General features: G+C 56.4%; 192 protein-coding genes and 1 pseudogene (1 of these 193 cut by a window edge). 109 read left to right on the forward strand and 84 right to left on the reverse strand.

Features of this window, described 5'->3' with window-relative positions:
* The first annotated feature begins 513 nt into the window (after positions 1-513).
* The gene (mdtD, locus tag EGK14_RS11030) at positions 514-1,917 is read left to right on the forward strand and encodes a multidrug transporter subunit MdtD (RefSeq protein ID WP_125289152.1); all 1,404 of its coding nucleotides are present in this window, start codon (positions 514-516) and stop codon (positions 1,915-1,917) included.
* Here mdtD and rbsR read toward each other — a convergent pair.
* The 9 genes from rbsR to budA form a co-directional block, all read right to left on the reverse strand.
* Positions 1,914-2,915, reverse strand: coding sequence for a ribose operon transcriptional repressor RbsR (rbsR, locus tag EGK14_RS11035; protein WP_370256300.1), 1,002 nt, complete (start codon positions 2,913-2,915; stop codon positions 1,914-1,916). The genes mdtD and rbsR overlap by 4 nt on opposite strands.
* Before the next feature lie 3 nt (positions 2,916-2,918).
* The gene (gene rbsK / locus EGK14_RS11040) at positions 2,919-3,848 is read right to left on the reverse strand and encodes a ribokinase (RefSeq protein ID WP_125289153.1); all 930 of its coding nucleotides are present in this window, start codon (positions 3,846-3,848) and stop codon (positions 2,919-2,921) included.
* Positions 3,849-3,909: 61 nt separating this feature from the next.
* The gene (gene rbsB, locus EGK14_RS11045) at positions 3,910-4,791 is read right to left on the reverse strand and encodes a ribose ABC transporter substrate-binding protein RbsB (RefSeq protein ID WP_199746423.1); all 882 of its coding nucleotides are present in this window, start codon (positions 4,789-4,791) and stop codon (positions 3,910-3,912) included.
* 17 nt (positions 4,792-4,808) lie between these two features.
* Positions 4,809-5,765, reverse strand: a complete 957-nt coding sequence (gene rbsC, locus EGK14_RS11050; RefSeq protein WP_125289154.1) for a ribose ABC transporter permease — start codon at positions 5,763-5,765, stop codon at positions 4,809-4,811.
* Complete coding sequence (rbsA, locus tag EGK14_RS11055; protein WP_125289155.1) at positions 5,762-7,273, reverse strand: ribose ABC transporter ATP-binding protein RbsA; 1,512 nt, start codon at positions 7,271-7,273, stop codon at positions 5,762-5,764. Before rbsA ends, rbsC begins: the two co-directional genes overlap by 4 nt.
* 7 nt (positions 7,274-7,280) lie before the next feature.
* On the reverse strand, positions 7,281-7,700 hold the full coding sequence (gene rbsD / locus EGK14_RS11060) for a D-ribose pyranase (RefSeq protein WP_125289156.1): 420 nt from the start codon (positions 7,698-7,700) through the stop codon (positions 7,281-7,283).
* 202 nt (positions 7,701-7,902) lie between these two features.
* Positions 7,903-8,676, reverse strand: coding sequence for a (S)-acetoin forming diacetyl reductase (locus tag EGK14_RS11065; protein WP_125289157.1), 774 nt, complete (start codon positions 8,674-8,676; stop codon positions 7,903-7,905).
* Positions 8,677-8,692: 16 nt separating this feature from the next.
* Entirely contained in the window at positions 8,693-10,372 is a 1,680-nt protein-coding gene (alsS, locus tag EGK14_RS11070; protein ID WP_125289158.1) for an acetolactate synthase AlsS, read from the reverse strand.
* A gap of 15 nt (positions 10,373-10,387) precedes the next feature.
* Entirely contained in the window at positions 10,388-11,170 is a 783-nt protein-coding gene (budA, locus tag EGK14_RS11075) for an acetolactate decarboxylase (protein WP_125289159.1), read from the reverse strand.
* 105 nt (positions 11,171-11,275) lie between these two features.
* Here budA and EGK14_RS11080 point away from each other — a divergent pair, with 105 nt between their 5' ends.
* Complete coding sequence (locus EGK14_RS11080) at positions 11,276-12,157, forward strand: LysR family transcriptional regulator (RefSeq protein WP_125289160.1); 882 nt, start codon at positions 11,276-11,278, stop codon at positions 12,155-12,157.
* 199 nt (positions 12,158-12,356) lie between these two features.
* Here the strand turns inward: EGK14_RS11080 and EGK14_RS11085 are convergent, their stop codons facing one another.
* Complete coding sequence (locus EGK14_RS11085) at positions 12,357-12,749, reverse strand: YgiW/YdeI family stress tolerance OB fold protein (protein ID WP_125289367.1); 393 nt, start codon at positions 12,747-12,749, stop codon at positions 12,357-12,359.
* Between the two features lie 217 nt (positions 12,750-12,966).
* On the opposite strand from EGK14_RS11085, the gene qseB reads away from it, so the two are divergent.
* Positions 12,967-13,626 (forward strand): quorum sensing response regulator transcription factor QseB, encoded by a 660-nt coding sequence (gene qseB, locus EGK14_RS11090; protein ID WP_125289161.1) that lies wholly within the window; start codon positions 12,967-12,969, stop codon positions 13,624-13,626.
* A complete protein-coding gene (gene qseC, locus EGK14_RS11095; RefSeq protein ID WP_125289162.1) occupies positions 13,626-14,972 on the forward strand; it encodes a quorum sensing histidine kinase QseC in 1,347 nt (448 codons plus the stop codon). Before qseB ends, qseC begins: the two co-directional genes overlap by 1 nt.
* 242 nt (positions 14,973-15,214) lie before the next feature.
* Here the strand turns inward: qseC and kup are convergent, their stop codons facing one another.
* Positions 15,215-17,083, reverse strand: a complete 1,869-nt coding sequence (gene kup, locus EGK14_RS11100) for a low affinity potassium transporter Kup (protein ID WP_125289163.1) — start codon at positions 17,081-17,083, stop codon at positions 15,215-15,217.
* Positions 17,084-17,337: 254 nt separating this feature from the next.
* On the opposite strand from kup, the gene ravA reads away from it, so the two are divergent.
* From ravA to EGK14_RS11180, 16 genes are all read left to right on the forward strand, one after another.
* Positions 17,338-18,834 carry an ATPase RavA gene (gene ravA / locus EGK14_RS11105; protein ID WP_125289368.1) on the forward strand — a complete coding sequence of 499 codons (1,497 nt, stop codon included), beginning with the start codon at positions 17,338-17,340 and terminating at the stop codon, positions 18,832-18,834.
* The gene (gene viaA / locus EGK14_RS11110) at positions 18,831-20,294 is read left to right on the forward strand and encodes an ATPase RavA stimulator ViaA (RefSeq protein ID WP_125289164.1); all 1,464 of its coding nucleotides are present in this window, start codon (positions 18,831-18,833) and stop codon (positions 20,292-20,294) included. The genes ravA and viaA overlap by 4 nt, the downstream gene beginning before the upstream one ends.
* Positions 20,295-20,379: 85 nt before the next feature.
* Positions 20,380-22,518: a 5-histidylcysteine sulfoxide synthase gene (gene ovoA / locus EGK14_RS11115; protein ID WP_125289165.1), complete on the forward strand. Its 2,139-nt coding sequence runs from the start codon at positions 20,380-20,382 to the stop codon at positions 22,516-22,518.
* Positions 22,519-22,665: 147 nt separating this feature from the next.
* On the forward strand, positions 22,666-23,127 hold the full coding sequence (asnC, locus tag EGK14_RS11120) for a transcriptional regulator AsnC (protein ID WP_125289166.1): 462 nt from the start codon (positions 22,666-22,668) through the stop codon (positions 23,125-23,127).
* Positions 23,128-23,372: 245 nt separating this feature from the next.
* Complete coding sequence (mioC, locus tag EGK14_RS11125) at positions 23,373-23,816, forward strand: FMN-binding protein MioC (protein ID WP_125289167.1); 444 nt, start codon at positions 23,373-23,375, stop codon at positions 23,814-23,816.
* 461 nt (positions 23,817-24,277) lie between these two features.
* Complete coding sequence (gene mnmG / locus EGK14_RS11130; protein ID WP_125289168.1) at positions 24,278-26,167, forward strand: tRNA uridine-5-carboxymethylaminomethyl(34) synthesis enzyme MnmG; 1,890 nt, start codon at positions 24,278-24,280, stop codon at positions 26,165-26,167.
* 50 nt (positions 26,168-26,217) lie between these two features.
* Entirely contained in the window at positions 26,218-26,859 is a 642-nt protein-coding gene (rsmG, locus tag EGK14_RS11135) for a 16S rRNA (guanine(527)-N(7))-methyltransferase RsmG (RefSeq protein WP_125289169.1), read from the forward strand.
* A gap of 828 nt (positions 26,860-27,687) precedes the next feature.
* Complete coding sequence (atpI, locus tag EGK14_RS11140) at positions 27,688-28,068, forward strand: F0F1 ATP synthase subunit I (RefSeq protein WP_125289170.1); 381 nt, start codon at positions 27,688-27,690, stop codon at positions 28,066-28,068.
* A gap of 8 nt (positions 28,069-28,076) precedes the next feature.
* Entirely contained in the window at positions 28,077-28,892 is an 816-nt protein-coding gene (atpB, locus tag EGK14_RS11145; protein ID WP_125289171.1) for a F0F1 ATP synthase subunit A, read from the forward strand.
* 50 nt (positions 28,893-28,942) lie between these two features.
* Entirely contained in the window at positions 28,943-29,182 is a 240-nt protein-coding gene (gene atpE, locus EGK14_RS11150; protein WP_003849523.1) for a F0F1 ATP synthase subunit C, read from the forward strand.
* 97 nt (positions 29,183-29,279) lie between these two features.
* A complete protein-coding gene (gene atpF, locus EGK14_RS11155) occupies positions 29,280-29,750 on the forward strand; it encodes a F0F1 ATP synthase subunit B (RefSeq protein ID WP_125289172.1) in 471 nt (156 codons plus the stop codon).
* A gap of 14 nt (positions 29,751-29,764) precedes the next feature.
* On the forward strand, positions 29,765-30,298 hold the full coding sequence (atpH, locus tag EGK14_RS11160; protein WP_125289173.1) for a F0F1 ATP synthase subunit delta: 534 nt from the start codon (positions 29,765-29,767) through the stop codon (positions 30,296-30,298).
* Positions 30,299-30,312: 14 nt separating this feature from the next.
* The gene (atpA, locus tag EGK14_RS11165; protein ID WP_125289174.1) at positions 30,313-31,854 is read left to right on the forward strand and encodes a F0F1 ATP synthase subunit alpha; all 1,542 of its coding nucleotides are present in this window, start codon (positions 30,313-30,315) and stop codon (positions 31,852-31,854) included.
* Positions 31,855-31,908: 54 nt separating this feature from the next.
* Complete coding sequence (gene atpG, locus EGK14_RS11170; RefSeq protein ID WP_125289175.1) at positions 31,909-32,778, forward strand: F0F1 ATP synthase subunit gamma; 870 nt, start codon at positions 31,909-31,911, stop codon at positions 32,776-32,778.
* 32 nt (positions 32,779-32,810) lie between these two features.
* Entirely contained in the window at positions 32,811-34,193 is a 1,383-nt protein-coding gene (gene atpD / locus EGK14_RS11175) for a F0F1 ATP synthase subunit beta (protein ID WP_125289176.1), read from the forward strand.
* A gap of 24 nt (positions 34,194-34,217) precedes the next feature.
* A complete protein-coding gene (locus tag EGK14_RS11180; protein ID WP_125289177.1) occupies positions 34,218-34,637 on the forward strand; it encodes a F0F1 ATP synthase subunit epsilon in 420 nt (139 codons plus the stop codon).
* Positions 34,638-34,779: 142 nt separating this feature from the next.
* Here the strand turns inward: EGK14_RS11180 and EGK14_RS11185 are convergent, their stop codons facing one another.
* Complete coding sequence (locus EGK14_RS11185) at positions 34,780-35,223, reverse strand: winged helix-turn-helix domain-containing protein (RefSeq protein ID WP_125289178.1); 444 nt, start codon at positions 35,221-35,223, stop codon at positions 34,780-34,782.
* A 574-nt stretch (positions 35,224-35,797) separates the two neighbouring features.
* On the opposite strand from EGK14_RS11185, the gene EGK14_RS11190 reads away from it, so the two are divergent.
* From EGK14_RS11190 to glmS, 5 genes are all read left to right on the forward strand, one after another.
* Positions 35,798-37,864 carry a glycosyl hydrolase family 18 protein gene (locus EGK14_RS11190; protein ID WP_125289179.1) on the forward strand — a complete coding sequence of 689 codons (2,067 nt, stop codon included), beginning with the start codon at positions 35,798-35,800 and terminating at the stop codon, positions 37,862-37,864.
* A gap of 56 nt (positions 37,865-37,920) precedes the next feature.
* On the forward strand, positions 37,921-38,388 hold the full coding sequence (locus EGK14_RS11195) for a lysozyme (protein ID WP_125289180.1): 468 nt from the start codon (positions 37,921-37,923) through the stop codon (positions 38,386-38,388).
* A gap of 44 nt (positions 38,389-38,432) precedes the next feature.
* Positions 38,433-38,765 carry a phage holin family protein gene (locus tag EGK14_RS11200; RefSeq protein ID WP_125289181.1) on the forward strand — a complete coding sequence of 111 codons (333 nt, stop codon included), beginning with the start codon at positions 38,433-38,435 and terminating at the stop codon, positions 38,763-38,765.
* Between the two features lie 199 nt (positions 38,766-38,964).
* Entirely contained in the window at positions 38,965-40,335 is a 1,371-nt protein-coding gene (glmU, locus tag EGK14_RS11205) for a bifunctional UDP-N-acetylglucosamine diphosphorylase/glucosamine-1-phosphate N-acetyltransferase GlmU (protein ID WP_125289182.1), read from the forward strand.
* A gap of 161 nt (positions 40,336-40,496) precedes the next feature.
* Positions 40,497-42,329: a glutamine--fructose-6-phosphate transaminase (isomerizing) gene (gene glmS, locus EGK14_RS11210; protein WP_125289183.1), complete on the forward strand. Its 1,833-nt coding sequence runs from the start codon at positions 40,497-40,499 to the stop codon at positions 42,327-42,329.
* 243 nt (positions 42,330-42,572) lie between these two features.
* On the opposite strand, the gene EGK14_RS11215 is transcribed toward glmS, so the two are convergent.
* Entirely contained in the window at positions 42,573-42,767 is a 195-nt protein-coding gene (locus tag EGK14_RS11215) for a hypothetical protein (protein WP_125289184.1), read from the reverse strand.
* Between the two features lie 432 nt (positions 42,768-43,199).
* Between EGK14_RS11215 and pstS the strand changes: the two genes are divergently transcribed.
* The 6 genes from pstS (at position 43,200) to EGK14_RS11245 (ending at position 49,036) form a co-directional block, all read left to right on the forward strand.
* Positions 43,200-44,240, forward strand: coding sequence for a phosphate ABC transporter substrate-binding protein PstS (gene pstS / locus EGK14_RS11220; RefSeq protein WP_125289185.1), 1,041 nt, complete (start codon positions 43,200-43,202; stop codon positions 44,238-44,240).
* A gap of 69 nt (positions 44,241-44,309) precedes the next feature.
* Positions 44,310-45,272 (forward strand): phosphate ABC transporter permease PstC, encoded by a 963-nt coding sequence (gene pstC / locus EGK14_RS11225; protein WP_125289186.1) that lies wholly within the window; start codon positions 44,310-44,312, stop codon positions 45,270-45,272.
* A complete protein-coding gene (pstA, locus tag EGK14_RS11230) occupies positions 45,269-46,156 on the forward strand; it encodes a phosphate ABC transporter permease PstA (protein WP_125289187.1) in 888 nt (295 codons plus the stop codon). The genes pstC and pstA overlap by 4 nt, the downstream gene beginning before the upstream one ends.
* Positions 46,157-46,198: 42 nt before the next feature.
* A complete protein-coding gene (gene pstB / locus EGK14_RS11235; protein ID WP_125289188.1) occupies positions 46,199-46,969 on the forward strand; it encodes a phosphate ABC transporter ATP-binding protein PstB in 771 nt (256 codons plus the stop codon).
* A 17-nt stretch (positions 46,970-46,986) separates the two neighbouring features.
* Positions 46,987-47,718: a phosphate signaling complex protein PhoU gene (gene phoU / locus EGK14_RS11240; protein WP_125289189.1), complete on the forward strand. Its 732-nt coding sequence runs from the start codon at positions 46,987-46,989 to the stop codon at positions 47,716-47,718.
* A 91-nt stretch (positions 47,719-47,809) separates the two neighbouring features.
* Positions 47,810-49,036 carry an MFS transporter gene (locus EGK14_RS11245; protein WP_233598485.1) on the forward strand — a complete coding sequence of 409 codons (1,227 nt, stop codon included), beginning with the start codon at positions 47,810-47,812 and terminating at the stop codon, positions 49,034-49,036.
* Between the two features lie 254 nt (positions 49,037-49,290).
* Here EGK14_RS11245 and yieH read toward each other — a convergent pair whose 3' ends face one another.
* Positions 49,291-49,953, reverse strand: a complete 663-nt coding sequence (gene yieH / locus EGK14_RS11250) for a 6-phosphogluconate phosphatase (protein WP_125289190.1) — start codon at positions 49,951-49,953, stop codon at positions 49,291-49,293.
* A gap of 207 nt (positions 49,954-50,160) precedes the next feature.
* On the opposite strand from yieH, the gene EGK14_RS11255 reads away from it, so the two are divergent.
* Positions 50,161-51,474 (forward strand): NCS2 family permease, encoded by a 1,314-nt coding sequence (locus EGK14_RS11255; RefSeq protein ID WP_125289191.1) that lies wholly within the window; start codon positions 50,161-50,163, stop codon positions 51,472-51,474.
* A gap of 36 nt (positions 51,475-51,510) precedes the next feature.
* On the opposite strand, the gene EGK14_RS11260 is transcribed toward EGK14_RS11255, so the two are convergent.
* Positions 51,511-52,242 carry a 4'-phosphopantetheinyl transferase superfamily protein gene (locus EGK14_RS11260; RefSeq protein WP_125289192.1) on the reverse strand — a complete coding sequence of 244 codons (732 nt, stop codon included), beginning with the start codon at positions 52,240-52,242 and terminating at the stop codon, positions 51,511-51,513.
* A gap of 410 nt (positions 52,243-52,652) precedes the next feature.
* Between EGK14_RS11260 and EGK14_RS11265 the strand changes: the two genes are divergently transcribed.
* Entirely contained in the window at positions 52,653-53,951 is a 1,299-nt protein-coding gene (locus EGK14_RS11265) for an HlyD family secretion protein (protein WP_125289193.1), read from the forward strand.
* The gene (locus EGK14_RS11270; protein WP_125289194.1) at positions 53,932-56,028 is read left to right on the forward strand and encodes a peptidase domain-containing ABC transporter; all 2,097 of its coding nucleotides are present in this window, start codon (positions 53,932-53,934) and stop codon (positions 56,026-56,028) included. Before EGK14_RS11265 ends, EGK14_RS11270 begins: the two co-directional genes overlap by 20 nt.
* Before the next feature lie 35 nt (positions 56,029-56,063).
* Here the strand turns inward: EGK14_RS11270 and mnmE are convergent, their stop codons facing one another.
* The 5 genes from mnmE to rpmH form a co-directional block, all read right to left on the reverse strand.
* Positions 56,064-57,428 carry a tRNA uridine-5-carboxymethylaminomethyl(34) synthesis GTPase MnmE gene (gene mnmE / locus EGK14_RS11275; RefSeq protein ID WP_125289195.1) on the reverse strand — a complete coding sequence of 455 codons (1,365 nt, stop codon included), beginning with the start codon at positions 57,426-57,428 and terminating at the stop codon, positions 56,064-56,066.
* A gap of 91 nt (positions 57,429-57,519) precedes the next feature.
* Positions 57,520-59,163 (reverse strand): membrane protein insertase YidC, encoded by a 1,644-nt coding sequence (gene yidC, locus EGK14_RS11280; RefSeq protein ID WP_125289196.1) that lies wholly within the window; start codon positions 59,161-59,163, stop codon positions 57,520-57,522.
* Between the two features lie 11 nt (positions 59,164-59,174).
* The gene (gene yidD / locus EGK14_RS11285) at positions 59,175-59,423 is read right to left on the reverse strand and encodes a membrane protein insertion efficiency factor YidD (protein ID WP_125289197.1); all 249 of its coding nucleotides are present in this window, start codon (positions 59,421-59,423) and stop codon (positions 59,175-59,177) included.
* Entirely contained in the window at positions 59,387-59,746 is a 360-nt protein-coding gene (gene rnpA / locus EGK14_RS11290) for a ribonuclease P protein component (RefSeq protein WP_125289198.1), read from the reverse strand. Before rnpA ends, yidD begins: the two co-directional genes overlap by 37 nt.
* A gap of 17 nt (positions 59,747-59,763) precedes the next feature.
* Entirely contained in the window at positions 59,764-59,904 is a 141-nt protein-coding gene (rpmH, locus tag EGK14_RS11295; protein ID WP_003849659.1) for a 50S ribosomal protein L34, read from the reverse strand.
* A 602-nt stretch (positions 59,905-60,506) separates the two neighbouring features.
* Between rpmH and dnaA the strand changes: the two genes are divergently transcribed.
* From dnaA to EGK14_RS11325, 6 genes are all read left to right on the forward strand, one after another.
* Complete coding sequence (gene dnaA, locus EGK14_RS11300; protein WP_125289199.1) at positions 60,507-61,892, forward strand: chromosomal replication initiator protein DnaA; 1,386 nt, start codon at positions 60,507-60,509, stop codon at positions 61,890-61,892.
* 4 nt (positions 61,893-61,896) lie between these two features.
* The gene (dnaN, locus tag EGK14_RS11305) at positions 61,897-62,997 is read left to right on the forward strand and encodes a DNA polymerase III subunit beta (protein WP_125289200.1); all 1,101 of its coding nucleotides are present in this window, start codon (positions 61,897-61,899) and stop codon (positions 62,995-62,997) included.
* Between the two features lie 146 nt (positions 62,998-63,143).
* The gene (recF, locus tag EGK14_RS11310) at positions 63,144-64,229 is read left to right on the forward strand and encodes a DNA replication/repair protein RecF (RefSeq protein ID WP_125289201.1); all 1,086 of its coding nucleotides are present in this window, start codon (positions 63,144-63,146) and stop codon (positions 64,227-64,229) included.
* Between the two features lie 17 nt (positions 64,230-64,246).
* Complete coding sequence (gene gyrB, locus EGK14_RS11315) at positions 64,247-66,655, forward strand: DNA topoisomerase (ATP-hydrolyzing) subunit B (protein WP_125289202.1); 2,409 nt, start codon at positions 64,247-64,249, stop codon at positions 66,653-66,655.
* Positions 66,656-67,010: 355 nt separating this feature from the next.
* Positions 67,011-67,820, forward strand: a complete 810-nt coding sequence (yidA, locus tag EGK14_RS11320; RefSeq protein WP_125289203.1) for a sugar-phosphatase — start codon at positions 67,011-67,013, stop codon at positions 67,818-67,820.
* A gap of 90 nt (positions 67,821-67,910) precedes the next feature.
* Entirely contained in the window at positions 67,911-69,185 is a 1,275-nt protein-coding gene (locus tag EGK14_RS11325) for a DUF3748 domain-containing protein (RefSeq protein ID WP_125289370.1), read from the forward strand.
* Here EGK14_RS11325 and EGK14_RS11330 read toward each other — a convergent pair.
* Positions 69,157-69,534 (reverse strand): YceK/YidQ family lipoprotein, encoded by a 378-nt coding sequence (locus tag EGK14_RS11330; RefSeq protein ID WP_125289204.1) that lies wholly within the window; start codon positions 69,532-69,534, stop codon positions 69,157-69,159. The two genes, EGK14_RS11325 and EGK14_RS11330, sit on opposite strands and share 29 nt — an antisense overlap.
* Positions 69,535-69,811: 277 nt before the next feature.
* Between EGK14_RS11330 and ibpA the strand changes: the two genes are divergently transcribed.
* A complete protein-coding gene (gene ibpA, locus EGK14_RS11335) occupies positions 69,812-70,228 on the forward strand; it encodes a small heat shock chaperone IbpA (RefSeq protein ID WP_125289205.1) in 417 nt (138 codons plus the stop codon).
* A gap of 50 nt (positions 70,229-70,278) precedes the next feature.
* Here ibpA and EGK14_RS11340 read toward each other — a convergent pair whose 3' ends face one another.
* Positions 70,279-71,547: a valine--pyruvate transaminase gene (locus tag EGK14_RS11340; RefSeq protein WP_125289206.1), complete on the reverse strand. Its 1,269-nt coding sequence runs from the start codon at positions 71,545-71,547 to the stop codon at positions 70,279-70,281.
* A 347-nt stretch (positions 71,548-71,894) separates the two neighbouring features.
* Here EGK14_RS11340 and EGK14_RS11345 point away from each other — a divergent pair, with 347 nt between their 5' ends.
* From EGK14_RS11345 to EGK14_RS11355, 3 genes are all read left to right on the forward strand, one after another.
* Positions 71,895-73,100 carry an aldose 1-epimerase family protein gene (locus EGK14_RS11345; RefSeq protein ID WP_125289207.1) on the forward strand — a complete coding sequence of 402 codons (1,206 nt, stop codon included), beginning with the start codon at positions 71,895-71,897 and terminating at the stop codon, positions 73,098-73,100.
* Positions 73,101-73,327: 227 nt separating this feature from the next.
* A complete protein-coding gene (kduD, locus tag EGK14_RS11350; RefSeq protein ID WP_125289208.1) occupies positions 73,328-74,089 on the forward strand; it encodes a 2-dehydro-3-deoxy-D-gluconate 5-dehydrogenase KduD in 762 nt (253 codons plus the stop codon).
* A gap of 185 nt (positions 74,090-74,274) precedes the next feature.
* Positions 74,275-74,613, forward strand: coding sequence for a hypothetical protein (locus tag EGK14_RS11355; protein ID WP_125289209.1), 339 nt, complete (start codon positions 74,275-74,277; stop codon positions 74,611-74,613).
* Between the two features lie 595 nt (positions 74,614-75,208).
* On the opposite strand, the gene ghrB is transcribed toward EGK14_RS11355, so the two are convergent.
* The 11 genes from ghrB to fdhE all read right to left on the reverse strand — a co-directional run bounded on the left by ghrB (position 75,209) and on the right by fdhE (position 86,945).
* Positions 75,209-76,183 carry a glyoxylate/hydroxypyruvate reductase GhrB gene (gene ghrB / locus EGK14_RS11360; protein ID WP_125289210.1) on the reverse strand — a complete coding sequence of 325 codons (975 nt, stop codon included), beginning with the start codon at positions 76,181-76,183 and terminating at the stop codon, positions 75,209-75,211.
* A gap of 47 nt (positions 76,184-76,230) precedes the next feature.
* Positions 76,231-77,514, reverse strand: coding sequence for an MFS transporter (locus EGK14_RS11365; RefSeq protein WP_125289211.1), 1,284 nt, complete (start codon positions 77,512-77,514; stop codon positions 76,231-76,233).
* Positions 77,515-77,617: 103 nt separating this feature from the next.
* The gene (locus EGK14_RS11370; protein WP_125289212.1) at positions 77,618-78,571 is read right to left on the reverse strand and encodes a sugar kinase; all 954 of its coding nucleotides are present in this window, start codon (positions 78,569-78,571) and stop codon (positions 77,618-77,620) included.
* Positions 78,572-78,574: 3 nt separating this feature from the next.
* A complete protein-coding gene (locus tag EGK14_RS11375) occupies positions 78,575-79,303 on the reverse strand; it encodes a sugar phosphate isomerase/epimerase (RefSeq protein WP_125289213.1) in 729 nt (242 codons plus the stop codon).
* A gap of 189 nt (positions 79,304-79,492) precedes the next feature.
* Positions 79,493-80,515: a LacI family DNA-binding transcriptional regulator gene (locus EGK14_RS11380; protein WP_125289214.1), complete on the reverse strand. Its 1,023-nt coding sequence runs from the start codon at positions 80,513-80,515 to the stop codon at positions 79,493-79,495.
* Between the two features lie 171 nt (positions 80,516-80,686).
* The gene (locus EGK14_RS11385; RefSeq protein ID WP_125289215.1) at positions 80,687-81,349 is read right to left on the reverse strand and encodes an OmpA family lipoprotein; all 663 of its coding nucleotides are present in this window, start codon (positions 81,347-81,349) and stop codon (positions 80,687-80,689) included.
* A gap of 110 nt (positions 81,350-81,459) precedes the next feature.
* Positions 81,460-82,023 (reverse strand): DNA-3-methyladenine glycosylase I, encoded by a 564-nt coding sequence (locus EGK14_RS11390; RefSeq protein ID WP_125289216.1) that lies wholly within the window; start codon positions 82,021-82,023, stop codon positions 81,460-81,462.
* Positions 82,024-82,090: 67 nt separating this feature from the next.
* The gene (locus EGK14_RS11395) at positions 82,091-83,293 is read right to left on the reverse strand and encodes an MFS transporter (RefSeq protein ID WP_125289217.1); all 1,203 of its coding nucleotides are present in this window, start codon (positions 83,291-83,293) and stop codon (positions 82,091-82,093) included.
* Positions 83,294-83,458: 165 nt separating this feature from the next.
* Complete coding sequence (gene selB / locus EGK14_RS11400) at positions 83,459-85,297, reverse strand: selenocysteine-specific translation elongation factor (protein WP_125289218.1); 1,839 nt, start codon at positions 85,295-85,297, stop codon at positions 83,459-83,461.
* Positions 85,298-85,367: 70 nt separating this feature from the next.
* Positions 85,368-85,976 (reverse strand): glutathione S-transferase, encoded by a 609-nt coding sequence (locus tag EGK14_RS11405; protein ID WP_125289219.1) that lies wholly within the window; start codon positions 85,974-85,976, stop codon positions 85,368-85,370.
* A 42-nt stretch (positions 85,977-86,018) separates the two neighbouring features.
* Complete coding sequence (gene fdhE / locus EGK14_RS11410) at positions 86,019-86,945, reverse strand: formate dehydrogenase accessory protein FdhE (RefSeq protein WP_125289220.1); 927 nt, start codon at positions 86,943-86,945, stop codon at positions 86,019-86,021.
* A gap of 566 nt (positions 86,946-87,511) precedes the next feature.
* On the opposite strand from fdhE, the gene fdhD reads away from it, so the two are divergent.
* Positions 87,512-88,321 (forward strand): formate dehydrogenase accessory sulfurtransferase FdhD, encoded by an 810-nt coding sequence (gene fdhD / locus EGK14_RS11415; RefSeq protein WP_125289221.1) that lies wholly within the window; start codon positions 87,512-87,514, stop codon positions 88,319-88,321.
* A 27-nt stretch (positions 88,322-88,348) separates the two neighbouring features.
* Here fdhD and EGK14_RS11420 read toward each other — a convergent pair whose 3' ends face one another.
* The gene (locus EGK14_RS11420; RefSeq protein ID WP_125289222.1) at positions 88,349-89,125 is read right to left on the reverse strand and encodes a DeoR/GlpR family DNA-binding transcription regulator; all 777 of its coding nucleotides are present in this window, start codon (positions 89,123-89,125) and stop codon (positions 88,349-88,351) included.
* A gap of 161 nt (positions 89,126-89,286) precedes the next feature.
* Between EGK14_RS11420 and EGK14_RS11425 the strand changes: the two genes are divergently transcribed.
* On the forward strand, positions 89,287-90,627 hold the full coding sequence (locus EGK14_RS11425) for an aspartate aminotransferase family protein (protein ID WP_125289223.1): 1,341 nt from the start codon (positions 89,287-89,289) through the stop codon (positions 90,625-90,627).
* Between the two features lie 124 nt (positions 90,628-90,751).
* Here EGK14_RS11425 and alsE read toward each other — a convergent pair whose 3' ends face one another.
* From alsE to EGK14_RS11445, 4 genes are read right to left on the reverse strand one after another with little or no spacing between them, the layout of a single operon-like run.
* Positions 90,752-91,432, reverse strand: a complete 681-nt coding sequence (alsE, locus tag EGK14_RS11430) for a D-allulose 6-phosphate 3-epimerase (RefSeq protein WP_125289224.1) — start codon at positions 91,430-91,432, stop codon at positions 90,752-90,754.
* Between the two features lie 23 nt (positions 91,433-91,455).
* On the reverse strand, positions 91,456-92,718 hold the full coding sequence (locus tag EGK14_RS11435; protein WP_125289225.1) for a PTS ascorbate transporter subunit IIC: 1,263 nt from the start codon (positions 92,716-92,718) through the stop codon (positions 91,456-91,458).
* A 32-nt stretch (positions 92,719-92,750) separates the two neighbouring features.
* Positions 92,751-93,017 carry a PTS sugar transporter subunit IIB gene (locus EGK14_RS11440; RefSeq protein WP_125289226.1) on the reverse strand — a complete coding sequence of 89 codons (267 nt, stop codon included), beginning with the start codon at positions 93,015-93,017 and terminating at the stop codon, positions 92,751-92,753.
* Complete coding sequence (locus tag EGK14_RS11445) at positions 93,014-93,475, reverse strand: PTS sugar transporter subunit IIA (RefSeq protein ID WP_125289227.1); 462 nt, start codon at positions 93,473-93,475, stop codon at positions 93,014-93,016. Before EGK14_RS11445 ends, EGK14_RS11440 begins: the two co-directional genes overlap by 4 nt.
* 313 nt (positions 93,476-93,788) lie before the next feature.
* Between EGK14_RS11445 and EGK14_RS11450 the strand changes: the two genes are divergently transcribed.
* Positions 93,789-94,814, forward strand: coding sequence for a LacI family DNA-binding transcriptional regulator (locus tag EGK14_RS11450; RefSeq protein WP_125289228.1), 1,026 nt, complete (start codon positions 93,789-93,791; stop codon positions 94,812-94,814).
* A 54-nt stretch (positions 94,815-94,868) separates the two neighbouring features.
* On the opposite strand, the gene EGK14_RS11455 is transcribed toward EGK14_RS11450, so the two are convergent.
* Positions 94,869-95,291, reverse strand: coding sequence for a hypothetical protein (locus EGK14_RS11455; protein ID WP_125289229.1), 423 nt, complete (start codon positions 95,289-95,291; stop codon positions 94,869-94,871).
* Between the two features lie 280 nt (positions 95,292-95,571).
* Here EGK14_RS11455 and sodA point away from each other — a divergent pair, with 280 nt between their 5' ends.
* From sodA to EGK14_RS11480, 5 genes are all read left to right on the forward strand, one after another.
* Positions 95,572-96,189, forward strand: a complete 618-nt coding sequence (gene sodA / locus EGK14_RS11460; RefSeq protein WP_125289230.1) for a superoxide dismutase [Mn] — start codon at positions 95,572-95,574, stop codon at positions 96,187-96,189.
* A gap of 482 nt (positions 96,190-96,671) precedes the next feature.
* Positions 96,672-98,177 (forward strand): sugar ABC transporter ATP-binding protein, encoded by a 1,506-nt coding sequence (locus tag EGK14_RS11465; protein WP_125289231.1) that lies wholly within the window; start codon positions 96,672-96,674, stop codon positions 98,175-98,177.
* Complete coding sequence (locus tag EGK14_RS11470; RefSeq protein WP_125289232.1) at positions 98,174-99,178, forward strand: ABC transporter permease; 1,005 nt, start codon at positions 98,174-98,176, stop codon at positions 99,176-99,178. The genes EGK14_RS11465 and EGK14_RS11470 overlap by 4 nt, the downstream gene beginning before the upstream one ends.
* Before the next feature lie 8 nt (positions 99,179-99,186).
* Complete coding sequence (locus EGK14_RS11475; RefSeq protein WP_125289233.1) at positions 99,187-100,248, forward strand: sugar ABC transporter substrate-binding protein; 1,062 nt, start codon at positions 99,187-99,189, stop codon at positions 100,246-100,248.
* Between the two features lie 431 nt (positions 100,249-100,679).
* Positions 100,680-103,049: an autotransporter outer membrane beta-barrel domain-containing protein gene (locus EGK14_RS11480; RefSeq protein WP_125289234.1), complete on the forward strand. Its 2,370-nt coding sequence runs from the start codon at positions 100,680-100,682 to the stop codon at positions 103,047-103,049.
* Positions 103,050-103,081: 32 nt separating this feature from the next.
* On the opposite strand, the gene EGK14_RS11485 is transcribed toward EGK14_RS11480, so the two are convergent.
* The 5 genes from EGK14_RS11485 to EGK14_RS11505 all read right to left on the reverse strand — a co-directional run bounded on the left by EGK14_RS11485 (position 103,082) and on the right by EGK14_RS11505 (position 108,563).
* Positions 103,082-103,444 carry a YibL family ribosome-associated protein gene (locus EGK14_RS11485; RefSeq protein WP_125289235.1) on the reverse strand — a complete coding sequence of 121 codons (363 nt, stop codon included), beginning with the start codon at positions 103,442-103,444 and terminating at the stop codon, positions 103,082-103,084.
* A gap of 70 nt (positions 103,445-103,514) precedes the next feature.
* Positions 103,515-104,102 carry an MltR family transcriptional regulator gene (locus EGK14_RS11490; RefSeq protein WP_125289236.1) on the reverse strand — a complete coding sequence of 196 codons (588 nt, stop codon included), beginning with the start codon at positions 104,100-104,102 and terminating at the stop codon, positions 103,515-103,517.
* A gap of 17 nt (positions 104,103-104,119) precedes the next feature.
* A complete protein-coding gene (mtlD, locus tag EGK14_RS11495) occupies positions 104,120-105,268 on the reverse strand; it encodes a mannitol-1-phosphate 5-dehydrogenase (RefSeq protein ID WP_125289237.1) in 1,149 nt (382 codons plus the stop codon).
* A gap of 87 nt (positions 105,269-105,355) precedes the next feature.
* Positions 105,356-107,287: a PTS mannitol transporter subunit IICBA gene (locus EGK14_RS11500; RefSeq protein WP_125289238.1), complete on the reverse strand. Its 1,932-nt coding sequence runs from the start codon at positions 107,285-107,287 to the stop codon at positions 105,356-105,358.
* Positions 107,288-107,852: 565 nt separating this feature from the next.
* Positions 107,853-108,563, reverse strand: coding sequence for a DUF3053 domain-containing protein (locus EGK14_RS11505; protein ID WP_125289239.1), 711 nt, complete (start codon positions 108,561-108,563; stop codon positions 107,853-107,855).
* 649 nt (positions 108,564-109,212) lie between these two features.
* On the opposite strand from EGK14_RS11505, the gene EGK14_RS11510 reads away from it, so the two are divergent.
* The gene (locus EGK14_RS11510; protein ID WP_125289240.1) at positions 109,213-109,401 is read left to right on the forward strand and encodes a hypothetical protein; all 189 of its coding nucleotides are present in this window, start codon (positions 109,213-109,215) and stop codon (positions 109,399-109,401) included.
* Positions 109,402-109,420: 19 nt separating this feature from the next.
* Positions 109,421-109,612 carry a DUF4225 domain-containing protein gene (locus EGK14_RS21850; protein WP_125289371.1) on the forward strand — a complete coding sequence of 64 codons (192 nt, stop codon included), beginning with the start codon at positions 109,421-109,423 and terminating at the stop codon, positions 109,610-109,612.
* Positions 109,613-109,917: 305 nt separating this feature from the next.
* Here EGK14_RS21850 and EGK14_RS11520 read toward each other — a convergent pair whose 3' ends face one another.
* From EGK14_RS11520 to EGK14_RS11550, 7 genes are read right to left on the reverse strand one after another with little or no spacing between them, the layout of a single operon-like run.
* Complete coding sequence (locus tag EGK14_RS11520; protein WP_125289241.1) at positions 109,918-111,519, reverse strand: gamma-glutamyltransferase family protein; 1,602 nt, start codon at positions 111,517-111,519, stop codon at positions 109,918-109,920.
* A gap of 15 nt (positions 111,520-111,534) precedes the next feature.
* Positions 111,535-112,410 carry an ABC transporter permease gene (locus tag EGK14_RS11525; protein WP_125289242.1) on the reverse strand — a complete coding sequence of 292 codons (876 nt, stop codon included), beginning with the start codon at positions 112,408-112,410 and terminating at the stop codon, positions 111,535-111,537.
* 2 nt (positions 112,411-112,412) lie between these two features.
* Positions 112,413-113,354 carry an ABC transporter permease gene (locus tag EGK14_RS11530; RefSeq protein ID WP_125289243.1) on the reverse strand — a complete coding sequence of 314 codons (942 nt, stop codon included), beginning with the start codon at positions 113,352-113,354 and terminating at the stop codon, positions 112,413-112,415.
* A 15-nt stretch (positions 113,355-113,369) separates the two neighbouring features.
* Positions 113,370-114,884: an ABC transporter substrate-binding protein gene (locus tag EGK14_RS11535; RefSeq protein WP_125289244.1), complete on the reverse strand. Its 1,515-nt coding sequence runs from the start codon at positions 114,882-114,884 to the stop codon at positions 113,370-113,372.
* A complete protein-coding gene (locus EGK14_RS11540; RefSeq protein WP_125289245.1) occupies positions 114,881-115,972 on the reverse strand; it encodes an ABC transporter ATP-binding protein in 1,092 nt (363 codons plus the stop codon). The genes EGK14_RS11535 and EGK14_RS11540 overlap by 4 nt, the downstream gene beginning before the upstream one ends.
* Positions 115,969-116,967, reverse strand: a complete 999-nt coding sequence (locus EGK14_RS11545; RefSeq protein ID WP_125289246.1) for an ABC transporter ATP-binding protein — start codon at positions 116,965-116,967, stop codon at positions 115,969-115,971. The genes EGK14_RS11540 and EGK14_RS11545 overlap by 4 nt, the downstream gene beginning before the upstream one ends.
* Entirely contained in the window at positions 116,964-117,680 is a 717-nt protein-coding gene (locus EGK14_RS11550; protein WP_125289247.1) for a FadR/GntR family transcriptional regulator, read from the reverse strand. Before EGK14_RS11550 ends, EGK14_RS11545 begins: the two co-directional genes overlap by 4 nt.
* A gap of 788 nt (positions 117,681-118,468) precedes the next feature.
* Between EGK14_RS11550 and EGK14_RS11555 the strand changes: the two genes are divergently transcribed.
* From EGK14_RS11555 to EGK14_RS11585, 7 genes are all read left to right on the forward strand, one after another.
* A complete protein-coding gene (locus tag EGK14_RS11555) occupies positions 118,469-119,029 on the forward strand; it encodes a fimbrial protein (protein ID WP_233598480.1) in 561 nt (186 codons plus the stop codon).
* Positions 119,030-119,079: 50 nt separating this feature from the next.
* The gene (locus EGK14_RS11560; protein WP_125289248.1) at positions 119,080-119,784 is read left to right on the forward strand and encodes a fimbria/pilus periplasmic chaperone; all 705 of its coding nucleotides are present in this window, start codon (positions 119,080-119,082) and stop codon (positions 119,782-119,784) included.
* A gap of 27 nt (positions 119,785-119,811) precedes the next feature.
* Positions 119,812-122,397 carry a fimbrial biogenesis usher protein gene (locus EGK14_RS11565; protein WP_233598481.1) on the forward strand — a complete coding sequence of 862 codons (2,586 nt, stop codon included), beginning with the start codon at positions 119,812-119,814 and terminating at the stop codon, positions 122,395-122,397.
* 23 nt (positions 122,398-122,420) lie between these two features.
* On the forward strand, positions 122,421-122,915 hold the full coding sequence (locus EGK14_RS11570) for a spore coat protein U domain-containing protein (RefSeq protein ID WP_125289250.1): 495 nt from the start codon (positions 122,421-122,423) through the stop codon (positions 122,913-122,915).
* Positions 122,916-122,948: 33 nt separating this feature from the next.
* Positions 122,949-123,455 carry a fimbrial protein gene (locus EGK14_RS11575; RefSeq protein WP_158616044.1) on the forward strand — a complete coding sequence of 169 codons (507 nt, stop codon included), beginning with the start codon at positions 122,949-122,951 and terminating at the stop codon, positions 123,453-123,455.
* 142 nt (positions 123,456-123,597) lie between these two features.
* On the forward strand, positions 123,598-124,362 hold the full coding sequence (locus EGK14_RS11580; RefSeq protein WP_125289252.1) for a hypothetical protein: 765 nt from the start codon (positions 123,598-123,600) through the stop codon (positions 124,360-124,362).
* Positions 124,363-124,715: 353 nt separating this feature from the next.
* Entirely contained in the window at positions 124,716-125,009 is a 294-nt protein-coding gene (locus tag EGK14_RS11585; RefSeq protein WP_125289253.1) for an HTH-type transcriptional regulator, read from the forward strand.
* Positions 125,010-125,084: 75 nt separating this feature from the next.
* Here EGK14_RS11585 and EGK14_RS11590 read toward each other — a convergent pair whose 3' ends face one another.
* Entirely contained in the window at positions 125,085-126,560 is a 1,476-nt protein-coding gene (locus tag EGK14_RS11590) for a glucosyltransferase domain-containing protein (protein ID WP_125289254.1), read from the reverse strand.
* 129 nt (positions 126,561-126,689) lie between these two features.
* Between EGK14_RS11590 and EGK14_RS11595 the strand changes: the two genes are divergently transcribed.
* A complete protein-coding gene (locus EGK14_RS11595; RefSeq protein WP_125289255.1) occupies positions 126,690-127,736 on the forward strand; it encodes an NAD(P)-dependent alcohol dehydrogenase in 1,047 nt (348 codons plus the stop codon).
* A gap of 69 nt (positions 127,737-127,805) precedes the next feature.
* Here the strand turns inward: EGK14_RS11595 and glyS are convergent, their stop codons facing one another.
* The 3 genes from glyS to EGK14_RS11610 form a co-directional block, all read right to left on the reverse strand.
* Positions 127,806-129,875, reverse strand: coding sequence for a glycine--tRNA ligase subunit beta (gene glyS / locus EGK14_RS11600; protein ID WP_125289256.1), 2,070 nt, complete (start codon positions 129,873-129,875; stop codon positions 127,806-127,808).
* 9 nt (positions 129,876-129,884) lie between these two features.
* The gene (gene glyQ, locus EGK14_RS11605) at positions 129,885-130,793 is read right to left on the reverse strand and encodes a glycine--tRNA ligase subunit alpha (RefSeq protein WP_125289257.1); all 909 of its coding nucleotides are present in this window, start codon (positions 130,791-130,793) and stop codon (positions 129,885-129,887) included.
* A 245-nt stretch (positions 130,794-131,038) separates the two neighbouring features.
* The gene (locus EGK14_RS11610) at positions 131,039-132,964 is read right to left on the reverse strand and encodes a methyl-accepting chemotaxis protein (protein WP_125289258.1); all 1,926 of its coding nucleotides are present in this window, start codon (positions 132,962-132,964) and stop codon (positions 131,039-131,041) included.
* A gap of 797 nt (positions 132,965-133,761) precedes the next feature.
* Here EGK14_RS11610 and EGK14_RS11615 point away from each other — a divergent pair.
* Positions 133,762-134,757 (forward strand): acyltransferase, encoded by a 996-nt coding sequence (locus EGK14_RS11615; RefSeq protein ID WP_125289259.1) that lies wholly within the window; start codon positions 133,762-133,764, stop codon positions 134,755-134,757.
* Here the strand turns inward: EGK14_RS11615 and malT are convergent.
* Positions 134,754-137,507 carry an HTH-type transcriptional regulator MalT gene (malT, locus tag EGK14_RS11620; RefSeq protein ID WP_125289260.1) on the reverse strand — a complete coding sequence of 918 codons (2,754 nt, stop codon included), beginning with the start codon at positions 137,505-137,507 and terminating at the stop codon, positions 134,754-134,756. The two genes, EGK14_RS11615 and malT, sit on opposite strands and share 4 nt — an antisense overlap.
* A 287-nt stretch (positions 137,508-137,794) precedes the next feature.
* Between malT and malP the strand changes: the two genes are divergently transcribed.
* Positions 137,795-140,185, forward strand: coding sequence for a maltodextrin phosphorylase (gene malP, locus EGK14_RS11625; protein WP_125289261.1), 2,391 nt, complete (start codon positions 137,795-137,797; stop codon positions 140,183-140,185).
* Between the two features lie 9 nt (positions 140,186-140,194).
* Complete coding sequence (gene malQ / locus EGK14_RS11630) at positions 140,195-142,270, forward strand: 4-alpha-glucanotransferase (protein WP_125289262.1); 2,076 nt, start codon at positions 140,195-140,197, stop codon at positions 142,268-142,270.
* A gap of 123 nt (positions 142,271-142,393) precedes the next feature.
* Here malQ and EGK14_RS11635 read toward each other — a convergent pair whose 3' ends face one another.
* From EGK14_RS11635 to malE, 4 genes are all read right to left on the reverse strand, one after another.
* Positions 142,394-143,260: a hypothetical protein gene (locus EGK14_RS11635; RefSeq protein ID WP_125289263.1), complete on the reverse strand. Its 867-nt coding sequence runs from the start codon at positions 143,258-143,260 to the stop codon at positions 142,394-142,396.
* 271 nt (positions 143,261-143,531) lie between these two features.
* A complete protein-coding gene (gene malG / locus EGK14_RS11640; protein WP_125289264.1) occupies positions 143,532-144,422 on the reverse strand; it encodes a maltose ABC transporter permease MalG in 891 nt (296 codons plus the stop codon).
* A gap of 9 nt (positions 144,423-144,431) precedes the next feature.
* A complete protein-coding gene (gene malF / locus EGK14_RS11645) occupies positions 144,432-145,976 on the reverse strand; it encodes a maltose ABC transporter permease MalF (RefSeq protein WP_125289265.1) in 1,545 nt (514 codons plus the stop codon).
* 55 nt (positions 145,977-146,031) lie between these two features.
* On the reverse strand, positions 146,032-147,228 hold the full coding sequence (malE, locus tag EGK14_RS11650; RefSeq protein WP_125289266.1) for a maltose/maltodextrin ABC transporter substrate-binding protein MalE: 1,197 nt from the start codon (positions 147,226-147,228) through the stop codon (positions 146,032-146,034).
* A 365-nt stretch (positions 147,229-147,593) separates the two neighbouring features.
* Between malE and malK the strand changes: the two genes are divergently transcribed.
* The 3 genes from malK to malM are packed head-to-tail and all read left to right on the forward strand — an operon-like array spanning position 147,594 to position 150,920.
* The gene (gene malK / locus EGK14_RS11655) at positions 147,594-148,703 is read left to right on the forward strand and encodes a maltose/maltodextrin ABC transporter ATP-binding protein MalK (protein WP_125289267.1); all 1,110 of its coding nucleotides are present in this window, start codon (positions 147,594-147,596) and stop codon (positions 148,701-148,703) included.
* Between the two features lie 23 nt (positions 148,704-148,726).
* Positions 148,727-150,022: a maltoporin gene (locus EGK14_RS11660; RefSeq protein WP_199746425.1), complete on the forward strand. Its 1,296-nt coding sequence runs from the start codon at positions 148,727-148,729 to the stop codon at positions 150,020-150,022.
* Positions 150,023-150,041: 19 nt separating this feature from the next.
* A complete protein-coding gene (gene malM, locus EGK14_RS11665) occupies positions 150,042-150,920 on the forward strand; it encodes a maltose operon protein MalM (protein WP_125289268.1) in 879 nt (292 codons plus the stop codon).
* Positions 150,921-151,087: 167 nt separating this feature from the next.
* On the opposite strand, the gene EGK14_RS11670 is transcribed toward malM, so the two are convergent.
* Both EGK14_RS11670 and EGK14_RS11675 read right to left on the reverse strand, forming a co-directional pair.
* Positions 151,088-152,008 carry a GlxA family transcriptional regulator gene (locus tag EGK14_RS11670; protein WP_125289269.1) on the reverse strand — a complete coding sequence of 307 codons (921 nt, stop codon included), beginning with the start codon at positions 152,006-152,008 and terminating at the stop codon, positions 151,088-151,090.
* 24 nt (positions 152,009-152,032) lie between these two features.
* Positions 152,033-152,575: a cysteine hydrolase family protein gene (locus EGK14_RS11675; RefSeq protein WP_125289270.1), complete on the reverse strand. Its 543-nt coding sequence runs from the start codon at positions 152,573-152,575 to the stop codon at positions 152,033-152,035.
* Positions 152,576-152,786: 211 nt separating this feature from the next.
* Between EGK14_RS11675 and EGK14_RS21580 the strand changes: the two are divergent.
* Together EGK14_RS21580 and EGK14_RS11685 are read left to right on the forward strand one after the other, a co-directional pair.
* A pseudogene (locus tag EGK14_RS21580) lies at positions 152,787-152,906 on the forward strand (Lrp/AsnC family transcriptional regulator); the annotation flags it as partial.
* A 131-nt stretch (positions 152,907-153,037) separates the two neighbouring features.
* Positions 153,038-153,520 (forward strand): RcnB family protein, encoded by a 483-nt coding sequence (locus EGK14_RS11685; protein WP_125289271.1) that lies wholly within the window; start codon positions 153,038-153,040, stop codon positions 153,518-153,520.
* A 60-nt stretch (positions 153,521-153,580) separates the two neighbouring features.
* Here EGK14_RS11685 and EGK14_RS11690 read toward each other — a convergent pair whose 3' ends face one another.
* On the reverse strand, positions 153,581-154,195 hold the full coding sequence (locus EGK14_RS11690; RefSeq protein WP_125289272.1) for a hypothetical protein: 615 nt from the start codon (positions 154,193-154,195) through the stop codon (positions 153,581-153,583).
* Positions 154,196-154,329: 134 nt separating this feature from the next.
* Positions 154,330-154,920 (reverse strand): HD domain-containing protein, encoded by a 591-nt coding sequence (locus tag EGK14_RS11695; RefSeq protein ID WP_125289273.1) that lies wholly within the window; start codon positions 154,918-154,920, stop codon positions 154,330-154,332.
* Positions 154,921-154,986: 66 nt separating this feature from the next.
* Between EGK14_RS11695 and EGK14_RS11700 the strand changes: the two genes are divergently transcribed.
* The 3 genes from EGK14_RS11700 (at position 154,987) to eptB (ending at position 157,940) form a co-directional block, all read left to right on the forward strand.
* Positions 154,987-155,445: a MarR family winged helix-turn-helix transcriptional regulator gene (locus EGK14_RS11700; RefSeq protein WP_125289274.1), complete on the forward strand. Its 459-nt coding sequence runs from the start codon at positions 154,987-154,989 to the stop codon at positions 155,443-155,445.
* 101 nt (positions 155,446-155,546) lie between these two features.
* Positions 155,547-155,975 carry an organic hydroperoxide resistance protein gene (locus tag EGK14_RS11705; protein WP_125289275.1) on the forward strand — a complete coding sequence of 143 codons (429 nt, stop codon included), beginning with the start codon at positions 155,547-155,549 and terminating at the stop codon, positions 155,973-155,975.
* A gap of 267 nt (positions 155,976-156,242) precedes the next feature.
* The gene (gene eptB, locus EGK14_RS11710) at positions 156,243-157,940 is read left to right on the forward strand and encodes a kdo(2)-lipid A phosphoethanolamine 7''-transferase (RefSeq protein WP_125289276.1); all 1,698 of its coding nucleotides are present in this window, start codon (positions 156,243-156,245) and stop codon (positions 157,938-157,940) included.
* A gap of 190 nt (positions 157,941-158,130) precedes the next feature.
* On the opposite strand, the gene EGK14_RS11715 is transcribed toward eptB, so the two are convergent.
* Complete coding sequence (locus tag EGK14_RS11715; protein ID WP_125289277.1) at positions 158,131-158,817, reverse strand: polymorphic toxin type 44 domain-containing protein; 687 nt, start codon at positions 158,815-158,817, stop codon at positions 158,131-158,133.
* Between the two features lie 523 nt (positions 158,818-159,340).
* Between EGK14_RS11715 and EGK14_RS11720 the strand changes: the two genes are divergently transcribed.
* From EGK14_RS11720 to dppF, 6 genes are all read left to right on the forward strand, one after another.
* Positions 159,341-159,670, forward strand: coding sequence for an SMR family transporter (locus tag EGK14_RS11720; RefSeq protein WP_304984969.1), 330 nt, complete (start codon positions 159,341-159,343; stop codon positions 159,668-159,670).
* 613 nt (positions 159,671-160,283) lie between these two features.
* Positions 160,284-161,894, forward strand: coding sequence for a dipeptide ABC transporter periplasmic-binding protein DppA (dppA, locus tag EGK14_RS11725; RefSeq protein WP_125289279.1), 1,611 nt, complete (start codon positions 160,284-160,286; stop codon positions 161,892-161,894).
* A 189-nt stretch (positions 161,895-162,083) separates the two neighbouring features.
* Positions 162,084-163,103: a dipeptide ABC transporter permease DppB gene (gene dppB, locus EGK14_RS11730; RefSeq protein ID WP_125289280.1), complete on the forward strand. Its 1,020-nt coding sequence runs from the start codon at positions 162,084-162,086 to the stop codon at positions 163,101-163,103.
* Positions 163,104-163,113: 10 nt separating this feature from the next.
* Positions 163,114-164,016: a dipeptide ABC transporter permease DppC gene (gene dppC / locus EGK14_RS11735; protein WP_125289281.1), complete on the forward strand. Its 903-nt coding sequence runs from the start codon at positions 163,114-163,116 to the stop codon at positions 164,014-164,016.
* A 9-nt stretch (positions 164,017-164,025) separates the two neighbouring features.
* A complete protein-coding gene (dppD, locus tag EGK14_RS11740) occupies positions 164,026-165,015 on the forward strand; it encodes a dipeptide ABC transporter ATP-binding protein (RefSeq protein ID WP_125289282.1) in 990 nt (329 codons plus the stop codon).
* Positions 165,002-166,033 (forward strand): dipeptide ABC transporter ATP-binding subunit DppF, encoded by a 1,032-nt coding sequence (gene dppF / locus EGK14_RS11745; RefSeq protein WP_125289283.1) that lies wholly within the window; start codon positions 165,002-165,004, stop codon positions 166,031-166,033. Before dppD ends, dppF begins: the two co-directional genes overlap by 14 nt.
* 160 nt (positions 166,034-166,193) lie before the next feature.
* On the opposite strand, the gene EGK14_RS21855 is transcribed toward dppF, so the two are convergent.
* Positions 166,194-166,340 carry a PIN domain-containing protein gene (locus tag EGK14_RS21855; RefSeq protein WP_370256342.1) on the reverse strand — a complete coding sequence of 49 codons (147 nt, stop codon included), beginning with the start codon at positions 166,338-166,340 and terminating at the stop codon, positions 166,194-166,196.
* Between the two features lie 295 nt (positions 166,341-166,635).
* On the opposite strand from EGK14_RS21855, the gene EGK14_RS21860 reads away from it, so the two are divergent.
* From EGK14_RS21860 to EGK14_RS11800, 11 genes are all read left to right on the forward strand, one after another.
* Positions 166,636-166,791, forward strand: coding sequence for a hypothetical protein (locus EGK14_RS21860; RefSeq protein WP_370256327.1), 156 nt, complete (start codon positions 166,636-166,638; stop codon positions 166,789-166,791).
* Positions 166,792-166,827: 36 nt separating this feature from the next.
* Positions 166,828-167,328, forward strand: a complete 501-nt coding sequence (locus EGK14_RS11750; RefSeq protein WP_370256329.1) for a hypothetical protein — start codon at positions 166,828-166,830, stop codon at positions 167,326-167,328.
* Positions 167,329-167,333: 5 nt separating this feature from the next.
* Entirely contained in the window at positions 167,334-167,762 is a 429-nt protein-coding gene (locus EGK14_RS11755; RefSeq protein ID WP_125289284.1) for a hypothetical protein, read from the forward strand.
* Between the two features lie 762 nt (positions 167,763-168,524).
* Complete coding sequence (gene bcsO, locus EGK14_RS11765; protein ID WP_158616046.1) at positions 168,525-169,229, forward strand: cellulose biosynthesis protein BcsO; 705 nt, start codon at positions 168,525-168,527, stop codon at positions 169,227-169,229.
* The gene (gene bcsQ / locus EGK14_RS11770) at positions 169,220-170,017 is read left to right on the forward strand and encodes a cellulose biosynthesis protein BcsQ (RefSeq protein WP_125289287.1); all 798 of its coding nucleotides are present in this window, start codon (positions 169,220-169,222) and stop codon (positions 170,015-170,017) included. The genes bcsO and bcsQ (EGK14_RS11770) overlap by 10 nt, the downstream gene beginning before the upstream one ends.
* 76 nt (positions 170,018-170,093) lie before the next feature.
* On the forward strand, positions 170,094-172,190 hold the full coding sequence (gene bcsA / locus EGK14_RS11775; RefSeq protein ID WP_125289288.1) for a UDP-forming cellulose synthase catalytic subunit: 2,097 nt from the start codon (positions 170,094-170,096) through the stop codon (positions 172,188-172,190).
* Positions 172,187-174,529: a cellulose biosynthesis cyclic di-GMP-binding regulatory protein BcsB gene (gene bcsB, locus EGK14_RS11780; RefSeq protein ID WP_125289289.1), complete on the forward strand. Its 2,343-nt coding sequence runs from the start codon at positions 172,187-172,189 to the stop codon at positions 174,527-174,529. Before bcsA (EGK14_RS11775) ends, bcsB (EGK14_RS11780) begins: the two co-directional genes overlap by 4 nt.
* 2 nt (positions 174,530-174,531) lie before the next feature.
* The gene (locus tag EGK14_RS11785) at positions 174,532-178,281 is read left to right on the forward strand and encodes a cellulose biosynthesis protein BcsC (RefSeq protein ID WP_125289374.1); all 3,750 of its coding nucleotides are present in this window, start codon (positions 174,532-174,534) and stop codon (positions 178,279-178,281) included.
* A complete protein-coding gene (bcsD, locus tag EGK14_RS11790) occupies positions 178,281-178,745 on the forward strand; it encodes a cellulose biosynthesis protein BcsD (RefSeq protein ID WP_125289290.1) in 465 nt (154 codons plus the stop codon). The genes EGK14_RS11785 and bcsD overlap by 1 nt, the downstream gene beginning before the upstream one ends.
* An 11-nt stretch (positions 178,746-178,756) precedes the next feature.
* Positions 178,757-179,755: a glycosyl hydrolase family 8 gene (locus EGK14_RS11795; RefSeq protein ID WP_125289291.1), complete on the forward strand. Its 999-nt coding sequence runs from the start codon at positions 178,757-178,759 to the stop codon at positions 179,753-179,755.
* 266 nt (positions 179,756-180,021) lie between these two features.
* On the forward strand, positions 180,022-181,524 hold the full coding sequence (locus tag EGK14_RS11800) for a DUF2235 domain-containing protein (protein WP_125289292.1): 1,503 nt from the start codon (positions 180,022-180,024) through the stop codon (positions 181,522-181,524).
* Positions 181,525-181,556: 32 nt separating this feature from the next.
* On the opposite strand, the gene bcsG is transcribed toward EGK14_RS11800, so the two are convergent.
* The 3 genes from bcsG to bcsE are packed head-to-tail and all read right to left on the reverse strand — an operon-like array spanning position 181,557 to position 184,920.
* A complete protein-coding gene (gene bcsG / locus EGK14_RS11805) occupies positions 181,557-183,209 on the reverse strand; it encodes a cellulose biosynthesis protein BcsG (protein ID WP_125289293.1) in 1,653 nt (550 codons plus the stop codon).
* Positions 183,206-183,391, reverse strand: coding sequence for a cellulose biosynthesis protein BcsF (gene bcsF, locus EGK14_RS11810; protein ID WP_125289294.1), 186 nt, complete (start codon positions 183,389-183,391; stop codon positions 183,206-183,208). Before bcsF ends, bcsG begins: the two co-directional genes overlap by 4 nt.
* On the reverse strand, positions 183,388-184,920 hold the full coding sequence (gene bcsE / locus EGK14_RS11815) for a cellulose biosynthesis protein BcsE (protein ID WP_125289295.1): 1,533 nt from the start codon (positions 184,918-184,920) through the stop codon (positions 183,388-183,390). The genes bcsF and bcsE overlap by 4 nt, the downstream gene beginning before the upstream one ends.
* 176 nt (positions 184,921-185,096) lie before the next feature.
* Between bcsE and bcsR the strand changes: the two genes are divergently transcribed.
* From bcsR to EGK14_RS11855, 8 genes are all read left to right on the forward strand, one after another.
* Positions 185,097-185,291 (forward strand): cellulose biosynthesis protein BcsR, encoded by a 195-nt coding sequence (gene bcsR / locus EGK14_RS11820; RefSeq protein ID WP_125289296.1) that lies wholly within the window; start codon positions 185,097-185,099, stop codon positions 185,289-185,291.
* Entirely contained in the window at positions 185,291-186,019 is a 729-nt protein-coding gene (gene bcsQ / locus EGK14_RS11825; RefSeq protein WP_125289297.1) for a cellulose biosynthesis protein BcsQ, read from the forward strand. Before bcsR ends, bcsQ (EGK14_RS11825) begins: the two co-directional genes overlap by 1 nt.
* Complete coding sequence (gene bcsA, locus EGK14_RS11830) at positions 186,016-188,610, forward strand: UDP-forming cellulose synthase catalytic subunit (RefSeq protein ID WP_125289298.1); 2,595 nt, start codon at positions 186,016-186,018, stop codon at positions 188,608-188,610. Before bcsQ (EGK14_RS11825) ends, bcsA (EGK14_RS11830) begins: the two co-directional genes overlap by 4 nt.
* Before the next feature lie 21 nt (positions 188,611-188,631).
* Positions 188,632-190,911 (forward strand): cellulose biosynthesis cyclic di-GMP-binding regulatory protein BcsB, encoded by a 2,280-nt coding sequence (bcsB, locus tag EGK14_RS11835; RefSeq protein ID WP_125289299.1) that lies wholly within the window; start codon positions 188,632-188,634, stop codon positions 190,909-190,911.
* Positions 190,911-194,378: a cellulose synthase complex outer membrane protein BcsC gene (gene bcsC / locus EGK14_RS11840; protein ID WP_125289300.1), complete on the forward strand. Its 3,468-nt coding sequence runs from the start codon at positions 190,911-190,913 to the stop codon at positions 194,376-194,378. Before bcsB (EGK14_RS11835) ends, bcsC begins: the two co-directional genes overlap by 1 nt.
* 153 nt (positions 194,379-194,531) lie before the next feature.
* Positions 194,532-196,517, forward strand: coding sequence for a biofilm formation regulator HmsP (gene hmsP, locus EGK14_RS11845; protein ID WP_233598482.1), 1,986 nt, complete (start codon positions 194,532-194,534; stop codon positions 196,515-196,517).
* A 418-nt stretch (positions 196,518-196,935) separates the two neighbouring features.
* Entirely contained in the window at positions 196,936-198,222 is a 1,287-nt protein-coding gene (locus tag EGK14_RS11850; protein ID WP_125289302.1) for a dicarboxylate/amino acid:cation symporter, read from the forward strand.
* A 227-nt stretch (positions 198,223-198,449) separates the two neighbouring features.
* Positions 198,450-199,949, forward strand: coding sequence for a pitrilysin family protein (locus EGK14_RS11855; protein ID WP_125289303.1), 1,500 nt, complete (start codon positions 198,450-198,452; stop codon positions 199,947-199,949).
* Positions 199,950-200,111: 162 nt separating this feature from the next.
* On the opposite strand, the gene EGK14_RS11860 is transcribed toward EGK14_RS11855, so the two are convergent.
* The 3 genes from EGK14_RS11860 to EGK14_RS11870 form a co-directional block, all read right to left on the reverse strand.
* A complete protein-coding gene (locus EGK14_RS11860) occupies positions 200,112-200,987 on the reverse strand; it encodes an alpha/beta hydrolase (protein WP_125289304.1) in 876 nt (291 codons plus the stop codon).
* Positions 200,988-202,299: 1,312 nt separating this feature from the next.
* Positions 202,300-203,235 carry a sugar kinase gene (locus EGK14_RS11865; protein ID WP_125289305.1) on the reverse strand — a complete coding sequence of 312 codons (936 nt, stop codon included), beginning with the start codon at positions 203,233-203,235 and terminating at the stop codon, positions 202,300-202,302.
* The gene (locus EGK14_RS11870) at positions 203,232-203,465 is read right to left on the reverse strand and encodes a hypothetical protein (protein ID WP_125289306.1); all 234 of its coding nucleotides are present in this window, start codon (positions 203,463-203,465) and stop codon (positions 203,232-203,234) included. The genes EGK14_RS11865 and EGK14_RS11870 overlap by 4 nt, the downstream gene beginning before the upstream one ends.
* Here EGK14_RS11870 and pdeH point away from each other — a divergent pair.
* Both pdeH and EGK14_RS11880 read left to right on the forward strand, forming a co-directional pair.
* Positions 203,442-204,215: a cyclic-guanylate-specific phosphodiesterase gene (pdeH, locus tag EGK14_RS11875; RefSeq protein WP_125289307.1), complete on the forward strand. Its 774-nt coding sequence runs from the start codon at positions 203,442-203,444 to the stop codon at positions 204,213-204,215. The genes EGK14_RS11870 and pdeH overlap by 24 nt on opposite strands.
* A 60-nt stretch (positions 204,216-204,275) precedes the next feature.
* Entirely contained in the window at positions 204,276-206,339 is a 2,064-nt protein-coding gene (locus EGK14_RS11880) for an AsmA family protein (protein ID WP_125289308.1), read from the forward strand.
* Between the two features lie 73 nt (positions 206,340-206,412).
* On the opposite strand, the gene EGK14_RS11885 is transcribed toward EGK14_RS11880, so the two are convergent.
* The gene (locus EGK14_RS11885; protein ID WP_125289309.1) at positions 206,413-207,741 is read right to left on the reverse strand and encodes an MFS transporter; all 1,329 of its coding nucleotides are present in this window, start codon (positions 207,739-207,741) and stop codon (positions 206,413-206,415) included.
* Positions 207,742-208,274: 533 nt separating this feature from the next.
* On the opposite strand from EGK14_RS11885, the gene EGK14_RS11890 reads away from it, so the two are divergent.
* From EGK14_RS11890 to EGK14_RS11900, 3 genes are read left to right on the forward strand one after another with little or no spacing between them, the layout of a single operon-like run.
* A complete protein-coding gene (locus tag EGK14_RS11890) occupies positions 208,275-209,282 on the forward strand; it encodes an efflux RND transporter periplasmic adaptor subunit (RefSeq protein ID WP_158616047.1) in 1,008 nt (335 codons plus the stop codon).
* An 8-nt stretch (positions 209,283-209,290) separates the two neighbouring features.
* A complete protein-coding gene (locus EGK14_RS11895) occupies positions 209,291-212,398 on the forward strand; it encodes an efflux RND transporter permease subunit (RefSeq protein ID WP_125289311.1) in 3,108 nt (1,035 codons plus the stop codon).
* Positions 212,398-213,429, forward strand: coding sequence for an AI-2E family transporter (locus tag EGK14_RS11900; protein WP_125289312.1), 1,032 nt, complete (start codon positions 212,398-212,400; stop codon positions 213,427-213,429). Before EGK14_RS11895 ends, EGK14_RS11900 begins: the two co-directional genes overlap by 1 nt.
* Here EGK14_RS11900 and EGK14_RS11905 read toward each other — a convergent pair.
* Positions 213,417-214,856 (reverse strand): carboxylesterase, encoded by a 1,440-nt coding sequence (locus tag EGK14_RS11905; protein WP_125289313.1) that lies wholly within the window; start codon positions 214,854-214,856, stop codon positions 213,417-213,419. The genes EGK14_RS11900 and EGK14_RS11905 overlap by 13 nt on opposite strands.
* A gap of 619 nt (positions 214,857-215,475) precedes the next feature.
* Here EGK14_RS11905 and mgtA point away from each other — a divergent pair.
* Positions 215,476-218,121, forward strand: coding sequence for a magnesium-translocating P-type ATPase (gene mgtA / locus EGK14_RS11910; RefSeq protein ID WP_125289314.1), 2,646 nt, complete (start codon positions 215,476-215,478; stop codon positions 218,119-218,121).
* 211 nt (positions 218,122-218,332) lie between these two features.
* Here the strand turns inward: mgtA and EGK14_RS11915 are convergent, their stop codons facing one another.
* Positions 218,333-218,575, reverse strand: a complete 243-nt coding sequence (locus EGK14_RS11915) for a DUF1158 family protein (RefSeq protein ID WP_125289315.1) — start codon at positions 218,573-218,575, stop codon at positions 218,333-218,335.
* Between the two features lie 373 nt (positions 218,576-218,948).
* Here EGK14_RS11915 and mntP point away from each other — a divergent pair, with 373 nt between their 5' ends.
* Complete coding sequence (mntP, locus tag EGK14_RS11920) at positions 218,949-219,515, forward strand: manganese efflux pump MntP (RefSeq protein WP_125289316.1); 567 nt, start codon at positions 218,949-218,951, stop codon at positions 219,513-219,515.
* A gap of 172 nt (positions 219,516-219,687) precedes the next feature.
* Positions 219,688-219,765, forward strand: coding sequence for a stress response protein AzuC (gene azuC / locus EGK14_RS21865; protein ID WP_370256344.1), 78 nt, complete (start codon positions 219,688-219,690; stop codon positions 219,763-219,765).
* A gap of 335 nt (positions 219,766-220,100) precedes the next feature.
* Here the strand turns inward: azuC and EGK14_RS11930 are convergent, their stop codons facing one another.
* The 7 genes from EGK14_RS11930 to EGK14_RS11960 form a co-directional block, all read right to left on the reverse strand.
* Complete coding sequence (locus tag EGK14_RS11930) at positions 220,101-220,442, reverse strand: hypothetical protein (RefSeq protein ID WP_125289318.1); 342 nt, start codon at positions 220,440-220,442, stop codon at positions 220,101-220,103.
* A gap of 138 nt (positions 220,443-220,580) precedes the next feature.
* Entirely contained in the window at positions 220,581-220,925 is a 345-nt protein-coding gene (locus EGK14_RS11935; RefSeq protein ID WP_125289319.1) for an alpha/beta hydrolase, read from the reverse strand.
* A 304-nt stretch (positions 220,926-221,229) separates the two neighbouring features.
* Positions 221,230-221,685, reverse strand: coding sequence for an SgcJ/EcaC family oxidoreductase (locus EGK14_RS11940; protein WP_125289320.1), 456 nt, complete (start codon positions 221,683-221,685; stop codon positions 221,230-221,232).
* 361 nt (positions 221,686-222,046) lie between these two features.
* Positions 222,047-222,688: an RpiB/LacA/LacB family sugar-phosphate isomerase gene (locus EGK14_RS11945; RefSeq protein WP_125289321.1), complete on the reverse strand. Its 642-nt coding sequence runs from the start codon at positions 222,686-222,688 to the stop codon at positions 222,047-222,049.
* 42 nt (positions 222,689-222,730) lie between these two features.
* The gene (gene kduD, locus EGK14_RS11950) at positions 222,731-223,492 is read right to left on the reverse strand and encodes a 2-dehydro-3-deoxy-D-gluconate 5-dehydrogenase KduD (protein ID WP_125289322.1); all 762 of its coding nucleotides are present in this window, start codon (positions 223,490-223,492) and stop codon (positions 222,731-222,733) included.
* Between the two features lie 13 nt (positions 223,493-223,505).
* Entirely contained in the window at positions 223,506-224,645 is a 1,140-nt protein-coding gene (locus tag EGK14_RS11955) for a glycoside hydrolase family 105 protein (RefSeq protein WP_125289323.1), read from the reverse strand.
* A gap of 31 nt (positions 224,646-224,676) precedes the next feature.
* Complete coding sequence (locus EGK14_RS11960; RefSeq protein ID WP_125289324.1) at positions 224,677-226,263, reverse strand: MFS transporter; 1,587 nt, start codon at positions 226,261-226,263, stop codon at positions 224,677-224,679.
* Between the two features lie 308 nt (positions 226,264-226,571).
* Between EGK14_RS11960 and adhP the strand changes: the two genes are divergently transcribed.
* From adhP to EGK14_RS21295, 3 genes are all read left to right on the forward strand, one after another.
* The gene (gene adhP / locus EGK14_RS11965; protein ID WP_125289325.1) at positions 226,572-227,597 is read left to right on the forward strand and encodes an alcohol dehydrogenase AdhP; all 1,026 of its coding nucleotides are present in this window, start codon (positions 226,572-226,574) and stop codon (positions 227,595-227,597) included.
* A 329-nt stretch (positions 227,598-227,926) separates the two neighbouring features.
* Entirely contained in the window at positions 227,927-228,937 is a 1,011-nt protein-coding gene (locus EGK14_RS11970; protein WP_125289326.1) for an alpha/beta fold hydrolase, read from the forward strand.
* Between the two features lie 409 nt (positions 228,938-229,346).
* Entirely contained in the window at positions 229,347-229,505 is a 159-nt protein-coding gene (locus EGK14_RS21295) for a hypothetical protein (protein WP_158616048.1), read from the forward strand.
* Positions 229,506-229,514: 9 nt separating this feature from the next.
* Here EGK14_RS21295 and EGK14_RS11975 read toward each other — a convergent pair whose 3' ends face one another.
* Positions 229,515-230,531 carry an ABC transporter substrate-binding protein gene (locus EGK14_RS11975; RefSeq protein WP_125289327.1) on the reverse strand — a complete coding sequence of 339 codons (1,017 nt, stop codon included), beginning with the start codon at positions 230,529-230,531 and terminating at the stop codon, positions 229,515-229,517.
* Positions 230,531-230,686 carry the 3' end of a TonB-dependent siderophore receptor gene (locus EGK14_RS11980; protein WP_125289328.1) on the reverse strand. Its footprint extends 1,959 nt past the window's final position, so only the last 156 of its 2,115 coding nucleotides appear in the window; the start codon falls outside the window, past its right edge; its stop codon occupies positions 230,531-230,533. Before EGK14_RS11980 ends, EGK14_RS11975 begins: the two co-directional genes overlap by 1 nt.

Below are 230,686 nucleotides of genomic sequence, written 5' to 3' on the forward strand. Positions count from 1 at the left end.
CAAGTGTAAAACGTCATAATGAATTTCATTATGTGTTCACTCTTAAGACTTGATATTTTTTTGCGTCCGGAGACGCTTGATATCAATCCTGCGAGTGCCCACACAGATTGTCTGATAAATTGTTAAAGAGCGTTGCGAACAGTGCTTTCGCTTCCTGCCGCGAGGTGGCGTATATTACGCTTTCCTCCTTCAGAGTCAACCACTTTTTCAGAAGTTTTCTCCGGCGATTCAGCTTCCTGAATCTCCTGACCCGGTGACCGTCAGGCCGTTGTTCCGTGTCAGTGGAGGCGCATTATAGGGAGTTTCTGACGGCTGACAAGCGTTTCTGCAAAAAAAAGTTCCGACCGTTTCTTTTTTCAACAAAGGAGCAATAAACGTACTTTTTAAGTCTATTTAATCCGCAAATCGGCCCGAATTCTCTTTTATATCCATCACAATCACAGGCTGGCCAGTGCTATTCTTTTTACTTCGCAGGATTTTCCTGTCGGTAATAACGACTGAGAAGGATGCCCAATGATAAAATCCGCGCGCAGTATGGCCGGACTTCCGTGGATTGCCGCCATGGCTTTCTTTATGCAGGCGCTTGATGCCACGATATTGAATACTGCTCTTCCCGCCATCGCCTTAAGCCTTAACCGTTCCCCCCTTGCCATGCAATCCGCTGTTATCAGCTACACCCTGACCGTCGCCATGCTAATCCCGCTCAGCGGCTGGCTGGCCGATCGCTTTGGCACCCGAAAGGTTTTTATCGCTGCCGTTTCTTTATTTACGTTGGGTTCGCTGGCCTGTGCGCTTTCCGGCACTTTAACCATGCTGGTTCTGTTCAGGATAGTGCAGGGGATCGGCGGCGCGATGATGATGCCCGTCGCCAGGCTGGCGCTGTTAAGGGCCTATCCGCGTAGCGAGCTGTTGCCCGTACTGAACTTTGTGACGATGCCAGGCCTGGTCGGCCCGGTGCTGGGCCCGCTGCTTGGCGGCGTACTGGTCACCTGGGCTAGCTGGCACTGGATCTTCCTGATTAATATTCCTGTAGGCATTCTCGGCATCTTCTATGCCCGCAAATATATGCCCGACTTCACCACGCCGAAACGCCGCTTTGATTTTATCGGCTTTATGCTCTTTGGGATTGGCCTGGTGATGCTCTCCAGCGGCATCGAGCTGTTCGGCGAAAAAATAGTCGCCAGCAGCGTAGCGCTGGCGGTTACCAGCGGCGGCATCCTTCTGCTTCTTCTTTATATAGTGCATGCACGTCGTCATCCGACGCCGCTGATCCCGCTGCCCATGTTTAAGACGCGCACCTTCTCGGTCGGCATCTTAGGCAATATCGCTTCGCGCCTCGGTACAGGCTGCATTCCCTTCCTGATGCCGCTGATGCTCCAGGTTGGCTTTGGTTATACCGCCATTCTGGCTGGCTGCATGATGGCGCCTACCGCTCTGGGTTCAATCCTCGCGAAATCAACGGTAACGCAGGTGCTGCGCTGGTTCGGCTACCGCAAAACGCTGACGGGGATCAGCGTCATTATTGGCGTGCTGATCGCCAGCTTCGCGCTACAGTCGCCTGCGGCCAGTCTGGCGCTCCTGCTGCTGCCGTTATTTGTGTTGGGAATGGCAATGTCCACCCAGTTTACGGCGATGAATACCATTACGCTGGCAGACCTTAACGACAGCAATGCCAGCAGCGGTAACAGTATGCTGGCCGTCACCCAACAATTGGCTATCAGCTTTGGCGTGGCGGTCAGCGCGGCGGTACTGCGTTTTTATAGTAATTTTGACGGCACCACCGTCGATCACTTCCACGCCACTTTCCTGACGATGGGCGTGGTAACGGTGTTTTCCGGCCTGGTCTTTATGCTGCTGAAGCCAGGCGACGGCCGGCATCTGATTGCCGACCGGGAAAAGCGGAAAAAACGCGCCTAGCGTTCCGCCACCGAACCGCGTTCGATCAGCTCCGGCGTCAGCACCAGCAGCTGCTGGCTGGCGTCGGGATCGGCAAAGCGGTGGATCAACGTATCAATAGCCAGTTCGCCCAGCTCGTCTTTGGGCTGGTGAATAGTGGTTAACGGCGGCGTCATATAGCGGGCAAGCTCGATATCGTCATAACCGATCACCGCCATATCTTTGGGCACCGATAGTCCCGCCTGATAAAGCGAATGGTAAACGCCAACGGCCATCGCATCGTTACTGGTGAATACCGCCTGCGGTCGAAGGCTCAGCGCCAGCAGCTGATTCATAGCATGATAGCCGCCCTGAAATTCAAAGTCGCCGCTGACCACATACTCCTCAGGCACGGCCAGCCCCGCCTGCTGCATAGCCTGATAAAAGCCGTTAAGCCGCAAACGAGCCGGCGTCTTGTCTTGCGGCCCGGCGATACAGGCAATGCGGGTATAGCCGCGCGAAATCAGAAAACGGGTCGCCAGTTCGCCGCCCAGCAGCGAGTTGTCCTGAATAATGTCGCTGCCGCCTTCAAAGGGCGACCAGTCCATCATTACTATTGGAATAGAAGGATAGCGATTGAGGATCTCGGGAGAGGGAAGATGACTTTCGGTGCACATGATGAGTAAACCGTCGACGCGCTTTTGCAGCAGCGTTTCCAGGCTGCGGTTCATTCTGTCCTCGTCGCCTTCGGTGTTGCACAGCACCAGGCTGTAGCCGCGTTCATAACAGCTTCTTTCCACGCCGCGCACTACTTCCGAATAAAAGGGGTTACTGCTGGCGGTAAGCAGCATGCCTATAGTGTGCGTCTGATTGAGTTTAAGGCTACGCGCCAGCGCAGAAGGGGCGTAGTTTAACGCGGTAATCGCCGCAGTAACCTTTTCCTGCACCGCCTCGCTGACGAAGCGGTTTTTATTGATGACATGGGAAACCGTAGACGTCGATACGCCCGCCAGACGAGCGACATCTTTCATTGTGGGCACGGCCTACTCCTGCTGCTGTAAAAAGCGATCGGTCTCTTCACGCCACGGCACCGAAGGCTGCGCACCGGATCGCGTGACGGCAATCGCCGCCGCCGCATGGGCAAAACGCACGGCCTGCGGTAACGGCTTGCCTTCCAGCAGCGCGGTCATCAGCGCGCCGTTAAAGGTATCGCCTGCGGCGATAGTATCGACGGCCTGCACCTTGAATCCTGGGATGCGCTCGCCTTTACCCGCTTCGCTTAACCATACGCCGCGGCTGCCCAACGTAATCAACACGCTGTGGATGCCTTTATCGTGCAGCACCGATGCCGCGCGCGCCGCGTCTTCATCGGAGGCAACGGCCACGCCGGTAAGAATTTCCGCTTCGGTTTCGTTCGGCGTAATCATATCCACCAGCGCCAGCAGCTCGTCCGGGAGCGGCATCGCCGGCGCAGGATTGAGGATGACTTTGGTGTGATGCTGACGGGCGACTTTTGCGGCGGCCAGCACGCTTGCAAGCGGCGATTCCAGCTGCATCAGCAGCGCATCCGCGTTTTCAACGATCTTCCGCTGTTTTTCGACCAGAGCGGGCGACAGCGCGGCGTTCGCGCCAGCATGGATAGCGATGCTGTTTTCACCCTCATCATTAACGAAGATCAGCGCCACGCCGGTAGATTCGCCAGCGATGACCTCCACCGGCGCAATATCGATATGGTCTTCCGCCAGCTGCTGACGAATACGCTGGCCGATATCGTCGTCGCCCACGCAGGCGATAAAGGCGATATCCGCGCCGCTGCGTCCGGCCGCGACGGCCTGATTAGCGCCCTTGCCGCCGAAAGCGATCTGGTATTGCTTACCGATCACCGTTTCACCGGGACGGGGGAATGAGGTCAGATTAAGAATATGGTCTGCGTTGATGCTGCCGAGCACGGCCAGCCTGCCGGTTTTATTCATGGGAGCGTCCAGAAAAAGGCGCCACCTGCAAGAGGTGGCGCGTGCCATGCTTTTCTTTGATTTATTTAGTGACCAGCTTCAGGTCAACGGGATTGATAGCCTGAACCTGCTGGCCCTTCAGCACTTTATCAGCGGTTTGTACGCCGATAACGCCGATTTGTGCCGGCTGCTGCGCCACGGTGGCAGCGAGTTTGCCGCCCTGCACGGCTTTTACGCCGTCCGCGGTGCCGTCGAAGCCGACTACTACCACATCAGATTTGCCCGCCGTTTGCAATGCGCGCATCGCACCTAATGCCATTTCATCGTTCTGCGCAAACACCGCCTGCACATCCGGATGGGCCGTCAGCAGGTTCTGCATCACGTTCAGGCCCTTGGTGCGGTCAAAATCTGCGGGCTGGCTGGCAAGGATAACAAATTTATGCGCATCGGCTGCCGTTTTGAAGCCTTCGCCGCGTTCGCGAGCGGCGGACGTCCCGGCAATCCCGGCCAGCTCAATGATTTTAGCCTGGTCGCCGACGCGTTTCGCAATATAGTCGCCCGCCATTTTGCCGCCCAGGCGGTTGTCGGATGCAACATGGCTGACCACTTTGCCCTGAGCAGCCACGCGATCCAGCGTGATCACCGGGATATTGGCCTGATTAGCCATTTTTACCGCATTGCCTACCGCATCGGAATCGGTCGGGTTAATCAGCAGCAATTTTGTGCCGCGCACCGCAAGATCCTGCACGTTGGCCAGCTCTTTTGCCGGATTGTTCTGCGAATCCAGCACCACCAGGTTGTAGCCCAGCTTGTCCGCTTCTTTCTGAGCTCCCTCTTTTAACGAAACGAAAAACGGGTTGTTCAGCGTGGAAACTACCAGCGCGAGTGTCTCTTTTGCCATCGCGTTGGCGCTGAGCGTTGCGCCGAGCAGCATGGCCAGCGCCGTCATTTTAGTCATTTTCATTTTCGATTCCTGTAGGGTTATTTTTTGTTATCCACCAGCACCGCCAGCAGGATCACGACTGCTTTCACGATCATCTGGTAATAGGAAGAAACGCCAAGCAGATTCAGGCCGTTATTAAGGAAGCCCAGGATCAGCGCGCCGACCAGCGTGCCCATAATGCGTCCTTTGCCGCCTGCCAGGCTGGTGCCGCCCAGCACCACCGCCGCGATGGCGTCCAGCTCGTAGCCGGTGCCCGCCGTAGGCTGAGCGGAAGAGAGTCGCGCCACCTCAATGGTGCCCGCCAGCGCCGCCAACATACCGCTGAGCGCATAGACCGTGATTTTGACGCGGCTGACGCTGATGCCGGAAAGGCGAGTAGCCGCTTCATTGCCGCCAAGCGCATAGATATAACGGCCCAGGCGAGTATGGTGCAGCATGTACCACGCCAGCAGAAAGGTCAGCGCCATCAGCCAGACCGGCGTGGGAATGCCCAGCGGTCGTCCGATACCAAACCAGCCAAACAAATCGGCATTATCGCTGAAGCCGGTATTCACCGGGCTGCCGTTGGTATAAACCATGGTCGCGCCGCGCAGCAGCAGCATCATGACCAGCGTGGCGATAAACGCCTGCACTTTGCCCTTTGCCACTATGGTGCCGGTTATCGCGCCAATCAGTGCCCCCAGGGCCAGCGAGGCCGCCACCGCGACCAGCGCGTTAACCTCTATACCAACCAGCGAAGCGCCTACTGCGCCGGTCAGCGCCAGCAGCGATCCCACAGACAGGTCGATGCCTGAAGTCAGGATCACCAGCGTCATGCCGACGGCCATAATGGCGTTGACGGAAGTCTGCTGCAGAATGTTGAACATATTGTTCAGGGTAAAGAAATTGGGGCTCTGACTGGCGACGACGGCAATCAGTACTACCAGCGCAATCAGCGATTTTTGTTCCAGCAGCCAGGCTTTGCCGCGGCTGGCCTGTAGGGTTTGAGTACTCATGGTGTGACCAACTCCGCGCTATGTTGCTTGCCGACCGCCGCCGCCATCAGGCGTTCCTGCGTGGCCTGTTCAATGGGAAAATCGCCGCTCAGACGGCCTTCGTGCATGACCAGCACGCGATCGCTCATGCCCAACACTTCCGGCATTTCTGAGGAAACAAGAATGATGCTCAGTCCCTCTTGTTTAAACTGATTGATTAACTGGTAGATTTCTTTCTTGGCACCCACGTCCACACCGCGCGTCGGCTCATCCAGGATCAGCACCTTAGGCCGCGTCATCAGCCCACGCGCAATAGCGACTTTCTGCTGGTTGCCGCCGGATAAAAGCCCGATCGGCTGCATCATTGAGGGCGTTTTTACGTTGAACAACTTGATAAAATCGCTGACCGCCAGCTGCTCTTCGGCATGTTTTAACCGTCCGCCGCCGTGGCTGAAGTAGTCGAGCGCGGTTAAAGACATGTTTTCTTTTACCGACATGCCGAGCACCAGCCCGTCGCGTTTGCGATCTTCAGAGATATAAACGATGCCGTTACGCAAGCCTTCTTCCGGCGTGCGCGTCGTTACCGCTTTCCCGTCGAGCGTGACGCTACCGCCGCTGCGTGGAAAAGCGCCGTACAGCACCTTCATCAGTTCGGTACGGCCCGCACCCATTAGCCCTGCTACGCCCAGGATCTCGCCCTGACGCAGTGAAAAGCTGACGTCGTTTACGCCCGGCCCGCTAAGGTTTTTCACGGTTAAGCGCACGTCGCCCGGCGCTTTGTTCAGGCGCGGATACTGCTCTTCCAGCCTGCGGCCTACCATCATTTCAATCAGCGCTTCTTCGTTCAGCGTATCGACCGCTCTTTCGGCGATAAACTGTCCGTCGCGAAATACGGTGACGTCATCGCAGATTTCAAAAATCTCTTTCATGCGGTGCGAGATATAAACGATGCCGCAGCCCTGCGCTTTCAGCTCCCGGATAACGCGAAACAGCGAGGCCGTTTCGGTATCGGTCAGCGCATCGGTGGGTTCATCCATCACGATGACTTTTGACTCAAAGCTCAACACTTTGGCGATTTCCACCATTTGCTGGTCGCCGATCGACAGATCGCCCACCAGTTTATTGCTGTTGAAACGCAGGTTCAGCCGCTGTAACAGCCTGTCCGCCTCCGCATAAAGCTTTTTCCAGCGGATACCGCCGAAAGCGTTAACGAATTCGCGGCCTAAAAAGATGTTCTCCGCCACGCTGAGCTGCGGGATCAGATTCAGCTCCTGATGAATGATGCCAATACCCGCTTCCTGCGACGCTTTCGGCCCGCTAAAGTTAACCTCTTCGCCCAACCATTTAACAGAGCCGGCGTCGCGGGCATAGATACCGGTCATCACTTTCATCATGGTAGATTTTCCGGCGCCGTTTTCGCCCACCAGCGCCATCACGCGGCCGGGATAAACCGCCAGCGAAGCGCCGGACAGCGCTTTAACGCCCGGAAAGGCTTTTTCAATGCCCTGTAGTTGCAATAAAGGTTGCATGACGGCCTCAGAAGGTCACGCCAGCGCCAAGGATAATGTTCGCATAGGGCGAACACTCCCCGCTGCGAATAACCGCATGGCTGCGCTGTGTTAACTGTTTGAACTGTTGATGAGAAACGTACTGAACGGCGATAGTGTTTCCCTGGCGTTGTTGCAGTAAATCGAGCAGTGCGGAAAGTTCGTCGTGGAGCCGTGGATTATGAGATTTGATCTCTTCCGCGATGATGGCGCTCTCCACCTGCATCTCTTTCGTTACGGTTTCGACTACCTGCATAAAGCCGGGAATGCCCTGAGTCAGCGCCAGGTCGATGCGCTCCGGCCCCGAAGGGATGGGCAGGCCCGCGTCACCGATAGTTACGCTGTCGGTGTGGCCCAGGCGAGAAACCAGAGAAGATATTGCAGAATTCAGTAAGGCGCCTTTTTTCATCTTTTCACTCCAGAGCGAAACGTTTCGCTGATCGGGAGTGTAAAAAAACGGCGGCAGAAAACAATCGTCACGATGCGGAACTGTGATCGCCATCGAAACGTTTCGTTGACAGGCTTTGCTCAGGCTATGCAACAGGAAAGGCGCAGCGATCGGTCATCAGAACGACATAAAAAAAGACCGCCCGTAAGGCGGTCGGCAGGGATTAGTTAAATACCATTCCACCATCGATCAGCAGTGACTGACCGGTCATGTAGTCGGAATCAGGCCCGGCGAGGAAGGAAACGCAGGCAGAAACATCTTCCGGTTCAGACAGGCGGCCCAGCGTAATACGTTTGGCAAACTCTGCCGTACCGTAGCCCAGCGGTTTACCTGCCGCTTCTGACACCTGACGATCTATCTCGTCCCACATTGGCGTTTTAACAATGCCCGGGCAGTAAGCGTTGACGGTAACGCCCAACGGAGCCAGATCGCGTGCGGCGGTTTGCGTCAGGCCGCGCACGGCGAACTTGCTGGAGCTATAGATCGCCAGCTCGGGGTTGCCAACATGGCCCGCCTGCGAACAGGCATTAATAATTTTGCCACCGTGGCCTTCGGCTTTAAACGCCTGAATCGCCGCCTGCATCCCCCAGATCACGCCTTTTACGTTGATATCGTAAACTTTATCCACCATTTCCGCCGTGATCTCTTCAATTGGCGTAGTTGGCGCAATTCCGGCATTGTTGACAATGACGTCAAACCCACCCAGCTCTTTGCGAGCCTGCTCCACCGCAGCGATGACCTGGTCACGCTTTGAGACGTCTACCGTTACCGCAATCGCTTTACCGCCTGCGCTGGCGATTTCGTCAGCCACCTGGCGCGCGGTCTGGCTGTTATAGTCCGCTACCGCCACGGCAAAACCGTCTTTTGCCAGACGCAGCGCTATTGCTTTGCCGATCCCCTGGCCACTACCCGTTACTAAGGCTACTTTCGTTTTCATATTATCTCCTTGAATACTAAAGAATCTGACTCAGATGCAGCTGGCCCATCAGCATTGGATTATCGGCGTAATCCACCGGTACGGCGACCACGGCAGGCCCGTTGACATCCATTGCTTTACGCAGCGTCGGTTCCAGCTCAGCCGCGCTTTCTACCGCAAAGCCCGCCGCGCCGAACGCCTGTGCATAGGCTTTAAAATCAACCGGCCCGAATTTTACGCCGGAAACGCGCTGATATTTCTTCTCTTCCTGCATCGCCACCATGTTGTAGGCCTCATCGACCCAGATGATGTGCAGGATATTGGCTTTCAGCCTGACCGCCGTTTCCAGCTCCATGCTGGACTGCAAAAAGCCGCCGTCGCCGGAAACCGAGATGACTTTACGACTCGGATCCACCAACCAGGCGCCGATAGCCCAGGGCAGCGCCACGCCCATAGTCTGTTGACCGTTGGAGATCATGATCTGGCGGGCGCGGAAGCTATAGAGATAGCGAGCGATCCAGATATGAAAGCTGCCCATATCTACGGTCAGCGTGACGTCGCTGTTAATGATGTCCTGCATGGCGCGCACTATCCGCAGCGGATGCAGCGCGAACTGGTTGAGGTTCTTGCCCTGCATTGATAACAACTGCCGCTGCTGTTGACGATCGTCCAGAATGGCTGCTGCCTCCGTGCTGAGCTGTAAAGGCGTATCAATGCGCTCGGCCAGCTTGTCGACGGTTGCGGCAATATCGCCAATCAGCTCGGCATCAGGCAGATAGCAGTTATCGGCATCGGAAGGCAGCACGTCGATATGTACCAGCGTGGCGCCGCCGCTGTTCCACATGGCCGGTTCGTACTCAACCGGACTGTAGCCGATAGTGATAATCAGGTCAGCCTCGCGCAGCAGACGGTCACCTGCCTGGTTGTTAAACAGCCCGACGCGGCCCGCAAAACGCGAGAAGTGTTCCTGTCTGACCGCGCCTGCGGCCTGATAGGTGCTGGTAACCGGAATTCGGCTGCGCTCCAGCAGGCGATGGATCGCATCGCTGTTTGCCGGCTGGCTGGCCATCAGGCCCAGCAGCAGCACCGGGTTTTTTGCTTTGGCAATTTGCGCGGCAACGGCGGCAATGGCCGCATCTGGCGCGGGGCCGAGCAGCAGCTGACCTTTGCTGGTCAGCAGCTGACCGCGAGCGGGCTGGTCGACGATATCCTGCGGCAGGCTGACAAAAGCGCCGCCGCCGCGACCGTGCTCGGCATGACGAAAGGCATTGGAGACCACTTCCGCCAGCGCGTTGGAGTCGGTGACTTCCACGGCATATTTGGTGACCGGACGAAACATCGACACGGTATCCATACTCTGATGCACCTGTTTAGCGCTGTCAGCCCGTTTTACCTGTCCACCCAGCGCCACCACCGGATCGCCTTCGCTGGTAGCGGTCGCCATGCCCGTGATCAGATTCGAGCAGCCCGGCCCGGAAGTCACCAGCGCCACGCCCGCATTACCGGTCAGGCGGCCCACTGCAGCAGCCATAAAGGCAGCGTTTGCTTCATGACGCACCGGGATGGTCTGAATAGTAGAGTCCACCAGCGAATCAAACATTTTGTCGATCTTCGCGCCAGGGATGCCGAAGACCTGTTTTACGCCCTGCGCCTCCAGCTGTGCCACGACCAAATCGGCGCCGTGCTGCCAGAGAGCGGTTTCGGTTGGGTTTTTCATCTTAATTCCTCAGGATTAGCTTTCAACGGAGCGAATGGCGGAATCCAGATTTTCCGGATTCAGATTGGCCTGCAGAAAATCACTGTCGCCTGGCAGATCGATGACCAGCTTGCTGATCTCGCCAAAGGTCAGCTCGCCCTCTTCCAGCTGGTAATCCAGCAGATGGCCGCCGCCCTGGCGATCGTCGGTAATGAAATGTTCGTGATAGCCCGCTACGTTAATGCCCTGCATATACTGCGGGGTACGGAAACCAATCAGCACGCCGTCGCGCTGGCTGAACCGGAAGGTAGGCTGCTGGCCAAGCACTTCCGGCATAGAACGATAGGGACGATGCTGGCAAGGTACGGTACGCGTGGAGGCCGCGGAAAAACGACCGTTGATCCGCAGCGCGCAAAACTGATTGTCCGAAGTCACCTGGCTGTCGATCAGATCGTGAATAGCCTGACGGCTGGCCGGTGCGGAGAAACGATGGCGGTACTGAGGCTGGAAAAACGTCATTACGGCAAAAGGCGTTTTCTGCTGCGGATCGGCTTCCCGCGCGCTGCCGTCGGAACGCAGCTGATAAACCTCGCTGTCAAAAGCGATCAGCTCACCATCGAGCTGGTTAAAGGTGCCTAAACCAAAATCGCCCTTCTTCAGCAGGTCGGCTACGGTAACGTTGCCTTCGTACACGCCGCTGAGCAACGCACTCATCAGAGAGGTTTGATAGATGACGCTTTCTGGTCTTTGCTGACGGAGCCCGCTGACGGTTGAAACCAGCTGTTGCTCACATAAACAGTCGGTTACAGAATGTTTCATAACTTGCCTCTATGCTAAAACAGTTCAGGATTACTAATTGAATGTTGACTCGATTCAGTTATGAATTCCAATATAGAAAGCCCATCACTTTGAGACGAATAAGATATGGAACTCCGCCATCTGCGTTATTTTGTCGCGGTCGCGCAAACGCGCCACTTTACGCGTGCCGCAGAAATGCTGGGGATCTCGCAACCGCCGCTCAGCCAGCAAATTCTGCGTCTGGAACGGGAAATAGGTACGCCGCTGCTGAGGAGACTGTCGCGCGGCGTGGAGCTGACGGAAGCGGGGGAAGCTTTTTATCAGGATGCCTGCCAGATCCTGGAGCTGACCGGGCATGCGCTTGAGAAAGCCAAAGGGATAGCTCGCGGCGTAACCGGCAAGCTTTCGCTGGGCGTCGCCAGCTCGGTCGCCTTTCATTCGGCGATTTTTGCGTTAATGAAAGATTTTCAGGCTCGCTATCCGTCAATGACGATACTGACACGTGAGCAGAATATGGCGTCGCTAATGCACGACTTGCAGGAGGGCCTGCTGGATGCCGCTTTCGTTCGCCTGCCCTGTGAGAGCAGCAAAGCGTTTAACCTGAAAGTGATAGCCAGCGAAAAGATGCTGGTGGCGCTGCCTGCCAGCCATGCGCTGGGAACGCGGCCGCAAGTTTCGCTGTCGCAGCTGGCTGACGACACGCTGATTATGTTTCCGCGTGAGGTTGCGCCAAGCCTGTATGAACTGGTGATCAGCGCCTGTCTGCGTGCCGGCTTTCAGCCGCATACCGGGCAGCAGTCACCGCAAATTTCCTCGTCCATCGGCATGGTGGCTGCGGGGTTTGGCTTCGCTATCGTGCCGGAATCGCTGTGCTGCATCGCGCATCCCGGCGTGGTGTTTCGCCCTGTTGACGATGCGGCGTTAAATACTGATATTGCGCTGGCCTGGCGCCGTTTCGACCGTTCGCCTGCCGTTATGCACCTGTCGATGATGCCGACCAGGACGTAGCGAGGCATGCTCAGCCATTCTGGGGCCAACTTAGCCATTACGGCGCCAGCTTAGCGGTTACGGAAACCGTTAGCCGCAACCGGGGCAGCGGCTAAAAACGCCGCGCCCCGGAGCCAGACGCCACCGCCGAAGCTCGCTTACCCGTCGGTGGCACAGTCGGGCTGCTGGCATCACCTTCAGCCAGCCAATCGAAGCTGAATCAGTTCAGTTTATGGATTTTCTTCACGTCAAGCTCGACGGAATTAAAGTCCTTGTCCAGTTCGCCCTGGATTTCGACTTTGTCTTTTGGCGTGATGTTCTGGCCTTCCCAACGCTTATGATCGATATCCACTTTCATCGTGCCGGTGGCATCACGGAAGATATAGTCATCATCGCTGACGCGCTTTTCAATATTACCGCGCATCGTCACCCAGGCATCGTCCTTCATATCCTGCGCCTGTTTGACCGTGACCACGGTTTCATCCCCGCTGAAACCGCCTTTCTGCACGTTAGCGGTCGGCGCGCTCGGATCGCTGAAGCCGCCGTTTTGAGCAGCGAATACCGGGCCGGAAACCAGAGCGGCAAGGGCAAATAAAGCAGCAGTTTTTTTCATCATAGTCACCTTTATTCCATGGAGTGAGGCAGCTTGCGCTGCATGATTCGTTGTGTTCAGGGCTTAGTTAAACAAACTTTTCTTAACAGGATCTTAAGAGACATCATTCAATACGTGGTTTGCGAGCCATACCGAAAAATAGCCTTTTTTCCCGATTTTTGCCTGTACAGCGCCCGTTCCCTTTCGTATAAAGCCGTTAATCACAGAGGAAGTCGCCATGAAAATTTTGGTCATTGAAGACGATCGCCTGATTGGCGACGGGATTAAAGCAGGTTTGAGCAAGCTGGGTTTCAGCATCGACTGGTTTACCGAAGGCAAAACGGGGCAGGCGGCGCTTTCCGCTACCTCTTACGATGCGGTAGTGCTGGATTTAAGCCTGCCCGGCATCGATGGCCTGGATATTCTGCGCGGCTGGCGGCAGCAGGGTCGGGACGAGCCGGTGCTGATCCTGACCGCGCGGGATGCCCTGGAGCAGCGGCTTGCCGGGCTGCAGCAGGGCGCCGACGACTACCTTTGCAAACCCTTCGCCCTCAGCGAAGTCGCCGCCCGGCTACAGGCATTAATCCGACGACGTCACGGTCAGCTACAGCCCGTGCTACGCCACGGCGCGGTTGCGATGGCCTCCGGCTCGCATACGGCCACCCTGAACGACGAGCCGCTCCCCCTGAAGCCGCGTGAACTGGCCCTGCTGGAGCTGTTCTTGCTTAACCCCGGTCGCGTATTGACGCGCGCGCAGCTGGAGGAAAAATTGTATGGCTGGGATGACGACGTCTCCAGCAATGCCGTTGAAGTCCATATCCACCACCTGCGCAAAAAACTGGGCAGCACATTTATCCGTACCGTTCATGGCGTCGGCTATACGCTGGGAGATCCGTAATGCATCGATTAAGCCTGCGTCTGCGCCTGATGCTGGGTTTTCTGCTGCTGACGCTTATTTGCTGGGGCGCGGCCAGCATCGGTTCGTGGTGGCAGACGCGGCACAATATCAATCAACTGTTTGATACCCAGCAGATGCTGTTTGCCAAACGGCTGGCGACCATGAATCCCGAGCAGCTTAGCCACGAGCCGTTAACGCTGCCAAAAACTAAAAACCTGCTGAAACACCATCGCGGCGCACAGGAGGATGACGCGCTGGCATTTGCCGTTTTCACTGCGGATGGTCGCATGGTGATGAACGATGGCGACAACGGCAAGGATTTTCTCTTTAGCCGCAGCCGCAACGGTTTTACCGATGGCAAGCTCAAGGGAGATGATGATTTATGGCGTATGGTCTGGTTACCCACGCCGGACAAACAATACGTGGTGGTGGTGGGTCAGGAGTGGGAATACCGCGACGACATGACCCGCGATATCGTCCAGACTAACCTGATCCCCTGGCTGATCGCGCTGCCAATTATGCTGCTGCTGCTGCTGTGGCTGGTCACGCACGAGCTGGCGCCGTTGAAAAGAATTGCCCGACAGCTGCGTCTGCGTACGCCTGATGACGGCACGCCGCTGTTGGAAAAGCGGGTGCCGAATGAGGTGAAGCCCTTACTGACGGAGCTGAACGCGCTGTTCTCACGCGTCAGCGAGATGCTGCTGCGCGAACGCCGTTTTACTTCCGACGCCGCGCATGAATTAAGAAGCCCGCTGGCGGCGCTCAAGGTGCAGGCAGAAGTGGCGCAGCTGGCTCACGATGATGAAACGGTGCGCCGCCACGCGCTGCAAAACCTGGATCTCGGTATCGATCGCGCCACTCGCCTGGTGGATCAGCTGCTTACGCTCTCAAGGCTGGACAGTAAAGCCGATCTGGCAACGGAAAGCCTGGATCTGCGTCAGCTGCTTCAACAGGCCGTGATCGATCATTACCCACAGGCGCAGGCAGCCGGAATGGAGATAGCGCTGGAAGCACCGCCTTCGCCCATTATCCGTAACGGTAACGCTTTGCTGCTGTCGCTAATGATGCGTAACCTGGTGGAAAACGCCCTGCGTTACGGCCAGTCAGGGAACCAGGTGCAGCTGAGCATTAATGAAAACGGCCTGGCGGTCATGGATAACGGGCCAGGCGTCAGCAAAGAAGATCTGTGCCGCCTGGGGCAGCGTTTTTATCGGCCCCCGGGGCAGGAAAAATCGGGCAGCGGCCTTGGGCTGTCTATCGTTAACCGTATTGCCCGACTGCATGGGATGCAGATGCGTTGCGCCAATCGTGACGGCGGCGGCTTTGCAGTTATGCTGACATGGTGAGGTGGTGGCAAAATGACATGCCGGTATGTGGCGACACGTTGGCCCGTTTACATGTGAACATAACCCGCTAAGCCGCGCCGGAACACGTAGCGCCATAAGCCGCCGGTTTAAAGGTCCGACGTTTCTTTCAGAATCAGGTATAAGGCTATGCCCGGCGAAAAGCCCAAAGAAAAGGCCGACGATCGTCGGCCTTGTGCAGGGTCAGGTTTCGGCTTGGGTACCCGGTGCAATAACCCGGCTTGTCAGATTTCGACCTGGGTGCCCAGTTCAATAACCCGGTTTGGCGGGATCTCAAACTGGTCAGGCGCGCGCAGAGCGTTGCGCTGTAGCGCCATAAACAGCTTGCCGCGCAGACGCAAATACCATGGCCGCTTGCCGATAATCAGCGATTCATGCGACATAAAGAACGAGGTTTCCATCATCCGGCAGTTCAGGCCTTCCAGCCCGCAGCGGTGGAAAATCTCTTCCATATTAGGCGTTTCCCGCCAGCCGTAGCTCGCCACCACGCGCCAGAAAGTGGGGGAAAGCTGTTCAATAGACACGCGACGCACGTTATGGACGTAAGGCGCATCTTCCGTCCGCAGCGTCAGCAGCACAACACGTTCATGTAACACTTTGTTGTGCTTGAGATTATGCAGCATGGCAAAAGGAATAACGTTCAGCGCGCGCGACATATAGACGGCGGTGCCCGGCACGCGTACCGGTGGCGACTTCTCCAGCGAAACAATCATCGCTTCCAGCGAGTTGCCGTGTTCATGCATCCGGCGCAGCAGACGGAAACGCTCGCTTTTCCAGGTGGTCATAATCACCAACATCACCAGCGCCAGGCTTAACGGCAGCCAGCCGCCGGAAAACACTTTTACCAGGTTGGCCGAAAAGAGCGAAACGTCGATGCACAACATGCAAAGCAGGATAAACAGCACCAGATAGCGGTTCCAGTGCCAGTTTTTTATCGCCACGGTGGTGCAAAGGATTGAGGTCAGCACCATGGTCCCGGTTACGGCGATACCGTAGGCTGCTGCCAGGTTACTGGAGTGTTTAAAGCCAACAATCACGATCACCACGGAGAAAAAGAGTATCCAGTTAATGACCGGGATGTAGATTTGACCGGATTCCTCTTCGGAAGTGTGCACGATGCGCATAGGCGGTAAATAGCCCAGACGAACCGCCTGACGAGTCAACGAGAAAACGCCGGAAATCACCGCCTGAGAAGCGATAACCGTCGCCAGCGTCGCCAGGATCAGCATAGGGATCAGCGCCCAGTCCGGCGCCAGCAGAAAGAACGGGTTTTTAATCGCTTCAGGGTGTTTCAGCAGGAGCGCGCCCTGGCCGAAGTAGTTCAACACCAGCGACGGCAGCACTGCCAGGAACCAGGCCAGACGGATAGGCAGCTTGCCGAAATGGCCCATATCCGCATACAGCGCTTCCACGCCGGTGATAGCCAGCACTACGGCACCCAGCGCAAAAAACGAGACGGTTTTATATTCAAAAAAGAAGTGCATTGCCCAGTAGGGGTTCAACGCGTGCAGCACGTCGGGATTAGCCATGATACCCCGAGCGCCCAGTATGGCCAGAATGATGAACCATGCCAGCATTACCGGCGCGAACAGTTTACCGACAATACCCGTGCCGTGTTTCTGGATCATGAACAGCAGCGTCAGCACCGCTATCGCCAGCGGGACAATCCAGGCATCAAGGTCAGGCGCGGCGATTTCCAGCCCCTCAATGGCGGAAAGTACCGAAACGGCCGGCGTGATCACCACTTCGCCGTAAAAGAAACTGCCGCCAATCAGCCCCATAATGACCAAAACCGCCGTGGCTCTGGCACCGGTATGACGGCCCGCCAGCGACATCAGGGTCAGAATTCCCCCTTCGCCGGCGTTGTCAGCGCGCATCACGTAGCTGATATATTTTAACGAGACCACCAGCACTAATAGCCAGAAAATCAGCGAGAGGAAGCCGAATACCGCATCGCGCTCAACGCCAAACCCGAACTGGCCGGAGAGACATTCCCGCAGCGTATAGAGAGGGCTGGTGCCGATATCGCCATAGACGACGCCTATTGCCGCTAAGGTCACGGCGCCAAGGGACTGCTTTTTATCAGAACTCATAGGAAGATCTTTTGTTGGAGCTGATTGCTGAAACGCACCCAGCTTATCAAGCCATCAAAAAACGCACAGTATGCACGAATCATTCTGAATGCCTATCCTTAATTGGAATGTGGAAAGCGACTTCAATGGCCTGTGTCACCCTTTGACAAGAAAAAAGCTGACGTATATCAACTCTTTCAAGCATCATAGCCAGTAGTGTTTGCGCTCGCCAGTCGCCCGCTGGCAAGAACGTAGAAAAGGATAACTGTTTGATGATGTCCCAGCCTCACCTCCTGGCGGAAAGAATCGCACGCCTCAGCAACGCGTTAGAAAAGGGACTTTACGAACGCCATCACGCTATTCGCCTTTGCCTGCTGGCGGCATTAAGCGGCGAAAGCGTTTTTTTGCTTGGCCCGCCAGGCATTGCCAAAAGCCTGATAGCCCGTCGCCTGAAGTATGCCTTCCAGCATGCCCGCGCCTTTGAATATCTGATGACCCGCTTCTCCACCCCGGAAGAAGTTTTTGGGCCGCTTTCCATTCAGGCGTTGAAAGATGAAGGCCGCTATCAGCGCCTGATCAAAGGCTACCTGCCCGATGCCGAAATCGTCTTTCTGGATGAAATCTGGAAAGCGGGGCCGGCTATCCTCAATACGCTGCTGACCGCCATCAACGAGCGGCGCTTTCGCAACGGCGATTGTGAAGAAACCATCCCGATGCGGCTGCTGGTGACCGCCTCCAACGAACTGCCCGAGGCCGACAGCGGGCTGGAAGCGCTGTACGACCGGATGCTGATCCGGCTGTGGCTTGATAACGTGCATGAAAAGCAGAACTTTCGCAGCATGTTGACCCATCAGCAGGATGAGAACAGCAATCCCGTCGCGGAGTCGCTCTGCATCACTGATGAAGAGTATAGCGAATGGCAAAAAGGCATTGCGCAGGTTGCGCTGCCGGAAGAGGTGTTTGAGCTGATTTTTATGCTGCGCCAGCAGCTGGAGAACCAGCCGGAAGCGCCTTATATTTCCGATCGCCGCTGGAAAAAAGCGATCCATCTTTTACAGGCCTGCGCTTTTTACAGCGGCCGTAAAGCGATCGCGCCGGTAGATCTGATTTTGCTGAAAGATTGCCTGTGGCACGACGTCGCCTCTATGGCGCTGCTGGATCGCGAGATCGACAATCTGATCACCCAGCAGGCCTGGCAGCAGCAGCCGATGCTGATCAAACTGCAGCAAATCGCCTCGCGCCGGCTGAGGCTGCAGCAGGAAAAAAGCGTAGAGCAGGCGATAAGGCTGGAGAAGCATGGCGGCATATTCAGCCGTAAACCCCACTATGAGCTGCCCGAGGCGTTGTCCGCCGACAAGCTGACGCTGATGCTGCAAAAGCCGCTGATGCTGCACGATATGCAGGTCAGCCATATCGTGATTGACCGCGAACAGCTGTACCACTGGCTGCAAAAAGGCGGCGAAGTACGCGGCAGGCTTAACGGTATCGGTTTTGCCCAGACGCTGGATCTGCATATCGACGGCGCCGACTGCCTGACGGTGCGCGATGTCAGCCTCCAGACTTCGCGGCTGATGCTGCCGGGCCGGCCGCTGGAACACGGGCTGCCGCAGGAGATCGTCGAGGCGCTTGATGAGGTAGAAGCACAGCTTCATGCCCAGCGTACGTTGTTCAGTCAGCATCATCGCTGCCTGTTTATCAGTGACGACTGGCTGGCGAAAATCGAAGAGAGCCTGCAACAGGTGGCTGAACAGCTGAAACAGGTGCGTCGTTGATATCGCTGGATACGCTCAGCGCCTTTCTGGCGGTAAGCGAAGGCGACCTGATTGAAGAGCTGGTGGTGACGCTGTTGGCCAGCCCGCAGCTCGCCCTTTTTTTTGAAAAATTCCCCGGCATGAAAAAGGCGCTGCTGCACGATTTGCCGCGCTGGAAATCGGAGCTCCTGGCGCAGCTGAAACAAACAGCGGTTCCGGAAGCGCTGGCCGGTGAATTTACGCTTTTCCAACAGTGCCAGCCGCTCGACCATCAGGCATTTTGCCTGAAAATTCCGTCTATCCTGCTTTACCTGGATGCGCACCAGTCGCCGTTTAAAGACAAAGCCCGCGAGCTGGTGGCGCATATCGTCGCGGGCCAGAGCATGAGCGAGCCGCAGCATACGCTGTTTTTACAGCGCTGGCGGCTGAGCCTGACGCTGCAAACCCTGTCGCTGAATCAGCAGCTACTCGACAGCGAGCGGGAAAAGCTGCTGGCGGAGCTACAGCAAAGGCTGGCGATGAGCGGCCAGCTGGCGCCGGTGCTGTCGGATAATAGCGACGCGGCTGCCAGCCGCCTGTGGGATTTGAGTAAAAGCCCGCTACAGCGCGGCGATTATCAGCTAATGGTCGATTACGGCGATTTTCTGGCGCAGCAGCCGATGCTGCAAAAACTGGCGGAACAGCTGGGCCGCAGCCGCGAAGCCAAAGCGGTACTGAGCGAGCAGGCACCGCTGGAGGCATTCCACCAGCTGGTCAGGGAGCCTGCCAGCGTGCCGGAAGAGGTCAACGGCATTCACCAAAGCGACGACGTGCTGCGCCTGCTGCCGCCGGAGCTGGCGGCGCTGGGCATCAGCGAGCTGGAACTGGAGTTCTATCGCAGGCTGGTGGAGAAACGGCTGCTGACCTATCGTTTGCAGGGCGAAGCCTGGCATGACAGGGTAGCGCAGCGTCCGGTCAGCCACCAGCAGCATGACGAACAGCCGCGCGGGCCTTTTATTGTCTGCGTGGATACTTCCGGCTCAATGGGCGGATTTAACGAACGCTGCGCCAAGGCCTTTTGCCTGGCCCTGTTGAAGGTGGCGCTGGCGGATAACCGTCGCTGCTACATAATGCTGTTCGCGCATGACGTGGTGGGCTACGAGCTGACCGCTGACGACGGCATTGCTCAGGCGATCCGCTTCCTCAGCCAGCGCTTTCGCGGCGGCACCGATCTGGCGGCCTGTTTGCAGGCGGTACTGGGCAGGCTCGCTACGCCGGAGTGGAACGATGCCGACGCCGTCATTATTTCCGATTTTATCGCTCAGCGGCTGCCGGACGACCTGGTTAAAACAGTCAAAAAGCACCAGCTCCTCCAACAGCAGCGCTTTCACGCCGTTGCGCTGTCCGATCATGGAAAACCGGGCATTATGCGTATCTTCGACCATATCTGGCGTTTTGATACCGGCCTGAAGAGCCGTCTGCTGCGCCGCTGGCAGCGCTGATTTCCGCTTTGCCGCTGCCCGACAATTCTCTCCTGCTATAGTCATAGCTACGTTTTAATCTGCCTACGGTTCTCAGGAGTATTACGTGGCACAACATCATCAGGCTTTTTCCCCAGAGTTACCTGCCCCAACCCGAACGTTGTTGCTTAATGGCAGCGATGCAGAACAAAAACGGCAGGAGCTTCTTGGCTATTTTCAACAAACGTGGGCGCTTTACGAGAGCCTGTTCGACTGCCTTGCCGATGAGCAGGCGTACTACACTAAGGCGATTTCGCTGCGCCATCCGCTGGTGTTCTACTTCGGCCATACCGCGACTTTCTATATTAATAAGCTGGTCGCGGCCGGCCTGCTCGACAACCGCGTGGACGACCATATCGAAGCGATGATGGCTATCGGCGTGGATGAGATGAGCTGGGACGATCTGGACGCGACCCACTATGCGTGGCCGACGCTTGCCGAGCTGCGCGACTATCGCGGCAAGGTGCGTCATCTTGTCGAAAGCGTCATTAAAGAGATGCCGTTGACGCTGCCGATCGGCTGGGACAGCCCGGCTTGGGTGATCCTGATGGGGATCGAGCATGAGCGGATCCATCTGGAAACCTCCAGCGTGCTAATCCGCCAGCTGCCGCTCGCCTGGGTTAAACCGCAGCCGAACTGGCCAGCCTGTCCCACCGCCCGTCACGATCGCCACGCCGTGCCGCAGAACAGACTGATAGCCGTTGCAGGCGCGCACGTCACGCAGGGGAAAACCGACGATACCTACGGCTGGGATAATGAATACGGCACGCTGTCCACTGAGGTGAAGCCTTTTGAAGCCAGCCAGATGCTGGCAAGCAACGCGGAGTTTTTTGAATTTATCACGGCAGGCGGCTATCGGGACGATCGCTGGTGGGATGAGGAAGGCCAGGGCTGGCGTAATTTCGCGCTGGCGACAATGCCAACTTTCTGGGTGGGATCGCCTGAGGAGCCTGACCAGTTACGGCTGCGTTTAATGACTGAAGAAGTCGCGATGCCCTGGGACTGGCCGGTAGAAGTCAACCAGCTGGAGGCGGCCGCCTTTTGCCGCTGGAAAGCCGATAAAACCGGCAGGTCCGTTCAGCTACCCAGCGAGGCCGAATGGCTGCTGCTGCGTGAGCAGGTTGAAGGCGATCGCTGGCTGCAGGCACCGGGCAACCTGAATCTGGCCTGGTGGGCTTCTTCCTGTCCGGTCGATCGCTTTTCCCAGGGCGAATTCTTTGATGTAGTGGGTAACGTCTGGCAGTGGACGACCACACCGATAAACGGCCTGGAAGGCTTTAAAGTTCATCCGCTTTACGATGACTTTTCGACGCCGACCTTCGACGGCAAACATGCGCTGATCAAAGGCGGCAGCTGGATTTCTACCGGCAACGAAGCGATTAAGTCCTCCCGCTATGCGTTCCGCCGCCACTTTTTCCAGCACGCGGGCTTTCGCTACGTCGTGTCCAACCATCAGGAAAAGAAAATGCTGAATCCGTATGAAACCGACAGCATGGTGTCGCAATATCTGGACTTCCAGTACGGGCCGGGCTACTTCGGCACAGAAAACTATGCGAAGGCGCTGGTGGATATCGCCTGCCGCATGACCGACAAACGAGGCCGCGCGCTGGATATCGGCTGCGCCACCGGCCGCGCCAGCTTTGAGCTGGCCCGCTATTTTGATCGAGTGGTGGGCATGGATTACTCCGCGCGCTTTATCGACGTGGCGCTCCAGCTGACCGGCGGTGAGGATTTCCGTTATGTGACCCAGGAAGAGGGCGATCTGGTGGAATATCACCAGGTGCGGCTGAAAGATTTCGGCCTTGGCGCAGAGCAGACCAGCCGCATTCAGTTTATGCAGGGCGATGCCTGCAATCTGAAGCCGCAAAAGGCGGGCTACGACCTGGTGCTGGCAGCTAACCTGATCGACAGACTGCGTCAGCCGAAGCGCTTTTTGCAGGATGTCACGAGGATGATCAATACCGGCGGCGTATTGATGCTGGCGTCGCCGTATACCTGGCTGGAAGAATACACGCCAAAAGAGAACTGGCTGGGCGGCATCCGCGAAAACGGCGAGGCGCTGACCACCTACCAGGCGTTGCAGCGTTTGCTGGCGGCAGATTTCGAAGAGATCGCCACGCCGCAGGACGTGCCGTTTGTGATCCGTGAAACGGCACGTAAATATCAGCATTCTGTTGCTCAGTTAACCGTCTGGCGTAAACGCTAACATCAGATAGCCCTCTGGCTATTACCAGGCGTTTGAGTTTTCCTCATAGCGGGTAACGTAAGTTATCCGCTATTTTATTGCCTGTATTTTCACTTTCCTGCACATTATCCCCTGACAAATTATTAAATCCTTAATTACGGAGCCTGTATGCCCGATAATCTGCAACCCGACGATCTCGATCGTGGCATCCTCAATGCGCTGCTGGCCAACGCACGTACCGCCTATGCCGAACTGGCCAAGCAGTTCAACGTCAGCCCCGGCACTATCCACGTTCGCGTAGAAAAGATGAAGCAGGCAGGCATTATTAAAGGCACACGGGTGGAAATCGATCCTCGCCAGCTTGGCTACGACGTGTGCTGCTTTATTGGCATCATTTTAAAAAGTGCCAGAGACTATCCGGCCGCGTTGGCAAAGCTGGACGCGCTTGATGAAGTGGTCGAGGCCTGGTACACCACAGGACACTACAGCATCTTTATTAAGGTAATGTGTCGATCCATCGACGCGCTGCAACAGGTACTGATCAACAAGATCCAAACCATTGACGAGATCCAGTCCACCGAGACGTTAATTTCCCTGCAAAACCCGATCATGAGGACGATCAAGCCCTGATCTGTGCACAATATTATCCACAAAAGATCGGCGCCTTATTTTTTATTGAATATCCCATATCAGTTCAGGGCCGCTCCCCTCCGTCCGGCACGTGGCGCTCGCGGCGTGCTTTAACTCATATCGCCCCCCAAAGATAAGCGGCAGGTAAGCCCGTTCATCTGCATCTATTAACCTTACTTACCCACAGGTAGATCCCAGACTGATCACAGCGTACAATAGCCGCCTTTAGCAAACAGGGATCTCACATGGCGGACGTAACCTTAATCACTGGCAGCACCCTGGGCAGTGCGGAATATGTTGCCGAACTTTTGGCCGAGAAGCTGGAAGAAGCGGGCTTTTCTACTGAATTACTGCACGGGCCAGAGCTGAACGAGCTTTCGACAGAAGGAACGTGGCTGGTAGTGACCTCTACCCATGGAGCCGGCGATCTGCCCGATAATCTGCAGCCGCTATTTGATGAAATAGAAGAGAAGCGTCCGGATCTGAGTCAGCTGCGCTACGGCGCCGTAGGTATCGGCAACCGTGAATACGATCTTTTCTGCGGTGCGATCGATAAAATGGACAAATTGTTGACGGCATGTGGGGCACAGCGCATCGGCGACCGTCTGGACATTGACGTGCTCGAACATGAGATCCCCGAAGATCCCGCCGAGGTGTGGATCGAGAGCTGGAAAACGCTGATCGGCTGACGATCGGGCGTCGGATCGCAACAATTTGTGCGATCGACGCCTGAATAACAGGCGAAGTTTTGTAAATTTCTCCCCGATTTGCCTATTTAAATAGCGATCAACTGTGGATAACTATAGTGATCCAGCGGTAATAACCGGTGGTTATCCAAAGAACAACCGCACTGTCGGATCGCGCCTGTGCATAACATGCCTTTTTGATCCCAGCTTATACGTTGTAGGATCACCGATCTTTCACAGCAAACGATCCCCCTTAAGCTGATGATCCTGGAAAGGAAAAAAGGCTTATCCACAGAGATCGTCGATCCTAATAGAAGATCCAGTAAAGAGATCTCTAAATAAAAAAGATCTTCTTTTTAATACGTGTCTGGCCCTGCGCTTTCACCTTCGGCCAAAGTTGAGTAGAATTCACGCCCCGGGCATCCCCCACTCTTTTAAATCGCACAACCGCGAGGTTCAGTACCATGTTTTATCCAGATCCTTTTGACGTCATCGTGATCGGTGGTGGTCATGCGGGCACGGAAGCCGCTATGGCGGCAGCCCGGATGGGTCAGCAAACCCTGCTTTTAACGCATAACATTGATACGCTTGGACAAATGTCCTGCAATCCGGCGATCGGTGGCATCGGAAAAGGACATCTGGTTAAAGAAGTGGACGCGCTGGGCGGCCTGATGGCACACGCTATTGACCAGGCCGGTATTCAGTTCAGGATACTAAACGCCAGCAAAGGGCCCGCGGTCAGGGCCACCCGTGCTCAGGCGGATCGCGTGCTCTATCGTCAGGCCGTACGCACCGCGCTGGAGAACCAGCCGAACCTGATGATCTTCCAGCAGGCGGTTGACGATCTGATTGTGGAAAACGATCGCGTCGTTGGCGCTGTGACCCAGATGGGGCTTAAATTCCGCGCCAAAGCGGTTGTGCTGACCGTAGGTACCTTCCTGGACGGCAAGATCCACATTGGGCTGGATAACTACAGCGGTGGTCGTGCTGGCGATCCGCCTTCGATCCCATTGGCTCGTCGCCTGCGTGAGCTGCCTTTGCGCGTCAGCCGTCTGAAAACCGGTACGCCACCGCGTATCGATGCGCGTACAATTGATTTCAGCGTGCTGGCCCCGCAGCATGGCGATACGCCGCTGCCGGTCTTCTCGTTTATGGGCAACGTGGCGCAGCACCCACAGCAGGTGCCTTGCTACATCACCTATACCAACGAGAAAACGCATGACGTCATCCGCAGCAACCTGGATCGCAGCCCAATGTACGCCGGCGTGATTGAAGGGGTTGGCCCACGCTACTGTCCTTCCATTGAAGACAAGGTGATGCGCTTTGCCGATCGCAACGCGCACCAGATCTTCCTGGAGCCGGAAGGGCTGACCAGTAATGAAATTTATCCAAACGGCATCTCCACCAGCCTGCCGTTTGATGTCCAGATGCAGATTGTTCACTCTATGCAGGGCCTGGAAAACGCGAAGATCGTCCGTCCGGGCTATGCCATCGAATATGACTTCTTCGATCCGCGCGATCTGAAGCCAACGCTGGAAAGCAAATTTATCGAAGGGCTGTTCTTTGCCGGTCAGATCAACGGCACGACAGGCTATGAAGAAGCTGCTGCGCAAGGTTTGCTGGCTGGGCTGAATGCCGGTCGCCTCTCTGCGGATAAAGAGACCTGGGCGCCGCGTCGCGATCAGGCCTATCTGGGCGTGCTGGTTGACGATCTCTGCACGCTGGGCACCAAAGAGCCGTACCGCATGTTCACCTCCAGGGCGGAATACCGTCTGATGCTGCGTGAAGACAACGCCGATCTGCGTCTGACCGCTGAAGGCCGCGAGCTGGGTCTGGTAGACGATGCCCGCTGGGCGCGCTTTAACGAGAAGCTGGAGAGCATTGAACAGGAGCGTCAGCGTCTGCGCGACATCTGGGTGCATCCTAAATCCGAAGCCGTGGACGAAGTGAACGGCGTACTGAGCGCCGCGCTGACCAAAGAAGCCAACGGCGAAGACCTGCTGCGTCGTCCAGAGATGACCTATCAGCAGCTGATGACGCTCAGCACCTTTGCGCCTGCCTTAAGCGATACTCAGGCCGCCGAGCAGGTTGAAATTCAGGTGAAATACGAAGGCTATATCGCCCGTCAGCAGGAAGAGATCGATCGCCAGCTGCGCAATGAGAACACGCTGCTGCCGGTAGAATTGGATTACCGCCAGGTCAGCGGCCTCTCTAACGAGGCGATCGCCAAGCTGAACGATCACAAGCCGGGATCGATAGGTCAGGCTTCACGTATTTCAGGGATCACGCCTGCGGCTATTTCCATTCTTCTGATCTACCTGAAAAAGCAGGGGCTGTTGCGCAAAAGCGCCTGATGCTTCACGGGGCGGCCAGGGTCGCCCCTTTAACTGATTTGGATGTAATCGTGATTAATAAACTTTCTGCGCTGCTGAAAGCCGCCAATATTTCCCTGACCGATCGACAAAAAGAGCAGCTGACAGGCTATGTTGAGCTGCTGCATAAATGGAATAAGGCCTATAACCTGACGTCGGTGCGTGACCCGCAGCAGATGCTGGTGCGACATATCATGGACAGCATCGTGGTTGAGCCTTATCTGGAAGGAAGCCGCTTTATTGACGTGGGCACGGGACCCGGCCTGCCGGGCGTACCGCTCGCTATTGTCCGTCCTGAAGCGCACTTCACGCTGCTGGACAGCCTGGGCAAGCGCATACGCTTTCTTAAGCAGGTACAGCATGAACTGAAACTGGAAAATATCGATCCGGTACAGAGTAGGGTAGAGGTGTTTCCTGCCGAGCCGGCTTTCGATGGCGTGATCAGTCGGGCCTTCGCTTCTCTGAACGATATGCTGAGCTGGTGCCATCATCTGCCCGGCGAAAAAGGGCGGTTTTATGCGCTGAAAGGCGTCGTGCCGCAGGAGGAGATTGACGCGCTGCCAACGGGCTTTACCCATCATAAAACGGTGAAGCTTCTCGTTCCTGAACTGGAAGGCGAACGTCACCTGGTGATAATTAACCCGACAAATCTGGCAACAGGCAGCGCTGACTGAACGCAATTTGTCTGAAAATAACGCTGAAAGGCTGAGCTTTTTACCTTATTATCGCCTGAATATTCAGCAAAGCGGCTGATGATTTCACGCTTACCGAACCCGATTTTAGTTAAGTCAGTACGGCAGGGCAGGGGAGCAGAGGCCGCAGGTAAGGCGAAAAGCCAAAAGGCCGGGTGAAAATTTAGCCTTTTGAGCGATATGCGGTGAATTTTTTTCAGATGGCGATGTTTCACTAAGGTTAAAATGACGCGCAGAAATTATCGTTCACACCTGGTTACATTTAACGTTAATTTCACAAAGTGTTATCAAGGATATTACCTCACCAGGACGATATCTGCCTTTTTCTGCGCGAAGTCAAAAATAATGTGGTGATATTTATTTTGCTTGCCTGACGGAAAATCCTGAAATTTTGGCGGTAATCACTGTCAATTAACACTTTTAATCCGGCAGTCAGGCTGGTTTTACGGTAAAAAATAGTAAGTAGTTGAATGTTATTGATATAATTATATTTTTCTGAGCGATATTAAGAATATTCCTTAACGGAATGCGGATAAAATATTACTGAAATGTGATCTTCCGCACGCTTTATGAGCGATATTTCGCCTTTATCGTATGCATTTTCCGCCTGTCAGCCATTCCTGACAGTTTTGAAAAAGCGCGCCCGCGAAAGAAATTTAAATAATTGTTCACCATTTCGCTACTTATCCATTGAAATCGCAGGGGCGCGCCGTATAATTTGCTCGTTTTTTGCTGCTTGACTCAAAGCGGCAAAGGCAGTTTTATACGACACGCGACATACCCCCGACGGGGCAGGAGAGTTTCAGCGTCATGTCAGTGTCCCTTTACAGAGTGAAATTTGCCCGAACCGTGCTGCTTCTTCAGCTGGTGATTTTTGTCATAATCGGCGCGCTGTTCGCCCTGAAAGAGTTGACCTGGGGCCTGTCCGCGCTTGCGGGTGGACTGGCGGCCTGGCTACCGAACGTATTGTTTATGATTTTTGCCTGGCGTCATCAGGCAGGAGACCCGGTTAAAGGACGCGTGGCCTGGAGCTTCGCTCTGGGTGAAGTGCTGAAGGTTCTGGCAACCATTCTTCTGCTTGTCGTGGCGCTGGCGGTGTTTGGGGCGGCATTTACGCCGCTCGGACTGACCTGGTTATCGGTGCTGATTGTGCAAATCGTCGCACCGGCTGTAATTAACAACAAAGGGTAAGAGGCATCATGGCTGCAGGAGAAATCTCTACGCCGCAGGAATACATAGGTCACCACCTGAATAACCTTCAGCTGGACCTGCGTACCTTCGAGCTAGTGAATCCGCACGACGCACCGTCGTTCTGGGTATTAAATATTGACTCCATGTTTTTCTCTGTGGTGCTGGGACTGGTATTCCTGGTGCTGTTTCGCAAAGTTGCGAAATCAGCTACCAGCGGCGTTCCGGGAAAACTGCAGGCGGCGATTGAACTGGTTGTTGGCTTCGTCGACAACAACGTCCGCGACATGTACCACGGTAAAAGCAAAGTAATCGCACCGCTGGCTCTGACGATTTTCGTCTGGGTCTTCCTGATGAACTTCATGGACCTGCTGCCTATCGATCTGCTGCCGTATATCGGCGAGCACGTTCTGGGTCTGCCAGCGTTGCGTGTTGTGCCTTCAGCCGACGTGAACATCACGCTGTCTATGGCGCTGGGCGTATTTATTTTGATTCTGTTCTACAGCGTCAAGATGAAAGGCATTGGGGGCTTTACTAAAGAGCTGACATTGCAACCCTTCAATCATCCTGTCTTCATTCCGATCAACCTGATCCTTGAAGGCGTGAGCCTGCTGTCCAAACCGGTTTCTCTCGGTCTGCGACTGTTCGGCAACATGTATGCGGGTGAATTGATTTTTATCCTGATTGCCGGCCTGTTGCCGTGGTGGTCACAGTGGGTTCTGAGTGTGCCATGGGCCATTTTCCACATCCTGATCATTTCGTTACAGGCTTTCATTTTCATGGTACTGACGATTGTCTATCTGTCGATGGCATCTGAAGAACACTGATTTTTTTATCAACACTACTGCGTTTTAACTGAAACAAACTGGAGACTGTCATGGAAAACCTGAATATGGATCTGCTGTACATGGCTGCCGCTGTGATGATGGGCTTAGCGGCAATCGGTGCTGCGATCGGTATCGGCATCCTCGGAGGTAAATTCCTGGAAGGCGCCGCGCGTCAACCGGATCTGATCCCTCTGCTGCGTACGCAGTTCTTTGTTGTAATGGGTCTGGTGGATGCAATCCCAATGATCGCTGTTGGTCTGGGTCTGTATGTGATGTTCGCCGTCGCCTAACCCTGATGTTCATCGTTGAACGTGAGTTCGACGATGAACGGCTTCTGCCGGTCGTCAGACCGGAGAAAAAAGTTAACTTAACAAGAGGCATTGTGCAGTGAACTTAAACGCAACAATCCTCGGCCAGGCCATCGCGTTCATCCTGTTTGTAGTGTTCTGCATGAAGTACGTATGGCCGCCGCTGATGGCTGCTATCGAAAAGCGCCAGAAAGAAGTTGCTGACGGCCTTGCTTCCGCAGAACGTGCCAAAAAAGATTTGGATCTCGCGCAGGCTGATGCGTCCGACCAGCTGAAAAAAGCGAAAGAAGAAGCTCAGGTTATCATCGAACAGGCTAACAAACGCCGTTCGCAGATCCTGGACGAAGCGAAAGCCGAAGCTGAGCAGGAACGTAACAAGATCGTCACCCAGGCGCAGGCTGAAATTGACGCCGAACGCAAACGTGCACGTGAAGAGTTGCGTAAGCAGGTCGCGATGCTGGCTGTAGCCGGCGCCGAGAAAATCATTGAACGTTCCGTGGATGAAGCTGCTAACAGCGACATCGTTGATAAACTGGTCGCTGAACTGTAAGGAGGAAGGGGCTGATGTCTGAATTTACTACTGTAGCTCGCCCCTACGCCAAAGCAGCTTTTGACTTTGCTGTTGAGCATCAGAATGTCGATCGCTGGCAGCAGATGCTGGCGTTCGCTACCGAAGTAGCCAGCAATGAACAAGTGGCAGAACTCCTTTCCGGCGCATTAGCGCCGGAAGCGTTGTCTGCACGGTTCATCGCTATCTGTGGTGATCAACTCGATGAAGCCGGCCAGAACCTGATTAAGGTCATGGCTGAGAACAAACGTTTACCAGCGCTTCCCGATGTACTGGCTCAGTTTATCCAGCTACGCGCCGCATACGATGCGACCGCGGACGTTGAGGTGATCTCTTCCACTACACTGAGTGACGAACAGCTGACCAAAATCAGCGCCGCTATGGAAAAACGTCTGTCACGCAAAGTTAAGCTGAATTGCAAAATTGATAAGTCTGTAATGGCAGGTGTAATCATCCGTGCGGGTGATATGGTCATTGATGGCAGCGTACGCGGCCGTCTTGAGCGCCTTGCAGACGACTTGCAGTCTTAAGGGGACTGGAGCATATGCAACTGAATTCCACCGAAATCAGCGAACTGATCAAGCAGCGCATTGCTCAGTTCAATGTCGTGAGCGAAGCTCACAATGAAGGTACTATCGTTTCCGTCAGTGACGGCATCATCCGCGTAAACGGCCTGGCCGATGTTATGCAGGGTGAGATGATCGCACTGCCGGGCAACCGCTTCGCTATCGCACTGAACCTGGAGCGCGACTCCGTAGGTGCCGTAGTGATGGGCCCATACGCTGACCTCGCCGAAGGCATGAAGGTTAAGTGTACCGGTCGTATCCTGGAAGTTCCGGTAGGCCGTGGCCTGCTGGGTCGTGTGGTGAACACCCTGGGTGCACCTATCGATGGCAAAGGCGCCATTGATAACGACGGCTTCTCGCCAATCGAAGTGATTGCGCCAGGCGTTATCGACCGCCAGTCCGTCGATCAGCCTGTACAGACTGGTTATAAGTCTGTGGATGCGATGATCCCAATCGGCCGTGGCCAGCGTGAGCTGATCATCGGCGACCGTCAGACCGGTAAAACCGCGATGGCGATCGATGCGATCATCAACCAGCGCGATTCCGGCATTAAGTGCGTGTACGTGGCTATCGGCCAGAAAGCTTCTACCATCGCTAACGTGGTACGTAAGCTGGAAGAACACAACGCGCTGGCTAACACCATCGTAGTTGTGGCTACCGCTTCCGAGTCTGCTGCGCTGCAGTACCTGGCACCGTATGCGGGTTGCGCCATGGGCGAATACTTCCGTGACCGCGGTGAAGACGCGCTGATCGTATATGATGACCTGTCCAAGCAGGCCGTTGCATACCGTCAGGTTTCGCTGCTGCTGCGCCGTCCACCAGGTCGTGAAGCTTTCCCTGGCGACGTGTTCTACCTCCACTCCCGTCTGCTGGAACGTGCTTCCCGCGTGAGCGCCGACTACGTTGAGCGTTTCACTAACGGTGCAGTAAAAGGTAAAACCGGTTCTCTGACCGCGCTGCCGATCATCGAAACTCAGGCTGGCGACGTTTCCGCGTTCGTTCCGACCAACGTAATCTCGATTACCGATGGTCAGATCTTCCTGGAAACTAACCTGTTCAACTCCGGTATTCGTCCGGCAGTTAACCCAGGGATCTCCGTATCCCGTGTGGGTGGCGCTGCGCAGACCAAGATCATCAAGAAACTGTCCGGTGGTATTCGTACCGCGCTGGCGCAGTATCGTGAACTGGCAGCGTTCTCTCAGTTCGCTTCCGATCTGGACGAAGCAACCCGCAAACAGCTGAGCCACGGTCAGAAAGTGACCGAGCTGCTGAAACAGAAACAGTATGCGCCGATGTCCGTAGCGCAGCAGGGTCTGGTGCTGTTTGCCGCCGAGCGTGGCTTCCTGAACGACGTTGAGCTGGCGAAAATCGGCAGCTTCGAAGCAGCGCTTCTGGCCTATGCAGATCGCGACCACAGCGAGCTGATGGCGGAAATCAACCAGGCTGGTAACTACAACAACGATATCGAAGCGAAGCTGAAAGCTCTGCTCGAAACGTTTAAGAAAACCCAGTCCTGGTAATGTCTGGCGGCTTGTCCCTTCCGGGGCAGGCCGCAAGGCTTTGAGGAGAAGCTTATGGCCGGCGCAAAAGAGATACGTAGTAAGATCGGAAGCGTTCAGAATACGCAAAAGATCACCAAAGCGATGGAAATGGTCGCCGCCTCCAAAATGCGTAAATCGCAGGAACGCATGGCGGCCAGCCGTCCTTATGCAGAGACCATGCGCAAAGTGATTGGTCACATTGCGTTAGGCAATCTGGAATACAAGCACCCTTACCTGGAGGAGCGCGACGTTAAGCGCGTCGGCTACCTGGTCGTGTCTACCGACCGCGGGCTTTGTGGTGGTTTGAACATTAACCTGTTCAAAAGAGTGCTGGCTGATATGAAAGGCTGGGCGGATAAAGGCGTCGAGAGCGATCTGGCGATTATCGGCTCTAAAGGTCTTTCATTTTTCGGCGCTGTCGGCGGCAACGTGGTTGCTCAGGTGACGGGCATGGGCGACAAGCCTTCCCTGTCCGATCTGATCGGCCCGGTAAAAGTGATGCTGCAGGCTTACGACGAAGGTCGTATCGACAAGCTCTATGTTGTCAGCAACAAATTTATCAACACCATGTCCCAGTCACCGCAAATCATCCAGCTGCTGCCGTTACCGCCAGCAGATCCGGAAGAAGGCGTAGTGAAGAAGAGTACCTGGGATTATCTGTATGAACCGGATCCGAAAGCGCTGCTGGACACGTTACTGCGTCGCTACGTCGAGTCTCAGGTTTACCAGGGTGTTGTAGAAAACCTGGCCAGCGAGCAGGCCGCGCGTATGGTGGCGATGAAAGCTGCGACCGACAACGGCGGAAACCTGATCAAAGAGCTGCAGTTGGTATACAACAAAGCTCGTCAGGCCAGCATCACCCAGGAACTTACCGAGATTGTCGGTGGAGCCTCCGCGGTTTAACCAGGTTTAATGAATTAGGTAGAGGATTCAAGATGGCTACTGGAAAAATTGTCCAGGTAATCGGCGCCGTTGTTGACGTCGAATTTCCTCAGGACGCAGTACCACAAGTGTACAGCGCGCTTGAGACTAAAAATGGTGATGCCCGTCTGGTGCTGGAAGTACAGCAGCAGCTGGGTGGTGGCGTGGTTCGCGCCATCGCAATGGGTTCTTCCGACGGCCTGAAGCGCGGTCTGGAAGTCGCTGACCTTGCGCACCCAATCGAAGTACCGGTAGGTACCGCAACGCTTGGCCGTATCATGAACGTGCTGGGCGAGCCAATCGACATGAAAGGCGACATCGGCGAAGAAGAGCGTTGGGCGATCCACCGTTCTGCACCTTCATACGAAGACCAGTCCAATTCCCAGGAGTTGCTGGAAACCGGTATCAAGGTAATCGACCTGATGTGTCCGTTCGCGAAGGGCGGTAAAGTTGGTCTGTTCGGCGGCGCGGGTGTAGGTAAAACCGTAAACATGATGGAGCTGATCCGTAACATTGCGGCTGAGCATTCAGGTTTCTCCGTTTTTGCCGGTGTGGGCGAGCGTACCCGTGAAGGTAACGACTTCTACCACGAAATGACCGATTCCAACGTTATCGACAAAGTATCTCTGGTCTACGGCCAGATGAACGAGCCACCAGGAAACCGCCTGCGCGTTGCCCTGACTGGCCTGACCATGGCGGAAAAATTCCGTGATGAAGGCCGTGACGTTCTGCTGTTCATCGATAACATCTACCGTTACACCCTGGCCGGTACCGAAGTGTCCGCGCTGCTGGGTCGTATGCCATCAGCGGTAGGTTACCAGCCAACGCTGGCGGAAGAGATGGGCGTTCTGCAGGAACGTATCACCTCAACCAAAACCGGTTCTATCACCTCCGTACAGGCCGTTTACGTGCCTGCGGATGACTTGACTGACCCATCACCAGCCACCACCTTTGCTCACTTAGACGCAACCGTGGTACTGAGCCGTCAGATCGCGTCTCTGGGTATCTACCCGGCGGTTGATCCACTGGATTCTACCAGCCGTCAGCTGGATCCGCTGGTTGTTGGTCAGGAACACTACGACGTGGCTCGTGGCGTGCAGTCTCTGCTGCAGCGTTACCAGGAACTGAAAGACATCATCGCTATCCTCGGGATGGACGAACTGTCTGAAGACGACAAGCTGGTTGTTGCTCGCTCTCGTAAGATGCAGCGCTTCCTGTCTCAGCCGTTCTTCGTGGCAGAAGTCTTCACCGGTTCTCCGGGCAAGTATGTGTCGTTGAAAGATACTATCCGTGGCTTTAAAGGCATCATGGACGGTGAATTCGACCATCTGCCAGAGCAGGCTTTCTACATGGTTGGTTCCATCGAAGAAGCCGTGGAAAAAGCGAAGAAACTGTAATAACGGTTTCCCGGGAGGTTAATTATGGCTATGACTTTTCACCTGGACGTGGTCAGTGCGGAACAGCAGATGTTCTCCGGCACTGTGCAGCGTATTCAGGTGTCAGGTAGCGAAGGCGAGCTGGGGATCCATCCTGGCCACGCCCCGCTGCTGACCGCCATTAAACCTGGTATGGTTCGCATCGTTAAAGAACAGGGCGACGAGGAGTATATTTATCTCTCCGGCGGCATGTTGGAAGTACAGCCAGGCGCGGCCACCGTGCTGGCTGATACGGCGATCCGCGGCACCGACCTCGACGAGGCCCGCGCGATGGAAGCGAAACGCAAAGCCGAGGAGCACATGAGTGGCTCCCACGGCGATGTGGACTTTGCTGCCGCGTCGGCTGAACTGGCTAAAGCGATCGCCAAACTGCGCGTGATCGAGTTGACCAAAAAAGCGATGTAATTCAGGTTTAAGCAGAAAGGCCAGACAGGAAACTGCCTGGCCTTTTTTTATTGTTGAAGGTGCGACAGGGTGCTTGCTGAAGGAAAGCCCTACCGGATAGAACATTATATTTAATGTTGTAATTAAACTGATCGTTAAGCGTTCAGCTACGCCAGAAAAAAAAGCAGAGCGTGCAGAACGCCATAACGGTGGCGATGATAGTGAGTACCGAGCAGATAAGACATTCCGTCTTGCTGCTGCCAGCATCCGCTATCACAGGTTGCTGCTCCGCTTTCTTCTCCGGAATATAGATATAGCCTTTGCCCGGTATCGTTTTAATACAGTTTCTGAGATTCACCGCGGCTAAATCGCGGCGTATTTTATAAACCAGCTGAGTCAGGTTAGCGTCATCGATAGTCGCAGCCCGGCTTTCCCAGATTGCCGTAATCAAATGGCTTTTTGTCAGCTCTTTTTCCGGGTTGCGAAGGAAATAGCTCAGCAATCGTTTCTCTTTTTCGCTGATGGTTAATGTAATGTTGCCATTAATCAGATGGTTTCTCTCTTCTGAAAGATAAATATTATTACCGAGATAAATTTCTTCGTTCATGACGATGACCTGTTAAGTGGGGAACCAGTAATAGATTTAAAAATCTGGGGTGAACGGCTTTGTATAGCCTCTGCGAGTCCTTATTAATATTTCCTTCAATATTATTTTTGTTTTTCAGCAGATGTCGCTCTACTTAACTGCTTCATTCTGCCAGTGGCAGGAATATACCAGCAGGAAAGATAAAGATGGGTTGTAATTATTAGCACAGGCAGTGCAGAAAGTGCATGCCAGAAGGCGGTGATCCGCGTCGGTAAAAGGCATATAGTGGTTTTACCGCGCGCAATGTTAAGCGGGATTCTAATTGTTGTTTATCCGGCATTGATAAAAAAGAACAGCATTTTATATTCAAAGGTTTTGTAGCTGACCTGGTGCTTTTTATCTTATCCGTCACCATGCTCATGCACGCAGCCTGACCGATAGCCGGGTTATTAATGTTATTCCGAACAGTACGGCATTGAGCTAATGATTATTCTTTATTTGTAACTGGTGCAGTTTTCCGGGTTGGGTAAAAGTTTGTTGGCCAGCTTAATCGATGGCACTGAGTACACTAACTTTTATCAGATAAGGATTTGCAATGAGCAAATTGATTCAACAAGACATTCTTACAGAACAGTCTTATGCCGCAGATGGATTTAACCCGGCAACTAACACTTCGGAATTCAGCTACACCTCAGGTCGCGTAGCGAAACGGGTATATAACAAATATAACACCGCCAATAAGCCTAAACTCTTTGGTTACTATACTGACTGGGCGCATTACGATCAGCGACAGGTTGATAATAACGGCAACATTCTTAAAGCGAATCGCGGCCGTGGGATTGATATTACCAGGTTAGACCCAACCGCTTACGATAAAATCATTTTTGGTTTTACCGGCATCGTTGGTGATAAAGGCGCTAATAAAGAAAAAATCGACCAGGCTGCGGCCTGGACCGGTAAGAAAACCAACGAAATGACCATTCTGGATCCGTGGGCCGATTGTCAGTCTTATATTAACTGCGGCTTCAGCGGCTGGAAGGCGTTTGGTTTTGGTCCGGGTACCACCTATCCGTCCGATGGTGAAGGCGATTGCTTCTATCAGGATCACCCTAACCTGCAAGGTGTGCTGGGCGCGATGCGCAAATTACAGATTGATGCAAAAGCTCAGGGGCACGATCTGGCGCTTTCCTTCAGCCTCGGCGGCTGGACAATGAGCGAAGCTTTCCACGAGCTGGCAAAGAGCCAGAGCGCGATCGATACGCTGGTAGCCAGCATCGTTTGGTTCTTCGACCGCTTCCCAATGTTTTCTGAAATCGATATCGACTGGGAATATCCAAATGCGCCAGGCGCTGGTAACCCACACGGCCCGGAAGATGGTGAGAACTACGTGATGCTGATCTCCAGCCTGCGTAAGGCGCTTGATGCTAACAACATGAAACACGTGAAAATCAGTATCGCGTCTTCCGCTAACGTGGATGTGCTGCAGCATTCTAATGTCAAAGGACTGCTGGAAGTGGGTCTGTACGGCATCAACCTGATGACCTATGACTTCTTCGGTACGCCATGGGCTGACGGTCTGGGTCATCACGCTAATCTGTATAAAACCAAAAACAGCACCTACAGTCTGGAAGAAGCGGTTGAATACCTGCTGGACCTGGGTGTGGATCCTGAAGCCATCAACATCGGTTATGCCGGTTATTCGCGCAGCGCTAAAGGCGGGGAAATCAAATCCTTCTCTCCGCTGGAAGGCACCTACGACGGTACCGGTACGACGGTTGGTACTTTTGAATCCGGTTGCGTTGAGTACTACGACATCATAAACAACTATCTGGATCTGGAAAACCAGTGCGGCCGTAACGGTTACAACGTGTATACCGATGACGAAGCCTGTGCGGATTACCTGTACAGTCCGACGTCTAAAGTTTTCCACTCTATCGATACGCCACGTACCGTTCGTGAAAAAGCGCGTTATGTAATCGAAAAAGGCCTGGGTGGTCTGTTCACCTGGACTATCGATAACGATAACGGCCTGCTGGTTAACGCCGGTCGTGAAGGTATGGGCTGCCCGATTGTGCAGAAGAACATCGATATGTCACCTTTCTACTTTAAAGGCATCAATATCGACGGTGAAAACCCGGTTGCCCCGGCTGAGCCCGTTGATCCGGCTGAGCCAGAAGATAGCAGCGCACCAACCGCGGTTATCACCATGAAAGCCCAGGGCGGCAGCACGCTGGTCTTCTCTGCGGATAAATCTGCGAAAGCCGCCAGCTACAAATGGTCAAGCTCTGGTAACGTGCAGATCGTTTCTCCGCAGGCCAGCACGACTAATGTTGTTCTGCCTGCTGTCACCTCTGAAACGGTAGTAGAGCTGCTGCTGACCGTCACCGCCGCAAACGGCAAAACCGATATGGCTTCTTATAAAGTGATTATCGTGTCTGCATCAGCGGTGACGCCGGACGAGCCAGTGGTACCGGACGAGCCTGTCGTGCCAGATGAGCCTGCTGAATATCCTCTGTGGAGCGCAATTGCCACCTATGGTGAAGGCAGCAAAGTTACGCATAAAGGCGTTAACTATATCGGTAAATTCTGGTCACAGGGTTCTGAACCTGGTCTGGAGGAAACTACCGGTCAGTTTGGTAAACCATGGGATTACCTTCGTTAATTTGAAATAGATAATGCTCCTTCGGGAGCATTATTTTGTATCTGCCAGAGTGAAAAATGAATATTTCAGAGAGGGGCATTGATTTTATCAAGGCTCAGGAAAAACTTCGTTTAACCGCAGAGAAGAATGAAGCGGGCGTCTGGACGCTGGGCTATGGCCATACGGAAAGCGTCCATGAAGGCGACAGCGTTACGTCTGAACAGGCGGACGTGCTGCTTATCAGCGACCTGAACAAATGCGCCGGCTTATTGCGGCAAAAGCTTGGCGTGCCCGTCACGCAGAATCAGTTTGACGCGCTCTGCTCCATTCTGCACAGCGTCGGTCCGGGGCAACGAGGCGTAAAAGCTGGCCTGATTGAGTTAAAAAGCGGCCAGCCGTCAACGCTGCTGATGTTTTTAAACCAGGGCTGCTATGCCGCCGCCGCCGAACAGTTCGGCTCGTGGATTTACGCCGGAAATGGCGTGGTTAAAACGTTAATTACTCGCAGGGAACGCGAAAAAAATCTTTTTCTTCGCCCTTTATAGCAACGGCTTTTGTCGCCTGCTATTTATCTTCGTAAGGTTTTAGCGTGTTACAAAATAATGAAACCATCGTACTGCTGAGGTTCTTAACGGAACATCATCTGCTGGATGCCATGATCGTTGCCAGCGCCGGAGGGATAGTTAATTATTTTATCCACGGTGAGTTAATAAAAGAAAATAAAGGTAAACTGACCTTTTTTTTAAAACACATATTTATTTCTATGTTCACCGGGTTTGTGGTTGGCTTACTCTGTATTGATTTCAGCATTACCACGTCACAAACGCTTCTTTTCTCTGCTATCTCCGGCACCAGCGGTAGCGAAGTGGTGATCGTGCTACAGCAAAAAATTTCTGAATGGTTAAAGAGCAAAACCGTTTGATCGTCAGCGGTGGAAAGTCATAGACGACGCTGTTTGATGGTATCATGCTCCGGCTGAGGGACGCATGCCGGCTTTTCCCGGCGCGGCCCTTGTTCGGCCCGGCGGAAAGTATTTTTGAAGGGTAAAAGAAGTAGTATTTTTACCGCAATCCAGCTTTACTTTTGCCAGGAAAGCGATTTCAACATCAAGCAGGATGTCTATGTCAAACAGCGCGCTGAGCGTGGTGATCCTTGCCGCAGGCAAGGGAACCCGTATGTACTCCGATCTTCCCAAAGTTCTTCATCTTTTGGCCGGTAAGCCAATGGTACAACACGTCATTGACGCCGCGCAGGGCGTGGGCGCTGACAAAGTCCATCTGGTTTACGGACACGGCGGCGAACGCTTACAGTCGACCCTGCAGGATCCCTCGCTGAACTGGGTATTGCAGGCCGAGCAGTTGGGCACCGGTCACGCTATGCAGCAGGCCGCGCCCTGTTTCGCCGATGACGAAGATATCCTGATGCTGTACGGCGACGTGCCGTTGATTTCTACCGAAACGCTACAGCGACTGCGTCAGGCGAAACCGCAGGGCGGCATCGCGTTGTTAACGGTCATCCTTGATAATCCCACCGGCTATGGCCGCATCCTTCGTGAGCAGGGCCAGGTCGTGGGCATCGTAGAACAGAAAGATGCCACGCCGGAACAGCTGGCAATTCGCGAAATCAATACCGGCATTTTGCTGGCTAACGGCGGCGACCTGAAGCGCTGGCTGAGCAAGCTCACTAATGACAACGCCCAGGGCGAATATTACATCACGGATATTATCGCGCTGGCTCATCAGGAAGGCCGGGTGACGGAAACGACGCAGCCTTTGCACAGTTCGGAAACCGACGGCGTCAACAATCGACTACAGCTGGCGACGCTGGAGCGCGTCTATCAGGCACAGCAGGCGGAAAAACTGCTGCTGGCGGGCGTGATGCTGAAAGATCCGGCGCGTTTCGACCTGCGGGGCGAGCTTAAACACGGTCGCGACGTAGAAATAGACACCAACGTGATTATCGAAGGTAAGGTGCAGCTCGGTAACCGTGTGAAAATTGGCAGCGGCTGCGTGTTGAAAAACTGCATGATTGGCGACGACTGCGAAATCAGTCCTTACAGCGTGCTGGAAAACGCCGAGCTGGCGGCAGACTGCACCGTCGGCCCGTTCGCCCGACTTCGTCCCGGCAGCTCGCTTGCCGCTGGCGCGCACGTTGGCAACTTTGTCGAAATGAAAAAGGCGACGCTGGGCAAAGGCTCCAAAGCCGGTCACCTGAGCTACCTGGGCGATGCTTCGATCGGCGCTAACGTCAATATCGGCGCGGGCACCATTACCTGTAATTACGATGGCGTGAACAAATCGCTGACGGTCATCGGCGACGATGTCTTTGTCGGATCCGATACCCAGCTGGTGGCACCGGTATCGGTAGCGGCAGGCACGACTATCGCCGCAGGCACCACGGTGATGAAAGATATCTCCGCGCCGGGTTTGGCCTACAATCGTAAAGAGCAGAATCTGAAAACTGACTGGCAGCGTCCGGCGAAGAAAAAATAATTTTACGGGCGGCGAAGATCGCCCGATTGCAGTAAGGGGTGCATGGCACCCATATAACGCTAATCCCCACTCTCTACAAGGCTCGGGGAACCGGAACATACCGGAACAAACAGGCAGAGGACAAAGTTAATGGCAAACGCCATGACGTCAGGAAAACTACTATGTGTGGAATTGTTGGTGCAGTAGCGCAACGTGATATCGCAGAAATCCTGTTAGAAGGGTTACGCCGCCTGGAATATCGGGGCTATGATTCCGCGGGTCTGGCCGTTGTTACCGCAGAAGGGCAGATCACGCGCCTTCGGCGTTTAGGCAAGGTGCAAAAACTGGCGGAAGCGGCGGAAACCACGCCGCTGGCTGGCGGCACCGGTATCGCGCACACGCGCTGGGCAACCCACGGCGAGCCGTCGGAGGCCAATGCGCATCCTCATATCTCAGAACATATCGTTATCGTGCATAACGGCATTATCGAAAACCACGAGCCGCTGCGTGAGCGGTTGAAAGAGCTGGGCTATCGCTTTGCGTCCGAAACGGATACGGAAGTGGTCGCGCACCTGGTGCACTGGGAGCAGAAGCAGAGCGGCGGCACGCTGCGTGAAGTGGTGCAGCGCGTGATCCCGCAGCTGCGCGGCGCTTACGGCATGGTCATTATGGATAGCCGCGATCCGTCCGTGCTGGTGGCCGCCCGTTCCGGTAGCCCATTAGTGATTGGTCGGGGCGTAGGTGAAAACTTTATTGCTTCCGATCAGCTGGCGCTGCTGCCGGTGACGCGTCGCTTTATGTATCTGGAAGAGGGAGATATCGCAGAAGTTAGCCGTCGCGACGTGGTTATCTTCGATCGCCTGGGCGAGCGCGTAGAGCGCAGCGAAATCGAATCTAACGCGCAGTATGACGCGGGCGATAAAGGCCTGTATCGTCACTATATGCAGAAAGAGATTTACGAACAGCCGATGGCGATCAAGAACACCCTGACCGGGCGTTTCAGTCACGGCGAGATCGATCTTTCCGAGCTTGGCCCTGACGCCAACGCGCTGCTGGCGCAGGTTGAGCATATTCAGATCGTGGCCTGCGGCACCTCGTACAACTCCGGCATGGTGTCCCGCTATTGGTTTGAAGCGCTGGCTAACGTGCCGTGCGACGTAGAGATCGCCTCTGAGTTCCGCTATCGCAAATCGGCGGTGCGCAAAAACAGCCTGATGATCACGCTGTCGCAGTCCGGTGAAACGGCGGACACGCTGGCGGCGCTGCGTCTGTCGAAAGATCTGGGCTATCTCGGCTCGCTGGCGATCTGCAACGTGGCCGGCTCTTCGCTGGTGCGCGAATCCGATCTGGCGCTGATGACCAAAGCCGGGACGGAGATCGGCGTGGCATCGACCAAAGCCTTCACCACGCAGCTGACCGTGCTGCTGATGCTGGTGGCGAAAATCGGCCGCCTGAAGGGCATGGACGCGCAGATCGAGCACGATATCGTGCACGGTTTGCAGGCGCTGCCGAGCCGTATCGAGCAGATGCTGTCGCAGGACAAGCAGATTGAAGCGCTGGCGGAAGACTTCTCCGACAAGCATCACGCGCTGTTCCTGGGCCGTGGCGATCAGTATCCTATTGCGATGGAGGGCGCGCTGAAGCTGAAGGAGATCTCCTATATCCACGCCGAAGCCTATGCGGCGGGCGAGCTGAAGCACGGGCCGCTGGCGCTGATTGATGCCGATATGCCGGTGATTGTGGTGGCACCAAACAACGAACTGCTGGAAAAACTGAAGTCGAACATCGAAGAGGTGCGCGCGCGCGGCGGCCTGCTGTACGTGTTCGCCGATCGGGATGCCGGTTTTGCCAACAGCGAAGGGATGCGTATTATCCCGTTGCCGCACGTGGAAGAGATTATTGCGCCAATCTTCTACACCGTGCCGCTACAGCTGCTTTCTTACCACGTTGCGCTGATTAAAGGCACCGACGTTGACCAGCCGCGTAATCTGGCGAAATCGGTCACGGTAGAGTAACCGACTACCGCGCCGCTCCTGTAGAGGAGCGGCGAGAAAGCTATTTAACTTTGTTTTTAACCTCATCCAGCGCTCTTTTCAGAGCGCTGATCTTCAAGGCTTTGCACAGTGGTTTGCATCTCTCTGTTTGCCCGGTCCTTTTCCTCTACGCTTTTTTTCAGCTCCTGGAGCTGTTTATCCAGTTCCTTCGTTTCCTCCTGCTGCTCAAGCTTTTCAAACCTCTCCTGCAACGTCTTGTTAGCGTTAATTAAGAGCTTTTATTTCTCTGATGCGAAAAGAGCGGTAAAAAACGTTACTGCTTTCGGAGCAGGCAATCAGATTATTGTCATCTGACGTGAAAGCAGGATCCGAAAAGGACGGTTGCTCATTCGCCTGGGCCAGCCCGGCGGTGGCAGCCAGCAGCAGGCTGCCGAGAAGCATTTTTGCTGGGTGTTTCATAAAAAACTTCCCTTAATAAGGTATTTCACTCCCTAAAGAGTAAGGGCGAAACTGTCCGCCCGCCCTTGCATTTTCGGCTTTGATGTTAGCCCTCTCAGGGCCGCTAACTAGTGGATAAAAAATGAATTTTATGCAGAGAAAAGCCAGCGCAATCAGCTAATTTCGCTGCTGCGGTAACGAACGGCGTTGATTCAGGATGCTGTGCTTCCAGCCGGACCACGTATCCACCGCGCGCATGGTTAGCGTAGTGGAGTAGCAGCAAGGAAATCGTAAAGGCGATCCTTTCTGAGATATCTGTACAAAAGATGTTCGTCACAAAACTGTCATATTGTGTACATTTTACTGTCATCAAACTGTCCTATTTTGCCTCCAGCAGCAATCATTAATCATACTAAAACAGTATAAAGACTGACTTTATCCCCTGGAGGGAATATGACACTGATGCAAAAAAACCTGGCTCGTTTGGTGGCTGTCACGCTGTCGCTGAGCGCGGTTTCCGCTTTTGCCGCCGACAACCTGACGGGCGCGGGCGGGACTTTCCCGGCGCCGGTCTATAACAAATGGGCGGCCGAGTACAACAAAGCAACAGGCGCGCAGATTAACTACCAGGGCATCGGTTCTTCCGGCGGCGTAAAACAGATTATCGCCAGGACCGTCGACTTCGGCGCGTCCGACGCGCCGATGAAAGAAGAAGATTTGCAGAAAAACGGCCTGTTCCAGTTCCCAACCGTGATTGGCGGCGTGGTGCTGGCAGTGAACATTCCCGGCGTAAAATCCGGCGAACTGACGCTGGATGGCAAAACCGTTGGCGATATCTACCTCGGTAACGTAAAGAAATGGAACGATCCGGCCATCACCAAGCTGAACCCTGGCGTCAAACTGCCGGATGCCAATATCAACGTGGTGCGCCGCGCTGACGGTTCCGGTACCTCCTTTGTGTTCACCAGCTATCTGGCGAAGGTGAACAGCGACTGGAACAGCAAAGTCGGCAAAGGCAATACCGTTAACTGGCCAACCGGCCTCGGCGGCAAAGGCAACGACGGCGTAGCCGCTTTCGTGCAGCGTCTGCCTGGCTCAATTGGCTATGTGGAATATGCCTACGCCAAACAGAACAACCTGGCCTATACCAAACTGCTGGATGCCGACGGCAAAGCCGTTGCGCCAGGCGAACAGAGTTTCAGTGGCGCGGCGAAAGGCGCGGACTGGAGCAAATCCTTCGCGCAGGATCTGACCTATCAGAAAGGCGATAACGCCTGGCCAATCACCTCCACCACTTTTATTCTGATACAGAAAGATCAGGCCAACGCGGAGAAGGGCACAGCCGTGCTGAAGTTCTTCGACTGGGCCTATAAAAACGGCGGCCAGGTCACCACCAGCCTGGACTATGCCGCGCTGCCGGACTCCGTCGTAGAGCAGATCCGCGCCGCATGGAAAACCAATATTAAAGACAGCTCGGGCAAAGCGCTGTACTAAGCTGACTAAACGGCTATAAGTTTCGGGCGGCCGCTGTGCCGCCCAAAAACGTTCACTATCGGGAATTTTATGGCTACATCCAGGCCGACATTCAAGGCTCCCGGCAAGCAGGGTGACCTCATTTTTGGCGCGCTGGTCAAGCTGGCCGCGCTGATTGTCTTACTGCTGCTCGGCGGCATTATTGTCTCGCTCATCGTCTCTTCCTGGCCCAGCATTCAGAAATTTGGCCTCTCCTTTCTGTGGACCAGGACCTGGGATGCGCCCAATGAACAGTTCGGCGCGCTGGTGCCGATTTACGGCACGCTGGTGACCTCTGCTATCGCGCTGGTTATCGCCGTGCCGGTCAGCTTCGGCATCGCGCTGTTTCTCACCGAACTGGCGCCAAACTGGCTGCGTCGTCCTTTAGGCGTGGCGATCGAGCTGCTGGCCGCCATCCCCAGTATCGTTTACGGCATGTGGGGGCTGTTTATCTTCGCCCCGCTGTTTGCCACTTATTTCCAGACGCCGCTGGGCGAGCTGATGGCCAACGTGCCTATTGTCGGCTCGCTGTTCTCCGGCCCCGCTTTTGGCATCGGCATTCTGGCTGCCGGGATTATCCTGGCGATCATGATCATTCCTTATATCGCTTCAGTGATGCGTGACGTTTTCGAGCAGACGCCGGTGATGATGAAAGAGTCCGCTTACGGCATCGGTTGCACCACCTGGGAAGTGATCTGGCGCATCGTGCTGCCGTTTACCAAAAACGGCGTGATCGGCGGCATTATGCTGGGACTGGGGCGCGCGCTGGGCGAAACCATGGCGGTGACCTTTATTATCGGTAATACCTACCAGCTGGACAGCGCTTCGCTGTTTATGCCGGGCAACAGCATCACCTCCGCGCTGGCAAATGAATTTGCCGAAGCGGAATCGGGCGTACATACCGCCGCGCTGATGGAGCTGGGGCTGATCCTGTTTGTGATCACCTTTATCGTGCTGGCCTGTTCAAAGCTGATGATTATCCGCCTGGCGAAAAGTGAAGGGGCGCGCTCATGAGTATGGTGGCCATGCAGTCCCGCGCGGAGCTGGAAGCCTCCCGCCGTAAAATGCAGGCGTGGCGGCGGATGAAAAACCGCATCGCCCTGACGCTTTCCCTGCTGACGATGGCGTTTGGCCTGTTCTGGCTGATTTGGATCCTTTGGGCGACCATCACGCGCGGCGTGGACGGCATGACGCTGGCGCTGTTTACGGAAAATACGCCGCCGCCCAACACGGCAGGCGGCGGTCTGGCTAACGCCATTATGGGCAGCGGCCTGCTGATTTTCTGGTCGACTATCGTGGGGACGCCGCTGGGCATTCTGGCAGGGATCTACCTGGCGGAATATGGTCGCAAAGGCTGGCTGGCGGAAACGATCCGCTTTATTAACGATATTCTGCTTTCCGCGCCTTCCATTGTGGTGGGGCTGTTCGTCTATACGCTGGTGGTAGCGCAGATGCAGCACTTTTCGGGCCTGGCGGGCGCGGTAGCGCTGGCGCTGTTGCAGATCCCCGTGGTTATTCGCACCACGGAAAATATGCTGAAGCTGGTACCGGACAGCCTGCGCGAAGCGGCATACGCACTGGGTACGCCGAAATGGAAAATGATTTCTGCCATTACGCTGAAGGCTTCCGTATCGGGCATTCTGACCGGCATCCTGCTGGCGATAGCGCGTATCGCCGGGGAAACGGCGCCGCTGCTGTTTACCTCGCTTTCCAACCAGTTCTGGAGCACCGATATGCTGCAGCCGCTGGCTAACCTGCCGGTAACGATTTTTAAATTCGCCATGAGCCCGTTTGCCGAATGGCAAAGCCTGGCCTGGGCAGGCGTGCTGCTGATTACCGTCTGCGTGCTGATTTTAAATATCCTGGCGCGCGTGATTTTTGCCAAAAGCAAACACTGATCTAACGCGCGGCTGCGGCGGCGCGTATAAGCGAGAAAAAGAATGGCTGACAACACTTCCGGCAATATGATCCAGGTTCGTGATTTAAATTTCTACTACGGAAAATTTCATGCGCTGAAGAACATCAATCTGGATATTGCTAAAAACCAGGTAACCGCTTTTATCGGCCCGTCGGGCTGCGGTAAATCGACGCTGCTGCGCACGTTTAACAAGATGTTTTCGCTCTATCCGGAACAGCGCGCGGAAGGCGAGATCCTGCTGGATGGCGAAAACATCCTGACCGCCAGTCAGGATATCGCCCTGCTGCGCGCCCGCGTCGGCATGGTATTCCAGAAACCGACGCCGTTTCCGATGTCGATTTACGATAACATCGCTTTCGGCGTGCGCCTGTTCGAAAAACTTTCCCGTGCCGAAATGGATGAGCGCGTACAATGGGCGCTGACCAAAGCGGCGCTGTGGACGGAAACCAAAGACAAACTACAGCAGAGCGGCTACAGCCTTTCCGGCGGCCAGCAGCAGCGCCTTTGCATCGCTCGCGGCATTGCTATTCGGCCGGAGGTGCTGCTGCTGGACGAGCCGTGCTCCGCGCTGGATCCTATTTCCACCGGCCGTATCGAAGAGCTAATCACCGAGCTAAAGCAGGATTATACCGTGGTGATCGTCACGCATAACATGCAGCAGGCCGCGCGCTGTTCCGATCATACGGCATTTATGTATCTGGGCGAGCTGATTGAGTTCAGCGATACGGATACGCTGTTTACCAAACCGCACCAAAAACAAACCGAAGACTATATCACTGGCCGCTATGGTTAAGTTGACTGGAGAAACGCATGGATAATCTCAATCTGAATAAACATATCTCCGGGCAGTTCAACGCCGAGCTGGAGCACATCCGCACCCAGGTGATGACGATGGGCGGCATGGTGGAAAAACAGCTGACGGATGCCATTGTCGCGATGCACAACCAGGACGCCGAGCTGGCGCAGCGGGTGATCGATGGCGACCAGCAGGTCAACATGATGGAGGTGTCGATTGACGAGGCGTGCGTGCGCATTATCGCCAAGCGCCAGCCGACCGCCAGCGACCTGCGTCTGGTGATGGCGATCATCAAAACCATTTCCGAGCTGGAGCGCATTGGCGACGTGGCGGAAAAAATCAGCCGCACGGCGCTGGAAAAATTTGGCCAGCAGCATCAGTCGCTGCTGGTGAATCTGGAATCGCTGGGCTATCACACCATCCAGATGCTGCACGACGTGCTGGATGCTTTTGCGCGCATGGATCTGAATGCGGCTATTGAAATCTATCGGGAAGATAAAAAGGTCGACCAGGAATATGAGGGCATCGTGCGTCAGCTGATGACCTATATGATGGAAGATCCGCGCACCATTCCCAGCGTGCTGACCGCGCTGTTCTGCGCGCGCGCTATCGAGCGTATCGGCGACCGCTGCCAGAATATCTGTGAAATTATCTTCTATTTCGTGAAAGGTCAGGACTTCCGCCATGTTGGCGGCGACAGGCTGGACGAGCTGCTCACCGGCGAAAGCGACGACAAGCCGGTCTGATCATCGCGCTTCCGGCCTGACGCTTTAAGTTGGTCTGGCGGCGCTCGTAATTTATACTTGCCGCACTTCACACCGGCAAGGCACTCCCGTGATGCAACAAAAAAAAGGCGTAACGCCGGGCAAAGCGATGCTGGCGGCGATCAGCGGCTACGCTATGGACGGCTTCGATCTGCTGATCCTCGGGTTTATGCTGCCCGCCATCAGCCTTTCGCTGGCGCTCGATCCCTCGCAGGCCGGCTCGCTGGTCACCTGGACGCTGATTGGCGCAGTGATCGGCGGCGTCGTATTCGGCCATCTCAGCGACAAGCTGGGCCGGATCCGCGTGCTGACTTTTACCATCCTGATGTTTTCCGTGTTCACCGGGCTTTGCGCGTTTGCGCAGGGCTACTGGGATCTGCTGGCATACCGCACGCTGGCGGGCGTGGGGCTGGGCGGCGAGTTTGGCATCGGCATGGCGCTGATTGCCGAAGCCTGGCCCGCCAACAAGCGTAACCGCGCTTCCGCCTGGGTCGGCATCGGCTGGCAGCTTGGCGTGCTGCTGGCCGCTTTTATTACGCCGCTGCTGTTAACCTGTATCGGCTGGCGCGGCATGTTCCTGGTCGGGCTACTGCCTGCCGCCGCATCGTTTTTAATCCGGCGCGGCCTGGGTGAGCCGGAGGGCTTTACGCGGCATGTGGATGTCCATCAGAGCTTATCGTTCGCCGTCAGGCTGAGGCTGCTGTGTAAAGATGCCGCCACGACTAAGGCCAGCCTGGGGATTTTTATCCTGTGCTCGGTACAGAACTTTGGCTACTACGGCCTGATGATTTGGATGCCGGCTTACCTTTCCAACCGCTTTGGCTTCTCGCTGACTAAATCGGGGCTGTGGACGGCGGTCACGGTCGTGGGCATGACGTTGGGTATCTGGCTGTTCGGCATGCTGGCCGATCGTTTTGCTCGCTGGAAGATTTTCCTGCTTTATCAGGCTGGCGCAGTCGTGATGGTGATAGCCTACGCTCAGCTACGAGATCCAATGATGATGCTGTTTGCGGGTGCCGTAATGGGAATGTTCGTCAACGGCATGATCGGCGGCTACGGCGCGCTGATCTCAGACACCTATCCCGTTCAGGTCAGGGCTACGGCGCAAAATGTCTTATTTAACCTGGGCCGTGGCGTCGGTGGTTTTGGCCCGCTGGTTATCGGACTGCTGGCGATGCGGTTTTCTTTTACGGCGGCGATTACCCTGCTGGCACTGATTTACCTGCTGGATATTTTCGCCACGCTGTTTTTACTGCCGAAAAAGCAGGGCAGCGAGGATACGCTGGGCGCGATCGGCTAAACGGTGCCCGCGCCTGCAAGTCTTTCCTGCTGCTGCCGATCCAGATCGGCGGTTTTTCATCCTGATGGCTCAACGTTTATACCTTCACGGATATAGGTGCGTAAGTCATACCACTTCAGGTATAAAAACAAGCCTGAATGCTGCGTAGCTAACGTGGCCCGCCGGTTCGGATGAGGGGCGAGGGGTGTAAAAGAAAAATAATGCGAAAATCCTCTGCTCCCTGATATTTCATCAGCAAACCGGTCGATCCCGACTCAGCGCGTCAGCTGCCAGCCTTTTTGCCGCCATAGTTCCGGCAGCTGCGCCATGTCGTCAAAAGGCGTCACCAGCGGATGATCCAGCGGCCTGTTGTGCGGGTCTGCGCAGTAATAGAACACCGGGATGCCTGCCGCGATGCCTGCTTTGGCACCCGCTTCGGAATCATCCACCAGGATACACTGCTCCAGCGGCATCGCCATCTGTTCCGCCGCGTACGCTATCAGCGCGGGATCGGGCTTCCAGCGTGAAATCGTATAGCCGCTGTACAACCGGTCATCAAAATAGTCGAGCATCCCGGTTAACCCCAGCGAATGCTGCATTTTCGGCACGGTGCCGTTCGATACCACGCACATCGGTACGCTAATCTTCTCCAGCAGGGCTTTCGCGCCCGTAATCGGCTCCAGCCGCTGCTCAAAAAGGCGCGCCACTTCCTGACGGTAAGCCGGCTCCAGCTCCGTGACATCGGCGCTGAGATGATGTTTAGCGGTCACGTCGGCAATAATGTCATAGAGCTTTACACCCTTATATTTTTCAAACATCTCCTGCAGCGACAGCTCGACGCCGTAGCGCGCAAACGTATTGACATAGGCCTGGGTACAAAGCAGTTCGCTGTCTACCAGCGTGCCGTCGCAATCAAAAAAGATACAGCTAACAGACATCGGTTCATCCTTAACGAAGGGGCGTGCTTTTACTTTACGCGTGGAAAGGTAAAACGCGACCGGAAAAGATGAATTTTACGTTAACGGCACTGAAGTCAGGGCTAACAAGGCGCAATCGGTTGCGAAAAAACTCCGGTGCCGTCTGGCAAATTAAAATTTATCGTTTAGGATAGCCGACGATAACTTTTCTCCGTTTTGGAATCTTATATGAACAACTCAGGTCTACTGCAGCGGATCTTTAAACTACAGGAACACGGCACGACGGTGCGTACGGAAGTGATTGCCGGTTTTACCACCTTCCTGACCATGGTCTATATCGTGTTCGTGAATCCGCAGATCCTCGGCGTGGCGGGCATGAATACCCAGGCGGTATTCGTGACGACCTGTCTGATCGCCGCCGGAGGCAGTATTCTGATGGGGCTGGTCGCCAACCTGCCGGTGGCGCTTGCGCCCGCGATGGGCCTGAACGCCTTTTTTGCTTTCGTGGTCGTCGGCGCAATGGGCGTCTCCTGGCAGACCGGTATGGGCGCCATCTTCTGGGGTGCCGTAGGGCTGCTGTTGCTGACCCTTTTCCGCATTCGCTACTGGATGATTTCCAATATCCCGGTCAGCCTGCGCGTGGGTATTACTGCCGGTATTGGCCTGTTTATCGCGATGATCGGCCTGAAAAACGCCGGGATCGTGGTGCCTAATAAAGAAACGCTGGTGGCGGTAGGCGATCTGACCTCCCACAGCGTCCTGCTGGGCGCGCTGGGCTTCTTTATTATTGCCGTGCTGGCTTCCCGCAATATTCATATTGCGGTGCTGGTTTCCATTGTGGTGACTACGCTGATCGGCCTGGCGCTGGGCGACGTGAAGTATGGCGGCGTGTTCTCTATGCCTACGGGCATTACCTCCATTCTGGGCGAGGTCGATCTGAAAGGGTCGCTAAACGTTGGCATGGCGGGGATCATCTTCTCTTTTATGCTGGTAAACCTGTTTGACTCTTCCGGCACGCTGATTGGCGTAACGGATAAAGCGGGCCTGACCGATGAAAAAGGCACGTTTCCGCGCATGAAGCAGGCGCTTTACGTCGACAGCATCAGCTCGGTAGCGGGCGCTTACATCGGTACTTCTTCCGTTACCGCCTATATCGAAAGCTCCTCCGGCGTCTCTATTGGCGGACGCACGGGCCTGGTGGCCGTGGTGACGGGCGTGCTGTTTCTGCTGGTGATGTTCCTGTCGCCGCTGGCGGGCATGGTGCCGGCTTACGCTGCCGCAGGCGCGCTGATCTACGTGGGCGTGCTGATGACTTCCAGCCTGGCGCGCGTCAAGTGGGACGACCTGACCGAAGCGGTTCCGGCCTTTGTCACCACCGTGATGATGCCGTTCAGCTTCTCTATCACCGAAGGGATTGCGCTGGGCTTTATTTCTTACTGCGTGATGAAGCTGGGCACGGGCCGCTGGCGTGAAATTTCGCCGTGCGTCATCGTCGTGGCGATCCTGTTTGTGTTAAAAATCGTCTTTATCGACGCGCACTAAACTGAACGGGCCGCCGGCCCGTTTTTTTTGACCACGCTAAAGCGCGATTGCTTTTTCCGGCGGCAGGCTCACCAGCCGCAGCGCGCGTGGCCCCATCTTTTGTCCCGTGGCGGGAATATCCTGCAAGCCTTTCCAGCGCGCGTTGTCCACTTCCCACAGCGAGAGCCGTTCACAGCCCGATGAGTGGGCGCAGGACCAGATAATCAGCGGCTCAACGTCGGAAAAGGCTTCTGTCTGCGGCTGCAACAGCGAGCGTAGCCGCCCGGACGCGGGATGCAGCCTCAGCGAATCTTTTTTCGGGTTATCGGACAGCTTTAGTATGCTTTGCCGCATCGTCCAGAGCTGGGTGGCCGCCTCACAGGGATCGCTCTGGGCCTGTATCCACGCTTTTTCCGCCGGAGAAATTTCACGTGAATATCGCTCCAGCGTCTGGCGGCTGTGGGCGCGTACGATTTCCATATCCAGTCCGACGCTGCCGTCTTCACCAGCCAACAGTACGCCAACGATATTGCCTGCGTAGGCGATGCTGAAATCGGGCAGCTGCGGATCGGCAAAGTGGGGACGCCCGTTTGGCGATAGCCGGATTTCAGGCAGCGGCGAAATGCCGTAAAGGCGCAGCAGCATTTTCGCCAGCAGCATACGGGCCGCCAGAAAGCGCGTCCGCCGTCTTTCCGGTAGGTTACCGGCGCTTGCTGTTATCTGTTGAGAAAGCTGGTGTACCGGGACGCGGGTATCCGTCAGGATCCAGCGTGCGAAATGGCTGGCCATCTGTCGCTCCGTGAAAATGGGTGAAAACGCTTTATTATTGTAAATAATTTTCTTAGCGGGTGGCACGTAACTTTCCCGTTTTACCTCTAAATTAGGATTAATATTAACGAATGCGAGTTTGGTTCTCGTCGTCAACTCTCTTTTTATATGGCTTTTTAATATATTTATTTTCTTATTTGTTTTTAATAGTTACCTGTAATGGCCATATATAATAGTTAGAGGGATTGCAGAAGCGTTTTAATAAATTAGTATAATGGAATTGAATGTCGCTGTTATTTTTAATTATAAATTTGAGTTGATTGTCGTACGGAAAATAGTGTACTTTTCTCTGCCAGGCACGGAAGGCCGAAATTTATTAATTTCATCAGCAAGTGTTAATAAATTATTTATAATCAAACGCTAAGAATGTTATGGAAAATAAACCTTTATTTCGCATGGAAGCGGTGCAGCATTTGAAGACAAAATGGCTGGGTAAGGCGTTGTTAACCTCCGGCTACCCCGCCTGGGCCGTCGCTCTGGCGTCCATGCTGTTCTTTATTTTGCTGCTGGTATTTATTCTTTACGGCACCTTTACCCGGCGAATTAACGTCAACGGCGAGGTGATCTCGTTGCCGCATGCCATCACCATACTTGCGCCACAGCAGGGGTTTATTACCAAAACCTGGGCTGAAACCGGGCAGCGCGTAAAAAAGGGCGATCGGCTTTATCAAATCGACGTCAGCCGGATTACCTTAACCGGCAACGTCAGCGTTCGTTCGGTCGCGGCGATCAATCAACAGATTGCGCTATCGGAAACGATTATCGCCCGGCTTCAGAAAAATAAAGCGGCCACGCTGAAGAATTTGCAGCACCAGCTGGCGCAATACCAGGCGGCGCATAAAAAATCGCAGACGCTGATTTTTGAAGCCGGAAACGGCCTGAGCGAAATGCGGAAAAGCATGACGAGTTACGGTGATTACTTACGTAAGGGATTAATTAACAAGGAGCAGTTCGCCAATCAGCGCTACCTTTTTTATCAGCAGCAGAATGCCTGGCAGAGCCTGAATACTCAGGTTATTCAGGAAGCCTTGCAGATTAGCAGCCTGGAGAGCGAGCTGCTGACCAAGGGGATCGAATATGACAACCAGATTTCGCAATATCAGGCGCAGCGCAGCGATCTGATGCGCCAGCTGGCGGAAGTGGACGCCAGCGGCACGCTGTTTATTACCGCACCGAGCGACGGAAAAATTGAAAACATGAGCGTGACGGAGGGCCAAATGGTTAGCCCTGGCGATAGCCTGGCCCAGCTGACGCCTGCCAGCAGTAACCGTTATTACCTGATGCTGTGGCTACCTGACACCAGTATGCCCTACATCCATCCTGGCGACGCCATCAACCTGCGTTATGAAGCGTTCCCCTTTGAGAAATATGGCCAGTTCCCGGGCCGTATCCTGTCTATTTCCAACGTGCCGGCTTCCTATCAGGAAATGGGCAAATACAACACGCTTCCGCGCACCGACGGCGTCATTGAACCTTATTACAAGGTGATCGTGTCGCTTGAAGAAAGCCGCTTCAGCTATCAGGGCAAGCCCCTGGCGCTCTCCAGCGGTATGAAAGCGCAGGCCACGCTGTTTCTGGAAAAACGGCCTCTCTGGCAGTGGATGCTGTCGCCTTACTATGACCTCAAAAAAAGCATTAGCGGGCCTGTAAATGAACGATCCTCTTTTTGACACCCTCCTGTGTCGGCTGAATTTCAGCTTTCGACGTAAAGTGCCGGTCGTATTGCAAACCGAAGCGGCAGAATGCGGCCTGGCCTGTCTGGTCATGGCCTGCCGCTATCACGGCATGGATATTGACCTGTTTAATTTGCGCAGCCGATTTGGCATTTCTTCACATGGCGCTACGCTGGCCGTGCTGATCGACATCGGCAGGCAGCTGAAGCTGAAAACGCGGCCGCTGGCGTTGGATCTGGACGAGCTGAAACAGCTGAAAACCCCCTGTCTGCTGCACTGGGATATGAGCCACTTCGTGGTGCTGGTTGCCGTCAAAGGCTCGCGCTTTATCCTGCACGATCCGGCCTTTGGCCGTCGTGTTGTCGGGCTGGCGGAAATGTCCCAGCACTTTTCCGGGGTGGCGCTGGAAGTTTGGCCGGACAGCGAGTTCTCCCGCGTTAAACAACGCAGCAGCCTGAGCTTTACCAGGATGATGAAAAACGTCAGCGGGCTGCCGGGCTTTCTGGCTAAAATCTTCTGCCTTTCGCTGGTGATAGAAGCGGTTAACCTGCTGATGCCGGTAGGAACGCAGCTGGTGATGGATCATGTGATTATCGCGGAAGACCACGATTTGCTGTCGCTGATCTGTATCGGGCTGCTGGGCTTTATCCTGTTCCGTGCCTTCGTCAGTATGCTGCGCGCCTGGACATCGCTGGTGATGGGATCGCTGATCGACGTACAGTGGAAGGCGGGCATGTTCGATCATCTGCTTAATCTGCCGCTCAACTATTTTGAGAAGCGCAAGCTTGGCGACATCCAGTCCCGCTTTGGATCGCTGGACGTGATCCGCAACACGTTAACCAGCAGCCTGGTGAACGGCATTATTGACTCGCTGATGTCGATTGGCGTGTTTATCATGATGTTCCTGTACGGCAGCTGGCTGGTCTGGGTCGTGCTGGGCTTTACGACGCTGTATATGCTGCTGCGCCTGGCGACCTGGCAGCGCTATCGTCAGGCGCAGGAAGAGCAGATTGTGAAAGGCGCGCGGGCCAGCTCGCATTTTATGGAAAGCCTTTACGGCATCGGGACGTTAAAAGCGCTGGGCATAACCGCCAAGCGAGCGCAGTTCTGGCTAAATCTGAATATTGACACCACCAACGCCAATATTCGCCTGACCCGACTCGATCTGCTGTTTGGCGGCGTGAATACTTTTATCAGTACCATCGACCAGGTGGTGATCCTGTGGCTTGGCGCCTCGATGGTGATTGATGGTCAAATGACGCTGGGGATGTTTGTCGCCTTTAACGCCTATCGCGGCCAGTTTTCCGATCGGGCCGCCAGCCTGATCAATATGGTGCTACAGCTGAAAATGCTGACGCTGCACAGCGACAGGGTAGCGGACATCGTCTTTACCGATGCGGAAGAAAGCCAGCCGGGCCGGACGCTGGTAGCCTCGGGCGAACCGGCCAGCTTTGAAGCGCGCGGCGTCACCTATCAGTATGACAAGCTGTCGAAACCGATTTTCAGCGGGCTGAATATCACCGTCGAGGCCGGCGAGAGCGTGGCGATTGTCGGGCCTTCCGGCATTGGCAAAACCACGCTGATGAAGGTGATGTCCGGCCTGCTGGCGCCTGCCGAGGGCGAAATCCTGATCAACGGCCTGAATATCAACAATATCGGGCTGAATAACTATCGGGAATGTATCGCCTGCGTATTGCAGGAAGACAAGCTGTTTGCCGGTTCTATCGCTGAGAACATCGCCAGCTTTGACGGCGAGAGGGATATGGAGCGTATTATCCGCTGCGCTATGGACTGCAATATTCACGAGGAGGTTAGCGCGATGCCGATGGGCTACGAGACGCTGATTAGCGAGCTGGGCGGCAGCCTGTCGGGCGGACAGAAGCAGCGTCTGCTGATTGCCAGAGCCTTATATCGACGGCCCAACATTCTGTTTCTGGATGAGGCTACCAGCCATCTGGATCTGGCTAACGAGGCGCATATCAATGCTTCCGTGGCAGCGCTGAAAATCACCCGTATCTTTATCGCGCACCGGCCATCGACTATTGCCAGCGCGGACAGGGTGATTGAGCTGTAACATCGCGCCCTGTGGAAAAACAGGGCGCGGGAGCATTACTTGCCGATACAGAAGCTGGAGAAAATCCGTCCCAGCAGATCGTCGGAAGTGAACTCGCCGGTGATCTCGCTTAACGCCTGCTGCGCGACGCGTAGCTCTTCTGCCAGCAGCTCGCCCGCTTTTGCACCCAGCAGCTGCTCTTTGCCCTGAAGCAGGTGAACGGCCGCTAACTCCAGCGCCTGAAGGTGACGACGGCGCGCCAGGAAGCCGCCTTCGGTATTGCCAGCAAAGCCCATTGTTTCCTTAAGGTGCTCGCGCAGCACCTCAACGCCTTCACCCGTACGCGCGGAGAGACGGATAAGTGAGTGATTGTTTACTTGCGTCAGCCCCAGCGTTTCGCCTGTAACATCCGCTTTATTGCGTACCACGGTAATCGGCAGGCTGGCCGGCAGACGGGCAATAAAGTCCGGCCAGATTTCCGCCGGTTCGGTCGCGCCGGTGGTCGTACCGTCAACCATAAACAACACGCGGTCGGCCTGCTCGATTTCATGCCAGGCGCGCTCAATCCCGATCCTTTCCACCTCGTCGCTGGCTTCGCGCAGCCCGGCGGTATCGATAATATGCAGCGGCATCCCGTCGATATGGATATGTTCACGCAGCACGTCGCGCGTGGTACCGGCAATGTCGGTTACGATGGCCGCTTCACGACCCGCCAGCGCGTTGAGCAGACTGGATTTCCCGGCGTTGGGGCGGCCTGCAATCACTACCTTCATACCTTCGCGCAGCAGACTACCCTGACGCGCTTCGGCGCGCACGCCGTCCAGATCGGCTATTACCTGATTCAGCTGGGCTTCGATTTTGCCGTCCGACAGGAAGTCTATTTCCTCGTCGGGGAAATCAATCGCGGCCTCCACATAGATGCGCAGGTGAGTAAGTGCTTCCACCAGCGTGTTGACGCGCAGTGAAAAAGCGCCCTGAAGCGAGTTCAGCGCCGAGCGTGCCGCCTGCTCCGAGCTGGCGTCAATCAGATCGGCAATAGCTTCCGCCTGGGCCAGATCGAGCTTGTCGTTAAGGAAGGCGCGCTCGGAGAACTCGCCGGGACGAGCGATACGCACGCCGGGGATAGCCACAATGCGCTTCAGCAGCAGATCCAGAATGACCGGCCCGCCGTGGCCCTGCAGCTCCAGCACGTCTTCGCCGGTAAAGGAATTCGGGCCGGGGAACCAGAGCGCAATTCCCTGATCCAGCGTGGTGCTATCGGCGTCGCGAAAAGGCAGATAGTCGGCGTAGCGGGGCTTCGGCAGCTTGCCCAGCAGCGCATGGGCCACCTCGGCGGCTTTGGGGCCGGAAACGCGCAGAATACCCACGCCACCGCGGCCTGGCGGCGTCGCCTGGGCGACGATAGTCTCGCTATGACTCATGTTCGACTCTCTTTTTAAGGCAAAAAAATAAGGCGGTCAGTTGACCGCCTTATGATAACCCTTGTCCGCGCCGTTGGCGACGGGACGTCGGTTAAGCTTTTTTCTTGTCGCGGCTGTGCAGACCGCGTTTTTCCAGCCCACGGTAGATCAGCTGCTGTTGCAGAATGGTCACCAGGTTGCTGACGATGTAGTACAGCACCAGACCAGAAGGGAACCACAGGAAGAATACGGTGAAGATAACCGGCATAAAGGTCATGATCTTCTGCTGCATCGGGTCGGTCACGGTGGTTGGCGACATCTTCTGAATGAAGAACATCGTCACGCCCATCAGGATCGGCAGGATGTAGTACGGGTCCTGGGCCGACAGGTCATGGATCCACAGCGCGAACGGCGCATGACGCAGCTCGATAGAGCCCATCAGCATGTAGTACAGCGCAAGGAAGATCGGCATCTGAATAACCAGCGGCAGACAGCCGCCCAGCGGATTCACCTTCTCAGCTTTATACAGCGCCATCATTTCCTGACTCATGCGCTGCTTATCGTCGCCTAAGCGCTCGCGCATCGCCTGAATTTTCGGCTGCAGCATACGCATCTTAGCCATTGAGGTGTACTGCGCTTTGGTCAGCGGGTACATGATGCCGCGTACGATAAAGGTGATGACGATAATGGAGAAGCCCCAGTTACCGATAAAGCTGTGCAGGAACTTCAGCAGCTTAAACAGCGGCTGAGAGATAAACCACAGCCAGCCGTAGTCCACGGTCAGGTCCAGGTGTGGGGCGATAGCCGCCATTTTATCCTGAATTTCCGGGCCAACCCACAGCGTGGCGTTGAGGTTCTGCTGCGCGCCTGCCGCAACGGAAACCGGCGTAGACTTGTAGCCTACCGCAGCGATGCCGTTACCCAGATTGCTGGTGTAAAGCGTGTTAGCGCCGTTGGTGCGCGGCACCCAGGCGGTAGCGAAGTACTGCTGCAGCATCGCCACCCAACCGTTGTTGGTATTGACGCTCAGGTTTTCGTTATCGCTGATTTTATCGAACTTATACTTCTCGTAGTTGGTCTCACTGCTGGAGTAAGCCGCGCCACGGAAGGTGTGCAACGCAAAGTTATTGCTGCCGGTATCGCGATGCTTAGGCAGATCGATAGTCTGCTTCAGCTGGCCGAACATCGCCACTTCCAGCGGCTGCTGGGTAGTGTTATTAATCTGGTAATCCACGTCGATGGCGAACTCGCCGCGCTTCAGCACGAAGGTTTTGGTATAGGTCGCGCCGTTTTCCGCCGTAAAGGTCATTGGAATACGCAGCTCGCTCGCGCCGTCAGCCAGCTCAAAGCTGTCCTGGGTCGTGGTGTAAAGCGGGCGGGCACCGTTGGCCGGGTTATCCGGGCCGTTGCGTCCGGTCAGGCCGCTCTGCGCCTGATAGAGAAAGCCTGGCGAGGTTTCCAGCAGCTGGAAAGGCTGTGAAGAACCCAGCTTGTCCGGGTAAGTCAGCAGCTGCGCCTGCTCAATATCGCCACCGCGAGTATTGATCTGTAAAGACAGGACGTCAGTCTTAACGGTGATCGTTTTGCCCTGGCCGCTGGCGGGTACACCCTGGTTTGCGGCATCACCGGCTGCTGTCGTGTTTTGCGTGGTCTGGGTTTGCTGCGGCTGCGGAGCATGGTCCGTCTGCCAGGTCTGCCAGATCATAAAAGACACGAACAGAAAAGCGATGAGAAAAAGATTGCGTTGCGAATCCATCGTTAATGTTCTCAGTTATCGTCGGTTTTTGGCGGCACCGGATCGTCACCACCCGGGTTCAAAGGGTGGCATTTTAATACGCGTTTCATCGTCAACCAACTGCCTTTTACCACACCAAACCTGCGCAATGCCTCAATACCGTATTGCGAACAGGTTGGGTGGAAACGACAGTGGGGTCCTAAAAGCGGGCTAATCGCGCGTTGATAAACGCGGATCAGCGCAATCAGGAGCCGCGAGCCAGGCGACAGTGACGACGCCACATCTTCTCCAACGCTTCCATCAGCGCACGGTTATCCAGATCGGCCACGCCTTTTTTCGCCACCACTACAAAATCCATAGCGGGCAGGTCGTGCTGACGCAGGCGAAAGCTTTCGCGGGTCAATCGCTTGATCCGGTTGCGTTCATGCGCGCGCTTAACATGTTTTTTGGCGACGGTAAGACCGATGCGGGGATGCCCCAGCGAGTTAAGGCGGCCGAGGATGGTGATTTGCGGCGTACCGGCTCTTTGTGGCTGCTGGAAGACGAAAGTGAAATGAGTGGGAGTTAACAAACGTAACTCCCTGGGAAATGCGAGCTTAACCACTCAGCGGTTAGCTTTTATTACTTAGAAACGGTCAGACGTGAACGGCCTTTAGCACGACGACGTGCCAGAACCTGACGACCATTTTTTGTTGCCATACGAGCACGGAAACCATGTGAACGGTTGCGCTTCAGTACGGACGGTTGAAAAGTGCGTTTCATGGCGATTTCTACCTAAACTTGGAAAATTTCACTTAGTGACGCGCTTGAAAGGTCCGAAAACCGACCGACGCCTCAGTGTATCTTTAATAAAGAGGCGGGATTGTAATAATTGTACAGTCCGGAGTCAATTTACTTCGCTTTTAAAGGCGCGTCTGGTATCCCGTTCGACCGCAAAACCAGCCGGTACGGGCCAGAGCGCAACACGCCGGGGCACGAATTATACGGCCTCTGTGGTAAAGCGCAAGGATCGTTCAGGATCTTCCGCCGATCTTATTACAAGCGCGTTGCGTAAATAACGTGACGGCGCCTTAAATTTTCATCTAATGCGCAGGATCCTGAATGTCTTTTGAGCGCGAACGAGTAAACTTGTCCCTGCGCGCTTTGCCCTGTGGATAAATTGGAACAAAACTGTGTAGAAAGTGAAGATCTCTGCTGCGCTTTGCGCTATGATCCGCCCTTCCGTTAGCGATCCTCCGGGTCAGTCAGCGGCGGAGAAACCGCGGACAGCGGTTCGTATGTGCGTCATCTGCATGCGTCAACAATGATGAATTTATCGCTTCAGCGCCTTTTTTCTTATCGAATATTTTCGAGTGGAGTCCGCCGTGTCACTTACGCTTTGGCAACAGTGTCTTGCCCGTTTGCAGGATGAACTACCTGCCACCGAATTCAGCATGTGGATACGTCCGCTCCAGGCTGAATTGAACGACAACACCCTGGCCCTGTATGCACCAAACCGCTTTGTGCTCGACTGGGTTCGCGACAAATATCTTAATAATATCAATGCGTTGCTTAATGATTTTTGCGGCGCCGATGTGCCGCTGCTGCGCTTTGAAGTCGGCAGCAAGCCGGTGACGCGTCCGGTCAGCCAGCCGGTGATGAGCAGCGCCAGCGCGCCGCCGCCGATGAGCCGACCAGCGCCGGTACGTCCAAGCTGGGACAGCATGCCTGCGCCTGCGGAGCTGTCTTATCGTTCAAACGTGAACACCAAGCATAACTTCGATAACTTCGTTGAAGGTAAATCGAACCAGCTGGCGCGCGCGGCCGCTCGTCAGGTCGCCGACAACCCCGGCGGCGCCTATAACCCTCTGTTCCTCTATGGCGGCACTGGCCTGGGGAAAACTCACCTGCTGCACGCTGTGGGTAACGGCATTATGGCGCGCAAACCCAACGCCAAAGTGGTCTATATGCACTCGGAACGTTTTGTGCAGGACATGGTGAAGGCGCTGCAAAACAACGCCATTGAAGAATTTAAGCGCTACTACCGTTCGGTAGACGCGCTGCTGATCGATGATATTCAGTTTTTCGCTAACAAGGAGCGCTCGCAGGAGGAGTTTTTTCACACCTTCAATGCGCTGCTGGAAGGTAATCAGCAGATCATCCTGACGTCGGATCGCTATCCTAAAGAGATCAACGGCGTCGAAGATCGTCTGAAATCCCGATTTGGCTGGGGCCTGACGGTGGCGATCGAGCCGCCAGAGCTGGAAACCCGCGTGGCGATCCTGATGAAAAAGGCAGATGAAAACGATATTCGCCTGCCGGGCGAAGTTGCCTTCTTTATTGCCAAGCGCCTGCGTTCCAACGTGCGCGAGCTGGAAGGCGCGCTGAACCGCGTGATCGCCAACGCCAACTTCACCGGCCGCGCCATCACTATCGATTTCGTGCGTGAAGCGCTGCGCGATCTGCTGGCGCTGCAGGAAAAGCTGGTCACCATCGATAATATCCAGAAGACGGTGGCGGAATATTACAAGATTAAGGTAGCCGACCTGCTTTCCAAGCGGCGTTCGCGCTCCGTCGCGCGTCCTCGCCAGATGGCGATGGCGATGGCGAAAGAGCTGACCAACCACAGCTTGCCGGAAATCGGCGACGCTTTCGGGGGTCGTGACCATACTACGGTGCTGCACGCCTGTCGCAAGATCGAGCAGCTGCGTGAAGAGAGTCACGATATTAAAGAAGATTTCTCAAATCTAATCAGAACATTATCTTCCTGACGCTATGAAATTTATTGTTGAACGTGAGCAGTTACTTAAACCTTTACAGCAGGTCAGCAGCCCGCTGGGCGGACGGCCGACGCTGCCGATCCTCGGCAATCTGCTTTTACAGGTTAACGACGGCGGCCTGCTGCTGACGGGAACGGACCTGGAGATGGAAATGGTGGCCCGCGTCGCGCTGACGCAGGATCACGAGCCGGGTGCGACCACCGTGCCCGCGCGTAAATTTTTCGATATCTGCCGTGGTCTGCCTGAAGGCGCAGAGATCACGGTGATCCTGGATGGCGAAAGAATGCTGGTACGCTCCGGCCGCAGCCGCTTCTCGCTTTCCACGCTCCCCGCCAGCGATTTTCCGAACCTGGACGACTGGCAAAGCGAGGTCGAATTCACGCTGCCGCAGGCCACGATGAAGCGCCTGATTGAAGCCACCCAGTTTTCTATGGCCCACCAGGACGTGCGCTACTACCTGAACGGGATGCTGTTTGAAACGGAAGGCGAAGAGCTGCGTACCGTCGCCACCGACGGCCACCGTCTGGCGGTCTGCTCGATGCCGGTAGGCCAGTCGCTGCCCAATCATTCGGTGATCGTGCCGCGTAAGGGCGTGATTGAGCTGGTGCGCCTGCTGGACGGCGGCGAGACGCCGTTACAGGTGCAGATCGGCAGCAACAATATCCGCGCGCACGTCGGCGACTTTATCTTCACCTCCAAGCTGGTGGATGGCCGTTTCCCGGACTATCGTCGCGTGCTGCCAAAGAACCCGGACAAAACGCTGGATGCCGGCTGCGATCTGCTGAAGCAGGCTTTCTCGCGCGCGGCTATCCTCTCTAACGAGAAGTTCCGCGGCGTTCGCCTGTACATCAGCGAAAATCAGCTGAAAATTACCGCCAATAACCCGGAACAGGAAGAAGCGGAAGAGATCCTGGACGTCACCTATGGCGGCACCGATCTTGAAATCGGCTTTAACGTCAGCTACGTGCTGGACGTGCTTAACGCGCTGAAATGCGAAAACGTACGTCTGCTGCTGACCGACTCCGTTTCCAGCGTGCAGATTGAAGACGCGGCCAGCCAGTCGGCGGCCTATGTCGTCATGCCAATGCGTTTGTAGTAAAATTATCGGGCTGACTTTGTCCGGCGCCCGCCGCCCTCGCGTGCTTTCACGCGACGGCGGCTCGCCCGTACCCTAACGCTCTGGCCTTGTATAACAGCACGTGCCGTTTTATCCGGTCTACTGCCCGCGGAATGACTCCACTTATGGCTTTAACCCGCCTGCTTATCAAAGATTTTCGCAACATTGAAAATGCCGATCTGGCGCTGGCGCCCGGCTTCAACTTTCTGGTCGGCGCTAACGGCAGCGGTAAAACCAGCGTGCTGGAAGCGATCTATACGCTGGGCCACGGCCGCGCTTTCCGCAGTTTGCAGGCAGGCAGAGTGATCCGCCACGAGCAGGACGCTTTTATTCTGCACGGCCGCATTGAAGGGGCCGGGCGTGAAACCACCGTCGGCCTGACTAAAAATCGTGCGGGCGACAGCAAGGTGCGGGTTGACGGCACCGATGGTCATAAAGTGGCCGAGCTGGCGCAGATGCTGCCGATGCAGCTGATTACGCCGGAAGGCTTTACGCTGCTCAACGGCGGCCCGAAGTACCGGCGCGCCTATATCGACTGGGGCTGTTTTCATAACGAGCCGGGCTTTTTTACCGCCTGGAGCAACCTGCGGCGGCTGCTGAAGCAGCGCAACGCGGCGCTGCGCCAGGTCACGCGCTACCAGCAGATCCGTGCCTGGGATCAGGAGCTGGCACCGCTGGCGGAGCAGATAAGCCAGTGGCGCGCCGCCTACAGCGAAGCCATTGCTGAGGATATCACCGCCACCTGCGCGCAGTTTCTGCCGGAGTTTGCGCTGAGTTTCTCTTTCCAGCGCGGCTGGGATAAAGAAACGGACTATCGCGATCTGCTGGAGCGTCAGTTTGAGCGCGATCGCGCCTTAACCTACACGGCCAGCGGCCCGCACAAAGCGGACTTCCGCATTCGCGCCGACGGCACGCCGGTGGAGGATCTGCTGTCGCGCGGCCAGTTAAAGCTGTTGATGTGCGCCCTGAGGCTGGCGCAGGGTGAGTTTCTCACCCGACAGAACGGGCGACGCTGCCTGTATCTGATAGATGATTTTGCCTCCGAGCTGGATGAGACGCGGCGCCACCTGTTGGCATCGCGCTTAAAGGCCACTCGGGCCCAGGTTTTTGTCAGCGCTATTAGTGCCGATCATGTGTTCGATATGGCTGACGAAAAGGGCAAGATGTTCCACGTGGAACAGGGTAAAATAGCGGTTCAACCTGAAGATTAAACGAGCGAGAAACGTTGATGTCGAATTCTTATGACTCCTCAAGTATCAAAGTTCTGAAAGGGCTGGATGCGGTACGCAAGCGCCCGGGTATGTATATCGGCGATACGGATGACGGCACCGGTCTGCACCATATGGTATTCGAGGTTGTGGACAACGCCATCGACGAAGCCCTCGCAGGTCACTGTAAAGACATTCTGGTCACTATTCATGCCGATAACTCCGTTTCCGTGCAGGATGACGGTCGTGGTATTCCGACAGGCATTCACGAAGAAGAAGGCGTTTCCGCTGCGGAAGTGATCATGACCGTGCTGCACGCAGGCGGTAAATTCGATGATAACTCCTATAAAGTGTCCGGCGGCCTGCATGGCGTAGGCGTGTCGGTGGTTAACGCCCTGTCTGAAAAGCTGGAGCTGACCATCCGTCGCGAAGGCAAAGTTCACCAGCAGATCTACGTTCACGGCGTGCCTCAGGCCCCGCTGCAGGTCACCGGCGAAACTGATCTGACCGGGACGCGCGTGCGTTTCTGGCCAAGCCACGAAACCTTTACCAACGTCACCGATTTCGAGTACGAAATCCTGGCGAAGCGTCTACGCGAGCTGTCGTTCCTTAACTCCGGCGTCTCCATCAAGCTGGAAGACAAGCGCGACGGCAAGAACGATCACTACCACTATGAAGGCGGCATCAAGGCGTTTGTGGAGTACCTGAACCGCAATAAAACGCCTATCCACCCTAACGCGTTCTATTTCTCTACCGAGAAAGACGGCATCGGCGTGGAAGTGGCACTACAGTGGAACGACGGTTTCCAGGAAAACATCTACTGCTTTACCAACAACATCCCACAGCGCGACGGCGGCACGCACCTGGCCGGTTTCCGCGCGGCGATGACGCGTACCCTGAACGCCTACATGGATAAAGAAGGCTACAGCAAAAAAGCCAAGGTCAGCGCCACCGGCGACGACGCGCGCGAAGGCCTGATTGCCGTGGTTTCCGTTAAGGTGCCGGATCCGAAGTTCTCTTCACAGACCAAAGACAAGCTGGTCTCTTCCGAGGTGAAATCAGCCGTTGAGCAGCAGATGAACGAGCTGCTGGCAGAGTACCTGCTGGAAAATCCTGGCGATGCCAAAATCGTCGTGGGTAAAATCATTGATGCGGCCCGCGCGCGTGAAGCGGCGCGTCGCGCTCGTGAAATGACCCGTCGTAAAGGCGCGCTGGATCTGGCCGGCCTGCCGGGCAAGCTGGCGGACTGCCAGGAGCGCGATCCGGCGCTGTCGGAAATCTATCTGGTGGAAGGGGATTCCGCGGGCGGCTCCGCCAAGCAGGGCCGTAACCGTAAAAACCAGGCTATCCTGCCGCTGAAGGGGAAAATCCTGAACGTGGAGAAAGCGCGCTTCGATAAGATGCTTGCTTCGCAGGAAGTGGCGACGCTGATCACCGCGCTGGGCTGCGGCATTGGCCGTGACGAATATAACCCGGACAAGCTGCGCTACCACAGCATCATCATCATGACCGATGCGGACGTGGATGGCTCGCACATCCGTACGCTGCTGCTGACCTTCTTCTATCGTCAGATGCCGGAAATCATTGAGCGCGGCCACGTGTATATCGCGCAGCCGCCGCTGTATAAGGTGAAAAAAGGCAAGCAGGAGCAGTACATCAAGGATGACGAGGCGATGGATCAGTATCAGATCGCCATCGCGCTGGACGGCGCGACGCTGCACACTAACGCCGATGCGCCTGCGCTGGGCGGCGAGCCGCTGGAAAACCTGGTTGCCGAGTTCAACAGCACCCGCAAGATGATCAAGCGTATGGAGCGCCGCTACCCGCTGGCGTTGCTGAACGCGCTGATCTATCACCCGACGCTGAGCGATATCTCCACAGAGGCGCCGGTTCAGCAGTGGATCGACGAGCTGGTGGCGCGCCTGAACGAGAACGAGCAGCACGGCAGCACCTATGCCAGCCATGTGCGCCAGAACCGCGAGCAGCATATCTTCGAACCGGTAGTGCGTATCCGTACGCACGGCGTCGATACCGATTATCCGCTGGACAGCGAATTTATTTCGGGTGGCGAATACCGCAAGATTTGTTCGCTGGGCGAGAAGCTGCGCGGCCTGATTGAGGAAGATGCCTTTATCGAACGCGGCGAGCGTCGTCAGCCGATCGCTAACTTCGAGCAGGCGATGGACTGGCTGGTGAAAGAATCGCGTCGCGGTCTGTCGGTACAGCGTTATAAAGGACTGGGCGAGATGAACCCGGAGCAGCTGTGGGAAACCACGATGGATCCGGACAGCCGCCGTATGCTGCGCGTCACGGTGAAGGATGCGATTGCCGCTGACCAGCTGTTCACCACGCTAATGGGCGATGCGGTGGAGCCGCGCCGCGCCTTTATCGAAGAAAACGCGCTGAAAGCCGCTAATATCGATATCTGATAAAGCAGGACGCAGGGCCTCCGGCCATGCAACAGCGTTTGAAAGGCAGATCGTTCGATCTGCCTTTTTTTTCAGCTTTTCTGCTGCGCCAGGCTGGCAAACGAGCGCTGATAAAATTGACCACTATTTTAATATCCTGCCTGCGTGCTTACAGGCAGTGAGGATTTTACTGCTGCTTTTCAGGGGGTAGCTGGCAAGCCCGTTTCCCGCTTTTTTCGCCCAAAAACCGCAAGCGCGAACACATTTACCGGAAGATTTACCAAATCGAATTTAAAATTACCGGGCTTGATTCGTCTGGTCATGGCTGGCTGAATCGCGTTAGCATGAAAGAAACCGTGAAGCTCAAGAGGAAGTTATGGCGATAAAACTGATTGCGATTGATATAGACGGCACGCTGCTTAATCCTCAGCGTGAGGTGACGCCTGGCGTTAAGCGGGCCATTCAGGCAGCTCGTGATAAAGGAATAGCGATTGTACTGGCGAGCGGCCGGCCGTTTATCGGCGTGGAGCGGTATCTGATGGAGCTGGATTTACAACGGGAAGGGCAGTACTGCATTACCAATAACGGCGCCCTGGTGCAGAAAGCGGAATCGGGCGAGTGCGTGGCGGAAGTTACGCTGAACTTTGATGACTACCTGTATGTTGAAAAGCTGGCGCGCGAGCTGGGCGTACATTTTCAGGCGCTGACGAAATCGCTGCTGTTTACGCCCAACAAGGACATCAGCGAATATACCGTTCACGAAGCTTCGCTGACCGGGATGCCGCTGCGCTACCGCGCGGTGGAAGAGATGGATGAAACCGCCACTTTCCCTAAAGTCATGATGATCGACACGCCGGAAACGCTGGATGAGGCTATTACCCGCATTCCGCAGGAAGCTTACGATCGCTATACCATTATGAAAAGCTCGCCTTATTTCCTGGAGATCCTTAATAAGAAAGTCGATAAGGGCGCGGGCGTCAAAGCGCTGGCCGAGCGTTTAGGGCTTTCCCGCGATGAAGTAATGGCTATCGGCGATCAGGAAAACGATCTGGCAATGCTGACCTTCGCCGGCACGGGCGTGGCAATGGGCAACGGTATCGACAAGGTAAAAAACATTGCGCAGTTCGTCACCAAAACCAATATGGAAGACGGCGTAGCGCACGCTATCGAAAAATTCGCGCTCTGACAGGGCGGCGGTGTCACGCTTTAAGCGCCAGTACCGCAAAAGCGCGTAATGCATTACCCTTAGCAGCAAACCTCGCTAAGGGTAAGCATGATGACGGAAAAACAGCTCACTTTTGCTCAGCGCAATCACCAGCTCACCAATATCAACGTCTGGACGGCCGACAGCCACTGGCTGGTCTACGACGTTCGCAGCAATGCCTCCACCTTCAACAGCTTAACCGTCGAGCGCGTTAATCTCAGCGGCCAGACGGAAATCCTTTACCAGGCGCAGGCGGGCGCGCACGTTGGTGTGATCACCGCCAGCCCGGATTTGCCGCCGCGCTACGTTTGCATTCATGGCCCGGAACATCCTGACAGCCGGTGGCGCTACGACTTTCATCATCGCCGCGGCGTTATTATTCAGAACGGCCTGGTGGAAAATATGGACGCCTGCGATATTACGCCACCCTTTACGCCCGGCGCGCTGCGCGGCGGCTCGCACGTACACGTGTTCAGCCCCGACGGCACCAGGCTGAGTTTTACCTATAACGATCACGTGATGCACGAGCTGGACGTGAAACAAGATTTGCGCAACGTCGGCGTGGCCGTGCCGCTACATGCCGTTTGTCCGCCGTTGCAGCATCCCCGAGAGTATGCAGGCAGCCATTTCTGCGTGCTGGTCAGCGCCACCACCGCCACGCCGACGCCCGGCAGCGATGAGATCAATCGAGCCTATGAAGAGGGGTGGATCGGCGAAGAGGGCTACCTGAAAAGCGACGGCCACCGGCAGCGTTGGGCGCTGGCGTTTATCGGCGATACGCTTAGCGAAAAAGGCGAGAAAGTGCCGGAAGTGTTTATTGTCGATCTGCCGGAAAAGATGGCCGACTATGCGCTGGAAGGCGAGGCTCCGCTGGCCGGCACTGCCGCCACGCTGCCCGCTCCGCCGCTGGGGGTCAGGCAGCGTCGGCTAACCTTTACGCACCATCGCCTCTTTCCCGGCCTGGCAACCTCGCCGCGCCACTGGCTGCGCAGCTCGCCCGACGGCCGCGCTATCGCTTTTTTAATGAAAGACGACGAAGGCGTGGTGCAGCTGTGGACCATCGCGCCCGGCGGCGGCAAGCCTCGTCAGATCACCCACGCCGCCAGCGATATTCAATCTGCCTTCAGCTGGCATCCTGACGGCAGGTCGGTGGCTTTTATTAACGATAACAGCGTGGTGTTATGTGATACAGGCAGCGGTAAAATGCGGAGGCTGACGGCCCGCACCGCCGAAGCGCCTTTGCCGGAAGCGGTCGTCTGCTCGCCAGACGGGCTTTATGTGGCCTATTTGCGCAACGTGGCGGGCTTTCAGCAGATTTTTATTGCTGATGTCGAGGCGACGTATTGATCACCAGCGGCGCGGCCTGTGAAAGGCTGTCGCTGGTATGGTTCTGCTGCTCGCTGCGCAACACGCGTTCACGCGGTGAATCGCCGGTTTTATCGCGGCCTGAACGATAGTAGTCAAACGGCAGCAGCAGCGTATCCAGCACGGCAGAGAAAGGCAGGTCGATAGCCGCCAGCGGGCGCATTACCCATCCGCTGTCGCTGTCGGTAACAATTTTTGCGCTGGCGCGCGTGCCGGGATAATAGCCCTGATCGGGACCGGAATGGGACATAAAGCTGGAGCAGCCACCCGTGCCGACCAGTAGCAGACAGGCCAGCAGGCCAGCGAAACGACTTTTTTTTAGTACCATCATATTCTTTATCCCTTCAGCAGCGGAAAAACCGCTCTGCTTATCACGATCGGCATGTGCCCGCTGCTTTAATGCTCCGATTAATCTCTTTCTGAGTGTATGACATCTGCACCAGATTGGCCGAAATATTTCCTGAACGGGCCCTTGAAAGCGATCTTAATGTCACCATTTTATGTTCAGGGTCACAAAACGTATGCCGACAGGATACCGCTTGTAGCCCGACGATCTGTCCATAGTGGAAGGTCGCATTACACCCTCGCTGATAATCAGGAGCTATACCATGCGTAATTTCGATCTCGCCCCGCTGTACCGTTCTTCTATTGGTTTCGACCGCCTGATCAACCTGCTGGAATCCAACCAGGGTCAGAGCAACGGCGGCTACCCTCCTTATAACGTGGAGCTGGTGGCGGAAAACCAGTACCGAATCACCATTGCCGTGGCAGGGTTCGCGCAGAGCGAACTGGAGATCACCTCTCACGACAATATGCTGACCGTGCGCGGCGCCCATCCTGAGGAGCAGCAGGAAAAAACCTATCTCTACCAGGGTATTGCAGAACGCAACTTCGAGCGTAAGTTCCAGCTGGCCGAGCACGTTAACGTGCGCGATGCACGCCTGGAAAACGGCCTGCTCTATATCGATCTGGAGCGCATCGTGCCGGAAGCCAACAAACCGCGCCGCATTGAAATTCTGAAATAAGACCGCGCGTAAAATTAAGGCCGCACTTTGTGCGGCCTTTTTCGTTTGCATCAGCAGGGGGCTCTGCCGCCCGATTCGCTGTGCGCCCGCTCAATCTCTTCCGCCAGAATGGCGATCCCCTTCTCAATCTTGTCACTGTCCGGCACATAGTTCATACGCATGCACTGGTGCGTGTGCGGCCATTCATGCTCCAGACCCGGAAAGAAAAAGTGGCCCGGCACCATCAATACACCGCGCGCTTTCAAACGCTGGTAGAGGATCTCCGTAGAGATGGGCAGATCTTTAAACCAGAGCCAGAGAAAAATAGCGCCTTCCGGCTTGTGGATAAGGCAGCGTTCTTCAGGTAAATAGCGCCGGATAACGGCGATAGTTTGCTTAACCCTTTCCTGATAAAACGGCCTGATCACCTCTTCCGACAGGCGCAGCAAATCACCACGCTGGATCATCTCATGCGCGATGGCCGGGCCGATGCTGCCCGGCGCCAGGCTGATAATGCCGTTCATATTGCCGATGGCGGCAATTACTTTTTCATCAGCAACAATGATGCCGCAGCGTGAGCCCGGCAGCCCCAGCTTGGAAAGGCTCATACACAGAATAATATTCGGGTTCCACAGCGGGCGAACGTCGCTGAAGATGATGCCGGGAAAAGGCACGCCGTAGGCGTTATCAATCAGCAGCGGCACCTCATGCTGCTGCGCCAGCGCATCCAGCTTCATCAGCTCTTCGTCGGTAATAACGTTGCCGGTGGGATTGGTCGGCCGGGAAACGCAAATCAGCCCGGTATCTTCGGTAATATGCAGCTGTTCAAAATTAACGTGATATTTGAACTGGCCTTCAGGCAGCATTTCGATATCGGGGCGGGCGGAAACAAACAGCTCTTCGTCCAGTCCGGCATCTGCATAACCCAGATATTCGGGAGCAAGTGGAAACAATACGCGCTTTTTGCGCCCGTCTGCGCGGCGGCCCGCGTAAAGATTAAACAAGTAGAAAAAGGCGCTCTGGCTGCCGTTGGTCAGGGCGATATTCTGCGGCCCCACCTGCCAGCCCAGCTCATCGCGCAGCAGCGTGGAAAGCGATTCCAGCAGCGTGCTTTTTCCTCTTGGGCCGTCGTAGTTGCAAAGCGCATCGGCCAGCTTGCCCTCATCATGCATCTGCTGCAGCAGCTGCTGAAAATAGTCGTTCATCGCCGGGATCTGGGCCGGATTACCGCCGCCCAGCATCACTGAACCGGGCGTGCGTAACCCTTCGCCCATATCTTCCATCAGGCGGGTGATCCCTGAGGCGCGTGTGAATTTGTTACCGAAAGCGGAAAAGCTCATAACGTATTAACTGCTTATCGTAGGCAAGTGAAAGCTAACCTTAACGCCACGCCAGGCGTGATGCAACGTCAGCGGGCAGCCGTATCGGCCGGCAAGAGTAAGCGTTGGCCAGACGAACAGCGAAAGGTAAAGGTGAATCGTTTCAACTAATTAGCTTTTCTGCGCCGCTCGCCCTGTTGCCTGTTTTCATAAGCCGGAAATTTCAGTTAATAATTTGTGATGAACTGCACGACTTATTGATAAAAATTTCTTAAAAATCCGTGCGGTGACGCCAGTCACAGTCCTGATAACGCATGCTTTGTAGGCTGGCTGCTCTTCAGCTTAATCATTTCAGCAAGGACAACAAAATGTATAAGACTCTTCTGGCGGGCGCGGTGATAGCAATGTTCAGCGGGCAGGCGGCGGCGCAAAGCTGGGTGTTAACCGATACGCAGGGCACGGAAAAAGGCGACTGGCGGATCGACAGCAGGCAGCTCAAGCTGAGCGGCGAACCCTTTACCCTGGAACAGCAGGTGCTGCACGGTGGCAAGCAGGAAGGCTCGAAAGTGCTGACGTTGACCAGCAAAAACGGCCTGACTATCGCCCTCAGCCCAACGCGCGGTATGGATCTGCTGCACGTTAACGGTCACGACGTGCGGCTGGGCTGGGATTCGCCCGTCGATGAGGTGGTGAACCCGGCCTATATCAATCTGGAAAGCCGTAACGGCCTGGGCTGGCTGGAAGGATTTAACGAGATGATGGTGCGCTGCGGCTTTGAGTGGACCGGCCATCCGGTCACCAAAGACGGGCGTATTTACACGCTGCACGGTAAAGCGGGCAATACGCCAGCGTCAAAAGTGGAAGTGATCGTGGATGACCAGGCGCCGCATGAAATCCGTATTCGCGGCCTGCTGAAAGAAAACACCTTTAAAAAAGCGCGTCTGGAAACCTGGACCGAGCTGCGCTACGTGCCGGGAGCGGACTCTTTTACCATCCACGACGTGCTGACCAACCAGGCTGACTATCCGCACGACTATGAAATTATCTACCACAGCAACTTCAGCACGCCGATTCTGGAAGAAAATGCCCGTTTCCTCGCGCCGGTAAAATCCGTTTCGCCGTTTAACGACTATGCGAAAAAAGGGCTGGAAAACTGGCAGACTTATGGCGCGCCAACCAAAGATTTCGATGAAATGGTCTTTAACCTGCAACCCATTGCCGACAGCAATGGTAAAACCGTGGCGGCCGTGATCAACAGCAAAGGCGATAAGGGCGCGGCTATCGAATTCGATACGCGGCAGCTGCCGGTGCTGACGATGTGGAAAAACACCGATACTCTGAAGCAGGGCTACGTGACGGGGATTGAACCCGGCACCAACTATGCCTATCCGGTAACGATTGAAAAAGAGCAGGGCAGGGTTAAACAGCTGCAGCCGGGTCAGAGCGCGGAGTTTACGCTGACCTATTCGCTGCTGAAGGATGCCAGCGCGGTACAGAAAGTCGAAGAGCGCATCAAAACGCTTCAGGGCGACACCAAAATTAACGTGGAGCAAACGCCGATAGCCGTAGAATAAGCCAGCAAGGGCGGGCGCCGTTCCGCCCTTTAAAATAAAACATTGTTTTATTTTTTATAAATATCAGTTTCATTATATCCCTTTTCCTGATTTCGATCACGGCGTGCGTGCTTTTCCCTCCGCTATAGTATGCGCTCGGAAACCGGGCAGGGCTGCCCTGTCCCGGATAACAGGCCATTTTCCAGGCTTCTGACACGCAGTCCGCCCTCTGACTTACAGGAGCAGTTATGATTTTGAATGCATTTGATTTAAAAGGTCGGGTGGCGATGGTCACGGGATGCGATACGGGGCTGGGTCAGGGTATGGCGCTGGGGCTGGCGGAAGCGGGATGCGATATCGTTGGCGTGAATATTGTTGAACCGAAAGAAACCATTGAGCGCGTCACCGCGCTGGGCCGCCGTTTTTTCAGCCTGACTGCCGATCTGGGCAAAACCGAATGTATTGAAGGCGTCGTGGCGAAAGCCGTGGCGGAATACGGCAAAATCGATATCCTGGTTAATAACGCCGGTATCATCCGTCGTGAAGATGCGATCGACTTCTCAGAAAAAGACTGGGACGACGTGATGAACCTGAATATTAAATCCGTGTTCTTTATGTCGCAGGCGGTAGCGCGTCAGTTTATCAAACAGGGCAAAGGCGGGAAAATCATTAATATTGCCTCTATGCTCTCTTTCCAGGGCGGCATCCGCGTGCCTTCTTATACGGCCTCCAAAAGCGCTGTGATGGGTGTGACTCGTTTGCTGGCCAATGAATGGGCGAAGCACGATATTAACGTTAATGCCATCGCGCCGGGCTATATGGCTACCAACAATACCGCACAGCTGCGTGCGGATGAAAAGCGCAACGCCGATATTCTGGAGCGTATTCCGGCAGGCCGTTGGGGATTGCCGGCCGATCTGATGGGGCCAGCGGTATTCCTGGCCTCTTCGGCTGCCGACTATATTAACGGCTACACTATTGCCGTAGACGGCGGCTGGCTGGCTCGTTAAGCGGCTGCGTTTAAAGAGTGGCCGTGCAGCTGAAACAACTGCCAAAAGGCCCATAAATGGGCCTTTCTTGTTTTTTACTAAATATTTATATCATTCATACTAAATGTGTCGGGGAGTGGAATACGGGTAGCCATCGATCCGGCTGAAACAAACATGAAGGTTGATTTAAGGAACAAAGAAGAAAAGTGAAGCATTGTCTCCGGGGGAATAATGTTGCCGCTCTTTCAGATGAAAGCGGGGCGGTGAATTTCGTTGTCCTTCCTGAAACGACCTGGTTATTTTCCGCTCTTATCGCTACCGACAGGCCATCCACACCAGGACGGAAGCGCTGGCTGTTTTCCGAAGATGCACCGGTAGTAACAGTAACGGCGGTTTCTACTGATTTGATATGGCTAATGATGCGGGAGTCAGGTCTGGTACAGGTAATATTCATCGCGATCGTATCTGATGCCTTATCGATAGCGCTTTCTTTAATTATATCGCCAGAATTAAATAACAGCGATGCTGCGTGGCTGATTGCATAACCGGTACAGCTTACGCTGACGATGTTATTCCATGGTAAAAAGGAGATGTTATAATTCCGCGCCTCCTTATTTAACCCTGTTGCAAAATAACCTGAATACCCCCCGTTAAAAATTAGCCTGGCGCCATCGGTAACTAAAAATACTTAGGTATTTGAGAATTAACTCCTTGTTAAGGTAGTGCTTGTTACAGGTAAAAATATCTTCAGCATAATTTATGCCGATAAACGATGTTCCGGATGAACGTCGTTATATCACCGGGTTAAGTTGGTATAACGCTCGTTCCGAAAGGGGGCAAAGAAAAAAAGAAACCTCTACATTTCTATTGCTTTCTGTATATTGATTTTTTAATTTATATTCTGGATTATTTAATTAAAAATCCGCATGCTTTTATTATATATTATTTAATTAAATGGTAATTTAGCTTATGGTTACCTGAGCAGTGCAAATGAATAACAACAGGGCACTGACGCGTTCAGGAAAGAACAGGCTATTTGTTTAGCACCTGTTCAGACAGAGAAGGAATTTTCTGCGGGGTAAAGAGGTCGGCAGGACACTGAAAAACGTGCCGACACGCAAAGCGCATCGGCACGGAAAATTATTTTGCTATTTCAGGATTAACGCAGTTCTTTTCCACTTTACCGTTCAGCGCGGCAATCAGATTTTCCACCGCGTCTTTTGCCATGCCGTAACGGGTTTCATGCGTCGCAGAGCCAATATGCGGCAGCGCTACCACGTTAGGCAGCGTCAGCAAAGGCGAATCCTTTGGCAACGGTTCTTTCTCAAATACGTCCAGGCCGGCGGCGTGGATAGTGCCCTCTTTCAGCGCGGCGATCAGCGCTTCTTCATCGATAACCGGGCCGCGTCCGGCATTGATCAGCACGGCGGAAGGCTTCATTTTCGCCAGCTCTTCGCGGCCGATCAGGTGGTGCGTCTGTTCAGTCAGCGGCAGGCTGATGCACAGGAAATCGGCTTCTTTAAGCAGCGTATCCAGATCGCAGTATTGCGCGTCGAAACGCTGCTCCGCCTCTTCATGGTGCTTACGGGCGTTGTAAAGGATCGGCATACTGAAGCCCAGATGCGCCCGCTGCGCCAGCGCCAGTCCGATACGGCCCATGCCCAGGATGCCCATTTTTTTGTGGTGCACGTCGATGCCGAACCAGTCTGCGCCGATGCTGCCCTGCCACTCGCCTTTTTTTACGCGTTCGGCAGATTCCACCACGCGGCGCGCGCTGGTCAGCACCAGCGCCATCATGGTATCGGCGACGGTTTCCGTCAGCACGGTCGGGGTGTGCATCAACAGCACGCCACGTTCGCTCAGCGCGGGAATATCAAAGTTGTCCACGCCCACGGAAACGGAGGAGGCCACGCGCAGCTTCGGCGCTTTTTTCAGGAACTCGGCGTCCACTTTGCCGCCGGAGCCTAAAATGCCTTCGGCCTGCCGGAAGGCCTCCGCGTGTTGGCTAAGGGTTTCCGGGGTCAGGCCGTTAATTTCGGTAACGTTAAAATGCTCGTCGAGCTGCGAACGCAGATCCTGCGGCAACTTCTTATACAGCACCACGGATGGTTTCATGCTTGTCTCCCTGTTTCTTTAAGGTGCGGGCCAGGCGGCCCGCACCGTTAAGCGTGTTTAGCGCCATGCGGCATCGGGGGTTGCTTATTGGCTGCTGGCTTTACGATCAGCGTCAGCCAGACCGAGATAAGCAGTGATACCCCCATAAAGATATACGAAGCGGAAGGGCTGCCCGTCGCGCCGTTCAGATAACCCACGACCCAGGAGCCCAGGAAAGAGCCGAGCGCGCCCATGGCGTTAATCAGCGCCATGGCGCCACCCGCCACGTTACGCGGCAGCATTTCCGGGATAATGGCGAAGAACGGGCCATAAGGCGCGTACATCGCGGCGCCTGCCACCACCAGCAGGCTGAACGACAGCCAGAAATTATTCGCTCCTACAAGATATGAACCTAAAAACGCCAGCGCGCCAATCAACAGCAGCGGCCAGACAAAGAGTTTACGGTTTTGCAGCTTGTCGGAAGCCCAGGAAGCCAGGATCATCGCCACGGTGGCGGCCAGGTAAGGCACCGCAGAGAGCCAGCCCGCTTCCACCATGCCCATCTGCATCCCGTTGCGCAGGATAGAAGGCAGCCACAGCACAAAGCCATAGACGCCGATGCTCCAGGTAAAGTACTGAACGCAAAGGATGACGACGTTACGCGAGCGGAACGCCTCGCTGTAATTGCGCACCGCCTTGATGTTTTCCTGCTCTTTTTGCAGCTGCGCCGCCAGCGCTGCTTTTTCCTCTTCGCTCAGCCATTTCGCCTGGGCAGGCTTATCCTGCACCATAAACCACCAGGCCACGGCCCAGATCACCGCCGGAATGCCCTCAAAAATAAACATTTCGCGCCAGCCGAAGGCGTTGATCAGATAGCCGGAAACCACGGACATCCATAGCACCGTTACCGGGTTGCCCAGGATCAGGAAGGTATTGGCGCGGGAGCGTTCCGACTTGGTGAACCAGTTGCTGATATAAATCAGCATGGCCGGCATCACGGCCGCTTCCACCACGCCCAGCACAAAGCGGATGGCCGCCAGCATCGGAATGTTACTGACTATGCCGGTCAGCGAGGCGCAAATGCCCCACAGCACCAGGCAGACGAAAACCAGTTTTTTTACGCTGCGGCGTTCGGCGTACACCGCGCCGGGGATCTGGAAAAAGAAATAGCCCAGAAAGAACAGGGCGCCCAGCAGCGACGACATGCCGTGCGTGATGCCCAGATCCTCATTGATGCCGGCGGCCGAGGCAAAGCTGAAATTGGCCCTGTCGAGATATGCCAGACTGTAGGTGATAAACACGATGGGCATGATATACCACCAGCGTTTAGGCGCGATTGTCTGCTTGTTCATCGTCTGCTTCCTCTGTTGGAGGTGGCCGCACTCTACGTTGTAGGGTGGGTGCGGCTCATTATGGTTCGGTTAGAAGCCTGGTCCGGTTCGTGTCGCCCGCTGCTTAGAAATCGCCGAGCGTTTCGCGCGTGGGTAAGCCTTCGCTGTCGCCGCTGACCTGGATAGCCAGCGAGCCAATGCGGTTGCCGCGCTTAATCGCCTGCGGCAGGGTTTTCCCTTCCAACAGCGCGCTGATCACGCCGACAGCAAAGCCGTCGCCCGCGCCAACGGTATCCACCACGTTAGCGGTTCTGATCGCGTCGACCCGGCCTTTTTCGCCTTCGGCGGTTTTATACCAGGCGCCTTCGCAGCCCGTTTTAATAATGACCGCTTTAACGCCCATCGCCAGATAAAAATCGGCGATCGCTTCCGGCTGGTCGTAGCCGGTCAGGATTTTGCCTTCGCTGATGCCCGGTAAAACCCAGTCGGCAAAGCCGGCCAGCGCGTTGAGCTGGGTAGCCATTTCGCGCTCGCTTGACCAGAGCACGGGACGCAGGTTCGGATCGAAGGAGAGGGTTTTGCCCATCCGCTTCATCTCCTGCGCTGCATGTTTCGACAGCGCCAGCGAGCTGTCGGAGATGGCCGCCGCCACGCCGCTCAGGTGCAGGTGGCGCGCTGCGCCAAAATAGTCGCGGTTAAAATCCTCGACCGACAGATGGCTGGCCGCAGAGCCTTTACGGAAATATTCCACCAGCGGATCGGAGCCGTCTTCCACGCGGGATTTCAGCTGGAAACCGGTAGGATAGCGAGCATCGGTGGTCACCTGGCGGCTGTCGACGCCCTCTTTTTCCAGCTGCTGGCGCGTAAAGCGGCCGAAAGAATCATCGCCAACGCGGCTGACCCAGCCTACCTTCAGGCCCAGGCGAGCCAAACCGATAGCCACGTTCAGCTCAGCCCCGGCGATACGTTTGGTAAAATGCTCCGCCGCCGCCAGATCGCCGGTGTCGCTGGCGATAAACATCGCCATTGCTTCGCCGATCGTTACCGCATCCAGCGTCCCGTTTTCATGAAGGGTCATGATTTATACCTCTCGCAGCAAATCTACATAGTGACGGGTGACGGCCACCAGGTCGCCGCCTTCCAGCGGGAACTCAATGCCTCGCGGCACGTCGGCGGGCAGCAGCGCCAGCGTTTTCCGCCACAGATTATCAGCTTCGTCCAGCGCGATGGCGCGCCAGCCGTCAGCGGTCGACGCGGCGGCTTTGACGTGCACGTAGCTGACGAAAGACGCCAGCTTTTCCGCTGCCCGGATGGGGTCATCGCCCACCCATAGCCAGTTGCCCATATCAAACGTCATCCCCACAGGCGCGTCGTCAGAAAAATAGCCGTTGAGCGCGGCGAGCGTGCCGCAGTTGGTCTGATCGTTTTCCACCACCAGCGTTAACGGCAGCCCGTCGCGCAGCGGCGAGCCGTCAGAGCCGGGCTGATAGTGGCCTAATGAATATTTTATCAGGCGGGCATTTAACTGCTGCGCCTCGTTGAGGTGGCTTGCCAGCCGGGGATTCAGCGCGCCGTCTTCAGTATAAAGCGCTTCCGGTACCGAGTAGAACGCCGTCAGTCCGGCATCGCCGATCGCCTTGCCCAAAGCGGGCAGCTGCTGGATTTCCGCTTCGCTGAACAGCTCGCGGCGGATCTCAATGCCGTCTGCGCCGGCAGCGGCGACAATCGGCACCACGGCCCGCTGACCGCCGAGTTCGCCGATCCGATCGCGGCCATAGGCGGCGGTCACTACAATAATTTCAGGTTTCATCTTTTCCTCCGGGCGGTGGCCCTGACGTTACAAAAACGTTAACTGGAACCGGTTCCAACCGAAAGGGGCGGAGCGCGGTTTTATGATCGCGCTCACGATGTGGACAATTATTTGGAAATTTACTGGAAAAGCGTCAGAACGAAGCGGGGCGGGCCGACCGCTGCGTTATTTCGGTGAAAAGAAGAGAAATCAGGCGAATTTCGTGGAACCGCGGATAATCAACTCGCCGGAGTAAAGCTGCTCGCACGGCGGCGCTTCGTCACCTTCAATACGGCGGATAACCTGTTCAAGCGCCGCGTAGCCAATCTGCCACGTAGGCTGTTTCAGCGTGGTGATGCCGCCGCCCGCCAGTTCCGACCAGACCAGCTCGTCAAAGCCCAGCAGCCCTAAATCTTCCCCCCAGCGCAGATCCAGACGTTTGAAGCTGCGCGCGATTTGCAGCGTCAGCGCGCCATTAACAGCCAATACGGCACAACGCTGGTGGCGATGGCGCTGATAAAAATCCTGCAGGATGCCATCCAGTCGCGCGCCGTCGTTTAACGCCACTTCGGCCTGTTCGGCCTCGCGCTGCGGATGCTGCGCCATCGTTTCCCGGAACGCCTTGAGGCGCTCGTGGCGGGTATTGACGGTGCCTAGTGGCTCGGTGACAAACAGAATGGCGTCAAAGGCTTCTTCAAGCAGATGCGTGGTAACCTGCGCGGCGGCCTCGTGGTTGTTCAGCCCTACCACGTCGCAGGCGAAATCAGGGATCTTACGGTCAATCAGCACCATCGGCAGCAGCGACTGCTGGAGGTGACTCAGTGCCTCCTCGCGCATTCCCACGGCGTTAACCACGATCCCTTCCACCTGATAGCTGCTGAGCAGGTTCAGGTAGTGCTGCTCCTGGTCCACCTCGTTATTGGTGTTGCACATCAGCAGCGTAAAGCCCTGCGCGCGGCAGGCCGCCTCAATGCCGCACATCACATCAACGGAGTAAGGATTGGTGATGTCCGCGATAATCAGGCCGATTAAGCGGGTGCGTCCGCGCTTCAGACCGCGTGCCATCTGGCTGGGCCGATAGTTCAGTTCGGCAATGGCGGTTTCGATACGCTGCTTTAAATCGGCGGAAAGGAGATGCTGCTCGCCGTTGAGATAGCGAGAAACGCTGGTTTTGCCCGTATGGGCTTTTCTGGCAACGTCGCTGATTGTCGCGCGTGCGGCCTTGCGGTTCATAGCGATCCTTGAACGAGTAAAAATGAAAGCAGCCATCACGAACTTAAATCTTAAGATAGCGGGTAATGGCGGAAAGCGGATCCGGCCATCATAAAGCATAAGGGCGGTCTCGCCCACAGTCAGGCGGTTGGGCAGGGAAACAGCCGGACAAAGATTGTCCGGCTGGCGGGATTACTGCAGCGGGCTGAGGGTGATTTCCACGCGACGGTTCTGCGCTTTGCCTTCGGCCGTGCTGTTGGTCGCGACCGGATTGTCCGGGCCCATGCCGCCGGTGCGAATGCGATTGGTCGCCACGCCCTGGGTAATCAGCGAGCTGGCTACGCTATCGGCGCGCTGCTGCGACAGGTTCATGTTTAGCTGGCGGCTGCCGGTGCTGTCGGTATAGCCGATAATGTTAACGGCGGTTTTTGGATATTCTTTCAGCACCATCGCCACGCCGGTCAGCGTGTTGGCGCCCGCAGGCTTCAGCGAGCTGCTGCTGCTGTCGAAAGTGACGCTGTTCGGCATGTTCAGCACGATATTATTGCCTTCACGCGTCACGCTGACGCCGGTACCGCGCATTTTTTCACGCAGTTTGGTTTCCTGCACGTCCATATAATAGCCCGCGCCACCGCCCAGCGCCGCGCCTGCCGCTGCGCCAATCAGCGCGCCTTTGCCGCGATCTTTTTTGGAGGAGGAGAGCACGCCGACGCCTGCGCCCAGCGCGGCGCCCAGGCCCGCGCCGATACCGGCTTTACCCGCCTGGCGTTCGCCGGTGTAAGGATTGGTGGTGCAGCCCGACAGGGCGATGGTACCGCTCAAAACCAGAGCAAGAGTAACAAAACGTTTTTTCATGGATAGCGTTTCCTGAACAGCAGCTGGCGAAAATAGCCTGAAAAGAAGCGATTATGCCGACCCCACGCCGAAAAAAAACCGTGTTGTCTTCCTAAATTTGTAAAGAGACGCTACCTGAGGTTATCCGGATGACAGAAACAGCTGGTCGTGTGATCGCTAATCAGCCCGCAGGCCTGCATAAACGAATAACAGGTGGTGGTGCCGACGAATTTAAAACCGCGCTTTTTTAGCGCCTTAGAAAGGGCATCGGAAACGGCGCTGAAGGTTGGCGCAGCGCGATAATCGCTGTAGCGGTGGATTTGCGGCTGGCGATCGACAAACTGCCAGATAAAATCGGCGAAGGCCTCGCCCTGCACCGCCATCGCCAGCAGCGCGCGCGCGTTGGCGACGATAGCAGAAAGTTTGCCGCGATGGCGGATCAGTCCGCTGTCCAGCATCAGCCGATCGAGGTCGCTTTCCGTCATCAACGCCACCTGCTCAGGATCGAAACCGTAGAAAGCCCGACGGTAGTTTTCCCGTTTTTTTAAAACGGTCAGCCAGGAAAGGCCCGCCATCTGACCTTCCAGGCACAGCATTTCAAACAGCGCCCGCGCGTCGGTAATCGGCACGCCCCATTCCGTATCATGATAGGCCAGATAGATCGGATCCTGAGTCACCCAACCGCAACGCTGCATAAGTAAAGTTCCTTATTTGAATTGATTAAAAAACCGGGCGACGGATCCCCTGCGTTTTATCCGGCGTTCAGGTGGCTTTTGCGAAAGTTGTTCGGCCAGGGATCCACCACAGAAACAGGGCCAGCATTGCGATAGCTCCAAGCGCACTGAACGCCACGCTCCAGGAGTAGTGTGCGACAATCAACCCGGTCATAGCAGGGCTCGCAGAAGCGCCGATACCCTGCATCAACATGACTACGCTCTGGCCCGCGTTGACATGTCCGCTTCCCTGCAAAAGAGAAACCACATAACCCGGCACGGCAACGCCCAGGATCCCAGCGGCCATGCCGTCAAAAATCTGAATCGGGATAACAGACAGCGGCCCGGAAAATTCAGCGGCGATAGCTGCCCGCATCGGCAGGATCAGTAACGCCGCCATGATAAGACGGCGATAGCCATATTTCTCCATGCATCTTGCCGTATAGATCGCTACCGGCACCATGACCAGCTGAGAAATGACGACGGTTGCCGCGGCATATAAGCCCGGGTTGACGGCATCGTGGCCCGGCGTTGACGCGACGCGCATACTCAACATCGGCAGCAAGGCCGCGTTGGCCAGGTGAAATAACAGCAGCGTCAGGCCAACCATTAAAAGATCGGGCTTGCGCGCCAGCATCCACAGGCCCATACGCGGTTCGTGTTGATGGTGGGTTTCCAAACCCCGCGCGACGTCGTAATCAATTTCTTTGCTACGAACGGCAAGCGTGGCGATGCCTGCGAAAATACCCATAAGCGTCATCAAAATAAACACCGTGCCTAAGCCCCAGTACCAGGCGGAAAAACCAGCAAAAACGGCAGCAAGCGTGTTCCCTGCATGGCTCCAGGCTTCATTTCGCCCCATCTGCCGGTTAAAGTTTTTCTGGCCGGTAAGCCCCAGCGTAATGCCGGATACCGTCGGGCCAATAAAGGCTGCCGACACCCCAACAATAATTTGTGAAACCATCACCGTCCATGACTGGCTGCTGTACCAGAGCAGCAAGGTCGCAGCAGTGATGGTTGCGCAACCTGTCAACACAATGCTTCTTTTATGACGCGCTGCATCGGCGATCGCGCCGGCCGGTAGCGTAGAGAGCAATCCGGCAATGCCGCCGCAGGTCATGACGAAGCCAATCTCGTCAGGACGCCAGTGTTGTCCGGTTAAAAAAATGCCTAAAAAGGGACCTAAACCGTCCTTGACGTCAGCCAGAAAAAAGCTCATCAGACAGAGAGCCTGAAGCGATCGTTGTGACATACTCTATTTCCTGTGTTGGCGATAAAAGGAGCTGGCACGATACAGCATGGCAGCGAACACCCGCTTTTGATATAGCCTCGCTGGCTGAGTCTGTAAAATCCATAAAGTGGAGGGGCGGGCTAAATTGTGCGGTATCAATAAGGAAAGCGTTAAGGAAAAGGAGGATCAGGGGAACATGGTGTCGTCGCGCAGCAGATGATCGCTGCCCTGACGACAGGTAAAGCCGCTGCGGTCGAAAAACTCCAGGATCTGCACCGCCAGCTTGCGACCCATAGCGAAAAGGCGGCGAAAGTCCGCCGCGCGGGTGGCAAGCCCCTGCTGATGCCGCTGGCGAATGGTGTCGGCATACCGTTCAATCAGCGCGCGGGAGTAGTAACGATCCTGAACGATAGCGGCTATTTCGCCGCTGCTGGCGGCTTTTTGTAGCGTCAGCCGCATCAGCGCCTCGTCGGTTTTCAGGCAGGCTGCCATATCCCGCACCCAGCCGCTATCCTGTGCCAGCAGCGGTTTGGCCTGCTGCCACAGTGCCTGCTCCTCTGGCGTAAAGCTGACGCAGAAGACAGGCAGACGCAGCCAGCCATAGTGAAATACCAGCGCGCCGTCGGCCAGCAATAAGTCGATAACCGCCAGCCCGATCGCTTCCGGCAGGCCGGGCAGCGCCATCCTTCTGAGGCGGCTTCGCCCCAGCCCGGGCCTGTCTTCATGCCTGCGATGGTAGTCCGCCAGCGTGTCCAGCACCTGCCGCCGCCATCCTTCGGTAACCTCCGCCAACAGCAGATAGTCGCCTGCTTCAACCGGCGCAATGGCGCTGAGCGCAGCGGAAAACCCGTCGGCAGTCAGCTGGCGCGCCCAGGCGAGCTGCGTTTTGCGCCAGGGACCGGCCTGAAGCAAAAGCCGCAGCGTCGCCCCATCGTTCTGCGCATCCGCCAGCTGCTGTAGCCAGCGCATCGCATTGGGCTGTGGCGTACAGCCTTTTTTCTGCATCAACAGCACCACGCGAGCGCCCGCCAGCGTCTGCCGGGCCGTAATATCGCGCAGGATCAGCCGATCGTTATCCGCCAGCCATAGCGGTTTATCCAGCGTCAGCTCGGCCAGGCCATCCTGCATCGGCGTCACGCTGCCGGTGATATGGCTGGCGGCATGGTGAATATGCAGCCGCTGCGCCTGTTTTAACGGCTGAAGCGGCTGGAGCGCCACTACCACCCGGCTGGAAAGCACCGCGGGCGGCTCTTGCAGCAGCCAGTCGCCGCGGGACAGCTCGCTTTTTTCGACGCCGCCAACAAGGTTAAGCGCCAGCCGCTGGCCGCCGCAGGCGACGCTGGCAGGCTGGTTTTGCGCCCGCAGACCCTGCACGCGGACGCTTTTATTTATACCGGTCAGCCAGAGCCTGTCACCGACGCGAACCTCGCCGCCCAGTGCGGTGCCCGTGACGACAGTGCCCGTACCCGGCACGCTGAAGGCGCGATCGATAGCCAGGCGAAAGCGTTTGCAGGGGGCGATGGCGCGCGCGGGCAGCTGGCTGATATGGTCGGCAAGGGCGCTGATGCCGGTGGCGTTCAGCGCGCTGGTAATAAACAGCGTGACGTCCGGCCAGCCCATCAGCGCGGCCAGCGTGCGGATTTCCCGCTCGGTGTCGCGGATGCGTGCGGCGTCGGCCAGGTCGGCTTTGGTGATCGCGATGGTAAGCGGTGGCTGCCCGCTCAGTTGCAGGATCGCCAGATGTTCGCGGGTTTGCGGCATGACGCCCTCATCGGCCGCCACGGCGAGCAGCGCGTGATCGGGGCCGGTGACGCCGCTGAGCATATTAGCAAGGTACCTTTGGTGGCCTGGCACGTCGATAAAACTGAAGATCCGTCCATCCGGCCTCGGCCACCAGGCATAATTGAGATCGACGGTGCTGTCCTGAGGTTTTTCTCCCGGCAGGCGATCGAGCGCTACGCCGGTCAGCGCCCGCAGCAGCGTAGTTTTGCCGTGTGCGGCATGGCCTGCGCTGACGATGACCATCAGCCTGTCCCGGCGCTAGGGCGCCACGGCGGAGGCGCCGTTATCGGGGCGGCGGTAAACGGGTTCACCATCAGGCCGATGGCGGCACCGTGCGGGCGAAGCTTTCCCGCTGGAACATTTTTTCCGCCAGTTTGACCAGCGCAGGCCGTTCCACGCACCAGTTAGGGATCACGCGGCGAAAGTTCAGGAAGCCTATCAGGCAGGCGACGGCTATATCCGCTACGTTAATGGCCTCGCCGTTGATCGTGGTGCCTTTGGCCGCCTCTTGTTCCAGCGCGTCGAGACCGCGCGCGATTTTTTCGCGCTGGCGCAGCAGCTGGCTCTCCATCTGTAGCTCCGGCGGCCTCATCTGTTCGCGCAGCAGGATCACCGCCGCATCGCCGATCCCGTCCGCCAGCGCCTCCAGCTGCCGTACCTTCAGCGCCGCCAGCCGGTCAGGCGGCATCAGCGCCGGGGCGATATCAAGCTGCTCCAGGTAAGCGGCGATGATATGCGAGTCGTACCAGGTTTCCTGCCCGGCCACCAGCGCCGGGACTTTACCCAACGGATTGTAGTGCGGAACGTGGCTCTCGTCGGTCCAGGGCGATTCGTTGATAAATTCAAAGGTGATGCCTTTTTCCAACAGAATAACCGAAATTTTCCGTACAAAAGGACTGGTGTAGCTGCCGATTAATTTCATTACGCGAATTCCCCTTCAAAACCGAATGGCCTGTTTATCACGTTATTCTCCCGGAAACAGGAATGGATTCAGGCTGCTGCGTGAAAAGCCCTCCTGCTCCATTCGCGCATCCAGCACCAGCGAGGCGAGATCGTCGGCAACCGCTTCTACGGCCGGATCTTTTACCTGATAGAGCAGTTTCATATAGGTGCCGCAGTCGCCGCAGCTTTCGGCCTTAATGGACGCGAGATTGCCTTCCAGCGACCAGGCATGCAGGTCCTGCGTTTGCTCACAGTTGCTGCATCGCGCGCGCGCCACGTGCCATTCGCTTTCGCACAGATTGCAGTGCAGATAGCGCAGGCCGTCCTCCTGCTGGTCCATATGCACCACGCCGGAGACCGGCACGCTGCCGCACACCGGACAAAACTGCCGCTGTTCGCCATATTCGGCGCGCGCGCGGCCGGGGATCAGCGCCGCCATCTGCGCCCAGTACAGCGAGAGCGCCGCCCAGACGAAAGGCGATTTGTCGCTGGCTATTTGCGAAAAGTCATTGGCGAACAGCGCGTTAGCCATGGCTTCCAGCTCCGGCGCGGAGGCTTTTTCCAGATTCTCCAGTACCGCCAGCGCCTGGCCGGACATTTCCGGCTTCATTTCGGCGATCAGCGAATGGAGCAGACGCTGCCAGTGCGCATCGCGGGGCAGCGTGTGGATATCCAGCGGCGGTTTGCCAATGCGTGCGGCTTCCGCCAGGCGCGCCTGCAAATCCAGCCGCAGCGGATGATCGTAAAGCACTATCTCCTGCGCGCTGGCGATAACGGCCGCAAAGCGCAAATAGTCGCCCAACGGATTTTTCTCTGCCAGCTGGCGCAGTCTTGCGGCGCGGCGGGCATACAAATTTTTCAGCCTGGGGAAAAGTAACGGCGGGATCGTCTCCGCCATTTTTGTTTCGCTTTTCTCCAGCGGATCCTGCGGGATTATGCGAATAGTCATCAGGAATTCCTGTTATCTGGCGCGCTAATATCGTCGGCGGAACGCGCATTAGCCGCACTTTTTGTCCGGTAGCGGGTCACCCGGTCTGCAAAGAGTCTGTTTCGCCTCTAAAGCGGCGTAAACCCGCATGGCGCGTGGTAGCCAAACCCTGTCACGCTCAGCTTAGCGATAAAGCAGGGCCGCCGTATCGCGTATCGCGAGTCGGCGGCGGCCTGAAAAATGCCCTCAGAGCTAAAATTATAGCGCCCGCGCTCGTCAACTTCCTTGTTAAGCGCAATTTAAGGGATATTTTTTAACCACCACGGTTTGCTGCACGCAGCAAAAAAGCCGCTATGGAAGTCTCTACGGCATGTTCTTGTTCAGATCTGCGGCTGGCGCCGGCCGCCAGGCCGGTTGCAACGCAAAGCCCTGGCAGCGATTGGTTATCCGTTTCTTTTTGTGCTTTTTACCGCCGGAAAACGCCGTTGCGCGGATTATTGTTTTGCGGTAGCCCTCCTGCGGGTTCAAAATTACAGGCGAAAAAATTAGCGGCGCGGCTTGAGCGACGGGAAAAACAGGTGAGTGAAATGAGCAAGGCGGGTGAACAGAGCATGACCGGCGTCAGTCAGATTGCGGTCTGGCAGCGCGGTGCGCTGGAGACGGCCCGGGAGGACTGGCTGGCCGATGAGGTGCCGGTAGCGCTGGTGTATAACGGCATTTCGCATGTGGTGATGATGGCGACGCCGAAAGATCTCGAGGCATTCGCCATCGGTTTTTCCCTGTCTGAAGGGATTATCAGCTCGCCCGGCGATATTTACGGCATTGATATTCAGCCTTCCTGCGGCGGGCTTGAGGTGCAGATAGAGCTGTCCAGCCGCCGTTTTATGGGGCTGAAAGCGCAGCGCCGGGCGATGGCGGGCCGCACGGGCTGCGGCGTCTGCGGCGTGGAGCAGCTGGCGGAAATCGGTAAGCCCGTGCAGCCGCTGCCTTTCAGCCAAACCTTTTCGCTGGATCGGCTGGACGGCGCGCTGTCGCAGCTGAAAAGCTACCAGCCGGTCGGGCAGCTGACCGGCTGTACGCACGCGGCGGCCTGGATAACGCCGGACGGCAATCTGGCGGGTGGCTGTGAAGACGTAGGCCGCCACGTGGCGCTGGATAAGCTGCTCGGCCTGCGCAGTCAGCAGGCCAGCTGGCAGCAGGGCGCGGTGCTGGTTTCCAGCCGCGCCAGCTACGAGATGGTGCAGAAATCCGCCATGTGCGGCGTGGAAATTCTCTTTGCGGTTTCCGCCGCGACCAAACTGGCGGTTGAGGTGGCGCAGCGCAGCAATCTGACGCTGGTCGGCTTCAGCAAGCCGGGCCGCGCCACGGTTTATACCCATCCGCAGCGGTTAATTTGACCGCCTGCTCTCCTGGCGTCGGCGGCATTACGCCACCACCACCTGCGGCAGCGCCGTTTCCAGCGCGGCGAAAGCCTGGACGCCTGCCGCGCCGCTGTCGGTGATCAGCACCGCGATCTGTTCAGGTCGGGCATACTGCATCCGGCTGCTTACGCCCAGCTTGCTGTGATCGGCCAGCAGGATCGCTCGCGCTGCCTGATGCACCATTGCGCGCGCGATGGCCGCTTCATAAGGATGAAAGCTGCTGGCACCGTTTTTGCCGTCGATGCCGGTCGGAGACAGCATCGCCACGTCGGCGCGATAACGATAAATTTCCGCCACCGTCAGCTCGCCGCGCGTTTCCTGTGCACCGGCCAGCATCGCACCACCCAGCAAAATAATGCTGTTGTTCAGCTGCTCGCCCTCTTCGGCGGCGGAAAGTTTTAGCGCCGCCTGCAGACTGTTGGTGACGATGGTCAGCCCGGACATGGTGCATAGCTCTTCCGCCAGCATGGTAGTGGTGCTGCCAGCGTCGATAAACAGCGTCTGTCCCGGCGTTAACAGCCGCGCGGCGGCGCGCGCGATAGCGCGTTTTTCTCTGGCGCGGACTTCGCTGCGCACGGTCAGCGGCGGTTCCGGCTCCGCCGTCAGCGACATCAGCCCGCCGTGTACGCGACGGGCCGCGCCCAGCGCCTCCAGCTCAATGATATCTCTTCTGGCGGTTTCACGTGAAACGCCTAACTCTTTGATAATGCGCTCGGTGCTGACATGACCCAGCGTAGCCAGCAGCGCGCGAATGCGATGCAGACGCGATTCCTGAAGCATGATTGCGTTCCTTAACCGGACAAGGGCATCAGCCTAACCGACAAATGACCGTCGTGCATGTGTATTTTATTGTATATGTGTATTTTGTTGCATTAAGACAAAAAGTCGTCATTATAAAAAGACGGGATGCACACCTTCATCCTTTCGCAACGGGAGTTATCATGGCTACACGTTCGACCATCATGGATACCAACAGTTTTCGCGCAGAGCACGCCGCCGGTCTGGACGCTGACGTGCGGAAGCTTACCGATAAACGCAGCCGGGTGCTGGGTGAATCCTACCGGCTGTTTTACCGCAAGCCGGTGCATCTGGTGCGGGGCGAAGGGCAATATTTATGGGATGCCGCCGGAGAAAAATATCTGGATGCCTATAACAACGTGGCGAGCATCGGCCACTGCCATCCTGCGGTCATTAATGCGGTATATCAGCAAATGCAGCAGCTTAATACCCATACTCGCTATCTGCATGAGCGCATTCTCGACTATTCGGAAGCGCTGCTGTCGACGCTGCCCGGCGAAATCAATCGGGCGATGTATATGTGCACCGGCTCGGAGGCGAACGATCTGGCTATCCGCGTGGCGCGGGCCTTCAGCGGCGGCACGGGCATTATCGTCAGCCAGGAGGCGTATCACGGCACCAGCGATCTGACCTCCGGCGTTTCGCCTGCTTTAGGTTCCGGCCAGCCGCTGGCCGCCACCACCCGCCTGGTTTCGCCGCCCGATCGCTATCGCGTCGCCGCGCCGGATTTGGGTGACTGGTTCGCTAACGAAATCCAGCGGCAGATCGACGATATGGCCGCGCACGGCATAAAATTTGCCGGCTTCCTCGCCGACTCGATTTTCTCTTCCGATGGCGTGCTGCCCGGCCCGAAAGGCTTTCTACAAAAGGCGATTGAAGTCGTACACAACAACGGCGGCATCTTTATCGCCGACGAAGTGCAGCCCGGTTTTGCCCGCACCGGCGAGGCATTCTGGGGCTTTGCGCGGCATGGCGTCGTGCCGGATATCGTTACCACCGGCAAGCCGATGGGCAATGGCATTCCGGTATCCGCACTGCTGGCGAAAAGCGACGTGTTGGCCGCTTTCAGCGACGATATTCCCTATTTCAATACGTTTGGCGGCAATCCGGTGGCGATGGCGGCGGCGCAGGCGGTGCTGCAGGTGATTAAAGAAGAGCAGCTGCAGGAACACAGCCGCGTCGTGGGCGAAAAACTGCTGAAGGAGCTGCTGACGCTGAAAGAAAAATATGAGTGCGTGGGTGACGTGCGCGGCGCGGGGCTGTTTATTGGCTTTGAGCTGGTTAAAGACAAGGGCAGCAAAACGCCGGACAAACAGCTGGCGCTGGATGTCACCGAAAAGCTGCGTGAAAACCGCGTGCTGACCTCGGTGGCCGGGCCTTACGGTAACGTGCTGAAGCTGCGTCCGCCTTTGGCTTTTCAGGAAGGCGATATCGACTGGCTGGTCGGCGCGCTGGATAACTCTCTGCGGGCCGTGCTCCGCTAACCACAGCGGCGGCCCGCGCACCGTCTGCTGACAGGGCCCAGGCGGCAGGGAAGGAGTTTACCCAGGCGACGGGAGAGCTCACTCAGGCGGCAGGACAGCCCACTCAGCGAGCTGGAAAGCGCTTTCAGGCAGCGGCGATCTGCTGAGAAAAGTTAGCTTCCATCCGCGCCCAGGCGTCGTTTATATCTTCTGCCAGACTGAACAGTCCGGAAGTACCGACGATAAACACCTCGACGCCGGAAGCCGCAATTTGCCCGAAGGTGGCCGCATTGCAGGAGCCGTCGATTTCCGTGAGGTAGCGCCAGCCATGCTGTTCGCGCAGCCGGATCAGCTGGCGAATTTTATCCAGCGTTTGCGGAATAAATTGCTGTCCGGCAAAGCCCGGATCCACTGACATTACCGTGACTTTATCCAGCAGATGCGCATATTCCATAATGGCCGTCGCGGGCGTAGCCGGATTAAGCACCACGCCGCAGCGTTTGCCCGCCTCTTTGATCTGCATCAGCAGGCGGAATATTTTGTTATGCGCCGTTTCGGGATGAAAACTGATAACGTCCGCGCCCGCCTCCAGGCACATTGGAATAATATCTTCCGGATGATTAACCATCAGATGCACATCAATCGGCACATCGGTTATCTTGCGCAGGTTCTCGATAAAGAACGGCGACAGCGTAATATTTTTTACGTAGCTGCCGTCCATAATATCGACATGATAAAAAGCGGCTTTATCATTCATCGCCTCTATTTGTTCACGGAATCGGGTTAAATCCATACACATTAAAGAAGGTGAAAATTTCGCGTTCATGGGAGCTGTCCTGTTATGCGGCCTTAGTGGAACAGAGCGATAAGCTTGCCGAGGATAATGCCGATTACGCCGAAATCCGCATCGCCAAAAGTGGTGGAAGCGAAGCCAAGCTCGCCCATCAGCGGCAGCAGAATGGCCGGCAGGAAAGAGATCAGCAGGCCCTGGACGAAAGCGCCGATCATCGCACCACGGCGGCCGCCGGTAATGTTGCCATAGACGCCGGCCGTCGCGCCGCAGAAGAAATGCGGCACCAGGCCCGGTACAATCACGCTGAGGCCGAACAGCGGGCAGAGGAACATGCTGATCAAACCGGCGGCGAAACTGCAAAGAAATCCGATAATTACCGCGTTGGGCGCGAAGGGGAACACCGTCGGGCAGTCCAGCGCCGGTTTAGCGTCCTTCACCAGCTTGTCGGCTATGCCTTTAAAAGCCGGAACGATTTCGGCTATGACCATCCGCACGCCAGCCAGAATGATATAAACGCCTGCGGCAAACGTAATGGACTGGATAACGGCAAAAACCAGGAAGTTCTGACCGCCGCTGACCTGGCTTTCGGTAAAGGTTTTGCCGGCCACCAGCACCAGCGCCACAAACAGGATCATCATGGTAAGCGAAATCGCTACCGATGAGTCGCGCAGGAAATTCAGCGTCTTCGGCACCTTCAGCTCTTCAGTGGAAGGACTGCCTTTGCCCACAACCCTGCCGACCAGCGCGGCCAGCAGGTAGCCGGTCGAGCCAAAGTGGCCCAGCGCCAAATCATCGGAACGCGTAATCTTGCGGGTAAAGGGCTGCAGGATCGCCGGACTGATCACCATCATTGCGCCCAAAATTAGCGAGCCGGTCGCCACCAGCCAGAAACCACTGAAGCCGCCGACCGACAGGATCACCGCCAGCATCGCAGACATATAAAGCGTATGGTGGCCGGTCAAAAAGATATACTTCAGCGGCGTAATGCGTGCCAGCAGAATATTAATCAGCATCCCAAACACCATAATCATCGCCGTGGCCGTGCCGTAGTTTTTCTGCGCCAGCGCGGCCATCGCATCGGTGTTGGGCACCACGCCCTGAATATTAAAAGAGTGCTCAAACAGCTGGCTGAATATCGTCAGCGTTGTCGCGATCAGATTAGCGCCGGCAATAAGGATCAAAAAGCCCATAATGGTTTTCAGCGTGCCGGAAATGACTTCTGAAAAAACTTTCTTTTGCAGCAATAAGCCGATCAGTGAAAAAAGGCCGACCAAAATCGCTGGCGTTCCAAGAACGTCCTTAATAATAAACTGAAGCATAAACGACTCCGTGCGTTTGAGTAGCCGCGTGTTTATAAGTGCCCGGCCAGGATCTCTTTAATTCTGGCGTTATCGAGCAGGTTGCTGAGGCCGAATACCTGCGCCTCATGATCGGCAAGCCGATCGGCGATATCCTGAGCGCTCAAAATTAAATCTGCCGGTTCCGAGCGCGCGGTTGTTAAATCCGTATGGCTGACCTCCGCCGTCTTTCCCAACTCCGCCAGAATTTTTTTTACGTTCATTTCGACAATAAAGCTGCTGCCCAGGCCATTGCCACACACAATCAGCACTTTTTTCATGAGGTTTTCTCCAGAGAGGGATCGCTGACGGCGGCCGCAAGGGCCGGCAGCGTGGTTGCCGACAGCAGCTGCTGTAGACGGAAGTCGTCGCTGAACAAATCGGCCAGTTCGCCGATCATTCTGATGTGCTCTTCGCCGGAGACGGCGCTCAGCAGGATCACCACGTATACGGGATCGTTTTCGGCACTGTCGAAGCTGACTCCCTGATTAATACGCAGCAGAGAAAGCCCGTTTTTCAGCACGCCTTCTTCAGGGCGCGCATGCGGCATGGCGAGGCCGGGCGCCAGCACGTAGTAAGGGCCAAGCTGAGCATGGGAACGGAAAATTGCCTCCAGATAGTCCGGCGTGATGGCCTGCTGCGCCAGCAGCGGCGCGGCAGCCTGGCGGATCGCTTCCTGCCAGTGGCCGACGCTTTCGGTCAGCTGAATATTTTCAGGTTGAAGCCAGTTCGACAGCATGTTCGCTCTCCGGTAAGGGTTTGCCTGCACTTTAGGCGGTTTTCTGTACGCTTTTCCGTGATTGTTGTCGCAAAAGTTAGCGCTAACATCGGCAATGTTAAAATATGTGTTATCGCTAACATTTTTGCTGCTCGCGCAGTATGACTAACGGCGCCTTATGCCGCCTGGCCCAAAGGGAAACAGGGATGAGCGCCGCCTCAAACCTTTCTGCGCCGCCTCGCATAACAAGGTGAAGGATCGCTTTTAACGTGGCGCGACCGGGCTTTTGGTTTTAAGCTGCGTCCAGTTGAAACAGCTGGCTGCAGGAGAATGCATGGCAGAAAAACGGCGGCGCAGTACCGGGAAAAGTACGCTGGCCGATGTCGCCCGTCTGGTTGGCGTCAGTACGATGACCGCATCACGCGCGCTGCGGATGCCGGAAAAAGTCTCTTCCGATATTCGTGAAAGGATCGAGGCGGCGATAGCTGAACTGGGCTACGTACCTAACGTACAGGCGCGCAATCTGGCGTCGGCTTCCTCAAAGCTAATCACGATGGTGGTGCCTTCTTTCGTTACGCCAGGCTGCGCGGCGGTGTCGGAAGCGTTACAGGCGATACTGAGGCCTGAGGGATACAATCTGATGCTGGCAGAGGCCAACCATTCTACGGCGGGCGAGAACGAGCCGATCGAAATGCTGCTCTCTTACAATCCCGCGGCAATGGTGCATTTTAACTTTGATAACGTGGCGGCGGCGCACCGACTGCTGGGCAACTCCGGCCTGCCGGTGATCGATATTGGCGGCGTGCATCATGATTCGGCAGGCATCAGCGTGGGCGTCGACTATGCCAAAGCGGTACGGCTGCTGGTACAGGCGCTGGTGGAGAAAGGGTTTCGTCATCCCGGGCTGCTCTGCACGCAAACCAGCAACACGCTGTTCAGCCAGCTGCTGAACGGCTGGCACAGCGGGATGCTGGCGCATAATCTGTCGCCGCATCGCGTCGTAACGTCGCCTTTACCGCCCGGCTTTGCCGCTGGCCACGCGCTGCTGGCGGATATTCAGCTCACCTGGCCCGAAATCGACGTGCTGATCTGCACGACGGAAGAGGTAGCCTGTGGCGCGATGATGGCCTGTCACGCGGCGGGGGTTGCGGTGCCCAGCCAGCTGGCGATAGCCAGTATCGGTGGCGGGCAGCTTTCCGCCGTCTGCTCGCCGCCGCTAACCACGGTTACGCTGCCCTACGGAGAAATGGGCAGGCTGGCCGGTAAGCGGCTGTTGGCTGCGCTACAGGGAGAAGATCCGCCGGTCTGGAACGAGCTGCCGGTAACGCTACAGCTTCGTGCCAGCACGGAGAAAATATAAATCCTGGCTTGTTCTGCGGGGGAAAAGCGAAATGAACATTTTGCCTGCCTGAAATCAGGTAAAAATGCCGTGGGCGAGGCTGAAGAATAACAGCGCCAACAATAGCCCGCCTGCCATCAGCAACGCAAACTGGAAAGCGACTACGCTTATCCCGGGGAGTATCGCCGCGCCTGCGGCGTATCGGTTTTCGCTGAGTACGCCGCCAATAACGCCACAGATGATAGCGGCGGCAGACAGTACGGCGATAACCATATTGATTATTCTGTCGATATCCCAATGCCGTGCCGCAGGTATCAGCTCTTTTCCCTGTAGCGCGGCGAAGGTTGCCTGTTTAATCGCCACGGCCTTGATAGCAAGCATACCTTCCAGCGTAGCCCGGGGAGAAAACGGCCCGGCCATAAAGCTAACCCATACAAGCAGTAGCGCTGCAGAGCCGCAAAAGATACCCGTCCAGCTTAAATAGTCCTTTCTTTTCACTCCTGTGCTTCTCCTTTTTGTTCAGGTACTTTCTTTTATTGCCGTGGCCTTAGGGCCGATGCGGCTCTGTTTTGCCAGGCGTGAACGGCTTAGACCATTTTACTCTGTAGACCCTCAATAAGGTTCTACGCCTTTCATCGGCATGCTGTCTATAATAACCTTATAAAGACCGGGGCATTGATAACCCTTTTCCAGATCATTAATTTAACTATAATGATCCGACTGCTTACGCGGCACTCCATCGGGACGTGCTGCCAAAAAACCAATGGAGATGATGAACATGAGTTATTCACTGCCATCCCTGCCTTACGCATACGACGCACTGGAACCGCATTTCGACAAGCAGACGATGGAGATCCATCATACTAAACATCACCAGACTTACGTGAACAACGCGAACGCCGCGTTGGAAGGCACTGAGTTCGCTGACCTGCCGGTAGAAGAGCTGATCACCAAACTGGATCAGGTGCCTGCCGATAAGAAAACCGTACTGCGCAACAACGCGGGCGGCCACGCTAACCACAGCTTTTTCTGGAAAGGCCTGAAAACCGGCACCACGCTGGGCGGCGAGCTGAAAGCGGCTATCGAAAAAGATTTCGGTAGCGTGGAAGCTTTCAAAGAGGCGTTTGAAAAAGCGGCCGCTACCCGTTTCGGCTCCGGCTGGGCGTGGCTGGTTAAGAAAGATGGCAAGCTGGCCGTGGTATCTACCGCTAACCAGGACAACCCGCTGATGGGCGAAGCGATCGCTGGCGCTTCCGGTACCCCAATCGTGGGCCTGGACGTATGGGAACACGCTTACTACCTGAAATACCAGAACAAACGCCCTGACTACATCAAAGCGTTTTGGGATGTGGTTAACTGGGACGTGGCGGCAGAGAATTTCGCTGCGGCTAAATAAGCTCCGTTCCGAACGGAAACGACAGGCGTTTGTCGACTAAACGCCTGATAAATACCCTGCTGGCGCCAGCTTAGCGGGGTATTTTTTTGCCGAAAACAAATTAACGCTTTGAAATCCTGGCGGCGATTGTGATGCGGTGATTATTTCGCCACGGAGACGTGCTTGTTATAGCGCCAACAACAGCCTGTTGTGAAGGCCGCGAACCGAAGCAGCGCCAGAAAAGCGCTGTTATAACGGTTTTTTGTTTCACCTTTTGCTTTTCTGCGCTTTTCCTCGCCGTCCTGACCGAGCAAAACCCTGTTTAATCTTCCGATTACCTCTGTTCATGCTGCGTAACAGGATGTCGCTGGTTTTAACCGCTTAAATGTCTGGGCGTCTGGATGGCTAATAACATTTCGTGTTAGCTTATCTCCTTTCGTTCGTTGCCTGCCGTGATAATCCATTAAAAAATAAGGCAGCTTACCCCTCAGAGAGCGCTCGTTATGACCGCAGTAAACCATCTTGAAATGCGGCAGATCGCCATCGATTTTGGCGGCTTTGCCGCGCTGACCGACGTCGATTTTCGCCTTGACGGCCACAGTGTGCATGCGCTGACCGGAGCTAACGGCGCAGGTAAATCAACGCTGATGGCCGTGCTGTCGGGTGCCCATGAGCATTACAGCGGCGACATCCTGCTGGATGGCGAGCCGGTATCGATTCGTTCTCCGCGTGACGCAAAGAAGCTGGGCATTCATCTGGTGCAGCAGGAAGTTGACGTAGCGCTGGTTTCCACGCTCAGCGTGGCGGAAAATATCATGCTGGATCGCCTTGCCGAAGGCGGACAAATTTATCGCTGGCGTGCTATCCGTCGCCAGGCTCGCGCACTGCTGGCGCAGCTGGAGGTGGATATTGACGTCAATCGCCGCGTCGATCGCTGCACCCTGGCGGAGAAGCAGCAAATCCTGCTGGCCCGCGCGCTCTCCCATCACTGCCGCTTTTTGATCCTGGATGAACCCACCGCGCCGCTGGATCGGCATGAAAGCGAACGCCTGTTTGCGGTGGTTCGCCGCCTGCAAAAAAGCGGTATCGGCGTGGTGTTTATCTCTCACCGTATCCACGAACTGCGCGCGATTTGCGATCGGCTTACGGTGCTGCGCGACGGCCGCCTGATTGAAACCCTGCCGATAAGCGCGCTGAGCGGCGAGCAAATCGTGGAAAAAATGCTGGGCCACCAGCTGGCGGATATCTATCCGCCGCGTCGTCCGGCCAGCAACGGCGCAGCGCTGCTGCATGTCGAGGCGCTGCACGACGATGCGCTGCTGCACAATATCTCTTTGACGCTACGCAAGGGAGAGATCCTGGGTATCGCTGGCCTGGCGGGCGCGGGAAAAACGGAGCTGTGCAAGGCACTGTTCGGCGCCAGCAAAAGCCGCATTGGGCGGGGCGAGCTGCATGGCAAACCGTGGCGGCCCACTTCGCCTTCCGCTGCCGTAGCGAACGGCATGGCGCTGATACCGGAGGAGCGCCGCAAAGAGGGCATTTTTATCGACGAGTCGGTGGCGATGAACCTCAGTATCAGCGCGGACACCAGCTTTTCCCGCTGGGGGCTTTTTGGCCACCGGCAGGCCTGGCGCTGGGCCGAAGAAATTATTCACCAGCTGGGCGTGCGCACCCCCGGTCCGGAACAATCCCTGCGCCGTCTTTCCGGCGGCAATCAGCAGAAAGTGGCTATCGGCAAATGGCTGCGCAACGACGCTGACGTGCTGATTTTTGATGAGCCAACCAAGGGCGTTGATATCAAGGCCAAAACCGATCTCTTCACGCTAATTGATGCGCTGGCCCGTCAGGGGAAAGGAATTATTTACGCCTCGGGCGAGTTTGCCGAACTGGTAGGGCTATGCGACCGCATCTGCGTACTGTGGGACGGCAAAATCGTGGCGGAGATGGATGCGCGTCAGGCCGATGAAGAAACGCTTTTACTTTATTCCACCGGAGGAACCCCTGCGTGAGCAGCAAAGAACTTTCCCTGAAAGCGACGCCTGCGCTGCGTCACCAGCTGTTTGAATTCCTCTATAAATGGGGAATGTTGTTAACGGTGGCGGCGCTGATCGCCGCTTTCGGCCTGGCCTCGGACAGCTTTCTGGAGCCTGCCAATATCATCAATATTCTGCGCGCTATCGCCATTGTGACGGTGATTGCCGTGGGCGTCTCAATCTCGCTGACTATCGGCGGCTTCGATCTCTCCGTTGGCTCTACTGCATCGTTGGCAAACTCGCTGGTTATTTCGCTGTTTGTCTGGTACGGCTTTGGCCCGACGGCCGCGATAACGCTGACGCTGCTGCTCTGCACGCTGGTCGGGCTGTTTAACGCCTTTCTGATCGTGGTGCTGAAAATTCCCGATATGCTGGCTACGCTGGCGAGCCTGTTTATTGTGCAGGGTGTGGCGATGACCTGGAGCTTTGGCGGCTCCGTCACGGAGAATATGGTGATGCCGAGCGGCGAGATGGCCGAAGGGATCGTCCCGCCGGAGTTTTCGCTACTGGGGCAGGTACCAACCATCGTTATCATCATGCTGGTGGTCACCGTGGTGGCGCAGCTTGGCCTGTCGCTGACAAAGCATGGCCGCCGCATGTATGCCATCGGCGGCAACCCGGAAGCAGCGCGGCTTTCCGGCATCTGCACGAATCGCTATCGCGTACTGGCTTACGTGCTCGCCTCGCTGCTGGCGGGACTGGGCGGAATTCTGCTGGCTTCGCGCATTGGTTCGTCGCAGGTGAATGCTGGCGGCGGCTATCTGATGGATGCCGTTGCGGCAGCGTGGATCGGCCTGTCGCTGGCCGGCTCCGGCAAACCGAATGCGCTGGGCACGCTGCTGGGCGCGGTGATCCTCGGCGTGCTGCAAAATGGTCTGGTCATGCTTTCCGTGCCTTATTACGCCATGGATATTATCAAAGGTCTGGTGCTGGCGGCCGCGCTGGCAATCACTTACATTCAGCGCCGCCAGGCGTAAGGATAACGATGAAAAAATTAACGCTTTCACTGCTGGCCATCGGCCTGCTGGCCAGCACCAGCGCCTTTGCCGATACGGCTGCGGTGCCAGCCGCTATCGCCAGCCATGACGGCCTCATTCGCGTGGCGGTGATCCGCAATCTGGGATCTGACGACAACACCACTCAGTTTGTCGCGGGCGCTATTCAACAGGGGCGTCAGCTGGGCTTTAAGGTCAGCGCCTTTCTGAGCAACGGTGACGACGCCCGCTTTCAGGATTTTGTGGAGCAGGCCATCAGCCAGAAGTATGACGGCATCATTCTTTCGCACGGCAAAGATCCCTACGCAACGGCGCTGGTAAAACGTATTGCCGATGCGGGCATTAAAGTGTCGGTGTTCGACACGCCGGTTAATCAGCCGATAGCGGGCGTGACCGTGACCGCGCAGGATGACGCGTCGCTGGCGCAGCTTTCGCTCGATCGTCTGGTCAAAGACAGCGGCGGCAAAGCCAATATCGTCAAGCTGTGGGTCGCGGGCTTTCCGGCCATGGAGCGCCGTCAGGTGGTGTATGAAAAAGTGCTGAAGGCCAATCCGGGCATCCATCAGCTGGAATCTATCGGCGCGGTTTCTTCTGACGTGCAGGGCGATACCGCCAACAAGGTGGGTGCGATCCTGGCTAAATACCCTAAAGGCAAAATTGACGCGATTTGGGGAGCCTGGGACGCTTTTGCTCAGGGCGCTTATAAAGCGCTCCAGGAGAACGGCCGGACCGAGATTAAACTCTACAGCATCGATGCCTCTAATCAGGATCTCCAGCTGATGCGAGAGAAAAATAGCCCATGGAAGCAGACGGTCGCGGTAGACAGCAAGCTGATCGGCGCGGTAAATATGCGACTGATAGCGAACAAGCTGGCAGGCGAAGCAACGCCCGCGACTTATCAGTTCAGGGCATCGGCTATCACCCAGGAGCAGCTGGCAGGACAGGCGGTAAATGTCGCCACGCTGAATAAGCTTATCCCTGGCTGGGGCGAATCAACCGATTTCGTCGCGCCATGGTTTACCACGCTGGCGGCACGGCAGGCGAAAAAATAAAGGCTATAAAAGCCCGCCTGGGCGGGTTTTTTACGATAAAAATTGCCAGGAATTTTCCTGGTAATAACGATAATCTCCTGTGTTTTTCTTATCTTAACCTACCTCTTTGAAAATAAACGCCGTAAAAGCGCGCTTTTCTTTCCGCCCTGTTTTGGTATAAAGATACTCTGTTAAAATAAAGTTTCCTCTGTGATAGGTGGATGTCTTTATTTTGTTTTGTTTGAGGGTGGTTATATCGTCCAGATCAGGAAGCTGTCTTTCTTTTATATCAGGATAGGGTTTTATGAATAATATTTACTTTTGATTTGTAGCGTTAAAACGATCGAATGAAACATTCTGGCCGGTAGCAAACGGGCGGGAAGCGGTATGTGCGTCAACACATACCGCGCGTCGTTTCATTCATTTTATTTTCTGATGGAAAATGAGCAATCATGAAAACGACAAAATCGATATTATCAGGTGTCGCGGCTTCGTTCATCCCTTTGCTGCTTCCTGAGGTATCCGTGGCGTTTACGGAAAACGTCGCCGCTGGCTCGCTGGTGAGCGATGAGCGCATCGCCAGCGCACGCGGCGAAGGCATACAGCAGGTGTACGGCACCGCTACGAATATGGTTATCGATGCCGGAGGTGTGCAGATAATCAATGCTGGCGGCGTCACCAACAATTCCGTGGTGAACAGCGGTGGAACACTACGAAACAACGGCGGCACGGATAACGCAACCACGGTCAAATCGGGCGGAACCTTTTTGCTGGCAGGCCAGACGACCAGCTACGCCTTGTCAAATAACGCGCTGATTGAAAACGCTGCCCTTGTGGTTATTGATAATTATGTGCAGACGGAGAGCTGGACGATTAATGTCGGTAAGCTTGACTATATTTATCTGCAGGGCGCCAGTTCGGTGATGAAAAACACGACTGTTAATACCGGTCGTTTCTGGATGGAGACCGGGGAAACGCTAAATACAACGCTAAACAGCGGCTATTTCGTCAATGTTAACGGTAGTGATATCAATACCACCATCAATGGCGGAACGTATTTTTTGGGCGGCACGATGCAGGCCCGTTCGGAAAGTTTAACAATAAACAGCTATGGATATGGCAATCTAAATTCCGGTACTATTACTAATGCCACCATAAATGGCTCGCTGATTGTTACGCCTAATAATATTAACCCTGAAGTTTTGTCCTCATTGCAGGGAGATATAACGGTCAATGACGAAGGACGCCTTATTATCGTTACCGGCGCCGATACGGATAAGGCGAGCTATTACGCATCCGGCTCCATCTACCTTTCCAGTAACGCTGCCTTCAGCGGCGAGTATTATTTTGCCCTGGGCGACGTCACGCTGACGGGCGGCACGGTTGTTTACGATCCCAAAGGCTATTCCACGCTGACCCTGAAAACGCTGTCCGGCAACGGCACGTTTCTGATGGACACGAAAATTTCCGCCTTGCAGGGCGATTTTTTGACGGTGACGGGCCGGGCGACCGGCGACTTTGCGGTTTACGTGACCGACAACGGCGTCAGCCCAACCCACAGCAACAGCCTTCAGGTTATCCAGATTGGCGATGGCGACGCGACTTTTGCGCTGGCGAACAGCGGCAGGGTGGTGGATCTGGGCACCTATCAATATTATCTGGTCGCCGACGGGCAGGGCGGCTGGTCGCTGACGCCGCAAAAAGCGGAGGCCGAAGAAGATCCAGCTACGGACGAGGAGACGGAACAATCCTCCCCGACGGAGGATGCGCAGCCGGACGCGACGACGGAGGACGAAGTCACGCCGGATAATCAGGCAGACGTTTTACCGGAGGAGCAGGGCGGAACGCCCCCGGAGGATGAGGCAAAAGAGGATGTGGCCGCAGAACCGTCGCCGTCCGCTGACTATTCCATTACGCCTGCCGCAGCGGCAGTCCTGTCTGTGGCCACCGTCGATCCGCTGATATTTCGACAGGAGCTGGAAACGCTCAGCGAGCGCCTTACCAATACTGACTCGCCTGAACATGACCACAACGTCTGGGGCACGGCATATAACGGTCGGCTGAACGTCAGTAACCGGGCGGGCGCGGATTATCGGCTCAGCCTCAGCTCGTTGACTATCGGCATCGATCGGGCGCAGCAGGGAATGGAAAGCGCGGCGTGGCAGGGCATATTCTTTAGCTATGGCCACAGCGATATGCGTTTTCGCGGCAAAGGGATTGGCAAGGCGGATATCGACAGCTGGTCCGGCGGGTTTTACGGCAGCTGGCAGCATGATGCCGGTGACTGGCTGAATGGCGTTCTCAAACTCAACCACTTTATGCACGAGGTGCGCGCCCGCATGACCAGCGGCGGCGCGGCCGACGGCAATTTTAGCACCAACGGCGTCGGCGTCAGCGTTAAGGCGGGCCACGACTTTCAGGCCGGCGCGGGGAAAGTCACGCCGTGGATTGGCGTGATTGGCTTTACGGGAAAAAGCAGCGATTTGACGCTGAGCAACGGCATGGTAGCGCACACAGGGCCGCAACGCTCGCTGATTGCCGCTGTCGGCGTCAGAACGGAGTATGAGATACAAATCAGGGAAACGCTGCTGTATCCCTGGGCCAGCGTCGGCCTGGAAAGGGAAACGGTGACTAAAAATCGCGTCAGGATAAACGGCGAGACTTTCAACAACGAGTTAAGCGGCAGCCGGGGCGTTTATCAGGCAGGAGTGAGGGCGGCACTCTCATCGACGCTTTCGCTACACGCCAGCGCAGGTTATATGCAGGGACGTCATATTGAATCGCCGTGGAGCGCGACGGCTGGCGTTAACTGGCAGTTTTAAGAAAACGGGCGCGGCAGGCGCCCGTCTGAGGATTAAAAAGCGGCTTTCGCGAAGCCTGTTACCTCGGTCAGTCCCATTTCGCGACCCAGCGCGGTCATCGGGTGCACCACGATCAGGCCGCGTACGCTTTTCTTCAGCGCGCCCATATTGGCCTGCTCTTTTTTGGTGATGGCACGGTTAAAGGGCAGCTGTTTCAGCTTTTGCGCCTCTTTGCTCAGCTTCTCTTCGCGTACGCCGCGCAGGCGTTCCAGTTCGATAACCAGCTTCTCTTTTTCTTTCAGCAGCTCGCCGAGTTTTTCCGCATCGCCGGCTTCCAGCAGCAGCGGCTCCTTACGCGTCAGGGCATCCAGCTTGTCGCTGAGCGTTTTAATTTCTGCCTGGATTTGTTCTTTCATTGTCATTAACCGTAGAGTGGATCATGGGGCAAGGATACACGAAAGCGCAGGGAAGAGCAGGAAGCGCCGGCTACTTTTTGAAAGCCTGACGGGTGCCGATAGGGGAAATCAGCGCCGTCAGTGACAGCACCAGCGTCGAGCGTACCATCTGCTGGTAGCGCTGTTGCAGCATGGCGCGCAGTTCGGCATCGGCGCTGCTGAAATCGGGGCGGGGTGGCAGCGCGTCAACGCAGTGCAGCTCGCCAACCGGGCCAAGCAGCTCGTCGTCGGTAAAGCGGTAATCGGTGCCCTCGTCGTTCAGCGCCTCACGCAGCGCCAGCAGCAGCTCGGCATCTTCATACTCATGTCGGCCGATCACGCCCAGACCATACACCAGCTTCAGCCGAACCGACAGCTCGCCCAGCGGGCCGTTGCCCAACAGCAGCGGCTCTACCGCGTACTTTACGGCATAGTCATCCTTGCGGAACACCTGCACCACCAACAGATCGATCGCTTCGCCCAGCAGCTCGACGGCCGCCGCGAAAAAGCTTTTGACCGTGCGGCCGGCGTTCAGGCGTTCCAGCACCCGATTTTCAAAAGCCTGGGGTTTTTCCATCAGAGCCTGCATCATTTTATCCGTAAAACCGTACTCAACGCGGCGGGAAAAGCCGGGCCGCATACTGACCCGGCTTGCCGTTACGCCATCTCGTTCCAGGCTGCGACCGCTGCCTTCACCACTTCGCTTTCGGCCTCCAGGCCGGAAACCTGCGCCAGCGTGGCCTGTACGCCCTGACGGTTAATCAGCCCGGCCAGCTCCTGCGCCTGCGGATCCTGCTCGCTGCGGTAGTGCAGGGCGGCGGCGATGCCTTTCACCAGATTGTCGTGCGGCAGCTGATACTCCAGCGTGCCCAGCGTCGGCTTGATCAGGCGATCGCCCGCGCTCAGCTTGCGCAGCGGCTGACGTCCCACGCGCTCCACGTCATCCTGCAAATAAGGGTTCTCGAAACGGCCTAAAATTTTCTGGATATAGGCGGCATGTTTTGCCGCTTCAAAGCCGTAGCGCTTGATCAGCACCGCGCCGCTCTCTTCCATTGCGCCCTGAACGATGGCGCGCACTTTCTCGTCCAGAATAGCGTCGCGAATGGTTCCGTGGCCTGCCAGCTGGCCCAGATAGGCGGTAATCGCATGGCCGGTATTCAGCGTGAAAAGCTTACGCTCGACAAACGCCATCAGGTTATCGGTCAGCTCCATGCCTGCAATGGCGGGTGGCTCGCCCTTAAACTGGGTTTTATCGACGATCCACTCGCTGAAGGTTTCTACCGTGACTTCCAGCGGATCGCTGGTGCCGGCGGCGGACGGCGGGACGATACGATCCACGGCCGAGTCGACAAAGCCGACGTTCGCTTCCACCCAGGCGTGATGCTGTTCCGGCAGCGCTTTCAGCACGTGGTCTTTCAGCTGGCTGGTGCCGCGCACCATATTTTCACAGGCGATAATATTCAGCGGGCGCGCGTTGCCGCTTTCATGACGCTGCACCAGCCCTTTGGCGATGCCGCCCGCGATGCGTTCCAGAATTTGCGGGCCGACCGCCGTGGTCAGCAGATCCACTTCCGCAATCAGCGGAATAATCTCGTCGCTGGCGCTGTTGACCGCGTTGACGCCCTTAACGATTTCCACCTGCGCCTGCTCGCCTACCACGTGCACCGGGTATTCGTGACGGGCATTCAGCGCATCCAGCACCACCTGGTTAACGTCGGCAAAAGTGAGCTGTACGCCCGCGTCCGCCAGCAGCTTGCCGATAAAACCACGACCGATATTACCGGCGCCAAAATGAAGAGCTTTCATAATTTTTCCCATATTAATGAAAGGCCGGACAGCCCCGACCCGAAAAAGAGCCGGGCATGCCCGGCCCTGGGGTAATATTCGGTGCGCTTACGCTGACGGCTTGCCTGACAGCAGATCCAGCACTTCCTGCACGTCATCGGTCGTCGCCAGGCGGGCGATGACGCTGTCATCGTCCAGAGCGTTGGTCAGACTGGTAATGACCTGAATATGCTCATTATTACGGGCCGCGATGCCGATAACCAGCCTGGCGATATCCTCTTCATCTTCGCCGAAGCGCACGCCCTGCGGGTACTGGCAGAACACGATGCCCGTTTTCAGTACGCGATCTTTCGCTTCGATGGTGCCGTGCGGCACGGCGATGGATTCGCCCAGATAGGTTGGCGTGAGCTTCTCGCGATCCAGCATCGCATTGACATATTCCGGCTCCACGTAGCCGCCTTTCACCAGCTGCTCGCCCGCAAAGCGGATCGCCTGCTCTTTATCGGTAGCGTGATTGCCAAGGAAGATGTTGCCTGCACCCAATTTGAACAGATGCTGCTGGCCGTCGTCGTAGCTGTCACTCAGCGCGGCGGTCACTTTTTCACGGTGGCCTTCGCTGCGGTTTGCCTGTACCAGACGCGAAGTCAGGTCGGTATACAGGCCGCTGTCCAGGAAGTTGGTCAGCGAGATATGCTGCGCATGCGGCGCCTGACGTATCGCGCGCTCGGTCAGATCGCGGTGGGTAATCACCAGATCCACATCGCCCGGCAGGTTGTTGATAGCGGTATTGGTTACGGAAATATTGCTCAGTCCGGCATCGTTGACCTTTTTACGCAGCACGCCTGCGCCCATGGCGCTGGAGCCCATACCGGCATCGCAGGCAACAATGATTTTACGCACGTGGCTCAGGTCGCCGTTCATGGCATCGGTGACCGTGGCGGTTGACACGGTCTGGCCTTTGGACTGCGCCTTCATTTCAGTGACGCGACGCGCTGCTGCTTCAATATCGTCCTCTTCCTTCACCTTACTGGTTTTCAGCAGGATAGCGGAAACCACGAAAGAGACGGCAAAAGCCGCTACGATCGCAGCAATATTCGCGAAGTACGCGCCTTTTGGCGTCATCGCCAGCACCGCCAGGATAGAACCCGGCGAGGCCGGAGATACCAGGCCGCCGTTCAGCAGCGTCAGCGTAAAGACGCCGGTCATGCCGCCCAGGATTACGGCGATTATCAGGCGCGGATTCATCAGCACATAAGGGAAGTAGATTTCGTGAATACCGCCGAGGAAGTGGATGATAGCCGCGCCGCCAGCGGACTGTTTAGCATTGCCGCGACCGAAGAACATATAGGCCATCAGCACGCCCATGCCGGGGCCTGGGTTAGCCTCAATCAGGAAGAAGATAGACTTGCCGGCTTCGCTGGCCTGCTGAATGCCCAGCGGCGAGAAGATGCCGTGGTTGATAGCATTGTTCAGGAACAGGATTTTCGCTGGTTCAACAAAGATAGAGGTCAGCGGCAGCAGGTTATTCTGCACCATCAGATTCACGCCAGCGGCGAGAATATGCGACAGGCCCTGCACCAGCGGGCCGATAGCCAGGAAGGCCAGGATCGCCAGCAGCATCCCGATAATACCGGCAGAGAAGTTGTTGACCAGCATCTCGAAGCCGCTTTTGATTTTGCCGTCAACGATGCGGTCGAACTTTTTGATCGCCCAGCCGCCCAGCGGCCCGGCAATCATGGAGCCGAGGAACATCGGCATATCCGCGCCGACGATCACGCCCATGGTCGTGATGGCACCCACTACGCCGCCGCGATCGCCGCCCACCAGGCGTCCGCCCGTGTAGCCAATCAGCAGCGGCAGCAGATAAGTGATCATTGGGCCAACCAGCTTGGCCATGGTTTCGTTTGGCAGCCAGCCGGTTGGAATGAACAGCGCCGTGATAATACCCCAGGCGATAAAGGCGCCGATGTTTGGCATTACCATGTTGCTCAGAAAGCGACCAAAGTTCTGCACTTTAATCTTGATATCTGATGAGGACATACAAGCACACCCCTTATTGGTACGCGCCGACAAGAGAGCGCGCTGATTTTTGTTTAAAACGTTGCCCTGTGCAGGCGGACTCTAGCACGCGTCCGCAGCGCTGCGTAGCCACTGAATAAAGTGTGATCTTCATCACCACATAGCGCGGTGAACAGGGGGTATTTACGTGAAAGAGATCACATAAAGAACAAAAAACAGGCTGCTGCTGTTTATTAAATGGGCTTGTCGGGGGCTGTTATGTGATTGATATCACGCTTTGTTTTCCTGGATTTATGCCTGATACGTGATGTGGTTCACAATTTATTTGCAGCCGTCGGGCAACCGCTAACACTGCCTGTGGCTGATAAGCAGGAATTATCTGTGTCTGAAAAGGGCCGCTGAGTGGAAATTATCTGTGTCTGAAGAGGGCCACTGCGTGGAAATTATCCGTGTCTGAAGAGGGCCGCTGCGTGGAAATTATCCGTGTCTGAAGAGGGCTGCCGAGCGGAAATTGTCCGTGACAGATAACCGCTGTTGAGCGCAAGAAGAGGCGGGCCGTTTGCAGCAAACGGCCCGCAGCAAAATATTACTGGCCCTGGAGCGCGATTTGCGCCTGACCAAGCGCATGCGCATTGGCGGAGATGTTGCTCATCAGCGTGTTGTACTGGGTCGCCTGTTGCTGGGTCGGGAACTGCACGGTCTGACCGTTAAAGGTCACCTGCGAACCCTGCTGCTGCAGGAAATCCCCCGTCTGCACCGCATCCTGGCTCAGCTTCTGTAATGCAGGCAGCAGCGGCAGCAGCGTATCGGCTGGCTGCGTGACAACCTTGCTGTAAAGGTTGTCATAAACCGTTTTCAGCTCCGCCGGCTGTTTCAGCCCGGCTTTGCTGCTGTCGGCCTGGGTTTTCGCCGCCTGGATCTGCTGTGCCAGCACTTCCAGCGAACCGCTGGCCTGACGCAGAGGATCGCGACGGGTCAGGTAGTCCTGCGGCGTGCGGATCGCCGACAGCTCATCCACCACCGGCTTCAGGCCATTATCCATCGCACGGTTAACCTGCTGGGAGAAGCCGTAAACAATAGCGTAGTCGCTGGCGTAATTACCGACACGCTGTTTCTGATCTTCACTGAGGGCGGGCAGATGTTCGCCGCTGCGCATCGCCGTATTTTGCAGAAAATCGATAAAGGCTTTGCGCTGATCCGCTTCTTTATCACCACAACCCGTTAGCTGAAACATCAGCATCAGCGCCATAAAAGGCGCCAACAGACGCGTCCAGCCGCGAATGGTTCCTGTCGTCATCGGAAGTAACTCCTGTAATAGAAATGCTACAAGCAAAAGGCGACCTGTGTCGCCTCTGAAGAATAGTTCAACTCGACTGGCGAGGATACGGAAATTGGTTGCTTATACGTGAAGAAAATTTAATTTTCGGTTGGAAAGGACGCAGATTTCTGCCTGTCCGGCCGCTTTTCCACAGGTTATGTAGCCCTGGCGTTTACGCCTTCTTGCCTGAGGAAAGGCCCGCCTGATTTTGCCTGACATCATAAAGAGGACGGACTGTCTTTTTCGCAGATTTTACAGGGGTTCGCGCCAGCAAGGCTGGACCAGGATTACGCCAGCCGGATAAATCCATAGCCTGTTTACTTCTTTTCTGCCTGAGCCGCCGGACGTTGCTGGTCCGCGAAAAAATCATCCTGAGCGGCATCCTGTACAGCCTCTCATATGCCAAATATAACGCTGCCAGGCAGCGTTATTCCTCCTGTACCGGTTTGTTGATCTTTACTGTAACCGCTAATTTGTAAACGGCATATGCACAGAAATCCCACCCGGCAGCGGGAATACACCAGTTTTATGCAAAAGCAAATTTTCAGCTTCCGGATAAGCGCCGTAGCTTTATGCCTGGCATTACCGCTGTGGTATACATTTCTGGCATTGATAACAAGGAATCGTTATGGATAACTATCTGGATAAGAATCGCTTTAAAAAAGTTTACCGCATACAGGCAATGGGTAAGGCGGATGCGCTCAGAAACATAGCCAGACAGGCTGGAATACGGCATATCAACAGCCTGATATTACGCGAGAATTTTAATCTTGAGAGCGGCAATTTTATAGAAGAACAGCTGAAATCGATTAACTGAACCAGAATGCAAGTTCTTCCTGGATAATCTACATCAGGAAAAAGCGTTTATTAGTGAACAGAGCCTTTCTCTTAATATTAAAAAGGCCAGGGTTGTGGTGTCAGCAGAGCCGACCAATAGTCTCGGGGTATGGGGATATTTTATTAATGGTGTTGGTGTGGTTATAGGAGGCGGACAGGTAATTGCCGGAGCGGGCGTATATGCAACATAGTATTTTGTGGTCTGAAAAAGCTTCGGGAGGCATATTATAGCCGCCAGGAAGATTTTAAGTGAAAAGCGGGATCAGGAACGGGCCGCTTTCTGAAAAAGGTGATCTACATGACTTTTTGCTGTTCCGCATTTAGCTACCAGCCTTTCGAAAAAGGGCGGCCAGTTCCGTCACCAGGATGGCCGGATCATTTCTGGCACTGATATAGCCCGAATATAAGCCGATCTGGCGCTTGCCAACCTGATAGTCATGCCCGTTACAGTACGGGCAATCCGAAACTGTGGCTGCTTAAAGGCAGAATATAAGCCTTAAAATACCAGCGCCTGGCCGTCCTTGCGGCTTTCGGTGGCGGCTATCCAGAATCCCTGCGGATCGCGAACTATCGCCTGTGCGCCGCCGAAGCTGTAGGTCTGTAACGGATCTTCCACCACGATGTGATGGCCCATCGCTCGTAGGGCGGCAATAATGTTGCGATCTAACGCCGGTTCGACAATCACTTCCCGGCCCGCCACCACGCGCCAGCGCGGCGCGTCAATGGCCGCCTGAGGATTCTGCTTATGCAGCATAATGCGCAGCGCCATTTGCAAATGCCCCTGCGCCTGCATCGGGCCGCCCATCACGCCGAACGACATCAGCGGCTGGCCGTCGCCGTCAAGCGCGAAAGCGGGGATAATGGTATGGAAGGCGCGCTTGCCGGCCGCCACCACGTTGGGATGCGTTTCCTCCAGCACAAAGCCTGCGCCGCGATTTTGCAGGCTGATGCCGGTATCGGGCACCACGACGCCTGAGCCGAAGCCCATATAATTTGACTGAATAAACGACACCATCATGCCGCTGGCGTCGGCGGTAGAAAGGTAAACCGTTCCGCTCTGCTTCGGCGCGCCAAAGGTAAAATCGCCAGCCTGATGGGGATCGATCAGTGCGGCGCGTTCGCGCAGATAGTCGTCGCTCAGCAACAGTTCAGCAGGAAACTCCATATGCTCTTCGTCGGCGATATAACGTTCTAAATCGACCAGTGCCAGCTTCATCGCTTCAATAGAGAGATGCAGCCACTGCGCGGAGTCCGGCTCGTAACGGCCGATATCCCACTGTTCCAGGATGCCCAACGCCATCAGCGTGGCGATACCCTGACCGTTTGGCGGCAGCTCCTGCACCGAACCGCCGGCAAAAGGGCGGGAAAGCATCGTCACCCAGTCGGCGCGATGGTTTCTCAAATCGTCCAGCGTCAGCGCCGCGCCGTGCTCTTTGGCAAAAGCGGCTATTTTTTCCGCCAGCTCGCCACGATAAAAAGCTTCGCCGTTGGTGGCGGCGATTTTTTCCAGGGTTTCCGCCTGGCGAGGATTGCGAAACAGCTCGCCGACGCGCGGCGGACGGCCTTCGGGCGCAAAGCAGGCGCTAAAGCCTGGCTGATCGCGCAGCTTCTGGTAGCCGCGTTCCCACAGGTGCCCTATCAGCGGCGACACCGGAAAGCCGTTACGCGCATAGTCGATGGCCGGCTGGGCCAGCGTGGTTAACGGCAGCGTACCAAAGCGCGCCGCCAGTTCAACCCAGGCGGACACCGCGCCCGGCACGGTTACCGAATCCCAGCCAATCTCAGGCATCGCCTGCAAGTGCGCGAAGGTTTCGCGCGACCAGGCGGCGGGCGCACGGCCTGAAGCATTCAGCGCATGAAGTGCGTTGCCGTCCCAAATGATGGCGAAGGCATCGCTGCCAATGCCGTTGCCGGTCGGCTCTACCACGGTCAGGGCGATAGCCGTTGCAATCGCGGCGTCCACCGCATTGCCGCCCAGCTGGAGCATTTTGATCCCGGCCTGCGCCGCCAGCGGCTGCGAGGCGGCGACGGCGTTGCGGCCCATCATCGGCACGCGATAAGACGGATAGCCCACGTTAAAATCACTCATCCCACTCATAGCGGTTCCTTAAAGTTAATCGTTGCGCGGATCGAGCGCGTCGCGCAGTCCGTCGCCCAGTAGATTAAAGCCCTGCACAATCAGGAAAATGGCAAGGCCGGGAAAAATCGACATCCACGGCGCCTGTTCAAGAAAGCCTTTGGCAGTGTTGAGCATCGCGCCCCAGGAAGGATTAGGCGGCTGCTGTCCCAGACCCAGAAACGACAGGCTTGCCTCGGTAATAATGGCGGAAGCGACGGCCAGCGTGGCCTGCACCAGGATCGGCGACAGCACGTTGGGCAGCACATAGCGCAGCACGATCCAGCGATCGGGCAGGCCGATAGCGCGCGCGCCGTCGATATACTCTTCGTTACGGATAGCAATCACCTGGCCGCGCGTCAGGCGGGCGAAGATGGGCATGGCCGACAGGCCGATAGCAATCATCGCATTTCCCAGGCTGGGGCCGAGGAAAGCGCCCAGTGCAATTGCCAGGATCAAAAAAGGACAGGCCAGCAGCGCTTCGATAAAGCGTGAAATAACGCCGTCCCAGATGCCCTGCCGATAACCGGCAATCAGCCCCAGCGGGGCGCCGATCAGAATGGCAATCGCCACTGAAATGCAGCCTGCCAGCAGCGAAGTGCGCGCTCCCCAAATCATCCGCGACAGAATATCGCGCCCCAGTTCATCGGTGCCGAGCCAGTGCATAGCGGAAGGTGCTTTGCGCACGGCCAAAAAATCGGCTTTGATCGGATCGAAAGGAGCCAGCCAGGGCGCGAGAAGCGCCATGGCCACAAACAGCGTCACAATCACCGCGCCAGTCATCGCGCTTTTATTGCCGAGAAATTTTTTCAGCACCCGGTTAGTGGGCCTGCGCAGGGCCGCCGCGCCGCCAGCCGTCAGAACTTCACTCATGGTCAGCCTCGCATTTTCGGGTTAATCAGCACGTAAAGCACATCGGCCAGCAGATTGAGCAGCAGAAAGCCGATAGCCACGACCAGCACCACGCCCTGCACTACGGCGTAGTCGCGGTTAAACACCGCATCGACGATCATCTTGCCGAAGCCGGGCAGGGTAAAAACCTGTTCGGTCAGCACCGCGCCGCCCAGCAGTTCGCCAAACAACAGGGTGGTCAGCGTGATCACCGGTACCAGCGCATTGCGGAAAGCGTGTTTCAGGATCACCTTTCCCGGCAGTAGCCCTTTGGCTCTGGCGGTGCGGATATAATCCGCCTTCAGCACGGCAATCATCGAGGCGCGCGTGTGGCGCATCAGCGTCGCGGCCAGGCCCGTTCCCAATACCAGCGCGGGCAGCAGCAGCGTTTTCACATTTTGCGATACGCTCTCGCTCAGGCTGACGTAGCCGGAAGCGGGCAGCCACTGAAGATGCACGGAAAAGAGCAGGATCAGCAGAATGCCCAGCCAGAAATGTGGCACGGAGATACCGGAAAGCGCCACGAAATTGGTAGTGTGATCGACCCAGCTGTTTTTTCGCACCGCCGCAACTATCCCCATGCTGATGCCGACCAGCAGCGCCACCATCATCGCCAGCAGCGACAGTTCCAGCGTCACCGGCAGCTTGCTGCTAATCAATGCGATAACCGGTTCCTGAGTACGAATAGACGTGCCGAGATCGCCCTTCAGCGCGTTACCCAGCCAGTAAAAGTACTGCGAAGGCAGCGGATCGTTCAGGTGATAATGCTCTCTTAGCTGCGCAATCACCGCCGGATCGCGCTCTTCGCCCGCCATTGCGAGGATCGGATCGCCCGGCAGCAGCTTTTGCAGCGAGAAGACCATTATGCTCACCAGAAACAGCGTCGGGATAGCCAGCAGCACGCGTTTGCAAATCAGTTCCAGCATGGTCGCTCCTGCGCCTTACGGCGTCATCGTTACGCCAGCCAGGCGCACCAGCCCATCCGGCCAGGCTTTAAAGCCCTGCAGTTTTTTCGTCATGCCAAAAATACGCGGCTCAAAATAGAGGTAGGCAATCGGCATATCGCTTTGCAACTGCTGCACCACTTTGTCATACAGCGCCTGTCGTGCGGCCGTATCGTTGGTCTGGCGGGCTTGGGTCAGCCACTCATCCACCTGCGGATTGCCGTAGCGACCATCGTTCAGCGTGCCTTTACTGCTGATAAACGAAAAGATACTGCCGTCGGGATCGGGACGGCCTGACCAGCCGGAAAGGCTGAGCTGAAAGTCGCCGCGCTGCTGGCGATCCAGCAAGGTAGCAAACTCGCTCATTTGCAGATGCACGTTAAAGCCCGCCTCGCTGACCATTGCCTGGATCACCTGGCCTACCTGCTGCGAAGTGGGATTGTTCGTTACCAGCAGCGTCACGTCGATCGGCGTTTTTACGCCGGCGGCGGCAAGCAGCGCTTTGGCTTTTTCCACGTCGCGCGCGGGAACGGGCAGCTTGACGTGGTAGGGGCTGACGGTGGAGAAAGCCTGATTAGCCAGCGTGTACTGGCCTTCAAACGCCACCTGATTCAGCGCGTCGCGATCGATAGCCAGTGAAAAAGCCTCGCGCACGCGGGCATCTTTTGCAAACGGGCTATCCGGCGCGGTTTTGCCATTAGCGATATTAAACGTGATGCCCTGATAGCCCAGTCCGGTGACTTTGACCAGGCTCAGGCGGCTGTCGGCGGTGACGGTTTTGACATCGCTGGCGGCAATGCCTTCAGTCAGATCGAGATCGCCGGAACGCAGATTAGCCAGGCGTACCGAGGCATCGGGAATGGGCAAAAAAACCACTTTATCAAAATGATAGGCTGACTTATTCCAGTAGTGGTCAAAGCGTTTCAGGACGATGCGATCCTGCTGCACCCGGCTGGCAAACTGATAAGGGCCGGAACAGACCGGATGCATGGCAAAATCGGGCTTTACGGCGGCTTTCGGCGCCAGCATTGCGCCAGCGCGATCGGTTAGCTGGCTGAGCAGCGCCGCATCGGCATTTTTCAGATGCAGGATAACCTGAGAAGGCGAAGCCACCTCCACCGACTCAACGGAAGAAAGCTCGCTTTTGCGCAGCGAGCCGGGCAGCGTCATGGCACGATCGAGATTAAATTTCACCGCAGCCGCATCAAACTTTTCGCCGTCCTGAAAAGTTACGCCCTGGCGCAGATTCATGGTTAATGTTTTGCCGTCCTCGCTCCATTTCCAGTCGGTCGCGAGGCCCGGTACCACCCGTAGCTTTTCATCAATATCTACCAGACGATCGCAGAGCGCGGCAAAGACAAAGCGGCCATAGTAGGTGCGGGCAAGGTGCGGGTCGAGCATATCCGGATCGGCACCCAGACCGATACGCAGCGTGCTTTCCGCCTGCGCCGGTAAACTGCCCAGCAGCAGCAGGCTACTAAGGGCGGCGAGTGAAGTATGGCGTAGATTCATGGCGTTATCTCTCCCAAAGAGGTTAAAGCGCGGTTTTTAACCGCCCGATCGAATAGCGCGCGGCGGCGCAGAAAAGCGTCTGAGGGCGGCGTAACCATAATTACGCTGCGGTCACGGTTGATCTCCTGCCAGCGGTGGCAGGCTACCTGGCGGCCACCGGCAATCACCTGTTGAATCGGTTCCAGCACGCGGCATTCGTCGCTGACGTAAGGACAGCGGGTATGAAAACGACAGCCCTTTGGCGGCGCGGCGGGATTGGGCAAGTCGCCCTGCAGGACGGGAATTTGGCGAGCGGGGCCCGGCTGCAGCCGGGGAGCCGAAGCGATCAGCGCCTGGGTATAGGGATGCAGCGGCGCATCGAAAATTTCCTCTACCGTCGCCAGCTCGACAATCTGCCCCAGATACATCACCGCGACGCGATCGCTCATATGGCGGATCACGCCCAGACCGTGCGCCACCACGATCATGGTCAGGCCAAACTGCTGCTTCAGGCTTTCCAGCAGGTTGACCACCTGCGCCTGTACCGACACATCCAGCGCCGAAACCGGCTCATCACCCAGCAGCAGCTTCGGGCCGGAAGCCAGCGCGCGGGCAATACCGATACGCTGGCGCTGACCGCCGGAAAACTCATGTGGATAGCGCCGGGCCCAGACGGCGGGAAGGCCAACCGTTTGCAGCAGTTCGGCGACTTTTTCCTGCCGTTGGCTGCCAGATAGCGACTCATGTAGCCATAAGGGTTCGCCGACGATACGCTCCACGGTCATGCGGGGGTTAAGCGAGGCGAAGGGATCCTGAAAAATAATCTGTAGTTCACGACGCAGCTGATTCAGACGTGCGCCGCTGGCTTTGGTGATCTCTTCGCCCTGATAAAAAACCTGCCCCTGAGAAGGCGCCAGCAGCCGCAGCAGCAGCCGACCCAGCGTTGATTTGCCACTGCCGGATTCCCCGACAATGGCCAGCGTTTCGCCCGGCGTCACCTGCAACGAAATGCGATCGACCGCCGTGACGTGGGGATTGCGCTTAAACAGCCGCGTCGGGCCAGGAAAGGTTTTTGTCAAATCTCTACATTCAAGGATGGGTAAGGTCATGCGCATTCTCCAGACGTTACGTGCTCTTCCAGCGGGGCGCGAAAACAGGCGACCTGATGGCGAACGCCGATAGCTTGCAGGGCAGGTTTATGCTGGTGGCAGCGTGTTTCGGCAAACGGACAGCGAGTGGCGAAGCGGCAGCCCTGGGGCATCTGTTCCGGCAGCGGCACGGTGCCAGGAATGGTGGCCAGCGTGGTGGTACGGGTAGCGGCACCGGGAATGGAACCCATCAGACCAATCGTGTAGGGATGCTGCGGATCGCGGAAAATTTCCGCCACGTCGCCGGTTTCGACCACCTGTCCGGCATACATCACCGCCACGCGCTGCGCCACTTCCGCCACCACGGCCAGGTCGTGCGTGATCATCAGCACCGCCGTGCCGGTTTCCTTCTGCAAGCTGTTAAGCAGCGCCAGGATCTGCGCCTGAATGGTGACGTCCAGCGCGGTGGTCGGCTCGTCGGCAATCAGCAGTTTTGGCCGGTTGATTAGCGCCATCGCGATCATCACGCGCTGGCGCATCCCGCCGGAAAGCTGGTGTGGATAGGCTTTCAGCCGCATTTGCGCCGCCGGGATCTGCACCTTTTCTAATATTGCCAGCGCCACGGCCATCGCTTCGCGGCGGCTTACCGCATGATGACGCAGCACGGCTTCGCTCAGCTGATCGCCCAGCGTGAAAGCGGGATTTAGCGAGGTCATCGGCTCCTGAAAAATCATCGCCAGCTCGTTGCCGCGTATATTGGCATAGTCGCGTGCGTTCAGGGTCTGTAGCGGCCGATTGAGAAAAGCGATTTCGCCCCGAACGATCTCTGCGCTGTCAGGCAGCAGGCCCATCAGCGCCAGCGAGGTGATGCTTTTACCACAGCCGGACTCGCCGACCAGCGCCAGCGTTTCACCAGCTTCGACCTGAAGCGAGATATCGTCCAGTACGCTGACGGGACTGCCTTTAAAACGAACGTTGAGCTGACGCAGAGCCAGCACTGGCGTTGTGGCCTTCATGACAGCTCCTCTTTATCGCCGCTGAGCGCTTCAATTAGCGCCTGTTGCAGCGCCAGTAAATGTTCACGCATGGCCGTGGCGGCCTCCTGCGGCTGCCGCTTTGCAATATGTTGCACCAGCCGCTGATGATGGTCGTCGTAGCTGTGCAGCCGCTCCGTCGTTCGTGCCAGCACGCGCAGATGTTGCCAGCCCGGATCCCGGCGAACCGCGTCGACCGCGTCGAACAGCCCCAGCATCAGCCGATTGCCTGCGGCTTCGGCGATAGCCCGGTGAAACGCGCTGTCCCACAGCTCGTGCCGATCGCTGTCGTTCGGGGCGATGCTCTGCATTCTCTCCATCAGCCGCTGCATCAGCGCAACCTGCTCGCCGCTGGCCCGAAGGGCCGCCAGACGTGCCAGCCCCGGCTCCAGCTGAATACGGGCCTCCATTACTTCCAACAGATTTGAGCGCTGCGGTAAATCGTGCAGCGCCAGCGGCTGAACCGGCGCCGCCGGGCCGACAAACGTGCCTTTGCCCTGCTTGCGCCAGATGCGGCCTTCTTCTTCCAGCACGTCCAGCGCCCGGCGGATCTCACGGCGACCCACGCAAAACCGTTCAGCCAGCTCCCGTTCAGTTGGTAGCGGGCTGGCGGGCTGGGCTTCCTGCTGCTGGATCAGCTGGCGCAGCTTTTCCAGCGCAGAATGGGAACTGGCGGAATTTGTTGTATCAGTCATGATTGGTTCGCTTCTTCAGCCCCTGAAATAGTGCGACGGCAGCGGTAATCGAACGGCCAGCCCCGGAGATCACAGAGGCAAAAAGCGAACCAATATTGAATTGGTACGGGAGGATAAGCGGGCGTTTATTCGTATCTTATTAATTTATATGGCAATAAAAATACACCCGCTGGATGCGAAAATCCTGACAGTGTCGTAATGCGGTTTTTTAGTGCGGCCAAAGGCACCAATAAAGCACATCTGTCTGAAGCAATGTGCAACGACGGCGCACAGGATTATAAAAATGAGCGGCCGGGCAAGCCGGAGATGCGTAAAAGTAAAATGTTTATTTATCTGTGGGTAAAAGGATGGAAACAGGACAGCCCGCGGAAACAGGCAGGAAGCAGAGTAAGGAATTATCCCTTTCCTTATTTTATGAAAAATTAATGTAATTATTTGTCATGACCCGCTAAACGACAGCTAAACGGTGAACAGAAAAATTCTTTTGAAAAAATTATTATTGTTTTTAGCTTGTTGTTGTATTGTTTTTTTATTTTTCCGCCTGAGGTAATACTTCAGAAGGAACAGGCCGTAACGCCTTGTTAAATCCAGGTTTTTTTAATTATTTGTTAAGGCAATGATCGGGTGCGCCAATTAAAAATTAATAATTCAATTTGTGATGACGATTAAAAAAGCACAATCGATCGATTTTTCCTTATTTTTATTTTGTCACAGAAAGGATATAAAAATAGCGACGGCATATTTTCAGTATATGTTGACTATTAATAATTATTCGGGAGAAAACTTTCATGATGAAGAAAAAATTGGTTGCTGCTTTGTTACCCCTTTCGCTTTTGACTGCACATAACGCTTTTGCTAACGATGAGGATGTACCGTCGGCACCGACACCCATTACCGTCAGCGGTGGCACGATTCAATTTAATGGCACTATTGTTAACACGCCCTGCGCTATAGATATCGGCGCCGATGGTCATGTTGTTGAGCTTGGTCAGTATCGCGCGGATGATTTTAATTCTACTGGCGACGTAACGCCCACCAGGACGTTTAATATTGGGCTTAATAGCTGTGCCGTAGACACCTACTCCAAAGCTGCTATTACCTTTTCCGGGAATACGGCAGCGGGCAATAATAAGGCTCTTTCAGTCGATGGCGGAGCAGGCGGTGTGGGTATTCAGATCATGCAGAACAGTACCGCGCTGGCGGTAGATGGTTCTGAGGCCTCTGCCGCAGCCAGCCTGATGCAGGGTAATAACAACTTAATCTTCCAGGCTCAGTATATCGCTTTGGCAGATACCGTAACACCAGGCGCCGCTAACGCAACAGCGAATTTTATGATCACCTATCAGTAATTTTTATTGGTGCCGGTGATATTCCGGCACTTTTTAAAAAGTGAGTAAATATGATGAAAGCGGCTTTTTATCAAAAAGCGTGTGGGGCTCTTCTTTGTCTGTTAAGCGTTCTTCCTCTCTGCGCTTTGGCTTCAGGCGGTATTGCTCTTAATACTACCCGCATCATTTATTCGCAGGAGGCGAAGCAGACCAGCGTATCGGTACGTAATACTGCTGATAAGGCAGCTTATCTGGTGCAGTCATGGGTGGAAGATAAAGAGGGAAATAAAACAAAAGATTTTATCGTAACGCCACCTTTATTCACCAGTAGAGCGAAAAACGAAAATATTCTGCGCCTGATGTACAGCGGCAGTGCCCTGCCAACAGACCGTGAAAGCCTCTATTTTTTTAATACTAAAGCTATCCCTTCGGTAGATAGAAGCTCGCTGGAAGAAAAGAATACGCTGATCCTGGCAACCATTACCCGAATAAAACTTTTTGTACGCCCGACGGGATTAAAACTGGCCCCGGATGCCGCACCGGCAGCGCTGCGTTTTAAAAAGGCAGGGGACAAGCTGGAGATTAATAACCCAACGCCCTATTACCTCACGCTGACAGATATCAAAATGGGTAGCCAAAAGCTCCAGGATATTATGGTAGCGCCGTTCAGTAGCGATTCATTAGCGATGCCGGCAGGAAAAAACGGGGAGATCAGCTTCAGCACAATAAATGACTATGGCGCCGTTACGCCACCTCAGAAAGGTGTAATACAGTAAAAGTATTATATGTATGGAAGCATAATTATGGTAGTGACAGACGGACGTAAAGCTTTTTGCCTGACCTGCCGCGTTTTGATGGTGGCTCCGGTTGCACTGGCCATCTTTTGCGCCTCGGCCAGTCAGAATGAGTTCTGGTTTCCGCCCTCGCTGATTGCCGACGATGAACAAATGGTTGCCGACCTGGCCTATTTCGAGCAAGGCGGCCAGCAGCCAGGCCAATATCCGGTTGAACTCTGGCTGAACAACAGCCCAATCGCTACCCGAACCCTGTCTTTTATTCCTGACAGAGAGAAAAGCGGTAAAGACAATACTGGCCTGATGGCCTGCCTGACGCGCAAAGATTTACTGGAACTGGGCGTAAAACCTGACGTATTGCCAAACGCCGACACGAACGAAGAGCCAGCCTGTCTGGCTCCCGCCCGCTTTATTCCACAAGCCGAAACCCGGTTTGATTTTCAGAAAATGCGGCTGGAGATCAGTATTCCCCAGGCCGCTTTGCAAAGCCGTCCTCGCGGTTGGCTTCCGCCAGAGCTTTGGGACGACGGCATCCATGCCGGGCTGCTGAATTATCACTTTAGCGGAAGCGAAAGCCGGGGAAGGCAGGGCAACAGCCGCCACCATTTTTTACGGCTGAACAGCGGTCTGAATATCGGCCCCTGGCGGCTGCGTGACGATCGCACCTGGACGGAAATTGACAGTCACGGTTCTCGCCACCGACGCTGGCAGCATGGCAGCGCTTACCTGGAAAGGGCGATTATTCCGTGGCGTAGCTACCTGACGCTGGGCGATGCCACCACAGACGGCGAAGTTTTTGACTCGACAGGCTTTCGCGGCGTACGGATCATGACGGACGACAGCATGTATCCGGACAGCCAGCGGGGATTTGCACCGGTAATCCGCGGCAGTGCCATGAGCAATGCCAGCGTCAGCATCCGGCAAAATGGCTATGAGGTCTATCGGATAAACGTGGCGCCTGGAAACTTTGTGATTGATGACCTTTTCCCGATGTATGCCAGCGGCGATCTGGAGGTCAGGGTCACCGAAGCGGACGGCAGTATGCAGACTTTTACGGTGCCTTACTCCTCCGTACCGTTACTGCTGCGCGAAGGGCGTTTCAAATATGGTGTGACCGTAGGTAAATTGCGCCGCCTCAGCGAACGCTATGAAGAGCCATCGTTTGTCCAGTCCACGCTGATATGGGGTTTGCCGCATGGAATAACTACCTATGGCGGCCTGCAGTATGCGGACAACTATCGGGCAGGTACGCTGGGAGCCGGGATGAATATGGGACGGTGGGGAGCGATCTCTGCGGATGTCACCCATGCCAACAGCACGCTGACGGACAGCAGCCAGCACGAGGGGCAGTCGGTACGCTTTCTGTATGGCCGCTCGCTGAATGACTTCGGCACAACTTTTCAGCTCACCGGCTGGCGTTACTCCACACAGGGGTTTTATACCCTGGATGAAACGGCGCTGAAGGGCATGAGCGGCTGGCGTTTTGACCCTGATAAGGCAGATGCGGACGGCAGAGGCGTGATGCAGCCGATAACGGATTACTACAACCTTTATGACAACAAACGCCAGCGGCTACAGGCGAATATTTCGCAGCGCATCGGGGACAGGGGATCGCTCTATCTGACCGGAAGCCGCCAGACATACTGGAACCGGCGCGGCGTCAGCGAGTCACTGCAGGCCGGGTTCAGCAGCTCTCTGAAAGGAGTGAACTACAGCCTGTCGGTTAATCAGAGCCGCACGGCCGGACTGGAGCGCACTGACCAGTCGCTCTTTATGGCGCTTTCCCTGCCGCTGGATCGCTGGCTGCCATCGGGCAAACCATCGGTTTACGCCACCGCAAGCGCCAGCCGGGATAAGCATGGCGGCACCCTGCAACAGGCAGGCCTGAGCGGCTCGTTGCTGGAGCAGCGCAATCTGAACTGGAACGTGATGCAGGGCCATTCCCGTACTGGCGGTGAGAGCGGTAGCGCCGCGCTTGGCTATCAGGGCACTTACGGTAACGCTAACCTCGGCTACAGCTATAGCAACAGCACCCGACAAAACAGCTACGGTGTGGCAGGTGGCGCGGTACTGCATCGAAACGGCCTGACGCTGAGCCAGCCCTTAGGCGATACCAGCGTGCTGGTGGCTGCTCCTGGCGCGGCAGGCATTTTGCTGGAAAACGGTTCGGGCATGAAAACAGACTGGCGGGGCTACACGATACGGCCTTTTGCCATCAGCTATCGAGAAAACCGCATCGCGCTGGATACCAGCAAGCTGGATGACAGAACGGAAATCGATAACGCGGTAAGCCAGGTTGTGCCGACGCGTGGTGCAATAGTCAGAGCGGATTTTATCGCCCGTAGCGGACTACGCGTGCTGATGACCCTGAAGCATAAAGGGAAACCGCTGCCTTTTGGCACGCTGGTCAGTACAGGAGATAACAGCAGTATTGTAGGGGATGAAGGCCAGGTGTTCCTTTCCGGACTGGAGAAAAAAGGGGTAATAAAGGCTAAGTGGGGGGCGGATGCGGATCGTCAGTGTGAAGCGGCCTGGCAGATAACAGACGAAGCTGCACGGGATGCGCTGGTGCAGTATGAGGCCGAGTGCCGCTAATTTAGGGATACGGAGAAACAGCAATGCAGTCTTTATACAGCAAGATTTATGGCAGTGCGCTGGCCGGTATGGTGGCGCTGGCCGTAGTACCGGCACGGGCCTCCAGTACGGCAACGATAGACTTAACGGCAACGGTAACGGCCGCCTGTTCATTATCGGCGCCGTCGTCGTTAGATTTGGGTGAAATACCTGTGACAGCTTTTGAAGGCGCAACTGCAGGACAAGAAATTTCTGGCTATGATCGGACATTTGCCATCACCACCACCTGTTCGGGAACAAACAGATTTACGATAACCTTTACGCCTGGCAGCGTTAATTATAATTGTCTCACGGCTTCCAGTGGGAATATGGGTTTCTGCCTTTATGAGGGCAATGGAAATAAAATCATGCTGGCCGGTAACAGAACGGTAACGGCGGAAGGAGATGAGGTGAATATTAAAGTTGTTCCACTACGGATTGGCACCCCCACGGTAGGAAACCATAGTGCTTCCGTAATGATAATGATTTCCCCTTTGTAAAATTACGCGGTTATTCATTAAAAGGAAATGTTCATGCTAATAAAGAGCAGGATTTATTTATCGATGACCGGTGCAGTTTCGCTGGCGGCTGTATACTTTACCGTTATCAGTTCTGCCTCGGCAGGAAATATAGAAGTAAAGGCAACAATTAAGGCCGTCTGTTCATTGTCTGTTGCGTCTCCTGTTGATCTGGGTGATATCCCGATAATGGCATTCGATGGCAAAAATACCGGTGAAGAAATTACCGGCTACGATAAAAACTTCAGCGTGACCCCAATGTGTGCCGGAACTGATAAATACACCCTGTCTTTTACGGCGGTTAAAGGTAGTAGCGGCTGTCTGGCCGCAGAGAGTGAAGAAATAGGTTTTTGCCTGTATGACGGTACGGGAGAAAAAATAATGCTATCTGCTACAGGGGCCTCTCTGGAGAGAAATATCGGTACGGCCGAAAACATTAAAGTGGTACCGGCACGGGCAGGCAAAGCGCCTACCGCGGGAGATCACAGCGGTACCATGACGGTGACGATTGCGCCTTTATAACAAGGCTTTCTGCTTAAAGTTTTCGTAGGTTGATATTTATTAACGCCATGATAATTATCTATATGGAAAAGGGAGATGCATATTTGACTCTGCAACGCTATTTGCGGCTAATTTCATTCGCTTAAAAAGGAGGTTATAGTAGATGAAGACATATACAAGTGAATATATTCACTCCTGGATCGTGTTGTTTTTTTTTGCTTTCTTCCTTTTTTTCTTTCCGGTAGGCTCTTCTCTGGCAGGAACTGTTTCCATCTCTGAGCCAGGAATCGCCCAAGGTAATACATCTGTTCCATCACTTATAGGGCTTCCTGTAAGCGCTCGCGTACAGTGCCAAAGTGATGGCGCTACAGGAGTAGTATTTGTAGTCAGAGTAACGAGCTTTATTTGGACTCAAAGCAGAGAGATACTATGTGATTCAACGTTATACATATTCGATTCACCATATAATACAACCGTAAATGTACGGCTTACTGTTACTAATTCAACGTTAGTTCCTGTCAATACGACTTTAATCACTAATTTTGAAAATGCATCATTTACAACGCCTGCTGCCAGACACTGTTCAGTTACCTTACCAGATAGCGTTTATTTAAGATCTTTTACCGCCGATCAAATAAGAAATGGCATAGCGAGTGACAGTAAAATTAATATGACTGGAGAATGTAGTACCAAATTTTCTCTTACTTTTTCCGGCGGTAGCACCAGCGACGGCAATTTTCTGCTGGGTGACGATGTGGCAATGAAACTTTCCTATAATTACGGCGCCGACCGGATTATTAATGGCCAACCTTTTTCGCCCGCCGCCAGTCAGATAGTGGATGTGGCTCTCTCTTCTTTAACGCCTGGCACGACGCCAGCGGCAGGAAGCAAAACCGCCACGCTAACGGTAACGCTTAATTTACTGTAGCTCTGCGATTACTGTTTCTGGCAGTAGCCGTATTGACCATGCGTTAGGAATTTTCTGATAACTACCGTTCTGCTTACTGTCTGTCCGATTTTCTGTAATCGTTACCACCTCAGGCCCCGTATGGCGTAGCCTGAAGCCGCCTGGCGGGATGTAAAGATTTTTGGCGTTCAGGTTTAAAAAATAGTCAAAAATTTGAGCGCAAAAGTTTGAGTTTGCGCCCATACTAAAAATCCTGGCGTTAACCTGCGCTGTCTCGATGAGCTCCTCAGGCTGTTGTTCGCCAGCATTCGGGATCTGGGCCTCAGATCCTCCCTCTGGTTGTTCACATTCGTGATTTTTATGAGGAGTGCTCTATGGAAGTTAAAGACCCAATGGGTGAGTTGTTGTCCAGCCTTGAGCACATTGTGCTTACGCGTGAAGTTATCCAGGCCGCTCCCGCACTAAAGGGTGAAGTGTTAATGCCCGAACCAAAACGCATACGGGAAATAACCGGCATGGAAGTTGATGAGTTTGCCCTGGCAATGGGCGTTAGTGTTTCCTCGGTTAAGAGCTGGGAAGCGAAGCGCAGTAAACCTTCGCGCAGTGCTCAAAAATTAATGCTGTTGATCCAATCAAATCCTTGTCTCAGCCGTGAGCTGCTGGGATAGTAAAAAACGGTCTTTTGCTGTGCCAGTAGTTGAAAAACCCGCCCTCTGGCGGGTTTTGTGTTTTAAGATTTTGTCTCAGCTATCGCAGCTGGCATGAGTAAAATCAATCAATATCACCTTATCTTTTCTGTACATCACGTAGTCCTGATTCTGCGCAACAGGTTTTCCGTAACAAAGGTATTGGGCGGTATCCGTCGTGACGCCACTGTCTGGCGTAGGCCAGAGCGCTGAAAACCCATTATTTTTCATATAAGGGAAAGGCCAGTACCAGTTAGCGAAATAATCAGGCACCATTACCGCAAGCATCGGATAGTTTTTCAATGAGTTAGTATAAACAGGCGATTGCGGCGCCTGTCCGTTAAAGACCAAATAAAAACGTTCAGACGGTAGCTCCCGCATATCCCATTTTATTTCCTGAACCAGGCTCTGATTAAATTTATCCTGCTGGCGCAGCGCGTTACCGTAAGCGTAATAAGCCGTCATGCCGTATACAACAGGGATCAGCAGCAGCCAGTTAGCCTGTTGTAGGCGGGGCGTCAGGGCATAATTAATGGCTAAAGCGGCAAGAAGCATGAAGCCGCTGACGGCGATCAACGAGCGAGCGGAGAGTAATGGATTTTGCAACAGCAGCAGGCTGCCAGGGATCATCAACAGGGCAATAAAAGGCGTAGCCAGTGCGATAACGGCAACGCCAGCGGCCATGACGCCGCGCTGGCGGCGTAAAAAAAGCAGGCTTAACGCCAGAGCCGCTAGCCACATAGCAATTGCTATGCCGAGCAGGTAGTGCATTCCGCCATGATTTTTAACCAGCGTGTCGGCAATAAATCGGCTATAGGCCTCACTATTCTCCGTCCATGTTTTCAACAGATTGCCAGTCGCCAGTGCGGGGTGATTGGCCTCGTTTTTTCCGGAGAAAGTAACCGTCAGAATAAGCTTCAGATAGATTACCGTGGCAAGCAGCACTTCAACGATGCGTTGCAAGAGCGTGGTGAGGATTACTTTCGCCTTATCCTGCCTGACCATTTGCTGATAAAGCCCTGCCATTACCAGCAAAACCGCAATATTGATCGCGGTCTGATACAGACAATAGACAGCAATCAGCGTCAGCGTGCCTGACGCAAACCTTAGCCAGCGATTGCGTGAAGGGAGGCAGAAGTAAAGCAGGCTGAGACTAATGGCTGCCGTAAGCGTAAGAACATCAAACCGGTAGGAAAACACTTCTGCCAGGTAGGGATTAGCAAAAAAAGTCAGCGGGATGAATACAAGGGCAGGCAGCTGCCAGCCCCCAAGCGCTTTTTTTGTAAATTGATGCAGGCTGAATGCCAGCATAAAAACGCTCAGCAGCAAAGGCAGGGGAAAGATATCCGTCATATGCGAGCTGAGAAAAAGCAGCTTCATCACCAGATCGGCAAGAGGACGTCCATCCGCCCCCCAGTTGGTATAACCGAGGGTCGAGCGGCCAATATCGTCAATATAATAGTTGTTAGCAATAAGCAGCGGAAAAGCGAAAAGCGAGGTGCCAAACAGAAGGTAGCGAAAAGAGGATGTCATATCGTTGTACCTAAAGTATTGATTGTATATTAATTGACTAAAGCCTTTCTACTTTCATTTACAATTCCGGCTTGCCCCAACCTGCGCGTTTCTCTACTCTACGCGGCTTTGCCCAACAGGGGACAGCACATGCAGGTTAAAGGCCTGGCAGCAAAATCTGCCACCACTTCTCTTGAACCATTCGAATTTCAGCGCCGCGAACTACAAGCCGGCGATGTGCATATTGATATCCACTACTGCGGCGTTTGCCATTCCGATCTGCATATGGCGCGCAACGAATGGGGCGTCAGTACATTTCCGCTGGTGCCCGGCCATGAAATTGTAGGCCGCGTGATCGCCACCGGCAGCGACGTTAGCACCTTTAAAGCGGGCGATCTGGTCGGCGTCGGCGTGATGGTCGATTCCTGCGGTCACTGCTCGCAGTGCAGCCAGGGCGAAGAGCAATATTGCGAAGCCGGCTTTACCGCTACCTATAACGGCGAAGAAAAAGTTATCGGCGGAAAAACCTTCGGCGGCTACTCCGACAGCATCGTGGTGGACAGCAAGTTCGTGGTTAACGTGCCGGAAAACCTGACGCTGAGCGCGGTCGCGCCGCTGCTGTGCGCGGGCGTAACCACCTGGTCGCCGCTTAAACACTGGAATATTCAGCCCGGCCAGCGCGTGGGCGTTATTGGCCTGGGCGGGTTAGGGCATATGGCCGTGAAGCTGGCCAGCGCGCTGGGCGCGGAAGTGGTGCTGTTTACCACTTCGCCTGCCAAAGGCGAGGACGCGCTGCGCCTGGGTGCCGGCAGCGTGGTGGTGTCTAAAGATGCAGAGCAGATGGCGGCACAGGCCAACAGCCTCGATTTTATTCTGGACTGCGTGGCCGCGCCGCACGATCTCGATCCTTATCTCAACGCGCTGAAAACCAACGGACACCTGGTGCTGGTCGGCATCCCGGATGCGCCGCACAAGTCGCCAAACGTGACGCCGGTCGTCTTTAAGCGTCTGAGCATTTCCGGCACCTCTATCGGCAGCATTGCGGAAACGCAGCAGATGCTGGATTTCTGCGGCGAGCACAACATTGTGTCAGACGTGGAAGTTATTCGGCTGGAAGACGTAGAAATGGCGTTTGAGCGAATGCTGAAAGGCGACGTGAAGTACCGCTTTGTGATTGATATGAAAGCGAAGGGCTAAAAAAACCCGCCGTTATGGCGGGTTTTTTACTGTCAGCTTTAAACTCATTCTCCCAGGTGGGAGGCGGATTTACTGCAGCAGAGAAATATCCGCGATCTGTAGGAACAGCTCGCGGAGCCTGGCCAGCAGGGTCAAACGGTTGATCCGCACTTCACGATCTTCCGCGTTCACCATGACTTTCTCAAAGAAGTTATCCACGGCGGCGCGCAGCTGCGCCAGCTCGATCAGCGCATCCTGATAGCGACCTTCCGCGAAGTAAGGCGCCAGCTTGCTGCTCAATGCAGACACGTAGGTCGCCAGCTGGATCTCTTCATTCTCCTTCAGCAGCGAGGCCTGCACGCTGTCGTTCAGCGTTTCGCTGGATTTTGCCAGAATGTTGGAGACACGCTTGTTAGCCGCCGCCAGCGCGGCCGCCTCTTCCAGAGTGCGGAAGTGGGACACGGCCTTCATCCGCGCGTTGAAATCCGCCGGACGAGTAGGGCGACGAGCCAGCACGGCCTGGATGGTGTCGATGCTGTGGCCTTCTTCCTGATACCAGCTGCGGAAGCGGCCCAGCATAAAGTCGATTACGTCATCGACCACTTTCGCGTTGCTCAGCTTGCTGCCATACAGGCGCACCGCTTCTTCGGTCAGCGTTTGTAGATCCAGCGGCAGATTCTTCTCGACGATAATACGCAGCACGCCCAGCGCGGCACGACGCAGCGCGAACGGATCCTTATCGCCTTTTGGATGCTGGCCGATGCCGAAAATACCCGCCAGCGTGTCCATCTTGTCGGCAATGGCCAGCGCGCAGGCTACCGGGTTGGACGGCAGCGCATCACCGGCAAAGCGCGGCTGATACTGCTCGTTCAGTGCCACGGCAACGTCTTCCGCTTCGCCATCATGACGGGCGTAGTGCATACCCATCACGCCCTGAGTGTCGGTGAACTCAAACACCATGTTGGTCATCAGGTCGCATTTGGACAGCAGGCCGGCGCGGGTTGCATGATTGACGTCAGCGCCGGTCTGCGCGGCAATCCAGCCAGCCAGCGCCTGAATGCGATCGGTTTTATCGCGCAGCGTGCCCAGCTCTTTCTGGAACAGAACGGTTTCCAGGCGCGGCAGATTGTCTTCCAGACGCTGTTTGCGATCGGTATTAAAGAAGAATTCCGCGTCGGCCAGACGAGGACGCACCACTTTTTCATTACCGGCGATAATTTGTGACGGATCTTTCGACTCAATGTTGGTCACAAAGATAAAGTGCGGCAGCAGCTTGCCCGCATCGTCGTAAACCGGAAAATACTTCTGGTCGCCCTTCATGGTGTAGACCAGCGCTTCGGCCGGCACCGCGAGGAACTTCTCTTCAAATTTTGCCGTCAGCACTACCGGCCACTCTACCAGCGAGGCGACCTCTTCCAGCAGGCTGTCGCTCAGATCGGCATGGCCGCCAATCTCTTTCGCCGCGGCTTCGGCATCGGCTTTGATCTGCGCTTTACGCGCCTCGAAGTCGGCCTGCACCTTGCCGCGCTCCAGCAGGAGCTGCGGGTATTGATCGGCGTTGTCGAGAGTGAATTCCGGTTCGCCCATAAAGCGGTGGCCGCGAATAGTGCGGGCGGAGTCGATACCCAGAATGGTCGCCGGAATGCTCTCTTCGCCCAGCAGCAGCGTGACGGTGTGTACCGGACGCACAAACTGCACGTCGGAATCGCCCCAGCGCATCAGTTTAGGGACAGGCAGCTTCGCCAGCGAGGTGGCAACCATCGCAGGCAGCAGCGACTGCGCGCTTTCGCCTTTCATATGGGCGCGATACAGCAGCCATTCGCCTTTGTCGGTGCTCAGACGCTCGGCCTGGTCTACGGTAATACCGCAGCCGCGCGCCCAGCCTTCCGCTGCTTTGGTGGCGGTGCCGTTGGCATCAAAAGCCGCGGCGATGGCCGGGCCGCGCTTTTCTACTTCGCGATCGGGCTGCGCGGCGCTTAAGTCGGCGACCTTCAGCGCCAGACGACGTGGCGCGGCATACCAGTTTACTTCGCCGTGCGTCAGGCCGGCGGCATCCAGTTCGGCGGTAAAATTCGCGGCAAAGGCTTCGGCAAGGTTGCGCAGCGCCTTCGGCGGCAGCTCTTCGGTGCCGATCTCCACCAGAAATGTTTTTTCAGTCATGGCTGCCTCTTATTTTTTATTGCACATCGGGAAGCCCAGCGCCTCGCGAGACGCATAGTAAGCTTCAGCCACGGCTTTGGTCAGGGTGCGGATGCGCAGAATATAGCGCTGGCGCTCGGTCACGGAGATCGCTTTGCGCGCGTCCAGCAGGTTAAAGGTATGACCCGCCTTCAGAATGCGTTCGTAGGCCGGCAGCGGCAGCGGTTTTTCCAGCTCCAGCAGGCTTTTCGCTTCTTTTTCGTACTGCTCGAAGCAGGTAAAGAGGAAGTCGACGTCAGCATACTCAAAGTTATAGGTGGACTGCTCCACCTCGTTCTGATGGAACACGTCGCCGTAGGTGGTTTTCCCCAGCGGGCCGTTGCTCCAGACCAGATCGTAAACGCTGTCCACGCCCTGGATATACATCGCCAGGCGCTCCAGGCCATAGGTGATTTCGCCGGTTACCGGCTTGCACTCCAGGCCGCCAACCTGCTGGAAGTAGGTGAACTGCGTCACTTCCATGCCGTTCAGCCAGACTTCCCAGCCGAGGCCCCACGCGCCCAGCGTTGGGTTTTCCCAGTTATCTTCCACAAAGCGGATATCATGGATAGTCGGATCCATACCCAGCTCTTTCAGCGAGCCAAGATAGAGTTCCTGAATATTGTCCGGTGACGGCTTGATGATCACCTGGAACTGATAATAGTGCTGTAAACGGTTTGGGTTTTCGCCGTAGCGGCCGTCGGTAGGACGGCGGGAAGGCTGCACGTAGGCCGCGGCAATCGGCTCCGGCCCCAGCGCGCGCAGACAGGTCATCGGGTGAGAGGTGCCCGCGCCGACTTCCATATCCAGCGGCTGTACGATGGTGCAGCCCTGGCGTGCCCAGTAATCCTGTAAGGTCAGGATCAGACCCTGAAATGTCTTGGTATCAAACTTTTGCATGTTGTTTTCGCACGCGAGACGGTATTAAAAGTGGGCGCCAGTATACCCTTTGACCGCCGGTTAGTCAGCCCGATGTTGCCGGAAGAAAAGCGGGAGCGTCAGCAGGGACTTTTGCACGGCAGGCCGCAGGGCGCCGATCTGTCCTGAGCAGGCCCCGTGCCAGTTGGCTACGCTTTTATTCGCGTGCAGGCAAACAAAAAGCAGAAGCCAGCAACGGGCTGCTGGCTTCTGTCCGGCTAAAGCAATTAAGCCGTGCGGAACAGCGCCACCATGTTGCGCAAATTCCCAGCCTGGTCTGCCAGCTCGTCGGCAGAGGAGGCGGACTGTTCAACCAGCACCGCATTCTGCTGCGTGACCTGATCCATCTGATTCACGGCGATGTTGATCTGCGAGATGCCGCTGCTTTGCTCTTCTGATGAAGAAGAAATATCGCGAATAAGCTGCGAGGTTTGCTCAATCGCACTGACGCTTTGCTTAACTTTTTCACCGGCGTCCTGCGCCATAGCGAGCCCTTCCTGCGCATGGCTGACAGACTGATCGATCAGAACCTTGATCTCGCGTGCGGCGCTGGCTGAGCGCTGCGCCAGCGCCCGCACCTCTGCCGCCACAACGGCAAACCCTTTACCCAGCTCGCCGGCACGAGCCGCTTCTACTGCGGCATTCAGCGCCAGGATATTCGTCTGAAACGCAATGCTGTCGATGACGGAAATAATCTCCTCAATCTGACCGGAGCTGCCGCGAATTTTGCCCATGGTATCCATCACCGAGTCCATGGCTTCGCCGCTGAGCAGTGCGGCCTGGGTTGCGGAAACCGCCCGGCTGGAAGCGTAGCGTGTGCTGTCGTTATTTTGCTGAATAATGGCGGCGAGTTGCTCCATGCTGGCCGCGGTTTCTGCCAGCGAGGCTGCCTGCTCTTCGGTTCGGGACGAAAGGTCACCATTCCCTTTCGCAATCTCTTCGGAAGAGTTAGCGATAGTGGCGGCATTGCTTTTGATATCTGAAACCAGCTGTGCCAGACGCTGTTGCATCAGCATTAAAGCATTCAGCAGTTCGGCCGTTTCATTGTTTCCGGAGACGTCCAGGGTCGCCGTCAGATCGCCTGCGGCCACGCGACTGGCAATCTCTACCGCCTGTTTAAGCGGGCGGGTGACGGAACGCACGATCGTCGTTGCCAGCAAAACGACCAGAAGCGCAACCGCCAACAGGCCTGCCAGCAGCCAGTACTGAGCATGACGTCGCTCGGTAATCTGAAGCTGCAGCTGCATTTCCAGACGACTGCTGGCCTTATCGCCCAGTTCGGCATAGCGGTTAATGGCCTGCGTAAAGATGCTGACATACTCAGCCGGCACGACGCTGGCATGGCTGCTGACAAAGATCGAATCAGCCAGGTGTAGCGCGTCGGATGCCTGATTATTGGCTTCTTCCGCCAGTCCGGCAAAGACCGGTTTAAGAGCGGGCTCAATAAGGAAGACCTTATCGAGGTTGGTACTGAACTGAGCCAGGGCCGTCTTGCCGCTGTCGATCTTAAACGCCATCCGGCTATAATCCGCGTCGCTGACAGGACCGCCTGCAATCAGTGAGGCACCGATGCCGCGGATCTGCCCCAGTGTTTCAGTCAGCAGAGGCAGGCGGACAAAGGTGCTGATAATGGTCTGGTAGGTATTTAAATCTGCATCCAGGGTGAGGCCGTAAAAGTCCAGGACATCCTGATTGGTATCCAGCAGCGTCTGGATCAGGTGCGTATGGCGCGTCAGGCTTGCCTCTGGCGTCAGCGTACCGGCTTTGATGTCCGATTCCAGCCCGTTCCACTCTTCCGTGACCAGCGCCAGACGTTTTAAGGGCGATGCCTGGGGATCGGCCTGGCGAAGGTCGGCCGCAAGGGTTTCCGTCAGGCGGTTAATTTCGCTCACCAGCGCCAGCCGGGGCGCGGTCGCCGGATTGTGCTGAGCGATAGCGATAGCACTCTGCGCCCGATGACGCTGCAGCAAATTTAACAGCGCCAGCATTTTTTTCTCGGTCGGCACGCCGGTTAATTCGGTTTTTTTTGCCTCAATAATTTTACTGCCGGTTTGAATAAACATAAAAGTGGGTAATGCAAAAAGCATTAACGCAAATGCTCCCAGCAGCAAGAATTTGGCAGGGAGGTTAATTCTGTCGAGTAGATTCTTCATTTTTTATCTCTGAAATATTTTATTTAGTTTTAATTAGTTGCGTCAGGCGAATCCGATATTTATTGCGGTGTCCTGGTTCTATGCGATGTCAGGCGTCAAGGGGGCAGGCGAAAGCCCGTCTGAGAAAATGCCCTCGTAAAATAAAAAAATAAGTGTAGTGAAAGAGAGTGTATCCTGGGATTTTCAGTTGTATAGATGATATTTTCTTAACATAGAGGCCGGGCTAATAAAAAATAAGTCAATTTAAAACAATGCCTTATAATTTTATCCGGCAAGGTTTAATATAAACGTTAAGATTTATCTTAAGTGTGGTTCTGTTATAAATAAAAATATAAAGTTAGTGATTTTTTTGCCGATAACAGGGCGAGGTGAGGTATGGAGTAAAGCAGTTTATCCTTATATTAATAAGGGGAAGTAAAGAGAGTATGAGCTTTTTTAGTAAAAATATCGCTTTCCAAAATAGTACGCAGTGAAATTATTTATAGCTGAATGAATTTCTTTTTTACCTGGTCAGGCATTTATCCGGCATACGTTATGATTGCCTTCTGCACGAAGAGAAAATAGCCCGACAGCCGACGAAAAAGTATTTTGCACGGCAAAAACGCTTGCCGCAGTCTGTTTTCAGAACGTGAGTTTTTTTGCGTAGTCCGGCCGTAAAACCCCCCTTACCGCGCCGCCTTTTTAATCCGCGCGGTGCGCAGGGGCAAAGTCGGCGAGATGGATTTTGGCCGTCGGAGTTGTTGAAAACTTGCAGCCCGGCTACCCTCTGATACGCATTGGTGCCAGCAGAGGAAAACATGAAGGATAAGATAGCCTGGATAGATAACCTGCGGGCGGTGGCCTGCCTGATGGTGATTATGATCCACACCACCACCTGGTACGTGACCAACGCGCCAAAAATAGGCGAACATACGTGGGATCTCTCCAATCTGCTGAACTCCGCTTCCAGAGTCTGCGTGCCGCTTTTTTTTATGATCTCCGGTTTTCTGTTCTTTGGCGAGCGCAGCGCGCAGGGCCGTCATTTTCTGCGCATCCTGCTCTGCCTGGCGTTTTACAGCGCGGTGGCGCTGGCCTATATCACGTGGCTGACGCCTATCAGCCAGGGGATTTCTGTCCGGCTGCTTTTGCAGAAACCGGTGTTCTATCACCTGTGGTTTTTCTTCGCGATTATCGCTATCTACCTGCTTTCGCCCCTTATTCAGGTCAAAAACGTGCGGGCGGGCTATCTGGCGGCGGTGACGCTGGTGCTGGCGGTGCTGGCGAACCCCAACACGGTGGATCGGTCAGTCGGGCATTTTCACTGGCTGCCGCTTAACCTTTATATCAACGGCGATAGCTTCTACTACGTGCTCTACGCGCTGTTTGGCCGTGCTATCGGCACGATGAATACCGGCGGACGCGCCGTCAGCTGGCTGGCCGGCACGGTCTTTATCGCCTGCGTGGCGGCTATCGCGCTGGGTACTAAAAAGCAGATGGCGATTAACGGTGCCTTTGCCGATACCTGGTATCTTTACTGCGGCCCGGCGGTCTTTATCGCGGCGGTCAGCCTGCTGGTGCTGTTTAAAAACGTGCTGAACGCGCGGATTTTACCGCTCTTAGGCGTTATTTCCCGTAATTCCCTGCCCATTTATGGTTTCCACGCGCTGTTTATCCACTTTATGCGCACGCATCGGCTTGATCATACCGATCGACCGCTGCTGGATATCCCGCTGGTGTTTACGCTGACGCTGCTGGGCAGTTTGCTGCTGGCGCTGGCGCTGAGAAAACTGGATAAGCGACATTTTGTCAGTTAAGACTGACAGGCCACCGCCAGGTCAGACGCGCCGTAGCCCATCACTTCCAGCAGCTGTCGGGCGTGCTGTACCGCATCCTGACGGTGCGCAATGCCCATCTTCTGATAAAGATTGCGGATATGGGTTTTGATAGTCGTCGCCGCGACGTCCAGCTCTCCCGCAATCTGCTCGTTGCTGTAGCCTGAATAGATTAGCCCCAGCACCTGCCATTCCCGCTGGGTTAACGGGCTGGTGCGGATCAGCTCCGGCACCTGCGGATGGCTCAACAGTTTACTGACGAAGCTTTCGTCAAAATGGGCAAACTTATGCCGATGATGCTGATTAAGTTCACGCAGGATCTGCTGCGCCCTGCGTTGTTCCAGCTCCGGCAGCAGGTTCAGCTGCAGCAGCTGCCTGAGCTGCTGCGCCATCATTTCGCCTTCAATCACGAAATGGCTGATAAAACCGGTGCGGTTCGCCAGGCTCAGCGCTTCGATCAGCACGCGCTGCGCGTCGCTTTTTCTGCCCGTTCGCCAGTATAAGAGGTTGCTTAACAGTAAATTACGGTTTAAATCGCTGGTGAGACGCAGCTGGCGCGCGTTGCTGTTCAGCTCGTCCAGCACCACCTCCGCCTCGCTGAACTGCTCCAGCAGTATCTGTACGCGCGCAATCGAGCGCCACTGGCCCTGCTGAAAATGATTATCCGCGCCCCCCGGTTTACCGGCCTGCTGGAGCCAGCGCTGCGCGGCGGTTTTATTGCCGGTGAGCTGCCAGTAAATTACCCGGCTTTTATCGGTATTGGTCACCCAGTCGCTATGATACTGGCCGGTTTTGATCAGGTTCTCGCAGCGCTGCAAATGGTGCTGTGCATTATCAAGCTGACCGCGAGCCAGTGCGCATTTCGCCAGCATCGCCAGACACTGAAGCTGCTGCTGCGGCTGGAAATTGCTTAATACTTCCAGCCCCTGACGAGCAGCCTGTTCAGCGTCGTCCAGCCTTGCCCACGACCACAGCACCTGAGAGCGCAGGCGCAGCAGGAATTCGTGCATCGGCAGCTGTTCAAGGTGCTGTTCATGCACCAGCTCAAAGGCGCGATCCTGCATCTCGAAGGCGGCCTGTAAAAAACCCTGCGCAATTAAAATTTCACTTTGCTGGAGCAGGGCCCAAAGCGCGTAATGGTACACCTGAAAGCGCCTGGCTATCTGTTCGGTTTGCTGCATCAGCGGCAGCGCGCGTGCCAGATCGCCTTTACAGTGCTGGATTTCGCCGGTGACCGAGGTCGCCACTATCCGGCTGTAATAGCTGTTGTGCGGCAAAAATCGCAGCGCTTCCGTCGCCAGCCGGGCGGCTTCCTCCTCACGGCCATCGTTGATCGCCACCTGAGCGCGCAGAGCGTTAAATTCAGCGGCAAGCTCCTGCGTCATGGAGATATTCCTGCGCTGCATCTCGCTTTCCGCGCGGGAGAGCAGCGCGTCCACTTCAACATAGCGGTGCTGGCTTTGGATCAGCCAGGCCTGGAGCAGGACCAGCCTGGGATTGACGATCAGCTGGTCATAGCGCAGAGCGTTCAGGCACTCTTCCAGCAGGGCCAGCTCGCTTTGGTTAAACAGCGCCCACGCGTGCTGTAGCAGGATATCGCGCAGTAGTCCGGTATCTTCCGCGCTCAGCGCGTGATGGATAGCTTCGGCCGGGAAACCCTGCGCCAGCCAGCCTTGTGCGGCGGCGCGATGGATTTCCGGCAGCTCTGCGGCCAGCTCCCACTGACAGCGCTGCCGCAAAAAAGAGGCGAACAGCGGATGGAAGTTAAACCACTCGCCAGTGCCGTCCATGCGGTGAAGAAACAGACCCTGGCTTTCCAGATTTTCCAGCCGCTGCTGCCCGTTATCGCTGCCGGTCAGGCGGACGATCAGCGCGTCGTTCATTGAGCGCAACAAAGAGCAGCGCAGCAGAAAATCGCGAGTGGGCGTATCGACCCGATCCAGCACCTCTTCGACCAGATACTGCGACAAATGGCTGGCGTTCAGGCCGGTCAGCTTGCGCGCGGAATGCTGGGTAGACTGTAAAGCTGGCGTGGAGGATTGGCTGGCCGACAGCGCAATCAGCTGTAGCGCCGTGGCCCAACCGGCAACGTTGTCGCAAAAGCGATTGCTGTCCGCCTGTTCAATTGGTTCTTTCAGGCGACAGTCAAAAAACTGCTGGGTTTCGCTGTGGGTAAAGGCCAGTTCGGAGACGATAAGCTCCAGCAGCTGACCACGCACGCGTAAATTGGCGATGCCCAGCGGTGGCAAGGTACGCGACAGGATCACCAGCGAGAAATTATCGGGCTGATGACGCAGAAAAAAGCGCATCCCTTCATGAATATCCGCATTGGTAATCAAATGATAGTCATCGATTACCAGCATCACCGGCTGCTGACAGTCGGCAAGCTCGACGAACAGCTGGGCAAACAGCGCGTTCAGGCTGGCGTACTGGTGCTTTTGGCTTAAAGCTTCGCTTTTCACGCAGTGGCCGCCGGTGGCCTGCTGCACCGCCGCAATCAAATAACTGGCAAAGCGTTCCGGCTTATTGTCGCTTTCATCCAGCGAATACCAGCCCAGCGCGTTTTTTCCTGCCGCCCAGTGCGCCATCAGCGTTGTTTTGCCGTAGCCGGCCGGGCTGGTAACCAGCGTCAGACGATAGTCCGGGACGACAGCCAGCCGGACCAGTAAACGTTCGCGTACCACCGTATCTTGCAGCCGCATCGGGCGGCTCAGTTTTGAAGGGATAAGCATAATTTTGGATTCTTATAGAAAGCGTCAGCGGGGGCGGCTAATTATTTCAAAGCCCGTAATTAATCATTTTTTCTAAAGTCCGCCTCCAATCCGTTGATTGCAAGCAGGATAAGCTTTTATGTTGCATTTAGTCGTACTTCGTCACATTTTTTTAATCATGCTTTTCGCCTCAGGCGCGCCTTCCCCTACGCCCCGCAGCTCCTCCCTTTCTAATCGCCGTTGGGATGATGATCCGCACGCTGCAAATCGGCAGCATGAGGGAAATTCAGGGATTATGAGGACAGGTCATGCAGGCAACATTCAATAAAACCACGTTTATGGCGGCGCTGACGCGCCAGTGCGCGCCATATCAGTCGCAGGCGATGACGCAGCAGCAGTGGTGGCAGGCAATCAGCGCCGCGCTGGCCGAACAGCTGCTGGCCAGCCCGGCAACGCCGCCGTCAGGGCAGCAGCGGCACGTTAACTATATCTCGATGGAATTTTTGATCGGCCGCCTGACTGCCAATAATCTGATCAATCTTGGCTGGCTGGATGATGTCAGCGAAGTCCTGAAAAAACAGGGCATTAACCTGACCGACGTGCTGGAGCAGGAGATCGATCCGGCGCTGGGCAACGGCGGGCTGGGGCGCCTGGCGGCCTGCTTTCTGGATTCGATGGCGACCGTAGGTCAGCCTGCGGTAGGTTATGGCCTTAATTATCAGTACGGGCTGTTCCGACAGTCCTTTTACGACGGCGCACAGCAGGAAGCGCCGGACAGCTGGCACCGCGAAACCTACCCCTGGTTTCGGCGCAACGGCTCGCTTGCCGTCAGCGTCGGCTTCGGCGGCAAGCTCAGCAAAGACGCGCAGGGCCGGGAGCAGTGGCAGCCCGCTTTTTCGCTGATGGGCGAGGCGAGCGATCTGCCGGTGGTCGGCTATCAAAACGGCATTACCCAGCCGCTGCGCCTGTGGCAGGCCGCCGCGATGCAGCCTTTCGATCTGGGCCTGTTTAACGACGGTAAATATCTGGAGGCGGAGCGGCAGGGCGTAGAGGCGGAAAAGCTGACGAAAGTCCTCTACCCGAATGATAATCATCAGGCGGGCAAGCGGCTGCGTCTGATGCAGCAATATTTTCAGTGCGCCTGTTCGGTAGCGGATATCCTGCGTCGTCATCACGCGGCGGGTCGAAAAATCGCAGATTTGCCGCAGTATGAGGTGATCCAGCTGAACGATACCCATCCGACCATCGCCATCCCGGAACTGCTGCGCATTTTGCTGGATGAACACCAGCTCGACTGGGATGCGGCCTGGTCGATCGTCAGCCGCACCTTTGCCTATACCAACCATACGCTGATGCCGGAAGCGCTGGAATGCTGGGATGAAAGGCTGGTGCGCAGCCTGCTGCCGCGTCACTTTTCGCTGATTAAGCAGATCGATGCGCGCTTTAAAACGCTGGTACAGCAGCGCTGGCCGGACGATGCCGACGTTTGGGGCCGGGTGGCTATTTACCATAACCGCCAGGTGCGGATGGCGAATCTTTGCGTAGTCAGCGGCTTTGCGGTCAACGGCGTCGCCGCGCTGCATTCCGAGCTGGTGGTCAAAGATCTGTTTCCGCATTACCACCAGCTGTGGCCGGAGAAATTTCATAACGTCACCAATGGCATCACGCCGCGTCGCTGGCTCAGGCAGTGTAATCCTGCGCTCTCCGCGCTGATCGACAGCAAGCTGAACGCCGAATGGGTGACGGATCTGGATGCGTTAAAAGGACTGGAGGCTTTTGCCGACGACCAAAACTTCCACCAGCGCTATCGGCAAATCAAGCAGGAAAATAAACGCAGGCTGGCGGCCTGGGTGCAGCATACGATGGGGATTACGCTCAACCCGGCGGCGATCTTCGATGTGCAGATCAAGCGCCTGCACGAGTACAAGCGCCAGCACCTGAATCTGCTGCATATTCTCTCGCTTTACCGTCAGCTGCGTGACAATCCGCAGCAGGACATGGTGCCGCGCGTGTTCCTGTTCGGTGCCAAGGCCGCGCCGGGCTACTATCTGGCCAAAAATATTATCTATGCCATCAACAAGGTAGCGGAAAAAATCAACCAGGATCCGCTGGTCGGCGATCGCCTGAAAGTCGTGTTTATTCCTGATTATAAAGTGTCGGTGGCGGAGCTGATGATCCCGGCGGCCGATGTATCAGAGCAAATCTCTACCGCCGGCAAGGAGGCCTCCGGCACCGGCAATATGAAGCTGGCGCTGAACGGCGCTATCACCGTCGGCACGCTTGATGGCGCCAACGTGGAAATTGCTGAACAGGTCGGCAGCGAGCATATCTTTATCTTCGGCCATACCGTCGATGAAGTAAAAGCGCTGCTGCACAAAGGCTATAACCCGCTAAGCGTGCGTAAAAAGGATAAGCATCTTAATAAGCTGCTGAGCGAACTGGAAAACGGCTTCTTCAGCGCCGGTGACAAAGAGGCGTTCAGGCCAATGCTGGATAGCCTGCTTGAAGGCGGCGATCCCTATTTAGTGCTGGCGGACTTTGCCGGCTATTGCGCTGCACAGCGGCAGGTTGAAGCGCTGTACCGCGATACGCAGCAGTGGACGCGCAGCACTATCCTGAACACCGCCCGAGTCGGCATGTTCAGTTCAGATCGCGCTATCCGTGACTATCAGCAGCGCATTTGGCAGGCGAAACGCTAAGGAGCGCAGATGGAAGAGAAGATGCTGGAGCAGGCGGCGACGGAGGCGGGTATCGCTTCCGGTTTTATTAACGCCCACGGAAAAACCCAGACCATCCCGGCAGCAACCCGTCGCGAGCTGCTACAGGCGATGGGCTGGCGTGCGGGACGGCAGCTGCCGCTCAGACCGGTGCCGACGGTAAAGGTTTTTACCAGCGGCGAACGCTTTGCGCTGTCCGTTGAGGGCGAAGGCGAATACCACTGGCACTTTAGCCCGGAAGAGGGCGCGAGCCTGACGGGCAGAGTCCACGGCAGCATGACGCTGGCCCTGCCGGAAAACCTCGCCACGGGCTATCACCTGCTGACGCTGAGCCGTCCCGGCCAGCGCTGGGAATGCCGGATAATAGTGGCGCCCAGGCGCTGCCACGAGCCGGAGGCGCTGCTGGCCGGTAAAAAGCTGTGGGGCGCCTGCGTGCAGCTTTACACCTTACGTTCCGAGCGAAATTGGGGCATTGGCGATTTTGGCGACCTGGCCGTGATGATCGATAACATTGCCGCGCGGGGCGGCGCCTTTGTCGGTCTGAACCCTGTTCATGCGCTTTTTCCCGGCAATCCGGAAGCGGCCAGCCCTTACAGCCCTTCGTCCCGCCGCTGGCTGAACGTTATCTACATTGACGTCAGCGCGGTGGCTGACTTTCGTCTGAGCGAAGCTGCGCAGCGCTGGTGGCATTCTCCGGCTACGCAGCAGGCGTTACAGGCGGCGCGGGCTGCGGAGTGGGTGGATTACGCGCAGGTCATGGCGCTGAAGCTGGCGGGACTGCGGCTGGCCCGGCAGCATTTTCTCGACCGTGATCCGCAGGAAGCTGAACGGCAGGCCTTTGCCCGCTTTACCGAACAGGGTGGAGAAAGCCTCTGGTTTCAGGCCGCCTTTGATGCGTTATATCAACATTTTCAGGCGGAAAGCGGCGAGGCGCGGGGCTGGGATCGCTGGCCGGAAGCGTACCGCAACGCGCGGGGGCCAGAGGTCAGAGCCTTTTGCCAACGGCATGGCCAGGAGGTGGAATTTTACCTGTGGCTGCAATGGCTGGCCGAAACGCAGCTGGCGCAGTGCTATCAAACCAGCCGGAAAATGCCGACGGGATTATATCGCGATCTGGCGGTCGGCGTGGTGGCCGATGGCGCGGAAACCTGGAGCGATGGCGATCTTTACTGCCTGAAGGCTTCCGTAGGTGCGCCGCCGGATATTCTGGGGCCAAAAGGACAGAACTGGGATTTACGACCGATGGATCCCCGCACGATGATCGACCGTGCCTACCAGCCTTTTATCGACCTGCTGCGATCGAACATGATCCACTGTGGCGCTTTGCGGATCGATCATGTAATGGCGCTGCTGCGCCTGTGGTGGATCCCGGCAGGCGAAACGGCGGATAAGGGCGCCTATGTCCACTATCCGGTTGACGATTTGCTGGCGGTGCTGGCGCTGGAAAGCCAGCGGCATCGCTGCATGGTGATCGGTGAGGATCTGGGGACGGTGCCGGTAGAAATCGTCACTAAGCTGCGGGAAAGAGGCGTTTATTCCTACAAGGTGCTGTGGTTTGAGCGGGATGCGCAGAACGGCTTTCGCGCGCCGCAATCCTGGCCGCTCCAGGCGATGGCTACCCTGACGACGCACGATTTACCGACGCTGCGCGGCTACTGGCAAAGCGACGATCTGACGCTGGGCGAAAAGCTGGGCCTCTACCCGGACAAAGTGGTGCTACAGGCGATTTGCGCCGATCGGCAAAGGGCGCGCCAGAGCCTGCTCGACAGCCTGGAGCACTATGGCTGTCTTGCTCAGGGAAGCGCCGGCGCTGGCGGCGCGCTGACGCTGGCCATCCGCCGGGGCCTGCAACGCTATGTGGCCGACAGCGCCAGCGCGCTGCTGGGCCTGCAGCCGGAAGACTGGCTGGATATGGCGACGCCGGTCAATATTCCCGGCACCAGCAGCGAATACCCCAACTGGCGGCGCAAGCTCAGCCATACGCTGGAGGCGATGTTTGCCGACCCGGAGGTGAATGCGTTAATCAGGGATGTCGATCGGCGACGCCGTAAGGTTTCGGTGGATTAAAAAAGCGGCCTTCAGGCCGCTTTTTTTGTTTTTGCCTCATCAGGACGTACCCGAATCAGGAGGAAGCAGGAGCGGCAGGGCGGCAGGTGAACACGCCGTTAATACGGCTTTCGCCTCTCCTGCCTACTCTCTGATTGCGCTTAACGGCTTTTCATCAACAACGGCCTCACGCACTTTGCTCCAGAAAATATTCGCTTTAAGGCCCGCACGTTCGTTCGCGGACAGGGTTGTCATATTAACTTTACCTTCGCGCCAGCTGTCCATCAGTTTATCCATATGGTCGAAGTCCAAATTAAGATGGGTATGAAAGCCGCCCACCTGCAATCCAACATCATCCAGATATTCGCTTTTCACTTCGTCCCAACTGACCTCCTCACCAACCTGCCCGGCAAGCGAACTAATCTGTTCCCAGTTATTTTCCAGCGCCACCATACCCTGGTGATAGCCGCTGTTGACGGATAAGCTGTCGAAATGGCCGGCCTCTTCCGGCTGGTGCGGATCGCCCGTTTCAGCTGCCCGCATGTTGGTTAACAGGTGTGTTAAAACCTCATGGGTTAATACGCAAATATTTTCTGATAAACTCTGATTATGGCCGAGGCTTATCTGGGCTTGTTTTTCCGTGTAAGGAACCTGATATTTATCCTCAAAATTAGGGTGCAGTACCCAGGTCTGTCCTTTCACTCCCTCATCCAGCTCATCATCTTTATAGAGACTGACCTCGCTGAACTCTTTATACACTTCACTGGCTATGATATTCGCGCAGCGCTGCAACACCTGAAATTCACCGGATTCAAAGCTGTCATCGCAGTTATCAACCTCGAGCGGTACACGGGTCAGGGGCTGACTGAAGTGCCCCCGCAGCTGTTCCATCCGGCTTTTAAACTGTAATCGCGCCTCTACCAGCTCACTATTGAGCGCCCAGGTGCCGGAGGGATGACGCTGATAAGCGGTAATACGGGCGGCGGCAAAGTCACGTTGCAAATGTTCCATTTGCTCCCGCATAGTATTTGCCGCCGATGACGACAAAGTATTGTCTGTATGCCTGACGGCCGCGCCGGAAATGCTGTTAAACATTAATCACCTCTTGATAAGAAACTGCGCGAAAATAATTTTATTAATCCTGCCTGTTCGCTTATTTAAATTATTTACGCGTAGAAAAAACCTCTTGAGTGCGATCGCCAGCCAGGCTGGTTCCCAAAAAACAGAAAAAATTGAGAGGTGAAGCATTTTCTGAGCCTGAACCGCCCTGTTAATGAACAACTTATCCTTTCACTCCGCCAGCGGTCAGCCCGCCCACCAGCCAGCGCTGTGCAATCAGAAACACGGCGGTGATAGGGATAGCGGAAAGAATGGCCGCCGCCGCAAAATCACCCCACAGATAGTTTTGTGGGTTCAGATATTGCTGCATCCCCACCGCCAGCGTGTAGCTGTTGACATCACGCAGCAGCAGAGAAGCCACCGGCACCTCGGTAATAGCGGCAATAAACGACAGGATAAACACCACCGCCAGGATAGGCACAGAAAGCGGCAGCAGCACCAGCCGGAACGCCTGCCACGGCGTGGCGCCATCCAGCGCCGCCGCCTCTTCCAGAGAGTTATCGATAGACTCGAAATAGCCCTTGATCGTCCAGACATGCAGCGCGATACCGCCCATATAGGCGAAGATCACGCCGCCGTGCGTATTCAGCCCCAGAAAAGGCAGATAGAGGCCCAGCCGATCGAACAGGGCGTAAAGCGCCACCAGCGACAGCACGGCCGGGAACATCTGGAAAATCAGCATCCCTTTCAGCAGCGGACTTTTGCCGCGAAATTTCATGCGGGCAAAGGCATAGGCGCAGGTTGTGGAGAGCGCGACGATACCGACGGCGGTAATCAGGGCAATCTTCACCGAGTTCCACAGCCACAGCATCACCGGAAAAGGCGGCGGCGTCACCGTGCCGTTCTCGTTGGTGACGGCGATCCCCAGCGCCAGCTTCCAGTGGTCCCACGAAATGGTATCGGGGATCAGGCTGCCGGTCGCGAAATTGCCGGGCCGCAGCGAAATGGCGAACACCATCAGCAGCGGGAACAGGATCAGGGCAATAAAGCCCAGCAGGAAAAGGTGCGTCGCCAGCAGCCTGAGGCGCTGCGACTTCGGTTTTACCATCGCCATAATGCTTCCTTAATCAAATTTCATGCGGGAGGCTTTCAGGTTGATCACCGCCAGTACGCCCACCAGCAGGAAAATCAGCGTGGCGATAGCGGCGGCCAGGCCGAAATCCTGTCCGCCGCCGCCCTCAAAGGCGATACGCCAGGTGTAGCTGACCAGCAAATCGGTATGCCCGGCCGGGGTGGTGGTGCCAATCCGGTCGGGGCCGCCGTTGGTCAGCAGCTGAACCAGCACAAAGTTATTAAAGTTAAAAGCGAAGCTGGCGATCATCAGCGGCGTCAGCGGCTTGATCAGCAGGGGCAGCGTAATCAGGAAAAAGTTCTGAATCGGCGAAGCGCCATCCATTGCCGAGGCCTCATAAAGATCGTCAGGAATGGCCTTCAGCAGCCCCATGCACAAAATCATCATGTAGGGATAGCCGAGCCAGGTATTAACAATAATCAGCATGGTTTTGGCGGTCAGCGGATCGCTGAACCACGCGGGCTTGATGCCAAACAGATTGCCCAGCAGCAGGTTGATTTCGCCAAAGCTCTGGTTGAATAACCCTTTGAAAATAAGGATAGAAATGAAAGCGGGCACCGCGTAAGGTAGGATCAGCAGCATGCGATAAACCGCCTTGCCTTTCAGCTGATCCCACTGCACCACGCACGCCAGCACCATGCCGACCGCCGTGGTCAGCAGCACCGTCAGCAGCGAGAACAGCACCGTCCAGAGAAAGATCGACAGGAAGGGCTTCTGAATACCTGCATCCTGAAAAACGCGCAGGAAGTTTTTCCAGCCGATACCGACGGTAAAGCCCGGACTGAGGATTTCCCCGTCCGCCGACTGGTAAAAGCCCGTACTCATATCAGGAGAGTAAACCTTCCCATTCTGGATATTGGTCAGCTGTTTGCCATCCTCTCCAGGCTGATAAAGTGGCCGGGTGCCGGAAAACTGCCGTAGCGAACTCATCCGCAGCAGCGTGCCGTCGGGCAGTCTGGCGGCCAGCTGGCCCAGCGCCTGACGATTTTGCGTAATGATCCGCAGCCCGGCTTTGTTGCCGGTCGGTGCGGCCTGCGGGGTCATCGTCAGCGTTTGCGGCGCGGAAGGCGTAAAGGCAAAGGGCGTGGATGCCAGCATGTCGCCGTTATCGGGCGAGGTCAGCGTCAGCCGCCACCTGTCGCCCGCCGGCCAGAGAGCAAAATCCCAGGCTTTATCGGCGCGAAACTGCTGTTGCAGCAGCACGCCCTGCGCGCGCTCAAAGGTAAGCTGATGCAGGCTGCTGTAGTTAGTGAAGGCAATGGTAATGGTGCATGCCAGCGGGAACAGCACGAACAGCGCCATTCCGGCCAGGCCGGGATAAATATAACGCCAGCTGTAAGCGCGGCGGTTGCCGTAGATAAACAGCCCCAGGCCGGAAAGCACCAGCGTCAGCATGGCAAAAAGGTATTCTCCCCGTGCGTACATCAGCACGATCAAATAGCCTGTCAGCAGGGCAAAGAAGATAAGGGTAAACCAGCCGAACACGCGGCTTAACGGCGATCTTCTGTCAGAGCGGCGAATGTGAGCCAGAGACATGGAGCTATCCTTTTCGACGCGGGGCCGCCAGCGGCCGCCCCTTGTTCAGCAGAGGCTATCGGGTAATGCGGGTTTCAACGTCTTTCAGCGCCTGCGGCACGGTCTGACGGCCGTTGACGGCGTTAATAATCGCGCTGCGTTCGGCGTACCAGAAGCCGCTCATTTGCGGGATGTTCGGCATGATTTCGCCGTTTTTCGCGTTAGCCATGGTGGCGGCGATGCGCGGATCCTGCTCCAGCTTCGCCTGGTAAGATTTCAGCGCGACGGCACCCAGCGGCTTATCTTTGTTGACCATCGCCAGGCCGTCATCGGTAATCAGGTAGTTTTCCAGAAACTCTTTCGCCAGCTCTTTGTTCGGGCTGGCAGCATTGATGCCCGCGGTCAGCACGCCGACAAACGGCCGGGAAGGCTTGCCATGGAAGGTCGGCAGCGGGGCGACGCCGTAGTTGATTTTGCTTTTATCCAGGTTAGCCCAGGCCCAGGGGCCGTCGATGGTCAGCGCCGTCTGGCCCTTGTTAAAGGCCGCTTCGGCAATCGAATAGTCGGTATCCGGGCTGATATGTTTGTTTTTGACCAAATCAACGATGAACTGCAGGCCCGCCTGCGATCCGGCATTGTTCACGCCGGTGTTTTTGATGTCGTATTTGCCGTCGACATATTTAAAAGCGTAGCCGCCGTCGGCCGCGATAACCGGCCAGGTGAAATAGGGTTCCTGAAGGTTCCACATAATGGCGCTTTGGCCTTTGGCGCGCAGGGTCTTATCCAGCGTCGGGATTTCTTCCCAGGTTTTGGGCGCTTCCTTCACCAGATCTTTGTTATAAATCAGCGATAGCGACTCTACCGCGATAGGATAGCCGATCTGCTTGCCGTTAAAGGTCACGGCATCCCAGGTGAACGGAAACAGCTTATCCTTAAAAGCCTGGTCCGGGCTGACTTCCGCCACCAGACCAGACTGCGCGTAGCCGCCGAAACGGTCGTGCGCCCAAAAAATAATGTCGGGGCCGTCGCCCGTCGCGGCCACCTGCGGATACTTCTCTTCCAGCTTGTCAGGATGCTCAACCGTCACCTTGATGCCCGTATCCTGTTCAAACTTTTTCCCCACTTCCGCCAGGCCGTTATAGCCTTTGTCGCCGTTGATCCAGATCACCAGCTTGCCTTCTTCGATTTTGGCGAAGGCGGCGGAAGAGAGCGCCAGCGTAGCCAGCGCTGACAGGGCGGCGGTGTGCTTAACAATGTTCTTGATACTGAGCATGATCGAGTCCTTATAGCGGTAAGCCCCAGGTTTCTTCACGTTGCAGACAGCGAAGAGCGTACCGGTCAGTGTGCAATCAAGCAGTAGCGGCTTCATCCTCCCCCGCTCTACGCCCCCACCGCTCAAACTGTGACCTCGCCTGCACGGCTGTCGCTAATCACGCCTGGTGCAGCCAATCAGAGGTTGTTTTTTGCAACGCAGATCACGTATTTCCCCTTTCGCCGTCGGCGTCGAGCGCGGGTCTTCGCTTTTTATCCTCCTGGCCTCTCCGCCAGCAAAAACCGCGCGACGGCTGATTACTCCTGGCAGGCGGCACGTCATGCTGCGGCGTAATCGGTTTACTGACGGATGAAGAGGAAGAGAGGATGGCGAACGTTTCCCTTAGCGGCGTATATAAAGTCTTTGGCGAAACCGCGATTTCCAGCGATATCAATCTGGAGATAGAACAGGGCGAGTTTGTGGTATTCGTCGGGCCATCCGGCTGCGGGAAGTCGACCCTGCTGCGCATGATTGCCGGGCTGGAAGAGATCAGCGCCGGTGAGCTGAGAATCGGCGGTAAACGGATGAACGAGGTGCCGCCAGCCGAGCGCGGGATCGGCATGGTGTTTCAGTCCTACGCCCTCTATCCGCATCTGACGGTGGCCGAAAATATGTCGTTTGGCCTGAAGCTGGCACGGACGAAAAAAGAGGAAACCGAGCGGCGAGTCAATCAGGTGTCGGAAATTCTCCAGCTCGCGCCGTTGCTGGATCGCCGTCCCAAAGCGCTCTCCGGCGGCCAGCGGCAGCGCGTCGCGATTGGCCGCACGCTGGTGGCGGAACCCACGGTGTTCCTGCTGGATGAACCGCTCTCCAATCTGGATGCCGCGCTGCGCGTGCAGATGCGCATTGAAATCTCCCGCCTGCATAAGCGGCTGAAGCGCACGATGATTTACGTCACCCACGATCAGGTTGAAGCGATGACGCTGGCCGACAAAATCGTGGTGCTGAACGCCGGACGCATTGTTCAGGTTGGCCGTCCGCTGGCGCTCTATCACTATCCCGCCAACCGTTTCGTTGCCGGTTTTATCGGCTCGCCCAGGATGAATTTTCTGCCGGTGAAAATCCTTGCCGCCGAGCCGGAACGCGTGCAGGTCGAACTGCCCAACGGGCAGGCGGTCTGGCTGGATGTTGAAGGCAACGGCGTCGTGCCGGGCAGCAACCTGTCGCTGGGCATCCGGCCCGAGCATCTTCTGCCGGGTGAGAACGCGGAGGTAAAGCTCATGGGCGAAGTACAGGTCGTCGAGCAGCTGGGCAACGAAACGCAGATCCATATTCAGATCCCGGCCATCCGTCAAAACCTGGTCTCCCGCCAGAATGACGTGGTGCTGGTGGAAGAAGGTACCAATTTCGCCATTGGTTTGCCGCCGCACCGCTGTCATCTGTTCCGTGAAGATGGAACGGCCTGCCGTCGGTTACATCCCGAGCCTGGCGTTTAAGCAACAGTCCCCTACAGGAGAAAATGATGATAACAATACGTAATTCCTCTCTGGCGCTGGCCGTGGCAGGCGCGCTTTCCACCCAGGCGATGGCGGTAGATTTTACCGGCTACGCCCGTTCCGGCATTGGCTGGTCCGGCAGCGGCGGCGAGCAGCAGTGTTTTAAGGCTACCGGCGCGGAAAGCAAATATCGCCTCGGCAACGAATGCGAAACCTACGCGGAACTGAAACTGGGTCAGGAAGTGTGGAAAGAAGGAGATAAAAGTTTCTATTTTGATACTAACGTCGCCTATTCCGTCTCGCAGCAGAACGACTGGGAATCGACCGATCCGGCCTTCCGCGAAGCCAACGTCAAGGGCAAAAACCTGATTGAATGGCTGCCTGGCGCCACGATGTGGGCCGGTAAGCGTTTCTACCAGCGTCACGACGTGCATATGATCGACTTCTACTACTGGGATATCTCCGGGCCGGGCGCCGGCCTGGAAGATATCGACGTTGGCTTCGGCAAACTCTCTTTTGCCGCCACGCGCAACACCGAAAGCGGCGGCTCCTTTGGCTATATCGCCGACCAACGCGACGAGCTGCCCACCTCGAATGACGTCTTCGACGTGCGCCTGGCCGGGCTGCAGACCAACCCCGGCGGCGTGTTAGAGCTGGGCGTGGATTATGGCCGGGCCAACGCACGCGACGGCTACTCGCTGGCCGATGACGCCACCAAAGACGGCTGGCTGCTGACGGCGGAACATACGCAGAGCATCTATAACGGCTACAACAAACTGGTGCTGCAATACGCCGCCGACGCCATGACGGCGGAAAGTACCGGCACGGCTAACGGCCATTCGACCGGCGCCGCCATCAACAATAACGGCAGTATGGTGCGCGTACTCGACCACGGCGCGCTGGATTTCAACGACAAATGGGGTCTGATGTACGTGGCAATGTATCAGGATACCGATCGCGATAACAATAACGGCACGACCTGGTATACGGTTGGCGTGCGGCCAATGTATAAATGGACGCCGATCATGAGCACGCTGCTGGAAGCGGGCTATGACAACGTGAAATCCCAGCGTACCGGCGACCGCAACGGCCAGTACAAGGTGACGCTGGCGCAGCAGTGGCAGGCTGGCGACAGCATCTGGTCGCGTCCGGCCATCCGTGTTTTTGCCACCTACGCCAACTGGGATGAAAAATGGGGCTACGACACCGACAGCGGCGTTGATAATGGCCTGGCGATGAACGACACCACCGCCCGTACCTTCAGCCGCGGCAACGACGACGAAGTGACTTTCGGCGCGCAGATGGAAGTCTGGTGGTAATACCAACAAGGAAAATTTGATGAAAAAGACGCTGCTCTCTCTTTGTCTGTCGCTCAGCCTGATCGCGGGTGCGCAAGCGGCGCCGCAGGATGCCTCTGCTGCACCGAAGATTTCTGCCCAAACCTTGCGTAGCCTTGCCTGGACGCCGCTGGTGCCGCCCGTCACGCAGGATGTGACGCTCGGCAGCACCGCAACGAAGATTAATCAGGGCGAAATTCAGGGCGCCGCTGCGGCCTTCTCACTGCCTGCCGATCGTGGCTCGCTGGAAATTGTTTTAACCAGCATGGTGACGGGAAAAACGGTCTATGCGCCCAACGTGCTGGTGCTTGACGAACAGATGCGGCCAGCAGCGTTTTATCCTGCCAGCTATTTTCCTTATCAAAAGCCGGGGCTGGTCTCCAGCGACAGGCTGGAGGGCACGCTGAAGCTGACCCCGGCGTTGGGCCAGAAGCAGATTTACCTGCTGGTTTACACCACGCAAAAAAATCTTCAGTCGACCACGCAAATGGTGAATCCTGCCAAAGCCTATGCGGCCGGCGTGGGCAATGCGGTGCCGGATATCCCCGATCCGGTGGCCACGCATACGCCGACCGGCAAGATCAGTCTGAAGGTTACCGCCGAGCAAAAAGCCGGTAACGTTATGATCGGCCAGCTTTTACCTTCTTCCGAACCGGCACCTGCCGCGGCGGTTATTGGCTCTACTGCAGGAACTGAAGCGGCTCCGCCGGCAAAACCTGCCGCACCGATGCTCGACGAGTCGGATAACTATTTTAACGAGGCGATTAAAAAGGCCGTGAAGGCCGGAGACGTGGATAAGGCGTTAAAATTGCTGAATGAGGCCGAGCGTCTTGGGTCTACCACGGCTCGCCAGACCTTTATAAACAGCGTGAAGCATTAACACTGGCGGATCGCCTGGCCATCATCAGGGGGGCGGCAAGCATGACGCTTGTCGGCCTGCTGGTTTTTTATGGCTGACGCTGCTTTGTGCCTGTCGGGCCGGGGCTTCTTATTACCGCCGCTGCTTTGTGTCTGCCGGGCTGCTGGCTTTCTGTCGTGGCCGCCGCTTTACGCGGGCCAGCGCTGAAGCGCACGCCTGAGCTGTCGTGAAGAAGAAAACCCGGCCACCCGCGCCGCTTTTTCCACGCCTTCGCCCTGCTGTAAACGCTGCCGGGCCAGCGCCAGCCTGAGCTGCTCGTGATAGTCCCGCACGCCGATCCCTAAATGCTGCCTGAACAGGCGCGTCAGATGACGAGCGCTGACGTGTACGCGTCCGGCAATCTCCTCCAGTGGCCAGTCTCGCTCCGGGTGGGCGATCAGCAAATCCTGCGTACGATGAATAGCCGGATTAATATGATTACGATAGCGTAGCCAGGGTGAAAGCTGGGGATCGTCACCCGAGCGGCGAAACCAAATCACCATTTCCCGGGCCACCGCCAGTGCCGTCTGCGGGCCGCACAGGCGGTGGATAAGATGGAGCGCCAGATCGATACCCGCGGTAATGCCTGCGCTGGTACAAATACCGCGATCTTCCACAAAAATGCGGTTTTCTCTGATGATAGCGGTAGGTTCAGCGCTTTTCAGCCGATGGATGACTTCGTGATGGGTCGTGCAATGTATGCCGCGCAGCAGGCCGCTGCGCGCGGCCAGGACAGCGCCGGAACAGATACAGACCAGCGTAATTTGCCTGGCATGAATGGCTGGCTGCAGGCGCATCAGCCAGTGCCGAGCGGCCATGGCCTGCGGCGTATTGAAAGCGACGCTGGAATCCGCTACGCCCGGCACCACCAGCAGGCTGCCGACAGGCAGGCTTTCCGGTAACGACGCCAGCTGGCTGATGGTCATGCCGGTCGAGGTTGGCACGCTTTCCTGCGGGCCAATATAATGCAGGCTGAAGGCATCCCCGGCCAGCTGAAGCGTTTCCGCCGGGCCGGTAATATCCAGCGTCATTACGCCGGGAAGCGTTAAAAACCAGACCGGGATCGCCATATTTTTCTCCAGTACGCTGGCGCTTTATTTCAGCGCCTGCAAACACGCTTCTACGGTAGCAATAGCGGCAAAACGGTTTAGCAGCACGCTTTCAGTATGGTGACGCAGATCGGCGATGCCGAGCGTCGTCCCTTTATGCGTAATCGGGAAGGTCAGGGTTGCCTCGGTGACGAAAGTGACTTTATAACCCAAATCGGACGCGACGCGGGCCGTGGTTTCACAGCACTGTTCGGTACGCAGCCCGCTGATAATCAAGTGTGTGACCTGACGTTCACTCAGCCATGCAGCCAGGCCAGAGTCGGTCAGCGCGTTATGCACCTGTTTCTGCACGGTGACGGCAGGCTGATGCTGCAAAAAAGGCAGGCGCTTTACCAGGCCTGACGCCAGCGAGAACGGGCCGTCCACCTCAACATGAAACACATCCACCACCGGAATTTTTCTGGCCTGGCAGCCCGCAATCAGCTCACTCAGCTTGTGCTCAAAGGCCGGGACTTCCGGCGTGTCAGAGTAGCCACGATGATAGAAAGATTCCTGGGCGTCAATCACTAACAGTACGGTATCGGTCATTTTGGGACTCCGGTTTGCAGGGCTGTAACGTCGATAATGAGGGGGATCGACGCCGTGCAGAAGGCCAAAAAAGGACAGGATTACGTTCAGGAAGGACAACAGCGAGAAGGGCATCACTTTCGCCGTGGCTACAAGTGAAGGCACGGGCCCCGGCCGTGTTTTATCGTAATAATAATTCGGATGCGATAAGCCGGGCAGGTTAAGCAGCCGCCACGCCGATTTCGCCGTGGTGGTCATTCGCCGTCTCCCCGGTATTAAAGGGATGCAAAGCATGTTTGTGCTGAAAGAGATCAAACCGCTGGCGAGCCTGCCTGTTAAAAAGCGCATTTAAAGCGGGCCTGATGCCGATGCGCTTTTTCCTGCTTCCCTTGCTATGAAAGAAGAGATAATGTGCGCGTGACGAAGTGGCGCTTCCTCGCTGACCGGTGCCACCTGATAATTTCATTTTCAGCGGAGAAAATCATGAGTAAGTCGACGTCCATTCTCTTTTCTGCTTTTTTACTGACTGCCACGCCGTTAGTGTCTACGGCTTTTGCAGAAGATGTTCAGACGCAGCAGGATCCTGCCGCCGCCGCGCCAGCTGCGGATGCGCCCGCTCCGGCAGCACCTGCACCGGCAGCACCTGCACCGGTAGCGCCGGAAGCACAAACGCCATCTCAGGCGCAGACGCCTTCAGGCGAAACGGCTGCACCGCAGCGCGATCCGGCCCATCCTTATGAAATTCAGTACTTTTTTGCCGATTTTCAGCGTTTCACTATCGGCAGCGTGGTGCCCGATCGCTACCGCACTAAAAAATATGAGATTGTGGACTGGAAAACCCGCAACCTGCCCGCGCCTGAGCAGGGCACCAGCTGGACCTATATGGGCGGCAACTACGTGCAGATTTCTAAAGAAGATGGCCGCATCCTGAAAGTGGAATCCGGCGACATTTTTTACAAGCAATAGGCCATAAAAAAGCCCGGCGTTTAACGCCGGGCTTTACGAGTGTTGGCAAGGCAGCGTCTTTTATTCCGCCTTCGCCCGATCGCCATACAGATAGCCCAGCGAAGCCAGCAGGCACAGGCTATAGCCCAACAGTTCGCAGCCTTCCTCCGCCATGTTTTTCACCGTATGGTTATAGCCATCCAGCATCAGGTGCTGCCAGAGGTCGCGCATACCAAACAGGCGCGCAAACACCAGAATAGTCAGCAAACCCGCGCACAACATGCCCCAGGCAGGATGACGCAGCAGATCGGCCAGGCCTTTCACGGCGCGCTTTGGCTGTAGCACGGCAATGGCGACGCACGCGGCGGCGGTGGCCAGCGCGAACCACACCCAGCTGCCGTGCGACAGCTCGTCGAACAGGAAATCCAGCTCGCGGATCAGCATACAGGTGAAGAATCCGCCGATAAGTATCAGCGTCGGCCTGATGGCAGGCTGTCGATATGCACCATGAAAATAGAGCAGCGCGATAGCCAGCAGCATCAGTTCCTGAGCGATTTCAGTAAATGAGGTCTCGTGTACGCCATCGTTCATCCAGCGAACATCGATAAAAACCACTCCCATCATGGCGGCCAGAAACAGCGCGCAGCCAATAAAAGCCAACGCCTTGCGGCGGATAAAAAGTAAATCAGATTGCATAATGCCCCTTATTTTTCGGGGCAATTATAGGCACTGGGTCGGCTCAGGCTTACCAATTAATGCCGCCAGCCTGCGGCGGCGGCGCCGATTTGAGTTAATTAATGCAGAAAAGCGCCGAAAATCCCGGTTAAGGATTAATTCGGGAGCTGATATCTTTGCTGTTGGCGGGTAAACCAGGCAAGCGGCACGTAATAAGGCGCCTGCGTCAGCTGCTCAATACCGCTTTCGATAATAGTGGAAGCCTGCCGCCACAGCGCTTCATCTCCCTCTTTCAGCAAGGCGATCTGCACGCGTTTTTCTATCAGATAAACGCGGGCAAAGTGCGGATCGTAATGAATAATCGAGCGGGTGTTATCAATGATATCGGCCAGCTTGATGGTCTGGGCGTCGCCCGAGGCCTGCGCCGTATGGCGAAAATGGGCCACTTTACGCGCCGCGCGATTTTTTGCGTCGGGCTGCTTGCTGTCTGTCAGCATCGCCACCAGCGAGGCGACCTCAGCGCCAAAATGGCTCTCAATATCCGCCAGCGTGTTGGACGTATCCTCGACCGTGTCGTGCAGCCATGCGGCGGCCAGCATGATTTCATTATCGGTTACGCTGCGCACCAGCTCCACTACCGCGGCCGGATGTACGATATAAGGCTCATCGGTATATTTGCGACGCTGACCCGTGTCAGCATGAGCCTTGCTGGCGTAGCGTCGGGCCTTTTCTTCCAGTGAATACATCGGTTTTCTCCCCTGAGCTTTAATATTCGCTTGCAATTATATAGCGCGCTATTTATATTTTTTGCCATGACCACAGATAAAGATGACAAAAAAGCGGAAGCCTCGCCACTGTTGCTTGATCAACAGCTCTGCTTCGCGCTCTATTCCACCAATCTGGCGCTGCACAAGCTTTACCGCCAGCTGCTGGCGCCGCTCGATATCACCTATCCGCAATATCTGGTGATGCTGGTGCTGTGGGAGCGCGATGACGTGACGGTTTCCGAAATCGGCGAACGGTTGTTTCTGGACTCCGCCACGCTGACGCCGCTGCTGAAAAGGCTGGAGGCGGCGGGTCTGCTGGATCGTCAGCGCTCGCGCAAAGACGAGCGTCAGGTGGTGGTGACGCTGACCGAACAGGGTCGCGAGCTGCGCCATAAAGCGGTCGATTTACCGCAGGCCGTCAGCTGCGCCGCCGCCTGTGATGCGGAAAAAATGCGCGTGCTGAAAGCCGAACTGGAAAGCCTGCGCGACAGCCTCAACGGCTAGATCCTGGTCTCGCTCCGGAGAGGCTATACTGATTACAGGCGCCTCATTAAGTCGCTCGCGATTTAATAGCGCATATTAAACCTAACGAAAGGAGTTGCCTGATGTCTTTAGAAAAAGTCGTTTACCGCGCCAAAGCAAAAGCCACCGGTGGTCGTGACGGCCGCGCTACCTCTTCAGACGGCGTGCTGGACGTAAAGCTGGGCGTACCGAAAGAAATGGGCGGCGCGGGTGGCGAAGCCACCAACCCTGAACAGCTGTTTGCCGCTGGCTATTCGGCCTGCTTCCTGGGCGCAATGAAGTTTGTCGCCAACCGCGACAAAATCACGATGCCAAAAGAAGCCTTTATCGAAGGGGAAGTGGGCATTGGGCCGCTGCCAACCGGTTTTGGTATCGAAGCTAAATTGAATATCCACCTGGAAGGAATGGACGCGGCGGAAGCGAAAAAGCTGGTAGACGCGGCGCATATCGTCTGCCCTTACTCTAACGCAACCCGCGACAATATCGACGTAACGCTGAACATCATTAACTGATAACGGCGCTGGCCGGAGCCGCTATGGCGCTCCGGCTGTCTGCAATTTTTCTCCCCACCGCATTTCCGTGCTTATTCCCGCGATTGAACTGATAAATCCCCGATAATGTGGTTAACTACGCCGCTTGCGCGTGGAGGTGAGTTTTTTCCCTTCAGAATCGTCCGGGAAAAGTTTCTCAGGGTGATAATCGACCCTATAACCGAACTCTGGCGAAACGGTATGGTCTGATTAGCGTTTACTCTAAAGTTACGCCGGGATAAAGGTTGCATGAATTACATTAAAACACTGACGCAGCAAAAGCTCTCGTTTTTGCTGGCGTTTTACATCGGTATCTTTCTGAATATTCCCGTTTTTTATCGTCGTTTCGATCCCTTTCTGGCCCACTTCAGCGTGACGGAATGGCTATCCGCCGTGGCGGAAGTCGTCGCCATCGTTCTGCTGACCTTTTTCCTGATGCGGCTGCTGTCGCTGGGCGGTAAAATTTTCTGGCGCGTGACTGCCACCGCGCTGGTGCTGATTTCGGTAGCCGCCAGCTACTATATGAGCTTCTTTAACGTGGTGATTGGCTACGGCATCGTTGCGTCGGTGATGACCACGGATACTGATTTGTCGAAAGAGGTGATTGGCTATCACTTTGTGCTGTGGATGGTGCTGGTCAGCGCGCTGCCGCTGCTGCTGATCTGGCGCAACTCGCTGCGCCTGACGCTGATTGAGCAGCTGAAAACACCGGGACAGCGCCTGAAGCCGCTGGGCGTGCTGCTGCTAACCGTGGCGCTGGTCTGGCTGCCTATCCGCTATTTCGACAAGCAGCAGAACATCAACGAGAAGCTGACCAATGTCGATCTGCCGAGCTATGGCGGCGTGGTGGCGCACTCCTATCTGCCTTCCAACTGGCTGTCGGCGCTGGGGCTGTTTGCCTATACCAGCTACGACGAGACGATGGACGGTAAAGACCTGTTCGATCCGGCAAAGCAGTTTACCTATAACGCGCCGGCCGGGCTGGACGACACCTATGTGGTATTCGTGATTGGCGAAACCACCCGCTGGGATCATATGGGCCTGCTGGGCTACAACCGCGACACCACGCCAAAGCTTTCCCACGAGAAAAACCTGGTGGCGTTCCGGGGGGAATCCTGCGACACCGCAACCAAGCTTTCGCTGCGCTGTATGTTCGTGCGTGAAGGCGGGACCGACGAAGGGCCAGGCCGCACGCTGAAAGAGCAGAACGTTTTTGCGGTGATGAAGTCGCTGGGCTTTAGCTCAGAGCTTTTCGCTATGCAGAGCGAGGTCTGGTTCTACAACAATACCGATGCGGATAACTTTGCGTTTCGCGAGCAGATTGGCTCGGAAAAGCAGAACCAGGGTAAATCGGTGGACGATATGCTGCTGGTGCCGGAGCTGAAAAAGTCGCTCGATCGCCATCCTGAAGGTAAGCATCTGGTCGTGCTGCATACCAAAGGCTCACACTACCTTTACTCGCAGCGCTATCCGCGCGAGTTTGCCCGTTATCAGCCTGAATGTATGGGCGTGGACGATAAATGCAGCAAAGCGATGCTGATCAACGCCTTTGATAACTCGGTGCTTTATACGGATACGGTGCTGGAAAGCGTGTTCGATCAGCTGCGCGGTAAGAAAGCGATTGTCTTCTACGCGGCCGACCACGGCGAATCGATCAGCGATAACATGCACCTGCACGGCACGCCGCGCCATATGGCACCGCCGGAACAGTTCCGCGTGCCGATGATCGTTTGGGCTTCCGATAAGTATCTGGCAGACCCGGCTAACCAGAGCCGCTTTGAACGCCTGCAGGCGCAGCAGCGCGTGGGCGCGACGCATCGTCATGTTGAGCTGTTCGACTCGGTGCTGGGCTGCCTGGGCTACACGTCTCCGGATGGCGGCATCAAAGAGGCGAACGACTGGTGTGCGGATCCGACAAAGCGTAAGGCTTCTGGCGGCAAAATCTAACGCGCCGTGCCAAATTACTCACCCCCGAGCCTTAGCGGCCGGGGGTTTTTTTATGCGTGAGGTTCGGTGGGCGATGTGGAGAAGCTGAAAGGTTCAGCGAGGCTTTTTCGCCGCCGGTATCAGTCCTGCACGGCTCCGGTGGATAACGCATCAGGCGATGAACAGCAGGAGGGGCCAAACCGCCCCTTTCTTAAAATGGTGTGGATGTAAGATAAACGGGAGCGGAATAAATAACCTCATTTATGCGGACTGCCGGTGAATTGCTAAATGAAAAAACATGCCCTTTTACAGAGAGATATATTGCATTATTTTCAACTTTTTTAAATGCATCAGGGTCGGACGTGATTAAAAAAGGCTTAGTATCATTCAGGCTGTCAAGAAATGACTTATCATTTCTATCTGCGTCAAACAGATAGAAACGATATGAGAAAGCCGTGGTAGCTCCCGCATTGACCTCGGTGACATAGAGGTTTAATAGTCTGTTAATCTGCGATTTTTTAATAATTTTTCGTTCAACAGGCGAAAACCGTTCTGTCTTGTAGGCTCCAAAAGAAATGAGTAAAACCAGGAATATCAGCAGGACATACCCCTTTTTAAAGCCGGTGCGTTTTGCATAATCTATCCCTGCCCTTATCCAGTACGCATCGTTAGGGTCGTCACCGTAAGGCGATTCATTATACCAATGGCGCCACTTATCTTCTGAGGTTCCGGCCTGGCCCTGTGCCCAGCCTGCCGCCCTGAGCAGCACGGCTTCTTTTATTCCGGCCGCATGTCCTGCCGTACCGTAATGAAAATGGCCAAAGTTTTCATACTGCGCGCCGTGATGAAATTTATAATCCCGGGGCCATGCTTCCTGACCTGATACAGAACCAGCCATAAGTAAGCAATGATGGCCCTTTATGAAAGCGTGCTACTACCATATGGACTGATATTGAAGCGCCAGGTGGAGAAAATGAACTGATGTTGTAAGGAGCGCTCCTGACCGCTGCCAGTGTCGGGCGTCTCATCGTTATATCCTTATTGCTTTAATTCCATTAAATATAAAAGTTAATCGATATGGCCTGTAGTACCCGGTCTTTATAAGTAAAAACAAAGCATTTTCTTAACGTCAATGTGCATTTTTTCATACATGTTATCCATCATTATTATATCCGTTCCGGATGCAGGCGATTTACAGTTAAAGGCATCTCTGTGCTGCTGTAGGCAACACACGCGTGCCTGCGGGACGAAATCCATAACGGCATATGTGTCTGTTGCCTGCCGTTAAGGTGGTATTAAGGTTGCAGCAGAGAGCTATGCGCGGGATCAAAAAGCCCGGCGCGAATTTCTGCAAGATAGGCCGCGGAAGCGCTGCTCGCTTCTTCCTTTAACCAAACGGGTAACTCAGGAGAACGGTCATAATGATGTATCTCATTCTATTTATCGCCATCGTGGCGGAAGTGATTGGCACCACCTTGCTGAAAACGTCGGAAAGTTTTACGCGGCTGTGGCCAAGCCTGGGCACCGTTTTCTGCTATGGCATCGCTTTTTACTGTCTTTCATTGACGTTGCAGCATCTGCCGACCGGCATCGCCTATGCTATTTGGTCGGGCGTCGGCATCGTGTTGATCTCGCTGGTTGCCTGGCTTTGGCACGGTCAGCGACTGGATCTGCCCGCGCTAATCGGCATGGCGTTTATCATCGTCGGCGTGGTTATTATCAACACGCTTTCCCGCGCCGTTTCGCACTGATTATTTGTTATCGGCGGCCCTGAAACGCCGCCGACACCGGCAGCCAATTGTGCTGCGGTGTAAAAAACACCCGTCTCGCTTTATGCGCTTTCCATCCGTGAAAAAGCCTTTCCGCCCGCTGCCGCCGCGTTAATTCGCGCTGCGCTGTAGCTGGCCAAAAAAACGCGTCATTGGCCGTTTTTTATCCTGCCGTTGCAGAATTTTTGCCTGGAATGGCAGGTATAAGCAAAGCGTATTGTTAAAAAAATGGGATACAGGCGATTATTTTCAAGGGTTTTTTTGCAACGCGTTTCACTGGCTGCTGATTTTCTGACGCTATTTTAAGCGGCATAAAAAGTTAACGGCGTATTATATGCGCTGGAAACGGTCGCTTTTGGTTATTTTTTATATTTGTCTGTCGCCTCTCATCCTCTGTGTAAATAGCCAACGGCCGTATTGACGTTTTCTGCAACTGTTGACAAATTGATCGCTCAGAAGAGGAAGGATAAGGATTTGTCTGATGGCATCAGCCTCGCCGCGTCTTCTACCCAAACCTTCTGATACGTACAGGCCACTATAAAAAAATACAGGCCTGACGAACTGCCTAATACAACATCACAACTGGAGCAGAAGCATGCGTAATTCCCTGGCTAAAAACAGGATGCTGAAGGTCGGTTTGAGCCTGGTCGCCCTGACCGTGGCCGCCAGCGTCCAGGCCAAAACCCTCGTTTATTGTTCCGAAGGATCGCCTGAAGGCTTTAACCCGCAGCTTTTCACTTCTGGCACCACTTACGACGCCAGCTCCGTGCCTATCTATAACCGGCTGGTAGAGTTCAAAGTCGGCACCACCGAGCTACAGCCCGGCCTGGCAGAAAAGTGGGACGTGAGCGAAGACGGCAAAACCTACACTTTCCATCTGCGTAAAGGCGTGAAGTGGCAGACCACCAAAGATTTCAAACCTACGCGTGATTTTAATGCCGACGACGTGGTGTTCTCCTTCGAGCGTCAGCTGGATAAAAACAACAAGTATCATGGCGTTTCCGGCGGTAGCTACGAATACTTTGAAGGCATGGATATGCCCAGGCTCATCAGCAAAATTGAGAAGGTGGACGACCACACGGCACGCTTTGTGCTGACCCGTGCGGAAGCGCCGTTCATGGCCGATCTGGGAATGGATTTCGCGTCTATTCTCTCTGCAGAATATGCCGACAAGATGCTGCAAGCGGGCACGCCGGAAAAAGTCGATCTGAATCCGGTCGGCACCGGCCCGTTCCAGCTGCTGCAATATCAGAAAGATTCCCGCATTCTCTATAAAGCCTTTGACCAGTTCTGGGGCACCAAACCGAAAATCGATCGCCTGGTCTTCTCCATCACGCCGGATGCCTCGGTGCGCTACGCCAAGCTGCAGAAGGGCGAGTGCCAGATCATGCCTTATCCGAATCCGGCCGATCTCGCGCGGATGAAGGAAGACAAGAATATCAACCTGATGCAGATGCCGGGCCTGAACGTCGGCTATCTCTCGTATAACACCGAGAAAAAGCCGCTGGATAACGTCAAGGTTCGCCAGGCGCTGACCATGGCGGTGAACAAGAAAGCGATTATCGACGCGGTTTACCAGGGCGCGGGCCAGGCGGCGAAAAACCTGATCCCGCCGACCATGTGGAGCTACAACGACGCGGTGCAGGATGACGCCTACGATCCGGCCAAAGCCAAAGCGCTGCTGAAGGAAGCGGGCATGGCGGACGGCTTCGCTATCGATCTGTGGGCGATGCCGGTACAGCGACCTTATAACCCGAACGCTCGCCGTATGGCAGAGATGATCCAGGCCGACTGGGCGAAAATTGGTGTGAAGGCCAAAATCGTCACCTACGAGTGGGGCGAATACCTGAAACGCGCGAAAGCTGGCGAGCACCAGACCGTGATGATGGGCTGGACGGGCGACAATGGCGACCCGGATAACTTCTTCGCCACGCTGTTCAGCTGTACCGCGGCGAAGGACGGCTCTAACTATTCTCGCTGGTGCTACAAGCCGTTCGAGGATCTGATCCAGCCTGCGCGCGGTGAAGCCGACCACAACAAGCGTATCGAGTACTACAAGCAGGCTCAGGTCATGATGCACGACCAGGCGCCTGCGCTGATTATTGCTCACTCCACCGTGTTTGAGCCGGTCAGCAAAAAAGTCTCCGGCTACGTGGTCGATCCGTTGGGCAAGCATCACTTCGAAAACGTCGATATCCAGGAGTAAAGAGAGCGGCCGGTTCGCCGGCTGCTTTACCCATCCCTGTGGGCCGTGTTCGACGGCCCGTCGCAAGGCTTAAGTTTATCTGGTCAAGGCGCCGTTAACGGCGTCGCGGACGGGCTGCCCGACCGTAAGATGTGAGCAATTATAATCCCCCAGGCTACGGTCTGCGGGAACTTAAAGAGAATCCGGATTATGCTGCAGTTCATACTCCGACGTCTGGGACTTGTCATCCCGACGTTTATTGGTATCACCCTGTTAACCTTTGCTTTTGTCCATATGATCCCAGGCGATCCGGTACTGATTATGGCGGGCGAGCGCGGCATGTCCGCCGAACGTCACGCCCAGCTGCTGGCGCAGATGGGGCTGGATAAGCCGCTGTGGCAACAGTATGGCTCCTACGTCTGGGGCGTGCTGCACGGCGATTTGGGCATCTCCCTGAAAAGCCGTATTCCTGTCTGGCAGGAGTTCGTGCCGCGCTTTAAGGCGACGCTGGAGCTGGGCATTTGCGCGATGATTTTTGCCGTCGCGGTAGGTATCCCGGTCGGCGTGCTGGCTGCGGTAAAGCGCGGCTCCATTTTCGATCACACCGCCGTCGGCATCTCGCTGACCGGCTACTCCATGCCCATCTTCTGGTGGGGCATGATGCTGATCATGCTGGTTTCGGTGCAGCTCAACCTGACGCCGGTGGCCGGACGCATCGGCGACACGGTGTTTCTGGACGACAGCCAGCCGCTGACCGGTTTTATGCTGATCGATACCCTGTTCTGGGGCGAAGAGGGCGACTTTAAAGATGCCGTGATGCATATGATCCTGCCTGCTATCGTGCTCGGTACTATCCCGCTGGCGGTGATCGTGCGTATGACGCGCTCGGCCATGCTGGAGGTGTTGGGTGAGGACTATATCCGTACCGCCCGCGCTAAAGGGCTGACGCGGATGCGCGTGATCGTGGTGCATGCGCTGCGTAACGCCATGCTGCCGGTGGTTACGGTTATCGGTCTTCAGGTTGGCACCATGCTGGCCGGTGCGATCCTGACCGAAACAATTTTCTCCTGGCCCGGTCTGGGTCGCTGGCTGATCGATGCCCTCCAGCGTCGCGACTACCCGGTAGTGCAGGGTGGCGTGCTGATGGTGGCCATCCTGATCATTCTGGTCAACCTGCTGGTTGACGTGCTTTACGGCGTGGTTAACCCGCGCATTCGCCACAAGAAATAGGGGGCTTCGTATGTCTTTAGTCGATCCGGGCAGCGTGCCCGCCGCACCCAAGCCGATGACCCCTTCACAGGAGTTCTGGCACTACTTTAAGCGTAACAAAGGCGCCGTTGTCGGTCTGGCTTACGTGGTCATCGTATTTTTTATCGCTATTTTCGCCAATTTTATCGCGCCGCACGCGCCGGCCGAGCAGTTCCGCGACGCGCTGCTGCATCCGCCGGTCTGGCAGGAAGGCGGCAGCTGGCACTATATCCTTGGTACTGACGATGTCGGTCGCGACGTGCTGTCGCGTCTGATGTACGGCGCGCGCCTGTCGCTGCTGGTCGGCTGCCTGGTGGTGGTGCTGTCGCTGATCCTGGGCGTGATTTTCGGGCTGATCGCCGGCTACGTCGGCGGCACCACCGACGCCGTCATTATGCGTTTGGTCGATATCATGCTGGCGCTGCCAAGCCTGCTGCTGGCGCTGGTGCTGGTGGCAATTTTCGGGCCGTCGATCGTTAACGCCTCTATCGCGCTGACCTTTGTGGCGCTGCCGCACTATATCCGCCTGACGCGCGCGGCGGTGCTGGTCGAGGTCAGCCGCGACTACGTCACCGCTTCCAACGTGGCGGGCGCGGGCGCTATTCGGCAGATGTTCGTTAATATTCTGCCTAACTGTCTGGCGCCGCTGATCGTGCAGGCTTCGCTGGGCTTCTCCAACGCCATCCTTGATATGGCCGCGCTGGGTTTTCTGGGAATGGGGGCGCAACCGCCGACGCCGGAGTGGGGCACCATGCTCTCCGACGTGTTGCAGTATGCGCAGAGCGCCTGGTGGGTCGTGACCTTCCCGGGGTTGGCGATCCTGCTGACCGTGCTGGCGTTTAACCTGATGGGCGATGGCTTACGCGATGCCCTTGACCCGAAACTCAAGCAGTAAGAGGCAGCGATGGCGTTATTAACTGTAGACAAACTGTCGGTGCATTTCGGCGACGAAAAAGCGCCGTTCCGTGCGGTAGACCGCATCAGCTATCAGGTTGAGCAGGGCCAGGTGGTCGGCATCGTCGGCGAGTCCGGCTCCGGCAAATCGGTAAGTTCGCTGGCGATTATGGGGCTGATCGATTTCCCCGGCAAAGTAATGGCCGACAACCTGCTTTTTAACCAGCGCGATCTGAGGCGCATTTCTGAAAAAGAGCGCCGTCAGCTGGTGGGATCGGAAGTGGCGATGATTTTCCAGGATCCGATGACCAGCCTGAACCCCTGCTACACCGTGGGCTACCAGATTATGGAAGCGATCAAGGTGCATCAGGGCGGCAATAAGAGCACGCGTCGTCAGCGGGCTATCGACCTGCTGAACCAGGTCGGCATTCCCGATCCGGCCTCGCGGCTGGACGTGTATCCGCATCAGCTTTCCGGCGGGATGAGCCAGCGCGTGATGATCGCCATGGCTATCGCCTGTCGGCCAAAGCTGCTGATTGCCGATGAGCCGACCACGGCGCTGGACGTGACTATTCAGGCACAGATCATCGAGCTGCTGCTGGATCTTCAGCGGCAGGAAAACATGGCGCTGATCCTGATCACCCACGATCTGGCGCTGGTAGCCGAAGCGGCCCAGCACATCATCGTGATGTATGCGGGCCAGGTGGTGGAAACCGGTAAGGCGGTCGATATCTTTAAGGCGCCGCGCCATCCGTATACTCAGGCGCTGCTGCGCGCGCTGCCGGAGTTTGCGGCCGACAAGGCGCGGCTGGCCTCGCTGCCGGGCGTGGTGCCGGGCAAGTACGATCGGCCAAACGGCTGTCTGCTGAACCCGCGCTGCCCGTACGCCACCGATCGCTGTCGGATTGAAGAACCTGAACTCCGTGATATTCCGGGACGCCAGTCCAAATGTCATTACCCTCTGGATGATGCCGGGAGACCAACCTATGAAGCCATCTGATTCCACCCTGCTGATGCAGGCGATCGACCTGAAAAAGCACTACCCGGTGAAGAAAGGACTGTTTGGTCAGGAGCGCCTGGTGAAGGCGCTGGACGGGGTCTCGTTTAACCTGGAGCGCGGCAAAACGCTGGCGGTAGTGGGCGAGTCGGGCTGCGGCAAATCCACGCTGGGCCGCCTGCTGACCATGATCGAAACGCCAACGGAAGGACAGCTGTTTTATCAGGGACAAGATCTGTTAAAGCATGATCCGGCGGCGCAAAAGCTACGCCGGCAAAAAATCCAGATTGTATTTCAGAACCCCTACGGCTCGCTGAACCCGCGCAAAAAGGTCAGTCAGATCCTGGAGGAGCCGTTGCTGATTAACACCAGCCTGAGCAAGGCGGAGCGCCGCGAAAAAACGCTGGCGATGATGGCGAAAGTGGGACTGAAAACGGAGCATTACGATCGCTATCCGCATATGTTTTCCGGCGGTCAGCGTCAGCGTATCGCCATCGCGCGCGGGCTGATGCTCGATCCCGACGTGCTGATCGCCGACGAGCCGGTTTCCGCGCTCGACGTGTCGGTACGCGCGCAGGTGCTGAACCTGATGATGGATTTGCAGCAGGAGCTGGGCCTCTCGTACGTTTTTATTTCGCACGATCTGTCGGTGGTCGAACATATCGCGGACGAGGTGATGGTGATGTATCTGGGACGCTGCGTGGAGCGGGGCAGCAAAGAGGCGATTTTTGCCAACCCCCGCCATCCGTACACCCAGGCGCTGCTCTCCGCTACACCGCGTCTGAACCCGGACGAGCGCCGCGAACGTATCAAGCTGACCGGCGAACTGCCCAGCCCGCTGAATCCGCCGCCGGGCTGCGCGTTTAACGCGCGCTGCCGCCGTCGCTTTGCGCCCTGTCCGCAGATCCAGCCGCAGCTGAAGCAGTATGGCGAGCAGCAGATTGCCTGCTTCGCAGTGGATCAGGATGAGGGACAGCCGGTGCCGGGCGGCCAGCACGCTCAGGCCCAGGCGCAGCCGTAAACGATGCTCGACCCGCCTGACTGTCTCAGCCAAGCGGGTTGTTCGCTTTTTAGCCGCGAGCGAGCCGCGGGATTGATCTGCGCTTTATCTTTCAGGCTGGCGGCGCTTGTTAACCCTTTTATGCCAGGAGAAGTGGGCATAGTCTTGAAGTTTGGCTAAATTACCCGTCAGAAATCAGATCGATATAATCATCCACAAGCTTAATTAGCCTACTGTTATAGGTGATCAAAGGCATTTTACCGTGTTTTGCCTGTGCCACGATGAGCCGGTCAAAAGGATCTACAGGTAAGGCCTTTCCGCGGTATATACAGCGTGAAGGTCAATCATGTAAAAAATCACGCTAAAGGGATGATTGATTGTTTATGTTAATTTTTAATTTTCCAAGATCGCCTTTCAGACTATCCACCGGCAGCGTTTATGTGACTGGCCGGGTTTTGTAAGAACTGGGCTTGCGAATAAGATCAATACTTACAGAGGCATCATTTCTTACAATAGTCATTTTTGAATATATTTATTCATGATAAAGTAAATTTATCTTTTAGAAATTTAAAGGAAATAACGGACCATTCTAATGGCTGTTACCAAACAGGGAAGGGTAAAAGATGAGTAAAAGAAGCGAAATCATTGATGGTAATATGGCAGATAAAAGCGCGTATGGATTAGTTTATACAGAAATATCAGGTTGGATAGATCTCGGACATGCGCAGGGCACCAATATCCGGAATTTATGGGCGCAAATGCTGCGTGGTGAATGTTAAAGCGGATCAACTTATAATGTTACCTATAAACAATCTATGGTCAGCCCTGGACGTCGTCTGACGGTAGGTAAGTCAATAACCTGGCGTTTAAAAAAAGGTCTGCCATATTATAAAAAGAAAAGCATTGCTCTTGTCATGATGCTAACAGTTGCTCAAAGATTTGAGAGGCTTCAGGGGACGGTACCTTTCAGCTGGGCTACAGATAGTGGCTTTAGCGCTGAAGATCTGGTGTCTGATCTTCTCGGCTTTTATCGGGTAATTGCATGCATGAACAACGTCTTCGGTTATCTTAAGCCCGTAAGTAAAAAAGAAGCTTTAAGACGGTGGGATCATTACGGGAAATCTGGCTTGTGGAAAAATGAGACGTTTAAACCGTTACTTTTACCTGACCCGGAACGCTTCCCCAACGGAAAGCCATACTTTGGGGAATTGCCTGATTTCATGAAAGCAGTTACTCCTTATAATGGATTGAGTTCTGGAGATGTAGATTTAATTGACCCTAATCGAGGATTTATCCATTTCCTGACAAGGGAATAACGAATATGAAAAAGTTAACAATAATTAACGCCCTCTTAATAACAGGTTTCATATTCTGTCTGTTTGTTGTGTTTAAATATTTTACCCTTGAGTTTTCGGATAGTGCGGAGTATACGGAGAAAGATATCATAGAATATAAATTCTACACTCATGATTTATTAAAGAAAGTGCCAAGGATAAGTGGGTTTTATAAATTTAGTTATAGTAATATGTCCGGACCTAACCCTGCATTGATTTATCGGGCAAAGTTTTTCGGTACTACGGATACAAAACAAATTTCTACTTATTTAAAAAAAAGAGGATACATAAAAGAAAGTATGTGTAACTTAGCAGGAAGTTGTTGGTCTGGGAAGAAATTGAATGAAACCGTATTGGTGAGTGTTGAAGATAATCCAGACGCTCTCCAGATTGAAATTATCGAAAAAATTCAGTAGAAACCCAACTTCCCGTTCGTTTTATCTTCTCTGTACGCCATGATTTTAACCAGAGCATGACCGTCCTTTGCGATAACTACGGGTTCGCCGGTTCGGGCGACTTTCTGGATCGGCTTCGACAGATTGGTTATTGCATCCTGGAGGTTAATTTTTTCCATGATGAGGACACTACCTGGATTGCACATAAAATCACCATAATCCGTTGCAGGGGCCAGGTAAATTTGTTCAGACTAACAAAGTTTGAGCCGGCGACAGGCCTCTCTTCCGGCTACCGCTATCGCCGCGCCTGGGACAGCCAGGGCTGCTCTGTCGATAAACAGGGACAGCAAATTCCATTAGCCGTTACGCCCGTTTGGCTTAATTGGTTTGTTTTATCACCGCTGTAGCGTTTGGCAGGCAAGCAATATAAAACCGTGTGGCAAAGCGCGTTTAAAAGCGTTTTATGCTAAATTAACCCTGCCGCCAGTATACTATTTAATAAACCTGGCTTATCTGTCAGGCAGCAGGCGCGGCATTAATATTCCAAAAGACGACGGCACGCTATTAAAACAGGATATTATTGAATTAATGGCCCGTGATTATTTAATTAAGTCAAATAATAACTGACCTGATTGATAGCCTGCTTAATTATTATTGCGCCGCAAGCGGTTAATATAATGACAGGCCAGCAGCTTTTTTTATCAGCGGTAAGAATAATCTGATGTAGTTAAAAATTGTATGATATATTGCCGCCAGTTTTCTTATTATCCCGCGATCGTTCCCATGAAAAGCTATGACGACCTGCAGCGTTTTAAAGAAAAAACGCTAACAAACCATATCGAATTCAAAGATATGTCTGAACAGACACGGAATGCCGACCAGGCCAACTGGGCTATCATCAGGCAGTTGATGAGCGAGGGCGCAGAGTCAGCGCTGGGGAACGGTCAGCGTACGGATGTCGCCGCGCCGCAGCTGGCGGCCGCCGATCTCTTTAGCCAGCCCGCGCCGGTGAAAATCCCGGCGCAGGCTTCAGCGCCGCTCTCCTCCCGCGTGGCCGCGTTTGTGACGGCTAAACCGGCGGCGCAGAGTGGATCGCTGCTGGAGAGCATTTCCGCCTCGCTGAAGCCTGCGGCGGCTCGCGTGCAGGAAACGGCTTCGCTGTCGGCAGTCGCTTATCCGCAGGGATCTGCTTCGCCCTCGGCAACTGTCGGTACGCAAATAACAGCTTCCCCGCCGGAAACCGCTCGCGCATCGTCGTCAATCGCCCCATGTCCGCCAGGCGCTTCGCTGCTGGATGCGGTGCGCGCCCAGCCTGTGCCGTCAGGCATCGCCCACCCGGCGTCCTCGTCCGTCTCGTCAGAATCTGTTCAGGCAGCGCGTTTTAAGCCGCTGTTCAGCGTTTCCGGCGTCCGCGCGGCGGAAGAAAAAGCCTTACCGAAAGAGACTCTGCTACAACCTCTGCTGGAGAAAATCGCCCTATGCCGTTAGTTTGTGTTTGTTCTCCAAAAGGCGGCGTAGGCAAAACTACTCTGGCCGCCAACCTGGCCTATACGCTGGCGCGCGGCGGCAGCAAGGTGCTGGCGATCGATTTCGACGTACAGAACGCCCTGCGCCTGCACTTTGGCGTGCCGCTCTCCGACGGGCGCGGTTTCGTGGCGAAGTCGGCGGAGTCGCCGGACTGGAGCCAGGCGATCCTGACCACCGGCGGCAATATTTTTGTGCTGCCGTACGGCGACGTGTCGGAAGCGCAGCGCATTGAATTTGAAAGCAACCTGGCCAACGATGCCCACTTTCTTGCCCGTGGACTGCAAACGGTACTCAACTATCCCGGCCTGATTATCGTGGCGGATTTTCCGCCAGGCCCCGGCCCGGCCCTGAAAGCCATGACCGATCTGGCCGATTTACACCTGGTGGTGATGCTGGCGGATACCGCTTCGCTGTCGCTGCTGCCGCAAATCGAAAATGAAAAGATGATCGGCGGCGCGCTTAATCACAAAGCCGGCCATTTCTTCGTGCTTAACCAGAGCGACAGCCGTCGCAATATCAGCCGCGACGTGAAGGCCTTTATGCAGCAGCGGCTGGGCGACAGGCTGCTGGGCGTGGTTAACCGCGACGAAAGCGTGGCGGAAGCGAATGCGTCACAGCAGTCGATATTCGATTTCAGCCAGGTTTCTGCAGCCGCTTTCGATATTGAGCTGGTCGGCAAAAGGGTTGCCGCGCTGCTGGATATTAAAGTCGGCGACGGCGAGCTGCAGGCGCCGCTGACCTCGCGTTAAACCGCCCGCAAAGATAGTTTCCATGCCGGGGCGCTGCTGCGCTCCGCGAGTTCTCGTTTTGTTTTCAGGATGACTTATGAAAAAAGTCCTGTATTACCTGCAGCTGTTGATATTATTTCCGCTGGCCGCAGTAATTGTTATCACACCGATGGACAGCCAGAAACAATATATTTTCGGCCTGATCGCCATTGCCCTTCTTTTCGTGCTGGGCCTCAGCAAAAGCCGTAAAATAACCATGGTGATGGTGTTTCTGTCGGCCCTGATGTCAACGCGCTATATATACTGGCGCGCGACGGAGACCCTGGCATTTAATTCAGAAATCGAAGCTATGCTGGGCATCGGCTTATTTATTGCCGAGGTGTATGTCTGGGTGATTTTGCTTTTAGGCTATCTGCAAACGTCATGGCCGTTAAAAAGAACCATCGAGCCGATGCCCGACGATATCAGCCTGTGGCCGACCGTCGATATTTACGTGCCGAGCTATAACGAGAGCCTGGACGTGGTGCGTGATACCGTGCTGGCCGCGCAGTGCATCGATTACCCTCGCGACAAGCTCAAAATTTATCTGCTGGACGACGGCAAGCGCAGCGAGTTCGCCGTTTTCGCCGCCGATGTTGGCGTTGGCTACATTACGCGTGACGACAACCGCCACGCCAAGGCGGGCAACCTGAATCACGCGATGACCATCACCAAAGGCGAGCTGATTACCGTTTTTGACTGCGACCATGTGGCCACCCGAACGTTTCTGCAGGCCACCGTCGCGCCTTTTCTGAAAGATCCCGAGCTGGCGCTGCTGCAAACGCCGCACTATTTTTATTCGCCGGATCCCTTCGAGCGCAACCTGAAGGCCGCGCGTGAAATCCCGAACGAAGGCGCGCTCTTCTATGGCCCGGTTCAGCAGGGCAACGATAACTGGAACGCGACCTTCTTTTGCGGCTCCTGTGCGGTTATCCGCCGCCGCGCGCTGGAAGAGATCGGCGGCTTCGCGACCGAAACCGTGACCGAAGATGCGCATACCGCTCTGAAAATGCAGCGTCGCGGCTGGAAATCCGCTTTCCTGGCGCTGCCGCTGGCCGCCGGTCTGGCGACCGAACGTCTGGGCCTGCATATTATTCAGCGTACCCGCTGGGCGCGCGGCATGACGCAAATTTTCCGCGTCGATAATCCGCTGCTGGGACGCGGTCTGAAGTGGCAGCAGCGTTTGTGCTACCTGAACGCCATGCTGCACTTCCAGTTTGGCCTGCCGCGCGTGATCTTTCTGACCGCGCCGCTGGCTTACCTGCTGTTTGATCTGAATATTATTCACTCTTCCGCCAGCCTGATTTTCGCCTACGTGCTGCCGCATCTGGTGATGTCGCTGTACGTCAACTCCAGGATGAACGGGCGTTTCCGCGCCACCTTCTGGGGCGAGATCTACGAAACGGTGATGGCTTTCCATCTGGTTATCCCTACGCTGCTGACCATGATTTCGCCGAAGCACGGTAAATTCAACGTCACCGACAAAGGCGGCCTGTTGAATACCGGTTTTTTCGACTTTAACATCGTGCGTCCGCACGTGATCTGCGCCGCGCTGCTGCTGGCGGGCGTGGTCAGCGGCATCGTGCGCGCCGCAGCGCATAACTATTTTGGCGTCGATCCTTACGTTATCGCGCTTAACGTCGGCTGGGCGCTGTTCAGCCTGATTATTCTGATGGCCGCGATTGCCGTGGCGCGTGAAACCAAACAGACGCGCAAAACCATTCGTATCGACGTCGATATTCCGGTAATCATGCATTACGCCAGCGGCATTTCATCGCGCTCCACCACGGTCAACCTTTCTATGGGCGGCGTGCAGGTTACGGCGCCGGACAGCCGTCATGAAACGGACGTTATTGAGGCGATTGATTTGATGCTGCACTCTGGCGCCATCTCGCTTCCTGTCAGCACCATTGGCGCAGATGAGGGCGTGATCCGCCTGCAATTTGCCGAAATTCCGCTGTCGCGCCGTCGTGAACTGGTGCGCGTGGTGCTCGCCCGCGCCGATGCGTGGATCAAGCCGGAAGGGCCGAAGGACAAGCCGCTGCGCTCGCTGTTGACCATCATCCGCACCGTCTTTGAACTGTTCTGGCTTACCTGGAAAGACCGACGCGCCAAACGTCAGGCACTCAAGGCCAATGAGGATAGCGCGGCATGAAAAAGCTTTTAGCCATCCTTTGTCTTGGCGTAATGACGCTGGGACAGGCGTATGCCGCCGACAGCGTGACGCAGGACAGCAGCGCGCTGTCGCAGATCCCGCCGCCGGTCGGCACCGGAACGGCGGAAGACCTGCCGCCGCTGCCGCCCATCGGCGATAACGCCGCGCCGGTAGCGCTGCTGAACCAGCCGCTGACCAGCACCATCTCCGTGGCGCAAATGGGCCAGGCCAGCGGCATTTTGCTGACCGGCAGCCAGCTGCAGTCCGGCATCGTCTTTACCCTGCCCGCTGATGAGGTGATCACCAATGCGCGGCTGAATCTGTCGCTCAGGGTTTCCAAAGCGCTGGCGGCGCGCAACGCCTCCATGCAGCTGATGCTGAACGGCCAGCCGCTGGGCACGCTGCCGCTGAACGCTTCCGACAGTGCCAGCGAAGAGTATCAGCTGGATATTCCGGCCGCGATGGTGGTGTCCAGCAACAACCTGAGCTTTAAACTCAACGACGCGGATCGGCTGCTGTGCGAGCGCGATAACGATCGCTATCAGGTGACTATTCTGCCTGCCACCACGCTGGCGCTTGAAGGGCAGCAGCTGAATATCGGCAATAAATTGCGTAATTTCCCGCGCCCGTTTATTGATGCGCAGCGCATGACGCCCGCCAGCATAGCGATGGTGTTTGGCGCGGCCGTCACGCCGGGCAAAGTCAGCGCGGCGGCGACCGTCTCCTCCTGGCTGGGGATCCAGACCGACTATCGCGGCGTCAACTTTCCGGTATTGCGTAACGATATGCCGGAGAAAAACGGCATTGTCTTTGCGAAGCCCGGCGAAACCATCGCAGGCTTAACCGTGCCGCAGGTAAACGGGCCGACGTTGCAAATGGTCGATAACCCGATTAACCCGGTTTACAAGCTGATGCTGGTGATCGGCAATAATGATGACGATCTGCGTCAGGCCGCGTGGCGACTCACCCAGCCGCTGAGCGTCGACAGCGACTCGCTGGCGGTCGGTCGCCAGGCTATTCCCGCGAGCAAGGCCTATGATGCACCTCGCTGGATCAATACCGATCGGCCGGTGCGCCTGAGCGAGCTGTTGCGCAGGGATCAAAGCCTGACCACTACCGGCATCTGGCACGATGCCCTGAAGGTAAACTTCCGCGCCGCGCCTGATTTATTCCTGTGGGATGGTGAAACGGTGCCGGTGCAGCTGAACTATCGTTTCCCGTCGGAAAGCTGGATTGATGAAGACAACTCCTTTCTCAACGTCAGTCTGAACGGCACTTTCCTGCGCAATCTGACCGTAAATAAAGTCGGGCTGCTGGAAAACATCTGGCACCGGCTGGGCGGCGACGCGCGTCAGGAGAAATACACCCTGAAGTTCGACCCTTATCTGATTTACGGCGACAACCAGCTACAGCTCTATTTCAACATCAAGCCGGAGGCCAGCGCGCCGTGCAGCGTATTGACCAATAACAACATCAAAAGCCGCATTGAGGATGACGCCTGGATCGATTTAAGCCATACGCGCCACTTCTCTCTGCTGCCGAATCTTTCCTATTTTGTCGGTGCCGCTTTTCCGTTTACGCGCTTTGCTGACTATTCGCAAACCGTGCTGCTGCTGCCTGCCTCGCCCAGCGATGCGGAGATCGGCGCGCTGCTGGATATGGCCGGACGCGCCGGTAGCGCAACCGGCGTGGCGCTAAGCGGCAACCGCGTGCTGTTTGGCGTGCCCGTCGGCAAACCTGACTGGCTGCGCAACAGCGACGTGCTGGCGTTCTCCACGCTGGCGCAAAGCGACTTCAACCAGGCGTTGCTGCGGCATTCGCCGTTTGAAATAAATGGCCACACCCTGGGCGTGAAAGAGCCGACGCTGCTGGATAACCTGCGCGGCTGGCTGGCCGGCGACTGGACTCGCCAGGCAGTGGATGCCGATCGCTATTTTTCTTCTAACGAAGACTGGCGCGGTTTTATCAGCTACCGCTCGCCGTGGAGCCCTTCACGCGTGGTGGTGGCGACCGTGGCGACCGACGATGCGCAGCTGGCGAGCCTGCATAATGACCTGAAATTGCCGCGCATTAACGCCGGGATCCGGGGTGATACCGCGATAATCACCGGCGAAAACGGCATCCGCAGTTTCCGCGTTGGCGCGCAGTTCCCGAGCGGAGAAATGCCGTGGTACATGATGGTGGTGTGGTATGCCAGCCAGCACGCGGTCGTGCTGGCGCTGATAGCGCTGCTGCTCTCCACCATTGTGGGATTGAGCACCTTTATTTTGCTGAAGCGGCACGCCTGGAAACGGCTGAATCCGCAGCACGTGCAGCAGACGCCGGGCGAGAAAAAATGACTATGACCATCAAAACGCTTATCGCGCTGGGTCTGCCGTGCATCACGCTGGCGGCGGGCGCGGCTTCCACCGGCGCTAATCCGGCCCTGCAGGCGCTGTTCGACCAGGCTAACTACTGGCATCAGAAGGCGCATGACGAGCTGGCGCGTGACGCGCTGAACAAGGTGCTGATGGTGGACGGCAATAACGTCCAGGCACTGTATCTGATGGCGCTGTGGGCGCAGCAGAGCGGCGATAAAACAACGGCGGCCGCCTTCCGCGAGCGGCTCAGCAAAGCGTCGCCAGAGGATACACGGCTGAGCGAGCTGGATAACGCCCGCCAGCTTCAGTCCATTCCTGCGGCACAGCTGGCGCTGGCGCGTCAGCAGGCCCGCAGCGGCAACATCGCCGCCTCGCTGCAAACCTGGCGCAACACCTTTAGCGGCAACGAGCCGCCAGCCAGCGTGGCCGCCGAATACTATCTGACGATGGCGGGCGACCGTACGCTGCTGCCGCAGGCGGTTGACGCGCTGCGCCAGTTCGTTGCCGCCCATCCGCAGGATACCGGTGCAAAGCTGGCGCTGGGCAAGGCGCTGACCTACGACGCCGTCACCCGACGCGAAGGCATGGAGACATTAAGCGGCATGGCGGACGGCAACGACGATGCCGATCGCTCGCTGCGCCAGGCGATGCTGTGGCTGGCCGCGAAGCCGGAAGACGCGCCGCTCTACCAGGCGTGGCAGCAGCGCCATCCGCAGGACAGCGCGGTGATGGACTATTTCCGTAAAAACGCGGGCGGTGCGGAAAAAGGTGAAGGCTTTACCGCGCTGAACAGCGGCGACGTGTCCGGCGCGCAGAACGCCTTCGATCGTGTTTTGCAGACCAATCCCGAGGACGCCGACGCGCTGGCGGGGATGGGCTATGTGGCGCAGCGCAGCGGCAACTATGCGGCGGCCGCCGACTACCTTGAGCGCGCGGCGAAGCAGGGCGGCGACAGCGGGCAGCAGCGCCAGCAGCAGGCTGCCGATGCCCGTTTCTACGGCCAGCTGGCCGCCGCGCAGCAGGTGCTGAAGGCGGGCGACGTCGCGCAGGCGCTGAGCCTGAGCGAGCCGCTGAGCCAGGCGGAAGGCGAAAAAGGCGTGGCAGCGAAGCTGTTCCGCGCGGACGTGCAGCGCCGCAACAATCAGCTGGATGCCGCCGAACAAACCTATCGCGCCATTCTGCAAAGCGATGCGGATAACCGCCCGGCGAAGGAAGGGCTGTTTTACGTGCTGCGCCAGCAGAACCGGGGCAGCGAGGCCAGCGCGCTGCTCGCCGCGCTGCCGGAAAACGTGCGGGCCAGCGTCACGCCGCGTCCCGGCGTCACCAGCGACTCGCTGCGCCGCGAAGCCAAACAGGCGGCGCGGTCCGGCAATCCTCAGCGTGCTATCGCGCTGCTGTCAGCCGGGATGCAGCGTTTTCCGAACGATGCCTGGCTGCGGCTCGACCTGGCTCGCCTTTATCAGCAGCAGGGCGATACCGCGCAGGCGGCTGGCGTGATGCAGCCCGCTTTTCGCGCCAGCGCTGGCAGCAGCGAAATCTATGCCGCCGCGCTGTTCGCCAGCGAAAGCGGCGCCTGGCAGCAGGCACAGTCTCTGCTGGCGCGGATTCATCAGCAGAACGAAGACATGCGTGAACTTTCTCGCCGCGTGAACTTCAATCTGCAAATGGCGGTCGCGCAGCAGTATTTGGTGCAGGGATCGACGGCTGCCGCGGCCAACACGCTGCGGGCGCTGACGATGGATCCGCCAACCAACCCGGCGGACGCGGGCAGCCTGGCGAAAGGGCTGGCCGACGCGGGCGATCTCAACGCGGCCGTCGCCGTGGCGCGCGGCAATATGCAGCGCGGCGTACAGGGCAACGCGGGCGATTACGCGCTTCAGATTGCGGTGCTGAACCAGGCCGGACTGAGCGGCGAAGCGCAAAGCTTCCTGAACAGCCCGACGCTCCAGGCTAACAGTACGCCAGACCAGCTGGCCGGTATCCAGAACGGCTATCTGATCAACGAAGCCGACCGTCTGCGCACTCAGGGCAAATATGCGGCGGCCTACGACAAGCTGATCGGCGCGCTGCAGCGAGATCCGCAGAACAGCGATCTGATGTTTGCGATGGGCCGCCTTTATCAGTCCGGCAAAATGAATAAAGAAGCGGGCGTGGTTTATGACTACCTGATGACCCGCGACACGCCGACGCAGGATGCACGCGTGGGCGCTATCGACGTGGCGCTGGCGACGCACGACCTGCCAAAAGCCAAAGCGCTGATGGCGGGATTGCAGGGCGAACAGACACCGGAGCGCCTGCTGTTGATGGCGCGCGTGGCCGAAGCCGACGGCGACCATCAGCGGGCGCTGGCCTGTCTGCACAGCGCGCGTGGCAGGATGATTGGTTTGCAGGGCGGCCCGACGCCGGTGATTGGCGGCATGGTGCTGGCGGATAACCCGTTTGTGGATCGTACCACGCTGATGGCGCGCAAATCGCCTTCCGCCTACGGCAGCGTGATGCCGTGGCAGCAGGCGCCAGCGGGCAATGCCATCGGTACCGAAGCAGCCTCGCAGCAGGCGAGAACGCTGCACCAGATCGATACCATGATAGACGGCTTACAAGAACGTACCGGCAGCTGGACGCAGGGCGGCGTACAGGTGAGGGGACGCGACGGCGAAACGGGCCTGAGCAAGCTGACCGAGGCCAAAGCGCCGCTGAGCTGGTCAAGCGTGCCTTACGGCGATACGCGCTTCAACTTTACGCTGACGCCGGTGACGCTCAATGCGGGCAGCGCGTCGGGCACGTCGCTCGCGCGCGTCGGCACCCAGGCGCTGGAGCAGGGCCGCATTGCCCGGGCGAATAACAGTGCGCCTTCGGCCGTGCTGCTTAATTCGCCAGGGTCGCAGACCGCCTCTGGCGTAGAGGTCAACCTGGGCCTGACCAACGACAACTTTAAGATCGACCTGGGATCGACGCCGCTGGGCCAGGATCTCAGCACGCTGGTGGGCGGCATCCAGTGGTCGCCGAAGCTCACCGACTACCTGACGCTGATCCTGACCGGCGAACGGCGCGCCGTCACCGACAGCCTGCTCTCTTATGTCGGCACCGAAGATAAGCTGAGCGGTAAAAAATGGGGCGCCGTCACCAAAAACGGCGGCAACGCGCTGCTGAGCTATGACAACGGTGACGCCGGTTTCTATCTCGGCGCGGGCGGCTATAGCTATATCGGTGAGAACGTCGCCAGCAACCAGAGCCTGAACGGCACAGCCGGCGCCTACGTGCGTCCTTATCACGACGGTAACAGCGAGCTGAAAACCGGCATCAGCATGAGCTGGATGGATTTCTCAAAGAACTTCAGCTACTACAGCTATGGCCAGGGCGGCTACTTCAGCCCGCAGGATTTCGTGGCCGTGTCGTTCCCGGTTGACTGGAGCAAAAACTACGACGATCTGAAGGTGAAAGTGGGCGGTTCCATGGGCTATCAGTCTTACTCCCAGGATCGCAGCGCCTACTTCCCGACCGATCCGGGCAAACAGGCAGAGCTGCAAAGCTACTATGACGCCGGTTACGCCACCGAGGCTTACTACGTGGGCGGCAGTAAAAACGGCATTGGCTATAATCTTCATGCGGGCGCGGATTATAAAGTCAGCAAGGACGTCACCGTTGGCGGTCAGCTGGGTTACGACACCTTTGGCGACTACAACGAGAGCACGGCTCAACTTTACTTCCGTTACAGGCTCGGAGACAAATAATGAGTGAATTTCAGGAACGTACCCTGAACTACTACCGCCAGCAGCAGTATCAGTCCGGCTGGTTCGATCTGCTGAGCCTGATGATTAACGGCATGCTGAACAACGCGGGCGAGCAGGAAAGCCACGCGTTTTTACGGCAGATGGGCGACAGCCTGGCCGGTCGTTATCCGCTGGGCGCGGCGCGCACCGTTGGCGAGCTGGAACAGCAGATCAATCTGACGCTGGCGCGCTTTAACTGGGGTTTTGTCGACGTGCAGCCGCATGAAACCGCGATGCTGATCCACCATATGGCCCTGCCGTCGGCAGGCGGTCAGATGGATGACCGACGGTGGCGGCAGGCGCTGGGCGCGGTGCTGAGCGGCCTCTACGCCCGCTGGCTGGCCGAGCAGGGCGGCAGCCCGACCGTTTCGCTGACCTGCCTCGATACCGGCAGCACGACTGCTACTTTTCGCTATCAGCTGTAAGGAATTTATCCATGACTCTGCTCAGGGCGAGCGTATTGATGATTGTAATGATGCTGGGCTGTATGCAGGCCAGCGCCGCCGACGGCTGGAGCACGTTTAAAAGCCGCTTTTTAACCAGCGAAGGCCGTATTCAGGATACCGGCAACAAAAATATCAGCCACACCGAAGGCCAGGGCTACGGCATGCTGCTGGCGGTTGCCAATAACGATCGTGAAAGCTTCGCTAACCTGTGGAACTGGACGCAAAAGCACCTGAAAAACCCGCAAAATGGGCTGTTCTACTGGAAATACGTGCCGGACGCGACCGATCCGGTAGCGGATAAAAACAGCGCCTCCGACGGCGATGTGCTGATCGCCTGGGCGTTGCTGCAAGCGGGCCAGAAATGGCAGAACAACGCCTGGCTGCAGGCGTCCGATGGTATTCAACGTGCCATTATCGCTAAGGAAGTGATTACCTATGCGGGTCATACCGTCATGCTGCCGGGCGATCGGGGATTTAATAAAACCAGCTACGTAGTGTTGAATCCTTCTTATTTCCTGTTCCCGGCCTGGCGGGATTTTGCCGCGCGCAGCCATCTTAAGGTGTGGACGAACCTGATCGACAGCGGAATGGATCTGCTGCCGAAAATGCGTTTTGGCGACGCCGCGCTGCCAACCGACTGGGTAGCGCTGAACGCTGACGGTAGCGTCGCGCCCGGCATTGGCTGGCCGCCGCGCTTCTCTTACGACGCTATCCGCGTGCCGCTTTATCTCTACTGGTACGATGCGCAGAGTCTGCAGCTGGTGCCTTTCCAGCATTTCTGGACGAGCTTCGCGCGTGATAAAACGCCCGCGTGGATCGACGTTAGCAACAGCAATAAGGCGCCTTACAATATGGCTGGCGGCCTGCTGGCGGTGCGCGATTTAACCCTGAATCAGACCGGCTACCTCAGCGATCGGCTAACGGAGGATCAGGATTATTACTCTGCCAGCCTACAGCTGCTGGCCTGGCTGGCTTATCAGAGCCAGTAATATCCCTTCCGTGACGATTGACCTCCGCAACGGCCTGGCCGTTGCGGGGGTCATTCATCCGTCATCTGTAAATGATTTTCCGTCTGCCGCCGCGCGCTTTCTCTACGGCGATACACGGCCGCCTCCTTCCCCAGCGTAAATAATTAACAATATGAATATCCTGCTAATTTTTACCGATGCTCCTGCAAAATTGGCGACGATAAACCCCTTGTATTGATCCGGCTATAGCGGCTTACTGACCGCCCTGAAACTGACCGGATACCCAGATGAGCCTGCTACTGCGCGCCTCTGCGGACGACCAGAGCGCACAGCAACCAGCCGTCGTCACTCTTACCCTTGGCATCTTCTTTGACGGCACGGGAAATAACGCGCTGAACGCCCGCAGCATTCTGGAGACGGGCGGCCCTGCGCCGGACGACAGCAAAGCGCTGGCGGCCTGGCGGCAGGCCGCACAGCAAACGCTGGGCCTTCGCGAGCGCGCCATCGGCAGCCATATTGGTTACTACACCAACATTCACCGGCTGCATTCGCTGTACGCTACCGATCTTGCGGGTGGACAAATCCAGCAGCGCCTTTATATCGACGGCATCGGCACGGAGGCGGGCGCGGCGGACAGGGCGCTGAATATGGCGTTCGGCACGGGCAGCCAGGGCATCGTGGCGAAAGCAAACAAAGCCGTTGCCGCACTGGTCGAGGCGCTGCGCGGTTACGCCATCCGCCAGCCGGATCGGGTTATCAACGAGCTGCAATTCGATCTCTTCGGCTTTAGCCGGGGAGCCGCCGCCGCGCGCCATTTTGCCAACCGCGTGTTTCAACAGGACAGCGCTATCGTCGAGGCGATCGAAAGAGGGCTGGAAGGCATGGAATATCGCGGTTTGCCAGCCGGGAAAACCCGCTTTCTGGGCCTCTTTGATACGGTAGCCGCCGTGGCGACGCTGGCGAACGGGCTGGATCCCAACAGCGCGGACAGCGGCGACGTCAATCTGGCGCTGCGGCCCGGCATAGCGGAGAAAGTTTTTCATCTTACCGCGCAGCACGAATGCCGCTTTAACTTCGCACTGAACAGCGTGCGGCCCGCCTGGCCTGAGGTGGCGCTGCCGGGCGCCCATTCGGATATCGGCGGCGGCTACCATCCCGTGGAGCAGGAAAGCTGTTTTCTGACCCGTCCGCAGTTCAAAACCGTGCCGCTTTCTACGCCGGATGAAGAAACCAGGGTCTACCGCGTCGCCAGCAAAGCGCTGGATGCCCTGCGAGACTATCCGGCGATTGCGCCTTACGTTGATAGCGGCGAGGTAGAAATACGTGCCTGGTTTGATGACAGGATGCCTGTCGATCGTTACGGAATGCTGCAAAAGCGCAGCGGCGCGGCGGCGGTGCTGCGGCGCACCGTACGCAACGACTGGGCAAAAGTGGCGCTCAGGGTGATGATGGAGGCGGCCCGGGCGGCGGGCGTGATATTTACCGCTATCGATGAAGCCGACGAGGCGCTGGCGCTGCCGGCGGAGCTGCTGCCGCTGTGTGACAAAGCGCTGGCGCTGAGCCATGCCGTCCGCCACGGGCGGGAAGCCGTCGGCTTCAGTAAAGAGGAAATCGCGCTACTGGCGGCAGACTATCTGCACTGTTCGGCGAACTGGAACGAGGTGCAAACCGACGCTGACGGCAATATTATTCATGCCGTCAGGCCGGTTGAGCAGGGTTCATTCGTCAATCGTCCCGATAACCGCTGGCGGCGCACGGTGTACGATCTCAACGGCAAAAAAATGGCCTGAGCAAAAAGGGGCATCGGCCGATGCCCCTTCCGCTATTGCGGGTAAGCTACCCAGTCGCCGCCGTTCAGCCTAATCCACGGCTTGCCCTGATACATCACCACCACCGCGTTATCGTTTTCCGACACCACCTGCGTTTGCGGCAGGTTTTCGGTCAGCACCGACATATTGACGTTGGCGGCGTTGAACACCTGGCCGTCCACCACGCGGGAAACCAGATCGGAGAGCGCCAGCAGGCTTGTCGGGGCTTCCACGGTCATCGGCTGCGCCTGATGCGGCGCTTTCATCCCGGCGAATTTAATGCCGACGGGCACGTGCGTGATGTTCGGGCTGGGGATATCGCGCAGGCCGGACATCTGCATTTTATCACCCTGTAGCGCCGCGCCGTGCTCCGGCACAATTATCACCATTACCCGACGTCCCGATTTATCCAGATTGGTCAGGAAGGTATCAAGCTGATCGAACAGCAGCCTGGCGCGCGGCTGCCAGGCGGCGGTTTTGGTGCTGCCCAGCTCGCGGGTACCGTCGTGCAACGGGATCAGGTTATAGAAGGTGGCGGTGCGAGCGTCCGCGCTCTTCTGTCGCTCATCCAGCCAGCGCTGCATCAGTTCGCCGTCGTTAAAGACCGGCGAGCTGTCGAACGAGGTCCAGGATGCGCTGATGCCGGCCTGCGACATCAGCGGCGCCTGCAGGTCGCCATCGTCGCGCAGCTCCTGCAAATAGTTACCAAACACGCCGGTATGATCCATCATCAGCTGTTCTTTAAAGCCCAGCTTCGCCAGGTTATCGAACAGATAGCAGCGGCGATCGGTCGGCTTATAGAGATCGCTGTGCGAGGTCTGGCCGCAGCTGGCGCGCAGCAGACGGATCCCCGCCGGGCCGCTATAGCCGGTGGCGGAGTTATAGTTGTTCAGCACGATATCGAAATGCTTCCACAGCGGATGATCGCGTAGCTGAGCCACTTCCGCATCGGACCACGAGAGCGAGCAGATGTTGACGATCAGAATATCGAACGGCGCTGAATCGGCAGGCAGCGTGTCGGGGAAAGTCGTTACGCGCTGTTTTTCGCTGGCGTAAAACTTATCCAGATAAGCGGTCAGGTTGGCGCTGGTTGGCGGCGCCGACTGATCCATTGCGTTGGCATTGGCCGCGGCTTTGTTCGGCTGCGCCGCAGTATTAAGCGCCACCGGCGGCGTCGCCTCTTTGGTCGGCAACAGCGCGAAGGAAGGTCCGGCCATATTGACCACGTTGATCCACAGCAGCATCAGCGATACCAGCACCGACACGCGCACCCACTGGGAGACAAACAGATAGATCACCAGCATCACGAACCCGGCGCCGATCATCTGCCAGTTAACGAAACGGTTCACGAGATCCAGCAGATAGGCGCCGGAGAAACCGGCCAGCTGGCTGCCTTCGCTGAGAATACTTTGCGGGCCGGGTAGCCAGGTATCGTGCCAGAACAGGCCCAGGCCGAGGGGGACAGAGATCCAGTTGCGCCAGCGGTGCAGCCGTTCGTCAGGCAGCGGCAGCAGCAGCCAGGCCAGAAATACCAGGTTGGTCAGGGCGTGGAAATTCAGATAACCAAACCACAGCAGCGCGAATTTGATCAGGAAATAGAAATTCCAGCCGCCGAGACCACGCCAGTGCAGCAGGAGCGTCGGCTTTCGGGTCTTTGGTTGACTCATGTCTTATCCGATTTTGAAGAGTTACGCCGCCAGAGGCCTTCGTACTTCAGTGCGCGAGGCGGCGTGACCCGCAGCACCAGCTCCCGCCACTGCCTGGGCAGCCAGCGGGCGTAAAAGGGTTTCAGTAACAGCAGCAGCAGAACCGCCAGGATCAGGATTTGCACTCCGTCCATTAATGTCATGTCGTGATGTCCTGGCCAAGGGTGATATTGTGCGGCTGACGGCGCGCCTGCGGAGCGGTCACGGCCGACGCCGACGGCGCGGCGACAGGCGGCGGCGCATCCCGCCAGGCGGTTGGCACCTGACTGGTCAGCTGACGGACTTCCGACAGGATCTGTAAGTCTTCATGCCAGACCAGCCGGTTGGTAAAAATCTCATCGTGCGGCAGGTGAAAAATAAATTTTAGCGCGGTGTTCAAATCGCTAAAGCGGCAGGAAGAAAGAAACAGATAGAGCCGGTCGTCCAGCAGGGTAACCAGATCGCCGTAGCGACGCGGCTTACACAGCGTCAGCGCCTGCTCGGGTTTCAGCTCCGGCACAGGACGCAGTGCTACAAGCAGTCCTTTGCCGTTTTCCGGCAGCAGCGTATTGTTCACCAGCAGCGTGACCGACTGGCAAAAGTCCGCCAGCGGCAGATAGCCACGCGCCTGCAAAGGCTGCATCGATTTCATCAGCGCGCTGAGATCGGCCGGCACGTGGCGGTTATAGGATTGTCCCTGAATGCCTTCCAGCATGGTCAGAAAGCGCGACATGGTGGCGTTGATCGGCACGATGCTGTTGATGCCGCAGGCCAGCAGCAGCCGCTCGTCGCTGTAGCGCAGCGACGCCCGCATTTCCCGCACCACGATTTTCAACCCGCTACCGCGCGTGCGGCGCAGGCTATGGATCTGTTCTGCCAGCGCCGGGATCTGGTCGTTGTGTTGTAGGCTAAAGATCACCGTTGCCGCGCTGGCCTGCTGCGCGCGGTTGTGCAGTGCCGTATTGCTGTCAAACAGCGTCCACTGGCTCGACAGCGGCGGCGCGCCTTCCAGTACTGTTTTCTCCGCGAGATAGAGCGCCTCGTCATTCAGCGTCAGCGGCGTGCTTTGCTCTTTCTCCAACAGCCTGAACCGGTCCAGATTCAGATCCAGACGTAATGCGCGATCGGCCAGCATCCCACCGCTGTTGGCCCACCAGTTGATGCGGTAATCCCAGCAGTCCTGCTGCCAGTCCAGCTGCGCCAGGCCATCGACATGACGGTAAAGGCTTTGCACCCGGGTACGCAGCGCGTTGATTACTGAACCAAAGCTAATGATTAGCAGCGTGATAGGTTTAGCGTTAAGAAAGTGTTGTATCTTTTTTGTCCACAGCCGCAGCTCGTCCTGACTTAACTTTTCCCACAGGGAAGCAGGGGCAAAAAACAGGACCAGGCGAGGTTTTTCTGATAACACGCGAGCCAGATCGTCGGTAAAAGCGTGCAGCGCCCGACGGGTCTCCGGCAGCGAGAAAAGCGGGATGGCCGCAGGCCCGCCGGCGGGGGCGGGCGAAAGCAGCGTATCCGGCGCCAGGCCTGACGCGATCAGCGTAACGGTTTGCTGCGCGGCGATACACTGACGCGCCAGACAACGGGCGTCTTCCTGACGGTTGGCCGTCAGCCAGTAACATCCCGACGGCTGCATCAGCATCAACTCATCTCTGACCTGTTCAAATCCTAACGTAAATGGAGGTGTCATAAGATATTTCGCAACCCGGCTTGTTCTACGGCTAGAGTGTAGTCCAGTTAAAAAATGAAGTAGCATCATTGTATTCTGGCTAATATACATTACAACTTATAGCAAACCGACCCGCACCCGACCTAAGAATTTTCTTGCTCGGGGAGAATTTTTTGCTGCCTTCTGGGGCTATCTCTATGAGTCAACAGTCTGACAAAACGCGACCGCTGGCGCGTGGATCTCAGGACGATATCGCGCAACTGGAACGCGCTTTTTCGCTACAGAACTGGCGCTATATCGATATCGATCGCCAGGAAAGGCTGGCCGGGATCCTGGACCGCTGGCCGCTGCTGGCCGAGCTGGCCGATCCTACGCCGTCCGGGGAGCAGTAATGGCGGTGATTGCGCTACAGAGCGTCAGAGGCGGCGCCGGGGCGACATCGTTGACCGCTGCTTTTTCCTGGGCGCTCAATCAGCTTGGTGAACAGGTCATTACCGTCGATTTATCGGCCGATAACCTGCTGCGGATGCATTTTAATATGCCGGTGGGGCAGTCGCGCGGCTGGCTGCGGGCGGCCATTGACGGGCAGCCGTGGCAGCAGAGCGCGCTACGCTACGCGCCAGGGCTGGATTTTGTGCCCGCGGGGCGGCTTAACGACGATGAACGAATGGATTTTATTCGCCATCCGGAAAAGTACAGCCATGCCTGGCTGGCGCAAATCGATGCGTTAAGAAAGCTCTATCCCTGGATCCTGCTTGACGTGCCGTCTGGCGATACGCCCTGGACGCGAGCCATGGTGGCGCTGGCCGACCATGTCCTTAGCGTGGTGACGCCGGACGCTAACTGTCATATACGTTTGTATCAGCAAACTTTTCCCACCAACACGCTGTTTCTGCTGAATCAGTTTTCCCCGGTCAGCAAGGCGCAGCAGGATCTGCATCAGCTTTGGGTTAACAGCCTGAATAACTTTATTCCTTTAACCCTGCATCGTGATGAAGCGGTAGCGGAGGCGTTGATGAGCAAGCAGCCGCTGGGCGAATACCGACCGCACAGCCTTGCAGCGGAAGGGATGACGACCTTCGCCAGCTGGGCGCTGATTAATCTGCAGGCGCGCGCATGAGGCCGCTGCACTGGCTGTTGATGCCTGCCGCAACGGCGGCGCTGCACGAACGCTATGCGGGCTATCGCCAGCACGGCGCGTCGGCGGCAACTGCCGCCATGCAGTGCTTCTGGGTGACGCTCGGCTGGGCCTTTCTCCGTTTTGAAACGCCAGCCTGGCAGCGCGTACAGGCGCAGCGTCGCCGCCTTTATCCGCATATTTCGCCGGAAAGGCCGCATCCTGCGGATATTGTACGCTATCTGCTGCAAACGCTATGGCTGCTGCTGGTGGTTCCTTTTAACGGCGTCTCGCTCAGCGAGCGTGCGGGCCGCTATACCCTGAGAACGCCGCGCCAGCGCTTTTATAACTGGCTGGACAAGCTGCCGGAAAAAGCGGCCGCGCGCGATATGGAAAACCGCGTTGAACGCCGGCTACGCCGCCTGCCGCCAACGCTGCGTAAAGCGTTGTTCGGCGTGGCGATCGCGATCGCTACGGCGCTGGCGCTGCTTTGTATCTCGCAGCCGTTCGATCTCTTTACGCAGTTTATCTTTGTCGCACTGCTGTGGGGCGTGGCGATGGTGGTGCGGCGCATTCCTGGCCGCCTGTCGACCATGATGCTGATCGTGCTGTCGCTGACGATTTCCTGCCGCTATTTGTGGTGGCGCTACACCTCGACCCTGAACTGGGACGATCCGCTGAGCCTGACCTTCGGCGTGCTGCTGATCGCGGCGGAAACCTATGCCTGGGTGGTGCTGATCCTCGGCTATTTTCAGACCCTGTGGCCGCTTAATCGTCCGCCAGTGTCCATGCCGGAAGATATCAGCAGCTGGCCGACGGTGGATCTGCTGGTGCCGACCTATAACGAGCCGCTGAGCGTGGTAAAGCCGACGCTGTACGCCGCGCTGGGTATCGACTGGCCTAAAGACAAGCTCAATATTTACGTGCTGGATGACGGCAATCGCGCGGAGTTCCGCGCCTTTGCGGCAAAAATCGGCGTGCACTACGTGGCGCGACCCACACATGAACACGCTAAAGCGGGCAATATCAACCACGCGCTGCGCACGCATTGCCGCAGCGAGTTTGTGTCGATTTTTGACTGCGACCACGTGCCGACGCGCTCGTTTCTGCAAATGACGCTGGGCTGGTTTGTGAAAGATCCCAAACTGGCGATGTTGCAAACGCCGCACCATTTTTTCTCGCCCGATCCTTTTGAACGCAACCTCGGCCGCTTCCGCCGGACGCCGAATGAAGGCACGCTGTTCTACGGGCTGGTGCAGGACGGCAACGACGTGTGGGACGCCGCGTTTTTCTGCGGTTCCTGCGCGGTGATCCGGCGCACCGCGCTGGATGAAATCGGCGGCATCGCGGTGGATACCGTGACCGAGGACGCGCATACCTCGCTGCGCCTGCACCGCAAAGGCTATACCTCCGCCTATATTCGTATTCCGCAGGCGGCCGGGCTGGCGACCGAAAGCCTCTCTGCCCATATCGGACAGCGCATCCGCTGGGCGCGCGGCATGGTGCAGATTTTCCGGCTGGATAATCCGCTGACGGGCAAAGGGCTGAAGCTGGTGCAGCGGCTCTGCTACGCCAACGCCATGCTGCACTTCCTTTCCGGCATTCCCCGGCTGATTTTCCTGCTCGCGCCGCTGGCTTTTCTGCTTTTTCACGCCTACATCATTTTTGCTCCCGCGCTGGCTATCGCCATTTTCGTGCTGCCGCATATGCTGCATACCAGCCTGACCAACTCGCGTATTCAGGGCCGCTGGCGACACTCGTTCTGGAGCGAGGTCTACGAAACGGTGCTGGCCTGGTATATCGCACGGCCGACCACGGTGGCGCTGTTCAATCCGCATAAGGGCAAATTCAACGTGACGGCCAAGGGCGGCCTGGTGGAAGAGCAGCATCTCGACTGGGTGATCACCCGGCCCTATATGCTGCTGGTGCTGATTAACGTCGCCGGTCTGATGGCCGCCGTCTGGCGGCTGAACTATGGCCCCTCTACTGAAATCCTGACGGTGCTCGTCAGCGTGGTCTGGGTGATTTACAACATGATTATCCTCGGCGGCGCGGTGGCGGTTTCCGTCGAGGCGCGCCAGCTGCGTGAAGCGCACAGGGTAGAGATCGCCATGCCGGCGGCGCTGGCCCGTGAAGATGGCCATATGCTGCCGTGCACGCTGCGCGACTACTCCGACGGCGGCGTCGGCCTGGAGCTGCGCGAGGAAAACCTGCTGAAGGAACATGAAAAGGTCTGGCTGCTGCTGCGGCGAGGCCAGCAGGAATTCAGTTTTCCCTGTGTGGTGCAGCGTACCTTTGGCCGCCGCGCCGGCATCCGCCTGCATGAGCTTACTACCGGACAGCACGTGGAATTTATCCAGTGCACCTTCGCCCGCGCCGATACCTGGGCGCTGTGGCAGGACAGTTTTCCTGAAGACAAACCGATGCAGAGCTTCGCTGACATTATGGTGCTGGGCTTTAAAGGCTATCTGCGCCTGGCGGAGTACGGCCCGCAGCCGCTGCGCGGGCTGTTTGCCGGGCTGACGCGTCTGACCAGCTGGCTGGCTTCCTTTTTCCCGAGGGGCGTAGGGCGACCCGATCCCACGATCCACTGACGCAAAGTTGATGATGAAACGATGACGAGAAAACTACGCTGGTTCACTGCTGTTCTGATGGGCGTTATGCCGCTGACCTGGGCGGCGCCCGACCCTGCGCCGCTGCCGATGACCGCTACGGACGCTGTCGATCCCGCCGCGCCGGTACGCGACGTGACGCGCACTTTTGCCCAAATCGCGCCGCCGCCGGGCGTTTTCACGCTAACCGGCACCCGAACCCAGGGGCAGATTGAATTTGGCGTGCGCAGCGACGAGCTGGTGACCAAAGCGCTGTTGACGCTTAGCTATCGCCCTTCGCCTGCGCTGCTGCCGGTGGTTTCGCATCTTAAGGTCTACCTGAATGATGAAATGGTCGGACTGGTACCGATCGCGCAGGATCAGGCAGGCAAAACCAGCCAGATCCAGCTGCCGCTGGATCCGCGTTTTATCAGCGACTTTAACCGCGTGCGGCTGGAGCTGGTTGGCCACTACGCCAATATGTGCGAAAACCCGGCTAACAGCGCCGTCTGGCTGGATATCGGCAAGGAAAGCTCGCTGGCGCTGACGCTGCAAAAGCTGCCGTTGCAGGACGATCTCTCGCATTTCCCGGAACCGTTTTTTGATTCGCGCGATAACCGTCCGCTGATCCTGCCGATGGTCTTTGCCGGTGCGCCGGGCCTGGGACAGCAAAAAGCCGCCGCCGTGCTGGCTTCCTGGTTCGGCACCAAAGCGGACTGGCGCGGACAGTCGTTCCCGGTGCTCTATAACCAGCTGCCGGAGCAGCAGCACGCGGTGGTGTTTGCCACCAACGACCGGCGACCGGACTTTTTAAAAACGCTGCCGCCGGTGGATAAGCCGACCATCGCCATCGTTAATCAGCCGCAAAATCCCTGGGAGAAAATGCTGCTGGTGATGGGACGCGACGACAACGATTTACTGAAGGCGGTGCAGGGAATTGCGCAGGGTGAGGTGCTGCTGCGCGGGCAAAGCGCAACGGTAGACGAGGTAAAAGAGCTGATGCCCCGCAAACCGTATGACGCCCCGAACTGGGTGCGCACCGACAGGCCAACCACTTTTGGCGAGCTGCAGCAATATGCCAACCAGCTACAGAGCGACGGCCTACAGCCGAACCCCATTGCGCTGACGCTGAAACTGCCGCCGGATCTCTTCCTGGTGCGCGCGCGCGGCATCGATATGAATATTACCTATCGCTATACCACGCCGATGCAGGAAGACGGCTCCCGGCTGGCGGTTAACCTGAACAACCAGTTCGTGCAGGATTATCCGCTGTCGGGCAAGCACGACAACGGCAGACAGCTGCTGCGCATTCCGCTGGTGCAGGGTCTGACCGACAGCAGCACCCAGCTGACCATCCCGGCGCTGCGTCTGGGCGTGGTAAACCAGCTGCGCTTCGACTTCGACTACGCCAGCCTCTTTTACGGCGGCACCTATAACAGCGCCACGAAGGAAAGCCGCTGTGCCACCGTTACCCCGGTGGCCAATCACGTGGTGATCGATGATAACTCCACCATCGATTTCTCCGGCTACCGCCACTATATACAGATGCCGTCGCTGCGCGCCTTCGCCAACGCGGGTTTCCCTTTCAGCCGCAACGCCGACCTGGCGCAAACGCTGGTGCTGGTTAACGCGAGGCCAGAGGCGGACAAGGTCAGTGCGCTGCTGAACGCGCTGGGCAATATTTCTGCGCAGACCGGCTATCCGGCGCTGCAAGTGAAAATGACCGATGACTGGAGCAAGGCGAAGGCGCAGGATGACGATCTGCTGATGATTGGCGAAATCCCGCAGGCGTTGAAGGACGACAGCAAAATCAACCTGCTGGTGGACGCCGCGAAAAGCTGGGTCAACAAGCCTAACCGCCAGAACGATTTTTCCACTCGGCCTCTGTCGACTGACGACATGTACGCGGAAAGCCAGACGACCATCAGCTCCAGCGGGCCGATGGCGGCGATCGTCAGCTTTAAATCGCCTTTCCACGACCAGCGAAGCGTGGTGGCGCTGCTGGCGGACAGCCCGCGTGCCTGGCAGCTGCTGAACGGCGCGCTGATTGACAGCGATAAACGCGCGGCGATTTTCGGTTCGGCCACGGTGATCCGGGAATCCGGCGTGAACAGCCTGCGCGTGGGCGATACCTGGTATGTTGGCCATCTGCCGTGGTGGGAGCGCGTCTGGAACGCGCTGGCCACGCATCCGATTATGCTGGCCGCGTTTGCCGCCGTGGTGGTGATCCTGTTCGCGCTGCTGCTGTGGCGTTTAATGCGCAGCATCAGCCGCCGTCGCCTGGGCGATGAGGACGATCTGTAATGAACCCGCACTGGCTGGCGCCCGCGCTGCTGCTGCCGCTGAGCGGCATGGCGGCCGAGACCGTGCAGGTTTCGCCCGTTGACTGGCTGCTACAGCAGGTGCGCGTCGGCGAAGCGACCAACAAGTTCGATCTGGTCAGCCAGTCGCTTTACCGGCTGGAAAAGATTGCGCCGGACAATCCGCAGGTGCTGGCGGCGCAGATCCGTCAGGATCTTCGCTCGGGCCAGCGGGATCGGGCGCGGGAAAGGCTGACGCGGCTGAAAAATATCGCCCCCGACGCGGTAGCCACCCGTCAGGCCGAAGCAAGCCTGCTGCTGGATGCCGAAGAAGGACGCCAGCAGCTGCAGCAGGCCAGACTGCTGGCGGCCTCCGGCCATCTGCCCGAGGCGCGAGCGGCCTGGGACAGGCTGTTTCACGGCGTGTTTCCCGCAAGCGATCTCGCGCTGGAATACTGGCGGCTGGTGGCTCGCCTGCCTGAACAGCAGCCGCTGGCGTTAACGCAGCTGGAGGTGCTGGATCGGGACGCACCGGGCAACGTCAATGTCAAAATGGCAATTGCGCAGATGCAGCTTAGCCAGGATAACCGCGTGGCCGCGATTAAGCAGCTACAGGAGATAGCCGACGAACCGGCGGGAAGGACGCAGGCCGCCGAGCTGTGGCTGAACGATATCAAGTCGCAGCCGGTCACGCCGCAGACCGTGGCGCAGCTGCAAACCTATCTGCGCACCTTTACCAGCGACAAACCGCAGGCGGACGGCCAGCTTGAGCTGGCGCGCCAGGAGCAAATGCTGGCGGATCCCGCTTATCAACAGCGGCTGCGCGGACTGGCCCTGATCGATAAAGGCGAGAGTACGGCGGCGATCCCGGCGCTGCGGGCGGCGCTACAGGCCAGCCCCAACGATCCGGATCTGCTGGGCGCGATGGGTCAGGCGCTGTCGCGCGCTAACCAACGTGAAGAAGCGGACGGCTATTTTCAGCGCGCCGTGACGGCAGACGCGCAGGGCACGGACATCGGTAAATGGCAAAGCCTGCTGCAATCCAACCGCTACTGGCTGGCGATTACCGCAGGCGACAAAGCGCTGGCGGCAGGCGATATCCGCGGCGCGACGCGGAGCTACCAGCAGGCGCAAAGCCTGGACAATACCGACGGCTACGCGTTGATCGGCCTGGGCGATGTGGCGGCGGCACAAAAAAATGCCGCCGCCGCCGAGGCGCTTTTCCGCCGCGCGCGGCAGCTTGATCCGGATAACGCCACGGCGACGCAGCGGCTGGTCACGCTCTATCAGCAGCAGTCGCCGGAAAAGGCGCTGGCCTTTATCAACGGGCTGCCTGCGGCGCAGAAGCGCTCGCTTGGCGCGACCCTCGCCAGCCTGCGCAGCAGCACGCTGAGTGCGGAAGGCGATAAACAGGCGGCGGCCGGGCGCTGGGCAGAGGCGGCGGAACGGTATCGCCAGGCGCAGCAGGGCGCGCCGGATGATATCTGGCTGAACTATCGGCTGGCGGGCGCGCTGCGTCAGGCGGGCCAGCCCCAGGCGGCGGATCGGCAGATGGCGGCCATGGCGCAGCGCCAGCCCGGCGTACCGACGCAGGCCTATGCTTATGCCCTCTATCTTTCCGGCAGCGATCGCGCAGAAGAGGCCATGCGGCAGCTCCGGGCTTTGCCCGCTGCAAAATGGGACGCGAACATTAAAGCGCTGAACGATCGGCTGGAAACGGACAGGGTTATCGCCCGCGCCGAACAGCTACGTGCCAGCGGCCAGGAAAGCCAGGCCGTCGCGCTGCTGGGCCAGCTGCCGCCTTCCAGCCGCATTGCGCTGACCGAGGCGGACTGGGCGCTGGTGCGCGGCGATGCGCAGCAGGCTCTGGCGCGCTATCGCGACGTCGGCGAGAAAGAGCCGCAGAATAACGACGCGCGGCTGGGCGAAATCGAAGCGCTGGTGGCGTTGGGGGATTTGCCTGCCGCCAAACAGCGGCTGCAGGCTTTACCGTCGGCCGTAGCGGAAGAGAGCGTCAATACCGGACGGCGGGTGGCGAACGCGGCGCAAAGCGTCGGCGATACCGCCCGCGCCGCCACGCTGTATGGCCTGCTCAAGCCAAAGGCGGCGCAGGAAATGCCTTCGCAAAGCAGCGCGCTGGTGTTTCGCGACGCGGCAAGGCTGGAAGCGGCGCAAAACGATCCTGCCGCCGCGCAGTATGACTATCGTCAGGCGATGGTCGCCAGCGGCATCGCTACGACGGCACCGCAAAGCACAGAGGACTACACGCGGCTGACGCGCAATAACCAGCAGGACGACTGGCTGAAGCGCGGTATCCGCAGCGAAGCGGCCGATCTGGCGCGCCAGCAGGACACCAGGCTGACGCTGGCGGAGGATTACGCCAGAAACAAAGGCACCGGCGGCGTGTCCGATTTCACTGCTCATACCACTATGGCGCAGGCGGAGACGCCGTTCGGCCAGGGCAAAGGCTGGCTGCGGCTGGATAACGTGGATATTTCAGCGGGCACCTTCTCGCCCAACAGTCTCGGCAACATTAATGAAAATTTTGGTACCTGCGCCAATGCTGACGCAACCTGCAACCGTGATTTTCGCCAGCATCAGAACGGCACCAGCGTCGGCATCGGCTACAACAGTGACAAGTGGTCGGCGGATATTGGTACCACGCCGCTGGGCTTTGAGGTAACCAACTGGGTCGGCGGCTTCACCTGGAACACCAGCCTGAGCGATCTGGGCGTGTCGCTGACCGCCTCCCGCCGCCCTGTTTCCAGCTCGCTGCTGGCCTATGCGGGCGCGCGCGATCCCAATACCGCCAGCGGCAAAACCTGGGGCGGCGTGGTCGCCACCGGCGGCGCAGTGGGCCTGAGCTACGATAAAGGCGGCGCGCACGGCGTCTGGGCCGATATCAGCGCCCATCAAATCACCGGTGAAAACGTCAAGGACAACGCTCGTGAACGGCTGATGGTTGGCTACTACTATAAGCTGCTCAACGAGGACAACCGACGGGCGACTATTGGCCTGAACGGCATGTTATGGCACTACACCCGCGATTTGAGCGACTATTCGCTCGGCCAGGGCGGCTATTACAGCCCGCAGACCTATAACTCGCTGTCGGTGCCGCTCAGCTACCGTCAGCGTACGGAAAACTGGTCGTTCGACGTGGGCGGTTCGGTTTCCTGGTCCCGCTCCCGCACCCACGCGCAGTCGCGCTATCCGTTAAGTTTCGGTGCGCTGACCGGTGATAATCCACAGGGCGCCAGCAGCAGCAGCAGCGGCTTCGGCTATACGCTGCAGGCGGCGGTAGAGCGACGGTTAAGCGCGCACTGGACGCTGGGCCTGGGAATGGATATTCAGCAGGCCGAGGACTATACGCCCAGTCACGGCATGATTTATCTGCGCTATTCCATGGCGGGCTGGGAAGGCGATCTCGATATGCCGTCGCAGCCGCTGACGCCTTATGCTGATTTTAAATAGCGATCTATGTCGTTTGGCCGCGGATTTCCTATCGGAAAACACCTAATCGACCCCTGGCAGCAAGGGATAACTTAACAAGCGCCTGTCATAGGATATACTCAGGGCTGTTTTTGCCGCCCGCTTTGGCGGCAGTCAGCTTTGCGGAGAACAGGCTTGCGCGTTAGTCGTTCGTTAACGATAAAACAGATGGCGACGGTATCCGGCGTCGCGGTGGTCACCATCCTGATTTTTATCGTCATTCAACTTTTCCATTTTGTGCAGCAGCGCAGGATTGACTATGCCCAGCAGATGGAAAACGTTGCGCATACCGTGCGCCAGCCGCTGGCGCAGTCGGTGCTGAAGGCGGATATCGGCCAGGCTGAACGTATTCTTAATTCCCTTAAGCCCGCCGGTATTCTGGCGCGCGCCGAGGTCGTGTTGCCCAACGGGCTACAGACGCTGCACACCGATTTTGAACCGACGAAGCCGGTACCGAAGCTTGTCGCCACCATTTTTGAACTGCCGGTGCAAATCACCGTGCCGCTCTATTCGGTGGGGCCTTCCAACCCCAAGCCGCTGGCGCTGCTGGTGCTGGAGGCCGACTCCTGGCGCGTTTATCAGTTTATCCTCAGCGCGCTCTCCACCATGGTGACGACTTACCTGCTGCTGGCGCTGATCCTGTCGGTTGCTATCAGCTGGTGCATTAATAAACTGATCGTCAGGCCGCTGCGCAGGATTGCCGCCGAACTGCACGATCTGCCGCCGCAGGAGGCCATCGGCCATCAGCTGGCGCTGCCCGCCCGCCATCGCGACGACGAGCTGGGCATGCTGATCCGCAGCTATAACCGTAATCAGCAAATTATCGAGACGGTGCACGATGAGGCGCGTCGTTTGACTACGCGTGTCGCGCTGACCAATCTGCCCAGTCAGACGCTGTTCCTGGCGCTGCTTGAGCAGCACATCAACGCGATAGCGGATAAAGACGGTTTCACGCTGATGGTGCTGCGCATCGAGACGCTACAGGAAGCGAACGGCGTGGTAGCGGACGAGCAGCGCGACGCGCTGACGCTGACGCTGCTGGATAAAATCCGCAACTGCATCGACGGGCAGACGCTGACCGGCCAGCTGTCGGACAGCGATTTTGTGCTGCTGATGAAACGCGCTACGCCTGTCCGCGCCATGCGGATGGCCCGGCTGCTGCTGCTGCGCCTGACCCAGCCTGTTATGCTGCACGAGATGCAGATCCGGCCCAGCATCAGCATCGGTATGGCGACGCGGGAAGAGGCTCACCTGAGCGCGACGGAGCTGCTGAGCCGGGCGGCGTCGGCCATGATGTCGGCACGCCTTGAAGGTAAAAACCAGATCCTCTTTTTCGATGCCACCATGACCGAAAGGGCGCATAAGCGGCTGACGCAGGAGCACGATATTTTGCAGGGGCTGAGCGAGGGGCAGTTCACGCTGTTCCTGCAGCCGCAGATTGATATGCGTAGCGGTCAGCCGGTCGGCGCAGAGGTGCTGCTGCGTATGCGACAGCCGGACGGCAGCTGGAGCCTGCCGGAAGACCTGATCGTCAGCGCGGAAGAATCCGGCGTGATCCACGCGCTGGGCCGCTGGGTATTTGAAGAGGCGTGTCGCGTGCTGGCTGGCTGGCAAAAACGCGGCATCACGCTGCCGCTCAGCGTGAATATTTCCGCCGTGCAGCTGCGCGAACCGGACAGGGTGGCGCATCTGCAAACGCTAATCCAGCAGTATCAGATTGCGCCAGGCAGGCTGATGCTGGAGCTTACCGAAACGGCACAGGTCGGCGAACCGGCGCTGGCACTACGGCTGCTGAACGATTTGCAGCAGGCGGGCGTCGCCGTCGCGCTGGACGATTTTGGCACGGGCTACGCCAATTTAAACTGGCTGAGCCAGTTTAAGTCGCTGCCGGTCAGCAAGCTGAAGATGGATCGCAGCTTCGTCAGCCCGTTGCCGGAAGAGAATGCCATGGTGCGTATCGTGGCGGCTATCGCAGAGATCATGCAGCTGGAAGTGATTGCTGAAGGCGTGGAAACCTGCGATCAGCGCGACTGGCTGCTGGCACGCGGTATTCATATCGGCCAGGGCTATCTCTACGCTGGCGCGTTACCCCTCGCGGAGTTCGAGCGCCTCTATTTTTAAAGGCGGGCCTCTGTGACTAAGCAACCAGGGAACGCCTTTCGATCCCGGCCTGGCTGAAGCAAAAGCCGATGATTGATATGGAAATTTTCGTTTACACAGGGCAGCCTGAGCAAAGCGTTTGATAAAATTTCTCGCCCTGATGACGTATCCGCAAGGTTGACTACCCTGGCTGCAACAGCGTTAAGGAACGACTGAATGGATACATTATTATCAGGTGCACGGCGTTATTTTTGAGAAAACCGCCTGAGCGAAACCCCATCTCACCGCTGCTGAAGTGATTCAGCTCTTAAAATCACGCGTCCGTTCGCGCAATGTTTGTCAGATTATATCAATCCAGTTAACGCAGTGTTATTTTTGGCCTGTTGTCAAAATAACCATAGCCACGTCACCCGCCATCCAGGCCGTTAACGGATATTTTATGAAAACTTCCCTGTTTAAAAGCCTTTATTTTCAAGTGCTAACCGCCATCGCCGTCGGCGTACTGCTGGGGCATTTTTATCCGGAGCTGGGCGCGCAGATGAAGCCGCTGGGCGATGCTTTCGTTAAGCTGATCAAGATGATTATCGCGCCGGTGATTTTCTGTACCGTGGTGACGGGGATCGCCGGGATGGAAAGTATGAAAGCCGTCGGCCGTACGGGCGCGGTCGCGCTGCTTTATTTTGAAGTGGTCAGCACCATCGCGCTGATTATCGGTCTGATCGTGGTGAATGTGCTGCAACCGGGCGCGGGGATGAACGTCGATCCCGCTACGCTGGACGCTAAAGCCGTCGCGGTTTATGCGCAGCAGGCGGAACAGCAGGGCATCGTGGCCTTTTTACTGGATATTATTCCCGGCAGCGTTATCGGCGCTTTCGCCAGCGGCAATATTCTGCAGGTGCTGCTGTTCGCCATTCTGTTTGGCTTTGCGCTGCACCGCATGGGCGACAAAGGCACGCTGGTCTTTAACTTTATCGACAGCTTCTCGAAGGTCATTTTCGGCATTATCAATATGATTATGCGCCTTGCGCCGATCGGTGCCTTCGGGGCGATGGCCTTTACTATCGGAAAATATGGCGTGGGATCGCTGGTGCAGCTCGGCCAGCTGATTATCTGTTTCTATATCACCTGCGTATTGTTTGTGGCGATCGTGCTGGGCCTGATCGCGCGGGTGACCGGCTTCAACATCTTTAAGTTTATCGCTTATATCAAAGAAGAACTGCTGATCGTGCTGGGCACCTCCTCTTCCGAATCTGCGCTGCCGCGGATGCTGGATAAGATGGAAAAGCTGGGCTGCAAAAAATCGGTGGTGGGCCTGGTGATCCCAACAGGCTACTCCTTTAACCTGGACGGCACCTCCATTTACCTGACGATGGCCGCCGTGTTTATTGCTCAGGCGACCAACGCGCATATGGATATTGTCCATCAAATCACGCTGTTGGTGGTGCTGCTGCTCTCTTCAAAAGGCGCGGCTGGCGTAACGGGCAGCGGCTTTATCGTGCTGGCCGCCACGCTCTCCGCCGTCGGTCATCTGCCGGTCGCGGGCCTGGCGCTGATTTTGGGCATCGACCGCTTTATGTCTGAAGCGCGCGCGCTGACCAACCTTATAGGCAACGGCGTGGCAACGGTAGTGGTCGCGAAATGGGTTGACCAGCTGGATGAAAAACAGCTGAAAGCGACGCTTAACGCACCGAAAAAATCGAAAAAACTGTCGGAAACCCGCCTGTAAGCAGCCAATAACATAAATATCCCGCCGAAATGCCCGACGTGACTTGCCCTCACGTCGGGCATTTGCATAATAACCCCCATTGTTTGACTATTTTTCACTTTGCGGTGGGACATCCCCGCCGTCGCGTGGTCTAAGAAGCTATTCGTCGGCTTCCCTGAGTTATCCTTTCCACCGATAGCCGTAGGCCACCAGCGATTTTATTGGTTTGTGATTGAGTAGGGGTTCACATGCAGGGCACCACAATTCGTCTTTTAGTGGGTGGGATAGCGCTGGCCTTCGCCAGCAGTTCGGTGCAGGCTGAAACTCTTCAACCCGATCCCGCCTGGCAGCAGGGAAAACTGGATAACGGTTTTCGTTGGCAGGTGCTGACCACGCCGCAGCGTCCCAGCGACCGCGTGGAAGTCCGCCTGATGGTCGATGCCGGTTCGCTGGTAGAAAGCACCCAGCAGGCAGGCTACAGCCATCTGCTGCCGCGCCTGGCGCTGGTACATAACGCCAGGCTGGACACCGCGCAGCAGCGCTCGCTGTGGCAGCAAAGCATGAATCCGGATCGCCCTCAGCCGCCCGCAGTGACCTCGTATGACTTCACGCTTTATTCGCTTAGCCTGCCTAACAACCGTCCTGAAGTGCTGAAAGAAGCGATGAACTGGCTGGCGGCTACGGTCAGCGATATGACGGTCAACGAGCAGACCGTTAATACCGCGCTTAACGCAGACGATCCTATCGCCACCTGGCCTGCCGACCCGCAGGATCCCTGGTGGCGCTACCGGCTGAAAGGCTCCGCGCTGTTAGGCCACGATCCCGCTTCGCCGGTCAGCACGCCGGTGGATATGGCAAAGCTGAACGCTTTCTACAAACAATGGTATACGCCGGACGCCATGACGCTGTTCGTGGTCGGCAACGTGGAAAGCCGTGGCCTGGTGGAGCAAATTAACCGTACTTTTGCGCCGCTACAGGGCAAACGCGAGACGCCCGCCCCGGTGCCCACGCTCTCTTCCCTGCCGCAGGAGCCTGTCAATCTGGTCAATGCTAAACTGAACCAGGATCGCCTGTCTCTGGTATGGGATAACCCGTGGCAGCCGATCCGCGATTCGCAAAATCTACAGCGCTACTGGCAGAGCGATCTGGCGCGCGAGGCGCTTTTCTGGCATGTACAGCGCGTACTGAGCGACAACAAAGCGCAGAAAGTGCAGGTCGGCTTTGACTGTCGGGTACTTTATCAGCGCGCCCAGTGCGGGATTAATCTGGATGCGGACAACAACACGCTGGCCTCTAATCTGAACCTGATCGCGCATGAGATGGCAAATATTCGCGACAACGGTCTGCCGCAGGAAGAGTTCGACGCGCTGATGGCGCAGAAAACCGTTGAGCTGAACAAGCTGTTCGCGACCTACGCGCGCACCAATACGGACGTGCTGATGAGCCAGCGCCTGCGCTCGCAGCAGAATGCGGTGGTGGATATCGCGCCTGAGCAGTATCAGAAGCTGCGGCAGAAGTTCCTGTCAGAGCTGACGCTGCAGATGATGAACCAGGAGCTTCGCCAGCAGCTTTCGCAGCCGCTGACCATGCTGCTGATGCAGCCGCAGGGCGAGGCGGAAACCAACGTCCGGGCACTTTACGACGGCTGGCAGAAAATTATGCAGCCCGCGCCTGCCGCTGAAGCCGCTCCGTCAGCGGTGGACGAGACCCGGCCTGAAGTGTCGGATATCCCCGCCACGCAGAATTAACCGACCCGGAGCGCCGTCCTTTTTCCGTCCTGCGGCTTAGCTGAATCGGCCGCAGGCGATTTCATTCAGGCTGCGCAGGCCTGATTGGCAATAACCCCGGCGCGGTCGCTTAATTAAGGTTACGCAGCCCGGGCCACTCTCGCAATTTTCCGCGGTCGCGCGTTACCACTTGCGCGCGCGCAGCCACTCGTTCACCAGCATCGGCCAGCTGGCAAGCGGCAGATCCGCCACGTTGCGGATGCCGAAGCCGTGGCCGCCTTTCTCGTAGAAATGCAGTTCGCTGGGCACGCCGTGTTCACGCAGCGCACTGAACATCACCATACTGTTATTAATCGGCACCGACTCGTCATTAACGGCATGGATCAGCAGCGTTTGCGGCGTATGCGCCGTTACGCGGGTTTCCAGAGAGTAGGCTTCGATTTCGCGCTGGGTCGGGCAGTCGCCCAGCAGACGCAGCCGCGAGCCGGCGTGCGCCAGCCCTTCACGCATACTGATCACCGGATAGAGCAGCACCAGCGCATCGGGCCTGGCGGCCAGCGAATCGGCGATATCCTGCACGGGATAAAGCTTTTCTTCAAAGCGCGTGCCGACGCTGGCCGCGACATAGCCTCCGGCTGAAAAACCCATCATCACTATCCGTTTGCCGTTCAGGCCGCGCGCTGCGCGATGGCGTAAAACGCGCACGGCGCGCTGAGCGTCTGCTAACGGCGCTTCGGCCGCTTCATGATGGCCGTCCTGCGGAAAACGGTAGGTCATCACCGCCAGCGTATAGCCCATGGAGGTAAAGAACATCGCCAGCGCGCTGCCCTCTCTGTCGATCATAATGCGCTCGAAGCTGCCGCCTGGCGCAACCAGCAGCGTTACGCCGTTGGAGGTTTCGGGATACCAGAACGCCAGCTCGGGGCAACGCACGCCCGAGGCAGCCCGATCGAAAGGCTCATATTCTTTAGCCATATCCACAATCTGTGGGCTAACGCGTGAATCGCTGGCGCCTGGCGCATCGCCGTGGGGCCAGATAGTGATGATGTCGGCTTTCATAAACGCTCCCGCTCCGCCTTATTGGTCATAAAGGCAAAGCTAAAAATTCAAATACCTTATGGTAATAAATTCAGCATCACCGATTTTGGGCTAAGTCGTCCACTATTCAGCGCTTAATTCCATCTATTTCAGAATTTATCCAGGAAGTTTAGCAGGTATTTTAGCCGCGATAAGACAGCGAAAATGCGCAGTATTAAATGCTGTAAGTTTGTTTTTTGTTGAGAGTAAATAATTACCGTTAAGTTTTAAAAAGTCACCCGGCATCGCTTTCTGGATAATCCACTTTTTATTTGGCTTAGGCAAGATGGAAAAATTTAGGGCGAATAGCCTTAAATTTGCCTATCCGGCGCAAACAGCTGCTATATAATCCGTTGGTTTGGAGCGCACTGCCTGTTGCCTTCTGCCCGTTTTCTTCTTTGCCTGCCAGGCTATTGCTTCAAAGCGTTAAACGCAGCTATAGCATCTAACTTTAAGAGGTTTATTTCTTCTTATGCGGTTATGAATATAACGCTAAAATTTAGCGAGTGATATTTAAATAATAAGATGCCGCTTTTTCCCGGCGGCGGCTTGCGATGACCGGTTAAAAATCACGCTTAACTATAATATTGCGGTTAATCGTTACGGAGCATTCGTTGTCTTTGGTTGGAAGTGACGCTAAAGTAACGCTGTTTTTATTGTTATGATTAATATCATACCGGTAAATAGTCTTCTGAATATTGCCCTGCAGAAAAATTTCCTTGTATTTTCAATCGGGATTAAATGCTCGACTTCTGAATTATAGCTTTTCCTGGCCAGCAGCGCTGCCAGCTCAGGCGTCATTTTATTCGCGCTGGCGGGGTAGTTTGCTGCAAAAGAATATCGTTCTCCTTGATACCTGGATCTTTAATCAGGGCATCGGTCATACTAATCCCAGCGCTGCTGTTTGTATCAAGGCAGGCTGACGCCCGCAGGTTCATGCGTACAGATAAATAACGCTGTTGGGACTATTACTCACTGTAAAATTAGCGCCTGGTGCCGGCCATGCGCAATTTTTTGCCGGTTATAACTGAGGCAATACGGCCGGTAGATGCAGTTCCTTTGCCATTATCACCATCAATAAGAAATCCATCTCTGTTATACAGGCTATTCCCCGCCAATGGGTGAGGCGTAAAACATATTTTCCTGCAGAACGATGTACGGCTTCAGGATGTTCAATGTGATATCTGCAGCATGGCTACGGGCCTTTATACTTAAGGCATTCAAACGCGATATCCTTCCTGCATCCGGCCTGTTAACCCGCCGCGCCGCGTTTTGCGGCGCGGGGGAACAGCCGTCAGGCAGGCAGCTCAGGCATGGCGGAGAGCGGGATAATTGCGCCGCGATGCTGGATCACCGTACTGGCCGTCAAATGACCTCGCCTTGCTGCCTCCGTCGCGTCGCCGCCGTTCAGACGTACCGCCAGGTAGCCCGCGCTGAACGAGTCGCCGGCCGCGGTGGTGTCCACAATGCGGCTGGCCGGAAGCGCCTGCGCAGGCACTTCCACAATTGGTTCGCCGGTTACGGAAACCAGACAGGCGTCTGCCCCGCGCTTGATAACGACCTCTGACACCCCGGCTTCATGCGTTCTGGCGATGACGCGTTCCACGTCGGTTTCGCCCCACAGCACATGCTCGTCGTCCAGCGTCAGGAAGGCGATATCGGTAACGGCCAGCATCGCCCGGTAAGCCGCCTGCGCCTCTGCAACAGAAGCCCACAGCCGGGGACGGTAATTGTTATCGAAAATGACTTTGCCGCGGTTGCTGCGGCAGCGCGCCAGCAGCGTCATCAGCTTTTCGCGGCCCGCTGGCATAAGGATGGCCAGGCTGATGCCGCTCAGATAGAGATAGTCGAACTGCGCCAGCTGCCGGCAAATTTCCTCGGCGCACGCGCCTTCCAGCCAGAAGCGCGCGGCCGCGTCATTGCGCCAGTAATAGAAAGTCCGCTCGCCGTGGGTATCGGTTTCGATCACGTAAAGGCCGGGCAGTTTGTTCTCCATACGCTGGACAAGCCCGGTCTGCACTTTTTCCTGTTGCCATGCCGCCAGCATATCGCTGCTGAACCTGTCCGTGCCCAGCGCGGTGACGTAATGGACCGCCAGCAGGTTGGTCTGGCGGGCAAGGTAGACCGCCGTATTTAGCGTATCGCCGCCAAAACCGCGGCTCAGGCCCTGTTCTTTTTGGGACAGCTCAATCATACATTCGCCGATAACGGCGATATTTTTCCTGGTCATAATAATCCGCTCGCTACGTTTTTTCGTTCCAGTGTCGCCGTGCTGAACGCCGTAGTCAATATTTTAAAACGCTGTTTTACTTTTTTAATGAGGGCCTCATGGGCCGCTTTAGCAGCAAATAACGCGATAAAGTTATCCATGCGAATGCCGATACTGACTGCAGAAGCCCCACCCATTACGGCCTCAAAAATAACAAGGATCTTAATATGGTGCTGAAGAACATCAGACACCGGCTTCCTCCCTCAACTGTCGTGAAACAACAACAGCAGGAGCGTCTTTACTGGCGAGAGTGCCAGCGCACCTACACGTTTCAGCCGATCTACCGGGTAACCGGCAGCCTGATGGCAATTGAGCTGCTCACTGCGGTGTTTCATCCTTCCGCGCCGGGGCAGAGAGTATCGCCGGAGTCCTATTTTGCCGCGCTTGACGCTACGGAGCGGATGCTGATTGTTCGCGAGCAGCTGGAACTGTTGGAGAAGTGGAAAACAAAATTTATCGAAGGCGGCATGGTGGCCTCGGTCAATATTGACGGTCCGACGCTACAGGCCGTCCAGCATAATCCGCTGGTTCGCCAGCTTATCGCGCGCTGTCCGTGGGTGCGTTTTGAACTGGTTGAACATCAGGTGCTGCCGCAGGAAGCGCTGGTCGCGCAGATCCCGGAGCTGGGGCCGCTGTGGCTGGACGATTTCGGCTCGGGCATGGCGAATTTTTCTGCGCTATCAGAGCTGAAATATGACTATATCAAGCTGGCGCGCGAGCTGTTTATCCTGCTGAGAAAATCGGAAGAGGGCCGCAGCCTGTTCAATATGCTGCTGGCGCTGATCAACCGCTACTGCAAAGGCGTGATTGTAGAAGGCGTCGAGACGCTGGAGGAGTGGCATCAGGTAAAGAACTCGTTCGCCTGCGCGGCGCAGGGCTATTATTTCGCGCATCCTATGCCGTTTGATCGGCTGGAAACGCTGCCGCTAAAGCTGGCGTAATGCCGTTTTCTCCCTGCTCGTCTATCTTTACAGGAGACGAAGCGAACAAGGAGATAAACAGTGTCGCGCACAGGAAAAGTAATTAGCTGGATTGTCGGGATTTTTTTGTTGCTGGTTGTGGTGGTAGTAGTAGTTATCGCGACATTTAACTGGAACCGCCTGAAGCCAACTATCAACCAGAAAGTCTCCACAGAGCTGAATCGCCCCTTCGCTATCCGCGGCGATCTGGGCGTCGCCTGGGAGCGTAATCGCGACGATCCGGGCTGGCGTAGCTGGGTGCCGTGGCCGCACGTGCACGCGCAGGATATTCTGCTGGGCAACCCGCCAGCTATTGACGATATTACGATGGTGCATTTGCAGCGCGTGGACGCAACGCTCTCCCCGCTGGCGCTGCTGCATAAAGAAATCTTTATCCCGTGGATCAAACTGGAGCAGCCCGATGCGCGTCTGATCCAGACGGCGAAGGGCAAAAATAACTGGACGTTTGACCTGGCCGCCAGCGACAGCGCCTCGTCCGATGCACAGCCTTCCGCGTGGACTTTCCGCATGGACAACATCCTGTTCGATCAGGCAAAAATCGCGTACCGTGACGCCATTAACAAGGCGGACGTGCAGGTGACGGTCAATCCGTTGGGCAAGCCCGTTCCCTACGCCCAGATTGCAGGCGGCAAGGATGAAGCGGGTCAGAAGGGCGCATCAGACTTTGTTTTCGGCTGGAAAGCGGCCGGTACCTATAACGATGAGAAGCTGACCGGCGACGGTAAACTTGGCGGCATGCTCTCGCTACGCAGCAAAACTAATCCTTTCCCTGTTCAGGCCGATGTGCGCAACGGCACCACGCGCGTGCAGGTGGCGGGCAGCCTGCAGGATCCGATGAACCTGGGCGGGCTGAATATCCGCCTGCGCTTCTCCGGCGATACGCTGGCGAACCTGTATGGCCTGGCCGGCGTGCTGCTGCCTGATACGCCTCCTTATGAAACCGACGGTCATCTGATTGCCCGTTTTCAACAGAAAGGCGGCCCGGTCTTTCATTACAACGATTTTAACGGCCATATCGGCGACAGCGATATTCACGGCTCGCTGACCTACAGCCAGGTGAAGCCGCGCCCTAAACTGGAAGGCTCGCTGGAATCACGCCAGCTGCGCATGGCCGATCTGGGGCCGCTGATCGGCGTCAAATCCGGTAAGGGCAGCGACAAAACCGAGCAGGCGAAGGCGAAAAGAGGCGAGGCGCCTAATCAGCCTGCGGATCGGGTGTTGCCGCATGACAGATTCGATACCAAAAACTGGGATGTAATGGACGCCGACGTGAAGTTTAGCGGCAAGCGTATCGAACACAGCGATTCCCTGCCCATCAGCGATCTCTATACGCATCTGGTGCTGAAAAACGGTAACCTGCTGCTGGATCCGCTGCGTTTCGGCGTGGCGGGCGGCAGCCTTAATTCAACTATCCGCATGGAAGGCGACCGTTCGCCGATGCGGGCGCGCGCCGATCTTCACGCGCGTAATCTGAAGCTGAAGCAGCTTTTTTCCAGCGTAGAGTCGATGCAAAGCAGCATAGGACAGATCAACGGTGACGCCACGCTGAGCGGTACGGGCAACTCCGTTGCCGATATTCTGGCGACCAGCGACGGCAGCGTGAAATTGTTGATGAATGACGGCGTGATCAGCCGCGGGCTGATGGAAATCGTCGGTCTTAACGTGGGCAACTACGTGGTTGGCAAGCTGTTCGGCGATGACGAGGTGCGTATCAATTGCGCGGCGGCCGATCTGAACGTGGCGAACGGGGTGGCCTCGACCAAACTTTTTGTCTTCGATACGGAGAACGCGGTGATCAACATCACCGGCACCACCAACTTTGCTAACGAACGGCTGGATCTTTCGATTAATCCAGAGAGTAAAGGAATGCGTATCGTCACGCTGCGTTCGCCGCTTTACGTTAAGGGCACCTTTAAAGATCCCGATGCGGGCGTAAAAGCCGGGCCGCTGATTGCCCGTGGCGCTGCGGCCGTGGCTTTGGGAGCGGTAGTGGCGCCTGCCGCCGCGCTGCTGGCGTTGATTTCGCCCAGCGATAACGAGCAGAACCAGTGCGTCAACGTCCTGCAGCAGATGAAAAAGAAATAAAAAAAGCCCGGCGATTGCGCCGGGCTTTTTTTTACCAACCGGCCCGAGGGCCGGTTCAGCATTACGAGCCGGACTAGTCGAACAGCGACTCGTGGCGGGTTTCCCGGCTGGCGAACAGCGCGAACAGTGTCAGGCAGGCCATCGCCGCCAGATAGAGTCCTACATAGAACAGGCCATAGTTATGTGCCAGCCAGGTCGCGATATAAGGGGCAACCGAAGCGCCCAGAATCGACGACAGGTTATAAGAGAACGAGGCACCCGTGTAACGCACCTCGGTCGGAAACAGCTCCGGCAGCAGCGCGCCCATCGGGCCGAAGGTCAGCCCCATCACGCTTAAGCCGCACAGCAGAAAAGCCATCACCATCCACTGGCTACCGGAACCCAGCATCGCAGGGAAAATCAGCGCAAAGGCGATAATCATCAGCGTAATCACAATCATCGTCTTGCGGCGGCCGAAACGGTCGGCCAGCAGGCCCGCAATCGGCACCATCACGCCAAAACCGATCACCGCCAGCATCAGCATCCACAGCATGGTATTACGCGGGAAGCCCAGGCCGTTTGGCGCCGGCGTGGTGCCATAGGTCATGGAATAGACGGTCATGATATAGAACAGCGTATAGGTCGCCAGCATGATAAAGGTGCCCAGAATGGTCGCCTTCATATGCTTCGACAGCAGCGTGCCAATAGGGATTTTGACCTGTTTTTTCTCTTTTTTAACTTTAGCGAAAACCGGCGATTCGTTGAGCGAAACGCGCACGTACAACCCGATCAGCACCAGCACCGCAGAGAGAATAAAAGGTACGCGCCAGCCCCACTGCATAAACTGCTCATCGGTTAACAGCCACGAGAGCAGCAGGAAGGTGCCGTTAGCGAAGAAGAAACCGATGGGCGCGCCAAGCTGCGGAAAGGAGCCGTACAGCGCGCGTTTTTTCGCCGGGGCGTTTTCGGTCGCCAGCAGCGCCGCGCCGCCCCATTCGCCGCCCAGCCCCAGACCCTGTCCAAAACGCGCCAGCGCCAGCAGCAGCGGCGCGAAGACGCCGATAGTTTCGTAGCCCGGCAGCAGGCCGATAACCACGGTAGAAATGCCCATCGTCAGCAGCGAAGCGACCAGCGTGACTTTACGACCCGCACGGTCGCCAAAGTGACCAAAAAGCGCCGAGCCGATGGGCCGCGCAATAAAGGCGATGGCGAACGTTGCCAGCGACTGTAGCGTTGCGACGGTGGCATCGCCCTGCGGGAAGAAAATATGCGGGAAGACGATCACCGCCGCAGTGGCGTAAATATAGAAATCGAAAAATTCGATAGCGGTACCGACCAGCGAAGCGATCACCACTTTGCCGCGTGAATTGACGGGCTGGGTGTCCTGTTCGGCGTCGAGCGATGGTGCGATGGAGGCTTGCATAATTGTTTCTTATTTTTAATACGTGAAAAGGAATCTTACGCACTGGATCCCGTTCGTTCAATGGTAGCCAGCCGGGGCGCAGGCGTGGAAAAGAGGATCGTGCGTAAGATAGCGCCGGCGCTGGCTGATAGCCGGGCGAAACGCCCTTTTCATGGCAAGATCCACCAGCAAAGATGCGATAAAAAGTATCTCTTCAGGTAAAAATGCCTGGGGCAGCCCGCTTTTTGTGCGGCCGGCGGCATTTTCGACTGAGGGCGGCATTTATGGTTCGCGCCGTCGGGCGGTAACGAAGCATGTCGGCGCTGGTTAAATCAACCTTAAATCAACGCCTTTTTTCTGTCGCCATTCGGCTTTTTCCTGATCGAAAACAGCGCCTTAGTTTGCCTGGTTAATAAACTCCTCTGACCTTTTTCCCTCTGAATTTATGGAAGGTTTTGCCCGGATGCGACTGACTCCTACCCGCGCTGACGCGCTTTTTACCGCTGCTGCTGTTTACCTTTACGGTTACGGCTGTGCCGCCGCCGGCCGTGACCGTGACCACGCTTACCCGCGAAAAAATTGCCCATCCTCGCCGCTATCTGGGGCGTGTTGAGGCGCCCCGGCAGGTTGACGTGGTGGCGAGAACCGAAGGCGTTATCGTCAAACGCTATTTCAAAAACGGTGAAAATATCCGCGAAGGGCAGCCGCTGTTTGACCTCGATCCGGCAGAGCATCACGCCGCGCTGGCGCGTAGCCAGGCGCAGGTCGGTCAGGCGGCGGCGCAGGCCCGGCAAGCACAGCTGCACCTTGCGCGTCTGCAACGACTGGGCGCGGGGACGGCGGTCAGCCAGTCCGAGCTGGATAATGCCCTGGCCGAGCGCGACAGGGCGCGCGCCGCGCTGAAAGAGGCCGAAGCGCTTTTACAGACCCAGCGGCTGAACGTGGCTTTCACCCGCATCGCCGCGCCGATTAGCGGACGCGCGGGCCACAGCACTCTTCACGAAGGCGCGCTGGTTAACCCTGCACGCGGCGCGCTGGTCAGGCTGAAGCAGCTCGATCCCGTGCATGTGGTGATAGCCATCGACGAGCGCGACTATCTGGCCGACTGGCAGAAAACGCTGAAGGGCGATATGCAGCAGGCGAACAAGGCGATAACGGCCCGCATTCAGCTGGCGAATGGTGCTACTTACCCTTACAGCGGCCGTTTCTTTGCGCTGGATAATCATATTGATAATCAAACCGGCACCGTGGCCGTAAGCCTGGCCTTCGCCAATCCACGGCATCTGCTGCTGCCGGGCGGCGTAGTGGAGGTGCAGCTTCAGCCGCTGGCTCAGGAACGGCTATTGCTGCCCGCATCGGCGCTACAGCAGGACGGCGGCGGCTACTTCGTGTTTCGGGTGGATCGGCAGCAGCACGTAGAACAAGTCCCTGTTGAAGTGGGCGCGCAGATTGGACAGCGCTATATCATCACCGCCGGCCTTGCCGCAGGCGATCGGGTTATCATTGCGGGCATGCAGCGCGTCAGGCCGGGTATGCAGGTCGCCGCCAGCGAAGCAGTATGAGGAAGCCTATGCTGAACTTTTTTATCAGGCGGCCTAAATTCGCCATGGTGATTGCGCTGATTATCACGCTGACCGGAGCGATGGCGCTGAAAGCCATCCCGATTGAACAGTTTCCACAGATCACGCCGCCCGTGATTAGCGTGTCGGCGATCTATCCCGGCGCCAGCGCCCGCGACGTGGCCGAAGCGGTGGGGGGGCCGGTCGAGGCGCAGCTCAATGGCGTCAGCAATATGCTCTACATGGAATCCACCAGCAGCAATAACGGCAGCTATCAGCTGAGCATTACTTTCGCCAGCGGCACCGACCCCGATATGGCGGCGGTGGAAGTGCAGAATCGGCTGTCGCAAATCAGCGCCCGCCTGCCTGCTGAGGTCAATCAAAACGGCATCGCCGTGCGGAAACGGGCCAGCAATATTCTGATGAGTATCAGCGTGCTGTCGCCGGGCAACAAGCTTGATGCGCTCTCTCTCAGCAACTATACCTCGGTGCGTCTGCGCGACGCGCTGGCGCGTATCCATGGCGTAGGCGACGTGCAGGTGTTTGGCGCGCGCGATTACAGTATGCGTATCTGGCTCGATCCGCACCGCATGGAGGCGCTAAACATCACGACCGATGACGTGATGCAGGCGCTAAGACAGCAAAACGTGCAGGCCGCCGCCGGGCAAATTGGCGCCACGCCAACGCCCGCGACCCAGCAAACCGTCCTGACAATCAGCGGCCAGGGCAGGCTGCTGACGCCGGAAGCCTTTGCGCAGATTGTGCTGCGCAGCAATGCACGCGGCGGCATGGTGCGGATTGGCGATATCGCCAGCGCCGAGCTGGGCGCGCAGAATTATCAGATTAACGCCGCGTTAAACAATACGCCGGGCGTTTTTCTGATGGTCTATCCCGCTCCGGCCGCCAATGCGCTTAGCGTGGCGAAAGCGGTACGGGCCGAAATGGCGGCGCAGGCACGGGTTTTTCCGCAGGATATGACGTATCACATTAAGTTTGACGCCACTACGCCCGTGACCGCCACGCTGCATGAGATCGCGCTTTCTCTGCTTGTCACGCTGGTTGTGGTGCTGGTGGTGGTCTGGCTTTTTTTACAAAGCCTGCGCGCGACATTTATCGTGGCGTTGACCATTCCCGTTTCGCTGTTGGGCACCTTTGCCGTGCTGCTGGCGGCAGGCTACTCGGCTAATACGCTGAGCCTGTTCGCCGTTATCCTGGCGCTGACCATCGTGGTGGACGACGCCATCGTGGTGGTGGAAAACGTCGAGCGCCTGATGATGGAGGAGCCGCTGCTGTCGCCCGCCGAGGCGACGTGCAAGGCGCTTGGGCAGATTGCCGGGCCGGTTATCGCCACCACGCTGGTGTTGCTGGCGGTGTTTGTGCCGACTGCCGTGTTGCCCGGCATCGTGGGCGAACTTTATCGGCAGTTCGCCGTCACGCTGTCGGCGTCGATGGTGCTGTCCAGCGTTTGTGCGCTGACGCTGACGCCCGCGCTTTGTGCCTGTCTGCTGCGGCGGCGCGTCGTGCCGACGACAGGGCCGCTGGCGAGCTTCAGGCGTTTTATCGATCGGACGCGTGATGGTTATGTCGCACTGACGCAAAAAATTAATCGCTACGCCGTTACCACGGCGGTGGTGATCCTGGCCGCGGGCGTCGTGACCTGGATGAGCTATCAGCAGCTGCCCGATGGCTTTCTGCCGCAGGAGGATGAAGGCTACCTGTTTATCAATGTTCAGCTGCCGGAAGGCGCGGCGCTGCCCAGAACACAGCAGGTAATGGAGCAGATGTACCAGGTCGTGAAAAAAAATCCGGCGGTAGCGGACGTCATCAAAATCACCGGGTTCAGCCTGCTGGGGGGCGGTAACTCACCCGACAGCGGCTTCGGCATCGTGCTGCTGAAAGCGTGGCACGAGCGCCCATCCATCGTGCAGCTTTTGCCGACGCTTCAGCAGCAGCTGGCCGCCATTCCTGCCGCCACCATTATGGCTTTCGTGCCGCCGCCGATCGGCGGTCTGGGCAACGCCGCCGGTTTCGATCTGCGTATTCAGGCGCTGGAAGGGCAGTCGCCCCAGGCGCTGGCGCAGGCGGCCCACGCCGTGATTGCGGCGGCGAATCAGCATCCTCTGCTTAGCCGGGTATTTACCAAATTCAGCACGACGGCGCCGGAAATGAGCCTGACCATCGACCGCGAGCGGGCCGCGCTGATGCAGGTGCCGGTCAGTCGAATTGTTGGCGTACTGCAAACCGCGTTCGGCGGCAGCGAGGCGGGCGACTTTACCCGGAACGGCCGCCAGTTTCGGGTACAGGTGCAAAATGCGATGCACTTTCGTCAGTACAGCGAGCAGCTGCTGGCGCTGACGGTGCGCAGCGACACGGGCGCGCAGGTCAGGCTGAACCAGCTGGTTACGCTGAAGCCGTCGCTCGGCGCGCCTTACATCATGCAGTACAACCAGTTTCCGGCGCTGGCGATCGGTGGCGGTGGCGCGCAGGGCGTTAGTTCAGGGCAGGCGATGCAGGCGATGACCGAGGTGCTGGCGCAGCATCTGCCGGAAGGCTACGACTACAGCTGGAGTGGCATGTCGTATCAGGAGCAGCAAACCGGTAATCAGGCCGTGCTGATCTACCTGGCGGCGGTGCTGTTCGCCTGGCTGTTTATGGTGGCACAGTATGAAAGCTGGAGCGTGCCGCTGGCGGTAATGCTGTCGGTCGTTTTCGCCGCCGCAGGCGCCGTGGCCGGCCTGCATCTGATGGGCTTTACCAACGATGTTTATGCGCAGATCGGGCTGGTGTTGCTGATGGGCCTGGCCGCCAAAAACGCCATTCTGCTGGTCGAATTTGCCCGCGATCGCCGCGCCAGCGGCGTGCCGATCGGCCAGGCCGCGAAGCAGGCTGCCAGCCAGCGTTTTCGTGCGGTGATGATGACCGCCATTTCCTTTATCGTCGGCGTGCTGCCGCTGGTGATGGCCAGCGGTGCGGGGGCGGCCAGCCGCCGCATTATCGGTATAACGGTCTTTAGCGGCATGCTGGCGGCCACGCTGTTTGGCATTTTATTTATTCCCGCGCTCTGGCTGCATATCCAGCGTCTGCGGGAGTGGTGCAAGCGGCCTCGGGGGGCGCGTTAATGACCGGTCATGACCGGGCGCTGAAAACCGTTGTCATGCTGGGCATGTTGGTCATTATCTTTGCGGGCATCCGGGCGGGGGCCGATATCGTGGTGCCCTTCATTCTGGCACTGTTCATGGCGGTCATCCTCAATCCGCTGGTGATGTTGTTGCAGCGCATTGGCCTGCCGAGGATGCTGGCCGTTGCGCTGATTATCGGCATTATCGTGCTGGCAAGCGCCCTGCTGCTGACCACGCTGGCGGCTATGCTCAACGACTTTGCCCGCACGCTGCCGCAATACCGGCTGGTGATGCTTGCCTGGCTGGAAGAGACGCGGCAGCTGACGACGCGTTTGGGTTGGCCGTCTTCATTTGACGAAGCGATGGCGCTGGCCGATCCGAACGCGGCGATCAACCTGGTCAGCCACCTGGTTTCGCAGCTTTCCGGCGCTATCAGCGGCATCTTTCTGCTGCTGATGACGGTGGTCTTTATGCTGTTTGAAGTCCCTTTGCTGACGCAAAAGCTGCGGCGCGTTCTCAGCCGGCCCGGTGACGGCATGGCGGCGATCCAGCAGGCGCTCAACGGCGTAAGCCGCTACCTCATCCTGAAAACCGCTATCAGCCTGCTGACAGGCGCGCTGGTCTGGCTGCTGCTATGGCTGATAGGGGTGCGCTTTGCGCTGTTGTGGAGCGTGCTGGCCTTTGCGCTGAACTACATTCCTAATATAGGGTCAGTTATCGCTGCTGTTCCACCCGTGATCCAGGTTTTGATCTTTAACGGCAGCGGGGAAAGCGTCGTGGTCGTAGGCGGCTATCTGCTGATCAACCTGGTGATTGGCAATATGCTGGAGCCGCGCTGGATGGGACGCGGGCTGGGCCTGTCCACGCTGGTGGTCTTTCTGTCGCTGATTTTTTGGGGCTGGTTGTTGGGGCTGGTCGGGATGCTGCTCTCCGTGCCGCTGACCATCGTGGCGAAGATCGCGCTGGAGCAAACGCCGGGCGGCGAGCGGCTGGCGCTGCTGCTTGGCGACGGCAGGGATCACAGCGTCTGATTAACGCGCTGCTGCATCCAGAACCAGAACGGATTAGAGGCCTGACGCATCAGCATATCCAGGCTGACCATCAGCACGCTGCGCTCGCCGCGCGGCGTCAGGACGCCAAAGCTGACGCCAAACTCGTTCGGCCGGTCGGGCTGGCGGCCATACAGCGAATCACTGAACGGAAAGGGCAGCGCCACGTGCGAGAGGGAATAGACGTCCGCCGGATAGCGAACGCCCAGCGGCACGCTGGTGGTCGTCTTGCTGCCTGCGGGCGTGGTGCGGGCAACGGCATCGTTGCTGCTTGGCGCCGCGTTGGTCACCAGCGTAACGGCGTAATTGCGCGGCGTCGCTGGCAGCAGATTATCCGCCGCGTGCAGCGCCGTGGGACGCATTAGCGGAGAAAGCGCCACCGAACGATTAACGTCGAAAAGCACCAGCTCGCTGCCGTTAGCGGGCAGCAGATTATAGAGGCCGCGCACCACGGCGGGCGTGCTGACCGTCGCATCGGCCACCGACTGGAAGGTCAGCACCGGCGGCAGTTTGTCCAGCAAACGGCTGGCGCGATCGCGGTGCAGCTGACTTTGCAGCGCGCTGGTCAGCAGCCACGACTGCCGCGCCGCTTTTACCGGAAAGGAGTTATATTTAAAGGGGTTGAACTCCGGCAGGATGCTCAGCCAGGCCGAACGGGCAAACGCGGGCAGCAGAGAAGGCAATCCGGCCAGGCCCGCGTAGCGTGCATAGCTGCTGACGCCAATCATCGGCGAAATTAAAATCAGCCGGTTCGGCATGGGCAGCGAGGGATCCTCCAGCGCATCCAGCGTATATTTCATCGCCAGCGCGCCGCCGTTGGAAAAGCCCATTATGTGCAGCGGTGCGCCCGCCGGTAGCTGCCGATGGGCTTCCCGCACCGCCAGCCTGGTGGCCGCCAGCCAGTCTTCCCATTCGGTTTGGGTCAGCGCCGCCGGGACGGTGCCGTGACCCGGCAGCCGGATGGCGACCACGACATAACCATGCTGCTGATAATCTGCGGCGAAATGCCGCAGGCTATAGGGTGAATCCGTCAGCCCATGTAAAAGCACCACCGCGCCGCGCGGCTTTCCCTGCGGCAATAGCTGATAAGAACGGTTCCAGTCCCTGGCGAAACGTGCCGGATAAACCGGGCTGTTCTCCGCATAACGGTTATAGCTATCCGCGCTGTTTTCCGACGGTCTGACGTCGATTTTCATGCGGGCAAAAATCTGCTGCTCATTGCGCAAATAGCCGGACCAGTCGCTGCGATCCATCTGACGGTCGCTCATTTCGGCAGGCAGCCAGGTATGCCACGGCTCCAGGGCTGGCCCGCGCTCGGTAATGGCAACACGCAGCGCCAGCAGCAGGAAGGCCAGCAGGACCACCAGCAACACTATGCGTCTTATCCAGAATCGTGTGCGTTGTAGCATGGCTGTTCCCGTTGGCGAATTTGCGCAGGAAGTATAGAGGAAATCAGGACGATAGCGTTGATCGTCATCATTCGTGCTGGGGTGCCGTACCGCCTAAAGCGCCGATTAAATCGCACTCGTTGAGCCAGGGTTTAGAATAACCAGACGGTTAATTACGGGTATGAACTATTTTAATTATTTGATTATAAAGGTAAAAAAGGCGTTTAACCTGAAGGTTTCGTTCGCCGCCGACTGGGTTTACTTCCCCGGTAAGCGGGATTATAGTGGCGGCGATTTCTTTAACGGAGCCAAAAATTGGACAGTTATCCTTTACGTTTTAACTCATAAGGCAGGCTACGCCGTTTGCTTGCCGATAGCCGGTGGGCACTGTTTTTCTCTCTCCTGAGCATTACGTCCCCGTCATAAATTTTTCTCCCGCGCAGCCGCCGGGCAAGGATTAACGATGAAAGAACCTCCAACCAGCGACGGGCGATGGCAAACGGGCAGAGTTAAGCGTATACGCATCCCATAACGTCCTCTTTTCCTCTTCCCCGCCTCGCCCAATCCTGACCCCAAAAAATCAAATCCTCATGCGCAGGGTCGCTTCTCTGCGCCTGAATAAAAATAAAGGATTAGGCACATGAAAAAAGTCCGCTCCCGCGATCTGGCTATCGCACAAGAAACAAAACTGAGTCTGGACAGCACGCTGGCTCGTCTGAACACCCAACGCAATGGTTTGACTGCCGCTGACGCCAGCGAGCGCCTGCTGGAATATGGCAAAAACGAGGTCGCTGCGGCGCAGGCGCCGCACGCGCTGATCCAACTGATCCTGGCCTTTAATAATCCCTTTATCTGGATCCTGATCGCGCTGGCCGCCGTTAGCTTTTTCACGGATTACCTGCTGCCGCTGCGGCAGGGCGAAGAGACCGATCTCACCGGCATTATCATCATGCTGACCATGGTGGCGCTCAGCGGCCTGCTGCGTTTCTGGCAGGAGTACCGCACCAATAAAGCAGCGGAAGCGCTGAAGTCGCTGGTGCGTACGACGGCGACCGCTATTCGCCGCAGTAGCGAAAACGCCGTGCCGGTCAGAATGGAAGTTGCGCTACAGGACGTGGTGCCCGGCGACGTGATTTTTCTGTCGGCTGGCGACATGGTGCCGGCAGATGTGCGCCTGCTGACTGCTAAAGATTTGTTTATCAGCCAGGCTTCGCTAAGCGGCGAAGCGGTGCCGGTAGAAAAACATGCCGCGTCAGAACGGTGCCAGCAAGATGACGATCTGCTGAACAGGCGCGACATCTGCCTGATGGGCACCAGCGTCGCCAGCGGTACGGCTACCGCCGTCGTGGTCGCGACAGGCAACCGTACCTGGTTTGGCTCGCTGGCAAAATCCGTGACGGGCAGCCGGCCGCAAACCGCTTTCGATCGCGGCGTAAACAGCGTCAGCTGGCTGCTGGTGCGCTTTATGCTGGTGATGGTGCCCGTGGTGTTGTTTATTAACGGCTTTACCAAAGGCGACTGGGCAGACGCCACGCTGTTCGCGCTGGCCGTGGCGGTTGGCCTGACGCCGGAAATGCTGCCGATGATTGTCAGCTCTAATCTGGCAAAAGGCGCCATTGCCCTGTCGCGGCGCAAAGTGGTGGTGAAGCGGCTTAATGCTATTCAGAATTTTGGTGCGATGGACGTGCTGTGTACCGATAAAACCGGCACGTTGACCCAGGATCGTATTATCCTGGCGCAGCATCTTGACGCACACGGGAACAGTAACGATCGGGTTTTGCAGCTGGCCTGGCTGAACAGCCGCCATCAGACCGGGGTAAAAAACCTGATGGACAGGGCGATCCTGAGCTTTAGCCAGGGAAAATGGGCGGTTAGTGGACTGCATCGCTACCGCAAAATCGACGAGCTGCCGTTCGATTTTGAGCGCCGCCGTTTGTCGATTGTGGTGGCGGATGAACACGGCCGGCAGAAACTGATCTGCAAGGGCGCGCTGGGCGAAATGCTGTCTGTCGCCACGCACTGGCAGGACGGACGCGAACGGCGTCCGCTGGATGAGGCCGCTCGTCAGCAGTGGAGCCAACAGGCGGCTCGTTGGAATCAGCAGGGTTTTCGCGTACTGCTCATTGGCGAGCGCGATCTGAGCGACATGCCGCTAACGCTGCCGCTGCACAAGGATGATGAACGGGATTTGACTCTCTGTGGGCTGCTCACCTTCCTTGATCCGCCTAAAGAGAGCGCCAGAGAAGCGATTGCTGCCCTGCACGAGCACGGCGTAACGGTAAAAGTGCTGACCGGCGATAACGCCATTATCACCAGCAAAATTTGCCGCGACGTCGGGCTGGAGCCGGGAGAACCGCTGTGCGGCAGCGAAATCGAGCGGCTGGATGACAACGAACTGGCGACGCTGGCGGATTCACGCACGATTTTTTGTCGCCTGACGCCACTGCAAAAATCCCGCGTGCTGAACATGCTGCAACAAAATGGCCATACGGTCGGCTTCCTGGGCGATGGCATCAACGATGCGCCAGCGTTACGGGAGGCGGACGTCGGGATTTCCGTCGACAGCGCTACGGATATTGCGAAAGAGTCAGCCGATATTATTCTGCTGGAAAAAAATCTGATGGTGCTGGAGCAGGGCGTGATCAAAGGCCGCGAGACTTTCGGCAATATTATTAAGTATCTGAATATGACCGCCAGCTCCAACTTCGGCAACGTTTTTTCCGTGCTGATCGCCAGCGCGTTTCTCCCTTTTTTGCCCATGCTGGCTATCCATCTGCTGATCCAGAACCTGATGTATGACCTTTCCCAGCTGGCGTTGCCCTGGGACAAAATGGATAAGGCGTTCCTGCGCAAGCCGCGTAAGTGGGACGCAAGGAATATCGGCCGCTTTATGCTGTGGATGGGCCCGACGTCTTCGCTGTTTGACGTCACCACCTTTCTGCTGATGTGGCACGTTTTTGCCGCCAACAGCGTGGAGCATCAGGCGTTGTTCCAGTCAGGCTGGTTTGTCGAAGGGCTGCTGTCGCAAACGCTGGTGGTGCATATGCTGCGCACGCAGAAGATCCCTTTTATCCAGAGCCGCGCGGCGCTACCGGTCATGCTGATGACGGGGCTGGTGATGGTGTTGGGGATCGCTATCCCCTTTTCACCGCTGGGTGAGGCGGTTGGGCTGACGCCGCTGCCCTGGGCTTATTTCCCATGGCTGGTCGCGACGCTGCTGGGCTATTGCCTGGTGACGCAGGGAATGAAGCGCCTTTATATCCGCCGTTTCGGCCAGTGGTTCTGAGGAGGAAAGATGAAACATAACAACGCCATCACTGCTGTCGTGCTGTTCTTTGTTGCGTTAGTTATCCTGTCCAGCGGCCTGCTGATGATCTTCGGCCACTGAAAAGGAGCAGGCATATAGCCGGGCGCGGTTGGCTGAAGCGGTAAACGAAGCCGGCCGCGCCGTCGTCAACCTGAGCGGGAACCCGCGTGGAGGGCCGGCTTAAGTTTGTTTATACCTTGATAAACCGCAGATAAATAAAGCGAATCACATAGTATTCCAGCGCGCCTAATAGTAAAAACCACAGGCAGAACACCAGCGTATAGAGCTGGCCGACATCACTGAGATGAAACAGCGTGGTCAGGCGGCGCGTCAGCTCGACGCCAAACCAGGGCGCGGGCAGCAGCAGCGCGGAGAGAAAGCCCAGCATCAGCGTGCTCATCGGCATTAAAAAGGTCAGGAAAGGATTGTTCATAGCGGTTCCGTTTCGGTCAGTAACGGCCATTTTCCGGTAAACGGCGTATGGGTTCAACCTTGCGCGCGCGTATGGACTTTTTTCGACGTTTCCTGGCAATTTTTATCGCGCGTAATTCCCCATTGGCTGAAAGGTCGCTCATCATAAGCCGGTAATTCCTTTAGTGTTTTTCCGCCTCTTTTTTGCGCGAAATTAGCATTCGTTAAAAAGTATAGCCAAGGCTATACTTAAACACCTGATTTTATTGTCTTTTTATACGAACGAACGCGTGGTAGGATGCACGCACATTAAGCCTGAGGGGCTTGTTTCTTCAACAAGAACCGTTCTTTTAATGTCTGGGCGATAAGATAACCGCCAGACCGGTATAACCACAATGAACCTATATGCAACCCTTATTCTGGCCTTCGGCATGTCGATGGATGCTTTTGCTGCCGCGATTGGCAAAGGCGCAAGCCTGCAGCGTCCGGGTCTGAGAGAAGCGCTGCGCATCGGCCTGATTTTCGGCGCGATTGAAGCGCTGACGCCACTGATTGGTTGGGGCGTAGGCATTGCGGCCAGCCGCTATGTAATGGCATGGGATCACTGGGTCGCTTTTACGCTGCTGCTGGTGCTTGGCGGCCGCATGATTGTGGAAGGTTTCCGTAAAAAGGACGAAGAGTGCGAAGCGCCGCAGCGTCACGGATTCTGGCTGCTGGCGATGACCGCCGTCGCGACCAGTCTGGATGCCATGGCCGTCGGCGTCGGCCTGGCTTTCCTGCAGGTGAATATTGTGACGACCGCGCTGGCGATTGGCGCATCCACGCTGGTAATGGCTTCGACTGGTATCCTGTTAGGTCGTTTTCTTGGCCCGGTGATGGGCAAGTGGGCAGAGATTTTTGGCGGCGTGGTGCTGATTGGTATTGGCACCAGTATCCTGATTGAGCACCTGGGTATCCTGTAGAGACGCAGACAAAAGATCTGGTTTACCCGGCTCGTTTAGCTTTTGTTTAGGTTCACTTTCGCATAATCCTGCGAATTATGTGATCTGGTTCAAATTTATTTGCCTGAAAAATGCGCTTCTTGTATACTTTTTTTGTGTTCTATCAATAAAAGTTGAATTTCAGGTGCAAAAAATGAAAAGAGTTATCAATTACGTGTTCCGTAGCTACGTTGAAACATTTAAACACGTACCGCCAGGCGCTATGTATTAATGGTTCCGGCCCGAAACCCTCGATAGCCGCGGTCAGGGAAAGACCGGTGGTTATCACCTGCCACCTCGCTAAAACCTTCTTCGCTTAGTCTGCTTTCAACCGTTTTCACCTCGCTAAAACGCGCTTCGCCTGTCCCGCTTTTTAATGGTTTTCGACTCGCTGGCATGCTCTTCGCTTTTCAGGCGCTTCCGGTTTGTTGATGACAATGACCGTTTTGGCTTTTAGCCGCTTTGCTGCGCCTGCGTTTTCTTTTGCCCGGCGGTTTTGATGACGCCACGGAGTCAAAAAGCAGCCGCCGCTGCTGACTGCGTCACAGCCAGCAGGGCGGAAAGCCGTTAATCCTGGCTCTGATACTCGTCCAGCGTAGCGCTCTGACAGGCTTCCATACTCTGGCTGGCCTGCTTCTTCTGGTCTTCGCTCAGATTCATCCATGCAGCAACCACGGTTCTGGCTTCGTCTTCGTCAAAGTCCGGTTTTTCCTGCGCGGAAGGCGACTGGCCGCGCATGTGCAGCGCTTTCAGCTTGGTAATATAGCCATCCGCCGAGTCGGCGGCTTTATCCTGCGTCACCAGCGTACAAAGGTTAGCGATATAGCCCTGGGCCGGATCGTCTGAGTCTGCAGCCTGCGCTGCGCCAGTTACCGCCAGAGCGGCAAGCAGCAGCATTATTTTTTTCATATTTGCTCCTTAACAAGGATTTACGTTCGGCCGGTTCGGCATGGCCCGTTGAGGATAGCGCTTCCGTAGCGGGCCGACGCCGTACGCCTGAAGAGTAAACACTTTAATTCAGAGCCAGGTTCTGTACCAGTCGATCTGCTACACGATGACGTTATCGAAGCGCAGGCCGCTACAGAGATCGTAGCGTTTTGCCCCGCTTCGATATGCAGTTTTTCTCTGCCGCCGCCACGGTATCAAACAACGCAATGCCTGCGGCGGCGGATTGACGCGATCGTTTTCCGCCACCGCGACCCGCGTTGAACAGGAAACCTGGCGAGCGTTCTCTGTCGGCTTGTAGTGCAGCGTTTCCCGCACCGTCAGAAAAGGGATTTTGATATCCATTGCCGGAAACCGATCGAAAAAGGCTTTCGATTGTTCATCGTTCAGGACGCGAGTAATAGTGCCAGACATCTCTTTGCCCGTTGTGGCCTGTTTCGCCGCCATTTTATCCAGCGTGGCAATAAAACCGGTTTTTCTTCCCGGTAGAAATTTTCATAAAAAACGCGCTGTCTTTACGTTGCGGTGGCTGTTTCCACCCGGCAAGGCCGATTCTATCGAGCGGCGACGAATAGCGAAATAGTATTAATAAAAAACCTTTTTTGCTTCATGTTATTAAGACAGATGATAAATGCCGTACGTCGGTTTTCTTTATCTGTGGGTTTTTAATATTTTTATGCAGGGGCTTGATGGGAAGGGCGGGTTTATTCGTTAAAAAGTCTCCACGATTTGAGCCGTGGAGACAGAAACGTTAACCTTCAGGCATGGCGGAGGAATGATGGCTTGAAATAAGCCATTTTTGACCGTCCCATGCGTAGGTGAAGGTATAACGCGCGGCGGCTTTAGAACCATCACCAAAGGTAAAAGTATAGGTGCCGGTATCGATAGCTTTGTTACAGCCGACGCGAATGGTGCGGCTGTCGATATGGCCAACCGGCTTCTTCGCCAGGAATTCTTTAAAATAATCAATGCGCTCTTCATCCGTCAGGCGAACTTTGTTCGACAGCGTTGGCAGCAGCACGGCATCTGACAGGTAGTTCTGCGAAACGGTGGTGGCATCGCCCGTTTTAAGCGAATCGTTCCAGCGGTCAAACATGGAAGCGACTTCCTTTTCCGTCATTTTAACGCAGGAAGTGTTTTCCTGGGCAAAGGCTGCCGAACTGGTAAGCACGCCGGCAATCATCAAACCAATTAATCCAGATTTCATTAGCTCTCTCCGTAGTGTTTATGTTTTTAATAAAGCTAAAATAACAGAAGCTAATAAACGGATATTAAACGTTAGCAGAGATAAAATAAGGCTGTGCCAGTGGGTTGATATAAATCACATCGATAAGCGGCGAATATTGTAAGCGCTGCGTTAATTATTTGATTAGTATTAACGATAATAATAAAAATGAATAACATTGTTTATATTATTCAGGTGTGCTTTTTCAATGCGCTAAGATAAATACTGTGTTAAAGGCAGCTTTTATAGCGAAAATGCGCCGTGTAGGTAAGGAGGGCAGCGCAAACGACAGGAGCCGATAGGGTAAAAAAAGATGGCCAGCCGAAGCCGACCACCAGCGTTTTTATTTCTGTAATAGCTGCTTAACCCAGGCGATGATTTCTGCGTCTTTGCCCTGTTCAAACAGGCATTTCTGGAAGCGTTCGCCGCCAACGGCGGTTTTCACCAGTTCCGGATCGATAGCGCGCAGCGTATCCAGATAGTTATCTTTGATCACCGCGCTTTTTACCTGATTAAGGATACCGGCATTGCGTACCTGCGGCTCTTTACGCTCGGCGGGATAGCCTTCGCCACGGCGGCCGGTAAAGGCTTTTTCAAACATATAGCGCACGTTCAGCTCGGCGCCCCAGCCAAAGCCTTTGGCAAAGGCCAGCGACAGCGCGTTACCGTTATTGATTTGCGCAAACAGAAACGCATCTGCCGGATCGAGACAGTAGCCGCAAACTACGCCGGGATGGATATTTAACGACATCAGCGCGCCCTGACCGGTGCCGCAGCCGGTAACCACAAAGTCCACCGCTTTTGCGTTAAGCAGAATGCTGGCGATGATGCCTAAGTGGATATAGGTCAGATGATGATCGTTTTCGTCGCGCATGCCGACGTTGAACACCGCGTCTTTATTCTGCGCCGCTACGGCCTGTAACTGCTCCAGCACAACGGCGTTTTTCGCTGCCTGGCTGTTTTCCATCATCAGTGCAATATTCATCTTTGTTCTCCAGTATTCAGTCATTGAGAGGCGGATGGCGCATCAGCGCGCCAGCCAGCCGCCATCTACCGCAAGGGTATAGCCGTTGATGTAGTCAGCGGCTTTTGATGCCAGAAAAATCACCGGACCCATTAAATCCTGCGGTGTACCCCAGCGGCCTGCCGGGATACGCGCCAGAATTTCCGCACTGCGCTCTTTATCGCCGCGTAGTTGCTCCGTGTTGTTGGTGACCATATAACCCGGCGCCAGCGCATTGACGTTGATGCCGTGTTTCGCCCACTCGTTGGCCAGCTGGCGCGTCAGCCCCATCACCGCGCTTTTCGATGCGGTATAGGAAGGCACGCGCACGCCGCCCTGGAAAGAGAGCATCGAGGCAATATTGATAATCTTGCCGCCGCTCCCTTGCTTAATGAACTGACGGGCGGCCAGCTGCGATAAAAAGAACAGCGTCTTGATATTAACGTTCATCACGTCATCCCAATCCTGTTCGCTAAAGTTCAGCGCGTCTTCACGGCGGATCAGGCCCGCGTTGTTGACCAGGATATCGATATGCCCCATCTCTGCTACCGCACGTTCCAACAATGATGACAGCCGATCCTGACGTCCGAGGTCGGCTTGCAGGCCGAGAAAGCGTCTTCCCGTTGCGCCGACTTCCGCCGCGGTATCGGTGGGATCGCTGCGATTAATCGCCACGATGTCGCAGCCCGCCTGTGCCAGAGCCACTGCCATACTTTTCCCTAAGCCGGTATTACAACCGGTGACCACAGCCACCTTTCCCTGTAGAGAAAAATCTTCAAGGATCATGCAGTTTCCTCATTTATAAATAGACGTGCAGGTATTCCACCAGACACAGTATCGCCATCGCCTGGCCATAAGGCATGGAGGTCAGCGGTATCTGGCGGTAGAAATCGAGGTCTTTACCCATGCCGGTGCCAAAGGAAACCTGTGTCAGCTCCCCGTCCTTATTGATGCGCGAGATCAAGCCTTTAATCGCTTTTTCCGCCACGGCAATATAGCGAGGATCGGCGCAGCGGCGACGTGCGGCTTTTAACATGCCGAAGGCGAAGCCAGCCGTCGCGGAGGCTTCAAGATAGGAGTCAGGATCGTCCAGCAGCGTATGCCACAGGCCGCTTTCATCCTGACATTTTTCCAGCGCCTCCAGCTGGCGGGAAAGCACCTGTTGCAGATAGCGCCGGGTCGCATCTCCTTCCGGCAGCTCAAGCAGCTCAACGAATTCCGGAATAACGATGGTCAGCCAGCTGTTGCCGCGCGCCCAGCGGGCGTTGGCAAAATTATGGTGGCCATCGAACGTCCAGCCGTGAAACCACAGCCCGGTTTCCTTATCCATCAGATGCTGGATATGCAACATAAACTGATACTTGGCCTCTTCGATATAGTCCGCGCGGTTCAGCAGCTTGCCGATTTTTGCCAGCGGCAGCACGGTCATCATCAGCGTGTCGTCCCATAGCTGCTGATGGTTCTCTTCCGCCAGCGTGATGTGCTGCAAACCCCTCATATCGGTACGCGGCATGTCATGCATAATCCAGTCTGCCCAGCTTTCCAGGTAGGGCAGCCAGCGTGGATCGCGGGTTTCCTCATAGCGGTACGCCAGCGTGAGAAACGGACAAACCGTGTTCACGTTACGGGTGGTCGAACCTTCAGCAAAACGGTCGTTGAACCAGTTATCAATGATGGCTCGCAGCCGATCGTCTCCGGTCTGGCGGTAATATTGATGGATGCCGTACAGGCCGACGCCGTGCGTCCATTCCCATCCTGCCCAGCCTTTGGTGTCAATCACCCGGCCATCATCAAGCCTCAGTAAAAACTCGCCGGTTTCGTCGGTAATATTCACCAGGTTGTCCACCAGTTTATTGATCAGCTGATGCAGCTCCTGGCTGGAGATAAACCTTTCCGGCTGGCGCAGGAGTGGGCTGTGTTTTACTGGGTATACGACCATAATTGCTCTGTCCTCGTGCATCTTAAGTTGACTATGAGTGCGTTAAATTGTCGCCGGGCGCCGCTTTTGTGGCCTCGGCGGGCAGGATGCCAGCCGCTGGCTTGTGCCGATTCAGGTAACCGATGTTGTTATTGCCCCACAGCGATTCGTAAGGCATACCGGCCAGCATTTCGACGGTGGCGCGAGCCTGCGGCGTAATGTTGTCGGGAACGATGCCACCCGCTACGCGCATTTTCTCGGTTTCGTCACGCAGGATTTTGTGCGTGGTTAAATTCAGTTTGAAGCGCAGGGAGATCAGAAAGCCTATGAACAGGACCAGGATCGTGCCGCCGCACAGGATCATCAGGATCGCATGACTAACGTTTTCCGCCTGTTCGGTGCTGCCCGCGACAAAACCGGAAAGCTGCATCAGGATGCCGACCAGCATCACGGCGCCCGCCTGCGAAGCCTTACGCGTCAGGGTCATGATCCCGGCGAAAATGCCTTCGCGACGCTGGCCGGTAATAACCTCATCCACGTCCGCAATGTAGGTGTAGATATTCCACGGCACGTAGTTAATGCCGCCACGGCCCAGGCCTGCGATAGCGGAGATCAGCAGCAGCAGCGAGAAGACATCGCTCATGCCGCTGTAATAGAGCACGCCGTAGGAAAGCGTACTGAGTGCAAACAGCGCTACCACAATGCGATAGGCGGGTGCTGGCCCAATACGGATACAGAGCGGGATCATGCCGATCACAGCGACAAACTGGAGGATCGCCATCGTACCCATCAGGTTGGAAGCCACGGTGGCCTGCTGCATCAGCACAAACACCACGTAGTAGGTAAACACGGCGTTAAAAACGTCCTGCGCGATATAGCCACCCAGATACATGCCCAGATGCTGACGGAAGATACGGATGCGCAGCGTAGAAAACAGTTCTATTTTCAGGCGGCTAAGGCTCTGTCCCAGCGTCAGTTTCTGCTGCTCTGCCGCCAGCGCGGCGGCGGATTTTTTCTCGGCCGGGCGCTCCCAGGTATAGCGATAAACCAGCGTCAGCACGATGGCGCACAGCACGGAAAAGACCAGGCTGGAATAGAAGAAAGAGAGTGGATTATCCTTGCCGAAATAAGACAGCAGGATGCCCGGCAGGAAAGCGGCCAGAATAGCGGAAAGCTGTGCCAGCGCGATGCGTGCGCCGGAGAATTTGGTTTTCTCTTTAAAGTCGTCGGTCATCTCCGGCACCAGGGTTTCGTAAGGCACCAGAATCGAGGTGTAAACCACTTCAAAAAAGAGATAGGTCAGCAGGTAGTAGACGTAGGTCATATCGCCGACCCACATCAGGCTATAGCTGAAGACAAGGGGAATGCCCAGAAGAATAAAAAATTTACGGCGACCGAAACGTTTGCCAGGGCGGGTAGAGCCGAAGTGATCGGTCAGATAGCCCATCAGCGGGCTGACCACGCCATCCACAATGCGCGCCATGGCAAAAATAGAGGTGGCTTCAATAGGGCTGAGGCCGCAGAAGGTCGTGTAAAAGTAAAGTAGCCAGGCAGATGTTAATGCCATCGTGCCGGCACCAAGAAAATCCCCTGATCCATAGGCGAGATAATTAAGCGTTCCTGGTTTACGTATTGTCATAATGTTCATCCTGAGTAACCAACATGCACAGCCCGGCTGTATGTCGGGAGAAGAAGTACGTTAGAGTTATGACGTCCAGAAAACCTTTGCGATTTTGCCAGCCGACCTAAGGCAGTGGCGAAGAAAAGAAGATAGCGGCGGGTGGCTTCACTAATTTAATAAAATGGCGTTTCAATTTTATTGAATTGGCCGTTCAGGCTTTGCCAGGTAAGTTTTGTTACGATCTATGGCTGATTTTGTGACTTTAAATAAAAGTTAGCGGTGGAAATGTTTATATAGTTAAAAATCCAACCGAAGAGGAAAGCACAATGAAAGCTGCCGTGGTCAATAAGAATCATACCGTCGATATCGTTGAGAAAAAGCTGCGCGCGCTGGCGCATGGCGAAGCACTGTTAAAAATGGAATGCTGTGGCGTTTGCCACACGGATCTGCACGTTAAAAATGGGGATTTTGGCGATCGTACTGGCGTGGTGCTTGGCCATGAAGGCGTTGGCGTCGTCAGCGAGGTCGGGCCTGGCGTCACCTCATTGAAGGTGGGCGACAGGGCCAGCGTTGCGTGGTTTTATAAAGGCTGCGGCCACTGTGAATACTGCACGACCGGCAATGAAACGCTGTGCCGCAACGTATTGAACGCCGGTTTTACCGCAGACGGCGGCATGGCGGAAGCGTGTATCGTGGTAGCAGACTACGCGGTAAAAGTGCCGGACGGGCTGGATCCGGCAGCGGCCAGCAGCGTGACCTGCGCGGGCGTCACCACCTATAAAGCGGTAAAGGTTTCCGGCATTCAGCCAGGCAAGTGGCTGGCAATTTACGGGCTGGGTGGGCTGGGCAATCTGGCGCTGCAATATGCCAAAAATGTGTTTAATGCCAAAGTGATCGCCGTCGACGTAAACGATGCGCAGCTGGCTTTCGCCAAAGAAATGGGCGCCGACTTAGTTATCAACTCGCTGAAGGAAGATGCGGCGAAGATCATTCAGGAACAAACGGGCGGCGCGCATGCGGCAGTGGTGACGGCAGTGGCCAAAGCGGCATTTAATTCGGCGGTAGACGCCATGCGTGCCGGTGGCCGTATCGTGGCCGTTGGCCTGCCGCCGGAATCGATGAGTCTGAATATCCCACGTCTCGTTCTGGACGGTATTCAGGTGGTCGGCTCGCTGGTGGGCACGCGTGAAGATCTGGCCGAGGCCTTTCAGTTCGCGGCAGAGGGAAAAGTGGTGCCGAAAGTCACCAAACGTTCTCTTGAGGAAATTAATGAAATTTTCGACGAAATGCTGGAAGGGAAAATCAAAGGCCGTATGGTGATTGATTTTACTGCCGAAACCCAGGCTGGCTAAGGGCGACTTGCCTGTGGAAATGGCTTAACCGCTTATTTCCACAGGCAAATATTTACAAAACCTGTCAGGCGCTCATAAAGAAGCTCGACCGTGCTGGCGCTTCCGGCTCCAGTCTGCAACAGAGGCTTAACCACAGCAGTGAGACGAGCCAACCCGCGTTGTTTAACATTTGTTTTCCCTTTGCACACATGGTAACAAATTAACTTTACTCACCCGCTGAGAATTCGCCACAGGCGTAGCTCTTTTTGCTAATCGCTGCGGCGTTATACGGCACAGGGCCGTACCCAAACGTGCTGATTTCGCTTTGAACGTTAATGAGGAGAGTTAATGTGTTAACAAAGGCTAAGATATGGCTGACGGCGGGCGCGCTGCTGGCCTGTAGCGCGGCTGCTGCCGACAACACGCCGCGATATGGCGTGGAGCTTCAGGGCTTCGATTTCAACTATCCGATTGAAAAGTTTAATTTTTCATCACAGCAGCAGCCGCTTTCTATGGGCTATATTGACGTGCGGCCTACAGGGAAAGCGAACGGGCGGACGGTAGTGCTGATGCACGGCAAAAACTTCTGCGGCGTGACCTGGCAGGATGCTATAGAGGCGCTGCGCCATGCGGGCTATCGGGTAATTGCGCCGGATCAGATCGGCTTTTGTACCTCAACCAAGCCTGCTTACTATCAATACAGTTTCCAGCAGCTGGCGTTAAACACGCACCGGCTGCTCGCCAGCCTGCATATTGATAAGATCGCGCTGGTCGGCCATTCAACCGGCGGGATGCTGGCTACACGCTATGCGTTAATGTACCCACAGCAGGTCGAAAAGCTGACGTTGGTTAACCCCATCGGGCTGGAGGACTGGAAGGCAAAGGGCGTGCCCTGGCGCAGCGTGGATGACTGGTATCAGCGGGAGCTGAACACCAGCGCGGAGAGCATCAAGGCCTATGAGCAGAAAACCTATTACAGCGGCCAGTGGAAGCCGGAATACGATCGCTGGGTCACTATGCTGGCGGGGCTGAATAACGGGCCAGGCCACAAGCTGGTTGCCTGGAATTCCGCGCTGCTCTACGACATGATATTTACCCAGCCGGTTTATTATGAATTTAAAAATCTGACTGTTCCCACGACGTTGCTGATTGGCACGGCAGACACCACCGCTATTGGCAGCGATATCGCACCGCCGGACGTGAAAGCGAAAACAGGACATTATAACGAACTGGGCAAAGAGGCAGCGAAACTGATCCCTCATGCCAGGCTGATCGAATTCAAAGGAATGGGACATGCGCCGCAGATGGAAGATGCCGCCATGTTTAACCGTACGCTTATTGACGATCTGAACAAGCTCTGACGGCAGCAGCGCAGGCAGGAGCCTGCGCTGGCCGACTGCTCCGCATGGCGCCGGGTGCCTCCCGGTGAGTCAGAAAAGCCATAACCTGACCCGCTATTTGCCACATGGTTTGCTGACTGGCTTAGCCCCGCCGCTTAGGGGGATCCGCCATACAGGAAAAAGCATAAATTTATCAGCATCAACCAAACCGAAACGCCCGCGCATTGCTTGCCGAATAAATAATAGTTAACGAGACGCTTTCCAGTGTTAATAGCTGATTAAAATAATTGCCGTTCACGCTATATTAATAATATTATTTTTATCGTCGTTGTAAATTTACTATTAATTAAGAGAGATTATTCAGCGCGTTATCGCTATGTTGATGCTGTCGTTTATATTCTTTCTTCAGGGAATTTACTCTGAAGATAATATGAAGAAATATAGCGTTCTGGTCTGTTGTTTACTGCTGTGCGGCTGCATGGGGCACCGTCATGCTCAGCAACGGACGGCGGCTCTTAATGCGATTGCAGACTGTTCCAGCCACGATGATGAAATCGACTGTAGCTGGAACGTGCCCGATAAGCCGTAACGACCGTGCTTATGCCGGCCCCTGCGCGTGCAGTATGCGCAGGGCCTGCTCCACCGTTAGCGGATAATCGAAGAAGCGGCGATAAAAATCCTGCGTTGCCTTTATCATATCAAGCTGCGGGAAAAGCTCGGGATGCAGAAGCTTTGCCGCCCACTGAATTTGCAGCCCGGCTTCCGTGCCGTAACGATCCCAGGGAAAGACGCCTGCCGGATTTTGCCAGACCTGATGGCGTTTTACCGCCCGCAGATTGGCAAACAGCGCCGCATAGTCTGAATCGGCCAGCTTTCCGGCCCCCGCACCGATAATGATGATATCCGGCTGCCAGAAAAGCACGTTTTCCGGCGAGGTTTCTTTCATATTGCCGTTTACTTTCGCCGCCACATTGCGGCCGCCAGCCAGGCGGATCCAGGTATCGATCAGCGTGTTGCGTCCGTCAACCTTCAGCGGATGCAGGGACTGAATATGTAAAACGCCAGGCCGCTGGTTACTGCTTAGTCCTGCGGTTTTCGCCTGTATAGCGGCAATCCGGGCATCGAGCCAGGCGTTATAGGCTCGTGCTCGCCGTCGCGCCTGCGCCGTGCCAACAACCTCGGCCGTCGTCAGCAGCGAGCGCTGCATGGAAGGAAAATCATCAAAGCGCATGACCAGCGTCGGCAGCCCGGCCCGACGGTAAGCGTCGGCATCCGCATCTTCTGCCGCTACAAATACTGTATCGACCTGTGCTGCCAGCAGCGCCTCGCTGTTAAACGTGCGGCCATGAACCGACAGCGCCTGATGCAGCGACGGCGCTATTTTAAACATCCAGGGGCGATCGCTGGCATGATTGACGGTCGCCACGATGCGCTCGCCCGCGCCCAGCGTCATCAGCAGCGAATGATGCGCATACCAGCCGTCGGCGATCCGTCGGGCCTGCTGCGGCACCTCGACCTTGTTGCCGGCATCGTCAATAACGCTCCGGGCGCAAACCGTTGGCGCTAAAATCAGGCCGAGAACCGCCAGCAGCGGCGTAATCAGGTGTTTTATCATCAGAACCTCAACTGTAGCGAAAGCTGCGCCATGCGCGGTTCGCCCAGCCGGGCGCTGGCGTAGCCCGCGCCGCTGTAGCCGTTCAGGCCGCCGGGCACGATATTCGTCCAGTAATGGCGATTAGTCAGGTTAGTGATATCCAGACGAAAAGTAGT

This window comes from Erwinia sp. 198 (assembly GCF_003937915.1).
GTDB classification, from domain to species: domain Bacteria; phylum Pseudomonadota; class Gammaproteobacteria; order Enterobacterales; family Enterobacteriaceae; genus Erwinia; species Erwinia aeris.

Coding starts and splice junctions, on each gene's coding strand:
- malG (WP_125289264.1), bottom strand. CDS start 144,422: ATGGCGATGGTAAAACCGAAGTCGCAGCGCCTCAGGCTGCTGGCGACG.
- EGK14_RS11865 (WP_125289305.1), bottom strand. CDS start 203,235: ATGACCAGGAAAAATATCGCCGTTATCGGCGAATGTATGATTGAGCTG.
- qseB (WP_125289161.1), top strand. CDS start 12,967: ATGAAAATTTTGGTCATTGAAGACGATCGCCTGATTGGCGACGGGATT.
- atpB (WP_125289171.1), top strand. CDS start 28,077: ATGGCTGCAGGAGAAATCTCTACGCCGCAGGAATACATAGGTCACCAC.
- mtlD (WP_125289237.1), bottom strand. CDS start 105,268: ATGAAAGCTCTTCATTTTGGCGCCGGTAATATCGGTCGTGGTTTTATC.
- dppC (WP_125289281.1), top strand. CDS start 163,114: ATGTCTTTAGTCGATCCGGGCAGCGTGCCCGCCGCACCCAAGCCGATG.
- EGK14_RS11530 (WP_125289243.1), bottom strand. CDS start 113,354: ATGCTGGAACTGATTTGCAAACGCGTGCTGCTGGCTATCCCGACGCTG.
- fdhE (WP_125289220.1), bottom strand. CDS start 86,945: ATGACTATTCGCATAATCCCGCAGGATCCGCTGGAGAAAAGCGAAACA.
- EGK14_RS11670 (WP_125289269.1), bottom strand. CDS start 152,008: ATGGCGATCCCGGTCTGGTTTTTAACGCTTCCCGGCGTAATGACGCTG.
- EGK14_RS11080 (WP_125289160.1), top strand. CDS start 11,276: ATGGAACTCCGCCATCTGCGTTATTTTGTCGCGGTCGCGCAAACGCGC.
- EGK14_RS11445 (WP_125289227.1), bottom strand. CDS start 93,475: ATGCTGTCGAACTGGCTTCAACCTGAAAATATTCAGCTGACCGAAAGC.
- dnaN (WP_125289200.1), top strand. CDS start 61,897: ATGAAATTTATTGTTGAACGTGAGCAGTTACTTAAACCTTTACAGCAG.
- glmS (WP_125289183.1), top strand. CDS start 40,497: ATGTGTGGAATTGTTGGTGCAGTAGCGCAACGTGATATCGCAGAAATC.
- EGK14_RS11490 (WP_125289236.1), bottom strand. CDS start 104,102: ATGCGGCCCGGCTTTTCCCGCCGCGTTGAGTACGGTTTTACGGATAAA.
- malM (WP_125289268.1), top strand. CDS start 150,042: ATGAAAAAGACGCTGCTCTCTCTTTGTCTGTCGCTCAGCCTGATCGCG.
- EGK14_RS11935 (WP_125289319.1), bottom strand. CDS start 220,925: ATGGCGGCGAAACAGGCCACAACGGGCAAAGAGATGTCTGGCACTATT.
- atpH (WP_125289173.1), top strand. CDS start 29,765: ATGTCTGAATTTACTACTGTAGCTCGCCCCTACGCCAAAGCAGCTTTT.
- EGK14_RS11365 (WP_125289211.1), bottom strand. CDS start 77,514: ATGAACAAGCAGACAATCGCGCCTAAACGCTGGTGGTATATCATGCCC.
- EGK14_RS11975 (WP_125289327.1), bottom strand. CDS start 230,531: ATGATAAAACACCTGATTACGCCGCTGCTGGCGGTTCTCGGCCTGATT.
- EGK14_RS11960 (WP_125289324.1), bottom strand. CDS start 226,263: ATGACAATACGTAAACCAGGAACGCTTAATTATCTCGCCTATGGATCA.
- EGK14_RS11465 (WP_125289231.1), top strand. CDS start 96,672: ATGACCGCAGTAAACCATCTTGAAATGCGGCAGATCGCCATCGATTTT.
- EGK14_RS11800 (WP_125289292.1), top strand. CDS start 180,022: ATGAGCCTGCTACTGCGCGCCTCTGCGGACGACCAGAGCGCACAGCAA.
- bcsF (WP_125289294.1), bottom strand. CDS start 183,391: ATGACATTAATGGACGGAGTGCAAATCCTGATCCTGGCGGTTCTGCTG.
- bcsQ (WP_125289297.1), top strand. CDS start 185,291: ATGGCGGTGATTGCGCTACAGAGCGTCAGAGGCGGCGCCGGGGCGACA.
- EGK14_RS11440 (WP_125289226.1), bottom strand. CDS start 93,017: ATGAAAAAAGTGCTGATTGTGTGTGGCAATGGCCTGGGCAGCAGCTTT.
- kduD (WP_125289322.1), bottom strand. CDS start 223,492: ATGATCCTTGAAGATTTTTCTCTACAGGGAAAGGTGGCTGTGGTCACC.
- rbsB (WP_199746423.1), bottom strand. CDS start 4,791: ATGAAAATGACTAAAATGACGGCGCTGGCCATGCTGCTCGGCGCAACG.
- EGK14_RS11540 (WP_125289245.1), bottom strand. CDS start 115,972: ATGACCTTACCCATCCTTGAATGTAGAGATTTGACAAAAACCTTTCCT.
- yidC (WP_125289196.1), bottom strand. CDS start 59,163: ATGGATTCGCAACGCAATCTTTTTCTCATCGCTTTTCTGTTCGTGTCT.
- EGK14_RS11660 (WP_199746425.1), top strand. CDS start 148,727: ATGATGATAACAATACGTAATTCCTCTCTGGCGCTGGCCGTGGCAGGC.
- EGK14_RS11270 (WP_125289194.1), top strand. CDS start 53,932: ATGAACGATCCTCTTTTTGACACCCTCCTGTGTCGGCTGAATTTCAGC.
- bcsE (WP_125289295.1), bottom strand. CDS start 184,920: ATGACACCTCCATTTACGTTAGGATTTGAACAGGTCAGAGATGAGTTG.
- EGK14_RS11510 (WP_125289240.1), top strand. CDS start 109,213: ATGGATAACTATCTGGATAAGAATCGCTTTAAAAAAGTTTACCGCATA.
- EGK14_RS11675 (WP_125289270.1), bottom strand. CDS start 152,575: ATGACCGATACCGTACTGTTAGTGATTGACGCCCAGGAATCTTTCTAT.
- EGK14_RS11385 (WP_125289215.1), bottom strand. CDS start 81,349: ATGAAAAAACGTTTTGTTACTCTTGCTCTGGTTTTGAGCGGTACCATC.
- dppD (WP_125289282.1), top strand. CDS start 164,026: ATGGCGTTATTAACTGTAGACAAACTGTCGGTGCATTTCGGCGACGAA.
- EGK14_RS11555 (WP_233598480.1), top strand. CDS start 118,469: ATGATGAAGAAAAAATTGGTTGCTGCTTTGTTACCCCTTTCGCTTTTG.
- EGK14_RS11340 (WP_125289206.1), bottom strand. CDS start 71,547: ATGAGCTTTTCCGCTTTCGGTAACAAATTCACACGCGCCTCAGGGATC.
- atpG (WP_125289175.1), top strand. CDS start 31,909: ATGGCCGGCGCAAAAGAGATACGTAGTAAGATCGGAAGCGTTCAGAAT.
- pstB (WP_125289188.1), top strand. CDS start 46,199: ATGGCTGACAACACTTCCGGCAATATGATCCAGGTTCGTGATTTAAAT.
- ravA (WP_125289368.1), top strand. CDS start 17,338: ATGTCCCAGCCTCACCTCCTGGCGGAAAGAATCGCACGCCTCAGCAAC.
- rbsK (WP_125289153.1), bottom strand. CDS start 3,848: ATGAATAAAACCGGCAGGCTGGCCGTGCTCGGCAGCATCAACGCAGAC.
- bcsO (WP_158616046.1), top strand. CDS start 168,525: ATGAAAAGCTATGACGACCTGCAGCGTTTTAAAGAAAAAACGCTAACA.
- bcsC (WP_125289300.1), top strand. CDS start 190,911: ATGAACCCGCACTGGCTGGCGCCCGCGCTGCTGCTGCCGCTGAGCGGC.
- qseC (WP_125289162.1), top strand. CDS start 13,626: ATGCATCGATTAAGCCTGCGTCTGCGCCTGATGCTGGGTTTTCTGCTG.
- dppF (WP_125289283.1), top strand. CDS start 165,002: ATGAAGCCATCTGATTCCACCCTGCTGATGCAGGCGATCGACCTGAAA.
- pstS (WP_125289185.1), top strand. CDS start 43,200: ATGACACTGATGCAAAAAAACCTGGCTCGTTTGGTGGCTGTCACGCTG.
- EGK14_RS11065 (WP_125289157.1), bottom strand. CDS start 8,676: ATGAAAACGAAAGTAGCCTTAGTAACGGGTAGTGGCCAGGGGATCGGC.
- EGK14_RS11370 (WP_125289212.1), bottom strand. CDS start 78,571: ATGACCCTTCATGAAAACGGGACGCTGGATGCGGTAACGATCGGCGAA.
- bcsQ (WP_125289287.1), top strand. CDS start 169,220: ATGCCGTTAGTTTGTGTTTGTTCTCCAAAAGGCGGCGTAGGCAAAACT.
- recF (WP_125289201.1), top strand. CDS start 63,144: ATGGCTTTAACCCGCCTGCTTATCAAAGATTTTCGCAACATTGAAAAT.
- EGK14_RS11590 (WP_125289254.1), bottom strand. CDS start 126,560: ATGACATCCTCTTTTCGCTACCTTCTGTTTGGCACCTCGCTTTTCGCT.
- EGK14_RS11245 (WP_233598485.1), top strand. CDS start 47,810: ATGCAACAAAAAAAAGGCGTAACGCCGGGCAAAGCGATGCTGGCGGCG.
- EGK14_RS11500 (WP_125289238.1), bottom strand. CDS start 107,287: ATGTCCTCATCAGATATCAAGATTAAAGTGCAGAACTTTGGTCGCTTT.
- dppB (WP_125289280.1), top strand. CDS start 162,084: ATGCTGCAGTTCATACTCCGACGTCTGGGACTTGTCATCCCGACGTTT.
- atpI (WP_125289170.1), top strand. CDS start 27,688: ATGTCAGTGTCCCTTTACAGAGTGAAATTTGCCCGAACCGTGCTGCTT.
- alsE (WP_125289224.1), bottom strand. CDS start 91,432: ATGAACGCGAAATTTTCACCTTCTTTAATGTGTATGGATTTAACCCGA.
- atpA (WP_125289174.1), top strand. CDS start 30,313: ATGCAACTGAATTCCACCGAAATCAGCGAACTGATCAAGCAGCGCATT.
- malP (WP_125289261.1), top strand. CDS start 137,795: ATGCAGGCAACATTCAATAAAACCACGTTTATGGCGGCGCTGACGCGC.
- EGK14_RS11955 (WP_125289323.1), bottom strand. CDS start 224,645: ATGGTCGTATACCCAGTAAAACACAGCCCACTCCTGCGCCAGCCGGAA.
- EGK14_RS11260 (WP_125289192.1), bottom strand. CDS start 52,242: ATGGCCAGCCATTTCGCACGCTGGATCCTGACGGATACCCGCGTCCCG.
- EGK14_RS11930 (WP_125289318.1), bottom strand. CDS start 220,442: ATGAAAAAAATAATGCTGCTGCTTGCCGCTCTGGCGGTAACTGGCGCA.
- EGK14_RS11185 (WP_125289178.1), bottom strand. CDS start 35,223: ATGAACGAAGAAATTTATCTCGGTAATAATATTTATCTTTCAGAAGAG.
- EGK14_RS21860 (WP_370256327.1), top strand. CDS start 166,636: ATGAGTAAAAGAAGCGAAATCATTGATGGTAATATGGCAGATAAAAGC.
- EGK14_RS11750 (WP_370256329.1), top strand. CDS start 166,828: ATGGTCAGCCCTGGACGTCGTCTGACGGTAGGTAAGTCAATAACCTGG.
- EGK14_RS11525 (WP_125289242.1), bottom strand. CDS start 112,410: ATGAGTGAAGTTCTGACGGCTGGCGGCGCGGCGGCCCTGCGCAGGCCC.
- EGK14_RS11700 (WP_125289274.1), top strand. CDS start 154,987: ATGACCACAGATAAAGATGACAAAAAAGCGGAAGCCTCGCCACTGTTG.
- bcsB (WP_125289289.1), top strand. CDS start 172,187: ATGAAAAAGCTTTTAGCCATCCTTTGTCTTGGCGTAATGACGCTGGGA.
- EGK14_RS11180 (WP_125289177.1), top strand. CDS start 34,218: ATGGCTATGACTTTTCACCTGGACGTGGTCAGTGCGGAACAGCAGATG.
- EGK14_RS11570 (WP_125289250.1), top strand. CDS start 122,421: ATGCAGTCTTTATACAGCAAGATTTATGGCAGTGCGCTGGCCGGTATG.
- EGK14_RS11580 (WP_125289252.1), top strand. CDS start 123,598: ATGAAGACATATACAAGTGAATATATTCACTCCTGGATCGTGTTGTTT.
- malT (WP_125289260.1), bottom strand. CDS start 137,507: ATGCTTATCCCTTCAAAACTGAGCCGCCCGATGCGGCTGCAAGATACG.
- bcsR (WP_125289296.1), top strand. CDS start 185,097: ATGAGTCAACAGTCTGACAAAACGCGACCGCTGGCGCGTGGATCTCAG.
- EGK14_RS11585 (WP_125289253.1), top strand. CDS start 124,716: ATGGAAGTTAAAGACCCAATGGGTGAGTTGTTGTCCAGCCTTGAGCAC.
- EGK14_RS11720 (WP_304984969.1), top strand. CDS start 159,341: ATGATGTATCTCATTCTATTTATCGCCATCGTGGCGGAAGTGATTGGC.
- EGK14_RS11395 (WP_125289217.1), bottom strand. CDS start 83,293: ATGTCACAACGATCGCTTCAGGCTCTCTGTCTGATGAGCTTTTTTCTG.
- kup (WP_125289163.1), bottom strand. CDS start 17,083: ATGAGTTCTGATAAAAAGCAGTCCCTTGGCGCCGTGACCTTAGCGGCA.
- pdeH (WP_125289307.1), top strand. CDS start 203,442: ATGGTGCTGAAGAACATCAGACACCGGCTTCCTCCCTCAACTGTCGTG.
- EGK14_RS11945 (WP_125289321.1), bottom strand. CDS start 222,688: ATGAATATTGCACTGATGATGGAAAACAGCCAGGCAGCGAAAAACGCC.
- asnC (WP_125289166.1), top strand. CDS start 22,666: ATGCCCGATAATCTGCAACCCGACGATCTCGATCGTGGCATCCTCAAT.
- rbsD (WP_125289156.1), bottom strand. CDS start 7,700: ATGAAAAAAGGCGCCTTACTGAATTCTGCAATATCTTCTCTGGTTTCT.
- EGK14_RS11450 (WP_125289228.1), top strand. CDS start 93,789: ATGGCAGAAAAACGGCGGCGCAGTACCGGGAAAAGTACGCTGGCCGAT.
- EGK14_RS11520 (WP_125289241.1), bottom strand. CDS start 111,519: ATGAGTGGGATGAGTGATTTTAACGTGGGCTATCCGTCTTATCGCGTG.
- rpmH (WP_003849659.1), bottom strand. CDS start 59,904: ATGAAACGCACTTTTCAACCGTCCGTACTGAAGCGCAACCGTTCACAT.
- pstA (WP_125289187.1), top strand. CDS start 45,269: ATGAGTATGGTGGCCATGCAGTCCCGCGCGGAGCTGGAAGCCTCCCGC.
- EGK14_RS11215 (WP_125289184.1), bottom strand. CDS start 42,767: ATGAAACACCCAGCAAAAATGCTTCTCGGCAGCCTGCTGCTGGCTGCC.
- EGK14_RS11480 (WP_125289234.1), top strand. CDS start 100,680: ATGAAAACGACAAAATCGATATTATCAGGTGTCGCGGCTTCGTTCATC.
- EGK14_RS11405 (WP_125289219.1), bottom strand. CDS start 85,976: ATGAAATTAATCGGCAGCTACACCAGTCCTTTTGTACGGAAAATTTCG.
- EGK14_RS11535 (WP_125289244.1), bottom strand. CDS start 114,884: ATGAATCTACGCCATACTTCACTCGCCGCCCTTAGTAGCCTGCTGCTG.
- glmU (WP_125289182.1), top strand. CDS start 38,965: ATGTCAAACAGCGCGCTGAGCGTGGTGATCCTTGCCGCAGGCAAGGGA.
- mnmE (WP_125289195.1), bottom strand. CDS start 57,428: ATGAGTCATAGCGAGACTATCGTCGCCCAGGCGACGCCGCCAGGCCGC.
- EGK14_RS11885 (WP_125289309.1), bottom strand. CDS start 207,741: ATGCAAGCCTCCATCGCACCATCGCTCGACGCCGAACAGGACACCCAG.
- EGK14_RS11550 (WP_125289247.1), bottom strand. CDS start 117,680: ATGACTGATACAACAAATTCCGCCAGTTCCCATTCTGCGCTGGAAAAG.
- EGK14_RS11545 (WP_125289246.1), bottom strand. CDS start 116,967: ATGAAGGCCACAACGCCAGTGCTGGCTCTGCGTCAGCTCAACGTTCGT.
- EGK14_RS11685 (WP_125289271.1), top strand. CDS start 153,038: ATGAGTAAGTCGACGTCCATTCTCTTTTCTGCTTTTTTACTGACTGCC.
- mdtD (WP_125289152.1), top strand. CDS start 514: ATGATAAAATCCGCGCGCAGTATGGCCGGACTTCCGTGGATTGCCGCC.
- budA (WP_125289159.1), bottom strand. CDS start 11,170: ATGAAACATTCTGTAACCGACTGTTTATGTGAGCAACAGCTGGTTTCA.
- EGK14_RS21295 (WP_158616048.1), top strand. CDS start 229,347: ATGAAGAAATATAGCGTTCTGGTCTGTTGTTTACTGCTGTGCGGCTGC.
- yieH (WP_125289190.1), bottom strand. CDS start 49,953: ATGTCTGTTAGCTGTATCTTTTTTGATTGCGACGGCACGCTGGTAGAC.
- EGK14_RS11560 (WP_125289248.1), top strand. CDS start 119,080: ATGATGAAAGCGGCTTTTTATCAAAAAGCGTGTGGGGCTCTTCTTTGT.
- EGK14_RS11785 (WP_125289374.1), top strand. CDS start 174,532: ATGACCATCAAAACGCTTATCGCGCTGGGTCTGCCGTGCATCACGCTG.
- EGK14_RS11715 (WP_125289277.1), bottom strand. CDS start 158,817: ATGGCTGGTTCTGTATCAGGTCAGGAAGCATGGCCCCGGGATTATAAA.
- EGK14_RS11595 (WP_125289255.1), top strand. CDS start 126,690: ATGCAGGTTAAAGGCCTGGCAGCAAAATCTGCCACCACTTCTCTTGAA.
- rbsA (WP_125289155.1), bottom strand. CDS start 7,273: ATGCAACCTTTATTGCAACTACAGGGCATTGAAAAAGCCTTTCCGGGC.
- EGK14_RS11085 (WP_125289367.1), bottom strand. CDS start 12,749: ATGAAAAAAACTGCTGCTTTATTTGCCCTTGCCGCTCTGGTTTCCGGC.
- fdhD (WP_125289221.1), top strand. CDS start 87,512: ATGAGCAAGGCGGGTGAACAGAGCATGACCGGCGTCAGTCAGATTGCG.
- EGK14_RS11425 (WP_125289223.1), top strand. CDS start 89,287: ATGGCTACACGTTCGACCATCATGGATACCAACAGTTTTCGCGCAGAG.
- EGK14_RS11860 (WP_125289304.1), bottom strand. CDS start 200,987: ATGAAAGCCGACATCATCACTATCTGGCCCCACGGCGATGCGCCAGGC.
- mioC (WP_125289167.1), top strand. CDS start 23,373: ATGGCGGACGTAACCTTAATCACTGGCAGCACCCTGGGCAGTGCGGAA.
- EGK14_RS11380 (WP_125289214.1), bottom strand. CDS start 80,515: ATGAACCGCAAGGCCGCACGCGCGACAATCAGCGACGTTGCCAGAAAA.
- EGK14_RS11905 (WP_125289313.1), bottom strand. CDS start 214,856: ATGCTACAACGCACACGATTCTGGATAAGACGCATAGTGTTGCTGGTG.
- EGK14_RS11255 (WP_125289191.1), top strand. CDS start 50,161: ATGAACAACTCAGGTCTACTGCAGCGGATCTTTAAACTACAGGAACAC.
- gyrB (WP_125289202.1), top strand. CDS start 64,247: ATGTCGAATTCTTATGACTCCTCAAGTATCAAAGTTCTGAAAGGGCTG.
- EGK14_RS11330 (WP_125289204.1), bottom strand. CDS start 69,534: ATGATGGTACTAAAAAAAAGTCGTTTCGCTGGCCTGCTGGCCTGTCTG.
- mntP (WP_125289316.1), top strand. CDS start 218,949: ATGAACCTATATGCAACCCTTATTCTGGCCTTCGGCATGTCGATGGAT.
- EGK14_RS11855 (WP_125289303.1), top strand. CDS start 198,450: ATGCAGGGCACCACAATTCGTCTTTTAGTGGGTGGGATAGCGCTGGCC.
- EGK14_RS11900 (WP_125289312.1), top strand. CDS start 212,398: ATGACCGGTCATGACCGGGCGCTGAAAACCGTTGTCATGCTGGGCATG.
- EGK14_RS11565 (WP_233598481.1), top strand. CDS start 119,812: ATGGTAGTGACAGACGGACGTAAAGCTTTTTGCCTGACCTGCCGCGTT.
- pstC (WP_125289186.1), top strand. CDS start 44,310: ATGGCTACATCCAGGCCGACATTCAAGGCTCCCGGCAAGCAGGGTGAC.
- EGK14_RS11475 (WP_125289233.1), top strand. CDS start 99,187: ATGAAAAAATTAACGCTTTCACTGCTGGCCATCGGCCTGCTGGCCAGC.
- malF (WP_125289265.1), bottom strand. CDS start 145,976: ATGTCTCTGGCTCACATTCGCCGCTCTGACAGAAGATCGCCGTTAAGC.
- EGK14_RS11485 (WP_125289235.1), bottom strand. CDS start 103,444: ATGAAAGAACAAATCCAGGCAGAAATTAAAACGCTCAGCGACAAGCTG.
- EGK14_RS11940 (WP_125289320.1), bottom strand. CDS start 221,685: ATGAAATCTGGATTAATTGGTTTGATGATTGCCGGCGTGCTTACCAGT.
- EGK14_RS11610 (WP_125289258.1), bottom strand. CDS start 132,964: ATGAAGAATCTACTCGACAGAATTAACCTCCCTGCCAAATTCTTGCTG.
- phoU (WP_125289189.1), top strand. CDS start 46,987: ATGGATAATCTCAATCTGAATAAACATATCTCCGGGCAGTTCAACGCC.
- EGK14_RS11435 (WP_125289225.1), bottom strand. CDS start 92,718: ATGCTTCAGTTTATTATTAAGGACGTTCTTGGAACGCCAGCGATTTTG.
- dppA (WP_125289279.1), top strand. CDS start 160,284: ATGCGTAATTCCCTGGCTAAAAACAGGATGCTGAAGGTCGGTTTGAGC.
- yidA (WP_125289203.1), top strand. CDS start 67,011: ATGGCGATAAAACTGATTGCGATTGATATAGACGGCACGCTGCTTAAT.
- EGK14_RS11345 (WP_125289207.1), top strand. CDS start 71,895: ATGTATAAGACTCTTCTGGCGGGCGCGGTGATAGCAATGTTCAGCGGG.
- glyQ (WP_125289257.1), bottom strand. CDS start 130,793: ATGCAAAAGTTTGATACCAAGACATTTCAGGGTCTGATCCTGACCTTA.
- mgtA (WP_125289314.1), top strand. CDS start 215,476: ATGAAAAAAGTCCGCTCCCGCGATCTGGCTATCGCACAAGAAACAAAA.
- rbsC (WP_125289154.1), bottom strand. CDS start 5,765: ATGAGTACTCAAACCCTACAGGCCAGCCGCGGCAAAGCCTGGCTGCTG.
- EGK14_RS11850 (WP_125289302.1), top strand. CDS start 196,936: ATGAAAACTTCCCTGTTTAAAAGCCTTTATTTTCAAGTGCTAACCGCC.
- EGK14_RS11795 (WP_125289291.1), top strand. CDS start 178,757: ATGACTCTGCTCAGGGCGAGCGTATTGATGATTGTAATGATGCTGGGC.
- malK (WP_125289267.1), top strand. CDS start 147,594: ATGGCGAACGTTTCCCTTAGCGGCGTATATAAAGTCTTTGGCGAAACC.
- EGK14_RS11390 (WP_125289216.1), bottom strand. CDS start 82,023: ATGCAGCGTTGCGGTTGGGTGACTCAGGATCCGATCTATCTGGCCTAT.
- EGK14_RS11265 (WP_125289193.1), top strand. CDS start 52,653: ATGGAAAATAAACCTTTATTTCGCATGGAAGCGGTGCAGCATTTGAAG.
- EGK14_RS11505 (WP_125289239.1), bottom strand. CDS start 108,563: ATGACGACAGGAACCATTCGCGGCTGGACGCGTCTGTTGGCGCCTTTT.
- bcsD (WP_125289290.1), top strand. CDS start 178,281: ATGAGTGAATTTCAGGAACGTACCCTGAACTACTACCGCCAGCAGCAG.
- bcsA (WP_125289298.1), top strand. CDS start 186,016: ATGAGGCCGCTGCACTGGCTGTTGATGCCTGCCGCAACGGCGGCGCTG.
- selB (WP_125289218.1), bottom strand. CDS start 85,297: ATGGTCATCGTCAGCGCAGGCCATGCCGCACACGGCAAAACTACGCTG.
- glyS (WP_125289256.1), bottom strand. CDS start 129,875: ATGACTGAAAAAACATTTCTGGTGGAGATCGGCACCGAAGAGCTGCCG.
- sodA (WP_125289230.1), top strand. CDS start 95,572: ATGAGTTATTCACTGCCATCCCTGCCTTACGCATACGACGCACTGGAA.
- alsS (WP_125289158.1), bottom strand. CDS start 10,372: ATGAAAAACCCAACCGAAACCGCTCTCTGGCAGCACGGCGCCGATTTG.
- malE (WP_125289266.1), bottom strand. CDS start 147,228: ATGCTCAGTATCAAGAACATTGTTAAGCACACCGCCGCCCTGTCAGCG.
- EGK14_RS11190 (WP_125289179.1), top strand. CDS start 35,798: ATGAGCAAATTGATTCAACAAGACATTCTTACAGAACAGTCTTATGCC.
- atpE (WP_003849523.1), top strand. CDS start 28,943: ATGGAAAACCTGAATATGGATCTGCTGTACATGGCTGCCGCTGTGATG.
- EGK14_RS11705 (WP_125289275.1), top strand. CDS start 155,547: ATGTCTTTAGAAAAAGTCGTTTACCGCGCCAAAGCAAAAGCCACCGGT.
- bcsA (WP_125289288.1), top strand. CDS start 170,094: ATGAAAAAAGTCCTGTATTACCTGCAGCTGTTGATATTATTTCCGCTG.
- EGK14_RS11690 (WP_125289272.1), bottom strand. CDS start 154,195: ATGCAATCTGATTTACTTTTTATCCGCCGCAAGGCGTTGGCTTTTATT.
- EGK14_RS11635 (WP_125289263.1), bottom strand. CDS start 143,260: ATGGAACATTTGCAACGTGACTTTGCCGCCGCCCGTATTACCGCTTAT.
- mnmG (WP_125289168.1), top strand. CDS start 24,278: ATGTTTTATCCAGATCCTTTTGACGTCATCGTGATCGGTGGTGGTCAT.
- ghrB (WP_125289210.1), bottom strand. CDS start 76,183: ATGAAACCATCCGTGGTGCTGTATAAGAAGTTGCCGCAGGATCTGCGT.
- malQ (WP_125289262.1), top strand. CDS start 140,195: ATGGAAGAGAAGATGCTGGAGCAGGCGGCGACGGAGGCGGGTATCGCT.
- bcsG (WP_125289293.1), bottom strand. CDS start 183,209: ATGAGTCAACCAAAGACCCGAAAGCCGACGCTCCTGCTGCACTGGCGT.
- azuC (WP_370256344.1), top strand. CDS start 219,688: ATGAAAAGAGTTATCAATTACGTGTTCCGTAGCTACGTTGAAACATTT.
- adhP (WP_125289325.1), top strand. CDS start 226,572: ATGAAAGCTGCCGTGGTCAATAAGAATCATACCGTCGATATCGTTGAG.
- ibpA (WP_125289205.1), top strand. CDS start 69,812: ATGCGTAATTTCGATCTCGCCCCGCTGTACCGTTCTTCTATTGGTTTC.
- EGK14_RS11325 (WP_125289370.1), top strand. CDS start 67,911: ATGACGGAAAAACAGCTCACTTTTGCTCAGCGCAATCACCAGCTCACC.
- EGK14_RS11695 (WP_125289273.1), bottom strand. CDS start 154,920: ATGTATTCACTGGAAGAAAAGGCCCGACGCTACGCCAGCAAGGCTCAT.
- EGK14_RS11420 (WP_125289222.1), bottom strand. CDS start 89,125: ATGCTTCAGGAATCGCGTCTGCATCGCATTCGCGCGCTGCTGGCTACG.
- EGK14_RS11195 (WP_125289180.1), top strand. CDS start 37,921: ATGAATATTTCAGAGAGGGGCATTGATTTTATCAAGGCTCAGGAAAAA.
- atpD (WP_125289176.1), top strand. CDS start 32,811: ATGGCTACTGGAAAAATTGTCCAGGTAATCGGCGCCGTTGTTGACGTC.
- EGK14_RS11895 (WP_125289311.1), top strand. CDS start 209,291: ATGCTGAACTTTTTTATCAGGCGGCCTAAATTCGCCATGGTGATTGCG.
- EGK14_RS11375 (WP_125289213.1), bottom strand. CDS start 79,303: ATGAAACCTGAAATTATTGTAGTGACCGCCGCCTATGGCCGCGATCGG.
- eptB (WP_125289276.1), top strand. CDS start 156,243: ATGAATTACATTAAAACACTGACGCAGCAAAAGCTCTCGTTTTTGCTG.
- EGK14_RS11615 (WP_125289259.1), top strand. CDS start 133,762: ATGAAGGATAAGATAGCCTGGATAGATAACCTGCGGGCGGTGGCCTGC.
- EGK14_RS11915 (WP_125289315.1), bottom strand. CDS start 218,575: ATGAACAATCCTTTCCTGACCTTTTTAATGCCGATGAGCACGCTGATG.
- EGK14_RS11755 (WP_125289284.1), top strand. CDS start 167,334: ATGAAAAAGTTAACAATAATTAACGCCCTCTTAATAACAGGTTTCATA.
- bcsB (WP_125289299.1), top strand. CDS start 188,632: ATGACGAGAAAACTACGCTGGTTCACTGCTGTTCTGATGGGCGTTATG.
- kduD (WP_125289208.1), top strand. CDS start 73,328: ATGATTTTGAATGCATTTGATTTAAAAGGTCGGGTGGCGATGGTCACG.
- EGK14_RS11575 (WP_158616044.1), top strand. CDS start 122,949: ATGCTAATAAAGAGCAGGATTTATTTATCGATGACCGGTGCAGTTTCG.